Genomic DNA, 228,313 nt, shown 5'->3' on the forward strand with positions numbered 1-228,313 from the left:
GCCGCAGAGGTTATCTACCTTCAGACGGATCTCGCCCGGCGCTTTGTCCAGGTGCGGATATTGGTCTTCGAGCTTACGTCCCACCATCATTTCGATCAGCGTATCTTCGGTCAGCGTCGCCACTTCGCGCTCGGCGATAAACTGGCCGTCGCGGAAGACGGTAACGTCGTCGCAAATTTCGAAGATCTCTTTCATGCGGTGAGAGATATAGACAATGCCGCGCCCCTGCGCTTTCAGTTCGCGGATCACGCGGAACAGGGATTCGGTTTCGGTATCGGTCAGGGCATCGGTCGGTTCATCCATAATGATGACCTTCGACTCGAAGCTCAGCACCTTCGCGATTTCCACCATCTGCTGATCGCCGATGGAGAGGTCGCCCACCAGGCGGTCGCTCTTAAAGCGCAGGTTCAGCTTCGCCAGCAGCTTGTCCGCTTCGGCGTACATGGTTTTCCAGTCGATTTTGCCGAACCGGTTCACGAACTCGCGGCCCAGGAAGATGTTCTCCGCAATGGTCAGTTGCGGGATCAGGTTCAGCTCCTGGTGAATAATGCCGATGCCCGCTTCCTGAGAGGATTTCGGGCCGTTAAAGGTGGTTTCTTTACCCAGCCAAACTAGTGAACCGGCATCGCGCTGGTAGATCCCGGTCAGCACTTTCATCATGGTGGATTTGCCGGCACCGTTTTCGCCCACCAGCGCCATCACGCGTCCTGGGTAGACGTTAAGCGCCGCACCGGAGAGGGCTTTTACGCCCGGGAACGACTTATCGATCCCTTTGAGTTGCAGTAATGCGTCCATGATGGCCTCAGAAGGTGACGCCAGCACAGAGAATGATATTCGCATACGGGGAACACTCCCCGCTGCGAATCACCGCCTGACTGTCTGCGGTTTGTTGTTTGAACTGTTCGTGCGTTGTGTAACGAATTTCTATGGTGTTTCCCTGGTGTTGTTGCAGTTGCTCAATGTGGCTGAGCAACGTTTCGTGGAGTTGCGGATTATGTTGTTTGATTTCCGCCGCGAGAATGGCCGCCTCAACCTGCATCTCCGCCGTCACCACCTCCAGTACCTGCATAAACGAGGGCACGCCCTGCGTTAACGCCATATCGATACGGGTTGTGCTGCGCGGAACCGGTAAGCCTGCATCGCAAACCACCAGCGTATCGGTATGCCCAAGACGGGAAATAACCGATGAGATTTCTGAGTTGAGAACCGTGCCTTTCTTCATTTTCTTGCTCCACTAGCGAAACGTTTCGCTAAAAATAGTGTAGCCGCATAAATGTTCAGAAAACCATCATGACGTAACGGATTTGTGATCAACGTCGAAACGTTTCGCTAAGTGAAATGGAGGGGAGGTAAATGCAAAACGGTAACCGTCAGGTTACCGTTTTAGATGTTTGCGCCCTCTCCCTGTGGGAGAGGGACGGGGTGAGGGCATCAGGCCGCACGGAGACTTAAATCTCGACCTGCGTCCCCAGCTCAATGACGCGGTTAGGCGGGATCTCAAACTGGTCAGGCGCGCGCAGGGCGTTACGCTGCAGAATCAGATACAGCTTACCGCGCAGGCGCAGGTACCACGGGCGCTTGCCGATGATCAGCGACTCGTGCGACATAAAGAACGACGTCTCCATCATCCGGCAGCTTAACCCTTCCAGACCGCAGCGGTGGAACACCTCTTCCACGTTCGGCGTTTCGCGCCAGCCGTAGCTCGCCACCACGCGCCAGAAGGTCGGGGACAGCTGCTCAATCTGTACGCGGCGCACGTTGTGAACATACGGCGCATCTTCGGTGCGCAGCGTCAGCAGGATCACGCGCTCGTGCAGCACTTTGTTGTGCTTAAGGTTATGCATCAGCGCAAACGGGATTACATTCAGGGCACGAGACATGTAAACCGCGGTACCCGGCACGCGCACCGGCGGGGATTTCTCAAGCGACGCGATCATCGCCTCCAGAGAATTACCGTGCTCATGCATGCGGCGCAGCAGGCGGAAGCGCTCGCTTTTCCATGTGGTCATGACAATGAACATCAACAGGCCCAGCGTCAGCGGCAGCCAGCCACCGGAGACAATTTTGTCGAGGTTCGCAGAGAACAGCGGCACGTCAATGCACAGGAAGCCCACCAGAATCATCCCCACGAGGAACTTATTCCAGTGCCAGTTGCGGTACGCCACCGTGGTGGAGAGAAGCGACGTCAGCACCATCGTACCGGTCACGGCAATACCGTAGGCCGCCGCCAGATTACTGGAGTGTTCGAAGCTAACAATCACGATCACAACAGCGAAGTAGAGCAGCCAGTTAACGAACGGGATGTAGATCTGGCCCGACTCCATCTCTGAGGTATGGATGATGCGCATTGGCGAGAGATATCCCAGACGAACGGCCTGACGGGTCAGAGAGAACACCCCGGAAATCACCGCCTGAGAGGCAATCACGGTCGCCAGCGTTGCGAGGATCAGCATAGGCACCAGCGCCCAGTCAGGCGCCAGCAGGAAGAACGGGTTTTTAATCGCCTCCGGGTTCTTGAGCAACAGCGCGCCCTGACCGAAGTAGTTCAGCACCAGCGACGGGAGCACCACAATAAACCATGCCACGCGGATAGGCAGCTTCCCGAAATGCCCCATGTCAGCATAGAGCGCCTCCACACCGGTGATGGAGAGCACGACCGCACCCAGCGCCACGAAGGAAACCACTTTGTATTCAAGGAAGAAATGCACCGCCCAGTAAGGGTTCAGCGCATGCAGCACGTCCGGGTTCGCGATAATGCTGCGTAAACCGAGCGCCGCCAGGATCAGGAACCAGGCAAGCATAATCGGCGCAAACAGTTTGCCCACCAGCCCGGTACCGTGTTTCTGGATCATGAACAGCAGCGTCAACACGATGATTGCCAGCGGGACAACCCAGGCATCAAGCTGCGGGGCAATAATCTCCAGCCCTTCAATCGCCGAGAGCACCGAGATAGCCGGTGTTATCACCACTTCCCCGTAGAAGAAGCTGCCACCTATCAGGCCGATAATCACCAGCACAGACGTCATTCTGGCCGAGGTATTACGACCGGCAAGGGACATCAGGGTCAGGATCCCGCCTTCGCCCGCATTATCTGCACGCATAACGAAGGAGAGATATTTAACGGAAACGACCAGGATCAGCAGCCAGAAGATGAGGGACAGGAAGCCAAACACGGCATCGCGCTCAACACCAAAGCCAAACTGGCCGGACAAACATTCACGAAGCGTATAAAGTGGGCTGGTGCCGATATCACCGTAGACAACCCCGATCGCCGCAAGCGTTATTGCGGGTAATGATTGCTTATTATCAGTGCTCATAGACTAGTCTTTTCGTTTAAATAACAAATGTGTTCCTGTCCCTTGGTCCACAAAAAGCGCACAGTATGCACGATTCATTGCAAAATCGTACCCCTAAATGCAACCGCATTAATGTAGCGCAAAGAAAATTGCGCCGCACTTCAGCCTATTACCAGCCCTGACTGAAACGTCTATACTCGCTTCAATTGGCCGCCACAACGGCGAAAGGATGCAAAACTATTATGGCTCACTCACATTTATTAGCAGAAAGAATTTCCCGCCTCAGCAGCGCGCTGGAGAAAGGCCTTTACGAGCGTAGCCACGCCATTCGCCTTTGCCTGCTGGCGGCATTGAGCGGTGAAAGCGTATTTCTGCTGGGACCGCCGGGCATTGCCAAAAGTTTGATTGCACGCCGCCTAAAGTTCGCTTTCCAGAACGCTCGCGCATTTGAATATTTGATGACGCGCTTCTCCACGCCAGAAGAAGTTTTCGGCCCGCTTTCTATTCAGGCGCTGAAAGATGAAGGGCGCTATGAGCGTCTGACGGCGGGCTATCTCCCGGAAGCGGAAATCGTCTTTCTTGATGAGATCTGGAAAGCCGGCCCGGCCATTCTGAATACCCTGCTGACGGCAATCAACGAACGCCGCTTCCGCAACGGCGCGAGCGAAGAGAAGATCCCCATGCGCCTGCTGGTGGCCGCGTCAAACGAACTGCCCGAAGCCGACAGCAGCCTGGAAGCGCTGTATGACCGCATGCTGATCCGCCTGTGGCTGGATAAAGTCCAGGATAAATCAAACTTCCGTTCAATGCTGGTGAGCCAGCAGGACGAAAACGAAAACCCGGTGGCACCTTCACTGCAGGTGACGGACGAGGAGTACCATCAGTGGCAGGACGAGATCGGTAAAATTAAGCTGCCCGACGCCGTCTTTGAACTGATCTTCATGCTGCGCCAGCAGCTTGATTCCCTGCCTTCCGCCCCGTACGTCTCGGATCGTCGCTGGAAAAAAGCGATCCGTCTGCTCCAGGCCAGCGCGTTGTTCAGCGGTCGCGACGCGGTCGCCCCTATCGATCTGATCCTGCTAAAAGACTGCCTCTGGCACGACGCAGAAGGCATGAACCTGATGCAGCAGCAGCTGGACGTTTTGATGACCGGGCACGCCTGGGGGCAGCAGGCGATGCTTAACCAGCTGGGGGCGATTGCCCAACGGCGCATTCAGCTCCAGCAGCAGCAAAGCGATAAAACCGCGCTAAAAGTGAACCGACTGGGCGGCATGTTCGCCCGCAAACCGCATTACGAGCTACCCGCCGATCTGACCGGCACGACGCTGACACTGCTGCTCCAGCAGCCCCTCAAGCTGCATGATATGCAGGTGGTGCACATTACGATTGAACGCGAGCCGCTGGCGCAGTGGCTGGATAAGGGCGGGGAGATCCGCGGAAAGCTCAACGGCATCGGTTTCGCGCAGCCGCTGAATATGGAAGTGGACAGCAGTCAGCACCTGGTGATCCGCGACGTGAGCCTTCAGGGATCGCGTCTTGCGCTTCCCGGCACCGCCTCGGACAGCGTGCCGGAAGAGATTAAACAGCAGCTGGAAGCGCTGGATACCGAATGGCATCAGCAGCACACCCGCTTCAGCGAGCAGCAAAAATGCCTCTTTATTCATAGCGATTGGCTAGGTCGCATTGAAGCCAGCCTGCAGGACGTCAGCGCGCAGATCAAACAGGCGCGTCAATGCTAACGCTGGACACGCTCAATATGATGCTGGCCGTCAGCGAGGAAGGGTTGATCGAGGAGGTGGTGATTACCCTTCTGGCATCGCCGCAGCTGGCGGCCTTCTTTGAAAAATTCCCGAAACTCAAAAAAGCGATGACGGACGATCTCCCGCGCTGGCGCGACAATCTGCGGCAGCGGTTTAAGGAGACAGAAGTCCCGCCCGAACTGACGGAGGAAGTCGCGGCCTATCAGCAGTGTCAGCGGCTATCGACGCCACAGTTTATCGTCCAGATCCCGCAAACCCTTACCCTGCTCGATAAAGTCCACTCTCCGTTTGCCAGCCAGGCCAGAACGCTGGTCACAGAAAACGTCACCTTTACCCCGGCGCTGCACACGCTCTTTTTACAGCGCTGGCGCCTGAGCCTGGTCGTCCAGGCTACCACGCTGAACCAACAGCTTCTGGATGAAGAGCGGGAACAGCTGCTCAGCGAAGTCCAGGAACGCATGACGCTGAGTGGCCAGCTCGAAGAGGTGCTGGTAGAAAATGAAAACGCCGCTGGTCGCCTTTGGGATATGAGCGCCGGGCAGCTGCGGCGCGGGGATTATCAGCTGATCGTGAAGTACGGCGACTTTCTTACCCAGCAGCCGGAGTTGATGAAGCTCGCGGAACAGCTCGGCCGCTCGCGAGAGGCCAAATCGGTCCCAAAGAAGGATGCCCCGATGGAAACCTTCCGCACCCTTGTACGCGAACCGGCTACCGTGCCGGAGCAGGTCGACGGACTCCAGCAAAGCGATGACATCCTGCGCCTGCTGCCGACCGAGCTAAGCACGCTGGGGATGACCGAACTGGAGTATGAGTTTTACCGTCGGCTGGTGGAAAAACAGCTTCTCACCTATCGGCTGCACGGCGAAGCCTGGCGAGAGAAGCTCAGCCAGCGCCCGGTCGTGCATCAGGACTTTGATGAGCAGCCGCGCGGGCCGTTTATTGTCTGCGTGGATACGTCCGGCTCAATGGGCGGCTTTAACGAGCAGTGTGCGAAGGCGTTCTGTCTGGCGCTGATGCGCGTGGCGCTCGCTGACCGCCGTCGCTGCTTTATCATGCTCTTCTCCAGTGAAGTCGTGGGTTACGAGCTGACGAACCAGCAGGGCATTGAGCAGGCCATCCGCTTTTTAAGCCAGCGTTTTCGCGGCGGCACCGATCTGGCCAGCTGTTTTCGCAGCATTGTAGAACGGATGCAGGGCGGCGACTGGTACGACGCTGACGCGGTGGTGATTTCCGATTTCATTGCCCAGCGGCTGCCGGAAGATGTGGTAAATAAAGTGAAGGAGCTGCAACGCGTGCACCAGCACCGTTTTCATGCCGTGGCGATGTCCGCACATGGAAAACCCGGCATCATGCGCATCTTCGATCATATCTGGCGCTTTGATACCGGGTTGCGTAGCCGCCTGCTCAGACGCTGGCGGCGTTAATTAAAGAAGAGAATCGACGCTTTCACGTACCTGCTGCGGCCAGACCCCACACTGCACCTGACCAATATGAGACAGTTGCAGCAGCAGCATGGTCAGACGGGACTGCCCGATACCGCCGCCGATGGTCTGCGGCATTTCACCGCGCAACAGCGCCTGATGCCACTCTAATTGAAGGCGATCTTCATCACCGGTCACCGCCAGCTGGCGCTTCAGCGCCTCTGCATCCACGCGGATCCCCATCGAAGAGAGCTCAAACGCATCTTCCAGAACCGGGTTCCAGACCAGAATATCGCCGTTCAGACCGGCATATTCGCTTTCGCCCGCGGTGCTCCAGTCATCATAATCCGGCGCACGCACGTCGTGACGTTTGCCATCAGACAGTTTGCCGCCGATGCCAATCAGAAATACCGCGCCCAGCTCTTTGGCGATCGCCCGCTCGCGGCCTTTGGCATCCAGATCCGGGAAGCGGCTCAGCAGTTCCTGGCTGTGGACAAAGTGGATCGTATCCGGCAGGAACGGTACCAGACCAAACTCTTTGCTCACGGCCGCTTCGGTCGCTTTGATCCCCGCGTAGATCGCCTCAACGGTGGATTTCAGCGTGCCGACATGACGCTCGCCGTCACCCATTACGCGCTCCCAGTCCCACTGGTCAACGTAGACAGAGTGAATCGGGGAGAGGCGGTCTTCATCGGGGCGAAGGGCTTTCATGTGCGTGTAGAGCCCTTCGCCCGCGCTGAAGTCGTGTTGTCCCAGGGTTTGACGCTTCCACTTCGCCAGGGAATGCACCACTTCGAACTGGGCGTCTGGCAGTGTTTTCACTTTTACCTGTACCGCTTTTTCGCAACCAGACAGGTTATCCTGCGTCCCGTCACCCACGCGGCTCAGAATCGGCGCCTGAACTTCAATAAGACCAAGCTTCTCTTCCAGCTGGCGGGAAAAATGGGATTTTACGAAACTGATCTGGCGTTGTTTTGCGATGTAAGCGGTTTTCATTATTTATACTCCTGCGTCCTGTTGATAATGATTAAGCAACAGAACCGACACTTAATTCAATAACCCATCAACAAAAAGCCACCTTCACTTTTGATTCGTTAAAATAAGACGCTAGAATAGACGTATTCATTAATCTTCATAAGAAAAAGCTATGGAAAATTATCAGATCGACAATCTGGACCGCGGCATCCTTGAGGCCTTAATGGCCAATGCCCGTACAGCCTACGCCGAACTGGCGAAACAGTTTGGCGTCAGCCCGGGAACCATTCACGTTCGCGTAGAGAAGATGAAGCAGGCAGGGATCATTACCGGTGCGCGCATCGACGTCAGCCCGAAGCAGCTGGGTTACGACGTCTGCTGCTTCATCGGCATTATTCTTAAAAGCGCAAAAGATTACCCCTCCGCGCTGGCAAAGCTGAACGCGCTCGATGAAGTCACCGAGGCGTACTACACCACCGGGCACTACAGCATCTTTATTAAGGTGATGTGCCGCTCCATCGATGCCCTCCAGCAGGTACTTATCAACAAGATCCAAACAATCGATGAAATTCAGTCCACCGAGACACTGATCTCCCTGCAAAACCCGATCATGCGTACCATCCGCCCGTGATCGGGCAAATTCATTCCCACATTTTCCACAGGTAGATCCCAGCTCGTTCACAGCGTACAATGATCCCCTCTTTATCTGAGCGAGCGATCAATGGCGGACATTACCCTTATCAGCGGCAGCACTCTTGGCGGTGCGGAATACGTAGCGGAACATCTGGCTGAAAAGCTGGAAGATGCAGGCTTTTCTACACAAACGCTGCACGGGCCGCTGCTTGAAGATCTCCCGGCTGACGGGGTCTGGCTGCTGATCACCTCCACGCACGGCGCGGGCGATCTGCCGGATAACCTGCAACCTTTATATGACGAACTGCTGGAACAGCAGCCCGACCTGTCAAACGTCCGTTTTGGCGCAGTGGGGATCGGCAGTCGTGAATATGACACCTTTTGCGGGGCAATAGAGAAGGTCGAAGCCGCTGTTACCGCTTGCGGAGCAAAACAGCTGGGTGAAACGCTCAAGATCAACATCCTCGATCATGACATTCCGGAAGATCCAGCCGAGATCTGGCTCGCGGAATGGAAAAATTTACTCAAAAACGATTAAAGATCGCGCGAACAGATGTGGATAACTCTGGTTAAAAGCTCGTATTAACCCGTAGTTATCCAAAGAACAACCCTAGCGTCGTTTTTGGCCTGTGCATAAAGTCGCGATCTGATCCCAGCTTATACGGTCCTGGATCACCGATCATTCACAGCAAACGATCCTTCCTAACTGCATGATCTTATTTGCAGGATCGGACTTATCCACACGTGTCCGCGATCCTAATAAGAGATCACAATAGAACAGATCTCTAAATAAAAAGATCTTCTTTTTAATAGCCCAGGATCCCAATGCTTTCTCGAAAGACTAAAGTTGAGTAGAATCCACGGCCCGGGCTTCAATCCATTTTCATACCGCTTTACGCGAGGCAGACCACCATGTTTTATCAGGATCCTTTTGACGTCATCATCATTGGCGGGGGTCATGCAGGCACTGAGGCCGCAATGGCCGCAGCGCGAATGGGTCAGCAGACCCTGCTTTTGACACACAATATCGACACGCTGGGACAAATGTCCTGTAATCCGGCGATTGGCGGCATTGGGAAAGGACACCTGGTAAAAGAAGTGGATGCACTTGGCGGCCTGATGGCGAAAGCGATCGATCATGCGGGCATTCAGTTTAGGATACTAAACGCGAGTAAAGGCCCTGCTGTTCGCGCCACTCGTGCGCAGGCAGACCGCGTGCTTTACCGCCAGGCCGTGCGCACCGCGCTGGAGAACCAGCCGAACCTGATGATCTTCCAGCAGGCGGTAGAAGATCTTATCGTTGAGAACGATCGCGTCGTGGGCGCCGTGACCCAGATGGGCCTCAAGTTCCGCGCCAAAGCCGTGGTGCTGACGGTCGGGACATTCCTGGACGGCAAAATCCATATTGGTCTGGACAACTACAGCGGTGGCCGTGCTGGCGATCCGCCGTCCATTCCGCTGTCTCGTCGTCTGCGTGAACTGCCGCTGCGCGTCAGCCGTCTGAAAACCGGCACGCCGCCGCGTATCGATGCGCGCACCATTGATTTCAGCGTACTGGCCCAACAGCACGGCGATAACCCGATGCCGGTCTTCTCGTTCATGGGCAACGCGGCGCAACACCCGCAGCAGGTACCGTGCTACATCACGCATACCAACGAAAAAACCCATGACGTGATCCGCAATAACCTCGATCGCAGCCCAATGTACGCTGGCGTGATCGAAGGGATCGGCCCACGTTATTGCCCGTCGATCGAAGACAAAGTGATGCGCTTTGCCGATCGTAACCAGCATCAGATCTTCCTGGAGCCGGAAGGGCTGACCTCGAACGAAATTTACCCGAACGGCATCTCCACCAGCCTGCCCTTCGACGTGCAGATGCAAATTGTTCGCTCAATGCAGGGGATGGAGAATGCGAAAATCGTTCGCCCTGGCTACGCTATTGAGTACGATTTCTTCGACCCGCGTGACCTGAAGCCGACGCTGGAGAGCAAATTCATCCACGGTCTGTTTTTCGCGGGGCAGATCAACGGCACCACCGGCTACGAAGAAGCCGCAGCGCAGGGGTTGCTTGCCGGTCTGAACGCTGCCCGCTTCTCTGCCGAGAAAGAGGGCTGGGCGCCGTCGCGTTCTCAGGCCTATCTGGGCGTTTTGGTCGACGATCTCTGCACGCTGGGCACCAAAGAACCGTACCGTATGTTTACCTCTCGCGCGGAATATCGTCTGATGCTGCGCGAGGACAACGCCGACCTGCGTCTAACCGAGATAGGCCGCGAGCTGGGTCTGGTGGATGACGAACGCTGGGCGCGCTTCAACGAGAAGCTGGAACGTATTGAACAGGAACGTCAGCGCCTGAAAACCACGTGGGTAAACCCACAGGCGGAAACCGCTGCCGAAGTGAACGCTCACTTAACAGCGCCGCTATCGCGTGAAGCCAGCGGCGAAGATCTGCTGCGTCGTCCTGAAGTCACCTACGAGAATCTGGTCAAACTGACCGCGTTCGCACCGGGCCTTGAAGACGTTGAAGCTGCCGAGCAGGTCGAAATTCAGGTGAAGTACGAAGGCTACATCGCGCGTCAGCAGGATGAGATCGAAAAACAGCAGCGCAACGAAAACACGCTGCTGCCGGAAATGCTGGACTACCGTCAGGTGACGGGCCTTTCCAACGAAGTGATCGCTAAGCTGAACGATCACAAACCGGTATCGATTGGCCAGGCCTCCCGTATCTCGGGCGTTACGCCGGCGGCGATTTCGATCCTGCTGGTGTGGCTGAAAAAGCAGGGCATGCTGCGCCGTAGCGCGTAATTGACATTGCTTTTGGCGGGTGGCGCTTCGCTGGCCCGCCCTACTTATTCGTAGGCCCGGTAAGCGGCAGCGCCGCCGGGCAAAAAAACTCTCAACAGGTATTCACCGTGCTCAACAAACTCTCTCGTCTGCTGGATCAGGCAGGTATTTCGCTCACCGATCACCAGAAAAACCAGCTGGTGGCGTATGTCGATATGCTGAACAAATGGAATAAAGCGTACAACCTGACGTCTGTGCGCGATCCCAACGAGATGCTGGTTCGCCATATTCTCGATAGTATCGTGGTGGCGCCGTACCTGAAAGGTGAACGTTTTATCGACGTGGGGACGGGGCCGGGTTTGCCGGGCGTTCCGCTGTCGATTGTCCGACCCGAGAGCCATTTCACGCTGCTGGACAGCCTGGGCAAGCGCGTGCGCTTTTTACGCCAGGTTCAGCATGAACTGAAGCTCGATAACATCACGCCCGTACAGAGCAGGGTAGAGGAGTTTCCGGCAGAGCCGCCGTTTGACGGCGTTATCAGCCGTGCGTTTGCTTCGCTCAATGATATGGTGAGCTGGTGTAAGCATCTGCCGGCAGAAGATGGCCGTTTTTATGCGCTGAAAGGACAGCTGCCCGGTGATGAAATTGAACAGCTTCCGGACGGTTTTAGCGTTGAAACCATCGAGAAATTAAACGTTCCGCAGCTCGACGGTGAACGTCATCTGGTGATAATTAAGCCAAACAATTTTTAAAAAAATAATAAAAAATGTGGAATTTGTGCTGTTCTGAGTATGTTAAAAAACAGCACAACTAACCGGGATTAACCAGAGAGCGTTTAACCGCTTTTTTACCAGGGATTTTCTTGCGGTTAACCTTAAGTCGATTATTCATCGCGAAGATAGTCAACTATGAAAATATCAGCCTGCTAAAAGTGGAAGGCTGTAACCAGAACGCAATGTTAATTATTTATTAAGAATGTCAATAAAAGGTTTTTATTGTGTACGGGGCTGTTTTGAAAATAGTTGCGATATTTTGTGTTTAATTTCAGAAAGATAATCCTGGGCGATTTACGGCTTTGATAAATACAACCTTATCGCAAATGTGTGTTTTGTGATCTCGTGCACGCTTTGTAGTCAACGTTTTCGCGCTGTTTGCAGTTTTGCTCGAAGGTCGGTGCTTTCTACGAAAGTTAAAAAATAGCGCTGGGGAAAAATATTTAAACATTTATTCACCTTTTCGCTACTTAATGTTTGAAATCACGGGTACGCACCGTATAATTTGTCCGCTTTTTGATGCTTGACTCTGAGCCTTAAAGGACGTTTTATACGACACGCGGCATACCTCGAAGGGAGCAGGAGTAAAAACGTGATGTCTGTGTCGCTCTTGAGTAGAAACGTTGCTCGTAAGCTTCTGTTCATTCAGTTTCTGGCTGTGATAGCAAGTGGACTGCTGTTTAGCCTCAAAGACCCCTTCTGGGGCATCTCCGCCGTGTGCGGGGGTTTGGCGGTCGTGCTGCCAAACGTGTTGTTTATGATTTTTGCCTGGCGTCATCAGGCGCATACACCCGCCAAAGGCCGCGTGGCCTGGTCCTTCGCCCTCGGCGAAGTGTGTAAGGTGTTGCTGACCTTTGCTCTACTGGTGATGGCGCTGGCGGTTTTGAAAGTGGTATTCATGCCGCTGATAGCAACGTGGGTTTTGGTGCTGGTGGTACAAGTTCTGGCTCCAGCTGTAATCAATAACAAAGGGTAAAAGGCATCATGGCTTCAGAAAATATGACGCCGCAGGATTACATAGGTCACCATCTGAATAACCTTCAGCTGGACCTGCGTACATTCTCGCTGGTGGATCCACATAACCCCCCGGCCACCTTCTGGACGATCAACATCGACTCCATGTTCTTCTCGGTGGTTTTGGGTCTTCTGTTCCTGGCCATGTTCCGCAGCGTTGCTAAAAAAGCGACCAGCGGTGTTCCAGGGAAATTCCAGACGTTCGTTGAGATGATCATCGGCTTCGTCCATGGCAGCGTGAAAGACATGTACCATGGTAAGAGCAAGCTGATTGCTCCGCTGGCCCTGACCGTGTTCGTTTGGGTCTTCCTGATGAACCTGATGGACCTGCTGCCAATTGACCTGCTGCCGTTCATCGGCGAGCACATCTTCGGCCTGCCTGCGCTGCGTGTTGTACCGTCTGCGGACGTGAACATCACCCTGTCGATGGCGCTGGGCGTGTTTATCCTGATTCTTTTCTACAGCATCAAAATGAAAGGCGTAAGCGGCTTTGTGAAAGAGCTTACCTTGCAGCCGTTCAACCACTGGGCGTTTATTCCGGTCAACCTGATCCTGGAAGGCGTTAGCCTGCTGTCCAAACCTGTTTCACTGGGTCTGCGACTGTTCGGCAACATGTATGCGGGTGAGCTGATTTTCATTCTGATCGCGGGTCTTCTGCCGTGGTGGTCACAGTGGGTTCTGAATGTGCCATGGGCCATTTTCCACATCCTGATCATTACGCTGCAAGCCTTTATCTTCATGGTTCTGACGATCGTCTATCTGTCGATGGCGTCTGAAGAGCACTGATTTTTTACCAACACTACTACGTTTTAATTGAAACAAACTGGAGACTGTCATGGAAAACCTGAATATGGATCTGCTGTACATGGCTGCCGCTGTGATGATGGGTCTGGCGGCTATCGGTGCTGCGATCGGTATCGGCATCCTCGGAGGTAAATTCCTGGAAGGCGCAGCGCGTCAACCTGATCTGATTCCTCTGCTGCGTACTCAGTTCTTTATCGTTATGGGTCTGGTGGATGCTATCCCAATGATCGCTGTAGGTCTGGGTCTGTACGTGATGTTTGCTGTCGCGTAGTAGTTGTTTTAAAACCCCAAGCCACAGAAATTTAAGAGGTATTGTGCTGTGAACATGAACGCAACAATCCTCGGCCAGGCCATCGCGTTTATTCTCTTTGTCTGGTTCTGCATGAAGTATGTATGGCCGCCTTTAATGGCTGCCATCGAAAAACGTCAGAAAGAAATTGCTGACGGTCTGGCTTCCGCAGAACGCGCTAAGAAAGATTTGGACCTTGCACAGGCCAACGCGACAGACCAGCTGAAAAAAGCGAAAGCTGAAGCTCAGGTAATCATTGAACAGGCTAACAAGCGCCGTTCTCAGATCCTGGACGAAGCCAAAGCTGAAGCAGAACAGGAACGTACTAAGATCGTGACACAAGCTCAGGCTGAAATTGAAGCTGAGCGTAAACGTGCTCGTGAAGAACTGCGTAAGCAGGTTGCGATTCTGGCTGTTGCTGGCGCCGAGAAGATCATCGAACGTTCCGTGGATGAAGCTGCTAACAGCGACATCGTGGACAAACTTGTCGCTGAACTGTAAGGAGGGAGGGGCTGATGTCTGAATTTGTTACGGTAGCTCGCCCCTACGCCAAAGCAGCTTTTGACTTTGCTGTCGAACACCAAAATGTCGATCGCTGGCAGAATATGCTGGCGTTTGCCGCTGAGGTGACGAAAAACGAACAAATGGCCGAGTTGCTTTCCGGTGCGTTAGCGCCTGAAACCCTCGCCGCGTCGTTTATCGCCGTGTGCGGAGAGCAACTGGATGCCAACGGCCAGAACCTGATTAAGGTCATGGCAGAAAATGGTCGTCTCCGTGTGCTCCCGGATGTTCTCGAGCAGTTTGAGCACTTACGTGCCCTTAGTGAAGCAACTGCAGAAGTCGAAGTGACTTCCGCGACTGAACTGAGTGACGAACAGCTTGCGAAAATCACCGCCGCGATGGAAAAACGTCTGTCACGCAAAGTTAAGCTGAATTGCAAAATCGATAAGTCTGTAATGGCAGGCGTAATCATCCGCTCGGGTGATATGGTCATTGATGGCAGCGTACGCGGCCGTCTTGAGCGCCTTGCAGACGTCTTGCAGTCTTAAGGGGACTGGAGCATGCAACTGAATTCCACCGAAATCAGCGAACTGATCAAGCAGCGCATTGCTCAGTTCAATGTTGTGAGTGAAGCTCACAACGAAGGTACTATTGTTTCTGTAAGTGACGGTGTTATCCGCATCCACGGCCTGGCCGATTGTATGCAGGGTGAGATGATTTCCCTGCCGGGTAACCGTTACGCTATCGCACTGAACCTGGAGCGCGACTCCGTAGGTGCAGTTGTGATGGGTCCATACGCTGACCTCGCCGAAGGCATGAAGGTTAAGTGTACTGGCCGTATTCTGGAAGTGCCGGTTGGCCGTGGCCTGCTGGGTCGCGTTGTTAACACCCTGGGTGCGCCAATCGACGGTAAAGGTCCGGTTGAGCACGATGGCTTCTCCCCAATCGAAGTTATCGCACCAGGCGTTATCGACCGTCAGTCCGTTGATCAGCCAGTGCAGACTGGTTATAAGTCCGTTGACGCCATGATCCCAATCGGTCGTGGTCAGCGTGAACTGATCATCGGTGACCGTCAGACCGGTAAAACCGCGATGGCAATCGACGCCATCATCAACCAGCGTGACTCCGGCATCAAATGTGTGTATGTGGCTATCGGCCAGAAAGCGTCCACCATTTCTAACGTGGTTCGTAAACTGGAAGAGCACGGCGCACTGTCTAACACCATCGTTGTGGTAGCAACCGCGTCTGAATCTGCTGCACTGCAATACCTGGCGCCATACGCCGGTTGCGCAATGGGCGAATACTTCCGTGACCGCGGTGAAGATGCGCTGATCGTATACGATGACCTGTCTAAACAGGCTGTTGCTTATCGTCAGGTTTCCCTGCTGCTCCGTCGTCCACCAGGACGTGAAGCATTCCCGGGCGACGTATTCTACCTCCACTCTCGTCTGCTGGAGCGTGCTTCCCGCGTTAACGCGGAATACGTCGAGAACTTCACCAAAGGTGAAGTGAAGGGCAAAACAGGTTCTCTGACCGCGCTGCCGATCATTGAAACCCAGGCGGGTGACGTTTCTGCGTTTGTTCCGACCAACGTAATCTCCATTACCGATGGTCAGATCTTCCTGGAAACCAACCTGTTTAACTCCGGTATTCGTCCGGCGGTTAACCCGGGTATCTCCGTATCCCGTGTGGGTGGTGCTGCTCAGACCAAGATCATCAAGAAACTGTCCGGTGGTATCCGTACCGCGCTGGCACAGTATCGTGAACTGGCTGCGTTCTCTCAGTTCGCATCCGATCTGGACGAAGCAACCCGTAAACAGCTGAGCCACGGTCAGAAAGTGACCGAGCTGCTGAAGCAGAAACAGTACGCTCCAATGTCTGTTGCTCAGCAGGGCCTGGTGCTGTTCGCGGCTGAACGCGGTTACCTCGAAGATGTGGAACTGGCGAAAATCGGTAGCTTTGAAGCCGCTCTGCTGGCTTACGTCGACCGTGATCACGCTCCGCTGATGCAAGAGATCAACCAGACCGGTGGCTATAACGACGAAATCGAAGGCAAGCTGAAAGCTATCCTCGATTCCTTCAAAGCAACCCAATCCTGGTAATCGTCCGGCGGCTTGTCTCAGGGCAAGCCGTCTGGCATTGAGGAGAAGCTCATGGCCGGCGCAAAAGAGATACGTAGTAAGATCGCAAGCGTCCAGAACACGCAAAAGATCACTAAAGCGATGGAGATGGTCGCCGCTTCCAAAATGCGTAAATCGCAGGATCGCATGGCGGCCAGCCGTCCTTATGCAGATACCATGCGCAAAGTGATTGGTCACCTTGCAAACGGTAATCTGGAATATAAGCACCCTTACCTGGAAGAACGCGACGTTAAGCGCGTGGGCTACCTGGTGGTGTCGACTGACCGTGGTCTGTGTGGCGGCTTGAACATTAACCTGTTCAAAAAACTGCTGGCGGATATGAAAGGCTGGTCTGATAAAGGCGTTCAGTGCGATCTGGCACTGATTGGCTCTAAAGGCGTCTCTTTCTTTAACTCCGTTGGTGGCAACATTGTCGCTCAGGTGACCGGTATGGGTGATAACCCGTCCCTGTCCGAACTGATCGGCCCGGTTAAAGTGATGTTGCAGGCCTACGATGAAGGCCGTCTGGACAGACTGTACGTTGTCAGCAACAAATTCATTAACACCATGTCTCAGGTTCCAACGCTCACTCAGATGCTGCCGTTACCGGCATCAGAAGATGACGAGCTGAAGCAGAAAGCCTGGGATTACCTGTATGAACCCGATCCGAAACCGCTGCTGGATACCCTGCTGCGTCGTTACGTTGAATCTCAGGTTTATCAGGGCGTTGTAGAAAACCTGGCCAGCGAGCAGGCCGCACGAATGGTGGCGATGAAAGCCGCGACCGATAATGGCGGCAGCCTGATTAAAGAGCTGCAGTTGGTTTACAACAAAGCTCGTCAGGCCAGCATTACTCAGGAACTCACCGAGATCGTCTCGGGGGCCGCCGCGGTTTAACCAGGTTTACGAATTACGTAGAGGATTCAAGATGGCTACTGGAAAGATTGTCCAGGTAATCGGCGCCGTGGTGGACGTCGAGTTCCCTCAGGACGCCGTACCACGCGTGTACGACGCGCTTGAGGTACAGAATGGTAACGAGAGCCTGGTGCTGGAAGTTCAGCAGCAGCTCGGCGGCGGTATCGTGCGTACCATCGCCATGGGTTCTTCCGACGGTCTGCGTCGTGGTCTGGAAGTTAAAGACCTTGAGCACCCGATCGAAGTCCCGGTAGGTAAAGCAACGCTGGGTCGTATCATGAACGTATTGGGTCAGCCAATCGACATGAAAGGCGACATCGGCGAAGAAGAGCGTTGGGCTATCCACCGCGCGGCACCTTCCTACGAAGAGCTGTCCAGCTCTCAGGAACTGCTGGAAACCGGCATCAAAGTTATCGACCTGATGTGTCCGTTTGCGAAGGGCGGTAAAGTTGGTCTGTTCGGTGGTGCGGGTGTAGGTAAAACCGTAAACATGATGGAGCTGATCCGTAACATCGCGATCGAGCACTCCGGTTACTCCGTGTTTGCGGGCGTAGGTGAACGTACTCGTGAGGGTAACGACTTCTACCACGAAATGACCGACTCCAACGTTCTGGACAAAGTATCCCTGGTTTACGGCCAGATGAACGAGCCACCAGGAAACCGTCTGCGCGTTGCGCTGACTGGTCTGACGATGGCTGAGAAATTCCGTGACGAAGGCCGTGACGTTCTGCTGTTCGTTGATAACATCTATCGTTACACCCTGGCCGGTACCGAAGTATCTGCACTGCTGGGTCGTATGCCTTCAGCGGTAGGTTATCAGCCTACGCTTGCGGAAGAGATGGGTGTTCTTCAGGAACGTATCACCTCTACCAAAACCGGTTCTATCACCTCCGTTCAGGCGGTATACGTACCTGCGGATGACTTGACTGACCCATCTCCAGCAACCACCTTTGCGCACTTAGACGCAACCGTGGTACTGAGCCGTCAGATCGCGTCTCTGGGTATCTACCCGGCCGTTGACCCGCTGGACTCCACCAGCCGTCAGCTGGATCCACTGGTTGTTGGTCAGGAACACTACGACACCGCGCGTGGCGTACAGTCCCTGCTGCAGCGTTACCAGGAACTGAAAGACATCATCGCCATCCTGGGTATGGATGAACTGTCTGAAGAAGACAAACTGGTGGTAGCACGTGCGCGTAAGATCCAGCGCTTCCTGTCCCAGCCGTTCTTCGTTGCGGAAGTATTCACCGGTTCTCCGGGTAAATACGTTTCCCTGAAAGACACCATCCGTGGCTTTAAAGGCATCATGGAAGGCGAATACGATCACCTGCCAGAGCAGGCGTTCTACATGGTTGGTTCCATCGAAGAAGCCGTGGAAAAAGCCAAAAAACTTTAACGCCTTAATCGGAGGGTGATATGGCAATGACTTACCACCTGGACGTCGTCAGCGCAGAGCAACAAATGTTCTCTGGTCTGGTCGAGAAAATCCAGGTAACGGGCAGTGAAGGTGAACTGGGTATTTTCCCGGGTCACGCACCGCTGCTCACCGCCATTAAGCCTGGTATGATCCGCATCGTTAAACAGTTCGGTCACGAAGAGTTTATCTATCTGTCCGGCGGCATTCTTGAAGTGCAGCCTGGCAGTGTGACCGTTCTGGCCGATACCGCTATTCGTGGCCAGGATCTCGACGAAGCGCGAGCCCTGGAGTCGAAGCGTAAGGCTGAAGAGCACATTAGCAGCTCTCATGGTGACGTGGATTACGCTCAGGCGTCTGCGGAGCTGGCCAAAGCGATCGCGAAACTGCGCGTTATCGAGTTGACCAAAAAAGCGATGTAACACCGGCTTGAAAAGCACAAAAGCCAGTCTGGATACCAGACTGGCTTTTTTTTTGATCCTTAATTCATGATGAAAAAGATGTAGAATTTTAGGCATCAAACGTTTTTACTTCTCACTCAAACTACCGTCAGGATGCGTATGTCAAACAGTGCGATGAGCGTGGTGATCCTTGCCGCTGGCAAAGGTACCCGCATGTATTCCGATCTGCCTAAAGTGCTCCACACGCTGGCAGGAAAGCCAATGGTGCAGCATGTCATTGATGCAGCGAATGAACTGGGTGCCCGTCAGGTTCACCTGGTCTACGGCCACGGCGGCGATCTGCTTAAGAAGACGTTGAGCGATGATGCGCTCAACTGGGTGCTTCAGGCTGAACAGCTGGGTACCGGTCATGCGATGCAACAGGCTGCGCCGTTCTTTGCCGATGACGAAGATATTCTGATGCTCTACGGCGACGTTCCGCTGATCTCCGTTGAAACGCTGACTCGCCTGCGTGCAGCCAAGCCGCAGGGCGGCATCGGTTTATTGACCGTTGTGCTGGACGATCCAACGGGCTATGGCCGTATCACGCGTGAAAACGGCAACGTAACGGGTATCGTTGAACATAAAGATGCCAGTGATGAACAGCGCAAGATTCAGGAGATCAACACCGGCATCCTGATTGCCAATGGTGCGGACATGAAGCGCTGGCTCTCTCAGCTCGACAACAATAACGCGCAAGGTGAGTACTACATCACCGACATCATTGCGATGGCATATCACGAAGGGCGTGAGATCGCCGCCGTTCATCCGGCGCGCATCAGCGAAACGGACGGAGTGAATAACCGCCTGCAGCTTTCCCGTCTTGAGCGTATTTATCAGTCCGAGCAGGCCGAAAAACTGCTGCTCGCGGGCGTGATGCTGCGCGATCCGGCGCGTTTCGATTTGCGCGGCACCGTGTCTCACGGGCGCGACGTTGAGATCGATACTAACGTTATTCTTGAAGGCAACGTCACGCTGGGCAACCGCGTCAAAATTGGCGCCGGCTGCGTGATTAAAAACAGCGTTATCGGCGACGACTGCGAAATCAGCCCGTACAGCGTGGTGGAAGATGCTCATCTTGAAGCAGCGTGTACCATCGGCCCGTTTGCGCGTCTGCGCCCGGGCGCTGAGCTGCTGGAAGGCGCGCACGTGGGTAACTTCGTGGAAATGAAAAAAGCGCGTCTGGGTAAAGGCTCCAAAGCGGGTCATTTAACCTATCTGGGCGATGCGGAGATTGGCGACAACGTGAATATCGGTGCAGGAACCATTACCTGTAACTATGACGGCGCCAATAAGTTTAAAACCATCATCGGCAATGACGTGTTCGTGGGCTCGGACACGCAGCTGGTGGCACCGGTTACCGTGGGTAACGGCGTGACCATTGCCGCCGGCACGACCGTCACGCGCGACGTAGCGGATAACGAGCTGGTGTTAAGCCGCGTGCCGCAGGTACACAAGCAGGGCTGGAAACGCCCGGTGAAGAAAAAGTAACAACAAGGCGGGTGGCGCTACGCTTACCCGCCTACGATTGAGTAGGCCTGATAAGGCGTAGCCGTCATCAGGCAAACCCGGGAGAGGAGATAAATATATATCTCCCCCCACAAGCAGTACCCATAAAAATAACCCCACTCTCTACAAGGCTCGGGGCGCCCGGAAAGGGTAAATACAGGTCAGCGACAACGCAGGCATAATGCCTAAATTCGGAATCTAAAATATGTGTGGAATTGTTGGCGCAGTTGCGCAGCGTGATATTGCTGAAATCCTTCTCGAAGGTTTACGTCGTCTGGAATACCGTGGTTACGACTCTGCCGGTCTGGCTGTCGTGGATGCAGAAGGGCATATGACCCGTCTGCGTCGTCTCGGTAAAGTGCAGATGCTGGCCCAGGCCGCGGAAGAACACCCGCTGCACGGGGGTACCGGTATTGCGCACACCCGCTGGGCGACGCACGGCGAACCGTCTGAAGGTAACGCGCACCCGCATGTGTCTGAACACATCGTGGTGGTGCATAACGGCATTATCGAAAACCACGAACCGCTGCGCGAAGAACTGAAAGCGCGCGGCTATACCTTCGTCTCTGAAACCGACACCGAAGTGATTGCTCACCTGGTGCACTGGGAGCTGGCAAAGGGCGGTACGCTGCGTGATGCGGTGCTGCGCGCTATCCCTCAGCTGCGCGGTGCGTATGGTACGGTGATCATGGACTCCCGCGATCCATCTACCCTGCTGGCCGCGCGTTCCGGTAGCCCGATGGTTATCGGTCTGGGCATGGGTGAAAACTTTATCGCCTCCGATCAGCTGGCGCTCCTGCCGGTCACCCGTCGCTTTATCTTCCTGGAAGAGGGCGATATCGCGGAAGTGACGCGCCGCAGCGTGACCGTCTTCGACACCAAAGGCGAGCAGGTGAAGCGTCAGGAGATCGAATCTAACCTGCAATACGACGCGGGCGACAAAGGCGCTTACCGTCACTACATGCAGAAAGAGATCTACGAGCAGCCGAACGCTATCAAAAACACTCTGACCGGGCGCATCAGCCACGGCGAGGTGGATCTGAGCGAGCTGGGGGCAAACGCCAACGAACTGCTCGGCAAGGTTGAACATATTCAGATCGTAGCCTGCGGTACCTCATATAACTCCGGTATGGTCTCTCGCTACTGGTTTGAATCCCTGGCGGGCGTGCCATGCGACGTGGAAATCGCGTCTGAGTTCCGCTATCGCAAGTCTGCGGTGCGTCGTAACAGCCTGATGATCACCCTTTCCCAGTCCGGCGAAACGGCGGATACGCTGGCAGCGCTGCGTCTGTCTAAGGAATTGGGTTATCTGGGCTCGCTGGCCATCTGTAACGTCCCGGGCTCATCCCTGGTGCGTGAGTCCGATCTGGCGCTGATGACCAAAGCGGGTACCGAAATCGGCGTGGCTTCCACCAAAGCGTTTACCACTCAGTTGACCGTTCTGCTGATGCTGGTGGCGAAGCTGGCGCGTCTGAAAGGCGAAGATGCTTCCGTTGAGCACGACATCGTTCACGGTCTCCAGGCGCTGCCGAGCCGTATTGAGCAGATGCTGTCTCAGGACAAACGCATTGAAGCGCTGGCGGAAGATTTCTCTGACAAACATCACGCCCTGTTCCTGGGTCGTGGCGATCAGTACCCTATTGCGCTGGAAGGCGCACTGAAGCTGAAAGAGATCTCCTACATCCACGCGGAAGCCTACGCGGCAGGCGAGCTCAAGCATGGCCCGCTGGCGCTGATTGACGCGGATATGCCGGTCATTGTTGTCGCACCGAACAACGAACTGCTGGAAAAACTGAAATCCAACATCGAAGAGGTGCGCGCCCGCGGCGGCGTGCTGTACGTCTTCGCTGATAAAGATGCCGGTTTCGCCAGCAGCGACAACATGCACATCATCGAGATGCCGCATGTGGAAGAGGTGATTGCACCGATCTTCTACACCGTTCCGCTGCAGCTGCTGGCTTACCACGTGGCGCTGATCAAAGGCACCGACGTTGACCAGCCGCGTAACCTGGCGAAATCGGTCACCGTAGAATAATCCCTTCTGTTAATGGCTACACGACGTGTAGCCATTTTTCCTTACTTTTTTCTCATCAGCTTTCTCTTTGCTATCAATCATCTTATTCTGACGCATTTCGTTACTTTATTGTGTGAATAATGAACGAGATTGCTTCCAGGCATTAGTATTTTCTATTTTGATCACTAAACGATCAGCTTTTATTAACGGAATCCTAAAAATGGTTTGTTTATAAAATATATGTCCTTTTTATGTGTATACTGAAAAGGAATTTTAATGATAAAGCAAAAATAATATTATATTTGTTTTTCTCTATTATTATTCCAGCTATGGTTCGTCATTATTCCATTAATTTAAAGTCCCCCCTTGAAGATCATTCTTCCCGAAGAATATTATTTCATCGCATTTGGGATGGCGTTGTCTTTATGATAAACGCAATATTGATTTAATTAATGGAGTTATCATGAAAAATAATGGAATTACGGTGGCGATTGCACTCGCATCGGCGTTAATGGCAGGACAATCATTTGCTGCGGATGGTACGGTTCATTTCCGCGGAGAGGTTATTGATTCAACATGTGAAGTGACGCCTGATACCGCCGATCAGACGGTGAATATCGGCCGCGTTGCCAAAACGACGTTCTCCGGCATTGACTCAACGGCGTCAGTAAAAGATTTCCATATTAAACTGGAGAAATGCCCTGCAACCTATACTCAGGCGGCGGTTCGTTTTGACGGAACAGAAGATAAAGACACGATCGGCAAAGGGTATTTGTCTATTGGCACGCCTGTTAACGGTGAAGCGGGTACTGACGGTATTTACACCGGCGAAGGTGAAGCCGTTACGGCTACCGGCGTTGCAATCAAGCTCTTCAACCTGAACGATGATACGGCGATCCCGCTGTATAACAATTCAAATTATGTTGCTATCACCGACGGCAAAGCGGACATGGGCTTTAAAGCGAAGTTTGTGCAGACGCTGGCTACGGTTACGCCGGGTACAGCGAACGCGGATTCCCAGTTCACCATTGAATACCTGAAATAATCTTCAGCTGTTCGCCAGGAGCCTGTTTTATCCTTTTGCAGGCTCCTCTACAGGATGTGAGGATAACTGATGTATTTACGGCGTTTGTTGACTCTGTTCATCATGCTCTCTTTTTCATTTTTAACACCCTTGTCGACGGCTGGCGTCATTATTGGCGGAACCCGCGTTGTTTATAGTAGCGATAAATCCGATGCGACAATCAGCATAAAAAATAACGAAGCGACCACGCCTTATCTCATACAGACGTGGGTCGATCCTTTTAAAGGCGATACAGCGTCGAATAAACCTCCTTTTACCGTTATTCCGCCGGTTTCAAGGCTGGAGGCCGGGCAGGAGAAAGTATTGCGCATCATGAAAGTGAAGGGCGAACTGCCTCACGATCGGGAATCGCTGTTCTGGCTCAACATCAAAAATATTCCGCCGTCCAGTTCAAACCCCAATTCGCTCGAAATTGCGATTAAGACGCGGATAAAACTTTTTTGGCGTCCGGCGACCCTGAATATCACGCCTGAACGGGCTGCGGCGAAGGTTAAATGGCGTGTTCAAAACCAGCAGCTCGTGATTGAAAATCCGAGCCCGCTACATATTAACGTTATGAATGTCACCGTCGATAAAAAAGACGTTCCCTTAAACATCATTCCCCCTTTTGACACCGTGCGTTTGCCGCTTCCGGAAGGGATTAACGGCCACGCGCTGGTCTGGCGTTTCGTTAACGATTTTGGGGCAATCAGTCAGGAAATTCACGTCACGCTGTAAACATAGGGATGTTTGATATGGGGTGTTTCCGTTTTTTCATTGCGCTGGCCTCGGGGGTATCTCTCGGCTTTTCAGGCGTGACGCTGGCAAAAGATATCTTTAACCCTGCGCTTCTTGAAATTGACCATCCGGTGGATGTTGATATCCACCAGTTTAACCGCGCCAATACGTTACCTGCGGGCTCTTATAAGGTTGATATTCATGTTAACGATGAGTTTATCGGTAGCCGGGAGGTCACCTTTATTGAAGATAAGGCTGGCGATAGGCTGCATCCCTGTTTTAAGCACGTCAGGACGGTGCTTGCGGAGCTCGGGGCTAAGGTGGCGGCGATCGGTTCGCTGGACCGCCTGGACGAAAACGCCTGTGTGGACCCTACCCCGCTGATCCCTGGCGCCACGTGGGCGTTCGATACCGATAAGCTGCTGCTCAACGTCACGCTGCCGCAGATTTACATTGATACCACCGCCCGCGGCACCATCAATCCTGCCCGCTGGGATGAAGGTATTAATGCGTTGATGATGAACTATGACTTTTCCGGCTCCAGCACGTTGCAGTCTGATGATGACGACAATAGCGATTTCTACTATCTGAACCTGCGAAACGGGGCGAACATTGGCGCGTGGCGTTTACGCAATTACAGCACGCTAAACATCATTGACGGTCATTCGGATTACCATTCCATCAGCACCTATGTGCAGCGAAACCTCGCGACGTTACGCAGCCAGATCATGCTGGGTGATACCTGGACCGCGAGCGATGTCTTCGACAGTACCCAAGTGCGCGGCGTGCGCCTGTATACCGATGATGAAATGCTTCCTTCCAGCCTGACGGGCTTTGCGCCGGTCGTTCGGGGCGTTGCGAAAAGCAATGCGACGGTGATTATTCGGCAGAACGGCTACATCATTTACCAATCTGCCGTGCCGCAGGGACCGTTTGCGCTAAAAGATTTAAACACCACCAGCTCCGGCGGCGACCTGGACGTGACCATCAAAGAAGAAGACGGCAGTGAGCAACACTTCACGCAGCCCTACGCCTCGCTGGCCATCCTCAAGCGTGAAGATCAGACCGACGTCGATATCAGCGCGGGTGAACTGCGCGATCAAAGCGAATTCCAGCCCAACGTTTTTCAGGCGCAGATTCTGCACGGCTTTCCTGCCGGGATAACGGTATACGGTGGCGTGCAGGCCGCGGAAGCGTATCGCTCGGCAGCGGTGGGGATCGGTAAAGATATGGGGGCAGTTGGCGCGTTTTCCGTCGATGTCACCCAGGCACGTGCGCAGTTTACGGACGAGGACTCAGAGGAATCCGGCCAGTCCTGGCGTTTTCTCTATTCGAAACGGTTTGATGAAACGGATACCACGCTGAGGCTGGTGGGGTATCGCTACTCAACGCAGGGCTACTACACCCTCAATGAATGGGCGTCACGCCAGAATAGTCAGCGCGATTTCTGGGTAACGGGCAACCGACGCAGCCGGCTTGAAGGGTCCTGGACGCAGAATTTCGGCGATGGCATGGGGAACATTTATCTCACGCTGAGCCGCCAGCAGTACTGGAAAACCGACGAAGTTGAACGCCTGGTTCAGCTTGGCTACAGCAATGTCTGGCGGTCGCTTTCCTGGAACCTCTCCTGGAACTACAGCGATTCCATCACCACGGCGCAGAGCGCGGAGTATACAGATAGCGACGATCGAGAAAGCGAACAGGTTTTTATGCTGTCGTTCTCCGTGCCGCTGTCAGCATTGCTGCCGGACAGCTATGTGAGCTACGGCCTCACGCAGAATAACAGCGGAAAAGGAATGCACCAGCTTGGTCTGAACGGTACGGCGCTTGATAACCGTAATCTCTCCTGGAACCTCCAGCAGTCCTGGGATGCGGATGACAGTGTGTACAGCAGCAGCGCGGGGGTGGGATATGACGGAACCTATGGTTCGGTTAACGGCAGCTATGACTACAACCAGGACAGCCAGCGGCTCAACTACGGCGCGCGCGGCGGGATCCTGCTGCATGGCGATGGAGTGACGTTCTCGCAGGAGATGGGCGAAACCGTGGCGCTGATTAAAGCACCCGGTGCAGCCGGTCTGGCAATGGAAAACGGCACCGGTACGGCAACCGACTGGCGAGGCTACACCGTTCAAACGCAGCTTAACGCTTACGATGAAAACCGTGTGGAAATTGAGAGCGGCTATTTTGAAAAAGCGAACGTCGAGCTGGAGAACAGCGTGCTTAACGTCATCCCCACGCGAGGTGCGGTAGTGCGGGCGGAATTTATCACCCACGTTGGCTATCGCGTGCTCTTTGAGGTCACACAGGCCAACGGCAAACCGGTTCCCTTTGGCGCAGTGGCGTCTGCCGAACTGGCGACGGGCAGCGTGTCGGGCATTACCGGCGAGAATGGCGAACTCTATCTTTCGGGCATGCCGGAAGAGGGAACGTTCACGCTGAAGTGGGGGAGTGAAAAGACAAAACCTTGCAAGGTCCATTATCAGTTCCCCAAACCAACGGGTGTTGAACTGGTTCAAACAGCGGTCGTGTGCCAATAGGGAAATGAGATGAAACGACGTATCACTTTTATAGCAGTTGCCATGCTGCTTTTTACCCCTTTTTCCCACGCTGCGACGACAGAAGGCGGGGTGTGTTTCGCCATCGGCGGCACCTATATTTTCAATCTGAATCTTAACGGGGCAGAAATACCGGCAGATAAAAACCAGGCGGGAACCGAGGTGCGCGATCTAACGACCCTGCAATCGCCTTCCCAGTATAAACTGGGATGTAACTGCCTGAGCCATTTCACCACAACGTATCGTAGCGTCTACTTCACCGCACGTTCGCCCTTAAGCGTTAATACCGTTAAAAACGGATATACCTACTACAGGTTGAACGATCACCTCAGTATTGCGTCCTCCATTCACGTGCTGGGACGTGACTATCTCCCCGTTCCCTTTGAGGCCGAGCCCAACCGGGTGACATCTGGTATTTACTGCTATGCCTCCGGTGAAGAAGGCTCAGAGGCAACGCTTGATACCGGCTCTCAGGTAAAATTATCGTTTTTAATCGACAAGCCCTTTATTGGAAAAGTTACCGTTTCGGGTACGACGATTGCCACGCTCTACGGCGGTATTGATGAAGCGTCCTCTGTGGCAAGCACCGAGAAGCTCGCCGAAATAAAAATTGCCGGAGACATCGTGGTACCGCAAAACTGCGAGATTGCGCCGGGTCAGTCGCTGGAAATTGATTTTGGAAAAATTCCCGCCAGCGCGTTTTCCGCCACCAAAGGCGAGGCGGTCGGTAGCCGCAAAATCCGCAAGATGATTCAGGTGAAATGTACCGGCATGCTGGATGAGAACATCGTCCGATCCGCTTTCCATGCCGATCCCGTTGACGCTGACGCCACGATGATGAAAGTGAACGGCAATGATGACGTAGGGATCGTTATTTATGATAAATGGGACCGCGTCGTCAACGTCAATGGGGGGAGCATGGAGATGGATATGGGAGCCAACCAGGGGGGCGCCGAAGTTAACTCGCTCACCTTCTCTGCTGCCCCGGCCAGCGCGACGGGGAGTATTCCGAAGCCCAGCGCCTTTGAAGCCTGGGCAACCGTGACCTTCGAAATTCAAAATTAATAACAACGGCTGTTTATGACAGCCGTTGTCATATTCACATCTTTGAACCAGGCTTAACGCATCTCAGTGTGACATTATCATGACAGAGATATGATTTTATTTGTATTAAAATCATTACCTTAACTCAAACACGTTGATTGTCATAAAACTGTCATATTTCGTACATTTATCTGTCACCTGTTTGTCCTATTTTGCTCATCGTAGCCACTTAAACAATGATTTACGAAATCCTTGCAGGAGACATTATGAAAGTTATGCGTACCACTGTCGCAACTGTTGTCGCCGCGACCTTATCTCTGAGCGCTTTCTCTGCTTTTGCAGCAGCAAGCCTGACTGGCGCTGGTGCAACCTTCCCTGCGCCGGTGTATGCCAAATGGGCGGATACCTACCAGAAAGAAACCGGTAACAAGGTGAACTATCAGGGTATCGGCTCCTCCGGTGGCGTAAAACAAATTACCGCAAATACCGTTGATTTCGGCGCATCCGACGCTCCGCTGTCTGATGAAAAACTGAATCAGGAAGGCCTGTTCCAGTTCCCGACCGTGATCGGCGGCGTTGTGCTGGCCGTTAACATCCCTGGCCTGAAATCAGGCGAGCTGGTGCTGGACGGCAAAACCCTGGGCGACATCTACCTGGGCAAAATCAAAAAATGGGATGACGAAGCCATCACTAAGCTGAACCCGGGCGTTAAGCTGCCTTCGCAGAACATCGCTGTGGTTCGCCGCGCTGACGGCTCTGGTACCTCCTTCGTGTTCACCAGCTACCTGGCAAAAGTGAACGAAGAGTGGAAATCGAAAGTCGGCTCCGGCTCTACCGTTAACTGGCCAACCGGTCTGGGCGGTAAAGGTAACGACGGCATCGCTGCCTTCGTACAGCGTCTGCCGGGCTCTATCGGTTACGTAGAATACGCTTACGCTAAGCAGAACAACCTGGCTTACACCAAACTGGTTTCTGCTGACGGCAAACCGGTTAGCCCAACTGAAGAGAACTTCGCTAACGCAGCGAAAGGCGCTGACTGGAGCAAATCCTTCGCACAGGATCTGACTAACCAGAAAGGCGACAACGCGTGGCCAATCACTTCTACAACGTTCATTCTGATTCACAAAGATCAGAAGAAACCAGAGCAAGGTACTGAAGTGCTGAAGTTCTTTGACTGGGCATACAAAAACGGCGGCAAACAGGCTAACGACCTGGATTACGCCAGCCTGCCAGACAGCGTGGTTGAGCAGATTCGTGCTGCATGGAAAACCAACGTGAAAGACAGCAGCGGTAAAGCATTGTATTAATTTAGCATTCTGACGAAAATGGCGGGTGGCGCTTGCGCTTACCCGCCGATTTCGTAAACGCGTTTAACAGAAGAGTGATTTATGGCTGCAACCAAGCCTGCATTTAACCCTCCGGGTAAAAAAGGTGACATGATTTTCGGCGCGCTGGTCAAACTGGCTGCGCTGATTGTGCTATTGCTGCTGGGCGGCATTATCGTGTCTCTGATTTTCTCCTCCTGGCCGAGCATTCAGAAATTCGGTTTCTCCTTCCTGTGGACCAAAGAGTGGGACGCGCCGAACGATATCTACGGTGCGCTGGTGCCGATTTACGGTACGCTGGTGACCTCGTTCATCGCCCTGCTGATTGCGGTTCCGGTAAGCTTCGGTATTGCGCTGTTCCTGACGGAACTGGCGCCGGGCTGGCTGCGTCGCCCGCTGGGTATTGCCATCGAACTGCTGGCGGCCATCCCAAGTATCGTATACGGCATGTGGGGCCTGTTTATCTTTGCGCCGCTGTTTGCCACGTACTTCCAGGAGCCGGTAGGTAATGTTCTCTCCGCTGTTCCGTTTGTGGGAGCCCTGTTCTCTGGCCCGGCATTCGGTATCGGTATTCTGGCGGCAGGTGTGATCCTCGCCATCATGATTATTCCGTACATTGCGGCGGTAATGCGCGATGTCTTCGAACAAACCCCGGTGATGATGAAAGAGTCGGCCTACGGCATAGGCTGTACCACCTGGGAAGTTATCTGGCGCATTGTCCTTCCGTTCACCAAAAATGGGGTGATCGGCGGCGTAATGCTGGGCTTAGGTCGCGCGCTGGGTGAAACTATGGCGGTCACCTTTATCATCGGTAACACCTACCAGCTCGACAGCGCTTCACTCTATATGCCGGGTAACAGTATTACCTCCGCGCTGGCAAACGAATTTGCCGAAGCGGAATCCGGGCTTCACGTCGCAGCGCTGATGGAACTGGGTCTGATTCTGTTCGTTATCACCTTCATTGTTCTGGCGATTTCCAAGCTGATGATCCTGCGTCTCGCGAAAAATGAGGGGGCACGCTGATGGCAACTCTCGAAATGCAAAGCACCGCTCAGCTTGCCGAATCCCGCCGCAAAATGCAGGCGAAGCGTCGTTTTAAAAACCGCATTGCGCTGACGCTTTCCATGGCAACGATGGCATTCGGCCTGTTCTGGCTGATCTGGATCCTGATGTCCACCATCACGCGTGGTATTGATGGAATGTCTCTGGCGCTGTTCACCGAGATGACGCCGCCGCCAAATACGGCGGGTGGTGGTCTGGCGAACGCCCTGGCGGGCAGCGGCCTGCTGATCCTGTGGGCGACCGTTTTCGGTACGCCGCTGGGCATCATGGCCGGCATCTACCTGGCCGAGTACGGGCGTAAATCCTGGCTGGCAGAAGTGATTCGCTTCATTAACGACATCCTGCTTTCCGCTCCGTCGATTGTCGTGGGCCTGTTTGTTTACACCATCGTAGTCGCGCAAATGGAACACTTCTCCGGCTGGGCGGGCGTAATTGCGCTGGCGCTGCTGCAGGTGCCTATCGTCATTCGTACCACCGAAAACATGCTGAAACTGGTGCCGGATAGCCTGCGTGAAGCAGCTTACGCGCTGGGTACGCCGAAATGGAAAATGATTTCTGCGATCACCCTCAAAGCGTCGGTCTCCGGGATCATGACCGGTATTCTGCTGGCTATCGCCCGTATTGCCGGTGAAACGGCACCGCTGCTGTTTACTGCCCTCTCCAACCAGTTCTGGAGCACGGACATGATGCAGCCGATCGCCAACCTGCCGGTGACGATCTTTAAATTTGCGATGAGCCCATTCGCGGAATGGCAGCAGCTGGCCTGGGCCGGGGTGCTGATCATCACCCTTTGCGTACTGTTGCTGAACATTCTGGCGCGCGTCATTTTCGCGAAGAAGAAACACGGTTAATTTTTTACGGCGCGGCAGCTCGCGGCGTCGAATGAGGAAATGAGTCAATGAGTATGGTTGATACTGCCCCGGGTAAGATTCAGGTTCGTGATTTGAACTTCTACTACGGCAAATTCCATGCCCTGAAGAACATCAACCTGGATATCGCGAAGAACCAGGTCACGGCATTCATCGGTCCGTCTGGCTGTGGCAAGTCCACGCTGCTGCGTACCTTTAACAAAATGTATTCGCTCTATCCGGAGCAGCGCGCTGAAGGTGAAATTATCCTGGATGGCGAAAACATTCTGACCCAGGCCCAGGATATCGCCCTGCTGCGTGCCAAAGTGGGCATGGTGTTCCAGAAACCGACGCCGTTCCCGATGTCCATCTATGACAACATCGCGTTTGGCGTTCGCCTGTTTGAGAAGCTCTCCCGTGCGGACATGGACGAGCGCGTGCAGTGGGCATTGACCAAGGCCGCATTATGGAACGAAACCAAAGATAAACTTCATCAGAGCGGGTACTCTCTCTCCGGTGGTCAACAGCAGCGTCTGTGCATTGCGCGCGGTATCGCCATTCGCCCGGAAGTGTTGCTGCTGGATGAACCATGTTCAGCGCTGGACCCGATCTCAACCGGCCGTATTGAAGAGCTGATCACCGAGCTGAAGCAGGATTACACCGTGGTTATCGTGACCCACAACATGCAGCAGGCTGCGCGTTGCTCAGATCACACGGCGTTTATGTACCTGGGCGAGTTGATTGAGTTCAGCGATACGGACGCGCTGTTCACCCGGCCCGCGAAGAAACAAACCGAAGATTATATTACTGGCCGCTACGGTTGATTTGCCTTAGTGCATGTGGAGAAACCATGGACAACCTCAATCTTAATAAACACATTTCAGGCCAGTTCAACGCAGAGCTGGAAAGTATTCGCACGCAGGTGATGACCATGGGTGGCATGGTCGAGCAGCAGCTTTCTGATGCGATTACGGCAATGCATAACCAGGACAGCGAGCTGGCGAAGCGCGTCATCGAAGGCGACCATAACGTCAACATGATGGAAGTGGCGATCGACGAAGCCTGCGTGCGTATTATCGCCAAGCGTCAGCCGACCGCGAGCGACCTGCGTCTGGTAATGGCGATCATTAAAACCATCGCCGAGCTGGAACGTATTGGTGACGTGGCGGATAAAATCTGCCGCACCGCGCTGGAGAAGTTTTCCCAGCAGCATCAGCCGCTGCTGGTGAGCCTGGAGTCGCTGGGCCGCCACACTGTGCAGATGCTGCACGACGTTCTGGATGCCTTTGCGCGTATGGATCTGGATGAAGCGGTGCGTATCTACCGTGAAGACAAGAAAGTCGACCAGGAGTATGAAGGCATTGTGCGTCAGCTGATGACCTACATGATGGAAGATTCCCGTACCATCCCAAGCGTGCTGACCGCGCTGTTCTGCGCGCGCTCTATCGAGCGTATCGGCGACCGCTGCCAGAACATTTGCGAATATATTTTCTACTTCGTGAAGGGTCAGGACTTCCGTCACGTGGGCGGCGACGAGCTGGACAAGCTGCTGGCGGGTAAAGATCCGAAAGAGTGATGTTTGTGGCGGGTGGCGCTGGCGCTTACCCGCCCTACGTTAGCTTAACGCGTAATATCCCACCCGCGTGCCCTCCACAACTCTGGCAATTGCGCCAGATCGGTAAAGGTCGTCACTTTTGGATGATCGATCGGCTTGTTGTGCGGATCGGCACAGAAGTAAAACACCTCCATCCCCGCATCAATCCCCGATTGGGCGCCCGCAGGCGAGTCATCCACCAGAATGCAGTTCTCCACGTTGACGTTCATCGCTTTCGCCGCGTGGAACATCAGGGCCGGATCGGGCTTCCAGCGCTGGATATCGTAGCCGCTGAACAGTTTTTCCGGAAAGTGGTGCAGCATTTCAAGCTTGCCCAGTGAATGCTGCATTTTGCTGACCGGACCGTTGGAAACTACGCAGATTGGCACCGTCATCGCATCCAGCAGCGCGTTAGCCCCGGCAATAACGTCCAGTTCTGAGTCGAAGAGGCGTGCGACCTCGGCGCGGTACACCGGTTCCAGCTCCGCTTTCGCCAGATCCACCCCGTGCTCTTCGTTAATGATGTCGATGATCTCGTACAGCTTCACGCCCTTAAAGCGTTTGAACACCTCTTCGAGATCGAGCGTAATGCCAAATTCCTGGAACATGGCGACATACGCGCGGGAACAAATGACCTCACTGTCGACCAGCGTACCGTCACAGTCGAAAAATACCGCTTCAATTCCGGACATGTCCTTCCCTTTTAACAAGTTTAACGTTTACGTACGACAGATTTACGAGACGCAATCGTTGCCGTATAAGCATAACCAATGAAAAAAGTATCCCGTAACCGCCACTATTGTCGCATTTTGGTATAGGATAGCGACGAATTTTCCCTCCTTGTTCGGAAATTGATGATGAGTCAACAACACACAACCCAGACATCTGGTCAGGGTCTGCTTGAGCGCGTATTCAAACTGCGCGAGCACGGCACAACGGCACGCACCGAAGTGATCGCCGGTTTCACCACCTTCCTGACGATGGTCTATATCGTTTTTGTGAACCCGCAAATTCTGGGCGTCGCTGGCATGGACACCAGCGCCGTCTTTGTTACCACCTGTCTGATCGCGGCCCTTGGCAGCATCCTGATGGGCGTTTTCGCTAACCTGCCCGTGGCGCTGGCACCCGCTATGGGCCTGAATGCGTTCTTCGCGTTCGTGGTGGTTCAGGCGATGGGCCTGCCGTGGCAGGTTGGTATGGGCGCTATCTTCTGGGGTGCGGTCGGCCTGCTGCTGCTGACCATCTTCCGCGTCCGCTACTGGATGATTGCCAATATCCCGGTGAGCCTGCGCGTGGGTATCACCAGCGGTATCGGTCTGTTCATCGGCATGATGGGTCTGAAAAACGCCGGTGTGATCGTGGCGAACCCGGAAACGCTGGTGAGCATCGGTAACCTGACCTCGCACAGCGTGCTGCTGGGCGTGCTGGGCTTCTTCATCATCGCGATCCTGGCGTCGCGCAACATCCACGCTGCGGTGCTGGTCTCTATCATCGTGACCACGCTGCTGGGCTGGATGCTGGGTGACGTGCATTACAGCGGTATTGTCTCTGCGCCGCCGAGCGTCTCTACCGTGATTGGTCACGTTGACCTGGCGGGTTCCCTGAACCTGGGCCTGGCGGGCGTGATCTTCTCCTTCATGCTGGTCAACCTGTTTGACTCCTCCGGTACGCTGATTGGCGTGACGGACAAAGCGGGTCTGGCTGACGAGAAAGGCAAATTCCCGCGCATGAAGCAGGCGCTGTATGTAGACAGCATCTCGTCCGTGGCGGGTTCTTTCATTGGCACCTCATCTGTTACCGCTTACATTGAATCCTCTTCCGGCGTGTCCGTGGGTGGCCGTACCGGCCTGACGGCGGTGGTGGTGGGTATCCTGTTCCTGCTGGTGATCTTCCTCTCTCCGCTGGCGGGTATGGTTCCACCGTATGCGGCTGCCGGCGCGCTGATTTACGTGGGCGTGCTGATGACCTCGAGCCTGGCGCGCGTGAAGTGGGAAGATTTAACCGAAGCGGTGCCGGCCTTTATTACCGCCGTGATGATGCCGTTCAGCTTCTCGATCACCGAAGGTATCGCGCTGGGCTTTATCTCTTACTGCGTGATGAAGATCGGTACCGGCCGCTTCCGCGAACTCAGCCCTTGCGTGATTATCGTTGCGCTGCTGTTTGTGTTGAAGATTGTGTTTATTGACGCGCACTAAGGTGCGGTTTGTGGTGTCAGGTGGCGCTTCGCTTACCTGACCTACAGACGAGTGTAGGCCCGGTAAGCGCTAGCGCCACCGGGCTTTTTTATCAGGCTTTAACCCGCTTAATATAATCCCCAAACGCGGTCAGCTGGCCAGAGAGATGGTCACGCGTGCTCTGATCCACCACTTCACCCGTCTGCGGGTCGACCTTGTTTTGAATCACACCGCCCATAAATTCCGGCTTGTTCATCACCATCGCATCCAGGAACACCAGGATCTGACGCAGATGATACTGGCAGCGTGCGCCACCAATCGCGCCCATTGAGCTGGTCTGGATCAGCACCGGTTTGCCAGACAGCGGCTGCTCCGGTAAACGGGATAACCAGTCAATCGCGTTCTTCAGGCCACCCGGAACCGAGTAGTTATACTCCGGCGTGACAATGACCACACCGTCGGCCTGGCGGATCTGCTCGGCTATCGCCTCCACGCTCTGCGGGAACCCCTCTTCCTGCTGGACATCTGCATCATACAGCGGGATATCGCCAATAGATGGCAGGGCGCTAATTTCCATACCTGCCGGGGCCAGCTGCGGCAGCGTGCGGGCAACCATTCCGTTAAATGAACCTTTGCGCAGGCTTCCCAGTAACGTAACTACTTTCAACGTATCAGACATGATTACTCCTGTTTCATCATGATGACCCTGATTGGATCAGCTATGGGTAAATGCTTTTTCTGCCGGTAAACTGGTTAAACGCATCAGGCGTGCGGCGGGCTCGTTGGCGCGCTCGGGCACATCAGGAAGGCTACGCCATCCCTGTTGACTGTCAAATTCCCAGATTTTCATGCGTTCGATGGCGGGGGTCACCGCGATGGACCAAATCAGCACATCCTCTGCGTCGCAGAGCGCTTCTACCAGCGTGGCCTGGGTGGCGCGCAAACGTCCGGAGCCAGGCAACAACTGCAGCAGGCTGGCGTCGTCTGAGGCGCATCCGCAGAGCTTGCGAATGCTCTGGCGCAGGGTAATGAGCTGGGCTCTGGCTTCGACAGGATCGTTCTGGTTGCGTACCCACAGCTTCTCATTGCTGGAGAGCGGATAGTCTTCATGCGCATTAGCGCCATGGAAGCTGCGCGTCGCGCGCTGAAGTTCCATATCGAGTCCACAGTCCCCTTCGGTGGTCAGCGCCACGCCAATGATATTGCCCGTATAGGCAATGGAAAAACGGGGGAGTTCCGGGTCAGCAAAGACCGGGCGGCCTTCTGGTTGCGTGACGATCTCCGGGAGTTCGCTGGTGCCGTACAGCATAAACAGCAGTTCTGCGAGAAGTGCTCTCGAGGCTAAAAACCGCGTCCTGCGGTGTTCGGGAAGTTTGAGCGCCTCACTGTGACAGGCTGAAGAGAGTCTGGCCGATACGAGACGTCCTTCTGTAAGTATCCCTCTTGCAAAGTGCGTTGCCATTTTTCGCTCCTTGATAATGGTCGTAATCGGTTAAACGGTTACATGATTATCGCTTAACTTGACTCCTGTTTTAATCAGTAAATCGGAGTAAGAGAAGCCTGAAGGCCGAACTTTACATTTTCTTAGGCAAAAATTGGATCGCTGCCACCGTACAACGCCTTGATGGTCTCCCGCAGCCAGAGGATTTTCGGATTATGGCTGTTCCGTTTATGCCAGATCAGCGTGAAGGGAACGGTCAGCTTTTCAGCCTGCGCTTCGTCAATGGGAATAGGAAGCGCGATCAGCTTCCGCTGGTGGAGTTCATTGTAGTGGCGGCAGTAGTGGGGAGCCGTGGCGATATAGTTATGGCCGGGCTGCGCCGCCATAAACATCGACTGCTCAAAGCCCGGCAAACACATAGCAATGTTTCTCTCCCGCCCCATCTCTTTTAGCACCTCATCCAGCGCCCAGGTGTCGCTCCGTTCCCAGAAGATACTGATATGGGGATAGCGCAGGAAGGTCTCCAGATTCCACTCCTCCTGCAGAGCGGGGTGGTCCTCACGCAAATAGACGTATGGACGGTCGCTAAACAGGATTTCGTAGTCGATAAACCACGGCATCAGCTTCAGCAGTTCACGCGAGCGCGGGTGGGTTTCGCGACCGGTGAAGCCAACGTCCACTTCCCCGCGCGTAATGGCGTCCAGCGAGTCGTAATCCCAGTGACGCATCTTCACCGTCGCCTGCGGATAACGCTGGTTCACCTGCTCAAGCAGGGCGTTAAAGCGGATGAGCATCAGCGGCGTTTCGGCGGCCAGCACAAACGTCAGCCCGCCAGGCGAATCATGGTGAGATTTATCGAGGATCTGGTTGCCGATCTGCATCCAGTCGGCCAAATCCTGCTCCAGGCTGACCGTCAGCGGCGTAGGCAGCAGCCCTAACGGCGTTTTGACAAACAGCGGGTCGTCAAACCAGTCGCGCAGCCTGGCCAGCGATTTACTCACCGCCGACGGCGTCACGTTCATCCGTTTTGCGGCTTTGGTGACGCTGCGCTCCTGCAGCAAAAGCTGCAGGCAAAGCAACAGGTTAAGATCGAGACTGCTGATGGGCTTCTTCATACTGTGCCGCGGGCTGGATGACCATAAGTAAGGTGATGCAGACTATGCTACAGCCAATCAGAATCCCGATCAGCATATTGAGCGCGTTAAGTCCGATGACCGCCGCCAGCCATATCCACAGAGACGAACCGCAGACCTGCGCGATCCCCAGGACCGAGCTTGCCACGCCTGCCCGCAGCGAGAACGGGCCGAGCGCCTGACTCATCGCCACGCCAAAGCCAACCGAGAACCCGGCACAAATGAGCGTAATGCCCCCCAGCATCACCGCATGTGAGCTGGTGGTCGCCAGGATCGCGCCTGCGGCGAGGAATAAAACCTGCGAGGTCAGCATCAGCGTGCGCTGGCGGAAGATATTCAGCGCAAACGGGGTGGAGAACGAGACTGCCATACTGACGAGAGCGGTTAATGCCATCACCGTGGAATACTCACCGCGATCGAAGCCCATGGTCTCCATCAGCAACACCGGGGAAACGTTTACATACGTCAGGATCACCGCCACGCTTAACGTGGTTACGGCCAGACGGCTGAGGAAAAAGCGATTGAGAAGTTTCTCTGCCGGATGAATGGTCGCGGTATGGCTGGGATTCTGCGAGCCCGGATGGGTCTCTTTCAGTACGGCGCTCGACAGCACAAAGACCAGGGCGCCCATTGCAGCCATGGTCCAGAACAGGCTCTGCCACGGGAATTTCAGCATGATCAGATAGCCTACAACCGGTGCCAGGACCGGAATGATGCAGGTTATCCCGTTCAGCATGGAGAGCACTTTAGCGCGTCGCTGGGCGCTTAAGGTGTCGCGCAAAATGGCAAACGCCACCACGTAACAGCCGCCGGCACCAATGCCCTGGATGAACCGTCCTGCCAGGAACAAGGTGCTGTTCTGTGCCTGTGAGCAGAGAAGAGAGGCCAGGGCAAAGATGATGGCTCCGGTTATTGCGACGGGCTGACGGCCAGCCTTATCCGCGATCTTCCCGGCAAAGACCATCGACGACGCCATTCCTGCGAGGTAGGCCGAAAACGCGATATGCAGCTGCGCTTCGCTGGCACCCAGATCGCGGGCGATGTGCGGTAATCCCACCAGATACATATCAATACCCGACGGATAAAGCAGAACTAATGCGAAACTACAAAACAGAAAACGCGCCATAAACCCCCCATAAATGCAGGCATGCAGAATAGGGGGTGAAAGGGGATTAGGCGAGTTGCCATTTGGACAATGGTGATTTCCCAGGAGGAAATCACCATGGACTAGCGGGAATTACTTGCCAATACAGAAGCTTGAGAAGATCCGTCCCAGCAGATCGTCCGACGTAAACTCCCCGGTGATCTCGCTCAGATTCTGCTGCGCCAGACGCAACTCTTCCGCCAGCAGTTCACCCGCCCACGCACCAATCAGCTGCGCTTTGCCCTGGTCAAGATGGCGTGCCGCCTCTTCCAGCGCCTGCAGGTGACGACGACGCGCCAGGAAGCCGCCTTCCATGCTGGTGTCAAAGCCCATGCTCTGCTTGAGATGGTTACGCAGGGCTTCCACGCCTTCCCCTGTACGTGCCGAAAGGCGAATAAGTGAGTGACCATTCACATCGCTGATGCCCAGCGTTTCGCCGGTCACGTCTGCCTTGTTGCGCACTACGGTGATCGGCAGTTTGGCCGGCAGACGGGCGATAAAGTCCGGCCAGATCTCCGCCGGGTCAACGGCGTCGGTCGTGGTGCCATCTACCATAAACAGCACGCGGTCGGCCTGCTCGATTTCCTGCCAGGCGCGCTCGATACCGATGCGCTCAACCTCGTCGCTGGCATCGCGCAGACCCGCGGTATCGATAATGTGCAGCGGCATCCCGTCGATGTGGATATGCTCGCGCAGCACGTCGCGGGTGGTGCCGGCTATGTCGGTCACGATCGCCGCTTCACGGCCCGCCAGGGCGTTCAGCAGGCTCGATTTCCCGGCGTTAGGGCGACCAGCAATGACGACCTTCATCCCTTCACGCAGCAGGCTGCCCTGACGCGCTTCGGCGCGGACGGCATCCAGATCGCTCATCACCTGGTTCAGCTGTGCTTCGATTTTACCGTCAGAGAGGAAGTCGATTTCCTCGTCCGGGAAGTCGATAGCCGCTTCGACATAGATTCGCAGGTGAGTAAGTGCTTCCACAAGGTGATTCACACGCGCGGAGAATGCCCCCTGCAGCGAGTTAAGGGCGGAGCGGGCCGCCTGTTCAGAGCTGGCGTCGATCAGGTCTGCAATCGCCTCGGCCTGTGCCAGGTCGAGCTTGTCGTTCAGGAAGGCACGCTCGGAAAATTCGCCCGGCTTCGCAATGCGCAGGCCTGGCAGGGTCAGAATACGTTTTAACAGCAAGTCGAGGATAACCGGGCCGCCGTGGCCCTGCAGCTCCAGCACGTCTTCGCCGGTAAAGGAGTTCGGGCCGGGGAACCACAGCGCAATGCCCTGGTCCAGCGGCGTGCCGTCGGCATCTTTAAACGGCAGGTAATCAGCGTAGCGTGGCTTTGGCAGTTTACCCAGCACCGCTTCTGCCACCTCGCGCGCCTTCAGGCCGGAGATGCGCAGAATGCCTACACCACCGCGTCCCGGTGGGGTTGCCTGGGCGACGATAGTGTCGTTATGGCTCATGGTTGCTCTCGTTCAATACAAATAAAAAAGGCGGTCAATCGACCGCCCTTATTTTAGCGTTATCTTACCGAATCAGGACTTTTTCTTTTCGCGGCTATGCAGGCCACGTTTTTCCAGACCACGGTAAATCAGCTGCTGCTGGATGATGGTCACCAGGTTGCTGACGATATAGTACAGCACCAGACCTGACGGGAACCACAGGAAGAACACGGTGAAGATGACCGGCATAAAGGTCATGATCTTCTGCTGCATCGGGTCGGTCACGGTGGTCGGCGACATCTTCTGGATGAAGAACATCGTCACGCCCATCAGGATCGGCAGGATGTAGTACGGGTCCTGTGCGGACAGGTCATGGATCCACAGAGCGAACGGTGCGTGGCGCAGCTCAACGGAACCCATCAGCATGTAGTACAGCGCAAGGAAGATTGGCATCTGAATCAGCAGCGGGAAGCAACCACCCAGTGGGTTCACTTTCTCTGCCTTATACAGGGCCATCATTTCCTGGCTCTGACGCTGTTTATCATCGCCCAGACGCTCACGCATCGCCTGAATCTTCGGCTGCAGCATGCGCATCTTCGCCATGGAGGTGTACTGCGCTTTGGTCAGCGGGTACATGATGCCACGAACGATAAAGGTGATAACGATGATGGAGAAGCCCCAGTTACCCAGGAAGCTGTGGATGAACTTCAGCAGCTTAAACAGCGGCTGAGAGATGAACCACAACCAGCCGTAATCAACGGTCAGATCCAGGTGCGGCGCGACGGCAGCCATTTTGTCCTGAATTTCCGGGCCGACCCACAGGGTGCTTGCCAGCTTACCGGTTTGACCCGGCTGAACCAGAACAGGCTGTGATTTGTAGCCGATGGCTGCAATACCGTTGCCCAGGTTCGCGGTGTAGAAGTTATTCGTACCGTCGTTATTCGGGATCCACGCGGTCGCGAAATACTGCTGCAGCATTGCGACCCAACCGCCTTTGGAGCTGACGTTCAGGTTTTCGTTATCGGCAATGGTGTCGAATTTGTATTTCTCGTACTTCGCATCAGGCGTGGAGTACGCCGCGCCACGGAAGGTATGCAGCGCAAAGTTGCTGCTTCCGGTGTCACGGTGTGACGGCAGATTGATGGACTGCTTCAGCTGACCGAAGGTAGACAGTTCCAGCGGTTTCGCACCGGCGTTCTGTACGCTGTAGCCCACGTTCACCGCATACTCACCGCGTTTCAGGGTGAAGGTTTTGGTGAAGGTGTTGCCTGCCGCGTCGGTGTAGGTCATCGGGATAACGAGTTCGTTCTGGCCATCGGCCAGTACAAAGGTGTCGTTCTCGACGTTATACAGTGGACGCGCACCGTTAGCCGGGTTGTCCGGGCCATCACGACCGGTCAGGCCGCTCTGCGCCTGATACAGAAACTCCGGTGTGGTTTCCAGTAACTGGAACGGTTCGTTAGACTTCAGCTCTTTCGGGTAGGTCAACAGCAGCGCCTGCTCAACATCACCACCACGGGTGTTGATAGTCAGCTCAAGCACATCGGTCTTAACCGTAATCTGTTTCCCCTGGCCACTGGCCGGTACGCCCTGGTCGGCGGCGCTACCCGCTGCGGTGGTCGTGGTCTGCGTGGTCTGCTGCTGGGGTTGAGGATTTTTATCCTGCTCCCATGCCTGCCAGATCATGAAAGACACGAACAACAAAGCGATGATAAGAAGATTGCGTTGCGAATCCATCGTTAGTGTTCTCTGGTATCAAAAGGTCCTGGGGGGACGGGGTCGTCTCCACCGGGGTGTAAAGGGTGGCATTTTAATACGCGTTTCACCGTCAACCAACTGCCTTTTATCACTCCAAACCTGCGCAATGCCTCAATTCCATAGCTTGAGCATGTTGGTGTGAAACGGCAGTGCGGCCCGAGTAGCGGACTAATCAGGCGTTGATAGACCCGAATGAGGGCTATCAGGACCCGTGAGCCAGGCGACAGTGGCGGCGCCATAATTTTTCCAACGCTTCCGAGAGAGCACGGTTATCGAGGTCGGCAACCCCCTTTTTAGCCACCACCACGAAATCCATAGAAGGCAGTTCGTGCTGACGTAAACGGAAGCTTTCACGCGTCAGACGTTTAATCCGGTTGCGTTCATGCGCACGCTTAACGTTTTTCTTAGCGACTGTGAGACCGATGCGGGGATGCCCCAGCGAATTTTGGCGGCCGAGGATGGTGATTTGCGGCGTGCCAGCCCGTTGTGGCTGCTGGAAGACGAAAGTGAAATGAGTGGGAGTTAACAAACGTAACTCCCTGGGAAATGCTAGCTTAACCACTCAGGGGTTAGCTTTATTACTTGGAAACGGTCAGACGAGCGCGGCCTTTAGCACGACGACGTGCCAGAACCTGACGACCATTTTTAGTAGCCATACGAGCACGGAAGCCGTGAGAACGGTTGCGCTTCAGTACAGACGGTTGAAAAGTGCGTTTCATGGCGATTTCTACCTAAACTTGAAAAAATTCATGACTTTTGCGGATGCCCGACCGAGTTTCGAATGACGGACGCCGAAGCCGTGGGTGATTAAAGAGGCCGGATTGTAATAATTGTACACTCCGGAGTCAATTCTCTTTCCTTATTTCCCGCGTATTTCCGCACGATTTCGCGTGGAAAATGAGCAACGGACGACGCAGGAAGATGAGCATCACGCGCCGGGTCGAGGATTATACGGCCTCGCCAACAAAGCGCAAGGATCGTCCCGGATCTTCGTTAGATCATTTAAGCAATAAATTGTCGCTGCTCATTAAATTTTCCAATATGCGGGCTAAATCGCGGGGCACTCGCGCCAGGATCGTTTACACTTACCCGGTTTCGGATCTTCCTGTGGATAAATCGGGAAGAATCTGTGAGAAACAGAAGATCTCTGGCTCAGTTTACGCTATGATCCGCGGTCCCGATCGGGATCCCAGGATCCTGGTCAGGATAAATTGCAGATAGCAATTCGCACGTCCCCCTTTACACAGGGTCATGTCGATGTGCGCCAACAATCATGAATATTCAATAGTTTTCTTTTATTGTTCGAGTGGAGTCCGCCGTGTCACTTTCGCTTTGGCAGCAGTGTCTTGCCCGATTGCAGGATGAGTTACCAGCCACAGAATTCAGTATGTGGATCCGCCCGTTGCAGGCGGAGCTGAGCGATAACACGCTGGCTTTGTATGCGCCAAACCGTTTTGTGCTCGATTGGGTAAGAGACAAGTACCTTAATAACATCAATGGCCTGCTGAACGATTTTTGCGGGTCAGATGTCCCACAGCTGCGTTTTGAAGTGGGCACAAAGCCGGTCACCCAAACCGTTCGTGAAACCGTAAATGTAGCCGCGCCCGCTCAGGCTGTTCCGGCTCCGGCGCCTCGCGTTGCACCTGCTCGTCAGGGCTGGGATAACGTCCCTGCCCCCGCAGAGCCAACCTACCGCTCTAACGTTAACGTGAAACACACGTTCGATAACTTCGTTGAAGGTAAGTCGAACCAGCTGGCGCGCGCGGCAGCCCGTCAGGTTGCCGATAACCCCGGCGGTGCTTACAACCCGCTGTTCCTGTATGGCGGCACGGGTCTCGGTAAAACGCACCTTCTGCACGCGGTGGGTAACGGCATTATGGCGCGTAAGCCGAATGCGAAAGTGGTGTATATGCACTCCGAGCGCTTCGTTCAGGACATGGTAAAAGCCCTGCAAAACAATGCGATCGAAGAGTTTAAACGCTACTACCGTTCCGTTGACGCGCTGCTGATCGATGACATCCAGTTCTTTGCCAATAAAGAACGATCGCAGGAAGAGTTTTTCCACACCTTCAACGCCCTGCTGGAAGGTAATCAGCAGATCATTTTGACCTCGGATCGTTATCCTAAAGAGATCAACGGCGTTGAAGATCGTCTCAAATCCCGCTTCGGCTGGGGCCTGACCGTGGCGATCGAGCCACCGGAGCTGGAAACCCGCGTCGCGATCCTGATGAAGAAAGCCGATGAGAACGACATCCGCCTGCCGGGTGAAGTGGCGTTCTTTATCGCCAAGCGCCTGCGCTCCAACGTGCGTGAGCTGGAAGGGGCGCTGAACCGCGTTATCGCCAATGCCAACTTCACAGGTCGTGCGATCACCATCGATTTTGTGCGTGAAGCGCTGCGCGATTTGTTGGCATTGCAGGAAAAACTGGTCACCATCGACAATATTCAAAAGACGGTGGCTGAGTACTACAAGATCAAAGTGGCAGATTTACTGTCTAAACGTCGTTCCCGCTCGGTGGCGCGTCCGCGTCAGATGGCGATGGCGCTGGCAAAGGAGTTAACCAACCACAGTCTGCCGGAAATCGGCGATGCGTTTGGTGGCCGTGACCATACGACCGTGCTGCACGCCTGTCGCAAGATTGAGCAGTTACGCGAAGAAAGCCACGACATAAAAGAAGATTTTTCCAATCTAATCAGAACATTATCATCGTGACGCTATGAAATTTACCGTTGAACGTGAACATTTATTAAAACCGCTGCAACAGGTGAGTGGCCCATTAGGCGGCCGCCCAACGCTGCCTATTCTCGGAAACCTGCTGCTTCAGGTCGCGGACGGTACGCTGTCGCTGACCGGTACAGATCTGGAAATGGAAATGATCGCGCGCGTTACGTTGACGCAGCCGCACGACGCGGGCGCGACCACGGTTCCGGCACGTAAATTCTTTGATATTTGCCGCGGGTTGCCGGAAGGCGCTGAAATCGCCGTGCAGCTGGAGGGCGACCGCATGCTGGTGCGCTCTGGCCGCAGCCGTTTCTCGCTCTCCACGCTGCCCGCTGCGGACTTCCCGAACCTGGACGACTGGCAGAGTGAAGTTGAATTCACTCTTCCGCAGGCGACGATGAAGCGTCTGATTGAAGCCACGCAGTTCTCCATGGCGCATCAGGACGTTCGTTACTACTTAAACGGCATGCTGTTCGAAACCGAAGGTGAAGAGCTGCGTACCGTCGCCACCGACGGTCACCGTCTGGCGGTCTGTTCCATGCCGATTGGCGACTCGCTGCCGAACCATTCGGTGATCGTGCCGCGTAAAGGCGTGATTGAACTGATGCGTATGCTCGACGGCGGTGACACGCCGCTGCGGGTGCAGATTGGCAGCAATAACATCCGTGCCCACGTGGGCGATTTTGTCTTCACTTCGAAGCTGGTTGATGGCCGTTTCCCGGATTATCGCCGCGTATTGCCGAAGAACCCGGACAAAACGCTGGAAGCGGGCTGCGATAGCCTCAAGCAGGCGTTTGCCCGCGCGGCCATTCTCTCGAACGAGAAATTCCGCGGCGTGCGCCTGTACGTGAGTGAAAACCAGATCAAAATCACCGCCAACAACCCGGAGCAGGAAGAGGCAGAAGAGATTCTGGACGTCACCTACGCCGGGGCTGAGATGGAAATCGGCTTCAACGTCAGCTACGTGCTGGATGTGCTCAATGCACTGAAATGCGAGAATGTGCGCATTCTGCTGACCGACTCCGTTTCGAGCGTACAGATTGAAGATGCGGCCAGCCAAAGCGCGGCTTATGTTGTCATGCCAATGAGACTGTAATGTCGCTCACCCGTCTGTTGATCCGCGACTTTCGCAATATCGAAAGCGCGGATCTCGCTTTATCCCCCGGCTTTAACTTCCTGGTTGGCGCGAACGGCAGCGGCAAAACCAGCGTGCTGGAAGCCATCTATACGCTCGGCCATGGCCGGGCGTTTCGCAGTTTGCAGATTGGTCGCGTCATTCGCCACGAGCAGGAATCCTTTGTTCTGCACGGGCGTTTGCAGGGCGCAGAGCGGGAAACCGCCATCGGCCTGACCAAAGACAAGCAGGGCGATAGCAAGGTGCGCATCGACGGCACCGACGGCCATAAGGTGGCGGAGCTGGCGCTGCTGATGCCCATGCAGCTGATTACGCCCGAGGGGTTTACTTTACTCAACGGCGGCCCCAAATACAGAAGAGCGTTCCTCGACTGGGGATGCTTTCACAATGAAGCCGGTTTCTTTAACGCCTGGAGCAACCTGAAGCGTTTGCTTAAACAGCGTAACGCCGCGTTGCGCCAGGTCACGCGCTACGCCCAGCTGCGTCCGTGGGACATGGAACTCATCCCTCTTGCGGAACAGATAAGCCGCTGGCGTGCCGAATACAGCGCGGGTATCGCCGAAGATATGGCCGACACCTGCAAACAGTTTTTACCCGAGTTCTCTCTCACCTTCTCCTTCCAGCGTGGCTGGGAGAAAGAGACGGATTATGCCGAGGTGTTAGAGAGAAGCTTCGAGCGCGACCGCATGTTGACCTACACCGCGCACGGCCCGCACAAGGCGGATTTCCGCATTCGTGCCGACGGTGCGCCGGTGGAAGACACGCTGTCGCGCGGGCAGCTCAAGCTCCTGATGTGCGCGCTACGCCTGGCGCAGGGGGAGTTCCTCACCCGCGAGAGCGGACGACGCTGCCTGTACCTGATAGATGATTTTGCCTCGGAACTTGACGACGCGCGGCGCGGGCTGCTTGCCAGCCGCTTAAAAGCCACGCAGTCGCAGGTTTTCGTCAGCGCCATTAGCGCTGAACACGTTATGGACATGTCGGACGAAAATTCGAAGATGTTTACCGTGGAAAAGGGTAAAATAACGGATTAACCCAAGTTGAAATGAGCGAGAAACGTTGATGTCGAATTCTTATGACTCCTCCAGTATCAAAGTCCTGAAAGGGCTGGATGCGGTGCGTAAGCGCCCGGGTATGTATATCGGCGACACGGATGACGGCACCGGTCTGCACCACATGGTATTCGAGGTGGTAGATAACGCTATCGACGAAGCGCTCGCGGGTCACTGTAAAGACATCGTGGTCACCATCCATGCGGATAACTCTGTGTCCGTTACCGATGACGGCCGTGGCATCCCGACCGGTATTCACCCGGAAGAGGGCGTCTCTGCTGCGGAAGTGATCATGACCGTACTGCACGCAGGCGGTAAGTTCGACGATAACTCCTATAAGGTTTCCGGCGGCCTGCACGGCGTAGGCGTTTCCGTAGTAAACGCCCTGTCGCAAAAGCTGGAGCTGGTTATTCAGCGCGAAGGCAAAATTCACCGTCAGATCTATCAGCACGGCGTGCCTGAAGCCCCGCTGGCCGTTACCGGTGATACCGATAAAACCGGTACCATGGTGCGTTTCTGGCCGAGCCTTGAAACCTTCACCAACGTCACTGAATTCGAGTATGACATCCTGGCGAAGCGCCTGCGTGAACTGTCGTTCCTGAACTCCGGCGTCTCTATTCGCCTGCGCGACAAACGCGACAACAAAGAAGACCACTTCCACTACGAAGGCGGTATCAAGGCGTTTGTTGAGTATCTGAACAAGAACAAAACGCCAATTCACCCGAATATCTTCTATTTCTCCACCGAAAAAGACGGTATTGGCGTGGAAGTGGCGCTGCAGTGGAACGACGGTTTCCAGGAAAACATCTACTGCTTCACCAACAACATTCCACAGCGCGACGGCGGTACTCACCTTGCGGGCTTCCGCGCGGCGATGACCCGTACCCTGAACGCCTACATGGACAAAGAAGGCTACAGCAAAAAAGCGAAAGTCAGCGCCACCGGTGACGATGCCCGTGAAGGCCTGATTGCCGTGGTTTCCGTGAAGGTGCCGGATCCGAAGTTCTCCTCACAGACCAAAGACAAGCTGGTTTCTTCTGAGGTGAAATCTGCGGTTGAGCAGCAGATGAACGAACTGCTGAGCGAATACCTGCTGGAAAACCCGAACGATGCGAAAATCGTGGTGGGCAAAATTATCGATGCGGCACGTGCCCGTGAAGCGGCGCGTAAAGCCCGTGAAATGACCCGTCGTAAAGGCGCACTGGACCTGGCAGGCCTGCCGGGCAAGCTGGCTGACTGTCAGGAACGTGACCCGGCGCTGTCTGAACTGTACCTTGTGGAAGGGGACTCCGCGGGCGGTTCTGCGAAGCAGGGCCGTAACCGTAAGAACCAGGCGATCCTGCCGCTGAAGGGTAAAATCCTCAACGTTGAGAAAGCGCGCTTCGACAAGATGCTCTCTTCTCAGGAAGTGGCGACGCTCATCACCGCGCTCGGCTGCGGCATTGGCCGCGACGAGTACAACCCGGACAAGCTGCGCTATCACAGCATCATCATCATGACCGATGCGGACGTCGACGGCTCGCACATCCGTACGCTGCTGTTGACCTTCTTCTATCGTCAGATGCCTGAAATCGTTGAGCGCGGCCACGTCTACATTGCCCAGCCGCCGCTGTACAAGGTGAAGAAAGGCAAGCAGGAACAGTACATCAAAGATGACGACGCGATGGATCAATACCAAATCGCGATCGCCCTTGATGGCGCGACCCTGCATGCGAACTCCAGCGCGCCAGCGCTGGCAGGCGAGCCGCTGGAGCGTCTGGTCTCCGAGTTCAACGCCACGCAGAAAATGATTGGCCGTATGGAACGCCGCTATCCAAAAGCGCTGCTGAAGGAGCTGGTCTATCAGCCAACCCTGACCGAAGCCGATCTGAGCAACGAGCAGGCCGTGACCCGCTGGGTGAATACCCTGGTGAGCGAGCTGAACGAGAAAGAGCAGCACGGCAGCCAGTGGAAGTTCGACGTTCAACAGAATGCGGCACAGCAGTTTGAGCCGATTGTTCGCGTGCGTACTCACGGCGTCGACACCGACTACCCGCTGGAGCACGAATTCGTGACCGGCCCGGAATACCGCCGTATCTGCACCCTCGGCGAGAAGCTGCGCGGCCTGATCGAAGACGATGCCTTCATCGAACGTGGCGAGCGTCGTCAGCCGGTAGCAAGCTTCGAGCAGGCGCTGGACTGGCTGGTGAAAGAATCCCGTCGCGGTCTGTCTATCCAGCGTTATAAAGGTCTGGGCGAAATGAACCCGGATCAGCTGTGGGAAACCACCATGGATCCGGAAAGCCGCCGCATGCTGCGCGTCACCGTTAAAGACGCGATTGCTGCGGATCAGCTGTTCACCACCCTGATGGGCGATGCGGTAGAACCACGTCGTGCGTTCATTGAAGAGAACGCACTGAAAGCGGCGAATATCGATATTTAACAGTCGCTATCCCGCATGAAAACTGGCCGCGCTTTTAGCGCGGCTTTTTTATGGGCGCAGGAATGTCCAGCGACATCGCCGCCGGTAAACGGCTCGCCAGCGCATCTATGGCCATTCTTACCCTCAGGGGCAGGTATGGCGTCTGTTGCCAGACGGCATGGACGTCAAAATGGACATCCGGCGCCTGCTTAAAGAGCGGGACAAGCTTTCCCTGATGAATTTCTTTGATGGCCATCCAGCAGGGGAGCCAGGCAATGCCGTGCCCGGTCACCGCCGCGTCGCAGATGGCCTGCAAATCATCCATATTGAGTGATGACCGCGGCGTAAACGTGCGCGGCGTTCCGTCGCTGTCCATAAGCTGCCAGGATAGCACGCGGCCTGCGCGCAGATAGTTAATGGCCGCGTGCCGGGATAAATCATCCACAGCGTCTGGATGACCTCTTTTTTGCAGATAGTCGGGCGAGGCGCACAGGACCATGCGGTGTTCTCCCAGCTTTCTGGCCACCAGCACGCTGCTGTCCTGCAGCGTGCCGTTACGTACCGCCATATCGAAGCCTTCCTCGACCAGATCCACCACGCGGTCGCTGAACGACATTTCAAGCTCAAGCCCAGGGTGTTCCTGCGCCAGTTCAATCAGCAGCGGCGCGACGCACTGGCGTCCAAACAGCACCGGCATGGCAACACGAAGCCGACCGTTAATCTGATGTTTCCCCGTTTCCAGCAGGGATTCCGCGCTCCTGATCTCCTCCAGCGCGCGCAGGCAGCGCTCGTAGAACAGGGCGCCGTTATCGGTGAGCCGCTGGCTGCGGGTGGTGCGCTGAAACAGCCGCACTCCCAGACGTTCCTCAAGTCGAGCAATGCTTTTACCCACCGCAGAGCGCGACAGGTGCAGGCGAACTGCGGCCTGCGCAAAGCTTCCTGCCTCCACGGCAGCGACAAAAACAGGAATATCTTTCAGCGTATCGGTCACGGTTTGTATCCATTCAGGCGTCAATGAAGAGAAAACTTATCGCCACTGGTGACAAGGAGTCAACGGTAGACTGTCATTACTGAAGCTTATCTGATGGCAGGAGGAAAAAATGACAGAGACAATGCAGCGCTGGTCAATGAACGCCCTCGGGCGCGAGAATCTCAAACTCATTCACGAATCGGTTCCACAGCCAGGCCCGGGTGAGGTTCGCGTACGGGTAAATGCCGTTGCGCTCAACTACCGGGATAAAATGGTTATCGAAGGCACGATGCCGATTCCGCTTTCCTTCCCGTTCACCCCGGCGTCTGACATGGCGGGCGTGGTGGACAGCGTAGGTGAAGGTGTCACGCGTTTCAAACCCGGCGCTCGCGTCATTTCAACCTTCTTCCCGGAGTGGATCGACGGCAAGCCGCAGGCAGACGCGCGTGATTTGCCCTACAAAACGTCCGGCGGCTATTTCCAGGGAATGCTGGCCGAATATGTGGTTGTAAATGAAAACGCGCTGGTAGCCTCTCCGGAAACTCTGAATGACGCAGAGGCCAGCACGTTACCCTGCGCAGGGCTTACCGCCTGGTTCGCGCTGGTGGAGCGGGGTCAGCTCCGCGCCGGGCAATCGGTGCTGGTACAGGGGACGGGCGGCGTGGCGATTTTCGCCCTGCAAATTGCAAAAGCGCACGGCGCAGAGGTTATTGTCACGTCCGGGAGCGATGAAAAGCTGGCGCTCGCCAAAAAACTGGGCGCCAGTCAGGGCGTCAACCGCCTGAAAAGTGACTGGGCTGAAGAAGCATTGGCGCTGACTCAGGATCGCGGCATCGACCATATTATCGAAACCGTGGGTGGGAAAAACCTGAAGCATTCCCTGCGTGCCGTTGCCGTTCACGGGCGTATCTCCGTCATTGGCGTGCTGGCCGGGACTGACATTTCGCTGCCTGCTGGTGAGCTGCTGCTGAAATCCCCCGTCATTCAGGGGATTGGCGTGGGACACCGCCGGGCGCTGGAGGATTTCGTCCGCGCTGTTGACGTCACGGGACTGAAGCCGGTGATTGAGCATCGCTACCGTTTTAACGAGCTTGAACAGGCCCTTGAACATCTGGATCGCGGCGCATTCGGTAAAATCGTTCTCACCCGCGAGTAAGTCGTCCTTCCCCGGGATAAGCGTAAAAGGGGTGTTTCTGTTGCGCAATGTAGCTCTATTTTTGTGTGCTTAATCGCGTTAGCATGAGGTAGCACTCATTTATCCCGGGGAACTCATGGCTATCAAACTTATTGCAATCGATATGGACGGCACGCTGCTGCTGCCAGACCACACTATCTCTCCTGCCGTTAAAAACGCAATCGCCGCCGCACGTGCGAAGGGCGTGAATGTGGTTCTGACCACGGGGCGTCCGTATGCGGGCGTACACAGCTACCTGAAAGAGCTGCACATGAATCAGCCGGGCGATTACTGCATCACCTATAACGGCGCGCTGGTGCAGAAAGCCGCAGACGGCAGCACGGTTGCGCAAACTGCGCTGAGCTATGATGACTACCTGTTCCTCGAAAAACTGTCCCGTGAAGTGGGCTCCCACTTCCACGCGCTCGATCGCAATACGCTCTACACCGCCAACCGTGATATCAGCTACTACACGGTGCATGAATCCTACGTTGCGACCATTCCGCTGGTGTTCTGTGAAGCCGAGAAAATGGACCCGGCGACGCAGTTCCTGAAGGTGATGATGATCGACGAGCCGGAGATCCTGGATAAAGCCATCGCGCGCATTCCGGCGGAGGTAAAAGAGAAGTACACCGTGCTGAAAAGCGCGCCGTACTTCCTCGAAATCCTCGATAAACGCGTCAATAAGGGCACCGGCGTGAAATCACTTGCTGATGCGTTAGGGATTAAGCAGGAAGAAATCATGGCGCTCGGCGACCAGGAAAACGACATCGCGATGATTGAATTCGCGGGCGTTGGCGTGGCAATGGATAACGCCATTCCTTCGGTGAAAGAGGTGGCTGATTTCGTCACAAAATCTAACCTCGAAGACGGCGTTGCCTACGCGATCGAGAAGTTTGTGCTGCAGTAACGCTTATTTTCAATCATCAGCCCCGGTTATTAACCGGGGCTTTTTTTTGCCCTGTATTTATCGAATTGTTCTTTTTGTGATCTTGATTGTAGTACAACATAAACTGATTGTACTACATTGTCACCACGGAAAAGACGAATGGCCTCACGTTTGTACTGCAAAAGTGAGGCGAAATTCAGCGGTCGCGGTAAAGTAGTGATGGACATACAGAGCACAAGGACTCTCCATGACTCTCAATAAAACCGATCGCATCGTTATTACGCTGGGCACCCAGATTGTGGGCGGTAAATACGTTCCCGGTTCGCCGCTCCCCGCAGAGGCTGAACTGTGCGAGGAGTTTGAAACCTCGCGCAACATCATCCGGGAAGTGTTCCGCTCGCTGATGGCGAAGCGGCTGATTGAAATGAAGCGCTATCGCGGCGCGTTTGTTGCTCCGCGCAACCAGTGGAACTACCTCGATACCGACGTGCTGCAATGGGTGCTGGAAAACGACTACGACCCGCGGCTTATCGGCGCGATGAGTGAAGTTCGAAACCTGGTGGAGCCGGCAATTGCGCGCTGGGCGGCGGAACGCGCGACCTCCGGTGATTTGGCCCAGATTGAATCGGCTTTAAACGACATGATCGCCAATAACCAGAACCGGGAGGCGTTCAACGAGGCGGACATTCGCTACCACGAAGCGGTGCTGCAGTCGGTGCATAACCCGGTATTACAGCAGCTTAGCGTGGCGATCAGCTCGCTACAGCGAGCGGTATTTGAACGTACCTGGATGGGTGATGAGGCCAATATGCCAAAAACGCTCCAGGAACATAAAGCGCTGTTCGATGCGATACGGCATCAGGACGGCGATGCGGCAGAGCAGGCGGCGCTTACCATGATTGCCAGCTCGACACGAAGGCTGAAGGAAATCACATGACATCTCGCTACATCGCAATTGACTGGGGATCGACCAATCTGCGCGCCTGGCTTTATCAGGGCGAGCAGTGCCTGGAGAGCAGGCAATCAGAAGCAGGCGTGACGCGCCTGAACGGTAAATCTCCCGAGGCGGTGTTAGCAGAGGTCACACAAAACTGGCGCGACAGCGCCACGCCGGTGGTAATGGCGGGAATGGTGGGCAGTAACGTAGGCTGGAAAATTGCACCTTACCTGCCGGTTCCCGCCCATTTCTCCGCTATTGGCGAGCAGTTAACGTCCGTTGGCGACAATATCTGGATTATTCCCGGTTTGAGCGTCTCTCGCGACGATAACCACAACGTGATGCGCGGCGAAGAGACGCAGCTGCTTGGCGCGCGCGCTCTCTCTCCTTCTTCTGTCTACGTCATGCCCGGCACGCACTGTAAGTGGGTCCAGGCTGACGCTGAGCAAATCCACGATTTTCGCACTGTAATGACCGGCGAGCTGCACCATTTGCTGCTCAACCATTCGCTGGTCGGGGCCGGTTTACCTGAGCAGGAATCCTCGTCAGAGGCGTTTGCCGCCGGGCTTGAACGTGGGATCGCCTCCCCTGATGTTTTGCCGCAGCTTTTTGAGGTTCGCGCCTCGCACGTGCTGGGACTTCTCCCGCGCGAGCAGGTCAGCGAGTTTCTCTCCGGCCTGCTGATTGGCGCAGAGGTCGCCAGCATGCGTGAGTTCATCGCGCACGAGCAGGCCATTACGATTGTCGCAGGCGCATCGCTAACGTCGCGCTACGAACAGGCATTTCACGCCGTTGGGCGTGATGTTTCGACGGTATCCGGCGACACGGCATTTCAGGCAGGAATAAGGAGCATCGCTCATGCAGTGGCAAACTGATCTTCCCCTTATCGCGATTTTGCGCGGCATCACGCCCGATGAGGCGTTAGACCACGTCGGCGCGGTTATCGACGCCGGATTCGACGCGGTAGAAATCCCGCTCAACTCGCCCGACTGGGAAAAAAGCATTCCGGCCGTGGTGGAGGTTTTCGGCGATAAGGCGCTGATTGGCGCAGGCACCGTGTTACAGCCTGAGCAGGTCGATCGGCTGGCAAAGATGGGCTGCAGGCTTATCGTCACGCCCAATATTCAGCCTGAGGTGATCCGCCGCGCGGTGGGTTACGGCATGACGGTCTGCCCGGGCTGCGCCACCGCCACGGAAGCCTTTACTGCCCTTGATGCGGGCGCGCAGTCGCTCAAAATTTTCCCGTCATCGGCTTTTGGACCGGACTACATCAAGGCGTTGAAAGCGGTATTGCCCGCCAGCGTACCGGTCTTTGCCGTGGGCGGCGTAACGCCAGAAAACCTGGGCCAGTGGATGAGCGCTGGCTGTGTGGGCGCAGGGTTGGGTAGCGATCTTTATCGTGCCGGACAGTCCGTGGAACGTACCGCACAGCAGGCGGCAGCATTTGTGAAAGCGTATCGAGAGGCAGTGAAATGAAAATAACCAAACTCACCACGTACCGTTTACCCCCGCGCTGGATGTTCCTGAAAATCGAAACCGATGAAGGGGTTGTAGGCTGGGGCGAACCGGTGATTGAAGGGCGCGCGCGCACCGTTGAAGCGGCAGTACACGAGCTGGGCGAATACCTGATTGGTCAGGATCCGGCGCGCATTAACGACCTGTGGCAGGTGATGTACCGCGCGGGCTTCTACCGCGGTGGTCCGATCCTGATGAGCGCCATCGCCGGTATCGACCAGGCGCTGTGGGATATCAAAGGTAAAGTGCTTAACGCGCCGGTATGGCAGCTTATGGGCGGCCTGGTGCGCGACAAAATCAAAGCCTACAGCTGGGTAGGCGGCGATCGTCCTGCGGAAGTGATCGACGGCATCACGCAGTTGCGCAATATCGGCTTTGACACCTTCAAGCTCAACGGCTGCGAAGAGATGGGCGTTATCGACAATTCGCGTGCGGTAGACCGGGCGGTCAATACCGTGGCGCAAATTCGTGAAGCCTTCGGCAACGAGATTGAGTTTGGCCTGGATTTCCACGGCCGCGTCAGCGCGCCGATGGCCAAAGTGCTGATTAAAGAGCTGGAGCCGTATCGCCCGCTGTTTATCGAAGAGCCGGTGCTGGCCGAGCAGGCGGAGTACTATCCGAAGCTGGCTGAACAGACCCACATTCCTATCGCGGCGGGTGAACGTATGTTCTCGCGCTTCGAGTTTAAACGCGTACTTGAAGCGGGCGGCATAGCGATCCTACAGCCGGACCTTTCTCATGCGGGCGGCATCACCGAATGCTACAAAATTGCCGGGATGGCAGAAGCTTACGATGTGGCGCTGGCGCCGCACTGCCCGCTCGGCCCAATCGCGCTGGCGGCCTGCCTGCACGTCGACTTCGTCTCCCGCAATGCGGTGTTCCAGGAACAGAGCATGGGGATTCACTATAACAAGGGCGCGGAACTGCTCGATTTTGTGAAAAATAAAGAAGACTTCTGCATGGAAGGCGGTTTCTTTAAACCGCTTACGAAGCCGGGCCTTGGCGTGGAAATTGACGAAGCTAAAGTCATTGAGCTGAGTAAGAATGCGCCGGACTGGCGAAACCCGCTGTGGCGTCATGAGGACGGCAGCGTAGCGGAATGGTAATCGCCATCCCGTAGACCCGGTAAGCCTCCGGGCAAAAATCATACATACAAAAATATAACCCTCTGTAAATTACAGGGCATGGTGAGCGGCTTCGCTATGCCCAAAATCTGGAGACAGATTGCGATGGATATTCCAGTTACCGCTACAAAAATCGGGCGTCGCCGCTACCTGACGCTGATGATGATCTTTATTACCGTGGTCATTTGCTATGTCGACCGCGCCAACCTTGCCGTGGCATCGGCCCATATTCAGGAAGAGTTTGGCATCACCAAAGCGGAAATGGGCTACGTCTTCTCGGCGTTTGCCTGGTTGTATACCTTATGCCAGATCCCCGGCGGCTGGTTTCTTGACCGCGTGGGTTCACGTCTGACCTACTTTATCGCCATATTAGGCTGGTCCGTGGCGACCCTATTCCAGGGCTTCGCCACCGGGCTGATTTCGCTGATTGGCCTGCGTGCCATCACCGGGGTTTTCGAAGCGCCCGCGTTTCCGACCAACAACCGTATGGTGACCAGCTGGTTCCCGGAACACGAGCGCGCGTCCGCCGTTGGTTTTTACACCTCTGGCCAGTTTGTCGGCCTGGCGTTCCTGACGCCGCTGCTGATCTGGATCCAGGAGCTGCTGAGCTGGCACTGGGTGTTCATCGTCACCGGCGGGATTGGCATTATCTGGTCGCTAATCTGGTTCAAGGTCTACCAGCCGCCGCGTCTGACCAAAAGTATCACCAGGGCCGAGCTGGACTACATCCGCGACGGTGGCGGTCTGGTGGATGGTGATGCGCCGGTGAAAAAAGAGGTGCGCCAGCCGCTGACCAAAGCGGACTGGAAGCTGGTCTTCCACCGTAAGCTGGTGGGCGTTTATCTGGGTCAGTTCGCGGTTACTTCTACGCTGTGGTTCTTCCTCACCTGGTTCCCGAACTACCTGACCCAGGAAAAGGGGATTGCGGCGCTAAAGGCGGGCTTTATGACCACCGTGCCGTTCCTCGCCGCATTTTTCGGCGTGCTGCTCTCCGGCTGGCTGGCCGATAAGCTGGTGAAAAAAGGGTACTCGCTGGGCGTGGCGCGTAAAACGCCGATTATCTGCGGCTTGCTGATCTCAACCTGCATCATGGGTGCCAACTACACCAACGATCCGGTGTGGATTATGGCCCTGATGGCGGTGGCGTTCTTTGGTAACGGTTTCGCCTCTATCACCTGGTCGCTGGTGTCGTCCCTTGCGCCGATGCGGCTGATTGGCCTGACCGGCGGTGTGTTCAACTTTGTCGGCGGACTGGGCGGGATCACCGTACCGCTGGTCATCGGCTACCTGGCGCAGGACTACGGCTTCGGCCCGGCGCTGGTCTACATCTCTGCCGTGGCGCTGATCGGGGCACTCTCCTACATCCTGCTGGTGGGCGATGTGAAACGAGTAGGCTAATCCCTGCGGATGTTTTACCCTGATGCACTCACCGTGCATCAGGGTATCCTCATGAAACAAATTACCTTCGCCTCCCGCAACCACCAGCTGACCAACATCAATACCTGGACGCCGGACAGCCAGTGGCTGGTCTACGACGTGCGCCCGTCAGGCGCGTCATTTACCGGCGAAACCATTGAGCAGGTCAACGTCGTTACGGGTGAGGTGGAGGTGGTTTATCGCGCTACTGACGGCGCGCATGTTGGCGTGGTGACCGTTCATCCGGCACAGGACAAATACGTCTTTATCCACGGTCCGAAAAAACCGGATGCTGACTGGCACTACGATTTTCATCATCGTCAGGGTGTGATTGTGCATCACGGTCAGGTGAGCAACCTGGACGCGATGGATATCACCGCGCCTTATACCGCAGGCGCGCTGCGCGGCGGCAGCCACGTGCACGTCTTCAGCCCGAACGGGCAGTTCGCCAGCTTCACCTATAACGACCATGTTTTACATGAGCACGATCCGAAGCTCGATTTACGCAACGTCGGCGTGGCGGCACCGTTTGGCCCGGTGAACCCGCAGGGGAATCATCCACGTGAATATTCAGGCACGTTCTGGAGCGTGCTGGTCAGCCGCACAACGCCCAACCCGCAGCCGGGCAGCGATGAAATCAACCGCGCCTACGAAGAGGGCTGGGTGGGCAACAACAGGCTGGCATTTATCGGCGATACCCTCTCCGCGCAGGGCGAAAAAGTGCCTGAACTGTTTATTGTTAACCTGCCAGAAGGCGAGCAGGGCTGGAAACAAGCGGGCGATGCGCCGCTGCAGGGCACCCCAGACACCCTGCCAGCGCCGCCTGCCGGGGTGAAGCAGCGTCGTCTGACCTTTACCCACCAGAGGGCCTACCCGGGTCTGGTGAACGTGCCGCGTCACTGGGTGCGCAGTAACCCGCAGGGGACGCAAATCGCGTTTCTGATGCGGGATGATAACGGCATTGTGCAGCTGTGGCTGATCTCTCCTGAGGGCGGCGAGCCGCGCCAGTTGACGCGCACCGGGAGCGGTATTCAGTCTGCGTTTAACTGGCACCCTTCCGGGAACATGCTGGGATTTGTGCTTGAAAACCGAATCGCCTGCTGTGACGCGAAGACTGGAGAAGTGACGTTTTTGACGTCCGATCACGGCAATCCGCCGTCTGCTGATGCGGTCGTGTTTTCCCCGGACGGGCGCTTTATTGCGTGGATGCAAGAGACGGGCGGTTTCCGTCAGCTTTGGGTAACGGAAACCGCGAAGGACTAGCGCGGCGGCATCTCGGCGGGCGGGATAACGGCGTTTGTCGCCAGATTTTCCTGCTCGCTTTTCTCTACCCGTGAGCGCACGGAATCGTCCTTACGGAATACATCCCACGGCAGCAGAAGCGTATCCGCCACTGCTGTAAAGGGCATATCCAGGATAACCAGGGATTTGGTGCCCCAGTTCGTATCGTCATCGGAGATCATCGCCGCGCTGGCGCGCGTCCCCGGATATGTTCCTTCTTTACCGCCGGTGTGAGACATCACGCTCGAACACCCGCAAAGTAAAACCACCCCGCTGAACGTCGTCAGCTTTATCAGAACATTTTTCATCATCACTCAGTCATCGTTAATGGCACTGCATAGACCTGCAACTCAGGGTTATAGCGAGCCTTATCCGAAATGAATAGCCCGATAACCCCGCACTGTGGCAGCCATCGCAATTTAACCCTTTGTGCTGTTGTCCCAGAGTCTATGCGACAACCAGCAAAGTGCAAAAAAATCTCGCCTAAATAGTCTTGAAAAGCTCGGTTCCAGACCCATTTTAAGAATGTGACCCGATAACGAACACGCCTGATGGGTGCTCGGGGGCGCAAAGGCCTGTCCATGGTGGAAGGCTACAATTTCTCGCTGATTTCAGGAGTATTATCTATGCGTAACTTCGATCTTTCTCCGCTATACCGTTCTGCAATTGGTTTTGACCGCCTGTTTAACCATTTAGAAAATAACCAAAGCCAGAGCAACGGCTACCCTCCATACAATGTTGAGCTGGTTGACGAAAACCACTACCGCATCGCCATTGCCGTCGCCGGTTTTGCAGAAAACGAGCTGGAAATCACCGCGCAGGACAACCTGCTGGTGGTGAAAGGTTCCCATACGGCCGAGCAGAAAGAACGTACCTACCTTTACCAGGGCATCGCCGAGCGCAACTTTGAACGCAAGTTCCAGTTAGCCGAGAACATTCACGTTAAAGGCGCGAACCTGGTTAACGGCCTGCTGTTTATCGAACTGGAACGCGTGATTCCGGAAGAGAAAAAACCGCGCCGTATCGAAATTAACTAATTACGCGGGTCGCGCGAGCGGCCCACCCGGACTTGCTTGCCGTAACGGGAGCATATGCGAATCCATCAGGATTTGCAGGAACAACTGTGCACAAAATTAAACTGTGCCGAACTCGCTTCTCAGAAGGAGATTTAGTATGCGTAACTACGATTTATCCCCCCTGCTGCGTCAGTGGATTGGTTTTGACAAACTGGCTAATGCCCTGCAAAGCACCACCGAGCAACAGACATTTCCGCCGTACAACATTGAAAAAAGCGACGATAACCACTATCGCATCACCCTTGCGCTGGCCGGGTTCCGCCAGGAAGATCTGGATATCCAGCTCGAAGGCGCGCGCCTGACCGTGAAGGGTACGCCGGAAAAACAAGAGACCGAAACCCGGTGGCTGCATCAGGGTCTGGTTAATCAGCCGTTTAGCCTGAGCTTTACCCTGGCAGACCATATGGAAGTGTCCGGTGCGACGTTTACCAACGGGCTGCTGCATATCGATCTTATCCGTAACGTGCCGGAAGCCATCGCGCCGCAGCGTATCGCCATTAGCGAGCGGCCGGCGTTGAACAGCTAATCCGCTTTACTCACAGACTGCACAAAGCCCTGCTCCGGCAGGGCTTTTTTGTGCGCCATCGCCCATACAATCGCATCCGGCTCTGAGAGAATCCATAGCATAACTAAGGTTATACACAGGATGTGGATCATGAGTGATATCGCGTTAACCGTCAGCGTGTTGGCCCTGGCCGCGGTTGTAGGGCTATGGATTGGCAATATCAAAATCCGTGGCGTCGGGTTTGGGATTGGCGGGGTGCTGTTTGGCGGCATTTTTGTCGGGCATTTTGCTGACAAGCTCGGGCTGGTTCTCAGCGCCGATATGCTCCACTTTATTCAGGAGTTCGGCCTGATCCTCTTCGTCTACACCATCGGGATTCAGGTAGGGCCGGGCTTTTTCGCTTCCCTGCGCGTCTCCGGGCTACGGCTCAATCTGTTTGCCCTCGGCATTGTGGTGATGGGCGGGCTGGTCACCGCGATCCTGCACAAAATCTTTGCTATCCCGCTGCCCGTGGTGCTGGGCATTTTCTCCGGGGCGGTTACCAACACGCCGGCGCTCGGAGCCGGGCAGCAAATCCTTCGCGATTTGGGCATTGAACCCGGCATTGTCGACCAGATGGGGATGAGCTACGCCATGGCCTATCCGTTTGGGATTTGCGGCATTCTGCTCTCCATGTGGCTGGTCCGCGTCCTGTTTCGCGTTAACGTCGACAAAGAGGCGAAGGATCACGAAACCACGCTCACCAATGGCCACATGCCAATCAAAACCATCAACATTCGCGTCGATAACCCCAACCTGAACAATATGGCGATTCAGGACGTACCGATCCTGAACAGCGCCAATATTATCTGCTCCCGCCTTAAGCGCGACGACGTGCTGATGGTGCCTGCGCCCGGCACGATGATCCAGCAGGGCGACCTGCTGCACCTGGTCGGCCAGCCGGGGGATTTAAACAACGCGCGGCTGGTGATTGGTCAGGAAGTGGATACCTCGCTTTCAACGCGCGGCACCGATATGCGCGTGGAGCGTGTTGTGGTGACCAACGAGCACGTTCTGGGCAAGAAAATACGCGATCTGCAGGTAAAAGAGCGCTACGACGTGGTCATCTCCCGCCTCAACCGTGCGGGCGTCGAACTGGTTGCCAGCCCGGAGGCCAGCCTGCAGTTCGGGGATATCCTCAACCTGGTCGGACGCCCGTCGTCCATCGACGCCGTGGCGGATATGGTGGGCAACGCCCAGCAAAAACTGCAGCAGGTGCAGATGCTGCCGGTGTTTATCGGCATCGGGCTTGGCGTGCTGCTCGGCTCTATTCCGCTGTACGTGCCGGGCTTCCCGGTGGCGCTCAAGCTCGGCCTGGCGGGCGGGCCGCTGATTATGGCGCTGATCCTCGGGCGTATCGGCTGTATCGGGAAGCTCTACTGGTTTATGCCGCCGAGCGCTAACCTGGCGCTGCGCGAGCTGGGCATCGTGCTGTTCCTGGCGGTTGTCGGGCTGAAGTCCGGCGGGGATTTTATCGATACCCTGGTCAAGGGCGAAGGGATGAGCTGGGTCGGCTACGGCATCTTAATCACGGCGATCCCGCTGCTGACGGTGGCAATCCTGGCGCGGATGTTCGCCAAAATGAACTACCTGACGCTGTGCGGCATGCTGGCGGGTTCCATGACCGACCCGCCAGCGCTCGCTTTTGCCAACAACCTGCACGCCACCAGCGGCGCGGCCGCGCTCTCCTATGCCACCGTCTACCCGCTGGTGATGTTCCTGCGCATCATCACCCCGCAGCTACTGGCGGTGCTGTTCTGGGGGATGGGCTAACAGCTCTTCCGGGTGGATGCGCCGCAGATGGTAGTCCACCTGGTAATCGCTGGTATTTCGGAACATCACGGAATAATTGAGGAACTCGCCGCTGTCGCTGTAGGAGAGAGAGGTAATTCGCAGCAGCGGCGTCTGTTCCGGCAGATTCATATAACCGGCCAGCTGTTTATCTGCCAATACCGGCGTCAGGCTCTCGTAGTTGCCGCTGATGGTGATCCCGCACTCCTTCTCGATGTAATCAAACTTAGACCCCTCAAGATGCGCGAGCGACAGGTTGCGGAACAGCTTCACCGGCATAAAGCTGTCTTCCAGCATCAGCGGCTTTCCGTCCACGTAGCGCACCCGCCGTGAAAAGTAGATCCGCTCATCCACCTGGATCCGCAGCTGGCTGGCGATGGCTGGCGGGGCGGGCATCACTTCGAACTGCAGCACCTTGCTCTGCACCTCTTTTCCCTGCTGACGCAGTACCTCCACCAGCCCGGTCAGGTTAGTGGTTTCGTGGTGAACGTCTTTGCGCGAGACAAACGTTCCGCTGCCGTGCCGGCGCTCAACCAGCCCCCAGCTCACCAGCAGATCCAGCGCCTTGCGGATGGTCATGCGCGCCACGCCAAACTCCTGCGCCAGCGCTTTTTCACCAGGCAGCGGGCTGCCGATGTTGTAGTCCGATGAATTCAGCCGCAGCCGCAACCTGTCAGCAATTGATTTGTAGATCACCAGTAGACCTCTCTGCCCTTATCAGGGCGTGGAATGCGTCCTGACATGTCCATATTTAACTCAAAAAGTAGACCTGACTGGTCAAAATAAAACCATGAATGCGATCACGAATCGCAGCGGCACGCCATGTTCGTACATCAGTAAGTTCTTATGCTCACCTCAGGCCAGCACAAAACCATAAAGGCCTCTACCCCTACAGGTTGTTACGTGAGGATTTAAAAATGCTCAGTCAAATACAACGTTTTGGCGGTGCCATGTTTACCCCGGTGTTGCTGTTTCCGTTTGCCGGGATCGTGGTGGGAATCGCCATCATGCTTCGCAACCCGCTGTTTGTCGGCGAAGCCTTAACCGCCCCCGATCATCTTTTCGCGCAGATCGTTCACATCATTGAAGAGGGCGGCTGGGCGGTGTTTCGCAATATGCCGCTGATTTTTGCCGTCGGCCTGCCGATTGGGCTGGCGAAGCAGGCCCAGGGCCGCGCCTGCCTGGCGGTGCTGATTAGCTTCCTGACCTGGAACTACTTCATTAACGCGATGGGGATGACCTGGGGCCACTTCTTTGGCGTCGACTTCTCCGCCGAACCAACAGCGGGAAGCGGGCTGGCGATGATTGCCGGGATCAAAACACTCGATACCAGCATCATCGGTGCCATCGTGATCTCAGGCATCGTCACCGCCATCCACAACCGCTATTTCGACAAGCCGCTGCCGGTCTTTCTGGGGATTTTCCAGGGCAGTTCGTTTGTCGTTATCCTCGCGTTCTTCGTGATGATCCCCTGTGCCTGGCTGACGCTGCTGGGCTGGCCGAAAGTGCAGATGGGCATCGAATCCCTGCAGGCGTTCCTGCGCTCTGCCGGTGCGCTGGGCGTGTGGGTGTATACCTTCCTGGAACGCATTCTGATCCCAACTGGCCTGCATCACTTCGTCTACGGTCCGTTCATCTTCGGCCCGGCGGCGGTGGAGGGCGGTATTCAGGTCTACTGGGCGCAGCATCTGCAGGAATTCAGCCAGAGCACCCTGCCGCTGAAGACCCTCTTCCCGGAAGGTGGCTTCGCGCTGCACGGCAACTCAAAAGTGTTTGGCTCGGTCGGGATTGCCTTCGCTATCTGGTACACCGCGTCGCCAGAAAATCGCGTCAAGGTGGCGGGCCTGCTGGTTCCGGCCACGCTCACTGCCGTGCTGGTGGGCATTACCGAACCGCTTGAGTTCACCTTCTTGTTTATCTCGCCGCTGCTGTTCGCCGTGCACGCCGTGCTGGCGGCCACCATGGCGACGGTGATGTACGCCTTCGGCGTCGTGGGGAATATGGGCGGCGGCCTGCTGGACCAGTTCCTGCCGCAAAACTGGATCCCGATGTTCCATAACCATGCCTCGATGGTGTTCACCCAGATCGGCATTGGCGTCTGCTTCACCGGCATCTACTTCGTGATCTTCAAAACGCTGATTGAGCGTCTGAACCTGAAAACGCCGGGCCGGGAAGAGAGCGAAATCAAACTCTACAGCAAGGCCGACTATAAGGCGGCGCGCGGGCAAACCACCGCCCCGGCGGCGGCCAGCCAGCAGGTTGGGCAAGCCGCCGGATTCCTGCAGGCGCTCGGCGGCGCGGCCAACATCGAAAGCATCAATAACTGCGCCACCCGCCTGCGTATCGCACTGGTGGATATGGCGAAAACCCAAAGCGACGACGTCTTCAAAGCCCTGGGCGCACACGGCGTAGTGCGACGCGGCAACGGCATTCAGGTGATTGTCGGCCTGCACGTTCCTCAGGTGCGTGACCAGCTGGAATCGCTGATGAAAACTCCTTTAACAAATGAACAAACCACCCTGACAGAGGCTATATCATGAAAAAATTCTCAGTTGTCATTGCAGGCGGCGGCAGCACCTTTACGCCTGGTATCGTCCTGATGCTGTTAGCCAACCGTGACCGTTTTCCGCTGCGCGCCCTGAAGTTCTATGACAACGACGGCGCGCGTCAGGAGACCATCGCCGAAGCGTGCAGAATCATCCTTAAGGAGCAGGCCCCGGAGATTGAATTCAGCTACACCACCGATCCAAAAGCGGCGTTTACCGATGTCGATTTCGTGATGGCGCACATCCGCGTGGGCAAATACCCGATGCGCGAAAAAGATGAAAAAATCCCGCTGCGCCACGGCGTGCTGGGCCAGGAAACCTGCGGACCGGGCGGTATCTCTTACGGCATGCGCTCTATCGGCGGCGTGCTGGAGCTGGTGGATTATATGGAGCAGTACTCCCCGAACGCGTGGATGCTGAACTACTCCAACCCGGCGGCGATTGTCGCGGAAGCCACGCGCCGCCTGCGTCCGAACGCTAAAATCCTCAACATCTGCGATATGCCGATCGGCATTGAAGGGCGCATGGCGCAGATTGTCGGCCTGAAGGACCGCAAAGAGATGCGCGTGCGCTACTACGGCCTGAACCACTTCGGCTGGTGGACGTCGATTGAAGACCTGAACGGCAACGATCTGATGCCGAAGCTGCGCGAATACGTGGCAAAAAACGGCTATGTTCCGCCTTCGGAAGATGCGCATACCGAAGCGAGCTGGAACGATACCTTTGCCAAAGCTAAAGACGTGCAGGCGCTGGATCCGGATACCATGCCGAACACCTACCTGAAGTATTACCTCTTCCCGGACTACGTGGTCGCGCATTCCAACCCGGAACGGACCCGCGCCAATGAAGTTATGGATCACCGTGAGAAGCATGTGTTCAGTTCCTGTCGGGCGATTATCGAAGCCGGCAACTCCGCCGCCGGTGAGCTGGAAATCGACGAACATGCGTCGTACATCGTCGATCTGGCGACTGCGATTGCCTTTAACACCCAGGAGCGGATGCTGCTGATAGTACCAAACAACGGTGCCATCCATAACTTTGACGCCGACGCGATGGTGGAGATCCCGTGCCTGGTGGGCCATAATGGACCGGAGCCGCTTACGGTGGGCGATATTCCGCACTTCCAGAAAGGGCTGATGAGCCAGCAGGTGGCGGTGGAAAAACTGGTGGTGGATGCCTGGGAGCAGCGCTCGTACCAGAAGCTCTGGCAGGCCATTACCCTGTCGAAAACCGTGCCGAGCGCCTCCGTCGCGAAAGCGATTCTGGATGACCTGATCGAGGCCAACAAAGAGTACTGGCCAGAGCTGCACTAATCGTCCTGACCGGCATCGCCCGATGCCGGTCTCCTTGTCCTTGTCGATTTACGCTATGCTGAAGCCTGCCCGTAGCACGACAAGGAACCTCCATGAAAATTTCCCGCCTCGGCGAAGCGCCGGACTACCGCTTCTCTCTGGCTAATGAACGCACTTTTTTAGCGTGGATCCGCACCGCACTGGGCTTTCTGGCCGCAGGTGTCGGCCTTGACCAGCTCGCCCCCGATTTTGCCACGCCGCTGATTCGTGAAGTGCTGGCGCTGCTGCTGTGCCTGTTCGCGGGCGTGCTGGCGATTTACGGCTACCTGCGATGGCTGCGCAATGAGAAGGCGATGCGCCTGAAGCAGGATCTGCCCTATACGCGCGGGTTGCTCATCATCAGCGTGATTCTGCTTGCGGTGGCGGGCGTGGTGATGGGGCTGGTGTTCTATGGCGGATAGTCGCAAAGCGCGGCGCGAAGTGGACCCCGGCCTGCAGCCGGAGCGGACGTCGCTGGCCTGGCTGCGCACGCTGCTGGGGTATGGCGCGCTGATTGCCCTGGCGATTAAGCACAACTGGCACCGAACCGGGGTGCCATTCTGGATCTCTATTATTGTGCTGGCGCTGGTGGCCATCATTTTATGGCGCTATACCCGCAGCCGTAACCTGATGGACGTGGCGCAGAACGACTTTGTACAGCCGAAAGCGGTGCGGGATAAGTTCCTGATTGCGCTGGCTGTTCTCTCGCTGTCGCTGCTGTTTGCGGTAACCCATATTCAGCAAATTTTGAGCCTGTAAGCCCGGTGGCGGCTTAATTACTTCCCTTTAGCCAGATACTTCGCCATCTCGTCTTCCGGCACCATGCCGCCGCCGGTTGCCCACACAAGGTGGGTAACGTTGGTATGCGAATGAACGCGCAGCGGCCCGGCCATCCCCGCCAGCGCTGAAGGCTCAAGGCGGATCCCTTCCTCCTGCGCCAGCCAGCCGAGCATGTCGTACATGCTCCGATCGGAAAGGGTATAGAACCCGTCGAGCAGGCGCTCCATCGCGCGGCCCACGAAGCCGGACGCGCGCCCAACCGCCAGACCGTCCGCCGCCGTCACGTTATCAATGCCCAGATCCTGCACTGCAATCGCATCATGCAGGCCAGTGTAAACGCCCAGCAGCATGCACGGCGAGTGCGTTGGCTCCGCGAAGAAGCAGTGCACGTTATCACCAAAGGCCAGCTTCAGGCCAAACGCCACGCCGCCAGGCCCGCCGCCTACGCCGCACGGCAGATAGACGTACAGGGGATGATCCGCATCCACCACGCGGCCCTGTTCGGTGAACTGCGCTTTCAGGCGCTCGCCCGCCACCGCATAGCCCAGGAACAGGGTGCGGGAATTCTCATCGTCAATGAAGAAGCAGTTCGGATCGCTTTCCGCCGCTTTGCGCCCTTGCTCCACCGCCACGCCGTAATCCTGCTCATATTCCACGACGATGACGCCGTGGCTGCGCAGCCTGGCTTTCTTCCACTCGCGGGCGTCGGCGGACATATGGACCGTCACCTTAAAGCCGATGCGTGCGCTCATTATGCCAATGGATAACCCCAGGTTGCCGGTGGAGCCCACGGCAATGCTGTACTGGCTGAAGAAGGCCTTAAAGCGTGGCTCCAGCAGAATGCTGTAGTCGTCTTCGGTGGTCAGCAACCCGGCGTCCAGCGCCAGTTTTTCCGCATGGGTCAGCACTTCATAGATGCCGCCACGCGCTTTAATCGAGCCGGAAATCGGCAGGTGGCTGTCTTTTTTCAGCAGCAGCGTGCCGGGAATGGATTTGCCAGATTCTTTCTCCAGCCGCGCCTGCATTGCCGGAATGGCGACCAGTTCAGATTCAATAATCCCACCCGTTGCGGCCGTTTCCGGGAAGGCTTTCGCCAGATACGGCGCGAAGCGGTTGAGGCGCGCATGGGCATCGTCCACGTCGGCTTTGGTCAGCCCGACATAGGGCAGCCCTTCTTCAAGCGTGGTGGTGTTCGGGTTAAGCCAGGTGGTTTCTTTCAGGGCAATCAGATCCTCAACCAGAGGAAACTGTGCGGTTAAAGTGGTGATAGTTGCGTTTTCCATAATATGTCTCTTCGCGCTCAGATAATGAAAGAAAGCAGGAATGTGCCGCCAAGTGCAAGCACCGAGGCGATAAACGTCGCCGTCGTAAAGTATTTGAAGGTCTCATTCAGGGTCGCGCCGCAGTATTGCTTCACCAGCCAGAAGAGAGAATCGGTCACGATCGTGCAGCCAATGGCGCCGGAACCGATGGCAATGGTGATGATCTCCGGGCTGACGTTCGGGTAGAGCGGCAGCATCGGCGCGACGATGGCCGTGGCGCCCATCATCGCGACCGTGGCGGAGCCTACGGCGGCATGCAGCACCAGCGCCACCAGCCAGGCGAGCAGGATAGGGTGCATGTGCAGGTTCGAGAGAATTTGCGCCAGAGAGTCCGCCAGTCCGCTGGTTTTCAGGATGGCGTTGAACGCGCCGCCCGCGCCGATAATCAGCAAAATGTTGGCGATAGAGCCAAAGCCGTGCTCGGTGTGCGTCAGCATCGCGCCCATGCCCATGTGCTGGCGGATGCCCAGCAGGTAGTAGGCGACAAACACGGCGATAAACATGGCGGTGATCGGGTTGCCGATAAACTCCAGCAGCGTATACAGCGTGCCGTCTTTTGCCATATTCAGTTCAGCGATGGTCTTCACCAGCATCAGGGCAATCGGCAGCAGCACCGTAAACAGCGTGGCGCCCAGCGACGGCAGGGTATGCTCCTCCCGCACCTTCAGGTCTGAAAATTCCGCCGGAACCGGTTTAAATGGCAGACGATTGCCGAGCAGCTTCAGGAACAGCGGGCCGCCGACCAGAGAGGCCATCAGGCCGACCATCAAACCGTAGACAATGACCGTTCCAACGTCCGCCCCTAATTTATTGGTCACAAACAGCGAGGCCGGATGCGGCGGCACCACGCAGTGCACCGCCATCAGCGCGGTACAGAGCGGAATGGCCAGCTTGAGCAGCGACATGTGGGTCTTTTTGGCGATGGAAAACGCCAGCGGTATCAGCAGGACCACGCCCACTTCCACGAACAGCGTAATGCCGCAGATCAGGCCCACCAGCACCATAATCACGTCTGCTGACAGCCAGCGGCAGCGCTGCAACGTAATCCCGATGCGCTCTGCCGCGCCGGAAACCTCCATCATCTTGCCGAGAGTGGTCCCAAGACCAATCACGGCCGCCAGGAAGCCCAGCGTGCCGCCAATCCCACTCTCAATGGCGTTTACCATATCCAGCGGGCTCATTCCCATCATTGCGCCGACGAAAAAGCTCGCCAGCAGCAGCGCGAGGAACGGGTGAAACTTTAGCTTAACGATGGTTAAAACAATCAACACAATGCTGACCAGCAGCGTTGCCACAACCCAGACCTGAGATCCCATATCTCACCTCACCCTTATGTCATCTGGGGGTATTGGACGAAAAGCGGCGTGGGCTGACAAACGATATAAATTGGCGTTCAGGTGAGCCAGATTGAATCAACTGAGTGACTGCGCTCTAAAAAACGCACTTAAACCGCATTAGGTTCACATATATTCACCCTTAAACAGTATGCTGAGCGCAGAAACCACGCGTGAGAATTGTGATGACCGATGCAAATGAAGCCAGAAACCGGCTGCTCAACGGCTGGCAGCTGTCGAAAATGTACACCTTTGAAGTGGCGGCTCGACATGAATCCTTCGCGCTGGCGGCGGAGGAGCTGTCGCTCAGCCCCAGCGCGGTGAGCCACCGCATCAACCTGCTCGAAGAAGAGCTCGGTATTCAGCTGTTTGTCCGTTCGCACCGTAAAGTCGAGCTGACGCAGGAGGGAAAGCGCGTTTACTGGACGCTAAAATCGTCCCTCGACACCCTGAATCAGGAGATCCTGGACATCAAAAACCAGGCGCTGTCCGGCACGCTGACGGTCTACTCCCGGCCGTCGATCGCTCAGTGCTGGCTGGTACCCATGCTGGGCGACTTTACCCGCCGCTATCCGTCGATTTCGCTCACCGTCCTGACCGGCAATGATTACATCAATATGCAGCGAACGGGGGTCGATCTGGCGCTCTATTTCGACGATACGCCGCCAAACCATCTGTCTCATCACTTCCTGATGGACGAAGAGATTTTGCCCGTCTGCTCGCCGCAGTATGCCCGCGAGCATGAGCTGTTGAAAAACCCCGATAACCTTAGCCACTGCACGCTGCTGCACGACCGTCAGGCCTGGAGCAATGATTCCGGTACGGATGAGTGGCTGAGCTGGGCGCAGCACTTTGCGGTGAATATGCCGCCATCGTCGGGTATTGGTTTCGATCGTTCCGACTTAGCGATTATTGCGGCCATCAACCACGTCGGCGTCGCGATGGGGAGAAAGCGGCTGGTGCAAAAACGGCTTGAACGGGGCGAACTGATCGCCCCGTTTGGTGACAAGACCCTGAAATGCCATCAGCACTACTATGTTTCGACGCTTTCGGGCCGACAGTGGCCGAAAATAGACGCCTTTATCGGCTGGCTGAGAGAACTGGCAGGTTGAAGAATTATTACGCTTTCGCGCTACACCAAATGTGAAAAAGCGTGCTAAATACAGGTAATGCTTTCGATTTATCCAGGGTAAACCGTGTTAAAGCCTCTTATAGCGACCGCGTTACTGATCTCTTCCGGCTGGGCCATTGCCGCTGAGCCGCCGCTGACGGCTGCCCGTTATGCGCAGCAGCTTGGCGTCGGGATGGATGTGGACTGGGCGCGCACCGAGCGCGGCATACGCGAGTTCGACCCGCTGGTGGTTCGCGATTTTCGCGCAAAAGGCATTACCCACGTGCGCATTCGCGTCGCCGATGAGCCGACGGAAGCGCGGCTGATCCACCTACGCAAGCTGGTGGAAGCCTGCGAGCAATATGGCGTGATCCCGATTATCGCTTATCAGGCCGATGAATATAAAAACGACCCCAAAGCCGATAACGAGAAAGAGACGATCAACTGGTGGATTGCCGTGGCGCACTATTTCGGCCAGAGCTATCCGCTGCTGGGTTTTGATCTCATCTATGAGCCAGCCGACAAGCTTAACCACAACCTCGCGTCGTTAAACCGCGTGTATGAAAAAACCATTAAAGCGATCCACGACATCGACCCGCAGCGCATGATTTTCATTGCGCCGCGCCTGCGTGCCGCGCCGGAAGATTTATCCGGCCTGAAGCTGTCTGCGCACAGTCAAAACTACCTGCTGGCGGAGTGGCATATTTTCCCGTGGGGGCCGCTGAAAAATAGCGGTAAATACCCGTGGACGTCCGGCACGGCGGCGGAGAAGGCGGCTATCCGTAACCGCATCAGCACCGCGCTGCGCTGGCAGCAAAAAACCGGGCACGTCAGTTGGGTCGGGGGCTGGGGCGTGGGGGAGTCAAACCACCTCACGCCAACCGCTTCGCAAATGGCCTTCGCCACCTTTATGGCCTGCGAGCTGCAAAAGGCGAAAATCCCGTATGCGCTTAACGCGGATTTCCAGTTTTACGACGGGGAAGAGGGGGCCTGGCGGCCTGCGCCTGAGCCATTATTGCAGGCGATGATTGCGCCCGTCTGTGAAAAGCCCGGCGAGAAGCCGGGCCATCATGCGGTTAAACCGGCTGCTCGTGATGCGGAACGCGCGACGCCAGCGGCAGCCAGCACAGTAAAATCAACAGCCCCATTAGCGTCATCAGCAGGCCCAAACTAGCCTGCCCGGTCTGCGGCATCATGGCCGAGAGCCAGGCCAGCGCGCCGGAACCGATGTTCTGCAAACCGCCCACCAGCGCGCCCGCCGTGCCGGCGAGGAACGGGAACGGCTCCATCGCGCCGCTGGTGGCGAGCGGGAACAGCATTCCCGCGCCGAAGAAGAACAGCGCCGCCGGAATCAGCAGCGTCCAGACGGTCATCACGCCAAACAGCCCCGGGATCCACATCATCAGACCCGCCAGCAGGCAGCTGATCACGGCCTGCCACATCAGGGTTGAAAAGCGCTTGTTCTGACGCCCGGCAAACCACGCGCCAAAGAACGCCGCCGGGATTGGCAGAATAAACAGAATGCTCACCACCATGCTGCTCAGGCCTAGACCCGCGCCCAGCAGCACGCCGGAGCAGGCTTCGAACACTGCAATACCTGCCAGGCCGCCGATCAGCATCAGCAGGTAGCAGGTAAACGCGCCATTGCCGAACAGCGTCTTATAGCTTGTGAGAAGCTTCGTGCGCGGCGCGTCTTTTGGGCGGGTTTCCGGCATCCAGCGCGCCATGCTGAAGGTGACAATTACGCAGAGCACCAGCAGGAAGGCGTAGCAGGCGCGCCAGGACCACATTGTGTCCAGCAGGCCGCCAATCAGCGGAGCGAGAAGCGGGCTGACCAGAATGCCCATATTTAACAGGCTGTTGGCGTGGCGGAGCTGGGTGCCCTGATACATATCGCGCGGTAAAGTTCGCGCCATCACCCCGCCGACACCCGTCCCAACGCCCTGCAGGGCGCTGGCGGCAATCAGTACGGTCAGGCTGTGGGTGGTAATGGCAATCACCGTCGCTACCATGAAAATGCTCATGCCCACCAGGATCACCGGGCGACGCCCGACGCGGTCGGAGAGCGGGCCGTAGAAGAGCTGTGAAACGCCATAGGTCAGCAGGTAGGCTGCCATCACGCTCTGCACCGCGCCTTCGCGGACGTTCAGTTCCTTTGCCATGTCGGCAATCGCCGGAATGTAGATGGTTTGCGCCATCTGACCGACGGCCACCAGTAACACCAGCATCAACAATAAGTTAACGTTCCGTTGCTTTTTCATGTCGCTGAATACTTTTGCCAAAAGAGAGAAATAAAGAATAAGTGACTACGCATTCCCATAAATGCGCGAGGAATCTACCACAGACAGATGACAATTTAAGCATTGTTGCGGTGAATGAAAAAACCAGGAAAGGCAGGATTTGTAAACAAGAACGGCAACTAATGTTGCCAGCGATTTACGCCAGACGCAGCAGAATTGCGCCGACAGCAATACCCAGCGCTGCCGCGATGCGCAGGCCCGCAACCTTCTCTTTTAAAAGGACAAAGGCGATCAGCGCCCCGAAAAGAATCGAGGTTTCACGCAGCGCGGCGACCACCGCCAGCGGCGCCTGCGTCATCGCCCAGAGGGCCAGACCGTAAGAACCCATGGTCCCCACGCCGCCGAGCAGCCCTTTTTTCCAGTGCAGGCGCAGGTAGCTGGACGCCTCGCGCCGACGCGCCACCATCGCCCAGCCCAGCAGGCAGAAGCCGTTCATAAAGAAGGTCCAGAGCGTGTAGCCCAGCGCGGTGTTCGACAGCCGCACGCCGGTGCCGTCCACCAGCGTATACCCGGCGATAAAACAGGCATTCAGCAGCGCCAGCCAGATCCCCCTGCGTGACTGCATGCGGCCATTCATCGCCATCGCCAGAATTGACAGGCAAATGACTCCGATACCGGACCAGGCGAGCCAGGAGAGATGGTCGCCGAGCGCCAGCACGCTGATCAGCGCCACCAGCAGCGGGGCGGTGCCGCGCATCAGCGGATAGGTCTGGCTCATGTCCGAGACCTGATAGGTCTTCGCCACCAGCACGGTGTAGACCACCTGTAAGGCGCAGGAGACGATCAAAAACGGCCAGCTTGCCGCAGAAGGCTGTGGTGAGAAGGGCAGTAAAATCAGGGCAATAATCGCGGCTGAGCCGCTAACGCCGATCGCAGAGTAGAGTTTATCCGTTCCGGCTTTAACGATAGCGTTCCAGCTGGCATGCAGCAGTGCGGCGAAAAGCAAAATGCAGAAAACGGTGATGGTCATGGCGTATTGGGTGATGAATTGTCACTCAACTGTAACATTCACATCCTGATGCCGCCAGCCGGTTACACCGCACAAAAAAGGCGGTGCGTCACCCGTGGTTCGTCTGAGACCAGCGTAAAACCGGCTCGATTGTAAAATCCGTACGCGCTGTCCGGCGCGTGAGTATTCAGAAAATCAAACCAGATGCTGGCATCCGCCATCACTACGGTTAAAAGCTGTTTTCCAATGCCCAGCCCGCGGCACTTCTCGCTGACGTAGAGATGGCGAATGCGTCCGGCACGCGGCTGCTGGCTGAACGGATCGCGGTTGAGGCCACACACGCCCACCAGCTTGCCGTTAAGAAACGCACCCAGCAGCTTTTCACCCGGCGCGTTAAAGCGGTTCTCACCCCGCAGCCAGTTCTCTTCCAGCCTGCGCAGCATGTTGAAATTCAGCGCGATACTTTCCGCCTTCAGGGCGATATAACCCGGCTCATCCGGTGTGACAGGCTCAATTAACAGACGCGACATAGCATTCCCTCGTTATTAAAGAGGGGCGGTTGCCCGCCCCTCTCAGGTGCGACTTGAACCTGAATTACCGAACGTATTTCAGGACAGCATCAAGCAGTTGCAGTACTGCAACAATGAGTTTGAGGATAAGTATCACCATATCCACTACGCTCATACGCGTCTCCTTTTGGTTAAAAGGAGCACGATGCTGGCGTACCTTTCCGCCGCCTGTTGCCAGCACCTGGATTGACGTAACACAGTGTGCTCACTTCAGGGGTTAAGGCACTGACGGCACCACCCGTTTCAGCCAGGACTTCGTTGCGCCGGTAAACTGCGGCCCCCTCGCTCACTGCGAACACCCTCAGTATAGATAAATACTGTATGCATGAACAGTATTTTTTTGGACAAAATTTGGAAGGTGATCCATACTCAAAAACGTCAAAATCCGTGCCGGAATTGCGCGTTCGAGTTCGATCGCGTATACTTTTCGCGTTGACGTAACACAGTGTGTTCTGCGGCGACCAACCGCAAAACCCTGATAAAAACCTCGCTCCGGCGGGGTTTTTTGTTTTCTGGTCTGCCCACAAAAAAATACCGGGATAAGCGGTGGCCTGGTCAGGCTTCTTAAGAAATCAATTTTATGCAGGGGAACCAGGATAGTTTTACGAGATGCAGCACCAAATAAGTCATTTAATATAAAAAACAGACTCGCCAGGATATTAAAACCGCATCGGATATAGCCGTAAAAAATAATATTCAATCGAATTATTTTTCTCGTGAATGTATTTTTTAGGCAATTCACCAGTTTGAATTACACTGCTTTTCATTGTATATTTCTATAGCCACAATCATGATATGGATATCTTATGCAAGCATCGGATTATTTGAAGATGAAGTTCCAGGGCGACAGACAGTTGGCTATTTATGGACAGCAAGGCGTTGCCGGGACATGGAAAGCATTAAAGGGAATCGGCTCTGATATCTATTCAGGAATGGAGCGTATAAGCTGGTACTCATCATGCTTAATCCCCAGCTATCACGATGTATGTGATGAGCTTCTCTCAGAAGAAAAGAGAATGTACCTCTCCATTGTGTCTCTTTACCGTTATCGTGATGTAATAGCACAGATGCTCTATCTTTATTTTAAAAGTGTTCTAAATGACTCTAAAAATGGAAATGAACAAAATCGCGCCCGCAAGACGGGTTCACAAGTAACCGGATTTGTTAAAAATATCCCGACAAGCAAAGCAGCGCGTTTAGCAATAGCATGGGGGTTGGCAATATATCTTTCCAAATCTGGCCTGCTCTCAGAAATCGTCGTCGAACGGCTTGCACGTCGCGTACCGAACGTTGTAATGGCATTTCAATTGATTGGCACGGACCAGAAGTGCGCGCTTGCTGCTCGTCGCCTGAAAACGTTGGACCCAAAGTATTACGCCACCCTCTATGCCGCACAACTGGAAATGCTCTATTACTTTATTGAACCATTCCTGTCTGAACTGATAAAGAAGGTTCAAATGGGTTTCTACAGGGATTTTGAAGCGATTTACGACGACTTAAGGGACAAGTAGCGTGTTTAAGAGTCTGTTATCAATTCTCTTTACGGATATTTTATTTCCTGTTTATGTTTTTGTATGCGCCTCTTTTTTTCTATGGTTGGTACCTGACCACTGGGTATTACTCACATTTATTGCTATCGGTGTATTTATCCTTGTTCATCCAATAATTTTTGGTCGTTTTGATAAGTACGATTGATTTTTAAAAAAAAGGTATTCTTTATGTCAAATCCGGCTTATTTATTTCTTACAGATGAAAATGGTTCCCCCATGGTTGGCCCCTGCCTTGTGACAGGGCGTGAAGGTGCAATTGAACTCAAATCATTCACTCATAATGTCAACATTCCAGTCGACGGGAATACCGGGAAATTGACGGGCACGCGCATACACATGCCCATCATGTTCCAGAAAGAATTTGATCGTGTAACCCCGCTTCTCTTTCGCGCGCTGAGTACGGGAAGAACACTCCAGTCAGCCACCATTAAGATGTATCAGATTAATGAGGCGGGTTTAGAACAGGAATATTTTAATATCCTCCTGGAGAATGTGAAAATAACTTCAATCACACCTGACCTGTATCCCGGCGCAAACACGGGAACACACCTTGAAACGGTTCTCATACGCTATGAGAAAATCACCTGGAAGCATTGCGACGGCAATGTCATGTATAGTGACTCCTGGAATGAGCGAGCAACGTACTGAAACGTGATCCCTGACGCATTTTTGCGCAGATGAAAATATTTCCATTGTCACGCCCGAAAACCTGTGTTTGTATAAATTCCATCAATGATTGCAAACACAGGTCCCCAATGACTTCATCCATCTTCACTTCGACCCTACTAAAAACTGCGCAACCAGCCGCAGTGGTCGTCGTGCGTGTGGTGGTGGTCGTCGGCAATGCGCCGTAGGGACTGGATCAACACACGAATCCAAAACCCCGCCGGCGCAAACCGGGCGGGGTTTTTCGTTTAGGACCCTCCCCGGAAAGTCGGCCCAGAAGAAAAGGACTGGAGCATGGCAAGTTCGGGCACAACATCCACAAAGACGCGTTTTACAGGCGCGCAGCTGATTGTTCATTTACTGGAACGACAGGGCATCACCACGGTTGCGGGTATCCCGGGTGGAACCGTGTTGCCGCTGTACGATGCGTTGAGCCAAAGCACGCAGATCCGCCACGTGCTGGCGCGTCACGAGCAGGGGGCAGGCTTTATCGCTCAGGGCATGGCGCGTACGCAGGGCAAACCGGCGGTCTGTATGGCCTGCAGCGGCCCCGGCGCAACCAACCTGGTCACCGCCATCGCCGACGCGCGCCTCGACTCCATTCCGCTGATCTGCATTACCGGCCAGGTGCCGTCCTCGATGATCGGCACCGATGCGTTCCAGGAAGTGGACACCTACGGCATCTCTATCCCCATCACCAAACATAACTATTTAGTTCGCGATATCAGCGAGCTGCCTCAGGTTATCAGCGATGCGTTCCGCATTGCGCAGTCTGGCCGCCCGGGCCCGGTGTGGATAGACATTCCTAAGGATGTCCAGACCGCAGAGATCGAGATCGACGTGTTGCCGGAGCCGGGCGAGCGCGCCCCCGCGCCGGAATTCAGCGCTGAAAGCGTGCGCGACGCCGCCGCCATGATTAACGCCGCCAAACGCCCGGTGCTCTATCTGGGCGGCGGGGCGATTAACGCTGCGGATGAAATCCGCCAGTTTGCGGAAAAGGCCAACCTGCCGACCACCATGACCCTGATGGCGCTGGGTATGCTGCCTAAAGCGCATCCGTTGTCATTAGGCATGCTGGGCATGCACGGCGCGCGCAGCACCAACTACATCCTGCAAGAGGCGGATTTGCTGATTGTTATGGGGGCACGTTTTGATGACCGGGCGATTGGCAAAACCGAGCAGTTCTGCCCGAACGCCAAAATCATTCACGTGGATATTGACCGCGCCGAGCTGGGTAAAATCAAACAGCCGCACGTGGCGATTCAGGGCGACGTGGCCGAAGTGCTGGCGCAGCTGATCCCGCAGACGGACGCAACTGACCGGGCCGACTGGCGTCAGCTGGTGGCCGATCTGCAGCGCGAGTTCCCGGGCACCATCCCAGCTGAGGGCGACCCGCTGAGCCACTACGGGCTGATCAACGCCGTGGCCGCCTGCGTGGACGACAGCGCGATTATCACCACCGACGTGGGCCAGCACCAGATGTGGACCGCGCAGGCGTATCCGCTGAACCGTCCGCGCCAGTGGCTGACCTCCGGCGGCCTCGGCACCATGGGCTTCGGCCTGCCGGCGGCAGTAGGCGCGGCGCTCGCCAACCCGGACCGCAAGGTTATCTGCTTCTCCGGCGACGGTAGCCTGATGATGAACATTCAGGAGATGGCGACCGCAGCCGAAAACCAGTTAGACGTGAAAATCATCCTGATGAACAACGAGGCGCTGGGTCTGGTGCACCAGCAGCAGAGCCTGTTCTACAAGCAGGGCGTGTTTGCGGCGACCTATCCGGGGATGATTAACTTTATGCAGATTGCCGCCGGCTTTGGCCTGCACACCTGCGATCTGAACGCGGAAGAAGACGCCCACGCGGCGCTGCAGGCGGCGATTTCTCGTCCCGGCCCGGCGCTGATCCACGTGCGTATCGACCCTGAACAAAAAGTGTATCCGATGGTGCCGCCGGGTGCGGCCAATACTGAGATGGTGGGGGAATAAACCATGCAGAAACAACATGATAACGTCATTTTGGAACTCACCGTCCGCAACCACCCTGGCGTTATGACCCACGTCTGTGGGCTGTTTGCCCGCCGCGCGTTTAACGTGGAAGGTATTCTCTGCCTGCCGATTCAGGGCAGCGAGCACAGCCGCATCTGGCTACTGGTCAACGACGATCAGCGTCTGGAGCAGATGATGGCGCAGATCGATAAGCTGGAAGACGTCACCAAAGTGGCGCGCAACCAGTCCGATCCCACCATGTTTAACAAAATTGCGGTGTTTTTCGAGTAAATCGCTTAAGGTAAGCGTCTTTCGCTCTTGTAGGCCGGATAAGCGCAGCGTCATCCGGCTTTTTCAGATCGCAGGAACACACATGACCACCATCGCTCTCATCGACGACCACCTTATCGTCCGCTCCGGCTTTGCCCAGCTTCTTAACCTCGAACCGGATTTCCAGGTCGTGGCCGAGTTTGGCTCCGGTCACGAGGCGCTGGCGGGCCTGCCGGGGCGCGGGGTGCAGGTCTGTATCTGTGACATCTCGATGCCGGATCTCTCCGGGCTGGAGCTGTTGAGCCAGCTGCCGAAAGGGATGGTGACGATCATGCTCTCGGTCCACGACAGCCCGGCGCTGGTCGAGCAGGCGCTCAACGCGGGCGCACGCGGCTTCCTCTCCAAACGCTGTAGCCCGGACGAGCTGATCGCCGCCGTGCGCACCGTCTCCACCGGCGGCTGCTACCTGACGCCGGATATCGCCATCAAGCTGGCGGCCGGACGTCAGGATCCGCTCACCAGACGCGAGCGCCAGGTGGCGGAGAAGCTTGCCCAGGGCATGTCGGTGAAAGAGATTGCCGCCGAGCTGGATCTGTCGCCGAAAACCGTGCACGTCCACCGCGCCAACCTGATGGAAAAACTCAACGTCAGCAACGACGTCGAGCTGGCGCGCCGCATGTTCGACAGCTGGCAATGAGTCCCGTGTTTTCGCGGCTGATCGCCGTCGTCGCCAGCTTTTTTATCTTCTCCGCCGCGTGGTTTTGCCTGTGGAGCATCAGCCTGCACCTAGTGGAGCGCCCGGAGCTGGCGGTGCTGCTGTTTCCCTTCGGCCTGCGTCTGGGGCTAATGCTCCAGTGCCCGCGCAGCTACTGGCCCGTTTTGCTCGGCGCGGAGTGGCTGATGCTGGTCTGGTTGGCGCAGGAAGTGGCCCTCGCGCATCTTCCCTTATTGATGACCGGAAGCCTGCTCACGCTTCTCCCCGTTGCCCTGATTTCCCGCTACCGCCACCAGCGCGACTGGCGCACGCTGCTGCGTCAGGGGGCGGCGCTGATTGCCGCCGCGCTGTTGCAGTCACTGCCGTGGATCGGCGAGAAGGAGATGCTTAACGCCCTGCTTCTGACCCTGACCGGCGGTCTGACCCTCGCGCCGACCTGTCTGGTTTTCTGGCACTACCTCACCAGCACCGTCTGGCAGCCGCTCGGCCCCGCGCTGGTCTCCCAACCAGTGAACTGGCGCGCCCGGCACCTCATCTGGTATTTGCTGCTGTTTATGGTGAGCCTGTGGCTGCAGCTTGGTCTGCCCGCCGAGCTTTCGCGCTTCACGCCGTTTTGCCTGGCGCTGCCGATCATCGCTCTGGCCTGGCACTACGGCTGGCAGGGGGCGCTGATCGCCACGCTGATGAACGCCATCGCGCTGATCGCCAGCCAGACCTGGCACGATCATCCGGTAGATCTGCTGCTCTCGCTGCTGGCCCAGAGCCTGACCGGGCTGCTGCTCGGGGCGGGCATTCAGCGTCTGCGCGAGCTGAACCAGTCCCTGCAAGCCGAGCTGGCGCGCAACCGTCGTCTGGCGGAGCGTCTGCTGGAGACCGAGGAGAGCGTGCGGCAGGAGGTGGCCCGCGAACTGCACGATGATATCGGCCAGACCATAACCGCCATCCGCACGCAGGCGGGCATCGTCCAGCGTCTGGCGGCGGATAACGCGGGCGTGAAGCAGGGCGGGGTGCATATCGAACAGCTTTCGCTGGGTGTCTATGACGCCGTTCGCCGTTTGCTGGGACGGCTGCGTCCGCGCCAGCTTGATGATCTGTCGCTGGAGCAGGCGATACGCTCCCTGATGCGCGAGATGGAGCTGGAAAGCCGCGGCATTGTCAGCCATCTCGACTGGCGCATTGATGAATCATTGCTCAGCGAAGGCCAGCGCGTGACGCTGTTCCGCGTCTGTCAGGAGGGGCTGAACAATATCGTTAAACATGCCAATGCAAGCGCGGTGACGATCCAGGGCTGGCAGCAGGACGAGCGCCTGATGCTGGTGATTGAAGACGACGGCTGCGGCCTGCCGCCGGGCTCCGGCCAGCAGGGCTTTGGCCTGGCGGGCATGCGCGAGCGCGTCAAGGCGCTGGGCGGCACGCTGACCCTCTCCTGCACCCACGGGACGCGCGTCAGCGTCAGTTTGCCGTTAAGGACGTACCATGTTTAAAACCCCAACCAGCGCGGCTCCGTTGCGCGACAAGGCGGAAATCGACGCCCGCTACCGCTACTGGCGTCGCCATATCCTGATCACCATCTGGCTCGGCTACGCGCTGTTCTACTTCACCCGTAAAAGCTTCAACGCCGCCGCGCCGGAAATCCTCGCCAGCGGCGTGATGACGCGCACCGATATCGGCCTGCTGGCGACGCTGTTTTACATCAGCTACGGGCTGTCGAAGTTCTTCTCCGGCATCGTCAGCGACCGCTCCAACGCGCGCTATTTTATGGGCGTTGGGCTGATCGCCACCGGCGTGGTGAACATCCTGTTTGGCTTTTCCACCTCGCTGTGGGCCTTTGCCCTGCTGTGGGCGCTGAACGCCTTTTTCCAGGGCTGGGGCGCGCCGGTCTGCGCCCGCCTGCTCACCGCCTGGTACTCGCGCAACGAGCGCGGCGGCTGGTGGGCAATCTGGAACACCGCGCATAACGTTGGCGGTGCGCTGATCCCGATGGTGGTGGGAGCCGCAGCGCTGCACTACGGCTGGCGCACGGGGATGATGATTGCCGGTGCCCTCGCGATTGTCGCCGGGCTGTTCCTCTGCTGGCGCCTGCGCGACAGGCCGCAAACCGTCGGCCTTCCGGCGGTGGGCGACTGGCGGCACGACGAGATGGAGATCGCCCAGCAGCAGGAGGGCGCCGGGCTGTCCCGCCAGCAAATCCTCACCAAGTACGTGCTGAAAAATCCGTACATCTGGCTGCTGTCCCTCTGCTACGTGCTGGTCTACGTGGTGCGCGCGGCGATCAACGACTGGGGCAACCTGTACATGTCCGAGACGCTCGGCGTGGACCTGGTGACCGCTAACTCTGCGGTGACGATGTTTGAGCTGGGCGGGTTTATCGGCGCGCTGGTGGCGGGCTGGGGCTCGGACAAGCTGTTCAACGGCAACCGCGGCCCGATGAACCTGATTTTTGCCGCCGGGATTTTACTCTCCGTGGGCTCGCTGTGGCTGATGCCGTTTGCCAGCTACGTGATGCAGGCGGCGTGCTTCTTCACCATCGGCTTTTTTGTCTTTGGTCCGCAGATGCTGATCGGCATGGCGGCGGCGGAGTGCTCGCACAAGGAGGCGGCAGGCGCGGCAACGGGCTTTGTCGGGCTGTTTGCCTACCTCGGCGCATCGCTCTCCGGCTGGCCGCTGGCACGGGTGATCGACGTCTGGCACTGGAGCGGGTTCTTCGCGGCGATCGCCATCGCGGCGGGCATCTCGGCCCTGCTGCTGCTGCCGTTTTTGCACGCCCAGGCGCCGCGCGAAGCGTGACGTGCCTCACCTTTTGTTGCCGAATGGCGCAAAACTAAGAAATTTTCCCGGTTTCACCTGGACGCTGTCTCAGGCATCTCTCCCGGCTGATTTTTACAATGCTGCAAAAATCAGCTCAGGAGTAAACCAACCATGCTGGCCTTCTTAAACCAGGTGCGCAAGCCGACCCTGGATCTGCCGCTCGACGTGCGGCGCAAGATGTGGTTCAAACCGTTCATGCAGTCTTACCTGGTGGTCTTCATCGGCTACCTGACCATGTACCTGATCCGCAAAAACTTTAACATCGCGCAGAACGACATGATCTCCACCTACGGGCTGAGCATGACGCAGCTGGGGATGATTGGCCTGGGCTTCTCCATCACCTACGGGGTGGGGAAAACGGTTGTGTCCTACTACGCGGACGGCAAAAACACCAAGCAGTTCCTGCCGTTTATGCTGATCCTCTCCGCCATCTGTATGCTCGGCTTCAGCGCCAGCATGGGCGCGGGCTCCGTCAGCCTGTTTCTGATGATCGCCTTCTACGCCCTGAGCGGTTTCTTCCAGAGCACCGGCGGGTCGTGCAGCTACTCCACCATCACCAAATGGACGCCGCGCCGCAAGCGGGGTTCGTACCTCGGCATGTGGAACATCTCCCACAACCTCGGCGGGGCGGGTGCGGCAGGCGTGGCGCTGTTTGGCGCGAACTATCTGTTCGACGGCCACGTGATCGGCATGTTTATCTTCCCGTCGATTATCGCCCTGATCGTCGGCTTTATCGGCCTGCGCTTCGGCAGCGACTCCCCGGAATCCTACGGCCTCGGCAAAGCGGAAGAGCTGTTCGGGGAGGAGATCAGCGAAGAGGACAAAGAGACCGAAGAGAACGAGATGTCCAAATGGCAGATCTTTGTTGAGTACGTGCTGAAAAACAAAGTGATCTGGCTGCTGTGCTTCTCGAACATTTTCCTGTACGTGGTGCGCATCGGCATTGACCAGTGGTCAACGGTGTATGCCTTCCAAGAGCTGAAGCTCTCTAAAGAGGTGGCGATTCAGGGCTTCACCCTGTTCGAAGTGGGCGCGCTGGTCGGCACGCTGCTGTGGGGCTGGCTCTCCGACCTCGCCAACGGCCGTCGCGCGCTGGTGGCCTGCGTCGCGCTGGCGCTGATTATCGCCACGCTCGGCATCTACCAGCACGCCAGCAACCAGTACGTTTACCTGGCGTCCCTGTTCGCGCTCGGCTTCCTGGTGTTTGGCCCTCAGCTGCTGATTGGCGTGGCGGCCGTAGGTTTCGTGCCGAAAAAAGCGATCGGCGCCGCCGATGGGATTAAAGGCACCTTCGCCTACCTGATCGGCGACAGCTTCGCCAAGCTTGGCCTGGGGATGATCGCCGACGGCACGCCGATTTTCGGCCTTACCGGCTGGGCGGGCACCTTCGCGGCGCTGGATGCGGCAGCGATTGGCTGTATCGTCCTGATGGCGATGGTCGCGGTGCTGGAAGAACGTAAAATTCGCCGCGAGAACCGCGCGCAGAAATTAAAAGCGGCCTGAGTGTGCAGGTAACTTCTTTGCCCGGCTGACCGCCGGGCTTTTTTATTTAAGCGGTTCTATCATACAAATGAAGAATATTTCGCTTTCAGGCGGGCAATGATCCTGTCCATCGCGCCCCGCTCGCGGGCGTAATTTTCCTCATAGCGTTTTTTCCCCTGTACCGCCAGCATTGGGCGCCAAACCTGCGGCGGGTTGTGCTCTGCGCCTTTGTTGACCGGGTCGTTTTCATCCGGGCGGCAGGCCTCCTCCACTTCAGGCGGCCAGACGGGAATGCGGCAGGTGAGCATCACCAGCCAGCGCGTGATGCTGACAAGAAGCAGAAAGGGATATAACGGCAGATTCACCAGCAGCCCAAACCTGGAAGGCTCTTTGCAGATATAAGTCAGCCCAAAAAACCAGCTTTCTTTCTGTTTTTCGACGGGGAGACAATAAGTGACGATATCAGCGAGGTCTGCCACGCAGTCGTCCTCTTCCATGTAGCAGCGGATGTATTCCCAGTAAACCTCAAGGTATTCCGGCCCCCAGTTGTTGCTGACGGGGAGGGGAATGTAGTGTATGACGGTTTCGCCGTCATCTGCGAGCGTGCAGCCGACAATGGACCACGACTCGGGTTTGCCGCCGTTGGAGATACGGACAAACTCCAGGTCGTGCCACGGGACGACGAGCACGGGCTTACCGTTGCGAAAGAGATAGACGGTTTTATTTTTGCGGTTAAAGCGGATGGGGTAGTGGGTATAGTTAAAGACCTCCAGAACCAGGAATTTATAGGTCACCCAGGAAAGAGGGAGGATAAAAATAGCCCAGGCAAAAATCAGAGCCAACCAGGATGACGCTTTAATGTGATGACCAAGAAACAGAAACTGAAATATTGGCCAGAGAAAAGAAGCGATAAACATCATGCAAAACCCAAAGGCGGCAAGCAGCGTCCCGGAACCACGAGAAAAATAGAGCCGGTCAACCAGTTCCAGGCAGGTGGAGTTGATACGAATAACGCTGTCCATGGCGGATACGGCAGTGACGCCGGGGTTGCCTTTTCCACGGAAATAGCGCTGTAACACGGTCTTGTCCGTGATGCGGGTGAACGTGCCCATGTACATCCGGGACGGATCGAGGGGGAGTCGTTTAAACATGCTTTCTCTTCTCCCGGCGCTTTTCTGGCTGAACAGACGGTGGATATTTTGCTTTCAGGCGGGCAATGATCCTGTCCATCGCGCCCCGCTCGCGGGCGTAGTTTTCCTCATAACGCTTTTTCCCCTGTACCGCCAGCATCGGGCGCCATACCTGCGGCGGGTTGTGCTCTGCGCCTTTGTTGACCGGGTCGTTCTCATCCGGGCGGCAGGCCTCCTCCACTTCAGGCGGCCAGACGGGAATGCGGCAGGTGAGCATCACCAGCCAGCGCGTGATGCTGACAAAAAACACAAAAGGGAAGAGCGGGAGGTTAACCAGCCACCCCAGCCTGCTGGTCATTTTGCTGATATAGAGCAGCCCAAAAAACCAGCCTTCCTTCTGTTTTTCGACGGGGAGACAGTAAGTGACGATATCAGCGAGGTCTGCCACGCAGTCGTCCTCTTCCATGTAGCAGCGGATGTATTCCCAGTAAACCTCAAGGTATTCCGGCCCCCAGTTGTTGCTGACGGGGAGGGGAATGTAGTGTATGACGGTTTCGCCGTCATCTGCGAGCGTGCAGCCGACAATGGACCACGACTCGGGTTTGCCGCCGTTGGAGATACGGACAAACTCCAGGTCGTGCCACGGGACGACGAGCACGGGCTTACCGTTGCGAAAGAGATAGACGGTTTTATTTTTGCGGTTAAAGCGGATGGGGTAGTGGGTATAGTTAAAGACCTCCAGAACCAGGAATTTATAGGTCACCCAGGAAAGAGGGAGGATAAAAATAGCCCAGGCAAAAATCAGAGCCAACCAGGATGACGCTTTAATGTGATGACCAAGAAACAGAAACTGAAATATTGGCCAGAGAAAAGAAGCGATAAACATCATGCAAAACCCAAAGGCGGCAAGCAGCGTCCCCGGAACCACGAGAAAAATAGAGCCGGTCAACCAGTTCCAGGCAGGTGGAGTTGATACGAATAACGCTGTCCATGGCGGATACGGCAGTGACGCCGGGGTTGCCTTTTCCACGGAAATAGCGCTGTAACACGGTCTTGTCCGTGATGCGGGTGAACGTGCCCATGTACATCCGGGACGGGTCGAGGGGGAGTCGTTTAAACATATTATGCATTTCCTTTGCTCAGCGCGTTGAACGCCTCTTTTTCCATCAGACTGTTTCTGAACTGTACTGGAATCGCTGATTCGCCATCAGGAATGCGTCGCCATAAGGTGCTTGCCAGCCATTCCTGGATCTCATTACGCGTCTGGCTGACTAACCAGGCGTTTGCCGCCAAAATCAATAACACGCCGACAAGGATCCCCCAGGGGCCGAAGATCAGGGCAAAAAGGCTACCTTCCGCCACGCTGGCACTTGAAAGGCCCATCGAGATTAGGAGAGGCTCAATGATGGATTTGCCGGTAGCCAGAGTCATTAGGCCAACACCCAGTCCATTAGCCAGATGGGCTAAACCTACATCCTTTTTGTCGGCTATAATATCTGTAACACCCTCATAAGCCTCTACAAATGTAAATACGGCCCCCCCCAGAAATCCAAGCCGCTCCCACCATGGCCAACTGGCGATTTTTAGCACAAATCGAGCACCAAACGTCACCGTCGGAGAAAGCTCTAATCGGATAATTCCAGCGGAAGCGCGCTTCAGGGTATCCATTGCGGCTGCCCATGCCATAGCGCCATTTGACGAGAAGCGCGCCCATCCGTCGGGTGTTCCGGGCCATCCCTCTTTTTGAAAACCATTTAGCACGACCCATCCCTGAAACAGAGCTGAAAAGGTGCTTCCAGCAAAGGGGAAGGCATTATGGCCGAGTTCTGAGAGTATGGTATTGCCTGGCATCCCCTGTGCTTTTGCAAGCTGAAGGTGAGTGGAGGACGGAAACACGGCGTTGACGATCTCATCCTCAGTTTTCAGTACGGATCCAAGTTTCGCCAGACGTTCATGTTCAGAAAGGGCCTGTAGTTTCTTCACCTCATCAATATCTATCAGTGTGGGTAAATAGGTTTTTATCCTTGCTGTTTCAGATATGCCACGGGACATGTATTCAGCTTCTTTCTGCAGTGCCTGGTAAAGCCGCCCGCCTGTCTTACCACTCATTTCAAGAAGACCAGCCATACCCCGCGTGAGGGCGTTAAGGTATTGTTTTGTTCCTGTATCAACGGGTATTCGCAAAAACGCTTTTCCCTGTATAGCAAGAATAGAAATCGCAAAATTGACCTGTACGCCTTTGGCCATTTCGCCTGTCGCTTTCATGATTGCAGGCAGGTACAGGTAATGCAGCCTTTCAAGCGCGAGGTTTATTGCTGATGAATATTGTTGACTGATTTCCTTTACACCATCAGCCAACCTGTCCCAGCTGATACCTTTATCCCAGTCCCGACCGCCATGCATACTCATTTCGGCTTCGAACTGCGAGATCCATGCATTATTGTTAAAAAAGACCGCCCTTAAAAGATAGTTTTGCTCTTCCTTTTCAGACATATACAACTGTTGCTCAATAAACTTTATAACCCCGGCCTTATCTTCCATACCTGCCAGGCAATTAAATACGGTTTGAATGTAACGAGCACCACTGTGAGGCGAAGTTGTATCAAAATGTTGAATGAAGTAGGACTTCATTGCCGTACTTTGTAACCAATTAAGAAACATTCTGGTCATCGGAACGATGATGCGTTCGTTATAGCTTGTAATGTGCTTAATTAACTTGCTGGTAAATTCGTTTTGCTGATTTCTGTCGATATACTTTTCGTAGTGCTGCCAGACCTCGTTAACTCGCTCATTGCGTGTTTCTTCATCCAGCCTGTGGAGTTTTTCTGCTGATTCAGGATCGGGAAAATGTGGCCCGGCAGGGCTATCCCAACCGAAACGGGTTTTTTGTTCATTCCTGATATCACTGTCCTTCACCGTCTGGAACAGGCATTCCCGAACTGAGAGTTCCAGTCCGTTCAACATCGCACTTAATGCAATACCACGTTTAAATTCAGGGTTGTCGGTTATCGCCTGGTCAAAACGATATCGCGACAGTGATGAGATTTCCATGGCAGCAGCTACTGGGTCAGAAAGTAAAAGAAGTGCACCATGCTGAGCATCCAGGCTAGTTGCAGCTTTAATTAATTCACTGGCTGAATTCGCCGTTACTGGTTTAAATGGCGTAGGTGTCCAGTCTTTCATTTGACAAATACGGACCGAAGGGCTGTATTCCGCTACGGTCTCTGTGAGGAGATTGATAGACCTGGCCTGTTGACCTTGATGTGTCATCAACCATGCATCCATATCAAATTTTTGCATATACATTTGTTGCCATTCTGGCTTTTCATGTAACTGGCGGGTTTTATCAGTCCATTGCTCTTCAGACCAAATGAACCAGTAACTACCATTTTGTATACCCGGCGGCTTCATGGGGAGTGTGATAAGTGAAGCCGCCGCTAATTCTTGTGGTTGAGCGATACATGGCTTCAACTCCCCCTCAATCAATCGAGGCGGAACATTACCGTTTTGCGGAAGGGGATAAAAATAGCCATCATCAGTCACAAAGTAGTTTAACCAGTAACGGCATTGCTCGGACCAAATATACAAAAATCCCTTTCGTAATAGTCGCGCGGTATAGTCTGTTTCGCCTTCTGGTTGTATGGAAGGTGAAAAATCACTGGGGAGAGAAGGTAAGTCATCTCCCTTTGCCATGACTGCTGGGCGTATCGGTAGTAATGGCATACCCATACGTCGACAAAAATTGCATCCATGCGTCGTATTCATTCTATCCCTGTCTTATTGATATCTAAAAAGTATTGTATGGGGATGATTATAACCATACAAAAAAAAAGGTTAAGATATGTCAGGGTCTAAATTACGGCAGCACGATATTTTAGGAAATTAACCTATTTAATACGTATTACAGGTTTTGAGGATTGCGTCTACGGCGCTGCGCTCATCAAGCATTTTCAAAAGGTTAAGATCAGGCGCGCGCAGATCTGCTTTCATGCCGATTTTCCACCTGTTTTCCATTCACTATTATGTTTATGCCCGCTGTCGACACGCTGCGTTTCCCGCTATGATGAGCGGCTAGTCTAAGGAGAACGCATGGTCTGGATAATGCTGGCAACGCTTGCCGTGGTGTTTGTGGTGGGATTTCGTGTCCTGACCTCAGATTCCCGCCGCGCCATCAAACGTTTAAGCGAACGGCTGGGGATTACCCCGATGCCGATCGAGTCGATGATTGACCAGTTCGGTAAAACACCGGGCAATGAATTTATCCGCTACCTTGAGCGGCCTGACGAGGCGCATCTGCAAAACGCCGCGCAGGTGCTGCTCATCTGGCAGGTCTGTATTGTCGACGGTAGCGAAGAGAATCTGCATACCTGGCACCGTATGCTGCGTAAAGCCCGCCTTGCCGCACCCATTACCGATGCGCAAATTCGTCTGGCACTTGGCTTTATGCGCGAAATGGAGCCCGATCCGCAGGAGCTGAACGTCTTCCAGCTGCGCTATAACCAGCTATTTCTGCCGGAAGAAGGTGTGTTTTATCTGCATTAAGCCTTTTTGCCGCACAAGATATTCTGAGCGTTCAGGATCTCCTCTCTGTTTTCATTGAGGCGAGTTGCGGCATAGATATCAATATTTAATCTCTTTGCCTCATCGTCCGTTAGTTCGCGATAGCATAGCCCCTCCTGATTGAAGGTGCATTTTGACTGAGGCAGCAGCGCAAACCCTTTCCCTCTTGCGATACGGCTTAGCATCACGAGGGAATCATCCGGCTCTTTAATACGCTTCAGCGGCGTTTTCAGCGTGTCAAAGTAGCTTTCGCATTTATCATAGAATGACGGATTAGCGCTTCTCGAAAACCAAAAAAGTGGAAGATCGCTAATGTCTTCCAGCGAGACTTTCTCTTTCAGACTGGCAGGATGTAAAGAAGGCATTGCGATGAGCAAGGGTTCCTGGCAGACCCAGCGGTATTGAACAATGTCTTCATGACCCGTTCCTTTTTCCCCGGTCAGCACCAGATCCAGCATATTTTTAGACAAGCTTTGCAGCAGCTGTGCTGACGTCAGGTCGGGCGTTTCAACGTCATCTCCGGCGTTCATTTTTTGAAGCTGGGTATTTACAGGTTCAATATATTCAAAATTAAGCGTGCGCGTGAGACCGATGCGCAGATTCGTTTCTGAAGAGTGAGGGTCTTCTTTTAAGCTGCTGATGTCTTTGAGTATTTTTTCTGCCTGAACGACCAGCGCTCGGCCTGCTTCAGTGAGGCTAACGTCATGCGTACTGCGACTGAACAACTGACGTTTCAACACCGCTTCAAGGCATTTTATCTGACGCGTCAGAGGCGGTTGAGTCATGCGCAGACGTTCGGCAGCCTTACGAAAGTTCAGTTCATGTGCAACAGCGAGAAAGCATTGTAATTGTTTGATACTGGGCAGGTTATTGCTGATTAAATGTTCTGCTGTAGCCATACGTGGGTCCTAAATGCGAAAAGGTATTTCGTCTTTTTTCCATTTCGATATTACACGCTAAATGCTGGCAGCAAAACCCGTTTTAACAGTAATACAAAAAATATATTACAAATTTAACAATTCCAATAGTTTCCTGTATTGATAAATTTCTATCCGAATCCTCACTTAATCAATACTCGGAGTAATTATGTCGTCTAAATATGTACTGGTATCACGCTTCCCATTAAAAAATACTTTTTCTGAAAAAGAATTTACTTCCTTAAAAAGCAATGAAAACGTTCGCTACTATACCTGTGAAGAAAACGGCGTTAATGAATTGCTGGAATTACGCGCATTCAACGATATTAAAGAAATTGCATGGGTTGAAAGTGAAATGGAATCCATGTTCCATCGTTTCTCTGAAGTTCTTTCTGCCGATATCCGTCGCGAACTGCTTAAGTTTGTTGAATCCCCAATTGATAATAAAAATAGCTTGCCACAATCAAATTATATTCAACTCCGACACGTCGAAGTGCCTGCGCATAACTATCAGCAGTACCGTCAGTGGCGCGATGAAACCATTTTTAATGTTGTAAGAGATAACAAAGATAAGATTGAAAGTTTCGAAGCATTTCATTCACTGATCAGTGGCGTTCCGGGTGTAATGTTCATCTCCTCATTCAACGGCGATAAAGCAGCATATAAAGAAGCATTTACCAATGCGCGTTATCAGGAAATCATTCAACAGGCCGGCGATAAATTTATTACTGGCGGTAATGACGGCCTTTATACACGTATCTATCGTGCTTGCTGTTGTTGAGGGACAATGAATGAACTGTAAAAAGTTGGTAGTTGTTGGCGATAAATTTAATGAATTTGCCAATGGTAAAGATGTACTGACTATATCTCAGCTAGAATTATTGACTCAAATCCCTGCGAATATCATTGATAAAGAACATGAAATTATTGTTGGGCAGGGCGTGCGCAAGGATTTTGCCGGAAAGGTAATTTCAAACCAGGCAAGAAATGCGATTCATGGTAATAAGTTAAAAATGTGCTCTCTGGAAAAACTGGTTAGCGACAAAAAAAATGCTTATTGCCATAAAAGACTGGAACAGAATGTACTTATAGGACCTGCGGAACAAGCTGAGCATAACCACGATCTTTATGCGATGCCGCTGTTAATCGATGAGCGTTGCGAATTGATGGCGGATCATCAGACGGGGCAGCATATTCAGGGAATGCTCCTGGTTGAAGCCAGCCGACAGGCCTTTATCGGTGTCACCGAAGAATTTATTTACCAGCAGGAAAGTGGACGCTATTACGTCATTAATAGCATGGCAATCAATTTCGCCAGTTTCCTGTTCCCTTTACCGGCGCTGGTCCACTTTGAATTTCTTGAAAAAGATATTAACGACCGCCGGGGGCGTTTCAAGGCTCAGGTTCGCGTCACTCAGCACCAAACGCTTTGCGCGACAATGGATGTCTCGTTCACCGTTTATCCTTCCGCCCTGATTACAGAGAAAGAGAAATCTCTGGCTGAGGTTGCCATGCAGGCGACCATTGTTGAGCAGCAAGGGGTGACTCAGGGGGTAACGCATGCCTGAATTACGTAGCCAGAAATACCGTCTGGCTGCGACCACGCAGGGGCCGCTTTACCCCCCTGCGGAGGTCATGGACGGGAAGGGTAATTTTGTCGTGGTTGGCATGGTGCCAGGGGATAACGGACTGCAGTGGCGAAGCGTCATTGTCTCTCCGGACAGCCCACTTCCGGCATTTGGGGAAGTCGCACCCTATAACATTCTGTGCGATCTGGAAAAGATGCCTCAGGACGCGTTGAAGGACATCATTCTTCATACTCTTCCTTTACCCATTCCGATGAACAACTATCGGATGGTTTTCGCACCAGAACAGCGGCCGCAGGCCAATAATGAAATAAGGCCTGGCCTGCCACTTCATGAAGGCTATATCGCGGATTATCGCAGCAGCGATGGAAAGCGAGAGATCGAGCCAGTGACCCTCGCTGCCTGGCTCGAGGCAGAGGGCACCTTTGAGGTCACATTGTCCGAAGATAAGAAACGAGCCCGGTTCACGTTTTCGTTCCGGAGCCTTGTTCCGGATAGCGTTTACACCGTGATGAGTCTCAGGGAAAACGATCTAGCCTCGGAGGATCCGAGCAGGCCAGGTCCGCTGGGAATACCCAACGTATTTATAACCGATAGCGAAGGTAATGCCGAATATTGGGCAGAGTTAACCGATCCTTTCCCGGCACCGGCGAGGAAAGGAAACAGAATTATTAACGTAGTCGTACTTTATATGAGCTCGCGTCAGAGCTACGGCGGTGCAATTGGCTTTTATGGTCTTGGAGGCGATATCCATGCCCATTTGAAACTCAAAGGCCGTTCCTTCGATGAATTTACAACTATAGAGTGAGAAAAATATGCCATTTGTTCATGTTATGACCTGGCCTGCGAAAGATGAAAATCAAATCATCAGACTCCAGGAAGATATTACATTTGCCGTTCACAAAAACACGGGTGCGCCGCTGGATAAAATTTCCGTGGTGGTTTCTGAAATTGTGCCTTCCCGCTGGGCGGATGCAGGCGTGTCTGGTACGGATAGAGATTTTCCGGTTAAGAGTCGAAGAAAAAACTACGAGGAATAAAGTTTGCGTAAACATGCCGCTTTTTTTGATGTTGATGAAACGCTTATAAATATTAAAAGCATGTTTGATTTCTATGATTTCTGGTGCAGGGAAAATAATCAAAACGATCGTCTTCAACGCTATATGTCTCGTTTTCGCACCGACGTGAAAAACGGCGTGCCAAGGGAAGCCCTGAACAGAGATTATTATCGTCAGTTTAAAGGTGTGTCTTGTCGTTATCTGGAAGAAATAGGTGAGAAGTGGTTCAGGCGTAAGCTGGAAAGCGATTTTTTTATTGAGAGTGCTGTTTCAGCCCTTAAAAAACATCAGAACCAGAACATGTATACCGTATTTATATCGGGCTCTATGCTTCCGATTCTTTCACCCATTGCAAAATATCTTGGAGTAACGGAAGTACTCTGTGCGCCGGTGATAATAAATGACGAAGGTGAGTTGACGGGTGAAATCGGCCTGCCTCAAACAATTGGAACAGGTAAAAAAGACGCGCTTATCGCCTTTTGCGATGATAAAGAGATTAACCCCGTGGATTGTTATGCCTACGGCGACGATCTTTCGGATATTCCAATGCTGGAAGCCACTGGCCATCCCGTCTGTGTGGGAGAGCATTCCGCGCTTACCAGATATGCAACTGAAAAAAATTGGCACATTATTTAAATACTTATTGAGGTAAGTAGTATGACTTCAGAACTCACTCCGCAGAATATGACGTTAAGGTCATGGCTTGCTTTATTCATTCTGGCTATTTCAACCTTTACTATTGTTACCACCGAACTGGCGCCAGTCGGATTATTAACGCCAATCGCAGAGGGGCTACAGTCTTCGGAATCTGCGGTGGGCATGACCGTGTCGCTTTATGCCTGGGTGGGGGCGTTGAGTGCGCTGTTTGCCTCCGTCTTTTTAGGGAATGTGTCCAGGAAGCGGCTTTTACTTGTGCTCACCGTGGTACTTTTGGTCTCTAACGTTATGGCTGCGACGGTAAACGTCTATAGCATGCTGCTTAGCGCCCGCGTACTGGGAGCGCTCGCTCACGGCGCATTCTGGGCGATGATCGGCGCAACGGCGGTGGCTATGGTCCCTGCCAGATATATAGGGGCGGCGACGTCAATCGTATTTGGTGGTGTTTCCGCAGCAAGCGTTTTTGGCGTACCGGTATCCAACTATATTGGTATTCACTTCGGCTGGCGGCAGGCATTTTGGCTGATGGCCGCGCTGAGCGTAATTGCCTTTGTGGGTATTAGCGTTCTTGTTCCCAGGATTACCAGCAAAAGCGCGCTCGGGCTGGATGCGCTTAAAGGCGTGCTGAAATCGTCAACATTATGGAAAATTTACTCAGCAACCTTGCTGGCTGTGACGGCTCACTTTGCTGCCTTTACGTACATTGAGCCCTGGCTACACACGCAGAGTTTACTGTCCACCACCATTATTCCTGCTGTGCTTTTTGTTTATGGCATCGCGGGTCTGGCAGGTAATTTCCTGACCGGCGTGTTGATTGATAAGTATCTCAAGCTGACGGTCTCTTTGTCTGTACTGCTGATCTGTGCAGTGCTGCTGTTCCTGGGCCTGTCTGGTTCCTCGCTCTCTGCTGCGTTGATATTTACCAGTATGGTTGTCTGGGGTGTCGCCGTATCAGGAATATTTGTCGGTTTCCAGACGTGGGTTTTACGTATGGCAGAGGATAAAGCCTTCCCGGCCTCCGCAATCTACGTTTCATTTTTCAATACCGCCATTGGTATCGGTGCGTCAGTCGGTGCCTGGATGGTTTCATCATTTTCAATGCCGCTCCTGTATATCGTCGCCGGTACGGCCATCGGTCTGTCCGTTCTGCTTGTCGCGGTTATTCCGGCAACGTTGACCGCAAAACAATCCCGTATGGAGAAATCTTATGAGTCAAATTAATGACCGCACGCGCTATGGCAGAGAGATTATGGACCGTCTTGAAGCGGGGCTCGCGGATAAAGTCACCCGCCGCCTGAGCGAGCTGGACCCGGGGCTGCCCGCCCTGATTACCGACTATGCGTTTGGGGATGTGGTGGGTCGTCCGGGACTGGATCTCAAAACGCGCGAAATGTTGACCGTCGCCTCGCTTGTGACGCTGGGTAATGCCATGCCGCAGCTAGAACTGCATATGCGAGGCGCGCTGAATACCGGCGTCACGCCGGAAGAGCTGCTTGAAATTGTGATACAGATGGCGGTATATGCTGGCGTTCCCGCCTGCATGAATGGTCTTACTGCATACCGCGCGGCAATGGCCGCGACGGGCCATACTTTGCCAGGACTGAAGGGAAGTGACGCATGAGCGAGATTGTTATTATTGCAGCCCGCCGCACGGCGACGGGCGCATTTCAGGGCGCGCTTGCGGAGCATTCAGCCTCTGACCTGGGAAGCCGCGTCATTCAGGCGCTTTTGAAAGAATCTGGCGTAGAAGCCAGTGATATCTCTCAGGTCATTATGGGACAGGTTCTTACTGCGGGGTGCGGCCAGAACCCGGCCCGACAGTCGGCACTGAATGCTGGATTGCCCGTAGATACGCAATGTCTGACGGTAAACAAAGTGTGCGGGTCCGGGCTTAAGGCGGTCCATCTTGGCATGCAGGCGCTGCAGACGGGTGAGGCTGAGTTTGTTATCGCCGGTGGTCAGGAGAGCATGTCCAACGCGCCGCATATCGCCACGACGTCGCGTAGCGGAACGCGGCTGGGTGATATTACTCTCAAAGATAGCCTGGTTTCTGACGGGCTCTGGGATGCTTTCAACGATTATCACATGGGTATCACTGCAGAGAATGTTGCGACGGAGTTTGGTATCAGCCGCGAAATGCAGGATGAATATGCCCTTGTCTCTCACCACAATGCGCTTGAAGCGCAGGCGCGTGGCATTTTTGAGCGTGAAATTGTCCCGGTTGAGTGGCAGACGCGAAAAGGTGAAACGATCAGCGTGGAGAGGGATGAAGGACCCCGTGCAACCAGTATCGAAAAATTGACGAAACTGAAGCCTGTCTTCCGAAAAGAGGGTACGGTGACGGCGGGAAATGCTTCATCGTTGAATGACGGTGCCGCGGCGGTCCTGCTTTGTACGCGTGAGACTGCCGAAGCACGTGGTTTGCCGGTTCTGGCATCGCTGGGCGTATTTTCCAATTCCGGTATCCAGCCGGCATTAATGGGTGCAGCCCCGATTCAGGCCATTGCCGACTGTCTTTCCCGCTCGGGATGGAAGCCTGAGGATGTCGATCATCTCGAATCCAACGAAGCGTTTGCCGCCCAGGCGCTGGCCGTGATTCAGCGGGCCGGGATTTCCCCGGATCGTATCAATCCATACGGCGGGGCAATCGCGCTTGGGCATGCGATAGGTGCATCCGGCTGCCGAATTTTGGTGACGCTGGTTCATTCCCTGATCCGTAATGATGCCAGGCGTGGCGTTGCCGCACTGTGCGTTGGCGGCGGGGAAGGCGTCGCGTTGAGCGTTTATCGCTAACGGCGTATCTGTGGATATAAAAAAACCGGGGAAACCCGGTTTTTTATTTTCAAGATGCTGTATCAGGCATTCACGCCCTTCATACCCTCGGCAGAATAACGATCGCCTTTAATCGCTACCCGGCGATGAAGGTTGTTCAACGATTCGATATCGCTCTTCTCAAGCACAATATCGGCAGCGCGCGCGTTCTCGGCCAGATAGCTAACGTGCTTAGTACCCGGAATGGGAACCAGCCGATCGTATTGTGCTAACAGCCAGGCAAGCGCAATCTGACCTGCGGTACAGCCGTATTTTGCCGCCAGCGGGGTAATGATATCGAGCAACTGGCGATTATGATCGAGGCTGGACTGAACAAATCGTTCGTTATTCTTGCGGAAATCACCTTCTGCAAAATCGTTGTTGTTCAGGTATTTTCCCGTCAGGAAGCCTCTGCCAAGAGGTGAGTAGGGCACCAGGCCGATACCTAGCGCTTTCACGACCGGCAAAATGTTTTCCTCGATGTCTCGTGTCCACAGAGAATATTCTGTTTGCAATGCGGTGACCGGATGCACCGCATGAGCCCGTTGCAGCGTTGAAGCCGACACTTCGCAAAGGCCGATGTGGTTGATCTTGCCCTCTTTAACAAGGGTGCGCAGACAATCCATACTCTCTTCGATCGGGGTTGCGTTACTCACTCTGTGAAGATAAAAGAGGTCGATTCGCTCCACGCCAAGCCGCTTAAGGGATTCGTTACAGCAGCGGATGATATAGTCCGGCGTATTGTTGATGGTGCGGGCGTAGGACTCGTCAGGAGAGCGATCGATGCCGCACTTCGTGGCAATTTTGAACTGGTCGCGCGTGTTTTTATCCAGCCCGGCAAGAAAGTGACCGATTAGCCTTTCATTATGGCCACGGCCATATAAATTTGCGGTATCAATAAACGTCACGTTCAGATCGATGAGGTTATGCAATACCTGCAGTGAACCTTTGTCATCAGTCTGGCCATAAAATTCACTCAGACCCATGGCACCGTAGCCGACGGCACTGACGGTAAGATTTTGAGATAAAGTACGTGTTTTCATAGTTTCTCCTTTTCAGACGCTATGATTGTTTCACCTCAATTGTGGTTACTGAATTTTCATTTTCGTTATGCTGAAAAGGTATCAGTCACCGCCGATCTGCCTTCCGAATCATTAAAAACGACAAAAGTTGTCTAAACGTTAAATTCGTCACACTTTTGATGATAAACTGCGCGACTTTTCCGCACGTTTTTATCTTCAGGTGACGCCATGACAGAACATATCCAGCCCTCGACCAGACCGCAGACCAAAGAGGTGTCGCGCCCCAACTGGTCGGCGGTTTTCTCCGTGGCGTTCTGCGTCGCCTGCCTGATTACCGTTGAGTTTCTGCCGGTGAGCCTGCTGACGCCGATGGCGCAGGATCTGGGCATTTCCGAAGGCGTGGCGGGGCAGTCCGTTACCGTCACCGCCTTTGTGGCGATGTTCGCCAGCCTGTTTATCACTCAGGTGATTGGCGCGATTGATCGCCGCAAAGTGGTCATTCTGTTCAGCGTGCTGCTGACGCTCTCCTGCCTGCTGGTCTCTTTCGCGGAAAGCTTCACCCTGCTGCTGCTTGGTCGCGCCTGTTTGGGGCTGGGATTAGGCGGCTTCTGGGCGATGTCGGCCTCGCTGACCATGCGCCTGGTGCCCGCGCGCACCGTGCCAAAAGCGCTGTCCGTTATCTTCGGCGCGGTCTCTATTGCGCTGGTGATTGCCGCGCCGCTGGGCAGCTTCCTTGGTGGGATTATCGGCTGGCGTAACGTCTTTAACGCGGCGGCAGTGATGGGTGTGCTCTGCATTATCTGGGTGTGGAAGGCGCTGCCGTCCCTGCCGGGCGAAGCGGCGCACCACAAACAGAACATGTTCGCGCTGCTCAAGCGTCCGGGCGTGCTGGCGGGGATGACCGCCATCTTTATGGCCTTTGCCGGGCAGTTTGCCTTTTTCACCTACATCCGTCCGGTGTTTATGACCATGGCGGGCTTTGACGTGGACGGCCTGACGCTGGTGCTGCTGAGCTTCGGTATCGCCAGCTTTATCGGCACGTCGCTGTCGTCCCAGTTCCTGAAGCGCTCCCTGAAGGTGGCGTTGGCGGGTGCGCCGTTGCTGCTGGCGGTGAGTGCCACGGTGCTGATTCTGTGGGGTAGCGACAAATGGGTTGCCTCGGCGATTGCGATTATCTGGGGCTTTGCCTTTGCGCTGGTACCGGTGGGCTGGTCGACGTGGATCACCCGAACGCTTGCCGATCAGGCGGAAAAAGCCGGGTCGATTCAGGTGGCGGTGATCCAGCTGGCGAACACCTGCGGTGCGGCCATTGGCGGCGTGGCGCTCGACCATCTGGGGCTGACGTCACCGCTGGTGATCTCCGGCACGCTGATGCTGCTGACCGCGCTGCTGGTGGCGGGGAAGGTTAAGGCGAAGTAGTGTTTTTCTCCCTCTCCCGTGGGAGAGGGTTGGGGTGAGGGCATCAGGCTACGCCGATGCCTTAACCCTTCTACGCGAATCCATCGAAATCAGCACCACCGACGACACGATCAGCAGTGTCCCCAGCCAGTCCGGCAGCGTAAACGCCACGCCCAGTAACACCACCGACAGTAGCGCGCTGCTCAGCGGCTCGGCGCAGCTCAGAATGCTCGCCTTCGGCCCGCCGATCATCTGCGCGCCCTTCAGGTACAGGCTGAACGTCAGCGCCGTGCCGATCACCACCAGGTAGAAAAACGCCAGCAGCAGGCCGCCGTCAATCACGAAAGTGGTGCCGCGCCCGGCGTAGAACGGCGTCAGCATTAACCCGGCAATCAACATGCTCCAGCCGACAATCGGCAGCGTGCCGTAGCGGGCAATCAGCGCTGACGGATAGGTGGTGTAAAACGCGGCGGCAAACGCCGAGGCGATGCCGAAGAACAGCGCGGCAGGGGAGATGGAGAGCGAGGTTGGGTCGCCGTGGGTCACCAGCAGGAAGGTACCGATCAACGACGTAAAAATCGCTGACAGGACAAACACGCCGGGACGCGTTTTCCGCGCCAGGGCGAACCACGCCACAATGATGGTCGGCGACAGGAACTGGAGCACGGTCGCCGTAGCGGCGTTGGATTTTTCAATCGTCAGCAGGAAGGTGAGCTGCACGGTGAGCGCGCCGACCAGCGAGAAAAACAGCAGGCTGAGGGCGTCTTTGCGATGTTTGATGACCGAGAAAATCTTGTCGCCGTGAACGAAGGAGAGCGTCAGCAGGATCACGCCGGTAAACAGCAGGCGAACCATGGTCAGGTAAGGCGAAGAAATGTGGCTTTTCTCCATGATGTACTGCGCGCAAACTCCGGAACTGCCCCATAAAACGGCGGCGATCAGGACGTTCAGCATCCCTTTACGTGTGGAACCCATTTTCTCCCCTGCTATGTTGTCGTTAATTGGCCAACAGCATAGCATGGTTGTGTGCGGCCTGATGCCCTCCCCCCGTAGGCCGGGTAAGCGTAGCGCCACCCGGCATGTTGTTGACCTTAGAACCACGCCTCCCACATCGCGCCGACGTTGAAGTCGTCGAGCGTCTCGTCTTTGGTATTGTTCACGCGCGCGGTGCGTTCATTATCCACTTTGCCGCCGGTGACGTAGAAGCGCAGCATCGGACGGAACTCCGGCCCCATGGCGATAGACATGTTCTGCGACAGGGTCAGCTTCCAGCCCTTATTATCGCCGCCGTTGTCGTAATCGACGTGCTGCCAGCCTGCTTCCAGCCAGGTGGAGTGAACGTCGTTCCACCAGTGCATCGGACGCACGATGGCGTTGTAGTTCTTACGGTTGTCGGTCTTATCGCGGCTATTGTCGTAGTCGTGGAAGGCGAGGATGTACTCCACCTGCGTGGCCTGGGTGAATTTATACAGCCCTTCGAAGCTGGCGTAGACCGTGGTCAGATCTTCGGTTTTGTTGAACACGCTGTTATCCGAATTATCGGAGTAGCGGGCGATCACCTTGTTCACGCCGCTGTCGTTGGTGTGGCTCAGCACCACGCCGCCCTGCCAGGCGTTCAGGCGTTCGTCGCTTTCAACCGCTTTCGAATCAAAGCCGTAGTTGGCGTACAGCTCCATGTCGATGGGGCCGAGCTTCATGCCGTGGATTTTGGAGGTCGCGGCGTAGTTGCCCTTGTCGCCCGTGCCGGAGCCGCCGGTACAGGTGATGCGCGACGGGTTCGCTTCATCTTCCATCACTTCCGGACTGCAGGATTCGACTGCCGCCACGGCAGCCACGTCAAACTGCACGCCGCCGATGTCAAAGTTCTTCACCCCGGCGCCCTGGCCGTCGTGGTTCATCCAGAAGTAATCGTTGATGCCCTGTTGCGGACGCTGGTGGAAGTCACGACCAGCCCAGAAGTAGGCATTTGGGTTGGAGGCCATAATGTTGGTCACCCCCGCGTAGGCTTTTTTCAGGTTAACCTCGTCGCCCCAGTGGTCGATCATCACGTTGATGTCCCAGATGGCGCCGTTGTCCCCTTTGAAGGCCTTGGAGAGCTGGAATTCCCCGCCGTTACCTTCGTTACCCAGACGACCAATCGCGGACGCGCCGTTGTAGGAGCCGTCCACCGCCACGTATTTCTGATCGGCGGCCTGGAAGTGCGCGCCGTAGCGGGCGTAGCCGGTAAATTTAATGCCGAACGGGATCGCCATATCCGGGGATTGCGCCGCGCTTTGCGGCTCGGTTACCACGTCCGCTTTTTTCGCAACCGCCGCATCCATTTTGGCCTGACGCTCGGCCAGAGCTTTATCTACCGCTTTCGCCACAATGGCGTCGATTTGCTCCTGGGTAAATTCTTGTGCGAGTACGGAAATTGGGCAAAGCGCGGCGATAACCGCCATGGTTAATGGAAGTTTTTTAATCGTATTCATGGTTATCTCAATATAGTTTAATTTTATTCAGACAATAACCATCCCGCTCCGATCTGACAGAGTATGTCGCTATCATCAGAACAAGTGGATCTCTATTTAGGGTACAGAGGTATTACATTAATTTTATTTCGCCATAGACTATCTCTGATATAAATGAATAATTTCTTCAGACAATTCACGCGCTAATAAGGAATTCATTAAATGATCCTGCGCGTGCACCATGATTAACGTCATCGGCTGGCGGCCTTCGCCCGCATCCTGCTCGATCAGTTTGGTCTGCATCTTGTGCGCCTGGCGCGCGTAGCCGTCGGCTTCGCGCAGCAGGCTTTTGGCTTCGTCGATGTTGCCCTGACGCGCCGCGTGCAGCGCTTCAAAGCACAGGCTGCGGGACTGTCCGGCGTTGACGATAATTTCCATTACGGCTTCTTCTAGTGCGATCATCATTATTACTCTTTTTCAAAACTATTATTTAAGGCGGTGGCGGCAAACCACTCTCCGCTTTTCTTAATGGTGCGCTGCTGCGTCTCTAAATCAAGCTGGATAAATCCGTAGCGATTTTTATAGGCATTACACCACGACCAGTTATCAATAAACGTCCACATATGATAGCCAAGACAATTGCACCCTTCGCTAATACCTTTGTGCAGCCACGTTAAATGCTCAGAAATAAACTCGATGCGGTATTGATCGTTAATCTGGCCATTTTCAATAAAGCGCTGTTCATTTTCGACGCCCATGCCGTTTTCAGAAATAAAGCAGCGAGGGTTGCCGTAATTGTCGCGCAGGTTGACCAGAATATCGTAAATTCCCGGCTCGTAAATTTCCCAGCCGCGGTACGGGTTCATCTTACGGCCCGGCATCTCGTAGCTATCAAAGAACCACTCCGGCATAAACGGCGCCTGCGGGTTCACCGCGCTGTCGCGACACTTCACGCGACGCGGCTGATAGTAGTTCACGCCGAGCAGGTCGATTTTTCCTTCCGCAATCAGGAAGCCGTCTTCCGGCTTGCAGGCGGGCAGCTGGTCGTAAGATTTCAACAGCGCCACCAGATCCGCCGGGTATTCGCCGCGCAGGACCGGGTCAAGGAAGCTGCGGTTAAACATCAGGTCCGCGATGTGCGCCGCCTTCACGTCCGCTGGGTTCTGCGAACGCGGGTACGACGGCGTCAGGTTCAGCACGATGCCGATCTCCCCCGCGTAATGCCCGGCGCGGTAAGCCTGAACGGCCTTCGCGTGGGCCAACACGGTGTGATACGCCACGGTGGCCGCCCGGCGGAAATCCACCACGTTCGGATAGTGGAAGTCGTACAGATAACCGCCTTCCACCGGCACGATCGGCTCGTTGAAGGTAAACCAGTGCAGTACGCGGTCGCCAAACAGCTCGAAGCAGATCTGCGCATAGCGGGCGTAAGCGTCCACCACGTCACGGTTTTCCCAGCCGCCGATCTCCTGCATCGCCATCGGCATGTCGAAATGGAACAGGGTGATAAACGGCGTTATGCCCTGTTCATTCAGCTCATCAATGACCTGATTATAAAAATCGACCGCTTCCGGGTTCACTTCACCGATACCGTCGGGGATCAGGCGCGCCCAGCTAATCGAGGTACGAAAGCTGTTGTGGTTCAGCTGCTTTAACAGCTGAATGTCCGTTTTCCAGTTTTGATAAAACGTGGAGGTCTGCTGCGGCCCCACGCCGTTGTGAAAACGGTTCGGCTCGCGGGCAAACCAGTAATCCCATGTGGTTTCCCCCTCTCTTGCCCCTTCGGTCTGGAGAGCGGAGCTTGCGCTGCCCCACCAGAAGTTATCGGGAAATGCGTATTTCATGTCCTTTCCTCTTTGACTTTGACTTAATTGCTTGCGGCTTCAGCGGTACCGACGGTTGCCTGGGCCTTCTGCTCTTCGTTTTTCATCAGCGTACGCTCATAGGCGCGCAGGAACGGAAGGTACATCAGCGCGGACATCACCATACAGACCAGGCACATTATCACCGGACTGAGCGCCCAGTTTGCCGCCCATGAGGCACCAATCGGGGCGGGGGTGGTCCACGGGGTTAATGACACCACCTGAGCCAGCCAGCCGAGCTTCGTTGCGCCGTACGCCAGGCAGGCATTGACCAGCGGAACAAACACGAACGGGATAAACAGCATCGGGTTCATGATGATCGGCGCGCCGAACAGAATCGGCTCATTGATGTTAAAGAAGCTCGGCACTATGCCCATTTTGCCGATGGTGCGCAGGTGCGTGGCGCGGCTGCGCAGCAGCAGGAACGCCAGCGGCAGCGTGGAGCCTACGCCGCCAATCAGCAGGTAGTGATCCCAGAAGCCCTGCAGGTAAACGTGCGGCAGCGCCGCGCCTGCGGCGAGCGCCGCCTGGTTTGCGGAGAGGTTCGCCATCCAGAATGGGTTCATGATGCCGGTGACAATCAGCGAGCCGTGAATACCGGCAAACCAGAAGATCTGGCACAGCAGCACGGAGAGCAGTATCGCGGGCAGCGAGTCGGATGCGGATACCAGCGGCTCCAGCAGGTGCATGATCGCCTGCGGGATGATCATTCCGGTCTGCGCTTCAATGAACAGGTTCAGCGGGTGCAGCGTACCGATCACCACCATCACCGGGATCAGGATCTCAAACGAACGCGCCACGCCGGTGGGCACTTCCTTCGGCAGGCGGATGGTCACGTTGTTCTGCTTCAGCCACGCATAGACGCGGGTGGCGTAAATCGCGGTGATAAGCGCGGTAAAGATGCCCTGACCGGAGAGATACTGGGTCGAGATTTTACCGTCGGCATACGGCGCGGCGACCAGCAGGAAGGCCATAAAGGCCAGCAGGCCGGACATCACTGGGTCGAGGTTAAACTGACGCCCCAGGCTCGCCCCAATCCCCACCGAAATGAAGAAGGTCATCACGCCCATGCTGAGGTTAAACGGCAGCATTAGCTGCTCGCGGTAGGTCTGGGAGAAATCCAGCCAGCCGCGGGCGAAGCTGTTGGTGGTATCCGCCGAGAACGGCGGGAAAATGAACACCAGCATAAACGAGCCGATGATCATAAACGGTAGCGCGGCGGTAAAGCCGTCGCGGATGGCAATCACATACTTTTGCTGACCCAGCTTTGCGGCCAGCGGGGTAATTGACTTCTCAATCACCGCGACCATGGATTGATATAACGAACTCATGTGAACACCTTTTAGTGTGCCGCTTCGATGAGCGACAGAGCATAGTCCAGTACTTTATCGCCACGCTGCATGCCGTAGTCCATCATGTCGATGGGCTGCACCGGAATGCCTTTCGTAGCCGCCTTGTCTGAGAGTGTCTGTAACATGTATTTCACTTGCGGTCCGAGAAGTACCACCTGGTATTGCGGAAACTGCGTATCAAATTCGGAAACACCGTACGCATCAATCTTCACCGGCAAACCACGTTCTTTCGCGACATCGACCATTTTGCTGACCAGCAGGCTGGTGGACATCCCGGCAGAGCAACACAGCATAATCTTGAACATCGACAACCATCCTCTAAATGTAAATAGTTATTGCGAGGATGATTGGACATGATACGGAAACCGGTTTCCATTTATAAAAAGCAGAACTGTGATAACCATCAAGATCCAATGATTATGAGGCTAATTAACCGGATGTGGGTCACATAATTTGGCTGTTTTGACATCATTTTGAGTGGAAACGGAAAATCGGTTTCCATGAAAAACGGAAACGGATATACTCCGTTCTGGCTATAATGTGAGCCGTAGCGGTTATGGAATTTGCAGGCGCGAGGTTAGCCTGCCAGGGGAAAGAGATGTCGACAATCAATGATGTATCACGTCTGGCCGGGGTGTCTAAAGCCACGGTATCGCGAGTGTTGAGTGGGTCACGTGGCGTTAAGGAAGCCAGCCGTCAGGCCGTGCTGAAGGCGGTGGATGAGCTGAACTACCGGCCTAACGTGATTGCCCAGTCGCTGCTGAGCCAGTCGACGGGCTGCATTGGGGTGATTTGCGCGCAGGAAAACATTAACCAGACCACCGGTTATCTTTACGCGCTGGAAAAACAGCTCAGCCAGCATCAAAAACACCTGCTGCTGCGCTTCGCCCATAGCAAAGCGGAAGTGATGAATGCTCTTGAAGAACTCTCCTGCGGCCTGTGTGACGACATTCTGGTGATTGGCGCCCGTTTCCCGCTGGACGTGGATATGGAAAACGTCATTCTGGTGGACTGCATGGAGGCTGATAACTCCAACAGCATTCAGTTCGATCACGCCTTTGCCGCCGAAACCGCCTGTAACTATCTGACCAGCCAGGGGCGTCGCCAGATTGCGCTGATCCACCCGCACGGCAGCGGGTTTGCCGACCAGGTGCTGCTTGGCTATAAGCACGCGCTGGAGAAAAATTTCCTGCCCTTTAATCGCAACCTCGTCTTTATGGACGCGACCTCCTCGTCCGTTGCGCTTCAGGAATTACTCAACAACGCGTCCACGCTGAACTTCAACGCGCTGCTGGTGGCGGACGAGCAGGAAGCCCAGCGGGTGATCCCGCAGCTGCAGGCGTTTAATAAATCCGTACCGGACGACATTATGGTCTTTAGCCTGGCCGGATCGCTGCACCTGCCGGGTATTCCGGTGATCCCGGCGATTGAATATTCAATGGATGCCATGGCGGCGCGTATCGTAAGCTGGCTGACGGAGAAAACGCAGATGCTCGGGTCCTATGTTCTGCGCGGGGATCTCATCATTCCGGACGTGCGGAAGCGTTAAAACATTTTCCAGGCCGGGTAAGCGCAGCGCCACCCGGCGAGAACTCAATAATCTTCCAGACAATCCACCTGACCAACCGCAGCCCAGTAGGCGTCCAGGTTGTCGCGCTTCACGGCGGTGATGGCGTTTTTGATCAGCAGCTGATTGGCCTCGGACGACAAAATCATCTCCTGCCAGGCCTTATCGCTCTGCTTTTTCTGTGGCGTACAGGTTTTCTTAATATCTTTCAGGACCTGTTGCTTAATCTGCGCCTCTTTCGCCGGATCGTCCTTTTCCTGAGCATGGACAAACGCGGCGAATAGCAGACAAACCAGCAGGCAGACCAGGTGCGCAGCTTTCATCAACAACCCCCTTTAGACGTCACAGGCTTCCCATGAAATATATCGTTACATTCAGTGTAGCGATTCCAGTCGAAAGTATGATTTTCTCTTTTCTGCGCATGAGAATCGCCCACCGATAAGGTTACTGGATCCCCCCGCCCAGCGACTGCCACAGCGTGATGCGGTTCTCCAGGTCGGTTTGCTGCAGCGCAATCAGCGATTCCTGCGCCGACCACAGCGACCGCTGCGCGGTCAGTACCGTCAGATAATCCCCCGCGCCCGCCTTATAGCTGCACGTTGCCACATCCAGCGTTTTTTGCTCGGCCGCCACGTATTCTCGCTGGGCATCAAGCTGCTCGCTGAGCGTTTCACGGCGCGCCAGCGCGTCGGCCACGTCTTTAAACGCGCTCTGGATGGCTTTTTCGTAGGTCGCAATTAACCCTTTTTTCTCGGCTTCTGCATAACGCAGCTGCGCCAGATTGTTGCCACCGCTGAACAGCGGCAGTGTGATGGACGGCGCGAATGACCAGACCTTCATCCCGTGGCTGAACAGGGAGGAGAGCGAGTCGCTGCCGACGCCCGCGCTGGCGGTCAGTGAAATGGTCGGGAAGAAGTTGGCGCGCGCCGCGCCGATATTGGCGTTGGCGCTCAGCAGGTTATGTTCCGCTTCCTGAATGTCCGGGCGGCGCAGCAGCGCGCTGGAGCTGACGCCCGCCGGGATAAGCGTGATGGCGTTGTTGCTCAGGCTCTCCAGCGTACCGGGCAGCAGGTTCTCCGGCACCGTATCGCCCGCCAGCAGATTGAGGGCGTTTTTGTCCTGCATTACCTGCGTCCGGTAGCTCGCCACGCTGGCGCGCGCCTGCTGGTAAACCGCCATCGCTTCACTGACGTCCGTAGCCGCCGCGACGCCCACTTCCTGCTGGCGCTTCACAATCTTCAGCGAGTTTGCCGCGCTCTCCATTGTGGATTTCGCCAGCGCCAGGTTGCTGTTATCCGCCGCCAGCGTCACCCAGGCCGTGGTCAGCTCGCTAACCATCGTAAGGCGCGTGTTCTGCGCGGTGAACTCGCTGGCAAGCCAGGTTTCACGCGCGGCGCGGGAGAGGCTCTGGTTGCGGCCAAACAGATCCAGCTCGAAGCTGGAGACCGCGCCGTTGGCTTCGTCGCTTGTTGCAACACCGCTTGCCAGCGTGCGGCTGCGGGTGTGGCTCAGCTCGGCGTCCACCGTCGGAAACAGGGACGAGCGCGTTTCACCGTACTGTGCGCGGGCGGCGTCGATATCCGCGATCGCTTTTTGCACGTCGCGGTTGCTGTTCAGCGCCATCGACACCACGCTTTTCAGCCTCGCGTCGTTCATCACCTGCTGCCACTGGCTCACCACGGCGGTGGCTTCGCCGTGCGCGCCGGGCAAGGTCGCCGGGACGGGAGCGTCCGGGCGTTGATAGGTAGGGTCTAACGACACACACCCTGCGCTCAGCAGGGCTAACGCTAAAACAGTGACACGAAACATTATGACCTCCGGTTCGCGTGTTTACCGGAGAACAGACGTTTCACCAGTACAAAGAATAAAGGGACGAAGAAGATCGCCAGCAGCGTCGCGGCCAGCGTTCCGCCGATAATGCCGGTACCAATTGCCACGCGGCTGTTGGCACCGGCACCGGTTGCAACGGCCAGCGGCGTCACGCCGGCGATGAACGCCAGTGACGTCATGATGATGGGACGCAGACGCGTCTGGGCGGCACGCAGGGCGGCGCGCGTCAGGGAGTAACCTTCTGCGACTTTGGCTTCGGCAAACTCGACAATCAGGATGGCGTTCTTCGACGACAGGCCGATGGTGGTGAGCAGCGCCACCTGGAAGTAGACGTCATTACTCAGGCCGCGCAGGGAGGCGGCAAGCGCCGCACCCAGCACCCCTAGCGGGATCACCAGGATGACTGAAATCGGCACCGACCAGCTCTCATACAGCGCCGCCAGGCACAGGAACACGACCAGGATCGAGAGGGCATAAAGGCTCATTGCCTGACCGCTTGCCAGTTTTTCCTGTAAGGACAAACCGCTCCACGCCCAGGTGCTGCCGGATGGCAGGCTGTTTGCCAGCTGCTCCATTTTGCTCATCGCCGTGCCGGAGCTCGCGCCGCTGGCGTTTTCGCCCTGTATCTCATACGCCGCCGAGCCGTTGTAGCGCACCAGGCTTTCCGGGCCATACTCCCAGCGCGTGGTGGCGAAGGCGGAGAACGGGGTCATGGTGCTGTCGCTGCCGCGCACATACCATTTGTTGAGATCGGACGGCACGGCGCGATAGTCGCTGTCGCCCTGGATGTAGACCTTTTTCACACGGCCGCGATCGATAAAGTCGTTCACGTAGGTGCCGCCCCAGGCGCTGGAGAGGGTGTCGGTGACGTCGCTCAGGGACAGCCCCAGCGACACGGCCTTGTTGTTGTCGATATCCACCTGAAGCTGCGGCATCTGCGGCAGATCGTTGGCGCGCACGGCGTGCAGCGAGCTGTCCTGGTTGGCTTCGCCAATCAGCTGGTTACGCAGTTTCAGCAGCGCATCGCGGTCGGTGCCGCCGCTGGCCATCAGCTCAAAAGTAAAGCCGTTGCTCTGGCCCAGGCCGTCTACCGCAGGCGGCGTCATCGCAAAGATGGTCGCATCGCGGATGGTGCTCAGTTCCTGCGTGGCACGCAGGGCGATGGCCTGAGCCGTGTTTGCATCGCCTTTACGCTCTGACCAGTTCTTCAGGGAGACAAACGCCATCCCGGCGTTCTGGCCACTGCCGCTGAAGCTGAAGCCTTCAATGGTGAAGATCACGTTGGTGTTGGCTTTCTCTTTGGTGAGGAACCACTCGCGCACCTGGCGGCTGACTTCGGCGGTACGTACCGTCGTCGCGCCTGCTGGCAGGGTGTACTGCACCATGATTTCGCCCTGGTCTTCCGTCGGCAGGAAGCTTCCCGGCAGCTTAAGCATGGCGAAGCCCATCGCGCCGCAGAGCAGGGCGTAGATGACCAGCATGCCGCCGGAACGGCGCAGAGCGCGCAGCACCTTGTTCTGATAACCGCGCTCGGTCCTGCTGTAGAAGCGGTTAAACGCGCCGAAGAAGCCCTTTTTGTGCGGCGTCGTGTGGCTCAGAATCGAGCCGCAGAGCGCGGGTGTCAGGGTCAGCGCCACCACCACGGAGAGGAACATCGCCGAAATAATGGTGACCGAGAACTGACGGTAAATCACCCCGGTGGAGCCGCCGAAGAAGGCCATCGGCAGGAATACCGCAGAGAGCACCAGCGCAATGGCGACCAGCGCGCCGGAGATTTCGCCCATCGATTTCTCGGTGGCTTCCCGGGCGGGCAGCCCCTCGTCGCGCATAATACGCTCGACGTTTTCCACCACCACGATAGCGTCATCCACCAAAAGCCCAATCGCCAGCACCATCGCAAACAGCGTCAGGGTATTGATGGAGTAGCCGAACAGCGCCAGCACGCCGAAGGTACCCAGCAGAACGACAGGTACCGCCAACGCGGGGATCAGCGTCGCGCGGATGTTTTGCAGGAACAGGTACATCACCACCACTACGAGGACAATGGCTTCGAACAGGGTCTGAATCACGTCCTCAACGGAGATCTTGATGAACTCGGTGCTGTCCTTCGGGTAGGCCACGTCGTAGCCTTCCGGCATCGACTTTTTGAACTCGGCAATCTTGTCTTTCACCGCCGTCGCAGTGTTGAGCGCGTTCGCACCCGGTGAAAGCATGACTGCCATACCCGCCGCCGGGTGGCCGTTGAGCTTCGCGGTGGCGGTATAATCTTCGCTGCCCATCTCCACGCGGGCGACATCGCTGATGCGCACCACCGCGCCGTTGGACTGGCTCTTCACAATGATGTTTTTAAACTGATCCACCGTCTGCAGGCGCGACTGGGCGCGGACGGTGGCGGTCAGCTGCTGGGCGTTCGACGAGGGCAGCGCGCCGATTTTACCGGCGGAGACCTGCACGTTCTGCGCTTCAATCGCGCTCTGCACGTCGGACGGCATCAGCGAGTAGGACGCCAGCTTCGCCGGATCGAGCCAGATGCGCATCGCGTATTCCGCCCCGAACACCTGCAGGCTCCCGACGCCTTCCACGCGCGCCAGCGGATCCTGCATATTACTCACCAGCCAGTCGGCAATATCCGAGCTGCTGGCGGTGTCGGTTTTATCGTACACGCCCATGATCAGCAGGAAGTTGCTCTGGGATTTTTCGACGGTGATCCCGGACTGCTGCACCTCGGTGGGCAGGCGCGATTCGGCCTGCTGGACTTTGTTCTGCACCTGCACCTGAGCGGTGTCCGGGTCAGTGCCCTGCTCGAAGGTGACGGTAATGCTCACCGATCCGTCCGAGCTGCTGGTGGAGGTGAAGTAGAGCAGGTTATCCAGCCCGGTCAGCTGCTGCTCGATCACCTGCGTTACGCTGTTTTCCAGCGTCTGCGCGGAGGCACCGGTATAGGTGGCGGAGATTTTGATCGACGGCGGCGCAACGTCCGGGTACTGCGCGACCGGCAGCGTGCGGATGGTCAGCATCCCGGCGAGCATGATAAGAATAGCGATAACCCAGGCAAAGACCGGGCGACGCACGAAGAAACGGGAAAACATCAGGCGTTTCCTCCGTTGGCTTTCATCTCTTCGGCCTTCACTTCCTGCCCGGCGGTGACTTTGTCAGTACCTTCCACAATCAGCCTGTCGCCCGCCTTCAGCCCGCTCAGTACCAGCCATTTGTCGCCGTAGGTGTCACCCGTTTCCAGCTGACGCTGCTCGACCTTGTTGCTGGCATTGACCACCAGAGCGGTGGCGGTGCCTTTGGCGTCACGGGTGATGCCCTGCTGCGGCGCGAGGATCGCGTCGCTCATGACGCCTTCATCCACCCTGGCGCGGACAAACATGCCCGGCAGGAGCTGATGCTGCGGGTTCGGGAAGACGGCGCGCAGCGTGACCGAGCCGGTTGATTCATCCACCGCCACTTCGGTTAACGCCAGGCGGCCTTTCTCGCTGTAGGTGCTGCCGTCTTCGAGGATTAACGACACGCTTAGCGTATCGCTATTGGTGGCAAGGGTTTGCTTGCGCAATCGTAGCAGATCGGCGCTGGAACGGGTTAAGTCGACGTACATGCTGTCCAGCCCGCGAATGGTGGCGAGCGCGGTATCCTGCTGGGCGGTGACCAGCGCGCCGGGGGTGACGGAGGAGATGCCGATGCGTCCGGCAATCGGCGCGGTGACGGTGGTCCAGTTGAGGTTAATGCGCGCGCTCTCCTGCGCGGCCTTCTTTGATTCAACGCTGGCCTTGTCCTGCGCGCAGGTGGACTTCGCGTCTTCTGCGTCCTGACGCGACACGCCGTCGTCTTTCACCAGTTGCGCATAGCGCTGGGCTTTCTGGCAGTCGGCCTGCACCAGCGCCTGGGCCTGTTTCAGCGCCGCGGCGGCTTCATCAAACGCCGCGCGGTAGCTGGAAGGGTCAATTTGATACAGCGCCTGTCCGGCCTTCACGGTATCGCCTTCGGTGAACAACCTCTTCTGAATAATGCCGCCCACCTGCGGGCGCACTTCGGCGCTCATGGCGGCGGTGGTGCGGCCCGTGAGTTCGCTGACGACGGAGACCGGCTGGCTCATGAGGGTGACAATCCCCACATCCGGAAGAGGATGCTGGGGAGCAGATGTTTGCGCATTATCGCACCCGGTCAGGAGGAGTAATGCCGCGATGGAGGTTGTTATGGTTTTCATAATCTTTTTCCAGGGTGAACGATGCCTGCCCTGTTAAAGGATCAACAGGGAGGGGGGCTATTTAAAGGCACAGCGATACCGCATCTCCGGCATGGCCGGAAATGTTAAGTTGGGAAATTACTTATTCCCGCTAATTATTCACATGCGATTACTTCGCAGAGAAAAGCATATTTAAAATATTCTGATAGATAGGCTCTAATTGTTCTGACGGTACTTTTAAAGGCGTGAGTCGACGGTAAATCGTGCCTTCGATCATCACCGCGGTAATTTCCACGCAGCAGCGAATATGTTCATCGCTCAGATGGGGAAATTGTTTTTTCAGGTGCGCACAGGCGTTGGTAAACATCCGGGCATCGGCTGCGATCAGCATGGCCGCCACCTGCGGGTTACGGGTCGCCTCGGCAGACATTTCGAGCATCAACGCATCATCGTCTTCGTTGAGCGTCTGACGCCAGGCGAGCGCCTGTGGCATCCCTTCCACCACCGTTTTGTCCTGCATCCCTTCGATGCGTGAGTCGATAATGCGGCGGATCATCTCTTCAATAATCGCGTCTTTGTTACTGAAATAACGGTAAATTTGCCCGACGCTAAGCTTCGCCTCACTGGCAATTTGCGACATGCTGGCGGCGTGAAATCCGCTGGCGCGAAAGCAGCGACGCGCGGCGGTGATGATTTCGTCCTGACGTTGTTTTTGTCGTTCTTCCAGCTTTGTGCTCATCGTCGTATACCGTGCAAAAGTGAGAATGATCGTTCTCAGTATACGTTTTGGATGCGTATTGGAAAGGCTTTTTTTATTTAGTTATTGAGTGAATGTTTCTGTATTAAAAAAAAGGAGGAAATTAGGAGTTTTTATGAAGGTTAAGCTGTGAGATATTCAAATTGCGCGGAAAATAAGGAGAGGAATATGCACCTGAGCATAACAGATAATGTAACACCCGCAGAAAAAGAAGAGCTATTTGTGGGGTTAAGAGCCTATAACGGACAGTTTATCGATCTGACAAACTTTAGCGGCGACATTGGCGTTTATGTACGAGACGATAAAGGCGTCATGCTCGGCGGACTCATTGGGGTGCGTAAAGGCGACTGGCTGAATATCGACTTTCTCTGGGTGAGCGATGCCGTGCGCGGATCTGGCGTGGGCAGCCAGCTCATCAAAACGGCGGAGAAGGAAGCCAGACGCAAAGGCTGCAAGCACGCGCTGGTGGATACCGTCAGCTTCCAGGCGCGCCCGTTCTATGAAAAACAGGGGTACCAGCTGCAGATGTCTTTGCAGGATTATCCGTACCCGGGCATGCAGCGACATTACCTGGCGAAAGTCCTTTAAGCTTTGAATCCGTAGGCCGGGTAAGCGCAGCGTCACCCGGCCATACCCGCATATAACTTATCCTTCTTATTGATTCTTTTTCGTTTTTTATTTCACCGCCTCGTTGTCGATATAGTCACTACAACATTCAGCAAAAGGAACTTTCTCGTGAAACGTCGATTGGGGGCTCTGGTTCTCGCTGGCCTGCTGCTGGCAGGGTGCGATCAAAGTGGCAGCGATGCCAAACACATAAAAGTGGGCGTCATCAACGGCGCTGAACAGGACGTGGCGGAAGTCGCCAAAAAGGTGGCAAAAGAAAAATATGGCCTGGACGTGGAGCTGGTCGGCTTCAGCGGCTCGCTATTGCCCAACGATGCCACTAACCAGGGAGAGCTGGATGCCAACGTCTTCCAGCATCGCCCGTTCCTTGCAGAAGATAACAAAGCGCATGGCTACAAGCTGGTGGCCGTGGCGAATACCTTTGTTTTTCCGATGGCCGGCTATTCCCGCAAAATCAAATCCGTCTCTGACCTGAAGGACGGGGCGACTATCGCCATTCCAAACGATCCGACCAACCTTGGCCGCGCGCTGCTGCTGCTGCAAAAAGAGAAGCTCATCACCCTGAAGCCGGACACCGGGCTGCTGCCGACGGCGCTGGATATTACCGCCAACCCTAAGCAGCTGAAAATCATGGAACTGGAAGGGGCACAGTTGCCGCGCGTGCTGGATGACCCGAAAGTGGATGTCGCCATCATCAGCACTACCTATATTCAGCAAACCGGGCTATCGCCGGTGCATGACAGCGTCTTTATTGAAGACAAAAACTCGCCGTACGTGAACATCGTGGTGACGCGCGAAGACAACAAAGACGCGGAGAACGTGAAGGCGTTTATCCAGTCCTATCAGTCACCGGAAGTGGCGAAAGCGGCAGAGACGATCTTCAACGGCGGGGCGGTGCCAGGCTGGTAAAGGTGCCGGCAGAAAACGCGGTGATGAAAATGGCCCGATACCATCGGTAATCGCCCTTTAGCCCACAGCACCAATTGTGACGGCTGGCTATCCTCCTTATCACACCAACCGGAGGATAGCCCATGAACATTACCCAAATTCGCAATGCCACCCTGCTGATTACCTACGCCGGAAAACGTCTTTTAATCGACCCGATGCTGGCCCCGAAAGGCGCTTATCCGGGCTTTCCCGGTACGGCGCATGCCGAACGCCGTAACCCGACGGTCGAGCTCCCCGTTGACGTCAACACGCTGCTGGACGCCGACGCGGTGATCGTCACCCATACCCATGACGATCACTGGGATCGCACCGCGGCAGATCTGATCGCCAAAGACAAACCGATCTACGTGCAAAACGATCGTGACGCCGCGCTGCTGCGCAGCCAGGGATTTACCAACCTGACGATCATGACCGACGAGACCACCTTCGGGGAGGTTCGGATTGCGAAAACGTACGGCGGCCAGCACGGGACCGACCGCGCTTACGCCGTGCCAGAACTGGCGGAGCGGCTGGGCGAGGCCTGTGGCGTGGTGCTGCGTCATCCTGATGAGAAGACGCTCTATCTTGCCGGGGATACCATCTGGCGCGAAGAGGTGGCAGCCGATCTGCAAAAACACCAGCCGGATGTGGTGGTACTGAACGCCGGTTATGCCCACGTCATCGGCTTTGGGCCCATTATTATGGGGCAGGAGGACGTGCTCAACGTTCATTTCCTGCTGCCGCAGGCTAAAATCGTCGCGAGCCACATGGAGGCGATTAACCACTGCCTGTTGACCCGCAGCGCGCTGCGTGAGTACGTTGAAGCCAACCAGGTGAGCGATGCGGTGAGCATTCCCCAGGATGGCGAAACCGTTATATTCTGAGTGCGTTAACGGGAAAGGAGAGACAGATGTCGCTAATCAACGTCGCGATTGTCGCGGTAGACGGGTTCAGCCCGTTCCACTACTCCGTTCCCTGCATTCTGTTTGGTGATTCGGTCTCCGGCGAAAAGCGCTTTAACGTGACGATCTGCGCCGAAACGCCGGGGTTTCTTACCTCAAAAGACGGGTTTGCCCTCAACGCCACGCAGGATTACACCGCCATCGGGCAGGCCGACATTGTTGTCGTTCCCTACTGGCAGCACGTCCTTCAACGGCCGCCTCAGGCGCTGCTCGACAGCCTGGTGTTGGCGAGAGACAACGGCGCGGAAATTGTCGGCCTGTGTCTGGGGTCGTTTGTGCTGGCCTGGGCGGGGATCCTCGACGGTAAACGGGCCGCCACCCACTGGGAGTTTGAACATCACTTCCAGTCGCTCTTTCCGAACGTCCAGCTGGATATCAATGCCCTCTACGTGGATGACGGCAATATCATCACCTCTGCCGGTACCGCGGCTGCGCTGGACTGCTGCCTGTACATCATTCGCCAGCGTTTTGGCAGCGTCGTCGCCAACCAGATTGCCCGTCGAATGATTGTCCCGCCCCATCGCGAGGGCGGGCAGGCGCAGTTCATCGCACAGCCGGTTCCGAAAGATACCCGTGACGCACGTATTAACTGCCTGATCGACTACCTGCAGCAGCACATCACCGAACCGCATAGTCTGGACTCGCTGGCGGAGGTGGTTTCGATGAGCCGCCGCACGCTGACTCGTCATTTTGTTAAAGCCACGGGGATGAGCGTCGCCGACTGGCTTACCGCCGAACGCCTGCGGCGCAGCCAGATTTTGCTTGAAGCCGGAAATATGCCCGTTGAGAGCGTGGCGGAGCTGGTGGGATTTAATTCCGCCGTCACCTGGCGACAGCAGTTTAAGGCGCGCTTTGGGGTGAGCCCAGCGGAGTGGCGAAAGACGTTTCGTGTTCATCCGTCTTTATAATTCTGTCGCGATGGAATAAAAAGGCGTGGGGGACATTTTCGGGGTGACGGCTACGAACGCCCCTAACGAGCGCGCTTTAAACACCGTGATCTATTATTTTCTACTTTAGCGCCAGTGTCTTTTTAGCGTGGTCCTGTTTTTTTGCTGAAAATGCTGATGTATCAGACGGGTTACAAGACGCATCTCTTCCGGTTAAGATATTGCACGTTACTTTCCAGAAGAAAAGGTAGTGGCATGAACAATATTGAAACGCAGTTACTTGAATCAGGTTTCACCGTAAAAGAGTTAGCGTATCTGAACCGAAACATCAGTCGTTATGGTTCATCCTTGCTCGAGGTCGTGCTTGAGTTAGGTAAGCGATTTATCATGGTTCTGTGTATTACTGCGACTGTGGCTCTGATTTTCCTGGCGCTTATTTTTTTCGCTGAACATTACAATCTTGTTTCCGGGGGCATCTCTCTTTTCATCGTGTTGGCGATTGTCTGGTTTTTTCAACCCCCGGTCATTACCTACAAAGCCTGGCGCTACAGAAAGAAATACATTAGTTCTGGCCAGACGCATTAGAAATTAAATCAAACGAGACTTTTGCAGAAACACCCCAGCCGACAATTTTCATAGTGAGCGCTGCGCGATTCATACCGTCTACCTTGCGGTAGAAATCCAGCGGGAGATAGCGAAACAGACGCCATGATTCGGGTTTTCGGATGGCGCCAAATACCGTATAGACGCTTGCTGCCAGGCTTACGCTGTTGAAGACTCCCAGTGCTGATTCACGTTTAAATCCCATAAACTGAGCGATATCCATGACGCCATCTGCCAGCATACCTTCAGAATTTGGTTGATGTTGAAGCGTTCTGTTAATTTCTTTTGAAATAGCATTTGCACCATCCATAACCAGAATCGCTCCTGCAAGCGCACCCACTGGATTCATTGTCATCATTGCACCAACGCCTGCAACAATCTGTAACCCGGAAAGTACAACCTTTATCGACGAGATAAAGTAACCGATGACTTTGTTATTTTCTTTAACCAGTTCAATCTGAGCAAAAAGCTGAGCTGTACGTGAGCGAAGCATTCTGCTTTGATCAAGAAGACTTTCGTTCTCAGCCCGGATGTTTTTCAGGCATTCCATGCACTCATCATGACTTCTGGCCGCCCGGGTAGCGCTAAACTGTTGCATTACAAATTGCCGAATATCATCCATAAATTTAATTCGTGCGAGTCCGTCGCTGAGATGTTGCCCTCCGACAATATTCGCAGTATTGATAAGCTTTCGGGCTTCAAGGTTAATCATTGTTTCAGCCCATGCACGGGTGTTCTGACCAGGGAAAAGTGCAATATCCATTTTAATTTTCTCATCTGATAACCAATGTTTACAGATTATCCAGCCAGCAGAAACTGACAACAATAAATTGGATAATGTATCGCGAGCCCTGAATTCGCTGAAGCATATACCTGCGGAAATCATCATCGTCGTTGATGGCGACCATGAGAGGGATGACTGGAGAAAAGTAATTAAGGAAACAAACACTTACCCCAGCCTCTCCACCCTCGTCTCCCCCTCCGCCATCGACAGCTGATACAGGGAAAACGATCTGTGCTTCTCAATCAACGTCGCCAGCTCCGGTGAGTGGCTGGTGAGCCAGATCTGCGAGTAGTGGCTGGCCTCGGCGATTAAGCTCGCCAGGGCGGGCAGCATCTGTGGGTGCAGGCTGTTTTCCGGTTCGTTTAACGCGATAAACGCCGGCGGGCGCGGGCTTAACAGCGCCACCGCCAGGCACAGAAAGCGCAGGGTGCCGTCGGAGAACTCCGCCGGTTCCAGCGGCCTGCTCAGCCCCTCGCGCTGCATCATCATGCGAAAACGCCCACCGCTGTTGTCGCTGTAAAACACGCAGCCGGGGAAGGCCTGGTCGAGGATGCGCATCAGCAGCAGCTCGTCGCCAATCTCCACGATAGTCTGAAACGCCGCTGCCAGGTTAGCGCCGTCGCTGGCCAGCACCGGGGAGCGGAAACCAACCTGCGGAGCGCGCATCGCCGAGCCGATTGATACAGAAAACTCATGATAAAATCGCCAGTTACGCAGGGACTCGCGCATTTGCGACACTTCCGGGTAAAGGTGCGGTTCGCCGAGTTGTCCGAATACCGATTCGTTCTCGTACAGCGTGCCGCTGTGGGTCACTTTCTCGTGATGCACGTTGTTCAGAAACACGGCCTGATTCCTGCGCTTCATCAGCTGTGACGACGGTCGACGGTGCTGGCCGCTCAGCCAGATGGACTCCTCTTTGATCACCGGGTCGAGCTGAAACTGTGAGGGATACGGCAGCTTCTCCACAAAACCGACCTGCAGTTCGTATTCGTAGGTCTCAGTTTCTACCGCCAGATTCATCCGCCGCAGCTGGTCGCTGCGGGTTTTGCCTGCCCAGAACACCTTCAGAATGCCGCCCTCGTTCGCCAGCGCCTGGGAAAACTGCCCTTGCGCGGCGCTGTGCATCAGGTGTATCGCCTTGTAAATATTGGATTTCCCGGTACCGTTCGGCCCGAAGACGATGTTGAGCTGCTCCAGCTCCAGCGACATCTCGCGGATGGAGCGGTAGTTTTGTATGTGCAGGGTGTTGATCACAGGCAGGCCCCTTTTGCAGAATAAGCCTGTATATAATCACAGTCTTTAAGATGAAATGCAAAAAAGAGACGACAGTGAGGATGTCGTCTAAACGGGGTACTGCTTTGGGCCTCTATGGGTCAATGGGGCCTTCGCATTTTTTTCATCACTTGACTGCCAGACGCAGACCCAAATCATCAGGATAGGGATCAAAGTAGTTTTGCGTCATCAGATACCGGTCGGGGTATTCGGCCAGGTAGTGCTTCAGCAGCGTGATCGGCGCGAGGATAGGCAACTGTCCGTTGCGATAATGCAGGATCACATCGCGCAGCTCGCCGCGCTGGCGGGTGTTGAGCTGGTTACGAAAATAGCCCTGAATATGCATCAGCACGTTGGTGTGATTCTTCCGCGAGGCGGGTTTTTTCAGGATGGTCATCAGCTTTTCCCGGTACGCCACGAAGAAAGCGTCCAGGTCTTCCCACTCGTGCAGCGAGGCAACGAACGGGCCGATTTCGCGGTAACCCGCCTGATGGTGCGCCAGCAGCTGAAGCTTATAGCGGCTGTGGAAGTCCAGCAGCGCGCGGCGGGTCAGGCCATTTTTACGTAGCGTGTTGAGTTCGTGCAGCGCAAAAACGCGCTCGACGAAGTTTTCCCGCAGCACCGGGTCGTGCAGGCGTCCATCCTCTTCAACGGGCAGCCACGGCAAGGTTTCAAGGAGGGCGGCGGTGAACAGCCCGACCCCCTCCTTGCGGCCCCGGTTGCCGTTTTCATCGTACAGCCGCACGCGTTCCATGCCGCAGCTTGGGGATTTTGCACAGACAACAAAGCCTGCGAGGTCGCCGATTTTCGGCAAATAATCTGCCGCAAAGTCGGCCATTTTCTGCGTAACGTCTTCGTGAGGCGCGTGGCTGAAGCGCATCTGCGTTTCACCGTCTGTCGTGACGATCAGACGCAGCGCCGGGCGAGGCGTCGGCAGGCCGATGGCCATCTCCGGGCAGACGGGCCTGAAATTCACCCACTGGGCCAGCTCATCCATGATGAAGCCCATGCGCTTATGTCCGCCGTCAAAGCGAACGGCGGATCCGGTCAAACATCCGCTAATACCGAGCACAGGTTTCGTTGTCATGGTGTAGTCCTCCCGTTCATATAACTAAAACTTACACAACATGACTAATTTGTCCAAGTATTCGCGGAACTATTTTTTATAATCCTTTAAAATCAATGCGTCTTAACTGCCCTTGTAGGTCGAGTAGCCGTACTGGCTAAGCAGAAGTGGGATGTGCAGCTTCTCGTTGGTGCGGGTCACGGTAAACAGCACCGGGATCTCCGGGAAGAAGGTATCCAGCTTTTTGCCGTGGAAATACTCTGCGGTTTTAAAGGTTACTTTGTACACGCCAGGCTGCATGTCCTGATCCTGCGGATAGAGCGATTTGATACGGCCATCCTGGTCGGTTTTGCCGCTGGCAACCTGAGTCCATTTGTCCTGCTGCTGCTTCTCCAGCGTAACGGTAACGTCTGATGGCGGCATTCCGGTTTGCTGGTCAAGAATGTGGACGCTTAGCGTGCCGGCAGGGGCGCTAAAGGCGGCAGGGGCAAAGGCCATCGAGGCCAGGATCAGCAGAGGGGCAGTTTTTTTCATGGTGTTTTCCTGTTGAGTTATTCGTCACAGGAAAACGTTAGCATCTGCGGCGCGGGAAAATATTCAACTTTTCGTGAAGATTCCCGCAGGAGAAAATTATCAGAGGATAATCACTTCAAGCGATACCTGCTGCTGCCACTGCTCCACCTGCTTTTTCCGCCCGGCGGTGAGCTTGCCGCTGGTGACCAGCAGCCATTTCCGCTCCGGGAAAATCTCCGGTGCCAGCGCGTCAGGGGGAGCCGGCAGGATGTCGATGCGGTGGCCCTGCCCGGTGCGCGTTAGGGCTTCGAGCCAGATCTCGCATGGGTCGTTCAGGTGCCAGCCGCTGAGCAGAATATTGTCGCCCGGCGCTTTTTTATCGCCTTCGAGGCAAAACGAGGTGTAGGCGATGATGATGCCGTCGAGGATCGCGCGCAGGGTCATGGCGGCGGCGACGTTAGCCGAGACCTGGCTGCGCAGCGGACGCAGAACGTTCGCGACCAGTTCCGGCCTTGGGTACTCGCGCCCGGCGTCGTAAATCATCTGGCGCAGGGACTCGACTTTGCCGTCCTGCAGGCGTTGCAGCATGCTCTGCTGCAGCGTTTGCCAGTTGTTGGTCCGCCCCGGCGTCGGGCGTTCCAGCAGCGGTTTGACCTGGCCGATCGGGACGCCTTTTTTTACCCAGTCGAGGATTTTGAGCGCCTGCTGGACGTCCTCATCGCTGTACTGGCGGTGGCCGCCTTCCGTGCGCTGTGGCTTGAGTAAACCGTAGCGACGCTGCCACGCCCGCAGGGTGGTGGCGGTGATGCCGCTGAGTCTGGCGAATTCGCCGATGGAGTAAGCCATGTCCGTGTCCAGGGTGGAGGAATACTCTCAATATACTACGAATTTTCCCGAACGGGATGAAGCGCCAAAACGGTGCACTACACTTAACTTCCTACCGTGCAAATGAAAGGAATTCTCATGAAGCTATGGCCTGTTGTGACCGGTGTTGCGATTGCCCTGACGCTGGTCGCCTGTAAATCCCCCACGCCGCCGAAAGGCGTGCAGCCTATTACCAACTTTGACGCCAGCCGCTATCTCGGCAAATGGTACGAAGTCGCCCGTCTGGAAAACCGCTTTGAACGCGGTCTGGAACAGGTGACGGCGACCTACGGCGAGCGCAGCGACGGCGGCATCAGCGTGCTTAACCGGGGTTTTGATCCGGTGAAGAACAAGTGGAGCGAGAGCGAGGGGAAAGCTTACTTTACCGGCGAGCCGACCACCGCCGCGCTGAAGGTATCGTTCTTCGGCCCGTTCTACGGCGGGTATAACGTGATCAGGCTGGACGATAAGTACCAGTACGCGCTGGTGAGCGGCCCGAACCGCGACTATCTGTGGATCCTGTCACGCACGCCGACCATCCCGGATGCGGTAAAGCAGGATTACCTGAACACCGCGCGCAGTCTGGGCTTCCAGGTTGATCAGCTGGTATGGGTGAAGCAGTAAAAATCGTGCTTTCTTCCTGGGGCATTACTGGCTCGCCTGGATAGACTTCCGTTAAAAGCCCAACGGAGAAAGACGGCATGAACGGGCGAGCGGAGCTGCCATCCCGGTGGGGAGCGTTACAGCAGCTACAGGATATTCTCATTGCGGCAGGCGTGCCGATGGAAAACGTCACCGTGGTGGTACCGAGGAATGGGGTGATGAGGAACAGATCTCAAAGAGTGGGTTGAAATAGTTCGGTTTTCTAATCATGATCCCCCCATGAAAATAGAAACCGCACTCCCCATACACTTTGAACGTCTGGTCGCGATCTGGGAATCTTCCGTTCGCGCCACCCATCACTTTTTACAGGAAAGCGATATTGCGGCGCTGCGCCCGTTATTGCTTAACGCCTATCTGCCTAACCTCAAGGTCGTGATAGCTCGCGATGACGCAGGCGTTATTCACGGCTTTTTGGGCGTGGATGAAAACCGCATTGAAATGCTTTTTGTGGATGACGCGAGCCGAGGGAAGGGCGTCGGGAAATTGCTGCTAAAACACGCCATCGCCGAGTTTGGCGTAAACGAAGTGGACGTGAATGAGCAGAACCCGCAGGGCGTCGCATTTTATCGACATATGGGGTTTGAGCAGGTCGGACGCTCGGAACTGGACGGGCAGGGAAATCCGTTTCCGTTGTTGCATATGAAGCTGAGCAGAGATACCGGGATTAGCGCTTAGCCTGTTTATCCCATTTTAATAAGCCGACGATATCTTTCTCACCTTCGGCTTCTTTCAGCAGGCGCTGCTTTTTTTCAAACTCAATGTATTCTGAGCACGCCTTCTCATCAGCTGCTTTCTTACTGATTTTGCCAGCTCCTTCTAAAACGTCCCGGTCATTAAATTGCAGGAACTGATCGAGTTTGGTTTGCCAGTCTCGTAAAAATACCTGCTTGCGACGTTTGGCCTGATCTTCGGCAAAATCGAGCCACATATTAACGACGCGATTAAGCTCGCTGACCTCATCCTGAGACAGATAATTTTTTGCCGTGGTGACATCGCTTTTACGGACTTCTTCGCCCTTATAGCTGGTCAACCCCATATGCGGTTGAGTGGCGTCCGCACGTTGGTGAATCAACTCAGCAGCGGTAAGACCCGTGCAGGCAAAATGCAGTTTATTTTGGATTGTCTGGAAGAATTGCGTGGTTTCTTTGAGTGATGGCTGATAGTCAGCGGCTAGCGCAAAAATTTCCCTCACGCGAAGATAGACCCGGCGTTCACTGGCCCGTATGTCGCGAATGCGTTCCAGCATTTCATCGAAATAGTCAGGCACGGCGGATGAACCCACAGGCGGGTTTTTCAGACGCTCGTCGTCCATAACGAAGCCTTTAACCAGATATTCCTGCAGCGTTTGGGTGGCCCACTGGCGGAACTGTGTACCTCGTGCGGAGCGGACGCGATAGCCGATGGCAAGAATGACGGGCAAGCTAAAGTATTGAACGTTATATACTTTACCATCGCTGGCAGTTGTTCGGTAAAACCGAACAACTGAATTTTCGACCAGCTCACCCTCATCAAAAATATTCTTGATATGCCCGCTGATCGTAGCTTTGGCTTTGCCGTATAACTCACAGATCGTGGCCTGTGAGAGCCACAACGTATCGCTTTCGAAGCGGCATTCAATGCGAACTTTTCCATCCTTGCTGGCAAACATGACGAACTCACCGGCTGGTGAATTCATCAATTCTTCATATGTCATGCTGCCTCCGCGTTATAAGGTTGATGCCGGTAAGCTCGTAGTATGCCAGAAACAGCCGCTAAGCCAGGTGGTTTGTATTTGATTTTGCGAGGCGCTTTCCATGATGCTGAGTTTGGATCGCCGCAAGCGCGTCCTCTATCTCAATCAGCTTTGCCTTCGTCCGTTTATAATCGTCCTGCAACCGCTGCTCCTGCTCGTTATACGCCACCAGAACGATGCACCCTTTCATGACCTTTACCGTGACCTGTTGTCCGGTATCAAAACCTGCTGTGCGCAGCCACTTGCCGGAAAGGATGATTTTCGGCGTGGATTTGTCGAAAACAATAGGACGGTATCCCACAATTAGCGAACGCTCGGTTCCGGATTGGTCGGTGTCTGGGGTAGAATGCAAATCAGCCATAATCAACTCCTTGATAGTTGGTGAGGTTAGCTCTCGTCCGGTATTGCGAGTACCTGGCGAGGGCGTTTCAATCTGAGGTTGTCGTATGTTAAGGTACGTACCTCAATGAAGATATCTTGCTCTTGTAGGTACGTACATGCCAACAGCTAAACGTGACCCTAATCAGTCAAAATCCGGAAAAGCACCGACTTTTCAGATTCGTATTACGCCGGAGTTGAAAGCGCAGTTTGAGGCTGCAGCTAAGGATGCGGGATTAAGTTTAGGGAATTGGTTTAAAATTCTAGGCAGGAATGAACTAGCACGCCTTCGTTCAGAAAAGGAGTAATCATTACTTCATTTGATTAATGTGTTCAATGTAACTTCTGGCCTCTTGGTTATCTGGCTCAACTTGTAACCAAAAACGAATTTTTCCTTCTAAACTTTTTATGTAATTAGGGTCTTTAATTTTTTCATTATTAATGTGACTAAAAATCCCGTATTTTTTAATATAATGCATGGTTTTTCTAATTTCACGCCTGGTTTTTCTCGGTAATTGTAACTTATCTTTACTAACGTCAATTCCCGTCACTATTTTTTGTTTTGTGTTGTTCAGCAGTTTCGTTTTTTCTTTATTTAAAATGAAACCATAGCTTTCAATTATGTCAGTTACATAACTAATAAATTTTGACGGAATCGCTTCGCCAGAAAAAACCATATCATCGGCATATCGGCTATATTTCAAATTAAATTTTAACGCCAATTTTGACAGTCGTTCATCTAATGGATAAAGTAATATATTACTTAGTGAAGGGCTAGTGATGCCGCCTTGAGGTAAGCAACCGTCAAGACAACATAATGATGCTAGTGCATAAGATACATTTTTCGCATATCCCAGAGAATCAAATAATTTAATTACCCAATTTATTGGTATGCTAGGAAAAAAATCTTTGATGTCAATTTTAAGTAAGAAATGATTATTCAAATGCTGTTCTGCATTATCTATAATTGATTTGCCTTTCTTATATGCAAACGCATTTTTATGAGTTCGTAAAGAATATAGTAATTTTTCATGAATCCATGTCTGACACTTACGTAGCGATGGATAAGGTGAAGATATTTTTCGATATCCTCCTTTCTTTTTCGGTATTTTAAATTCGCGATAAAACGATTTTGTTCCAAAAACAATGTCGTTGATTTCAGGGTATTTTATTCCAATAAGCTTAGATAAGTGTTCAACTTCAAAGATTACGGGAATGTTTCGAGACTCTAAAGTTTTAATATAATCAAGATAAGTAGATATAAAATTGGTATTTATACCTTTTTCAAGATAAAAATCTTCCCATTCACGTCTCATAATTATATCCTGTCAAAATAAAATGACTTGTAGAAACTACTTTCTATACCTGACACCTAAGTTCTCTTCAAGAGCGAGATGTTGCGTGACGCGACATCTCGACCTTGAAAGAACCGCGAGAATAGCAACGCTATTCGAAGCGACTATACGGAGTTATCCGTATAGTCGTGGTTAAAGTGACCCTTAACCAAGGAGCGACTACACTCCAACGTGCTAGTTTCTACAAGTCTGCATCCTATTTATCATAATTCATTCACTTTTGAAAGTGATTTTATCAAGAAGTCTGCGGTTAGGAATATAAAAAGAATTTACATCAAATTTTTCAGGTTCAAATCGTTCTGGAAGAGCCAACCATGTATACGTGCTATTATTTTTTTTTGCAAGGTTGAGTTGCGAAATACCTATGCTTGTTATTTTGTAAAACTCTTCTTTGGCTTCTTCAATCATCCCTTTATTAGTTAATGAAGTCATATTTTTAATGAAAGATGAAAAAGATATTTTAAGTCTTTTAAATATGGTGAATGCTTCTAAACCATGAGATGACTTTAACAAAATTTTTAGAATTTCGATTTCTATTTTATGTTGCATTTATGCGTCTCCCATGGCTCTGGTTAATAATGTTTTCCTGCTTCTTTCATCAAGATATATTGGCCACCAAAAAATTGGGAATACGCTATTCGGCGTATTCCCCTCAGTTCTAGCGTAAAGAGACTCAGTTTCTCCATAACCATTTTTTGGTAAGTCTCTACCTTTGTAGTTTTGTGATAATGTCTTTTCCAATATATCCATTATCGTGAGTAGGCTCTCTTTCTTTTCCTTATTATCATAAAAATCACTGATTCCACGTTTTATTTCATATATATAAGTAACTGGTATGTTTTCTTGTCTTAGTCTCTCTAATCCAACGGTAGATGCAGCAATGACGAAGATTTTTATATCAATATCTACAATCCCTTGCCTTTCATAAATACGCCTCAATTCATTAAATCGACCAATTGCACTTTGTCCACTACCTATGAATTCATCAACTAAAACTATCTTTTTGTGAACGCCACCATGTCTATTAAATTCTTTAAAAGAAGCACCATATCTATTAACGGATATATGATTTCGCCATTCTCTTTTTTCAAGCCTAGGTTTTAAGGCATACAGTATATATTGTCCACTGTCAGGACTATTATCAGCAGATAAAGAAACTATTTGAGTTTGATCGCTTTCAAGAGATGGATCAGTTACGATTTCATCGCAAAGGGTGGTTAGAGCATCATTAAATTTAGAATCATCAAGATATATGAATCTATCTAATAATTCTATAATTAGATCTTGTTGATTATCATCTTTGCAATCTTCAAATAGAAGAGTAGAAACTTCGTCATGTTTTTCTGCAAGCCATGGCTGCTTTTTATGTAACTTAAAAACAATGTCGAATATTGATTTTCTCATTTTGTAATATTAATTGATAAGATTACTTTTCATGTTCGATCAATACCACAAACAAAAATTGTTGTAAATCCTCATGGGCAATGGAAAGCAAGTTATTTCTTCAAAAAATATGGTGTGAAAGGATATATTTTTGGCGGAAGATCACAGGAGTCGAACCTGCCCGGGAACGCTGGCGCCCCCAACTGGATTTGAAGTCCAGCCACCTCACCGGAGATGACGATCTTCCGCGCCTCGATTGCTACATGGAGGCGGGGCGCATTATAGCTACTTTCAGGCATTTACCACATACCCCACACCACTTTTTTCACCTCTCTTTTGACCTGTACCCCCCTGTTTCAGCTAATTCCTAAGAAAATCCTCAGGTTAGCCTTTTGTGCTCTCCAACATTTATCGCGATCACAAAAAACAAGAAACGTAATCTGCTAACCAGAAAACGCAATACCCGCCGTTGAAACAATGGTTTAAAACCAATGCAACCGGTCTCAGCGCCCCCTACAGCGTGAAGGATAAAAAAGATGAGCGAAGTATTGTCAGTAAAAGAGAAGATTGGCTACGGCATGGGTGACGCCGCCAGCCACATCATTTTTGATAACGTCATGTTGTACATGATGTTTTTCTACACCGATATTTTCGGCATTCCCGCCGGGTTTGTCGGCACCATGTTCCTGCTGGCCCGCGCGCTGGATGCGATCTCCGACCCGTGCATGGGGCTGATTGCCGACCGCACCCGCAGCCGCTGGGGCAAGTTCCGCCCGTGGATTTTGTTCGGTGCCATCCCGTTCGGCATCGTCTGCGTGCTGGCCTACACCACGCCGGACCTCAGTCTCAACGGAAAAATGGTTTATGCCGCCGTGACTTACACCCTGCTGACCCTGCTCTATACCGTGGTCAACATCCCGTACTGCGCGCTGGGCGGGGTAATCACCAGTGACCCGACGCAGCGTATATCCCTTCAGTCCTGGCGCTTCGTGCTGGCGACCGCGGGCGGCATGCTCTCCACGGTGCTGATGATGCCGCTGGTGAACCTGATTGGTGGCGACGATAAGGCGTTCGGCTTCCAGGGCGGGATCGCCGTGCTGTCGGTGGTCGCGTTCCTGATGCTGGCGTTCTGCTTCTTCACCACCAAAGAGCGCATCCAGGTGCCGCCGAGCACCACCTCCATGCGGGAAGACCTGCGCGATATCTGGCAAAACGACCAGTGGCGCATTGTCGGCGTGCTGACCATCCTCAATATCCTCGCCGTCTGCGTACGCGGCGGGGCGATGATGTACTACTGCACCTGGATCATGGGCTCGCCGGAAGTGTTCGTCGCGTTCCTCACCACCTACTGCGTCGGCAACCTGATCGGCTCCGCGCTGGCGAAACCGCTCACTGACTGGAAGTGCAAGGTCAGCATCTTCTGGTGGACCAACGCCGCGCTGGCGGTGGTCAGCGTGGCGATGTTCTTCGTGCCGATGCACGCCACGGTGCTGATGTTCGCCTTTATCTTCGTCATCGGCGTGCTGCACCAGCTGGTGACGCCAATCCAGTGGGTGATGATGTCCGATACCGTCGACTACGGCGAATGGACCAACGGCAAACGCCTGACCGGCATCAGCTTTGCGGGCACGCTGTTCGTGCTGAAGCTCGGCCTGGCGCTGGGCGGGGCGATGATCGGCTGGATGCTGGCAGGCGGCGGCTACGACGCGGCGGCCAAAACCCAGAACAGCGCGACCATCAGCATCATTATCGGCCTGTTTACGCTGGCACCGGCGATCTGCTACGTGCTGAGCGCCATTATCGCCAAACGCTACTACACGCTGAAAACCCCCTTCCTGACCAAAATCCTGGGTGAGCTGGCGCAGGGCGCGCGCCGCAATCAGCAGGATTTTGAAAACCTGCCGGTCAGTAAAGAATTGCAGAACTAAGAGGACGAAAGCATGAAAATCAGTGATGGAAACTGGCTTATTCAACCGGGCCTGAACGTGACCTATCCGGTTCAGGTGTTCGACGTGGAGCAGCAGGGCAATGACCTGGTGGTGTATGTTGCGCCGCGCGACGTGCGTGAGCGCACCTGGCAGCTCGACACGTTGATGTTCACGGTGCGCCTGTTTTCCCCGCAGGAAGGGATTGTCGGGGTGCGCATCGAGCACTTCCAGGGCGCGCTGAACAACGGCCCGCACTATCCCCTGAACGTTCTGAAAGACGTGAAGGTCGAGATTGAAAACAACGCCGAATTTGCCGAGCTGAAAAGCGGCAGCGTCAGCGTGCGCGTCACCAAAGGCGAGTTCTGGGCGCTGGATTTCCTGCGCAACGGCCAGCGCATTACCGGCAGCCAGCTGAAAAACAACGGCTACGTGCAGGACAGTAACACCGACCGTAATTACGTGTTCGAGCGTCTGGATCTGGGCGTGGGGGAAACAGTCTACGGCCTGGGCGAGCGCTTTACCGCGCTGGTGCGCAACGGCCAGACGGTCGAAACCTGGAACCGCGACGGCGGCACCAGCACCGAGCAGTCCTACAAAAATATCCCATTCTACCTGACCAACCGCGGCTACGGCGTGCTGGTGAATCACCCGGAAAACGTCTCGTTTGAAGTCGGCTCCGAGAAGGTCTCTAAAGTGCAGTTCAGCGTGGAAGGGGAATATCTGGAGTATTTCGTGATCGACGGCCCGACGCCAAAAGAGGTGCTGAACCGCTATACGCAGTTCACCGGGCGTCCGGCGCTGCCGCCGGCGTGGTCATTCGGCCTGTGGCTGACCACGTCGTTCACCACCAACTACGACGAAGCCACGGTGAACAGCTTTATCGACGGCATGGCCGAGCGCGACCTGCCGCTGCACGTGTTCCACTTCGACTGCTTCTGGATGAAGGCCTTCCAGTGGTGCGACTTCGAATGGGACCCGGTGACCTTCCCGGATCCGGAAGGGATGATCCGCCGCCTGAAAGAGAAAGGGCTGAAGGTCTGCGTGTGGATCAACCCGTACATCGGCCAGAAATCCCCGATCTTCCAGGAGCTGAAAGCGAAGGGCTACCTGCTCAAGCGCCCGGACGGCTCCCTGTGGCAGTGGGACAAATGGCAGCCGGGGCTGGCGATTTACGACTTCACCAATCCGGACGCATGCCGGTGGTATGCCGACAAGCTGAAAGGCCTGGTGGATATCGGCGTTGACTGCTTCAAGACCGACTTCGGCGAGCGTATCCCGACCGACGTGCAGTGGTTCGACGGTTCCGATCCGCAGAAGATGCACAACCACTACGCCTACATTTATAACGAACTGGTGTGGAACGTGCTGAAAGAGACCGTCGGCGAAGAGGAGGCGGTGCTTTTTGCCCGCTCGGCGTCCGTCGGAGCGCAACAGTTCCCGGTACACTGGGGCGGCGACTGCTACGCCAACTACGAGTCGATGGCGGAAAGCCTGCGCGGTGGGCTGTCGATTGGCCTGTCCGGCTTCGGGTTCTGGAGCCACGATATCGGCGGGTTCGAAAACACCGCTCCGGCGCACGTCTATAAACGCTGGTGCGCGTTCGGGCTGTTCTCCAGCCACAGCCGCCTGCACGGCAGCAAATCCTACCGCGTGCCGTGGGCGTACGATGACGAGTCCTGCGACGTGGTGCGCCACTTCACGCAGCTGAAGTGCCAGCTGATGCCGTACCTGTACCGTCAGGCGGCGCTGGCCCGCGAGTTCGGCACGCCGATGCTGCGCGCGATGATGCTGGAGTTCCCGGACGATCCGGCGTGTGATTACCTCGACCGTCAATACATGCTGGGGGATGCCCTGATGGTCGCTCCGGTGTTCTCCGAGGCGGGCGACGTGCAGTTCTACCTGCCGGAAGGCCGCTGGACCCACCTGTGGCACAACGACGAAATCCATGGCAGCCGCTGGCATAAGCAGCAGCACGATTTTATGAGCCTGCCGGTCTACGTGCGCGACAACACGCTGCTGGCGCTGGGCAACAATAACCAGAAGCCGGACTACGCGTGGAACGCGGGGACGGCCTTCCAGCTGTTTAACCTGGAGGATGGCGCAGCGGCGGTGAGCGAAGTGCCTGCGGCGGACGGGTCTGTGGCATTTACGCTGAAGGCATCGCGTCAGGGCGACATCGTGACCTTTACCGGCGCGGGTGACGCGCAAAACTGGTCGGTGTGCTTGCGCAACGTGCAGAAGGTGAGTGGCGTGAAAGACGGCTCGCACGCGGGCAGCGAGTGGGGTGTGGTGGTGAAAGCGGAGGGGAATGAGGTGGTGGTTCAGCTCTGAGGTGGAAAATGCCCGGTGGCGCTTCTGTATGACCGGATACATAGGTGACAGATCAGACCGGGAACATAGGTAACACTTTTAGTCTATCCGGAGCACACTCTGGGTTTTTCGGTCGTAGTACGCAAGCGTTATTCCGTTAAAGATGATGGCCTCAAGGCCATCATCTTGTTCTTCCAGCATGATGTACTCATCAGTCAGCGCTTCACTCAGGAACACCGTCCCCTTTTTCCCCATATAGAGTGTCCCCCTCGATTTCACTCTGTAGACCGTTCCTCCTGACGGATAGGCATAGTCAGGAACACGGCCATCCCACTGTCGCTTCGAGGGTTGCCACACCGTTCCGGGCGTTGCACCCGCCAGGGCTTCATGCGGTCTTTCATAGTTAAATTCTTTCCGGTAGTCACTGAACCACCGCTGTTGTTCTTCCATCGTCATGAAGGTGTTCCCCTGCGCCAGCGCACTTTTCAGGGAACGGTGCATGCGTTCGTGCCGCCCGTTCTCTTCGGGATGGCCCCGGCGGATTCGTTCCGGTCTGACGCCCAGCTTTATCAGCCAGACTGCAAGACGACTTAACCCGGCGATACCCGTCCCTGCGAAGGGCTGACCATTATCGGTTCTCAGAACGTCCGGCAGACCGTACTCCAGGAACGCCTCCGTCAGACAGTGCCTGACGAAGGGCTCGCTCTCACGGTCCGTTCCACGGCAGCTCAGCAGATACCGGCTGTGGTTGTCGGTCAGGGTGAAGGGATGACAGTATTCTCTGCTCAGCAGCCTGAACTTGCCTTTAAAATCAGCGCTCCAGACCTGATTGTTCTCACTGATGCTGGTCAGGGGCCGGCGATTCCCCGGCGTTCTGCGCTTTCTCTTTCTGTCAGGTACCAGGCCTTCACGCTTGAGGATATCGCCAACAGTGCTGGCAGCAGGAACGGTAAAATCGACGTGATGATTGAGTAGCCACATCCGCAGTTTTTTCGGGCCCCAGTCAGGGTGTTTCTGACGCAGGGTAGTCAGGTGTCCGACGACCTCATCAGGAACCGTCCGGGAGTGGGAGCGTGGTGCGCGCGACCGGTCAGAGAGAGAGGACAGGTCAGAAGGGTCAAAACGCTGAAGCCATTTGTAGCCGGTTTTGCGGCTGATGCCAAAAAGACGGCAAAGAGCGGAGAAGGAGTCCGTACCTGCATGGCAGGCACGGATAAAATCAAGGCGTTGCATAGGTCGGGTCTCAGTCCAGGGCATAGCGAGTCTCCTCTTCTATGCCAGTTATAACTGTTACCCATGTATCCGGTCTAAAGTGTTACCCATGTTTCCGGTTCATACCCTTCGCTTACCGGGCCTAAGGTAATTATGCGCTCTGATGCCCTCACCCTGACCCTCTCCCAAAGGGAGAGGGAACAAACATCAAAAACTTTATTGCACAGGCGTTGCAACCACGCCGCCCGTCATCGTCTGCTCAACCTGCTGCTTATCCATATTTACCCCGCTCAGCTTCCCATTCACCGTCGGCTTCAGTGGCGCATTCGCCTGCACGCTGCCGCTGGCGGTCATCTGAATATTGCCGTCGCCCGTAATCGGTAACGCAGGCCAGCCCCACTGCTGCAGCACGTTGAGCGGTACGCCGCGCCCGTTGAGGCTCACCGTGGTTTGCCGCTGTGGCAGCTGTGACACGGTGGCGGTCGCCTCCAAAATCCCTTTCTCGGTAAACGCGCTCAGGTCGCTAATGTTCACCGTGGCGGCGTTAGCATTCAACGCCAGCGACGGACGGCGCACGTCCACGCGGTTAAAGGTCGCCGCCGCGCCGTTTAATGTTGCGCTGCCGCCCCAGACGCCCCACTGGCGATCTTTCGCCAGCTGCAGGTTTGCGCCGTAGCCATCCAGGGAGGTGATCTGCCACGGGAAGGCGGGATCGATGTCGATCACCAGGTTGCGGCTCAGGCCGAATTTTTGCAGCGTGACGCTGTTCAGCCATTCCGGCAGCGGCTCCATCCACAGCGTTTTCCAGTTTTCAGGAAGGGTGTACTCCAGCCCGGCGATAGCAACATCGTCCAGAACCAGCGCTTTACCGTCGCGCAGCCAGTTGCCGGACGTGCGCACCATACCGCCTTCCCAGCGGGAGGTGAACTGACGCAGCGCTATGCCCTTCGGGGAAAACTCCGCATTCAGGATCGGGTCAAACAGATGCAGCGAGCCGAAGATAAACTCGCTGGCGTTCATGGACAGGCGACCTTCCTGGCTCTGCCAGTCGCCTTTGCTGAGAGTCAGGTTGCGCAGGCTTAAGTCGAGATCGGTCACCGCCCAGTCCGGGCCTTGCAGGCGGGCATCGGTGACCTCCAGACGGCCAATTTGCAGGGAGGGGATGGTAGCCAGCGGCGCGAAGAACGCTTTCAGCGTTTTGTCGCTCTGCAGGCGGATCTCGTTCAGGCGCATGGTGTCGATTATCCAGCTTCCGTCAGCGTTACGCAGGGCGGATCCGGTGAGCGAGCCACGGGCCATATCGGCACCAATAGTGTTCAGCACCACCTCCTTGCCGTTCAACTGGCCGTCGATTAGCACGTTGGTGGCCGGTACGCCGTTCAGGGTCAGCGAGCCGGCGCTCATCTGGATCTTCGCGTTTTTACCCAGCACGTTCCCGGCTTCTGGCTGCCATGGGCTGACGCCGCCCGTGACCTTCTGTGCGCTCAGATCCCATTCAGTATTCGGGCTGTTAAAGGCCATGTTGTTCAGCTGCAGACGATCGGCCTGGAAGGGCAGAGGCGCTGTTTGAGGCGAGAGATTCAGCGTGCCGTCGAACAGAGTGATAGTGCCCATGTGCAGCGGAGCGGTGATCTGACGGCTGCTCAGGCCAATATCGACTTTTTTGGCAACTAATGTGGCGGGTTTACCGTCCCGCCCAAAGGTGACATTTTCCAGAATGAGGTGGGAAGGCGATGAAAAGCGGTGATTCATCCTGTCGAAACTGAGTTCGTAGTCGGTATTCACCGTAATCCAGCTGCTGACCTGCGCCGCGCCCCAGCGGGTCTGGAGCAAAATATAGAGCGCCAGCAGCACAATAAGCAGGGCTACCAGAAGATAGACGAGTAGCTTTCCAATAAATTTCATGGTCTTCCATCCCGCGAAACGAACATAAGGGAGTTATGCACGATTTATGCGCAATGCTCAAGGCGGGAATGGTGTAATTAGATGTCACGGCAGGCATTGACTGCCTGCCGTGAGGGAGATCAGTTCTTCTCAGGCGGGAAAACGAGGTTCAGCACGATAGCGGTGATACCGCCCGCGGCAATGCCGGAAGAGAGCAGGTTTTTCACCCAGTCCGGCGCAAACTGCAGGATCAGCGGCTGCTGGGAAACACCCAGACCAACGGCCAGCGACAGCGCGATAATCATGATTGCGCGGCGGTTCAGCGGCTCGCGGGAGACGATACGCACGCCGGAGGCCGCGATAGTCCCAAACATCACCAGCGTTGCGCCGCCCAGCACCGGCTCAGGAATGTGCTGCACAAAGCCGCTCACCGCCGGGAACAGGCCGAGGACGATCAGCATCAGCGCCACCACGAAACCAACGTAGCGGCTGGCCACGCCGGTCAACTGGATCACACCGTTGTTCTGGCCGAAGCAGGAGTTCGGGAAGGTGTTGAATACCGCAGAGACAAACGAGTTCAGGCCGTTCGCCAGCACGCCGCCTTTCAGACGCTTCATGTACAGCGGGCCGGACACCGGCTGCTCGGAGACATCGGAGGTGGCGGTGATATCACCGATGGTCTCCAGAGAAGTAATCATAAAGACCAGCATCAGCGGCAGGAGCAGACCCCAGTCTATGCCCAGGCCGTAATAAAGCGGCGTTGGGACGGTGATCAGCGCGTTGTTGGTCGGCGCGGTGTTCTCCGGCAGCATCCCCAGCGCCCACGCCAGCAGATAGCCCGCCGCCATGGCGATCACCAGCGAGGCCACGCGCAGGTAAGGGTTACGCTGACGGTTAAGCAAAATAATGATCGCCAGCACCACGCCCGCCAGCAGCAGGTTTTTCGGCGCGCCGAAGGTGTGGTCGCTCATTGCCGCGTAGCCGCCGCCGATGGAGGTGAGGCCCACCTGAATCAGCGACAGGCCGATAATCATCACTACCACGCCGGAAACCAGCGGGGTGATCACACGGCGAGCCAGGTGCAGCACGCGGGAGATGACCATCTCTGTGCAGCTTGCCAGCATCAGCGTGCCGAACAGCGCCGCCATCATGGTCGGAACATCCGCACCGCCGGTTTTCAGCGCCGTACCGCCCATGATCAGCGGCGCCACGAAGTTAAAGCTGGTGCCCTGAATCGACAGTAGCCCAGACCCCACCGGGCCCCAGGCTTTAATTTGAATAATGGAGGCCACGCCGGAGGCGAACAGAGACATACTGATAATGTGCTGCGTGTCCTGCGCCGGTAAACCGAGTGCCTGGCAAATCAGCAGCGCCGGGGTGATCACCGCAACAAACATCGCCAGAAGATGCTGGCAGGCGGCAAAAATCGTCTGCGGCAGCGGCGGTCGGTCTTCAAGGCGGTAAATCAGTTCGCTATTTTGCTTCTGCGCAATCGGTTGCGCATCTGGCGATTCTATGGTGTTAACGGACATCGGCGGCAATCCCACGGTGGAAAAGCGGGCATTTTATCTGACCACCTGGTAAAAGCAAACGATTGCCAGCAAAAAAAAGGAAGAAAATCTGCCGCTGTGAGCAGGTTTTTTACAACCTATCGGAAAAAAAAATTACACTTTTTGCGCCGGGGGCTCATGACGAGCGCAAACCGGCCCAGGATAACGCCGCGTGTGTATGGAATACGCGCATAACAGGAGCCTTTTATGATTCATCTCGATACGTTGTCGACCCTTGTTGCCGCAACGCTGGTTCTTCTGCTTGGTCGCAAGCTGGTCCACAGCGTTTCCTTTTTGAAAAAATACACTATTCCTGAACCTGTCGCCGGCGGTCTGCTGGTGGCGCTGGCCTTGCTGATACTGAAAAAAAGCATGGGCTGGGAAATTGATTTTGATATGTCCCTGAAAGACCCGCTGATGCTGGCTTTCTTTGCCACCATCGGCCTGAACGCCAACCTGGCGAGCCTGCGCTCGGGCGGTAAGGTGCTCGGCGTATTCCTGATTGTGGTGGTGGGGCTGCTGCTGATGCAGAACGCCATTGGCATCGGTATGGCAACGCTGCTGGGGCTGGATCCGCTGATGGGGCTGCTGGCGGGGTCGATTACCCTTTCGGGCGGTCACGGCACCGGCGCGGCGTGGAGCAAGCTGTTCGTCGAACGCTACGGTTTTGAAAACGCGACGGAAGTGGCGATGGCCTGCGCGACCTTTGGCCTGGTACTGGGTGGCCTGATTGGCGGCCCGGTAGCGCGTTATCTGGTGAAGCACTCCACCACGCCGAATGGCAGACCGGACGATGAAATGGTGCCGACCGCGTTTGAAAAACCGGACGTTGGACGCAGCATCACCTCGCTGGTGATGATTGAAACCATCGCGATGATTGCCATCTGCCTGACCGTGGGCAAAGTGGTTGCGCAATGGCTGGCGGGAACGGCGTTTGAACTGCCGACCTTTGTCTGCGTGCTGTTTATCGGGGTGATCCTGAGCAACGGTCTGGCGCTGATGGGCTTCTATCGCGTGTTTGACCGTGCGGTATCGGTGCTTGGCAACGTCTGTCTGTCGCTGTTCCTGGCGATGGCGCTGATGAGCCTTAAGCTGTGGGAGCTGGCCTCGCTGGCGCTGCCGATGGTGGCGATTCTGGCGGTGCAGGCGCTGTTTATGGCGCTGTATGCCATGTTCGTGACCTGGCGCATGATGGGGAAAAACTATGATGCGGCGGTGCTGGCGGCCGGTCACTGCGGGTTTGGTCTGGGGGCTACCCCAACGGCTATCGCCAACATGCAGGCGATCACCGAACGGTTCGGGCCATCGCATATGGCGTTTCTGGTGGTCCCGATGGTCGGCGCATTCTTCATTGATATCGTCAACGCGCTGGTGATCAAGCTGTACCTGATGCTGCCGATATTTGCCTGAGATCAGGCGTTGGAATACCGTTCGGTTTCTGGCATCCAGCGCTCAATTAACGCTGCCGCCTGTTCGGGGTAGCGTTCATGAATATGGCGCGCAAGGCGCTGAACTTCCGGGATCATGGCCTGATCGCGCAGTAAATCCGCCACTTTGAATTCAGCATTTCCCGTCTGGCGCGTGCCCAGTAGTTCGCCCGGGCCGCGTATCTCCAGGTCTTTTTGCGCAATCACGAAGCCGTCATTGCTATCGCGCAGCACTTGCAGTCGCATCTGGGCGGTTTTTGAAAGCGGTGCTTTGTAGAGCAGGACGCAGTGAGACGCTACCGCGCCGCGGCCAACGCGCCCGCGCAGCTGGTGGAGCTGGGCAAGCCCCAGACGTTCCGGGTTTTCGATAATCATCAGGCTGGAGTTGGGTACGTCAACGCCCACTTCGATGACCGTCGTCGCGACCAGCAAATGTAGTTCCCCCTGTTTGAAGGATTGCATCACCGCCTGCTTCTCGGCAGGCTTCATGCGGCCGTGAACCAGGCCAACGTTCAGCTCGGGCAGTGCCAGCTTGAGCTCTTCCCACGTCGCTTCGGCGGCCTGGGCTTCCAGCAGTTCAGACTCTTCAATCAGGGTACAGACCCAGTAGGCCTGGCGCCCTTCATGGGTGCAGGCGTTGCGCACGCGGTCAATGATGTCGCTGCGGCGCGTATCCGGTATGGCGACCGTCGTCACCGGCGTTCGGCCCGGCGGCAGTTCGTCGATGGTAGAGGTATCCAGATCGGCGTAGGCGGTCATCGCCAGGGTACGCGGGATCGGCGTGGCGGTCATGATCAGCTGGTGCGGGTGGAAGCCCTGCTGCAGCCCTTTTTCCCACAGCGCCAGACGCTGATGCACGCCGAAGCGGTGCTGTTCATCGATAATCACCAGCGCGAGGCCGTTAAACTGCACCTGCTCCTGAAAGATAGCGTGTGTGCCGACAATCATCTGCACCTGGCCGCTGGCGATGGCTTCCTGCTGCGCAAGACGCGCTTTGCCTTTTTGCTTTCCGGCGAGCCAGCCCACCTCAATCCCGAGCGGTGCGAACCAGGCGCGGAAATTATTGGCGTGCTGCTCGGCCAGCAGCTCTGTCGGCGCCATCAGGGCGACCTGTTTGCCGTGGGCGATGGCGCGCAAGGCGGCCAGGGCGGCAACCAGCGTTTTACCTGAACCTACGTCGCCCTGCACCAGGCGCATCATCGGCACGTCGAGCGCCATATCGCGCTCAATCTCGGCGGTGACGCGCGCCTGCGCGCCGGTGGGCTTAAAGGGCAGCGAGGCCAGCAGCTTATCTTTGAGCACATCATTCGGGCTTAACGGCTGAGCGTGGAAACGCTGCGCGCCGGCGCGCAGCGCCAGCATGCTCAGGTTATGCGCCAGTAATTCCTCAAGGATAAGACGCCGTTGGGCGGGGTGTTTACCGCTTTCTAAATCGCTGAGCTGCAGCGTTGGCGGCGGGCGGTGCAGGGTGCGCAGCGCCTCGGGCAGGCTCATCATCCCCTGAGCCAGTTCTGGCGGCAGCAGTTCGGTAATGGCACAGGTGTCCAGCAGCTCCAGGGCCTGATCGGTGAGCTTACGCAGCGTCGCCTGCTTGATGCCTTCGGTCGTCGGGTAAACCGGGGTGAGCGTCTCCTGCAGTTCCGGCGTGCTGAGATCGCCCTGCACGCGGTACTCCGGGTGGATCATCTCTGCGCCGTATTTCCCGCGTTTAGCTTCGCCATAGGCCAGCACCCTACGGCCGGTCGCCAGACTGTTCTTCATCGCCGCGCTGAAGTTAAAGAAACGCATGGTGAGGATGCCGGTGCCGTCGCTGATCTGACAGGTCATCATCCGGCGTCCGCCGAAAGTGATATTGCAGTTCAGGACTTCGCCTTCAACGGTGGCGTAAATGGCGGGAAGCAGATCGCCAATCTTGTAGAGCTGAGTGCGGTCTTCGTAACGCAGGGGGAGATGAAGCAGGAGATCCTGCACGGTGTGCAGGCCAATTTTTGCCAGCTTATTGCTTTGCGCCGCGCCCACGCCCGTCAGGCTGTTGAGCGGGATAGCATCCAGCAGGCGGCCTTTCATCGGTTACCCGGCGTACTGCATAGTGGCCCACCACTCGGCATCGGCTTCAATTTCGCCCTGCGCGTTGACGTGGGGGTAAGGCAATTTTTTCTGCTTCGCAACGCGTGCCAGCACCGGATAGCCACCTTCAAACAGCAGGCGCTGCTGTTCTTCTTCCGGCAGCATGCTGTTGCTGCGCTCGTACATCCCGGCGTTCTGACGCTGGCGCTGCGCTTCATACAGAATGAGCGCGGACGCCACGGAGACGTTAAGGGACTGGACCATGCCGATCATCGGAATGATGATGTCCCGATCCGCCAGATCCAGCGCTTCCTGGGAGATCCCGGTTTTCTCCTGACCCATCAAAATGCAGGTCGGGCGGGTATAGTCAATCTCGCGGAAATCCACGGCCTTATCGGACAGGTTTGTCGCCAGGATCTGCATCCCGCGTCCTTTCAGATGCGATACGGCATCGCCAATCGTCTGGTGAGATTTGACGGAAACCCAGCTGTTACTGCCTGCCGCCGCTGAGACCATGGTGCGCATCCGGTGACCCGGCCAGACGGCGTGCACTTCATGCACGCCGACGGCATCTGCGGTACGGACGATGGCAGAGACGTTATGAGGTTTATGCACCTGCTCCATGCAGACCGTCAGGTCAGGCTGGCGTCTGGCAAGCATTTCGCAGATACGGGCATAACGTTGTGAATTCATAAACCTAGTTTCGGTTTCGGGTGACTTTAATCACGTCCGGCATGACGCGGATCTTGCGCATAATGTTCGCCAGATGCACGCGGTCGCGAGCGGTCAGACGAATAAAGGCGCTATAGACGCGGCCGTCTTTTTCTTCCGTATTCAGGCTCTGAATGTTGGACGAGGCCGTGTTGATGGCTGCCGTCAGGTTCGCCAGGGCACCCTGGTGGTTGAACATATCCACCTTGATTTCGGTGATAAATTCCTGCGCCGTCTCTTTATCCCACTCGACCGCCATAAACTTCTCGGCTTCTTTCTGGTAGCCGCGAATGTTACGACAGGATTCATGGTGGATAACCAGCCCTTTTCCCGGACTGACGTGCGCAATAATCGGGTCGCCAGGGATTGGACGGCAACATTTTGCGAAGGTGATCAGCACCCCGTCCGCGCCTTTGATCGGCAGATGAGCATGGCCGGATGCGCCTGGAGCAGATGGCGTCGCTTCGCCCTGCTGCAGGTTTTTCGCCACCACGACGCTCATCGCGTTACCCAGACCAATTTCCGCCAGCAGATCGTCCAGAGACGTGAGCTTCATACGGTCGAGTTCACGCTGAATATGCTCCGGTGGGATCTCAGCCAGCTTGCGGCTGCCGCCCAACGCGTGGTTGAGCAGTCGACGCCCCAGGCTGACGGAGTCATCGCGCTTGAGGTTTTTCAACAGCTGACGAATTTTGGCGCGCGCTTTGGAACTCACGACAAAGTTCAGCCAGGCCGCGTTCGGACGTGCGCCCGGCGCGGTAATAATTTCGACCGTCTGGCCGCTGGAGAGCGGCTGAGACAGCGGGTAAGGCTGTCTGTCGACGCGCGCGCCCACGCAGGCGTGCCCGATATCGGTATGCACGGCGTAGGCGAAGTCGACCGGCGTTGCGCCCGCAGGCAGTTCGACAATGCGGCCTTCTGGGGTGAAAACGTAAATCTCATCCGGGAAGAGATCGGATTTAACGCTCTCGATAAATTCGAACGAGCTACCCGCACTCTGCTGAAGCTCCAGCAGGCTCTGCATCCAGCGCTGGGCGCGGATTTGCGCGGTGGTGCTGCTTTCGCCACCGTGCTCTTTGTAAGCCCAGTGTGCGGCTACACCCATCTCTGCCATCTGGTCCATGTCTTCGGTGCGGATCTGCACTTCAACAGGCACGCCGTGCGGACCGATCATCGAGGTATGCAAAGATTGATAGCCGTTCGCTTTCGGAATGGCGATGTAATCTTTCATGCGCCCCGGGCGCGGTTTATAGAGGCTGTGCATCTGCCCCAGCACGCGGTAGCAGGTGTCAGAGTCGTGGACGATTACGCGGAACGCGTAGATATCCATGATCGAGTGAAAACGCTGCTCTTTGAGCACCATTTTGCAGTAGATGGAGTAAAGATGTTTTTCGCGACCGCTGACGCGGCACGGGATTCCCGCTTCCTGCAAACGCCCTTCAATTTCAGAGAGGATCTTTTGAATCATCTCTTTACGGTTACCGCGTGCGGCTTTCACCACCTCTTTAATCACGCGATAGCGGTTCGGGTACAACGCTTCAAAGCCCAGCTCTTCCAGCTCGGTTTTGATGTGGTGGATACCTAAACGGTGCGCCAGCGGACTGTAAATTTCGAGGGTTTCACGGGCAATGCGGCGACGTTTATCCGGGCGAAGTGAGCCCAGCGTGCGCATGTTGTGGGTACGGTCAGCGAGTTTGATGAGAATGACGCGGATATCCTGCACCATCGCCATAATCATCTTGCGGAAGTTTTCGGCTTGCGCCTCTTTCTTGTCGCGGAATTTCAGCTTATCAAGCTTAGAGACCCCTTCCACCAGCTCGGCAACGCTTTTGCCAAACAGCTGTTCCATATCCTGGTAGGTGGCAGGGGTATCTTCGATCACGTCGTGCAGCAGGGCGGCCATCAGCGTTTCGTAGTCGAGTTTCATCTCGGCCAGAATACAGGCTACCGCAACCGGGTGCGTGATGTAGGGTTCACCGCTTGAACGTGTCTGGCCCTCGTGAGCGTCACGTGCAACGAGATACGCCTGCTGAAGACGCTTAATCTGGTCTTCAGGCAGGTAGGTTTGAATCAGTTGATTCAGGCTTTCAAACAGATACAAGGGCGACCCGCAGGTTTAATTAACGACGACCTTCAGCAATGGCGGTTACGGCCTGCAGTTCTGCGGCTTCCTGCTCTTGCTGCTCCTGGCGCTCACGCACGTCGAGGATCTGATTGTTGATCAGACCTTCTTCGATTTCGCGAAGTGCAATAACGGTGGTTTTATCGTTTTCTTCCGGTACCAGCGGATCTTTACCGCCTACCTGCATCTGACGAGCGCGACGCGCGGCGACCAGCACCAGGTCAAAACGGTTACCAATTTTCTCTACAGCGTCCTGAACAGTTACGCGTGCCATACTTAAAATGCTCCACAGGTGAAGAAATGACTGGGCATGATACTGAAAGTGGGTTCAGTCTGCCAACAGTTTGGTGATTAATGCGTCATGTCGCTGCTTCTGGCGGCTCATACGCAGTCGTTCTGCGCGAAGAATGGTTTTGAGATCGCTCAGCGCGGCATCAAAATCATCATTCACAATAAGGTAATCATATTCCGCGTAATGGCTCATTTCTGCAACTGCCTGTTCCATACGCTTTGCGATGACTTCTTCACTGTCCTGACCGCGGCCACGCAGGCGGCGATCCAGCTCATCCTTCGACGGCGGTAAAATAAAGATACTGCGCGAGTCAGGCATTTTCTTGCGAATTTGCTGTGCGCCCTGCCAGTCGATGTCGAGGAACACATTCACGCCCGTCGCCAGAACCTGCTCAATGGTTTCACGCGAGGTGCCGTAGTAGTTACCAAACACTTCTGCGTGTTCAAGAAACGCATCTCTGCCGATCATCGCTCTGAACTCGTCGTGATCCACAAAGAAATAGTGTTCACCGTGCACTTCACCCGGACGCGGCGCTCGCGTGGTGTGAGAAACAGAAACCTGTGTGTCGTACAACGGTTGGGTTTTTAACAGTGCCTGAATAAGGCTGGATTTACCCGCGCCGCTAGGGGCAGAAACAATATAAAGCGTGCCTTGAGCCATGAGAGTCTTTTGTATGTGTTAACGAAGAAGTCCTACATACGGGCTTATTATACACGTCGCCGCTGTGTGACGTAGCCTTTGTCACACTTTTTCCCCTGGATTATTGAATTTTGCGTACCGTTTTCAGGTTTTACCTGCGGTTTGCAGCAATAAAAATTAACGCTGGATAGCGCCTCGCAACGTGAAAGGTTGCTATTAGCGTCGTTTCTCACGTCAGGTTATACCTCCTGCATTGCAAAGGAGGGATAGCGATGTGGCGGTGGATAAGCGGGTTAATGCTGTTGTGGTGTGGTTACGGGGCGGCGGTGTGCCCGGTGTGGTCACAGGCAAAAGCCGAAAAAGAGATTACGTCATTAAGTGCACAAATCAAACGCTGGGATGAGGCTTACTGGAAGCTGGGGGTGAGCGAGGTCAGTGACGAAGTGTATGACCAGCTCAACGGCCGTTTAACCCAGTGGCAGCGCTGTTTCGGCAACGATTTTGCTGAGAGCGCCCTTCCTGCGCTGGAGGGAAACGTAAAACATCCTGTTGCCCATACGGGGGTACGTAAAGCAGCCAGCAAAGAAGCGCTGGGTCACTGGATGCACGGCCGGAAAAATCTATGGATGCAGCCTAAAGTCGATGGCGTGGCGGTGACGCTGGTGTATCGCAACGGAAAGCTAGCGCGGGCCATCAGCCGTGGTAATGGGCTAAAAGGCGAGGACTGGACGGCCCGCGTGCGTTTGATCCCGTCGGTGCCCAAGGAGGTATCCGGCGCGCTTGCAAACAGCGTCTTACAGGGGGAGCTTTTCTGGCTACGCGAAAACCACGTCCAGCGGCAGATGGGCGGAATGAATGCTCGCGCAAAAGTGGCGGGCGCGATGATGCGACAAAAGGACAACGCGCTTCTGAGCCAGACAGGAATATTTATCTGGGCCTGGCCGGATGGACCGAAGGGAATGGAAAACAGGCTGTCTGAGCTGTCCAGCGCAGGTTTTTCCCTGACGGCGCGCTATACGTTGCCCGTACAAGCGGTTGATGCTGTTGAAAAACAGCGTTTGGCCTGGCAAAACACGGCATTGCCCTTTGCCACGGATGGCATAGTGGTTCGGTCTGCGGAGCCACCTACAGGGGAGAGTTGGCTGCCCGGCGAAGGCAACTGGATTATCGCGTGGAAATATTCGCCTGCGGCACAGGTCGCAGAGGTCAGGAATATTCTTTTTTCCGTGGGGCGCACGGGCAAAATTTCTGTCGTGGCGGCACTTGAGTCTGTGCAGTTGGACGATAAACGGGTGCAGCGAGTGAGTCTCGGTTCGGTTGGGCGCTGGCAGAGGCTGGATATTGCCCCGGGCGATCAGATCCAGGTCAGCCTGGCAGGGCAGGGTATCCCCCGGTTTGATAAGGTGGTCTGGCGAGGAGCGGACAGACAAAAACCAGAGCCTCCGGCCTCGCGTTATCACTCCCTGAGTTGCTTTTATGCCTCGCCGGAGTGTATGGATCAGTTCTTTGCCCGGCTGACGTGGCTCAGTTCAAAGCAGGTATTCAACATTGAAGGATTAGGTGAGTCAGGCTGGCGCACACTCTGGCAGGCGCATCATTTTGAACACCTCTTTTCGTGGCTGCTATTAACGCAGGAGCAACTGCAGTCGACGCCGGGATTCTCTGCCGCACGCGGGCTGGCGCTCTGGCATCGCTTTAATCAGGTGCATGAGCAGCCTTTTATCCGCTGGATTATGGCGCTGGGTGTTCCGCTGCCACAGGCCTCGCTGAAGGCGTTGGAAGATGTGTCGTGGCAGAAGATGAGCGAACGCAGTGAAAAGGCCTGGCAGGCCTTGCCGGGTACGGGAGCGGAGAAGGCGCGGCAAATCGTTGCCTGGCTGCACGCGCCAGAGATCGATGTGCTGGTCAGGTGGCTTGCTCAGCAGCACATCAATGGGTTCTGAGATCAGTGGGCGCTGTGCTTATAGTGAAACACGGGCAATCCGAGCTTCAGACGCAGCGCCAGCATGCGGGCCGTAAAGCCAAACAGCAGCGTGGAGATGACCACCACGTCGTGGTTTGAAACGTAATGCTGCAGGGCAATGTAGAGCACCGCTGCGGCGAAGGAGATGCCGGCATACAGCTCTTTTTGGAAGACCAGAGGAATGCGTTTGCAGAACATATCGCGCAGCACGCCGCCGAAAACGCCCGTCACCACGGCAGCAATGGTGGCGATAACCGGGCCTTCCCCCATATCGAGCGCGATTTGCGCGCCGATGATAGAAAAGACGATCAGCCCCAGTGCATCAAGCACCAGGAACAGGCGGCGCAGATGGGGCATAACGGGTGCCACTATGGTGGTTAATACGGCAGCCGTTGCGACGATAATCACATACTCAGGATGTTTCACCCAGCCGAGCGGGTAATGGCCAAGCAGGATATCGCGCACGGAACCGCCGCCCAGGGCGGTTGCAGTGGCAATAATGATCACGCCGAAGGTGTCCATCCGGCGTCGCCCGGCGGCAAGAGCGCCAGTCATGGCTTCAGCGGTGATACCAATAAGATAAAGAATGTGAAGCAGCATATACCCTCCGGTGTGAACGCGGAAAGGTTAGCGATTTGTGCGCAAGATCACGATTGAGATTTTCTAAGGCGATTGGGTTTCACCTATAAAATTTAATCAATGCATGTTGAATATCTTTGATACTTGGCTGCTGAATTTGAAAAGAGGCGGGAATTCGGATTAGAAATAATAATGGATGGCGTCAGCCGACACCATCCAAAAAGCGATTACTCAATATTCTGGATCTGCTCGCGCATCTGCTCAATCAGAACCTTGAGTTCAATCGCTGAGTTGGTCACTTCAGCGTTGATAGACTTAGACGCCAAAGTGTTCGACTCGCGGTTGAACTCCTGCATCATAAAGTCCAGGCGGCGGCCTACCGCTTCCTTCTTCTTCAGGATGTTGTAGGTCTCTTTAACGTGCGCTTCCAGACGATCCAGCTCTTCGGCAACATCGATACGCTGCGCCATCAGCACCAGCTCTTGTTCCAGACGGGTGTTTTCCAGCTGAACTTCTGCTTCTTCCAGCTTGGCGACCAGACGCTCGCGCTGCCACTGCAGCACTTCCGGCATATGGGCGCGAACCTTCGCCACTTCAGCGCTGACGCCTTCAAGGCGCTGCTCAATCATCGCTTTCAGCGCCTGACCTTCGGTTTCGCGGGCAACGATAAAGTCATCCAGCGTGCCGTCGAGGGCTGCCAGAATTTCTGCGGCAATCGCGTCCAGATCCTGCTCGCCGGCGGCCATGACGCCAGGCCAGCGCAGAATATCAACCGGGTTGATTTCGCCTTCATCGCTCTGCATTTTGACCCAGTTCGCCGCATTCACGAGCTGTTTTGCCAGCTTCTCGTTGAGGATCAGTTCGCCCTGTGCGCTGGCATCGGGCTCAAAGCGCAGGTTGCATTCCACTTTCCCGCGGGTCAGACGCGTACGGATACGCTCGCGCACCACAGGTTCAAGGCTGCGGAACTGTTCCGGCATACGGAAATATGTTTCCAGATAGCGCTGGTTTACCGAACGCATTTCCCAGGTAGCGCTACCCCAGCTACCCTTGATTTCACGCCGGGCGTAGGCGGTCATACTGCGGATCATAGACATTCCCGTTTTTAAAGGAGAGATGGGGGGATTATAGCTTTCGGGGGCTTCTCAGGATAGGAATAAGCGTCCTTTATCCGTATAATGCGCAGCCACATTCGTTTCAAGCCGGAGAATCCATCATGCGTCCATCAGGTCGTAGCGCCAATCAGGTGCGTCCCGTCACCCTGACCCGTAACTATACAAAACACGCTGAAGGCTCCGTGCTGGTTGAGTTTGGTGACACCAAAGTGCTTTGCACCGCGTCCATCGAAGAGGGCGTTCCGCGCTTTCTGAAAGGTCAGGGCCAGGGCTGGATCACCGCCGAGTACGGCATGCTGCCACGCGCGACCCACACCCGTAACGCCCGTGAAGCGGCAAAGGGTAAGCAGGGTGGACGTACCATGGAAATCCAGCGCCTGATCGCACGTGCGCTGCGCGCCGCCGTTGACCTGAAAATCCTCGGTGAATTCACTATTACCCTGGACTGCGACGTGATTCAGGCAGATGGCGGCACGCGTACCGCGTCCATTACCGGTGCCTGTGTGGCGCTGGCCGATGCCCTGAACAAGCTGGTTGCAGCCGGTAAGCTGAAAACCAACCCTATGAAAGGGATGGTCGCGGCGGTTTCTGTGGGGATCGTTAACGGTGAAGCGCTTTGCGATCTGGAATATGTTGAAGATTCTGCCGCCGAGACCGACATGAACGTGGTGATGACCGAAGATGGTCGTATCATTGAGGTGCAGGGGACGGCGGAAGGTGAGCCGTTCACCCATGAAGAACTTCTCTCCCTGCTGGCGTTGGCCCGAGGGGGAATCGAATCCATTGTAACGACGCAAAAAGCGGCGTTAGAAAATTGATTTTAAAGGCGACCAATGAGTCGCCTTTTTTTTGCCTGTAAGACAGAAAAAACCAAAGGAGCGAATCCATGAAATCGTATCAGCGCCAGTTTATTGAGTTTGCGATTAATAAACAGGTACTTAAGTTTGGCGAATTTACGCTGAAATCCGGGCGTAAGAGCCCGTATTTCTTCAACGCCGGGCTGTTTAATACCGGGCGCGATCTGGCACTGTTAGGCCGCTTCTATGCCGAAGCGCTGGTGGCTTCCGGGATTGATTTCGACCTGCTGTTTGGCCCTGCGTACAAGGGCATTCCGATTGCAACCACCACGGCGGTGGCGTTGGCGGAGCACCATGACCGTGATGTGCCGTACTGCTTTAACCGCAAAGAGGCCAAAACCCACGGTGAAGGCGGTAATCTTGTGGGCAGCGCGCTGCAGGGCCGCGTGATGCTGGTCGACGACGTAATTACCGCAGGCACCGCGATCCGTGAATCTATGGAGATTATCCAGGCCAACGGTGCGACGCTGGCTGGCGTGCTGATTTCTCTTGATCGTCAGGAGCGTGGTCGCGGCGATATCTCTGCTATCCAGGAAGTAGAGCGTGATTACAGCTGCAAAGTGACCTCTATCATCACTCTGAAAGACCTGATTGCGTATCTGGAAGAGAAGCCAGAGATGGCGGATCACCTGGCGGCGGTGCGGGCGTATCGCGAAGAGTTTGGCGTGTAATTAAATTGCCCGGCGGCGCTACGCTTACCGGGCCTGCGGTGCTACTGCAGCTGCGCTGCCACTAACGGCCAGCGGGCGTCAAAATCGTCCGTTGGTCGGTATTTGAATTCGCTGCGCACAAAGCGGGAGAGCATGCCTTCACAAAACGCCAGTATCTGGCTTGCCAGCAATGTTTCATCCGTATTGTATCCTTCGCCTTCACGCATTTTCTTCTCGCGCAGCACCTGGCGCAGCTGCGCTTCAATACGCTCAAAAAGCTGATTGATGCGGCCCTGCAGCCTGTCCTGCTCAAACATTAGCGCGTGGCCGGTCAGGATACGGGTTAAACCCGGATTGCGCTCCCCAAAGCCCAGAATTAACAGCACAATCAGACGAAGACGCGCGGTGGTATCTTTTTCATCTTTCAGAATCAGGTTAATGCGCGTGATCAGACTGTCTTCAATAAACTCGATCAGGCTGTCGAACATTTTTGTTTTGCTGGGGAAATGACGATACAGCGCCGCCTCAGACACGCCCACAGAGGCGGCCAGTTTGGCGGTGGTGATGCGTTGACTGCCATCGCTGGATTCAAGCATCAGAGCCAGAGATTGAAGTATTTCTTCGCGACGATTCCTTTTCGCGGTTTGTTTTTCTGCCATGTTACAAAATACCCCTGAAAATAAGCACTTGCCAGGCTGGCATCCACACAGCGACCGCAAACTGACGTTTGCGGTTTGTTATTGCGTTATGGCGCTGCGAGATACGTGTGTCGGGCGGTTATTTGCGCCCGGAATGGCCGAAGCCGCCTTCGCCACGGTCGGTGGCATCAAAGTCTGCCACCAGGTTAAATTCTGCCTGTACCACCGGTACAAAAACCATCTGCGCGATACGCTCGCCAGGTTCAATGGTGAAGCTGTCCTGACCACGGTTCCAGACGGACACCATCAGCTGACCCTGGTAGTCGGAGTCGATCAGGCCGACCAGGTTACCCAGCACTACGCCGTGCTTATGGCCCAGACCCGAGCGCGGCAGGATCACTGCCGCCAGAGACGGGTCTGCAATGTGGATCGCCAGGCCAGTCGGGATCAGGGTAGTGGCACCGGGAGCCAGTTCTACGGCGTCATCGAGACAGGCGCGCAGGTCAAGTCCGGCAGAGCCGGAGGTGGCATAGGTTGGCAGCGGGAATTGCTCGCCAACACGCGGGTCCAGAATCTTAACGTCGATTTTTTTCATCATAACGGGTAACGATCTCGTCCAGTAATTGTTGGCCCAGGAGTTCCTTGCGCTCAAGCGGTAAGATTTTATCTCCATCCTGCCAGAAAAGGTGCAGTGCGTTGCTGTCGCTATTAAATCCTTGCGTGGCCAGCGATACGTCGTTCGCGCAAATTAAATCGAGGTTTTTGCGGGTACGTTTTTGCCGGGCATATTCTTCCACATTATTCGTTTCTGCGGCAAATCCAACAACGTAAGGACGATGGCTTTTTAATGCGGCGACACCGGCAACAATGTCCGGGTTTTTCACCATTTTCAGTGTTAATTCATCGCCTTGCTTTTTGATTTTAGACTCGGCGATGGTCTCGGCGCGATAGTCTGCCACGGCCGCACAGCCGATAAAAATCTGCTGGCGTTGCGCATGAGCCTGCACGGCGGCTTCCATCTCCAGCGCGGTGGTAACATTAATACGCTGTACAAAAGGTGGCGTAGGTAACGAGACCGGGCCGCTGACCAGCGTGACGTTAGCACCGCGTTTTGCAGCTGCGGCAGCAATTGCAAAGCCCATTTTGCCGGAGCTGTGGTTGGTGATGTAACGCACCGGGTCCAGCGGCTCGCGCGTCGGGCCCGCGGTAATCATGATGTTGAGATGTTGCAGGTCGTTGACAGGTGAAAAATGGGCGGCGGCCATATCCACAATCGTCAACGGGTCGAGCATACGCCCCGGGCCAACGTCGCCGCAGGCCTGGCTGCCGCTGTCCGGGCCCCAGACAAGCAGGCCGCGCGAAGCCAGCGTCTCCAGATTATGCTGGGTGGCGGCATTGCGGTACATCTGCTGGTTCATGGCGGGCACAACGGCGACGGGCGCAGGCGTCGCGAGGCAAATGGTCGAAACCAGATCGTTCGCCATACCAGCCGCCACGCGGGCAATTAAATCTGCCGTGGCAGGGGCAAGAATCACCAGATCGGCCCATTTCCCAAGCTCAATATGCCCCATCGCGGCTTCGGCGGCCGGATCGAGCAGGCTGTCAGATACCGGGTATCCTGAAACCGCCTGCAGGCTCAGAGGGGTGATAAAGGCTTTACCGCCTTCGGTTATCGCGACCCGCACGTCCGCCCCGCGCTCGCGCAGACGACGCACCAGCTCAGGCGCTTTATAGGCAGCAATGCCGCCGCTCACGCCAAGAACGATTTTTTTACCGGCCAGGCTCATCATGATTCTTTCCTGTTGGGTTTCACCAGAGAGCGGGCATTTTACCACAATCCCAAATAGGGGGGTGATGAAGTCCTTTATGCACTTTGCGAGGCGCTACGCAAGAACGAAACCTCAGCGTCGAGCCCCGGATTTGCCTGTGGCAGCATAATGGCAAACAGAAGGAGGCCGGGCATGGAAGAGACTGAACTGCTGCTACCGCGCGAAAAAATGCTGCGTCATGGCGTCGCGTTATTAAAAGACGAGGAGCTGCTGGCGCTCTTTTTACGTACAGGTACGAAGGGAAAAACGGTATTTACGCTGGCGAAAAATCTGATAGACCATTTTGGTTCACTACATGGTTTGCTGACAGCCGAACTGGAGGCGTTTACGCACGTAGAAGGCATTGGCGTCGCGAAGTATGCCCAGTTACGGGGTATTGCTGAACTTGCCCGGCGATTTTATAACGTACAGATGGAGGAGCAAGATCCGATCCTTACCCCTGACATGACCCGCGAATTTTTGCAAAGCCAGCTATCTGGTCTGGAGCGGGAGATCTTTATGGTGATCTTTCTCGACAACAGGAACCGGGTACTGAAGCACAGCCGCCTGTTTTCGGGTACACTGAGCCACGTTGAGGTACATCCGCGTGAAATTGTGCGTGAAGCGATAAAAGTGAATGCAGCGGGGGTGATCCTCGCGCATAATCACCCCTCTGGCTGTGCAGAACCGAGCAGAGCTGACAAAGAAATCACCGAACGCATTATCAAATGCTGTCAATTCATGGACATTCGTGTTCTGGACCATCTGATAATTGGCCGCGGCGAGTACATTTCTTTTGCAGAACATGGCTGGATTTAGGCTATTTCTCGCGATCCATCGGGATCTTTGTCTGTTCGGGACTTGAGCACACCGCCGAGTCAGCGTATACTACGCCACCTTTGAGAATCTCGGGTTTGGCATTTGGGCCTGGCAATCGAGAGTTCACTTAGAACTACGCGATGACCGGGCTGTAAAGCCTGACGAGGCGCCGATACCCCATACGAAGCTCGAGCTAATTTGATTTTTGGAGAATAGACATGTCCCGAGTCTGCCAAGTTACTGGCAAGCGTCCGGTGACCGGTAACAACCGTTCCCACGCACTGAACGCGACTAAACGCCGTTTCCTGCCGAACCTGCACTCTCACCGTTTCTGGGTTGAGAGCGAGAAGCGTTTTGTCACCCTGCGTGTATCTGCTAAAGGTATGCGTGTAATCGATAAGAAAGGCATCGATACAGTTCTGTCTGAACTGCGTGCCCGTGGCGAAAAGTACTAAGTACTTAAAGAGGAAATAAATCATGGCTAAAGGTATTCGCGAGAAAATCAAGCTGGTTTCTTCTGCTGGTACAGGTCACTTCTACACCACCACGAAGAACAAACGTACTAAGCCGGAAAAACTGGAACTGAAAAAATTCGATCCAGTTGTACGCCAGCACGTACTGTACAAAGAAGCTAAAATCAAATAATTTTAGCCTCCTTGTATTGAAAAACCCCGCAACTGCGGGGTTTTTTGCATTCTGCATCTCAACGGAGGAACCATGCCTGAATTACCTGAGGTAGAGACCAGCCGTCGCGGCATTGAGCCCCATCTGGTCGGCGCGACTATTCTTCATGCCGTCGTTCGCAATGGACGACTGCGCTGGCCGGTGTCCGATGAGATCCACGCGTTAAGCGACAAACCCGTCCTTAGCGTGCAGCGCCGCGCGAAATACCTGCTGCTGGAGCTGCCTGACGGCTGGATCATTATCCATCTTGGGATGTCCGGGAGCCTGCGCATCTTGACCGAAGAATTGCCTGCGGAAAAACACGATCACGTTGACCTGGTAATGAGCAACGGCAAAGTGCTCCGCTACACCGATCCGCGGCGCTTTGGCGCGTGGCTGTGGACGAAGGAGCTGGAAGGACACAACGTGCTGGCGCATCTGGGCCCTGAGCCGCTTTCAGACGCGTTTAATGCGGACTACCTGAAAGAGAAGTGCGCGAAGAAAAAGACCCCGATCAAGCCCTGGCTGATGGATAACAAGCTGGTGGTCGGCGTGGGGAATATTTACGCCAGTGAATCGCTGTTCGCGGCCGGGATCCATCCCGATCGGCTGGCCTCGTCGCTGTCCGCGCAGGAGTGTGAGCTTTTGGTTCGGGTCATTAAAGCAGTGCTGCTGCGCTCGATTGAGCAAGGCGGGACCACCCTGAAGGATTTTCTGCAAAGCGACGGTAAACCAGGCTATTTTGCCCAGGAGCTGCAGGTGTATGGCCGTAAGGGCGAGCCATGCAGGGCATGCGGGACGCCGATTATTGCCACGAAGCACGCCCAGCGCGCCACGTTCTACTGCCGCCAGTGTCAGAAATAGAACTACTTTAGCTTTTCCATCAGCGCCTGGTGGACGTTATCCGGCAGGAAATGGGTAACGTCCCCGTGATGGCGCGCCACCTCTTTCACCAGCGTGGACGAGATAAACGACCACTCTTTTGACGGCATCAGGAATACGCTTTCCAGCTCCGGCATCAGGTGGCGGTTCATGTGCGCCAGCTGCATCTCATACTCGAAGTCTGCCACCGCGCGCAGGCCACGAATCAGAATATTGGCCTGCTGGGCGCGGGCGAAGTTCGCCATCAGATCGCTGAACCCGACAACTTCAACATTCGGCAGGTGCGAAATGGCGTCGGTGGCAAGTTGCACGCGCTCGTGGAGGTCAAACATCGGCTTTTTGCTGGGGCTGGCGGCAATCGCCAGGATCACCTTGTCGAACATGCACGCTGCACGGGTAATGATGTCAAGATGACCGTTAGTGATCGGATCGAAGGTACCCGGATAAATCGCTTTTGTGCTCATGGCTCACGTTTTCTCTGAGTAGCCGCGGCAGAGCGCCCACAGCTCGGTGTATTTGTTGAAAGTATACTGGGCATTCACTACCGCCAGTAACCAGCCCTGCTTACCATCCAGCACGCCGCCGCGCAGCAGCAGCGTTTTCAGAAACGCGCCCAGCGTGTGGGTGAAGATTCCTGTCAGCGAGGCCTTCTTGCCGCGCTGGTGGCGTTCCTGCGCCCATGCGGTGGCATAGTTGAGCTGCTTTTGCTGGAAGCTGGCGAAATCACGGCAGGTCAGATGCAGCAAATCACCCGTCAGGGGGATGACCTGGGCGCCGTCGCAGGCCAGTGACTCATGGACAAGGTTGTCGTTGTACTGAAAGCGTCCGCGCTCGTAGAGGCGCATTACGCGATCCGGATACCAGCCGCTGTGGCGCATGAAGCGGCCAAGGAAGTAGTTGCGACGCGCGATGCTGTATACAGCGCCAGGCTGGGGTGAGGAAAGCACCGCCTGAATGGCCTGCTGGAGTTCCGGGGTGACGCGCTCGTCGGTGTCGATCATCAGCACATAATCGCCCGTGGCGTGACCCTGCGCGCGCTGGCGCTGAATGCCGTAGCCCTGCCAGTCGGTATCGGTAAAGACTTTTGCGCCCGCAGCCCGGGCGATGTACACCGTGTTGTCCGTGCTTCCGGAGTCGAGGATAACAATTTCGTCAGCCCAGGCGACGGAGGCCAGGCAGTCCGGAAGCAGGTCGGCGGCGTTTTTGGCGATCATGACGACCGACAGACGCGTAGACATTAGTGGCTCCGCTGAGGCAGATAAGGTTGCAGAAGCTGCAGCAGACGGGTGAGTGCGCCCTGGTTCTGGTGCAGCACTTCGACGGCGTGGCGACCGTACCACAGGCGGTAATCTTCATCCGTCAGAAGGGTCGATACTTCTTTGACGACCGAGTCCGCATCGGTCACGGTAATTAAACCATCGGCCTGCTGCAATTTAGCGCAGATATCTTTGAAGTTAAACGTGTGTGGACCCATCAACACAGGAATGGCGTGGGCTGCCGGCTCGAGCGGGTTATGGCCTCCGCGCTCCACCAGGCTGCCGCCAACAAAGGCGAGGTCAGCAATGCCGTAGAGCAGCATCAGTTCGCCCATCGTATCGCCAATCACCACCTGGGTACTGCCGGAAGGGATCTCTCCGCTGCTGCGCAGGGTGAAGCTGAAGCCGCCTTTCTGCACCATTTCGCGGGCATCTTTAAAACGTTCGGGGTGACGAGGCACCAGAATCAGCAGCAGGTCCGGGAAGGTTTCCAGCAGCTTACGGTGCGCCTGCAGGATAATCGCCTCTTCGCCCTCATGAGTACTGGTCGCTATCCAGACTTGGCGACGCGGAGCCCACTGGCGGCGCAGCGTGATGGCGCGGGCGGCCAGTTCAGGGGTAACGGAAATATCGAATTTCAGGCTGCCGGTCACGGCAAGCTGGTTGCGCTTCAGGCCCAGGGAGATAAAGCGCGCCGCGTCTTCTTCGTTCTGCGCGGCAATCAGCGTGATTTTGCTCAGCAGGCGGCGCATAAATTTGCCCAGCTTGCCGTAGCCTTTCGCCGAGCGCTCTGAAAGGCGCGCGTTGGCAATGACCAGAGGAATTTTACGGGCATGCAGAGCGGAAATCATGTTCGGCCACAGCTCGGTTTCCATCACGATCACCAGCTTCGGGCGAACGGTATTCAGGAAACGATTCATAGCGCAGGGCAGATCGTAAGGGAGGTAGACGTGATGAACGTCTTTGCCAAACGCGGATAACGCGCGCTCTGAGCCGGTTGGCGTCATGGTGGTGACGGTAATCGGCAGAGACGGGTAGCGGTGGCGCAGAGCGCGAACCAGCGGGATCGCCGCCAGCGTTTCACCGACAGAAACGGAATGTAGCAAAATACCGTCCGGGGCGACTTTATTGCGGCAAAAGCCATAGCGTTCAGCCCAGCGTTTACGATACGCAGGCGCTTTACGGCTACGAAGCAACAGTCTCAGCCACACCAGTGGCTGAATGATATAGAGCAGGGCGGTATACAACAATTCCAAGCGATTATCCGTCTTTTTAGTTTCGGCGGGCAAATTCTAAGCATTTAAGCCAGGTAAAGCTATCTCTTATGCCAGATACCGTTTTAAACGGAAGTAGCGTCGGCCCAGGCGCCAGCGCAAACGCGGGCTTTTGGCACTTTTCCAGATAAGCTTCCAGATCCCGGTGTCGAAGAACTCTTTGATAATCATTGTTTTCTTTGTCTCATCCTTCATGTTGTCGAAGGTATGAATGATCCCCAGCCCCTCTTTGGCGATTTGCCAGTGGCAGGCGGTAATATTTTTCACTTTATCCGGGTAACGCTGGTTAATGGCATCAAGCATCTGCAGGATTTTCATGTAGTGGCGCGCGGAGCGGATCAGCGTGTCGTCATTATCCGGCGTATGCGATACCGAGGCAGAGTGAATGTAGTAGTCATAAAAGCGTTCACTGGTGTACTGAACGCGCTCTGCGGCAAGCAGCACCTCGGTGGTCCACGGGATATCCTGATGGCGCAGGCCGGGTTCGAAATGGAAACTGTGTTTACGAATAAAATCGTGGCGATAGATATTAAGCCAGGTCACGTGCAGGAACTTACGTGAATCCAGCGCCATCTTTAACCATGCCGGGCCCGTCATAACGCCCGTTGAGGCGAGTTTATCCTCGGGGAAGATAGGTCGAGACGGTTTCTTATCATTTTCCCAGACGTAGTTGCCGTTGCAGGTGGCGACATCCAGATCCTGCGTGACGGCCATATCCAGCAGACGCTGGTACATGCCAGGTTTGAAGACGTCATCAATATCCGGGAAAGAGAGATACTGACCGGTTGCAACGGCCAGGCCGGTATTTCGCGCAATGGAAACGCCCTGGTTTTGCTGTTCAATCACCTGCATCTGCGGCAGTTTTTCACGCCAGCTTTCGACGATCTGCATCGAGCGGTCAGTTGAGCCATCATTGACAATAATGACTTCCATGCTGTCGATGCGTTGATTCACAAGGCAGGTAAAGAACTGATCCAGAAAAGCTTCGCCGTTATAAACGGCAACCACCACGCTTAACAATGGCGCTGAATTTTGCATAAGAAACCTGATTATTTTTGATTGTCGACCAAAGCAATGTACTGCTGGCAAATGGCATTGATACCGAACGACGCAATCGTTGCATCGCCAACGACCGGCGGGGCGGTATAAATATCTACCAGGGTTTTTGCCAGTGACGCGTCATTTAGCTCTGCCAGCCCGCGCGATAAGGCGCCGGTGAGGATTTCTGCGGGGCCACCCGGACAATTGGTACTGACCGGTGGCGTCTGGCAGATAATGGATTCCACCAGCACATTACCAAAACCTTCGCAGTCAGAACTTAACACTAAGAGGCGTGCCCCTTTAATCCAGGGGTAGGGATTGGAGTCGAAGGGACGGAAAACCGTCTTGTCTTCAATACCCAGGTCGCGGGCAAGCTGTTTGAGCTTTTGAATTTTGGCTTCGGAACCATTGCCCATCATGACAAGCGTAGTGTCGAGCTGGCTCTGTGCGAACGCGCGTAAAAGACGGTCGTGGCGTTTGTGTTCATGGAAGCGGCCGACATGGATGATGTAATCCTTCCCTTGCATCTCGAAGGGGGCATCCGCCAGACGCTGAATTTCAGGGATATCAAAAGGATTGTGGATAACCGCTTTACGCCGGAGTTTCAGAGCCAGGGTCTCGGAAAGGTCTTTCAGCACGGCGCCTGAGACGGCGACAACGTTTCGGTTTTCGTAGGTATGACGAATTTTAAGATGCTTAAACCAGCGCGAAAGCCCGCTGCGATGGCGAAGATAGGAGAAAGAGAACATGCCATGCACGCAGAACCAGACTTTTTCACGCTCCAGCGCGCGGCAGTGCGCCACAATGCGGTCAGTTTTGTGCAGATGAGAGAACACAACGTCAAATTTTCCGCTGCGCTCAGCCCGCTCAATCGCCTGATCCAGCAGGCGGGCTCGGCGTGGGATCTCCGTCAGCTTGCGCCACGGTTTTTTGCAGGTATCCTGAACCACCTGATAATCAATGCCTTCCGGGATGGCGTAATCACACACTTTCCGCAGAGAGAAAAGGGAGACCTGATGCCCCATTTCCGTTAATCCGCTGGAAAGTGTAAGAACTGTTTTTTCAGCTCCCCCACCGGGTAAACCATCAATAATCATTAGGATGCGCATTTTTAATCCAGTAATTTTTGATAAAGCGAAATAAGCTGACTTGACAGTTTTTCGGGGGTGGCGTCTTTTACCCGTTCACGTGCCGCTTGCCCCATCGTGTTATTTTTCCCCAGAGAAGGAGTGGCTGTAATTGCCTCCTTCAATGTGTTGATATCCAGGGCGTCACAATAAAATCCGTTCTGGCCTTGCTGAATAAATTCAGCGCCTCCGCAACTCTCTGAAGTAATGACGGGCAAGCCGCAGGCCATCGCTTCAAGAATGACGTTTGGAAAGGGATCATACAGCGTTGGCAACAGTAAACCATCGGATAGCTGATAAAAAGGCAGCGTTTCTTTCTGCATCCCCAGGAAACGGATTTGCCCTTCGCAGCCCAATGAACGGGCGAGGTCACGATAACGATGTTCTGCTTTATCCTGTCCAACCACAATCAGCCAGGCTGAAGTTCCTGCGATAGCGCGTATGGCGCTGGCCAATCCTTTTCGTTCAAATCCCGATCCTACAAAACAGAACACCACGGCATCGGCTGGCAAACCAAATTGCTGACGCAGCGCGGCACGCTGTGCTTCCTGGGCTGGAACGAAGCGGCTGGAATCAATTGAATTATAAATCACATGTATCTTTTTTGCGTCAATATCAAAGTCTTCGACGATTTCGCGTTTGATCATCTCCGCATTACAGATAACCGCTTTCAGCTCTGGCGCCTGGTACATTTCACGCTCGGCGTGCATCACGTAGCGGTGATAGCGGTCGACCATCAGCATTTTCGCGCGCCAGGCGGGCAGGATGCGCGCACGCTGTAGCAGCCAGCGGCGATGAACGCCATCGCCAGCGCGGTAGATATCACAGCCCGGAATCCGCTCGTGGCTTTGCACAATATCAAACTGCTGTTGCTGCCACAGCGCGCGGGCAGCATGGGCAAACCCGCGTTCGCGGCTAATTCGGCCCCATTTGCGCGGGTCGCAAATATGGATATGCCAGTCGTCCTGTCTCTCGCCCTGCCATTCACGCGTAATGACGTTGAGTTCAAGATTCTGATTGCTCAGCGCGGTGAGCGCACGTGAAACGAAGCGCTCCGCTCCGCCATCAGGGCGATACTTTTGGCGAACAATCGCCAGACGATGGTGTTTCATGACAAATATCTCCTTGCTGCGGAGACGACAGCATCAACAGGAATGGCGTCGAGATAGCGTTCTTTCGTTTTGGTATCAATAGCGTCGGGATCGGGAAGGGGACCGTAGTCGCCAGCCCAGATGACTTCACCGTTGACCTGCCATGGAGACCAAAACGTCAGTTTGGAAGGGCCAAACAGCGCCACGCAGGGCGTCTGCAGCGCGGCGGCCATATGCATCGGAACGGAGTCAACGCCAATAAAAAGACACGCGTGGTCGATGAGTGAGGCCAGCTGGCGCAACGTTAGCTGTCCCGCCAGCGAGACGACCCCCGTTTTCGGTGAGGCGGCGAGTATGCGATCTATCATCGCCAGCTCTTTTTTATCCGGCCCGGCCGTGAGTACAACGGTATGCCCATCCTGCTGCAGCGCGGTGATGGTTTGCGCCATTTTGCTTTCATCCCAGCATTTGAAGAACCAGCGTGATGTCGGCTGAATGACGATGTAGTTATCGCCCACACCTTTTTGCACCAGCTGCTGGCGGGCGTGGCGCCAGTCTTCTGCGCTGTAGGCCATGGTAACAGTTGGCTCAGGCGCGACCTGTAATGGTGACAGAATGGAGAGATTTTGTTCGACGGTGTGCAGGGATTTGTGATTTGCAACAGAGACTAAATCGCTATGACAGAAACGCCAGAATGGATTGTTGCGTTTGTTAAAGGCGAATCCGAGGCGAACCGGCGCACCAGTGAAACGGGTGACGATAGCGCTACGCCACTGATCGGCAAGATTTATCACCAGATGATAATGTTGCTTTCGTAACGCGCAGAGCAGCTGCCATTCCTTTTGAAGGTGCTTTAGCGTGCCCAGCTGCTTCCATTTACGATCGATTCCATAAATAGTGCCAATCGTCGGGTGCGCGGCGAGCATATCGCGCGTTTCTTCATACAACAGCACGTCAATTTGCGCTTGTGGCCATTTTTGACGTAATGAATCAATGACGGGGGTGGTCAATAACATATCGCCATGATGGCGGAGTTTGATCAGTAGAATGCGCAAATCAGGCGTGTCAGGTAAGTTATTCATCATCATCTTATCGGCGTTGTACTGTTGGCAATTCTAATAGACCTGGTAGCGACTTGCACTCTTTCTCCATAATCTCAGGAATTTCCCAGGGAGGCTTTACTCAGGCTTTGGTGAGTGCGTAACATAGCGCTAACTTCCCTGTCATGCGGACTCATTATGAAAAAACCAGCGTTTATCATCACGATCGATACTGAGGGCGATAATCTCTGGCAGAATCACCGCGTCATTAAAACGGAAAATGCGCGCTATCTGGCCCGGTTCCAGGCCCTTTGTGAGCGTTTTGGTTTTAAGCCCGTATGGCTGACAAACTATGAGATGGCAATCGAGCCCGTTTTCATTGAATTCGCAAGGGACGCGATCGCTCGCGGTCAGGGGGAGGTGGGAATGCACCTTCACGCATGGAATAGCCCACCTGAGCACGATCTCACGGGAGATGACTGGCGCTGGCAACCGTATCTGATTGAATTTTCAGACGAGGTGATGCGTGAGAAAGTGCTGTTCATGACCCGTCTGCTGGAAGAGACATTCCAGACCAAAATGCTGAGCCACCGCGCCGGGCGTTGGGCATTTGATAGCCGCTATGCAAAATTGCTCGTTGAAGTGGGTTACCAGGTTGATTGCTCCGTGACGCCACGCGTGAACTGGCGCAACGCGAAAGGCGCTCCGCAGGGCAATGGCGGAACGGATTATCAGCATTTCCCCGACCACGCCTATTTTATGGATTTAGATACTATTTCCCGGGCGGGAAATAGCCCCTTACTCGAAGTGCCGATGAGCATTCAGTATAAACATCCGGCCTGGTTGAATACGATCAAACAGGGATACGATCGGCTTCGCGGTAAATATCGCTCGCCTTCCGTGAACTGGCTACGACCGACCGGTGGCAATGCGTCGCAGATGATTCAGGTCGCGCAGCAATGCCTGTCGCAGGGACAGGATTATGTGGAGTTTATGCTTCACTCGTCTGAATTTATGCCAGGCGGAAGTCCGACCTTTAAAGATGAGGCGGCGATTGAAGGGTTATATCAGGATTTAGAAGCGCTTTTTAGCTGGCTATCCGATAAGACGGTGGGGATGACGCTGGCGGAGTTTTATCAATACAAGAAAAAATAATGCCCGGCTGGCGGGCATTATCTCTTATTGATGTTGTCTGGTTTGCGATAAACGAGTACTCAATGCAAACAGAGTAACAAAGAATATTAGGGCTTCTGAGCTCAATAAAATGACGTCTGTCAGGCCATAGAGTAATAAAAGAAGCATCGTTGTCAGCAGCAGGCCATTTCGGTTTTTAAGCGCGTAAGCGATCATCGAAACGAAGAAAAAGAGTAATATCGCCAGACCCGGAAGCCCTTGCAGAGAGTATTTTTCGATAAATTCATTGTGTAAGTGTATTTTTAAATAGCCAAGTGCAGTGATTAGATTAGGATGTCCATCATTAATATAATGTTGCGTCCAGAAATACCTTTCTTCTAATGATTGCCCTAGTGGATGTGCAAGCCCGTTTTTAATACCTACATTCCACATGGTAAAACGAGAGCCAAGTGAGGTGCCGTCTACTCCGCTTTCATATTTCTCAAGCTCAGCCTGTACTTGCATAATCTTGGGTGAAATTAATGGTTTGTAACTAACGACAACTACACCTGCCACAATACATAAAAAAATCAGCGTTGATTTCAGATGAATTCTTCTGAAGTGGTAGAGCGTGAGTACAATCGCAAGGAGCAAATATAATCCCATTGCAGCACGCGTCCCCGTTAAAAGAATAACGAAGTAAGATATTAAGATGGTAAGACCCGCGACTATATACAGTTTTCTGTTTTTTTGAAGATAAAGGCTGTATACCAGCGCCAGTGACAGTACGGAGTAAACATAGGCAGACACGGTGGCGCGATTGATGGCCATCTCTATACGTGCCATACCCTGCGTCGCCTGCCATAAGCCATATCCCGTGGCGAGGACAAACCCTGTACTTGCCGCGTACAGGAAGTACTTCTGGAAAGCGCTTTTATCGACGTAAGTTTTAAACCGGTCAAGATAGAAAACGAGAATGCTCGCTAATATCAGTTTTTTACTGGCACCCAGATAATCGCTGTAAGCGTTTAAACCTTCGCTATGGTATTCGTACACCATATACCAGACAAGATTGAGTAGCCCAATCAGCAATATGGGGAGCGCGATTGAAAAGGGGCGCAGGGTGATTTTTTTATATTCGCAAGCTAAGCCGATAATGCTGGCATAAACCGCAATATAGAAAAATTCGCGTTGTTTACCTGAGCTCAGCAGCGCCAGTGCAAACGAAATGAGGCTCAAAATCAGCGTCAGCTGATAGAGCCGCAGTTTTACTTTTTCCATAATGCCTCAATGACCCTTTTTTTGTAGCTGAAACGTACATCTCTGGAGAAGAAAAAAGAGAAAGAATAAAGTGCATTTACCCGCGCCTTAACCAGTTTGAGCTGCAGGTCGGTCAGATATTGTCGGTGATTACTGTAAATATCAAACCAGTGGCAATTAATAAGATGCTTAAATGATTGCGGGAATGTATTTTCCATCTGTAGCGTACATTCAATCAGCGTGGCGATTTTACTGGCGTCAAGACGGCTCGACAAACTGTCGCTGCGTTTGATGTAAAAATAGTGTCCCTGACGCTGAAAGAAGATTTTACGCGATTGCCTCAGCATGCCGGGAAATACCGCAAAATCTTCATAGCAGACCATAGACGGGATCGGGTTGCTTGCATACAGCTTGCGGTGGATGAATTGCCCGATGAGATGCGCCTGAAAATCTTTGTGCTGCAGGAAACGCTTTATTGCATCATTTTGCGATAATGAGACGGGCGTGAATCCCTGCCATGCGGAGGTGATTTTCCGCATATCGCGTATTTCCAGCAGGCGCGTCAGCAACATATCAGGACGCTCTGCTTTCAGGAAGGCGACGGCATCCCGGATGCTACCCGGCTTTAACAGATCGTCGCTATCAAGCATCGTGATGTAATCGCCTGACGCCAGCGAGACTGCGCTGTTTCGAACATGCCCTACGTTACGGTACTCAACGTATTGGCATTGCGCATGCGGAAGCTTTGGCAACCACGCCTCAATAATATCCTGTGTGGAATCGTTGGAACTGTCATTAATGATAATAACTTCTACATCATCGCCTGCATTCTCAATCGCGTTTTGCAGACTTTCCAGTGTGGCGTGAAGCGTGTTTTCGGCATTATGTGCGGCAATAATGATGCTGAGAAAAGCCATATTAATTAGTTTCCCTGAGCATCAAAGGCAGATTTTGCTGTTGGTAGCCCGCAAATGAAATGTTTGAGTTCGTCCAGCGATTCATCTGTTACCGCGAAGAGTTCTTCCCGGCCTTGCGAGAAATAATAACGAGTTTCAAAAACATACGAGCAAATATTGTCATCGTTGCCAATCAGCAACACGTTGCCAAGCGGGCGCTGCTCGTAGTGACAGCACGGACCGAACAGTAAGACGACCGGCACGCCAACCGCATCGGCGATGTAGACATTCCCCGAGTCGGAGGCGATATAACAATCCATTTTAGAAATTGCCCACGGAAGCTCTTCAAGCGAGATCTTGCCAATCAGATTAATAAAGTTGGGCAGTTCACCGTAAGCGCGGGTGATGTCATCCATCCAGGACTGTTCATTCGGGGCGCCAAAGACATAAAACTCGCAGGGCAGGTCGGCGAGACGATCGGCAATTTGCTTCCAGATGACAGGCGGAACGGTTTTGGCTTTATTCCCGGCGGCGATACTGATGCCAATGCGGACCGCGCCGGGTTTATCAAGGATCGCCGGATAAGTCGCGGGTTTAAACAGTGGCTTTGTGGCGTGCTTTGGAGAGTCTTGCCAGGTCAGAGCGCGGTCGGCCAGCTTAAGATAGTTAGTGACTGTTAACGTTTTTCTACCGTGGTCAACCGTACCATCGGCCGTTGAATAGAAAATCCCGTGATACCACCTGCGCGTGTAAGTGCTTAAGAATTGCTTGTTTTTGGCATTACAAACGGAGGCGAAAAAAAGATTCACACTGTTAGGCTGCAGAAGGTAGACGTTGTCATAGCGGTTCATGATCCTGCAGGCGAAACAGAGCTTACGCCACAGGTTACGCTTATGCTGCTCAATAAAATAAATCTCTTCGACCGTCTCGTCGTGCTTCGCCAGCGCACCCACGCTGCGGCTGATGAGCACGTCGCTTTTTTGTAGCCAGGCCAGAAGAGGCGTTGCATTAACAAAATCACCGATTTTGGCTGTCTGAATGACCAGGTTTTTCCCTGTCTCTTTGCGCAACAGCTTCCGGATAAGCTTCACCGGAAAGAGTAAAATCAGCAGAAATACGTAACTCATGGGTTAAATATCCCTGTTGGAAAGCCAACGGCTGCCCTGTAAAAATGAAAAAATCGCATCTGCGCTGATATCCTTCGTTTGCTGAGTCGGGCTGACCATCTGATGCTGGTTTTTGCCATAGCCCCCGATCAGGCCGGGATCGGTCGGGCCAAAAAGGGTGATATTTGGGCGATCCAGCGCCGCGGTTAAATGGCTTAAACCCGTATCCACGGAAACAACGGCGTTAGCGCCTGCCAGCTCTGCGGCAACCTGCGCCAGCGTGAGTTTGGGTAACACCTCGACGTGGGAAAAGCCTGCTGCCAGACGCGCCGCACGCTGCCGCTCATGCTCAGCGCCCCACGGGAGTTTAATATGGATACCGGAGGGTTGCATTAGTTCAATCAGCCTGCGCCAGTGTGTTTCCGGCCAGTGCTTATCGTCGCGCGTTGTGGCATGCAGAAAGACAAGATAAGGCTGAGCACAGGGATCTGTATTGCGCAAAAAGTGCTGTGCAATGGCGTAGTCGCCCTGCGCTTCCGGTTTCGCATAGCCGAGGCTTTTCGCAAACAGCTCGCGGGTGCGTTCTACGGCGTGCTGCTGCTTTGTGATGTGGTGGCGGCGGTTATAGAACAGACTCGCCAGCGGTTCGCGGGCGGTGTGCCAGTCCATGCCGTGCTTTACGCCGTGCGCCAGACGCGTGACCAGCGCCGCGCTTTTCACCAGCCCTTGCGCGTCGATAATCGCGTCGTAACGCTGCGCCTGCACCGTTTCACGGAAGGCTTTACGCTCGGCTTTAATCGGCGCGGAGAACCACGCTTTGCGCCAGCGGCGAATCGCGACCGGGATCACGCGGTCAACCGCTTCATGCCAGGTGGGGATCTGCGCGAAGCCTTCTTCTACCACCCAGTCAAAACGGATGCCGGGAATGGCCCGCATGGCGTCCGTCAGCGACGGTAGCGTATGCAGAACATCACCCATTGAGGAGGTTTTAACGATCAATACCCGCATCCGTTATCCTTCTTCGCTCAACAACAGTTCGTTGAGCTCTTCGAGAACGCGCTGCGGCGTTATGTCGATCAGGCTCTGATGGTAACCTTCTGCCGCATCGCCTTTGCGGACTTTGTGATAGCCGGTAATGAGACGAATAACGCGCGCCTTGTGTGACAGCGGCGGCGTGAAGTCCGGGCTGCTTGGGCCATACAGCGCAACCAGCGGACGTTCCAGCGCGGCGGCGACGTGCATCAGGCCAGAGTCATTGCTGACCACGGCCTTACAGGCGGCAATCAGGATAACGGCCTGCTCAAGCTGCGTTTCTCCAGCCAGGTTGCGGCACCAGGCCTGTTGCTCGGTGCTCAGCGTGGCGAGAATTTCGTTGCCCGCCTCGTGATCTTTCGCCGAGCCAAACAGCACAATCTGGTAGCCTTCGTCGATCAGCTGTTTCGCCAGTTCGGCGTAGTGGTAGTGCGGCCAGCGTTTTGCCGGGCCAAATTCTGCGCCGGGGCAGAAGCCAATCATTGGGCGTTCGGACGAAAGACCAAACGCGCTGCAGGTCTGAGATTTTTCACCATCGTTAACCTGAAGCTGGGGCCACAGCAGCGGCTGCGGCAGGTCTTTCGCGCTGCGCATCACCCCTTTGTCGTAGGCCAGCGCCACGTAGCGCTCCACCATCAGCGGCCATGCCTCTTTATCCAGCACGCGCGCATCGTTCAGCAGGCCGTAGCGCATTTCACCGCGCCAGCCGGTGCGATGTGGGATGCCCGCAAAGAAAGGTACGAGGGCGGATTTAAAGGAGTTGGGCAGGACGTACGCGCGGTCATAGCGCTTCTCGCGCAGGCTATGGCCGAGCTTGCGGCGCTCGCCGATTTCCAGCGCCCCGTGGCCGAGCGGCATCGGGATCGCCTCGTTTACTTCCGGCATACGCGATAACAGCGGACGGCACCATGCGGGTGCCATCACGTCGATTATCGCCTGGGGATAACGCGCCTTGAGCGTGCGATAGAGACTTTGCGACATCATCATGTCGCCCACCCATGACGGGCCGATCACCAGAATTCTCATACTTACGCGTCGCGGTTCAGCCAGGCCATATATTCCGTTACGCCTTCGGCAACGGTCTTGAACGGCTTGTCATAACCCGCTGCGCGCAGGTTGGTCAGGTCGGCCTGCGTGAACGCCTGGTAGCGGCCTTTCAGCTTATCCGGGAACGGAATGTACTCGATGCTGCCTTTCTTATGGTATGCCAGCGTTGCGTCAGCCACCGCCTGGAAGGATTCCGCGCGGCCCGTGCCCAGGTTGAAAATGCCGGAGACGCCGTTTTCCAGGAACCACAGGTTTACGGCTGCAACGTCGCCTACGTAGACGAAGTCACGCTTGAAGCCGTCGCTGCCTTCGAACAGTTTCGGGCTTTCACCGTTATTCAGCTGGGTGTTCAGGTGGAACGCTACGCTCGCCATGCTGCCCTTGTGCCCTTCGCGCGGCCCGTAAACGTTGAAGTAGCGGAAGCCGACAATCTGCGAGTTCGCTTCCGGCAGGATCTGACGTACGTACTCGTCAAACAGGAACTTGGAGTAGCCGTAGACGTTCAGCGGCTGCTCGTATTCGCGGGATTCGATAAAGTCCGAGGTGCGCCCGCCGTAGGTTGCCGCGGAAGAGGCATACAGGAACGGAATTTCACGCTCCAGGCAGTAGTGCAGGATCTCTTTAGAGTACTGATAGTTGTTATCCATCATGTACTTGCCGTCCCACTCGGTGGTGGAAGAGCACGCACCTTCGTGGAAGATGGCTTCGATCTCGCCGAACTCTTCACCCGCCATAATCTGGATAAGGAAGTCTTCTTTATCCATGTAGTCAGCGATGTTCAGATCCACCAGGTTAACGAACTTGGTGCCGTCTTTCAGGTTGTCCACCACCAGAATGTCGGTGATGCCCTTATCATTGAGAGCCTTGATAATGTTGCTGCCGATAAAGCCCGCGCCGCCGGTAACGATGATCATAACTGTAACCTTTGAAGTGTTGAGCCCGGGGACAATCCCGGACGCTAATATTCATATCATATCATCACAATGCCCGGTCTTCAGCCATTCACCGATATGCAGCAGGGGTACACGTGATTTATGCTGCAAAAACGAGAAGAGATACGGCGTCATCTCGTCATGAACTATAGGTTTGGGTAATATGTGCCAAAATTTGCCGAGTCTGGAGAATTGCAATGCGTGGTGATTTTTACAAACAGTTAAACAGCGACCTCGACACCGCACGTGCGGAAGGGTTGTTCAAAGAAGAGCGTATTATCACGTCTGCCCAGCAGGCGGACATCACCGTTGCCGACGGCAGCCATGTGATCAACTTTTGCGCGAACAACTACTTAGGTCTTGCGAATCACCCTGAGCTGATTGCCGCCGCGAAAAATGGCATGGATACCCACGGCTTCGGCATGGCCTCCGTGCGCTTCATCTGCGGCACCCAGGATAGCCACAAGCAGCTTGAGCAAAAGCTGGCAAACTTTCTCGGAATGGAAGACGCGATTCTGTACTCCTCCTGCTTCGACGCCAACGGCGGTCTGTTTGAAACCTTGCTCGGCGCAGAAGATGCGATTATCTCCGACGCCCTGAACCACGCCTCCATCATCGACGGTGTTCGCCTGTGTAAAGCGAAGCGTTTCCGCTACGCCAACAACGACATGGTTGAGCTGGAAGCGCGGCTCAAAGAGGCACGCGACGCGGGTGCCCGCCATGTACTGATCGCGACCGACGGCGTGTTCTCCATGGACGGCGTGATCGCCAACCTGAAAGGCGTGTGCGACCTGGCGGATAAATACGACGCGCTGGTGATGGTCGATGACTCCCACGCGGTCGGTTTTGTCGGCGAAAACGGCCGCGGCTCCCACGAATACTGTGACGTGATGGGCCGCGTGGACATCATCACCGGTACGCTGGGCAAAGCGCTCGGCGGCGCGTCCGGCGGTTATACCGCTGCGCGTAAAGAGGTGGTTGAGTGGCTGCGTCAGCGCTCCCGCCCGTACCTGTTCTCCAACTCCCTGGCGCCAGCCATTGTGGCCGCCTCCATCAAAGTGCTGGAGATGGTGGAGTCCGGCGCCGAGCTGCGCGACCGACTGTGGGCAAACGCCCGTCTGTTCCGCGAAAAAATGAGCGCCGCAGGGTTCACCCTGGCCGGCGCTGACCACGCGATCATTCCGGTGATGCTGGGCGACGCAGTTGTGGCGCAGCAGTTTGCCCGTGAGCTGCAGAAAGAAGGGATTTACGTCACCGGGTTCTTCTTCCCGGTGGTACCAAAAGGTCAGGCGCGTATCCGCACCCAGATGTCTGCGGCGCATTCGCCTGAACAAATTGAGCGTGCGGTGGAAGCCTTTACCCGCATCGGCAAACAGCTGGGCGTAATTGCCTGAGGACGTGTGATGAAAGCGTTATCCAAACTGAAAGCGGAAGAAGGGATTTGGATGACCGACGTGCCGGAGCCGGAAGTCGGTCATAACGATCTGCTGATCAAAATTCGTAAAACCGCCATCTGCGGTACTGACGTTCACATCTACAACTGGGATCAGTGGTCGCAAAAAACCATTCCTGTCCCAATGGTTGTCGGTCACGAATATGTTGGTGAAGTGGTCGGCATCGGCCAGGAAGTCAAAGGCTTTAGCATTGGCGATCGCGTCTCTGGTGAAGGCCATATTACCTGCGGTCACTGCCGTAACTGTCGCGGTGGCCGTACGCACCTGTGCCGCAACACCGTCGGCGTGGGCGTAAACCGTCCGGGCTGCTTCGCGGAATACCTGGTGATCCCGGCGTTTAACGCCTTCAAAATCCCGGACAATATCTCTGACGATCTGGCCTCCATCTTCGACCCGTTCGGCAATGCGGTACACACCGCGCTCTCCTTCGACCTGGTCGGTGAAGACGTGCTGGTTTCCGGCGCCGGCCCAATCGGCATTATGGCGGCAGCCGTGGCGAAGCACGTGGGTGCGCGCAACGTGGTGATCACCGACGTGAATGAATACCGCCTGTCGCTGGCGCGCAAAATGGGCGTCACCCGCGCGGTGGATGTCTCGAAAGAGAGCCTGACCGACGTGATGGAAGAGTTGGGTATGACCGAAGGCTTTGACGTGGGTCTGGAGATGTCCGGCGCGCCACCGGCGTTCCGCACCATGCTGGATACCATGAACCACGGTGGCCGTATCGCGATGCTGGGCATTCCGCCGTCAGATATGTCCATCGACTGGAATAAAGTCATCTTCAAAGGGCTGTTCATCAAAGGCATCTATGGCCGCGAGATGTTCGAAACCTGGTACAAGATGGCAGCGCTGATCCAGTCCGGCCTTGATCTGTCCCCGATTATCACTCACCGTTTCTCCATCGATGAGTTCCAGCAGGGCTTCGACGCGATGCGTTCCGGCCAGTCAGGGAAAGTGATCCTGAGCTGGGATAAGTAAACAAAAAGGGGCCTCAGGCCCCTATTTTACTGATTCTTTTTCTCTTCGTCCGTCAGGTAGCGCACCTTGCGGGTATAGTCCTGCCCTTTGAACAGCAATTTGTTATCCGGCGATTCCAGATATTTCTGCCATTCGGAAAGCGGGAAACCCCCGTGCGCGCCAATCACCTCTTTCGGCACAACGGCTTCCTGTCCGCCGATCTTCTTGGATACCGGCCAGTTCATCCAGTCGCCCAGGTTAACCGTTTTAACATCCAGCATGTCCAGCAGCGCAGCGAGCGGCAGCTGATCGGTCGGCGGCTGGGTATCGTCCATCAGCTCCCAGGTATCCTGGAACAGCGTCAGCCACAGCGGGCAGATGCGACGCCAGGTCTTTTTGGTTGCGGCAAGAAACGCGCCGTTAACGTGATCGACCAGATACGGGCGCACCGTTTCTTTGTAATATGCCGGCACTTTTTCTGCGGGGGCGCCGTCCAGCTTGGCGATCATTTTGCCCTGACGGAAGCTGGAGTAGATGTGCATATCGGCCATGTTGATCTGGGGCATCTTCAGCAGGTTGAGATCGGAGTCGATCATCAATACGCCTTCTCCGCGCGCCTGAAGCGGAGCGTTAAGCTTCACCAGACGGCTGAGGTAGATTTGCTTATAGCGGTACCCCTCTTCACGTTTTGGCAGCGTGAGGGTCACAACGCGGGTTTTTGGCGGCAGTTCGCCGAAAGCGGATTCAGGCTGATCGCTGACGATAACAATCTCGCTGACGTCGGTGGCGTAACGCTCTGCAAAGGTCGCTGATAATAACGCCTCTTCGACAAAATCCGCGCCCGTACAAGGGATCACGATGGAATCAACCGCAACGAGATCGCGCGTGACCGGAAGGGAAGCGTACGGAATGTTATGACGCCCGGTAATGTGGCGGTAGCGAGCATTCAGGAATTTAAACATGTTCTTCTCGTTTGGTTATTGCGCGCCAAGAACGGCCTCGACACCGTTAACATAGCTTTCAATGGCATACACGTTGCAGACATTCTGGTGCGCGGCTGCGGCGAGCCGGGCGCGCAGAGCAGGATCCTGCCAGATATTATCCAGATGTTGAGCAAGTTGCGACACATCGCTCCACGGGAACAGCAGCCCGGTCGACTCATGGTCGATCAATTCTGCCGTGCCGGTTACCTTTGAGCCAATCACCGGGATGTTCAGCAGCATTGCCTCCAGCACGACGCGGGGCAAACCTTCGCTCTTCGAAGCCAGAATAAACGCGTCAAAGGTGGCGAGATAGTCAAAAGGCGTGTTCTGGAAACCGGTAAAAATGACGTGCTCAGCAATCCCCAGCGCGTCAGCCTGCGCCGTCAGCGCGCCGCGTTCAGCCCCTTCACCGACCAGCACCATCTTCCATTTTGCCTGCGGATGCTTCTGGCTGAACTGGGCCAGCGCCTCCAGAGTATGGTGGTTGGACTTGCGAGGGATAAGCGACCCAATGCTGCCGAACACAAAGGTGTCGTCATCGATGTTCAGACGCTGGCGCATGGCGCGTCGGTCGGGCAAAGGCTGGTGGATGTCGATGGCGTTGTTGACCGTGGTACACAGCTCGGGCCGGACTCCATGCTGAAGAAGCACGCGTTCAACGCCGTGCGAGACGGCGATGATTTTTGTGGCGTGGGCATTCACCAGCTTCACCAGCGGCGGGGTCAATACAGGTTCAATGCGACAGTGCTGAATCAACCGCGCCTGCAGTTTCGCTGCCGCGAGATAGCCTTCCTCATTTGAGCCGGGTTGGTTATTCATATAGAGCGTATCGAAACCGCCCTGCGTGAAAAGCGTCTCGATTTTGCTGACGTTAGGCCTGATTCGCCACAGGATATCCACGTAACGAGTCAATGCCTTACGGGCGCCGCGTGAGAAAAACAGCAGGCTACGTCCCGCTTCCTTCAGTAATTTGGCCCAGAGCGGCTGCTGACGCTGAGGGATCACGATGAGCGGGATCCCGACGCTGTTGAGCACCTGACCAATCGTCTCACCTTCAGCGCGGCTATAATCACTGTAAAAACAACACGTAATATCGAATTTATCGCGATTGATCCGCTTCAGGAGCTCAAGCATACTGTTGGTGCCTCCCCCCCATTCTTTACCCGTATCCAGGAGGAGAATTTTACTTTTGTGCGGCATGTCTGAATCCGTGTGCTACCCTTCATCTGACTGCATTATAAAGAATCTGTTGAAATAAAATAGATTTTTCTCTATTTTATTGCGCTTCAGAATTAGACAAAACGTCATACGTGCTTATTTGAAAAGTGTGATTCAGGACTTTAATCATCTCTACTCATTTATATAGTATTAATCATATTCATTTATGCTGCTGTTGAGAGTGGAAACATGTTTAAAATAACGATCTGCTTATTAACGTTTAATTCTGAAAGATTATTGCACGATGTTATTCCGCCTCTTTTAAAAATAGCGGATGAGATCGTCGTTGTAGATTCAGGCAGTACGGACAAAACACGTTTTATTTGTGAGAGCTATGGACTGCTCTCTGTCTATAAAAAATTTGGCTGGCATGGCGAGCAGATGAATCATGCCATATCCTTAGCCAGCAATGACTGGGTCCTGTGCATCGACAGTGATGAAATTCTTGACCAGGAAACAGTTGATGCTATTTCAGCGTTAAAAGCAGGTGATGAGCCTGACCCCGGAACGGCATGGCGAATATGCCGCCACTGGTTTGTTCTGGGTAAAGAAGTCCGGACGATCTATCCTGTTTCATCCCCTGATTACCCTGTACGTCTTTTTAACCGTAAACAGTCCCGATTTAATAACAGACCGGTAGACGATCAGGTGGAAGGTTTTCTCCGTTGTGAATGTATTCCGGGCTATGTAAAACATGATACGTTTCCCACTCTGCATGAGCTTTTTAACAAATTAAATTGTTATACAACCCGTCTGGTACAATATCATAAAATACGCCCCTCTATCGGGCGCGGTATCATCAGTGCCATCGGGGCTTTTTTTAAATGGTATTTGTTTAGCGGCGCCTGGCGTCAGGGTAAAGTGGGGGTGGCGACAGGACTGTATGCCACAGCCTACAGCTTTTTGAAGTATTTCAAATCCTGGTATTTGCATCAGGAGAAAAAAGAGCCCGTTGCGAATGAGCAGACGGGCTCTCAGATTGCGAAATAAGCGTCAGGCTTTCTTGCCCCATCCCTGCCACTGCTGCTGGACGTATTTCACCAGCGTACTGTTACTGATGCTGTCTCCGATGACAGAGAAGACGCGGGTCGCGTAGACCGGTTCTAGCGGCTGCTTCGGTACACAGCGCTTCACGCCGCGGAACGGGTTACGCGGTGCCGTCGGGACGGGCTGCGCAGAATTCGGCGTAGAGGTATCCACCTGCGGCTCGTTCAGCAGATCGCTCGGGCGTACCAGGGTGATATCGGCGGGTAAGGTCGGCAGCATTTGCTGCAAAACGCGAACGGTAGACGGATGCGGGTGCCCGATGGCAATCGCCGAACCGTTACGGCGCGCCAGCTGTACCGCGCGGTTGAACTGCACGCGGATATCCGCTTCGTTCTGGGAGTCGTCCAGGAAGACTTTACGCTTAATGACCTTCACACCCGTACCCTGAGCGGCACGCATCGCCTGGCTGTTGCCAATGGTCATGCTGTCGAGGAAATAGAGATTGTAACGCTCCAGCGCCTGCATCACCTTCAGCATACCGTACAGGCTGGAGGTCATCGCGCTACCCATATGGTTGTTCAGACCCACGGCATACGGCACCTTGTTGTAGGCGTCGCGGATGATGCGTTCGATCTCATCGCTGCTCATATCCGGGCGCAGGGTGTCTTTTTCCAGCGGCTGCTTGCTGAGCGGTGCCATCGGAAGATGGATGAGGACCTGGTGGCCGCTATTGTGCGCTTTGGTCGCCATTTCATGCGCGTGAGGCGCATTCGGCAGGACGGCGACGGAGATGGCTGACGGCATCGCCAGCACCTGATTTTCATAGTGTGGTCGATAACCGAAGTCATCAATCACGATGGCGAGTTTACCTGCATATACCGGTGCAGCCAGCGCCAGTGCGCTGACGACGGAGAGAACCATTCGACGAAATTGAAGCAAAACTTATCTTCCCAACCACGGCTGTGGATTGACCGCCTGACCCTGACGACGAATTTCGAAATAGAGTGACGGGCGGCCCTGACCGCCACTGCTGCCCACAAGGGCGATGGGTTGGCCGGCGCGCACCTGGGTGCCGACGCTGACCAGCGCGCTCTGGTTGTAGCCGTAAAGACTCATGTCGCCTTTACCATGCTCGACCACCACCACCAGCCCGTAACCCTGCAGCCAGTCGGCCAGGATCACGCGGCCATCGGCGATGGCTTTCACTTCGCTACCTTCAGACGCACCGATAACGATCCCTTTCCAACGTAGCTCACCCTGCAGCTGTTCGCCATAGCGATGCAGAATAGTGCCGCGAACGGGCCAGTAGGCCTGACCGCGCGGGGAACCCAGACCGCCGGTACGCGACATCAGGGAGCGTTCGCTTTCGCTTGGCTTGTAGGTGGTCCCTTTGCGGGAGGCTTCCTGCTGCTTGTCGCGAACCGCCTGCGCCTCGCGGGCCTCTTTTTCGGCGCGCGCCTTCGCTGCGGCTTCCGCACGGGCAATGCTGTTACGCAGTTTTGATTCGTTGGCGCGCATTTCGCTCAGCTGGCTCTGTCCTGCCTGAATGGAGGACTCAAGACCCGACAGCGTTTTCTTGCGTTCGTTACGGGCCTGCTCAAGTTTCGCCTGCTGCGCTTTTTGTTCGTAGAGCAACGTCTGCTGCTGGCTCTGCTTCTCTTCCAGCTCCGCTTTTTGGGTGGAAACCTCTTCACGCGTCTGCTTCAGCTGTGCAATGGTCTCCTGACGCGCCTGGTTCAGATAGCCGAAATAGGCCTGCAGACGCTGGCCGCGCTGGCTCTCTTCACCGCTGAGGATCAGCTGGAGTCCGGTATGCTCACCCTGGCGGAATGCGGCATCCAACTGTGCTGCGAGGTTGCGCTCCTGCGCATCACGCTGGCGCTCCAGTTTGGCAATCGACGCATTCATCTCGTCGATCTGTTTGTTCAACTGGGTGAGGGTGTTTTGCGTTTCACGGAGTTTACGTGCGGCAGCGGAGATGGCCTCTTCCTGCTGCTTAAGCTGGGCGAGCAGGGTGGCGCGCTGCTGTTGCTGCTGGCGTACCGCACGCTCTTTGGCGGCGATATCGGCCTGAATGGATTTCAGCTGGTCGCGGTCATCCGCGTGGGCGGATGCGGCGCACAGCAATACGCCAGCGCTGAGTGCGCTGGCGCAAAGCAGAGGTCTGACTGATAGCCTAAGCGGCTTCACGACCCATGTGATTGAAAAAATCGCCTTTCCCCTCATGGGGAGCGATTATTCCACGATGAACAGCGGCTTACCAGTCATCTCTTCAGGGATCGGCATACCCATCAGCGACAACATGGTTGGCGCGATGTCGGAAAGCTTACCGCCTTCTACTGCTTTCACTGATTTATCACCCACATAAATCAGCGGAACAGGCAGGTTGGTATGGGCGGTGTGCGCCTGACCGGTTGCCGGGTCACGCATCTGCTCGGCGTTACCGTGATCGGCGGTGATCAGCAGCTGGCCGCCAACGGACTCAACCGCTTTCGCAACCTGCTCAACGCAGTGGTCCAGCGCTTCAACCGCCTTCACTGCCGCTTCCATTACGCCGGTATGGCCGACCATGTCGCCGTTCGGGTAGTTACAGATGATGGTGTCGTACTTGCCGCTTTCGATGGCCGCGACCAGTTTTTCAGTCAATTCCGCAGAGCTCATCTCTGGCTGCAGATCGTAAGTCGCGACTTTCGGCGAGTTGATCAGAATGCGCTCTTCGCCTTTGAACGGCTCTTCAACGCCGCCGTTAAAGAAGAAGGTCACGTGCGCGTATTTTTCCGTTTCGGAAATACGCAGCTGCGTTTTGTCGTTCTTCGCCATCCACTCACCGAAGGTGTTAGCCAGCGAGGCTGGTGGGTAAGCGCAAGGGGCGTTGATATCTGCCGCGTATTCGGTCAGCTGGATGAAGTCGATGTTCACCACTTTCTTACGGGCAAAACCGTCGAAGTCGCTGTTGACAAACGCACGGGTGATTTCGCGCGCGCGGTCAGCGCGGAAGTTCATAAAGATCAGCGCGTCGCCATCTTCCATTGCGGCATCGGCCTGGCCTTCGGCGCGAATCACGGACGCTTTCACGAATTCGTCGTTTTCATCACGCGCGTAAGCGGCTTCAAGTGCTTCAACCGCAGTCGGGAAATGGAATTCCCCTTTTGCCAGAGTCATCAGGTCATAGGCCTGTTCAACGCGATCCCAGCGGTTGTCGCGGTCCATAGCGTAGTAACGGCCAATGATGGAGGCCACGCGGCCTTTGCCCAGCGCAGCGAATTTGTCTTCGAAAGCTTTCAGGGACCCTTCTGCGCTGCGCGGTGGCGTGTCGCGACCGTCCAGGAAGGCGTGCAGGTAGATTTTTTCCGCACCGCGTTCAGCGGCCAGTTCAACCATCGCCATGATGTGATCTTCGTGGCTGTGCACGCCGCCTGCGGAGAGCAGACCCATGATGTGTACCGCTTTACCTGCCGCAACGGCTTTATCAACCGCACCGCAGAGAACCGGGTTAGCGAAGAAGGTGCGTTCTTTGATTTCGACGTCCAGACGGGTCAGATCCTGATACACGATACGACCCGCGCCGAGGTTAACGTGGCCAACTTCGGAGTTGCCCATCTGGCGATCCGGCAGGCCCACTTCCAGACCGGATGCGTCAATCAGGGTATGCGGACGTTTTGCCCACAGTGCATCCATGACCGGGGTTTTTGCGTTGAAAATAGCGTTATCCTGGCTATCTTCACGGTAGCCATAGCCATCCAGAATCACCAGTACCATAGGTTTTTTAGAAACCGACATTGCAACAACCTCATGCTCAAGAGTCAAAATTTGCGTAATTTTACTACAGCTGAATCGATCAAATAGCCGCAGAAGATCAAAGAAAACGCGGGGGCAAGATGCTGACCGGACCATTTTGAGGCATTTTTTTAGGTGGCATGCCGCAGAAAATGGATTAGGTTATGGTCGCTGGCTGTATTTGCCAGAACGCACAGGTATACTCCTGTCCTGGTTTTTTTATCACTTAGTCGGGAGTAGTTACCCTCCATGCAAGAAATTATGCAATTCGTTAGCCGCCATCCGGTACTGAGCATCGCGTGGATTGGCCTGCTGGCTGCTGTGCTGTTCACCACATTTAAGAGCCTGACGTCTAAGATTAAGGTTATCACCCGTGGTGAAGCGACGCGTCTGATTAACAAAGAAGATGCCGTCGTTGTCGATCTGCGTCAGCGTGACGATTTCCGTAAAGGTCACATTGCCGGCGCAATCAACCTGTTGCCAGCTGAAATCAAAGCCAACAACGTTGGTGAGCTTGAGAAACACAAAGCCCAGCCCATTATCGTTGTGGATGCGACCGGTATGCAGGCGCAGGAATCTGCCAGCGCGCTTTACAAAGCGGGCTTCGAAAACGTAACGGTACTGAAAGAAGGGATTTCCGGCTGGAGCGGGGAAAATCTTCCTTTGGTTCGCGGTAAATAAGGAGTTCAGTCATGGCCAATATTGAGATCTACACCAAAGCGACGTGCCCGTTCTGCCACCGTGCGAAAGCGCTGCTGAGCAGCAAAGGCGTCACGTTCCAGGAACTGCCAATCGACGGTGACGCGATCAAACGCGAAGAGATGATCCAACGTAGTGGTCGTACGACGGTTCCGCAGATTTTTATTGATGCGCAGCACATTGGCGGCTGTGATGACTTGTATGCGCTCGACGCCCGTGGTGGACTCGATCCGCTGCTGAGCTAAGAGACTTTAGGACAATTAAAAAGGGTATTTCCATGTCAGAACAAAACAACACCGAAATGACTTTCCAGATCCAGCGTATCTACACCAAGGATGTCTCTTTCGAAGCGCCAAATGCGCCGCATGTTTTCCAGAAAGACTGGCAGCCAGAGGTTAAACTTGATCTGGATACCGCATCTACCCAGCTGGCGGATGACGTGTATGAAGTCGTACTGCGTGTGACCGTGACCGCCTCTCTGGGCGAAGAAACTGCATTCCTGTGCGAAGTACAGCAGGGCGGTATCTTCTCCATCGGCGGCATCGAAGGCAACCAGATGGCGCATTGCCTGGGTGCATACTGCCCGAACATCCTGTTCCCGTATGCCCGTGAATGCATCACCAGCTTGGTTTCTCGCGGTACATTCCCGCAACTGAACCTTGCGCCAGTGAACTTTGATGCGCTGTTCATGAACTATCTGCAGCAGCAGGCTGGCGAAGGTGCCGAACAACATCAGGATGCCTGATGAGCACTGTTAATGCGTCAATGACTGTGATCGGTGCCGGCTCATACGGCACCGCTCTTGCCATCACGCTGGCAAGAAATGGTCACGACGTGGTCCTGTGGGGCCACGATCCAAAACATATCGCCACGCTGCAGCGCGACCGTTGCAATGTGGCGTTTCTTCCGGACGTTCCGTTCCCTGACACCCTGCACCTGGAAAGCGATCTTGCAACCGCGCTGGCGGCCAGCCGCAACATTTTGATTGTGGTACCAAGCCATGTCTTTGGCGACGTGCTGAATCAGATCAAGCCGCTGATGCGCCCGGATGCGCGTATCGTCTGGGCGACCAAAGGGCTGGAAGCGGAAACCGGACGTCTGCTGCAGGACGTTGCCCGCGAAGCGCTGGGGGATGAGATCCCGCTGGCGGTCATCTCCGGGCCGACCTTTGCCAAAGAGCTGGCTGCGGGCCTGCCGACGGCGATCTCGCTGGCATCCACCGATCAGGCTTTCTCCGACGATCTCCAGCAATTGCTGCACTGCGGCAAGAGCTTCCGCGTCTACAGCAACCCCGATTTTATCGGCGTGCAGTTGGGTGGCGCGGTGAAGAACGTGATTGCCATCGGGGCCGGGATGTCTGACGGTATTGGCTTTGGCGCCAACGCGCGTACGGCGTTGATTACCCGCGGCTTAACCGAGATGTCCCGTCTGGGCGAAGCGCTGGGTGCCGATCCGGCCACCTTTATGGGGATGGCGGGTCTGGGGGATCTGGTGCTGACCTGTACCGATAACCAGTCTCGTAACCGCCGCTTTGGCATGATGCTCGGACAGGGCAGCGATGTAAAAAGCGCGCAAGAGAAGATTGGACAGGTGGTGGAAGGCTACCGCAATACCAAAGAAGTCCGCGAATTGGCGCACCGGTTTGGTGTCGAAATGCCAATAACCGAGGAAATTTATCAGGTATTGTATTGCGGAAAAAATGCGCGCGAGGCAGCATTGACCTTATTAGGTCGTGCGCGCAAGGACGAGCGCAGCAGCAATTAGCCGGGAAGTATCGTCACCTGAATGACCCAGCCAGCGCAGAACTGGCTGGTCATTAACTATCGTCTGGAGTAAGCAATGCCGTGTGAAGAACTGGATATCGTCTGGAATAACATTAAAGCCGAAGCCCGGGCGCTGGCCGACTGTGAGCCTATGCTGGCCAGTTTCTATCACGCGACGCTACTCAAGCACGAAAACCTCGGCAGCGCCCTGAGCTATATGCTCGCCAATAAGCTGGCTTCCTCCATCATGCCTGCTATCGCCATTCGTGAGGTAGTGGAAGAGGCCTACGCCGCCGACCCGGAAATGATCGCCTCTGCCGCCTGCGACATTCAGGCCGTGCGCACCCGTGACCCGGCGGTCGATAAATACTCCACGCCGCTGCTGTACCTGAAAGGCTTCCACGCGCTGCAGGCGTACCGCATTGGCCACTGGCTGTGGAATGAAGGCCGCCGCGCGCTGGCGATCTTCCTGCAAAACCAGGTTTCCGTGACGTTTCAGGTTGATATTCACCCGGCGGCGAAGATTGGCCGCGGGATCATGCTCGACCACGCCACCGGGATCGTTGTCGGGGAAACGGCGGTGATTGAAGACGATGTGTCGATCCTGCAATCCGTTACCCTGGGCGGTACCGGGAAAACCAGCGGCGATCGCCACCCGAAAATTCGTGAAGGGGTGATGATTGGCGCGGGGGCTAAAATCCTCGGCAATATCGAAGTCGGGCGCGGCGCGAAGATTGGCGCGGGGTCGGTTGTGCTCCAGCCCGTGCCACCGCACACCACCGCCGCTGGCGTACCGGCGCGCATCGTTGGTAAGCCAGACAGCGATAAGCCGTCGATGGATATGGATCAGCACTTCAACGGCATTCACCATACCTTCGAGTATGGTGACGGCATTTAACTTCTGAGAATGGCGCCCGGGTAACCCAGCTGGCGCCAGGCCTCATACACCACCACCGACACCGCGTTCGACAGGTTCATGCTGCGGCTGTCCGGCATCATCGGAATACGGATTTTCTGCTCAGCGGGCAGGGCATCCAGGATCGTGGCCGGCAGGCCGCGGGTTTCCGGGCCAAACATCAGATAGTCACCCTCCTGATAGCTCACGGCGCTGTGCGCTGGCGTGCCTTTGGTGGTCAGGGCGAACATGCGCTGCGGCTTCTCTGCTTCCAGAAACGCGGCGTAATCGTGATGGCGAACCACGGCGGTAAATTCATGGTAATCCAGCCCTGCGCGGCGCAGGCGTTTGTCGTCCCACGTAAAGCCCATCGGCTCAATGATGTGCAGACGAAAACCGGTGTTGGCGCACAGGCGGATGATATTGCCGGTGTTCGGCGGAATTTCTGGTTCGAATAAAACGATGTTAAGCATGCTGCCCCCTTAATTGCGGGGGCAGAATAGCAGAAAAGAGAGGAACTACGCGACGCCGGGTTCCTGCGAGCGGCTGTACAGCATTTTGTAGACGGTTGCCGCCGCGGCCACCAGAGCGGGCACGCTGAGGATCATTAAAATACTGTCTGCCTGCCACTGCATGGAAAGAAGCTGGGCGCTGGTCATGGTTCCCGCCACGCCGCCAAAGCGACCGATGCCCTGCATCCAGGCGATACCCGTCGCGCGGCACTCGGTAGGGTAAAAGGTGGCGGCCAGGGTTTGCATGCCCGACTGCGCGCCGTTCATCGCGATCCCCATCAGGAAAATCAGCCCGCCAAACAGGGCGATATGGTTATACTCAAGGCCAAGCAAAAGAATCAGGCCCATCGTCAGCACAAAACCACCTGCGACCACCTTGTGCGCTTCCCAGCGGTCCATCATCCAGCCCGCGAGCAGAATGCCTGCGGTGCCGCCGAAGGTAAACAGCGAGGTGAGCCAGGCGGATTCCGCCAGGGCATAACCCATCCCCTGCATCAGCGTCGGCATCCAGCTAAGCAGGACGTAGTAAATCACCAGCCCCATAAAATAAGTCACCCACAGCATCAGGGTGCCGGGTAGCCAGGGCATGGAAAACAGCTGCCCCACGCTCCCTTTTTAGACGCGGCTTTCTCTTCCGCCAGGAAAAAGCCCGTAACGCTCTCCAGCGTACTGCGGCTGAACCGGCTGGCAATGCGGCGAACCTGCGCGACGTCTTTCCCGCGCTGCACCAGAAACTTCACCGATTCCGGCAGCAGCAGCGCCAGCAGCACGGTTAAAATCAGCGGCGCAATCGCGCCGGTCAACAGCACGCTTCGCCAACCGTGGTGGGGAATAAGCCAGGAAGAGATCGCGCCGCCGCCCGCAGCGCCCAGAGGGAAGCCGCAGTACATGGTATTAATCGCCATGGCGCGGCAGCGCTGGGGGGCGAACTCTGAGATCAGCGTGATGGCGTTTGGCATGGCGGCGCCGAGCCCGAGACCCGTCAGAAAGCGCCACAGCGTCAGGGTATTCAGGCTTTGCGCCCAGGCCGTCCCCAGGCTCGCCAGGCCGAAGAACAGGCACGAAAAGACCAGCACGCGCTTGCGTCCCATCCGGTCCGATACCGGACCTGCAATAAGGGCTCCCAGCGACAGCCCCAGAAGCGCCGCACTCAGCACCGGCCCCAAATCCTGTTTGTGTATTCTCCACTCCGCCGACAGCGTAGGCGCGATGTAGCCCATCGCTGCCGTATCAAAACCATCGATCGCCAGAACCAGAAAGCCCAGCACGATAAGAAGCCAGTGAAACCCTGAAAAAGGACTCTCGTCGATCACCTGCTGAATATCCACCTTACCTGAATAGGTCATACGCTCCCCTCCGATGTGATGTTGTTTTTGTGTTCTTGTATTTGCTTGTCTATACAATTGCGAACGGGAGGGATGTGTCAAATTTTCTTATCCAGAATGTTACGCAGGTGTTATTTTCAACAAAAAAAGCGCCCGAGGGGGAAATCGGACGCATGGGAAAGGTGGGGTAACGGGAGAGGATCAGGCCGCGTCGCCATGTGACAGCGGAGCCAGCGCCGCCGGCAGTTTACTCAGCTCCTGCACCAGCGAATCCTTGCTGATTTCACTGATCGACTTCGCGCCGGTCAGGGTCATCGCCACCTTCATCTCTTTCTCGATCAGGTTTAGCAGATTTGCCACGCCCGCCTGACCGGCCGTCGCCAGGGCGTAAAGATATGCGCGGCCCAGCAGCACGCTGTCGGCACCCAGGGCAATCATGCGCACCACGTCCAGCCCGTTGCGAATGCCGCTGTCGGCCAGGATCGCAATATCCCCTTTCACCGCATCGGCAATGGCCGGCAGGGCGCGGGCGGAAGAGAGCACGCCGTCGAGCTGGCGTCCGCCGTGGTTAGAGACCACGATCCCATCGGCGCCAAAACGCACCGCGTCGCGGGCATCTTCCGGGTCGAGGATCCCTTTGATCACCATCGGGCCATCCCAGAATTCGCGGATCCACTCCAGGTCTTTCCACGAGATCGACGGATCGAAGTTGTTCGCCAGCCAGCCGATATAGTCCTCCAGTCCGGTCGGTTTGCCAAGGTAGGCCGAGATATTCCCCAGATCGTGCGGACGGCCGTTCAGACCCACATCCCACGCCCACTGTGGATGCGTTACCGCCTGCCAGTAGCGGCGCAGGGCGGCATTCGGGCCGCTCATGCCGGAGTGCGCATCGCGGTAGCGCGCGCCGGGCGTGGGCATATCGACTGTAAAGACCAGCGTGGAGCAGCCCGCCGCTTTAGCGCGCTCCAGCGCGTTACGCATAAAGCCGCGATCGCGCAGGACGTACAGCTGGAACCACATCGGCCGCTTGATGGTCGGGGCGACCTCTTCAATCGGACAGACCGAGACGGTAGAGAGGGTAAACGGAATGCCTTTAGCATCTGCCGCGGCGGCGGCCTGCACTTCACCGCGACGGGCGTACATGCCGCATAAGCCGACAGGTGCGAGCGCCACCGGCATGGAGAGCGTTTCGTTAAACAGCTTCGTCTCAAGGCTCAGGTCAGACATATTCTTCAGCACGCGCTGGCGCAGGGCCACTTCTGACAGATCCTCCACGTTGCGGCGCAGGGTATATTCGGCATACGCCCCACCGTCGATGTAATGGAACAGGAACGGCGGTAAAATGCGCTGCGCCGCGGCGCGGTAGTCACTGGCTGCTGAAATAATCATGCTTTGTTCTCCCTGGAAATATCACTGTCGCCAGGCAGACGGGTAATACGCGCCTGTCGGGCCTGGTCTTCATCAAATCGTTTAATGGTGGTGTGCACGAAGCCGAGATGCGCCATCATCGCCTTGCGCGCGGCTTCGGCATCGCCGGCCAGAATGGCGTTGAGCACAGCCTCGTGCTGTTCGGTCAGCTGGGCAAAGACCGGCGGGACCAGATACATGCGCTGGCGGCTCTGCTTCACGGAGGATTGCAGCAGGTCGAAGAACCCGCGCATGGTCTGGAGCAGCACCACGTTGTGCGACGCCTCGGCGATTGCCAGATGGAAACGCACGTCCGCCTGGGAGGCGATGTCCGGGTCGCTGCTTAGCGTGGCTTCGAAGCAGGCTTTGAGCTTCTCTTTGTCGGCTTCGGTTGCCCGCATCGCTGCGTGCCATGCGGTACTGGTTTCGATGGCGTGACGCGCTTCAAGAATGTCGAAGCTGTAGTCCGGGTCGTTTTCCAACAACGTCTTCAGCGGCTGCACGATGTTTTGCTCGGACCAGTCATCATGCTGCCAGCGCACAAAGGTGCCGCCGCCGCGACGGCTCACCAGTACGCCTTCGCTGACCAGCGTCGCCAGCGCCTCGCGCAATGAGTTACGCGATACGCCAAGCCGGGCGGCAAGCTGGCGCTCGGCGGGCAATTTCATGCCCGCTTCCAGCTGTTGTTCTTCAATCAGCGCCCGCACGCGAGAGGCAATCTCGTCGGACAGGCGTCTGGGCATCACTATCATGGGATCATCCAGGTTAAGACATAGGCCTGCAGGGTGGTGATCACCCCGACCATGCAGGTGAATATCAGGCTGTGTTTCACGGTAAAGCGGAACAGGTCCGACTCTTTGCCCACCAGTCCCACCGCCGCACATGCAATGGCGATGGACTGCGGGGAGATCATTTTGCCGGTCACGCCGCCGGTGGTGTTCGCGGCCACCAGCAGCACGTCCGACACGCCAATCTGCTGCGCAGCCGTCGCCTGCAGGGCGGCAAACAGGGCGTTAGACGAGGTATCTGAACCCGTCAGGAACACCCCCAGCCAGCCGAGGAACGGCGAGAAGAAGGTGAACGCGTGTCCGGTGTGGGCCAGCGCTAACGCCAGCGTCGACGACAGGCCGGAGTAGTTCGAGATAAACGCGAACGCCAGCACCATGCCGATGGAGTAGATCGGCAGCATCAGCTCTTTAATCGTGGCCGCAAAAGTCTGCACAGCGGCGGCAGGCTTCATGCGCAGCCACACCACGGAAAGAATAGCGGCAAACAGGATGGCGGTCCCGGTGGCGGAGAACCAGTCAAACTTAAACACTGCCGCATACGGGGTGGCGTCGTGCACGACCGGCGGCATACGGGCAACCATCTTGTCGAGGAACGGTACGGAGACGTTAATCACCATGTCGTACAGCGCGCCGCCCGGGGCGAACAGGGCCTTAAACGGCGGTATGCTCCACAGAGTGACCGTTGCGGTCAGGAACAGGAACGGCGACCAGGCGCGGACGATCTGTCCTGCGGTATAGCCCGTGCGGGCGAGGGTCTGATCCACGTGCGACGCGCCCATGTCGGCAAAGCGGAAGATGCGCACCGGCTGCCAGCGTTTCAGGAACAGCGTCAGGCAGACCAGCGACACCAGGGAAGAGATAATGTCCGGCAGTTCCGGGCCGAGGAAGTTTGAGCTGAGATACTGGGCAATCGCGAACGAACCGCCCGCCACCATCACCGCAGGCCAGGTCTCCTTCACGCCGCGCCAGCCGTCCATAATCGCCATGATCCAGAACAGCACGATAATGGTCAGGAACGGCAGCTGGCGGCCCACCATCTGGCCGATCTCAAAGCTGTCCAGCCCGGTCACCTGGCCCGCGACCAGAATCGGAATCCCCATCGCGCCAAACGCCACCGGTGCGGTGTTCACAATCAGGCACAGGCCAGCGGCGTACAGCGGGTTAAAGCCCAACCCGACCAGCAGCGCGGCGGTGATCGCCACTGGTGCGCCGAATCCTGCCGCGCCTTCAAGGAACGCCCCGAAGGAGAAGCCGACAATCAGCATCTGCAGGCGCTGGTCCGGGGTGATGGAGAGAATCGACGAACGAATGATGTCGAACTGCCCGGTCTTTACCGAGATTTTATAGACAAAGACCGCGGCGATGATGATCCACGCAATCGGCCACAGGCCGTAGAAGAAACCGTAGACAACGGAGGCCAGCGCGCGGTCGACCGGCATTTTGTAGAAGAACAGCGCCACCAACAGGGCGATGGCAACGGTGTACGTCGCGGCGAGGTAGCCCTTCAGCTTGAGCTTAATCAGCGCAAAGAAGAAGAACAGGATCGGTAGCGATGCGATCAGGCTCGACAGCCAGATATTGCCGGCCGGATCGTAGTTTTGTTGCCAGAGGCTCATGCAGGTCTCCTGGGGACCAGACAGCCTGTGCTGTGGGCGAGTCTCCGCTCAACTCTGCGTCACAAACTGTGTAAAAGTGGTCCTGCCAATATTGTGTTGTAGGGTTAATGACAATGAATGGTTAACCAGATGTTATGGAGTGGCAATGGTTTTGTGAGCGCAAATAATGAAATTGTGAACCGGGGGAGGATTGATTGCGCTATTGGTTGGACCAATTCACGCGAAGGGGAAAAGAACAGGCCGGGTAAGCGCAGCGCCACCCGGCATGAAATCAGAATGCGGTCTTACAAAAACCCGTCATCTCTTTCAGGCCCATTTCGCGGCCAAGCTCGGTCATCGGGTGCACCACCACCAGACCACGGACGCTTTTCTTCAGCTTGCCCATGTCGGCCTGCTCTTTTTTGGTGATCGCGCGGCGGTGCGGCATGTTCATCAGCTTCTGCGCTTCTTTGCTCAGCTTCTGGCCTTTCACTTCGCGCAGGCGCTCGATTTCCGCTTCCAGCTTCACGGACTCTTTTTCCAGCTCGGCATATTTCTCGGCGGAATCAACCAGAGACAGGCCAGCCATCTGGTGACGGATCAGATCCAGACGGTCGCTCAGGCGTTTAATTTCGTTCTTTTCGACTTCTTTCATGACAATTGACTCTAAATCGGGGGAATTACAGGGAAGGATACACCAATGTGAACGGGCTTACTTCTGAAACGCTTTTTTTAAGCTGATTTTAGAAATCAGCTCAGTCAGGGAGAGGACCATCGTGGAACGGACAACCTGTTGATAGCGCAGCTTTTGCATCGCGTACAGTTCAGGGTCGCTGTTATCAAAATGGGGAGCAGGAGGCAGGGCGGTGACGCAGTGCAGCTCGCCGAACGGCCCCAGGATCTCATCATCGGTAAAAGTGTACTCATTACCATCATGATTGAGTTCTTCGCGCAGCGCCATTAACAGTTCAGCGTCTTCATACTCCTGGCGGTTGAGCACGCCAAGACCATAAATCAGCTTCAGACGCACCGACAGATCGCCCAGCGGTCCGTCTCCGTCCAGTAACGGTTCTACAGCGTACTTTACCGCGTAGTCGTCTTTGCGAAACACCTGAAGCACCAGGATATTCACCGCCTCGGTTAACAGCTCGACGGCGGCAATCAGGAAACTTCGTACGGTTTTGCCAGCATTCAGACGCTCAAGCACACGATTTTCAAAGGCCTGGGTTTGTTCCATTATTGCCTGCATATCTGACAATCTGTTATTCGGGCGCAGGCTTACCTGCGCCGGATTCTGCATCATTTGGTTGCGTTGTATGCGTTAACCGCCTCCGCAACCACGTCGCTGCTGGCGTCCAGACCGGAAATCTGCGCCAGCGCACCCTGCGCGCCTTTGTCATCAATCAGCTGAGCCAGCTCAATCGCCTGCGGGTCCTGCTCGCTGCGGTAGTGCATCGCGGCAGCAATTCCTTTCACCAGGTTGGCGTGCGGCAGACCGTATTCCAGCGTGCCCAGCAGCGGCTTAATCAGGCGGTCGCCCGCGCTCAGCTTACGCAGTGGCTGACGGCCCACGCGCTCAACGTCATCTTTCAGATACGGGTTTTCAAAACGACCGAGGATTTTCTGGATATATGCTGCGTGTTTATCAGCATCAAAACCGTAGCGTTTGATCAGCACCGCGCCGCTCTCTTCCATTGCCCCTTTCACCACCGCGCGGATCTGCTCATCGAGGATCGCGTCGCGAATGGTCTGATGACCGGCCAACTTTCCGAGGTACGCGGTTATAGCATGCCCGGTGTTCAGCGTGAAGAGTTTGCGTTCGACAAATGCCATCAGGTTATCAGTGAGTTCCATTCCCGGAATGGTCGGCAGCGCGCCCTTGAACTGAGTTTTATCGACGATCCACTCGCTGAAGGTTTCAACAGTGACTTCCAGCGGATCGTTGGTGGCGGATTCGGACGGCGGAACGATACGGTCTACAGCGGAATCCACAAACCCGACGTGCGCTTCAACCCAGGCTTTATCTTCCTCAGCCACGGCCGCCATAACGTGGCCTTTCAGCTGCGTGGTGCCGCGCACCATGTTTTCACAGGCGATGATGTTCAGCGGTGTTTCAATGCCCTGTGCTTTACGCTTCTTCAGGCCTTTCGCGACCGCAGGAGCAATACGTTCAAGCACTACCGGACCCACGGCGGTGGTCACCAGATCAACGCTGGCGATCAGGTCAATCACGTCGTCGCCGATGCTGCTGACCGCGTTGACGCCAGAGACGGTTTCAACCTGTTCCTTTTCACCCACCACATGAACCTGATAGCTATGACGGGCATTCAGGGCATCCAGAACCACCTGATTCACATCGGCGAATGTCAGGGTAATGCCCGCGTCTGCCAGCAGTTTACCGATAAAGCCACGACCGATATTACCTGCGCCAAAATGTAATGCTTTCATAGTGTTAACCTTCATCAATGTTTTTACCCGAGAGGGCTGGGGTGAGGAACGTTTCCCCCTCACCCTAGCCCTCTCCCCGAAGGGGAGAGGGAAGAGGCGCTGCTATTTGTTGAGCAGGGCCAGAACTTCTTCAACGCTTTCAGTTTGTGCCAGGCGCTCGATGACGGACTCATCATCCAGCGCGTTGGTCAGGCTGGTAATTACCTGAATATGCTCGTTGTTGCGAGCGGCGATACCAATCACCAGACGGGCGATGTCGTCCTCTTCTTCACCGAAGCGCACGCCGTCAGGATACTGACAGAACACCACGCCGGTTTTCAGCACGCGGTCTTTCGCTTCAACCGTACCGTGCGGAACCGCGATGGATTCACCCAGGTAGGTTGGCGTCAGTTTTTCACGTTCCAGCATCGCGTCAACGTATTCTGGCTGAACGTAGCCGCCCTTCACCAGCTGTTCACCGGCAAAGCGAATCGCCTCTTCTTTGGTGCTCGCGGTACGGCCGAGGAAGATGTTCTCCGCGCCCAGCTTAAACAGGTGAGCATTGCTCTCGTCAAAGCTGTCCTGCAGGCTGGTGCGCACTTTCACTTCGTTGTCTTCGTGGCGCTGCGCGGCAACCAGACGTTCGGTCAGGCTGGTGTACAGGCCGCTGTCCAGGAAGTTGGTCAGCGAGATGTGCTGTGCCTGCGGTACCTGACGCATAGCGCGCTCGGTCAGATCGCGGTGCGTGATAACCAGGTCAACGTCCGGCGGCAGGTTGTTAATCGCGCTGTTGGTCACAGAGATATTGGTCAAACCCGCATCCTGTACTTTCTTACGCAGCACGCCTGCACCCATTGCGCTGGAACCCATACCGGCGTCGCAGGCAACGATGATTTTACGCACGTGGCTCAGGTCGTTAGAAACATCGCCAGCCGCCAGCGGGGTCGCACCTTTGGATTGGGCTTTCATGTCGTGCATACGACGGGTTGCCGCTTCGATATCGTCGTCTTCTTTCACCTTGCTGGTTTTCAGCAGGATAGAAGAGACCACGAAGGAGACCGCCATCGCCGCACAGATCGCCGCGATGTTCGCGAAGTATGCGCCTTTCGGCGTCATCGCCAGCACCGCCAGGATAGAGCCTGGAGAAGCAGGGGAGACCAGACCGCCGCCCAGCACGCTCAGGGTGAACACACCAGTCATACCGCCGAGGATAACGGCCAGGATCAGACGTGGGTTCATCAGCACGTACGGGAAGTAAATTTCGTGGATACCGCCCAGGAAGTGGATGATAGCCGCGCCGCCAGCAGACTGCTTCGCGCTGCCGCGACCAAAGAACATGTACGCCAGCAGAACGCCCATACCCGGACCCGGGTTCGCTTCAATCAGGAAGAAGATGGACTTGCCGAGATCGTGAGACTGCTGAATACCCAGCGGCGAGAAGATACCGTGGTTAATGGCGTTGTTCAGGAACAGGATTTTCGCCGGTTCAACGAAGATAGACGCCAGCGGCAGCATGTCGTGCGCCACCATGAAGTTAACGCCCGCCGCCAGCAGTTTGGACAGCACTTCAACAGCCGGACCAATGCCGAGGAACGCCAGAATCGCGAGGATCATCCCGATGATGCCCGCAGAGAAGTTGTTCACCAGCATTTCGAAGCCGGACTTGATCTTGCCATCAACCCAGACGTCGAATTTCTTAATCGCCCAGCCGCCCAGAGGACCGGCAATCATCGCACCGAGGAACATCGGCATATCCGCACCGACGATCACGCCCATGGTTGTGATGGCACCCACGACGCCACCACGGTCACCGCCCACCAGACGACCACCGGTATAACCGATGAGCAGCGGCAGGAGATAGGTAATCATTGGGCCAACAAGTTTCGCCAGCGTTTCGTTAGGCAACCACCCTGTCGGAATGAACAATGCGGTGATAATACCCCACGCGATAAACGCGCCGATATTTGGCATCACCATGTTGCTGAGGAAACGACCAAAGCTTTGAACTTTGATCTTGAAATCGGATGACATAAAACACCCCTTCTTCTGTTTACGCTTAGGCTTGCGGCCCGAGGTTTATTGTTAATGAGGCGGCAGAGGTAGCCGGACCCTGTTCTGATGCTGTGAAATCTGGCACTGAATCGTTCAACTGTCCAGATAGCGGAATTTTGTGTGATGCATGTCACGTAAATGTAGGGGGTGTGGTGTTGAATGAAGTGACCTGAGTCACAAAACAGGCGAGTAAAAAAAATACGATGGCGAAAAATAGAGCAAAAACCACCTCTTTATGTGATTGATGTCACATTTTGTTTTTGCGGGTTTGTTTCTGGATTGTGACTGGTTTCACAAAATATTTTTATGCAGATTTCTCCGACTACGATCGGCGTCAGGACGGCCTCGAGCAACACGGAAAGCTAATAAAACAGTTTTCATATGTAGTATGGCGGAAAGTTGAAACCTGAATTACGCTCATAATGTAAGGTTGAGTATATTATTATTCAGGATATATTTTGACACGCTTATAAACTTGCGTGGAGATATTATAAAAACCGATACTCCCCGGCTCTGAAATAATCAGCGTGCCTTTTAAATTTAAAAATAAATTAATTAGGCTGCGTGCTGTTTTATTAATGTAATGAGTTGACGTTGTTTAAGTGAGGAGATTATGTTTCTCAACTATTTCGCGCTGGGCGTGTTGATTTTTGTATTTCTGGTTCTTTTTTACGGAATCATCGCCATCCATGACATCCCCTATAATATGGCTAAAAAGCGTAATCATCCCCATGCCGATGCTATTCATACGGCAGGCTGGATTAGCCTGTTTACACTTCATGCCATCTGGCCGTTCCTGTGGATTTGGGCCACGCTGTACCGCGAAGATCGCGGCTGGGGCATGCAGAACCACATTACTAAGCCTGATGAGGTTCCGGGGATGGATGCGCTGGCCAAACGCGTGGCCGAGTTAGAACACAAGCTGGCAGCGGTTCAGCCCTCTGATGATAAAAACACGCTGGAGCGCTAATCATGGATCTGTTGATTATTCTGACCTATGTGGCATTTGCCTGGGCAATCTTTAAAATATTCCGTATTCCGGTAAATCAGTGGACGCTTGCTACCGCGACGTTAGGCGGGGTGTTTATTGTTGCCGGACTCATTCTGCTAATGAACTATAACCATCCGTATACCTTTACGGCGCAAAAAGCGGTAATTTCCATTCCGATTACGCCGCAGGTCACGGGGGTGGTTACTGAAGTGACCGATAAAAATAACCAGCTCATTAAAAAAGGCGAAGTGTTATTTAAACTGGATCCGGTCCGCTATCAGGCGCGCGTCGACAGACTGAAGGCGGACCTGGTGACCGCGACGCACAATATCGACACTCTGAAAGCGCAGCTTTCGGAAGCGGTTGCCAATACGACACGCGTCTCCGCTGAGCGCGATCGACTATATAAAGATTATCAGCGCTACCTCAAAGGCAGCCAGGCGAAGGTGAATCCGTTCTCTGAAAGCGATATTGATAACGCGCGGCAGAACTATCTGGCGCAGGATGCCATGGTGAAAGGCTCCGTTGCTGAACAGACGCAGATTCAAAGCCAGCTGGACAGCATGGTGAACGGCGAGCAGTCGCAGATTGCCTCGTTACGCGCCCAGCTTGCTGAAGCGAAATACAACCTCGATCAGACCGTGGTGCGCGCGCCGAGCAATGGCTATATCACCCAGGTGCTGATCCGTCCGGGAACCTATGCCGCCGCGCTGCCGCTGCGCCCGGTGATGGTCTTCATTCCTGAACAGAAGCGCCAGATTGTGGCCCAGTTCCGTCAGAACTCGCTGCTGCGTCTGAAGCCGGGCGATGAAGCGGAAGTGGTATTTAACGCGCTGCCGGGCCAGATTTTCACCGGTAAGCTCACCAGCGTTCTGCCGGTAGTGCCGGGCGGGTCGTATCAGGCGCAGGGCGCATTGCAGGCACTGACCGTTGCGCCGGGTACGGATGGCGTACAGGCGCTGATTGAACTGGAGCCTAACGCCGACGTCGATGCTTTGCCGGACGGTATTTATGCCCAGGTGGCGGTCTATTCGGATCATTTCGCCCACGTCTCGGTGATGCGTAAAGTGCTGCTGCGTATGACCAGCTGGATGCACTACCTCTATCTCGATCACTAATCCTTCCGGGGCGGGAATGCGACACGCATATCTGCCCTTTTTTCATCGCTTGATCCATACTGACTTTTTCCCGGCATCAAGGATCAGGCAATGAAACTCATCGGTAGCTACACCAGTCCCTTCGTGCGAAAAATCTCGATTCTCCTGCTGGAGAAAGGGATTGAATTTGAATTCGTTAATGAACAGCCCTACAACGCCGAAAACGGCGTCGCGCAGTATAACCCGCTGGGGAAAGTTCCGGCGCTGGTGACGGACGAGGGCGAATACTGGTTCGATTCCCCCATTATTGCGGAGTATGTCGAACAGCTGGGCATTGCCCCGGCAATGCTGCCGTCTGACCCTAAAGCGGCGCTGGCGGTGAAGCAAATTGAAGCCCTGGCCGACGGCATTATGGATGCAGCACTCACCTCCGTTCGCGAGCAGGCAAGGCCCGCCGCCCAGCAGTCAGAAAGCGAGCTGCTGCGCCAGCGGGAAAAAATCAGCCGCAGTCTGGATATGTGTGAAAAGCTTATCCGGGAGGGCAAGATCCACACCGACAGCCTGGACCTGGCAACCATCGCCATCGCCTGCGCCATCGGCTATCTCAACTTCCGCCGGGTGTCCCCTGGCTGGTGCGTTGACCGTCCGCTGCTGGTGAAACTCGCAGAAACGCTCTTTAGCCGCGAGAGCTTTGCCCGCACCGAACCGCCAAAGGCTTGACGCGGGTTATAACACTTCGGCGTCGGAGGCGGTACAATCCCTCCATATGTTAACTCCCTCTCCCGTCGGGAGGGGGGAAGATATTTACTCGCCAGGCGCTTTCATGACTACTCATCATTCGCTGTACAGCCAGATCCCCGCGACCGACCGACTTCTTCGCGAGCCCCGCATTCACGCTGCCGTTGAGCGCTTCGGCCATACCGCGACGGTGGAGATGTTACGTCTGCTTCAGGATGAAGCCCGAGGCCATATCCAGGCCGAAAACGCCTTGCCCGACTGGTGCGCAGCGTGGGAGCAGGAAGTTGAGCATCGGCTGGGTGAGAAGGCGCAAAGCGCGTTACGCCCGGTGGTCAACCTGACGGGGACCGTGCTGCACACCAACCTGGGACGCGCCCAGCAGGCGGAAGAGGCGGTGGCTGCGGTCGTGCAGGCCATGCGCTCGCCGGTGACGCTGGAGTACGATCTGGACGGCGCCGGGCGCGGGCATCGCGATCGCGCGCTGGCGGATCTGCTCTGCCAGCTAACCGGCGCGGAAGATGCCTGCATTGTGAATAACAACGCGGCGGCGGTGCTGCTGATGCTGGCGGCGACCGCGAGCGGCAGAGAGGTGGTGGTGTCCCGCGGCGAGCTGGTGGAGATTGGCGGGGCGTTTCGCATCCCGGACGTGATGCGCCAGGCGGGCTGCACGCTGCATGAAGTGGGTACGACTAACCGTACCCATGCGAAAGATTATCGCGCGGCGGTGAATGAAAACACCGCCCTGCTGATGAAGGTCCACACCAGCAATTATCATATTGAAGGCTTCACCAAAACGGTTGAAGAGGCCGAGCTGGCGGCGATTGGGCGCGAGCTGAATATTCCGGTGATTGCCGATCTCGGCAGCGGTTCGCTGGTGGATCTCAGCCAGTACGGGCTGCCTAAAGAGCCGATGCCGCAAGAGATGATTGCCGCGGGCGTGAGCCTGGTCAGCTTTTCCGGCGATAAACTACTGGGCGGGCCGCAGGCCGGAATTATCGTCGGCAAGCGCGAGCTGATTGCGCAGCTGCAGCAGCACCCGCTCAAACGCGCCCTGCGGGCCGATAAAATGACCCTTGCCGCGCTGGACGCGACGCTGCGGCTCTATCTCCATCCGGAAAAACTGGCTGACCGCCTGCCCACGTTGCGTCTGTTAAGCCGGGATGCCGCCTCGATTCGCGCCCAGGCCGAACGGCTGCTGCCGCGCGTTGCCCCGCACTACCCCGATTTTGACGTTCGCATTGAGCCCTGCCAGTCGCAAATTGGCAGCGGTTCGCTGCCGGTGGACAGGCTGCCGAGTCAAGCGCTCACCTTCACCCCGCGTGACGGGCGCGGTAGCCGCCTGGAGGCCCTGTCGTTGCGCTGGCGTGCCCTGCCGACGCCGGTTATCGGACGGATTTACGACGGCCGCATGTGGCTGGATCTGCGCTGCCTTGAAGATGAAGAGCGATTTCTGGAGATGTTGTTGAAATGATTATTGCCACCGCCGGTCACGTCGACCACGGAAAAACCACGTTACTGCAGGCAATTACCGGCATAAACGCCGATCGTCTGCCGGAAGAGAAAAAGCGCGGCATGACCATCGATCTTGGCTATGCCTACTGGCCCCAGCCCGATGGCCGCGTGCTGGGCTTTATTGATGTTCCGGGGCATGAAAAATTTCTTTCCAACATGCTGGCGGGCGTGGGGGGCATCGATCATGCCCTGCTTGTAGTGGCCTGCGATGACGGCGTGATGGCGCAAACCCGTGAGCATCTGGCGATCCTCCAGCTGACAGGCAACCCGCAGCTGACCGTGGCGCTGACTAAAGCCGATCGCGTTGACGACGCGCGCGTCAGCGAGGTGCGCGAAGCGGTGCAGGCGACCTTACGGGAATATGGTTTTGCCGATGCACCGCTTTTTGTCACCGTAGCGACAGAAGGGCGCGGTATCGGCGAACTTCGCCACCATTTACAGCAGCTTTCGTCGCGTGAGCACGCCAGCCACCACCGCTTCCGTCTGGCGATTGACCGGGCGTTTACCGTCAAAGGCGCGGGGCTGGTGGTCACCGGTACGGCGTTAAGCGGTGAAGTGAAAGTGGGCGATAGCCTCTGGCTGACGGGCGTTAATAAACCGATGCGCGTGCGCGGCTTACATGCGCAAAATCAGCCTGCGGAGCACGCCCACGCCGGGCAGCGGATCGCGCTCAACATTGCCGGGGATGCGGAAAAAGAGCAGCTTAACCGCGGCGACTGGCTGCTGGCCGACGCCCCGCCCGAGCCGTCTGAACGCGTCATCGTCTCCCTGCAGACAAACGTCCCGCTGACCCAATGGCAGCCGCTGCATATTCACCACGCGGCCAGCCATATCACCGGGCGCGTGTCCCTGCTGGAAAACGATCTTGCCGAACTGGTTTTTGATTCGCCGCTCTGGCTGGCGGATAACGACCGTCTGGTACTGCGGGACATTTCCGCACGGGAAACGCTGGCCGGGGCGCGGGTAGTGACGCTGAACCCGCCGCGACGCGGCAAGCGTAAGCCTGAATACCTGCAATGGCTGGCTGCGCTTGCACAGGCTCAGGATGATAACGCCGCGCTGCGGGTGCATCTTGAGCGCGGGGCCGTGAGCCTGAGTGATTTTGCATGGGCACGCCAGCTGAGCGGCGAAGGGTTGCATCAGCTGACCCAACAGCCGGGCTTTATTCAGGCCGGCAACAGCCTGCTCGATGCGCCGGTTGCGGCAAACTGGCAGCGTAAGATCCTGAACACGCTCGCCACTTACCATGAACAGCATCAGGATGAACCCGGTCCTGGTCGCGAGCGCCTGCGACGCATGGCGCTGCCGATGGAAGACGATGCGCTGGTGCTGCTGCTGATTGAAAACATGCGCGAAAGCGGGGTGATTAAAAGCCATCACGGCTGGCTGCATCTGCCGGATCACAAAGCCGGGTTCACCGCAGAGCAGGAGGCAATCTGGCAAAAAGTGGCCTCGCTGTTTGGCGATGAACCGTGGTGGGTTCGCGATCTGGCGCGTGAAACGAACACCGACGAGCAGGTAATGCGGCAGGTTTTGCGCCATGCGGCGCAGCAGGGGCTGATAGTCGCGATCGTGAAAGATCGTTATTACCGTAACGATCGCATTGTGGCGTTTGCTAACCTGATCCGCGAACTGGATCAGGCGCGCGGCTCCACCTGCGCAGCCGATTTCCGCGACCGGCTGAACGTTGGCCGCAAGCTGGCGATCCAGATCCTGGAATATTTCAACCGCATCGGTTTTACGCGTCGCCGGGGTAATGACCATCTGCTTCGCGACGCGCAGCTGTTCCCCTGAGCGCTACGTGCGGCGGGAGAGTTTCTGCTTAGCCAGCCATACCGCGCCCAGCCTCCCCGCCTGGTTACCCAGCTCGCAGGGCAGAATGGGCACCTTGAGCGCCTCCCACTCCTCGAATCGCTGCAGGTACTTATCGAGCAGGAGATAGATTTTCTCCTGCTCGCTTACCCCGCCGCCAATCAGCACTGCCTGTGGATCGAACATCGAGATTACGCTGTAAACGCCGCGCGAGAGGCAATGGGCCCACTCCTCAATGGCCTCACGCAGATGCACGTCGCTCTCCATGCGTTTAAACAGCTCCTCGCCGTCAGGCATCTCTTCTTCTGATACGGCCAGCGCGCGACGACAGGCTTTCATCAGGCCGCTGGCCGACGCCACGTCATGCATGGGTTCGCCGTTATTACCCACGGGCAGCACGCCAAATTCGCCGGCGCGGTAATGCGACCCGCGATAAAGATCGCCTTCCATCACAATCCCGCCACCGATGCCCGTGCCGATGGTGATGCAGACGAAATGCTCGTAGTCCTTACCCGCGCCCTGCCAGCGCTCGCCCAGCGCCGCACAGTTGGCGTCGTTTTCCACGGTGACGGGAAGGTCGGTCAGCCCGGCGAAGAGTTCGCACAGGTTTTCGCCGTCGAGATAGTCGAGCGCGCCCGCTTTTGCCGCTTCGCCGCTGTGGTGGTTAATATGGCCGGGAAAGCTCACGCCGATACCGACGATGTCGTGTTCGTCCTGATACGCTTCAACTACCGCTTTCCACTTCTTTTTGAAGGTGTTTTTATCCTCAGGAGTATCGTACTCGTCCGTCGTCAGCTCCTTGCCATTTTCATCAATCACGCCGTGTTTGATGTGGGTTCCGCCTACGTCAAAACCGATAAACAGCTGCATCGCATCGTTCCTCATGAGCCCTTGAGCTGTTAAGTATGGCTCAGTGGCAGAAACGAAACGTAAAGTACGGTAATCCGTGATACGGCTCGTAAACCCGTCACCCACTGGCGAGAAAACCGCCAGCCGGGACTACCCTTGTTGTACACCAACAGCAAGGAGACGGTCATGACAAACAATCCTCCCTCTTCGCGTATCCAGCCCGGCGAGTATGGTTTTCCCCTCAAGCTGAAGCCCCGTTATGACAATTTTATCGGCGGCGACTGGGTGGCCCCCGTCGACGGCGAATACTATTCCAACCTGACGCCCGTTACCGGCCAGCCGCTGTGCGAGATTGCCAGCTCCGGCAAGCGGGATATCGATCTGGCGCTGGATGCGGCGCACAAAGCGAAAGATAAATGGGGCCATACCTCCGTTCAGGAGCGCGCGGCCATTTTGTTCAAAATCGCCGACCGGATGGAGCAGAACCTGGAGCTGCTGGCGACGGCGGAAACCTGGGATAACGGCAAGCCGATCCGGGAAACGATGGCGGCAGACGTGCCGCTGGCTATCGACCACTTCCGCTATTTTGCCTCCTGTATTCGCGCGCAGGAGGGCGGAATAAGCGAGGTAGATAGCGACACCGTGGCGTACCACTTCCACGAGCCGCTGGGTGTCGTCGGGCAAATTATTCCGTGGAACTTCCCGCTGCTGATGGCGAGCTGGAAAATGGCACCCGCGCTGGCCGCCGGGAACTGCATTGTGCTTAAACCGGCGCGTTTAACCCCGCTCTCTGTCCTGCTGCTGATGGAAATTGTTGCCGATCTTCTGCCGCCGGGGGTGATTAACGTGGTGAACGGCGCGGGCGGTGAGATAGGGGAATATCTGGCCACCTCAAAACGGATCGCTAAAGTGGCGTTTACCGGGTCGACGGAAGTGGGCCAGCAGATTATGCAGTACGCCACGCAAAACATCATTCCCGTGACCCTGGAGCTGGGCGGGAAGTCCCCGAACATCTTCTTCGCGGACGTGATGGAAGAAGAGGACGCTTTCTTCGACAAGGCGCTGGAAGGGTTTGCGCTGTTTGCCTTTAACCAGGGCGAAGTCTGCACCTGCCCAAGCCGCGCGCTGGTGCAGGAGTCCATCTACGAGCGCTTTATGGAGCGGGCCATTCGCCGCGTCGAGTCTATCCGCAGCGGTAACCCGCTCGATAACGTTACGCAGATGGGGGCACAGGTCTCGCATGGCCAGCTGGAGACTATCCTCAACTACATCGATATCGGCAAGAAGGAAGGGGCGGATATCCTGACCGGCGGTCGCCGTAAGGTGCTCGGCGGAGATCTGCAGGAAGGGTATTACCTTGAGCCGACGATCCTGTTCGGGCAGAACAACATGCGCGTCTTCCAGGAGGAGATTTTCGGACCGGTGCTGGCGGTGACTACCTTCAAAACGATGGAGGAGGCGCTGGAGATTGCCAACGACACGCCGTATGGCCTGGGGGCGGGAGTCTGGAGCCGCAACGGCAACCTGGCCTATAAAATGGGCAGGGGTATACAGGCCGGGCGCGTATGGACCAACTGCTACCACGCCTATCCGGCTCACGCGGCATTTGGCGGGTATAAGCAGTCGGGAATCGGGCGTGAAACGCACAAGATGATGCTGGAGCATTACCAGCAGACGAAATGTCTGCTTGTCAGCTACTCCGATAAACCGCTGGGGCTATTCTAACCACCCAGTTCAGGCCGTCCATGGACGGCCTGAACAATTTGCTGGCGCAGGCAGTTGAGGACACCATCCAGAACATATTGTACGCGCCAGGGCTGATATTCGCGCTTGCGGAAGATGGCGGTCAGATCGAGCCACCACTCTTCCTGATGCGGGAAACAGGGGACCAGCGTGCCTTGCGTTAATTCCTTCTTCAGGCTTTCTTTCGGCGCGAACACAATGCCAAGATTATTTCTTGCCAGCTCCAGGGCCGTCTGGGTATTGTCGCAAATATAGTTTCCGGTTACCCGATAATCATGCACATCATCACTGCCATGCATGCGAAAACGCCAGATGTTGGCGTCGTCGACCAGCATGGAGTCGATTAGAATACAGGAGTGATTAATTAAATCTTCAGGTCCGGTTAAAGGATGTTTATTTAAATATTCCTGGGTTGCGAATGCAGTGACGGAATATTTTGTTAATACGCTGGCGACCAGGCTTTCATCTTTTGGCTGAGCATAGGTAATTAAAATATCACAGTCATCCGGGAAGGACACACCTTCTGAATATTCGTTGCGGTCCAGGTTGTAGGTTTTCAGGGAAATGCGAATATCCCCGATGTCCTTTATCTGGTGGATCACGTGGCGCGCGAGATAGGTCACGATGCCCGTTGGGGCGTAAATCGTGACTTTTCCACGCTTTTCATGCTTATAATCGGCAATGAAATTAATAAGTTGCGTGTTTTTGTCCAGCGTGGCGTCGACATAGGGGAGCAACGCCTCACCGAACTGCGTCAGAGCGAGTTGGCGGGTGGTGCGCTCAAAAACCTTAAGCCCAACCCGCGTTTCAAAATCCGAGAGATATTTACTGACGTTGGCCTGCGCCATGCCCAGCAGGGCGGCGGCATCACCAATGCTGTGGGTGGCTGCGATGACGGAGATTATTTTTAACTCGCGTGGCTTTAGCTGTAATTTATTCATCATGCGCACCCATCTATATGGTTTTATATATAATATTATATAAACTGCAGCGTTGCACAGGCAAATTTGTAACCATTATTATTCGCCCCGCTTATTTGGCGTATAAATGGATTACTTCACATGACTATTAAATACAATTTACTGATTGCTGCCACGTTATTTGCAACCTCTTCTGCAATGGCCGGTGACTTTTCACTTGGCGCGGGGGCCGTATTTAATGAGTCTCCTTATAAAGGCTATAACGAAAATACCACCGCGGTGCCGTTAATTAGCTATGAGGGCGATCTCTTCTATGTTCGCCAGACCACGGGCGGATGGATCCTGTGGAAAGACGCAAAAAATGAACTCAGCCTGACCGCATCCTGGATGCCGCTGCATTTTGATCCGGATGATAACGACGACCACCAGATGAAGCAGCTTGATGAGCGTAAAGCCTCTGCGTTCCTCGGCGGTGCGTACTACCACCACGAAAGCTGGGGTTCTCTGAAAGTGGCGGTTTCAGGCGATGCCACGGATGAAAGCGGCGGCGTGGTGGGCGAGGTATCCTACTTCCGTCCAATCAGGATGGAGCGTTTGACCCTGACGCCTTCTGTCGGTGTTTTTTACAGCGACGAGAGCTATAACGACTACTACTACGGCGTATCCGGCAGCGAGTCACGCCGCTCAGGTCTGGATCAATACACCGCCGGCGACAGCTGGACGCCCTACGTTGGTCTGGCAGCTAAATATCAGTTAACCCAGAAGCTGTACCTCAACGCCAGCGCGGTCTACACCGTATTGCCTGATGACGTGAAGAACAGCCCGATGATCGACCGCGATGATAGCTTCGCGCTAATGACCGGCCTGACCTGGCGCTTCTGATGCGGTAAAGCCGGGCGACGGCGTTGCCTTGCCCGGCCTACGATCTTGCCTGCATTTTTATCTGCAATACAACGTATTCCTTTTTCATTTCTCGATGCTTCTTCCTGTTCCGCCAAAACACGGCTGCACTGATGTTCCTTATGCGCTAATGTGATTCGACCCGATAGTAATGGTGTGTATCATGTGTATAATCATGGAAGGACTGGGATGTGAAAAGTGCGGATGTCATTACCGTTCTGATCGGCCACGGCTGGAAATGTGTCAGAACGAAAGGAAGCCATCATCAGTTTCGCCATCCCGAACAGAAAGGGCTGGTTACTGTCCCACATCCTAAGAAGGATATTAAACCGGGCACGCTCGCGCAGATATGGCGGCAGGCGGGAATTAAACACTGATATCAGGAGTAGTTATGTTTTATCCGGCTTACATTCATTCTGACACCGACGGCAGCGCCAGCGGCTTTTTTCCTGACGTTCCAGGCTGTTTTTTTGCAGGTGATTCCCTGGACGACGCTTTTCAGGATGCACGTGAGGCGCTCACCGCGCACTTCGAAGCGCTGTTTGAAATGGATGAAGCATTGCCTCTTCCGGGAAATGTCGAAGTGCACCTTGAAAATCACCCTGACGACTTCACGGGCGGGCAATGGTTGCTGGTGGATATTAATATGAAGCAGTTTGACGGCAGAGCCGAGCGTATTAACATCACGATGCCTCGACGTTTGCTGGTAAAGATTGATTCCTTTGTCAGCGAGCATCCTCAGTTCGGTAATCGAAGCGCATTTCTGGCTGAGGCAGCACGTCGCGTGCTGCCATAGCGTTCAACCTCTCCCGTGGGTGAGGGCAACAGACCGCCGCTATTCAGCCTTCATCCACCCATATCCGCATTTCCCCTTCTCCCCGGTTAGCCCAGCTAAACCAGGGAATAAAGGTCAACGTACGGGGCTGACGCTGTACCGGCGAGCGGTCGTACTGCCACAACGCATCCGTTTCCTTCATGTGACACCCAATCCCTTCTGTCTGTATTAGCATCTTATGCGCGAAAATGCCTTTGCCTTCATACACCCGGAACTCGCTATCTCGGGGCAAGGAGAGGTTATGCAGGTTGGCGCCGTTATCAGCTTCTTCCAGGCAGTAAACCAGCGGCCCGCGCTGTAGCGCGACTTTACCCGCCTGCTGGCGCACCTGGGGGTTACCGTACACGCGGCGGACCGGCATCGGTAGCGTCAGGGTCAGGGTGTCGCCTTCCTGCCAGCGGCGGTTGAGGTAGAGATATCCGCGTGACGCTTCACCGGTAATGGCTTCGCCATTCAGTGAAACGACAGGCTCCGCGCACCAGTCCGGCAGCCTGAGTGCCAGCGTGTGGGTGACCGGAACCGGCGAGGTGATTTCGATCTTTACCTGCTCCTGCCACGGATAGTTACCGCTAATGCGCAGCTGTAGGGCGTTATCGCCCACCGGAATGGCGACGTCGTTCCCCACGTACAGGTTTATCAGCAGCGCATCCGGACGAACGGTATAAATGTAGTGCCCCAGCGAGGTCAGCACGCGGGCGATATTCGGCGGGCAGCAGGCGCAGCCGAACCAGCGCTGACGCACCGGCTTCACGTGGTCATAGATATGGTTAAAGGCCAGCGTTTTCGGATGCACTTCCAGTGGATTGACATAAAAGAAATGCTTACCGTCCAGCGCCATCCCGCCCAGCACCGTGTTGTACAGCGCGCGCTCCATCACGTCGGCGTAGTGGCCGTCTGCCTCCATCTCCAGCATCCGGCGGGCGAACATCATCAGGCCGATTGAGGCGCAGCTTTCGGCGTACACCGTATCGTTGGGCAGATCGTAATCGCTGCTGAACGCCTCCCCGCTGCTCTGCGAGCCAATCCCGCCGGTAATGTACAGCTGGCGCTGCGCCATGTTGTTCCACAGACGCAGACAGTCCCGGCGTTTCCCCTCGTCGTTGCTCAGGCGCGCCAGATGCGCCATGCCCGCCATCAGATAGACGAAACGCACGGCATGGCCGACGGCCGTTTGTTGTTCCGCAAGGGGCAGATGCGCCTGGCTGTAGGCTTTGTCCTTGACCATCCACGCCGGACCATAGGTGTTCCAGTAAGATGTTTTGCCGCGCTTCTCGTATTCGCTATCGTAGAAGTGAGGCTGCGCGCCGCGTTCTTCAATAAAGTATTTCACCAGATTGAGATAACGCGGCTCCTGCGTGACGTCGTACAGCCGCATCAGCGCCAGCTCGATTTCCGGGTGACCAGGGTAACCGTGTAGCTGTGTTTCTCCCGGGCCAAACACGCTGTCGATATGGTCCGCCAGCCTGCACACCACGTCCAGCAGGCGACGTTTTCCGGTTCCCTGGAAATACGCCACGCCAGCTTCAATCATATGCCCGGCGCAGTACAGCTCGTGGCATTCGGCCAGATTCGTCCAGCGTTCCTCGGGGGCTTTTACCGTAAAGTAGGTGTTGAGGTAGCCATCTTCACACTGCGCCGCCGCGACCAGCTCAATCACCTCGTCGGCGGTTTTTTCCAGTGCTGCATCCGGCTTCTGGCACAGCGACCACGCCACGGCTTCGAGCCATTTCGCCACGTCGCTGTCCTGAAACACCATCCCGTAAAACTCCCCCTGTTCCAGCCCGGCCGCGATGCGGAAGTTAGCGATGGCGTGGCTGGGTTCTGCCTCCGCCACGCGGTCGTTTAGCGCATCCCACTGGTAAGGGATCACCACGTCACGGACCAGCCGTTGATATTGCCCGAGAAACGGATCGTTGATTTTCAGCTGGTGCAGGTCGGGTTCCATTATGGACATAGCGTTCTCCTCAGGACGGTACGTGACGCTGGCGCAGGTCGGTGGAAATGCGCAACATCATTGGGTTATTAAGCCTGCACCAGCGGATTGCGACCGCCAGCAGCAGGTGGAAAAGGGCAGGCAGCAGCGTCTCCATGGCGGTGATGCCCTGTAGTGAGGCTGGCGTCTGGTTGCCCGCGCCTGGCTGATAGGCCACGGCAATAAACACCAGGCTGATAATCCCGGCGCTGGACGCCCACGCAAGCTTGATGAAAAACAGGTTGAAGGCGAAGTTCATGCCCGACGAACGCACGCCGGTTTTCCACTCGCCGTAGTCATCGGCAAAAGCCATTAGCGAGAAGTGCAGCGGCAGGGTGAAGCCCAGGATCACGCCGTTGCTTAAAATGACGATCAGCCATAGCGTCTGGTGCGCCGGGCCACCCGGCAGAAACCACATGCCCACCGCAAGCGCAGCGAGCACCAGGTTGGTGTAGTAGTAGAGTTTGACGGTATCAATACGGCGCGACAGCGGGCTGACGATCACCGCGCCCAGAATAGCGGCAAAGGTCACCATGGTGAAAAACAGCGAGGTGTACGCCGTGCTGCCCTGAAGCACGTAGGTGATAAAGTACATATATCCACCGCCGCGAATGTTGAAGACGTTGATCAGCAGAAACGACATCAACAACATCAGCAGCAGCTGATCGTTTTTACGCAGGCCCGCCAGGTGCTCGCGCAGGGTGAATTTGCCCATCAACGCCAGCGGAACGCGTTCACGAACCCAGAAGAAGCAGCACAAGAACATCACCACGGCGATAGCGCACAGCACGCCAACGCCCAGTTGATAACCCTTCGCGGCATCGCCCTGACCCAGCTCCGCTACCAGCCACGGCAGGCCAACGGAGACCAGAAAGCCCGCCACGCCGCACAACACAAAGCGCCAGGACTGGCAGGCGATCACCTCGTTGTGGCGGGTGGTCATGGTGTTGATCAGCGCGCAGTAGGGCACGTTGATGGCGGTATAGCCCACGGATAACAGCAAATAGGTGCCGAACGCCCAGGCGATTTTCACGCCCATGCTGGCTTCCGGAACGGTGAAGGTCATTACGCCGATAATGCCTATCGGGACGGCGACCCACAGCTGCCAGGGACGAAATCGGCCCCAGCGGCTCTGCGTGCGGTCAGCAATGACGCCCATCACCGGATCGGAAATGGCGTCAAACACGCGAAGGGCAATAAACAGCGTGCCCACCAGCGCAGGGGTGAGACCAAATACATCGGTATAGAAAAAGGTCAGAAAGTTCATGATCAGGCAGGTAATTACCGTGCCGCCCGCATCGCCCAGGCCGTAGCCCATTTTCTCGCGGACGGACAGCCGGTCATCGACTTTCTGTTTTGCAGCGTCTGCGTCTGTAATCGGTGTGGAAGTCATGAAGTAACTCCTCGGAGATCGAATTTATTATCGTATTTATGCTGGGTACCTCTTTATTCTGCATCGAACGGGAAGGCCAACAAGGGAAGGGAAAAGTATAAAAAGGTGACGATTCCGACCTGATGATAAAAATGTGATTCCGATCGGACAGATATTTTAATATTGATTAATAATCAACGGGTAAGTCGAATATTAACGACAATAAAAGCGGAATGGTGAATATCCATGCTCGAATTATCCATAGCGCTTCCGGTTAAGGTTCAAAATGGCGGGCTATTTATCTCCCGCGGAGTGGGCCGCCACCCTGCGCGAAAATTAACATCATGGGAGATTATTTTTGTCGAAAAAGGGACTTTAACGATCCAGGAAGAAAATCATGTTTTTGATGTTAATGCGGGTGAGAGTTTATTGCTCTGGCCGCAGCGTCGGCATGTGGGCGTGGAGGATTTCCCGGCGGACCTGCGCTTTTACTGGCTGCATTTTGAGGTGGAGCCGCAAGATCCAACGTTACCTAACGCTGCTCCTCTGGCAATAGAACAACACTGCCGCGTAAGGGATGCGGAATATGTGATTGCGCTCTTTCGTCAATTTCTCAGCGAGCAGGAGAAATTACGGCGTAGCCTGGCGCTGGAGATGATTTTATTATTGATTTTACAGCAGGTGTCGAACTCTTCAGGATATGAAGACAGCGCAGATCAGGCCGGCGCGGCGATGGCATGGAAGGCAAAACAGCTTATTCGCACGCAGTTTCATTTACCGATATCCACCTCGCAGCTGGCAAAAGCGTTGCACTGTAATGCAGATTATCTCGGGCGCGTCTTTCGCCGGACTTTCCATTTAACCCTGACGGAGGCGATACATCGCCAGCGCGTCAGGGCGGCGGAAAAACTCCTGCTCAACGACGCTGCGTCATTAACCGAGGTCGCAGCGCGCTGCGGCTTTAACGACGTGGGATATTTCCGGCAGATATTCTCGAAGCATACCGGGTTAACCCCCGCCGTCTGGAAACGGCGGTACTGTAAGGAGCATATTAATTCCGGTTGATTACTGCCCGTAATAGGCGTTCGCCCCGTGCTTGCGCAGATAATGCTTGTCCAGCAGCGCCTGCTGCATAGCCGGTAACTGTGGTGCGAGCTGGCGTGAGAACAGGCCCATATAGGCGCACTCTTCCAGCACGACGGCATTGTGTACCGCATCGGCAGCGTCTTTGCCCCAGGCGAACGGGCCGTGGGAGTGAACCAGTACCGCCGGGACCTGCATTGGGCTGAGATCGCGCTCCTCGAAGGTTTTAATGATCACTTCGCCCGTCTGGTATTCGTATTCCCCGGCAATTTCTGCCGTGGTCATCAGCCGCGTGCAGGGGATCGCTCCGTAGAAATAGTCTGCGTGCGTCGTGCCCCAGGCGGGTAAATCCTGTCCCGCCTGAGACCAGATGGTGGCGTGGCGGGAATGGGTATGTACGATGCCGCCAATCTCCGGATAACGGCGATACAGTGCCAGATGGGTTGGTGTGTCAGAGGAGGGTTTTTTACTGCCTTCGACCACCAGGCCGGTGGCAATGTTCACCACCACCATATCCTCCGCCGTCATCACGTCGTACTCCACGCCGGACGGCTTGATGACCATCATGCCGCTTTCGCGATCTATTGCGCTGACGTTGCCCCAGGTAAAGGTCACCAGCTGGTGGGCTGGCAGCGCCAGGTTTGCCGCCAGTACCTCGGTTTTGAGTTGTTCTAACATGTCATGCCTCCTTCCTGCATACGGGCTTCAATCCAGCGGCGTGCCTGGATAATCTCCAGCACCGGCTCTTTGGCTTTTTCGGTCCACATTTCAATCAGAAACGCGCCGCGATAGTTCAGCTTATTCAGCGTGTTAAACACGCCGACAAAATCGACGCAGCCATCGCCAAACGGTACATCGCGGAACTGTCCGGGGCTTTGCGCGGTAACGGGTTGGGTATCTTTCAGGTGAATAGCCGCAATGCGGTCAATGCCCAGCGTCAGCTCGGCGGTAACGTCGTTACCCCACGCGCTCAGGTTGCCAACGTCCGGGTAAACGCTGAACCACGGCGAGGCGAGCATGCTGTCCCACTTTTTCCACTTGCTGATGGAATTCATAAATGCGGTATCCATGATCTCGACCGCCAGCATCACCTGTGCGGCGGCGGCCTGCTCGACGGCCCATGCCAGTCCTTCGGCAAAACGTTGTTGAGTACCTTCATCGTGCTCTTCGTAATAGACGTCATAACCCGCAAGCTGAATGGTGCGAATACCTAAGTCGCGTGCCAGCCTGATGGCTTTGGTCATGATCTCACGGGCGCGCTGGCGCACCGTTTCGTCGTGGCTGCCGAACGGGAAGCGCCGGTGGGCAGACAAGCACATAGAAGGGATAGACACCCCGGTTTCCAGCATCGCTTCAACCAGAGAGGCGCGCTGCGTGGTACTCCACTCAAGGCGCGATAAACGCTCGTCGGTTTCATCAACCGACATCTCAACGAAATCGAATCCGCAGCTCTTCGCCAGGACCAGGCGTTCCGGCCAGGAGAGATCTTTCGGCAGCGCTTTTTCATAAATACCTAACGGATGCTGACGCATGGTTACGCTCCCCAGATATCGCGGATTTGCGAATGGAATGCCTGTGCCACCTGCGGCGGATTATCCGCGCCCGCCAGCGCGCGCCCGGCGATAAACGCTTTGACGTTGATTTGCTTAAACAGGGGGAGATCGGCAGGCGTGATGCCGCCGGTAATCGAAAGCTGTAAACCGATATCTGAGAGGGCTTTCATTCTGGCGAGATCCGTCTCACCCCACTGCTGACCGCTGGCCTGCGCGTCTCTTCCCCGGTGGTATATCGCCTGTTTTACGCCGATACGTTGCCATGCGCGCGCGTCGTCCAGCGTCCAGTTACCAAAGAGCTCTATCTGGATTTCTCCTCCGCGGCGCAGTGCCACCTCGTGGCCTCGCTCAACGGTGGCCAGCGGAGCGGCGCAGATAATGGTCATCCAGTTCGCGCCCGCGCCAAACGCCTGTTCTGCCAGCGTCTCCCCGGCATCGGCCACTTTCCAGTCCGCCACGATAATTTTCTCCGGGCACTGTTTGCGCAGCGCGCGGACGGCGCTTAGTCCTTCGGTCAGACATAAAAGGGTACCGGCTTCGACGATATCGACGTAATCCACAAGCAGGGCAACATCGCGCTGCGCGGCCTGAAGTGAGGTGTGATCGAGCGCCAGCTGCAGTAATGGTCGGCTCATAGGTCGTGCTCCTTAACCTGGGCGTGATAGCCCTGTAATGCTGAAATCAGTAACTGATAGCGGTGATATTTGCGTTGATAGGCCGCATGGGCGTTCATGTCGGGTTCAATCACCCGGATGTCATGTTTAAGGGCGCGTTGCGCCGTGTGGAAATCGGGATAGATGCCTGTACCGACCAGTGCGGCCAGCGCGGCACCGGAACAGCCAGTCTCTTCTACCTGGGGTAATTGAATTGTCAGACCGCTGACGTCCGCAAGCATCTGCATCCACACGTCCGAATGGGCCGGGCCACCCGTGACGCGCAGTGCCTGCACCTCGGTAAAGCGCTCAAGCATGCGGTTAAGATGGGTCATGTGGCTGAATACCACGCCTTCGTAAACCGCCTGCAGCAGGTGCGCGCGGGTGTGTAGCGCCTGCATGCCGTAGAAACCGCTGGTCATCTCCAGACCCGCGTTGCTGCCGTAGAGGAATGGCAGGAAAATCAGATCGCTTCCGGCTTTTGGCAGACCGATGACGGCATGGTTGATTTCATCGAATGACATATCGCCCCACTGCACGGTGAGCCACTCCAGGTTGCCGGAGGAAGTCGGGCTGGCTTCGTGAACGATGTACTGTTGCGGATGAACGTAGCGGCCATAGACGTAGGGGAACGGCTCGCTGTCGCGGATGCCATGCGCAATCCCGCTGGTGACGGCCCAGGTGCCCATTACGGCATTCAACGTGTGTTCGTCGTGTAGCCCGGCGCAGATCGCGGTGGAAACCACATCAAACAGTCCACCAACGACGGGCGTACCCGCCGCGAGACCGGTCAGGGCGGCTGCCTGAGCGGTGATTTCCCCGCAAATTTCTGCTGAACCGACAATCGGCGGCAGGGCGCCGTCAATTTCGCTGATACCGAGCCAGCGTGTGAGCTGTGGGTCGTACTGGCCGGTATTCATATTGTAGAGATTGGACTCCGAAATGTTGCTCTCTTCGCAGGCTTTGGTGCCGGTGAGGCACCAGCGAAGATAATCGTGCGCCATCATCACGCAGCCAATTTTCTCGAAGCGCTGAGGCTCATTCTCTTTTACCCAGCGCAGAAGCGAGGCCGGATGCCCGGTCCACAGCGTCTGGCGCGTATGCGGATAGAGTTTTTCTGGAATGCCGTCCTGCTGCCAGCGTTGCACAATCTCCAGCGCCCGGCGGTCAGAAGAGAGCATGGCGTTGCCCAGGGGCCGATCCTGCTTATCGAGTAGAAACAGTCCTTTGCCCTGAGCAGAAATGCCGACGCCTTTGATCTGCTCTCCGTCTACGCCTGAACGTTTGAGCAGCGTGGCGACGGTAGCGTGGCAGTGCTGCCAGAGCTGGTGCATATCCCGCTCCGCATAGCCTGCGCGTGGGCTGAGCGTGGCAACCGAGCGACGTTCGATACACATTTCCTTTCCCTGGCGGTTGTATAACCCGGCTTTCAGATAAGTACCGCCACAATCGATACCCAGCCAGAAGGGCTCTTTTTCACTCATCTTCATCTCACTTATTCGCCGGGTGGCGCTTCGCTTACCCGGCCTACGGTTCGGTTTAGTGGGTTGGGTGAGGGCATCAGGCCGCACGTTTATGCGGATTCACCGTGGGATTGGGTTCTGCTCCGGCATCACATTTCGCTGGCAACAGCAATGCCAGCAGCGCAGCCAGTGCCAGAGAAATCGCCAGGCAGTAAACTCCCGCGTCTTTGCTGTACAGCGTTATCAGTACGCCTACCGCATAAGGGCCGCAGAATCCGCCGAGGTTACCAAGCGCATTGATCACACCGCGCGCACCGCCTGCCATTTCGGCGCTAAACAGACGTGCAGGAATCGTCCAGAACACCCCAGCGGCGGACTGCAGGAAGTATCCGCAGCCGACCAACGCGGCATAGGCCAGCCAGGTGTTTGCCTTCAGCGCCACGGAGAGGAACATGCAAAGTGCGAAGCCAATCAGCGGCAGGGAGACAAACAGCTTGCGCTTGCCGGTGCGGTCAGAAAGCGTAGAGAACAGGAACATCCCCGCAATGGCACCGATGTAAGGCAGAATGGCGAGCACCCCGACCTGGCCGATGCTGGTGTGCGTCAGCTCTTTCAGGATGGTGGGCAGCCAAAGGGTATAACCGTAAATCCCGGTCTGGTAGAAGAAGTTCAGGGCGATTAATTGCCACATGGTTTTATCGGAAAGCACGGCGCTCAATGAGGCATTTTTCACCTCTTTTCCGGCGATGGCCTGCTGTTCAGCGGCCAGCGTTTGCACCAGATAGTTTTTCTCGGCCTCTGAGATCCAGCGGGCTTCCTGCGGACGGTCGTAAACGGTGAACGCCCACAGCACCAGCACCACTATGGACATCAAACCTTCAATGATAAAAAGCCAGCGCCAGTCGAGCGCGGTGATAATCCAGCCAGAAAGTGGCGCGGTGATGATCCCGGCAATCGGCACGAACATGATCACAATCGCGTTGGCGCGGCCACGTTCGGCATCCGGGAACCAGTTGCTTATCATCGTTAACACAACAGGCAGCATCCCGCCTTCCGCCACGCCGAGTAAGAAGCGCAGCACCAGCAACTGATACTGGTTGGTGACAATACCGGTCAGGACTGAGATGACTGCCCAGGCGACCAGGGACCAACCGATAAACTTCTTGCCGCTACCATGAACAGCAATCTTGCCACCCGGAACCTGCAGGAACAGATAGCCGATAAAGAAGATCCCGCCTGCCAGGCCTGCCATGGTGGCGGAAATACCCAGTTCTTCATCCATACCTCCGGGCATCGCAAAGGCGATATTTACGCGGTCCATGTAAGAAATAATGCAGGCGATAAGAATAGGTGGAATGATTCTTAGCCAGCGCTGGCGCGGAATATCCGCATGTAGAGCATTCGTTGAAATATTCATAGTTAATGTCTCTGTGAATGTAATCGGAATATGTTTTTATTTTTATTGTGTCGCTTTTTTCATAGCGCTAATACCGTCACGCAAAATGGCGATGCGATGGCTGACATCAGCATTAGCATTTATTTCCAGTAATTTAATACCGGAGAATTTCAATGTTGCGGCGCTCGCCGCAGTAAAGAGTGATGTAGCCTGTTCAGTCGTCATTAAACTGTCGGCACAGAACGAAGAAAACGGCGCGTGCAGATCCTGCCACTCGCCATATTCGCCGCGTGTGGTGGTGCCAGAGAACATCAGCGCGCCCAATTTTCCGGCTTTACATGCGGCCTGAACGTGTTCAAGCGGAACGGTGGAATTACGGCCTTCAATGGCCGACCGTGCCCAGTTGATGCAGACGCTGATGTCGGTTCCGTTTACCACCTCCAGCACCTGTTCTAAGGGTAAAAAACCTTTACGCGGTGCAGGTCCGGTCATGGCATCGCAGTGTTCCAGCACCAGATCGCAAGACCAGTTCCAGCTCACAATTTCGCGGATTGAGCGGGAGAATGCCTCGGTGGCCTGTTCGACGGATGCATTCCCGGCCTGCGGCGCCGCCTGCATCTCCAGGGCTATGACTTTTCCCGGAAAACGCACATTTACAGCGTCAATTTTCTGGTGCAGATGCCGGTAAAATTCAACGCATGCTTTACGTTGTTCTTCGTCTGCTGATGCCAGACCAAATGCGCCGTTCGTGCCACGACGGCGCATGGTTTCCATCACCGCCGTGACCACGATTTGCCACTCGTCCGGCGTATGACGGAACAGCCACTCGTCACCGAAAGGATGAAGGTTTTCCAGGCAAGGTTGTTCCAGCCCTCGTATGTACGGTGTGTCGGAAAGTTCCCGCCAGAAGGATTGTTCTTCTTGTTCCCCTTTCTGGTGAAACGAGGGTGCGCAGGGGTACGCACCAATAATAAAACCGGTGTTGGTCATTTCGCGTTCCTGTATTCGTCAGAAAATTACAATAATTCGCTGATTGCCACTTTCACCACAATTTTACGAATTACCGTTTCCTTGTTTTTAATACAGGCAGGACGATGAACATCCTGCGGGAAAAATATGGCATAACTGCCAGGTACCATTTCTATAAACGACTCATTTTCGCTGTCGTGATAAAAAATAATATCTCGTTGTTCCAGTAATGATTCGCTTATTTTGTTATTGCCGGTATCAATAGCGATACCGATTTTCTCTTCACCCCAGGCCAGAAACTGAATATCCAGATAGCGGCGGTGCACTTCAGGACGGTTTTCGTGTTGATCCTTTGTGGTGAGGTCGAGCACCTGGGCAAAAATAGTGCGGCCTTCAATTTCCACCACGCCTGGCTCCAGGGTGGTGAAATCCGTGGTGCGCAGAAAATGAAGCGCTTTTTCAATCGCCAGCGGCAGGCGACACGGATTGGGCTGCGAAATATGTCCGAATATCATCATCCCCTCCTTACAGAGACTGGATTTTCGCCCATACGCTGCCATCAATGGTTATGCCGTTGCGACGGTTCTCTTCCTGCAGACGCGTGAATTCATGTCCCGGCAAACGAACGGCAACATTTTCATCAGCGCGTTCGGCGGTAGTGATGAAGTCCATGATGCGTTGCAGTTTGGCATCGCGGGTTGGCCCGTCGATCAGGCGATCCACTTCAATAGCGATAAAGATCTGCGATACGCCATATTCGTCGCTGTTGTCCTGGGTCACTTCTGCGACGGAAGAGCCGTTAGAGAGCAGGGTTGCGATCATGTCGAGCACGATGGATAAGCCTGAACCTTTCCAGTAGCCCATCGGCAGAATACGGCGGTTTTTCTCAATCACGCCAGGCTCTCGGGTGAGATTGCCCTCGTCGTCAAAGCCGCCATCTACAGGCAACTCGCGCCCGGCCAGGCGGTTCACTTCCAGTATGCCGTAGGAGAACATCGACATCGACATGTCGACCATGGTGATAGGATTCGACGGGATAGCGACGATCAGCGGGTTTGTGCCGATGCAGCATTCTTTTGATCCCCACGCAGGCATTACTGCAATGGAGTTGGTCCAGCAAATTCCAATGTAACCTTTCTCAGCCGCCTGCCAGCCGTAACTGCCGCCGCGCATCCAGTGGTTGGCGTTACGCAGCGCCACCAGGCCGATACCGTGGTCGGATGCCAGTTCGGTGGCGCGATCCATCATCTTTTTCGCCGTCAGGTTGCCGATGGAGCGTCGGGCATCCCACTGTTCGATGGCACCCAGTGAGGTCACCCGTTGTGGCTGGGCGTCAGGGATGATGTCGCCCGCATCCAGTTGCTGAATAAAACGCGGGAAGCGGTTTACGCCATGCGAGTAGACACCGGACTCGGTGGTGCGGGCAAACATCTCTGCGCAGGCATCGGCAGTCTCCACTTTTATGCCGCGATCGAGCAGAACCCGATTGAACGCCGCTTTCAACTCTTCGAAGGTCACTTTCATCCCTGTTCTCCTGTTTTTTAGGGGCAAGTGCGAACGCTTTTTTATCGTTAAATTTCACTATGCGAAATCTGATTTCAAATATAGCGATCAATTTTTATCAGATCAACGACATTCACGTTTTTCAAAAAGCATTAAAATCAACTGGTTGTGTTTTTTCTGTTGAGATCGTGAACTAAACCACACTTTGCGCTACCATCAGGAGCGCGATAAAAAGGAGCGATTTGATGAGCATGAAAGAGAGCGAAATAACGCAGGAAAAAGAGAGGCCAGCGGGCAGCCAGAGCCTGTTTCGCGGCCTGATGCTGATTGAGATCCTCAGCAACTACCCGAACGGGTGTCCGCTTGCGCATTTATCGGAACTGGCAGGTTTGAATAAGAGCACCGTCCACCGGTTACTCCAGGGACTGCAGTCGTGCGGGTACGTTACCCCGGCGCCAGCGGCGGGCAGCTATCGTTTGACCACTAAATTCATTGCTGTCGGGCAAAAGGCGCTGTCATCGCTCAACATTATTCACGTGGCGGCCCCGCATCTTGAGGCGCTGAACATTGCCACTGGCGAAACGGTGAACTTTTCCAGTCGGGAAGATGACCACGCGATCCTAATTTATAAGCTCGAGCCGACAACCGGCATGCTGCGTACGCGTGCTTACATCGGCCAGCATATGCCGCTCTATTGTTCTGCAATGGGCAAGATCTATATGGCCTTTGGTCATCAGGATTACGTGGCCAGCTACTGGCAAAGCCATCAGGAACAGATTCAACCGCTGACGCGCAATACCATCACTGAACTGAGTGCTATGTACGATGAGCTGGCGGAAATTCGCGATCGCAGCATGGCAATGGATAAAGAAGAGAACGAGCTGGGTGTCTCCTGTATCGCCGTGCCGGTGTTTGATATTCATGGTCGAGTGCCGTATGCGATCTCCATTTCGCTGTCGACGTCCCGCATGAAGCAGGTTGGCGAGAAAAACCTGCTCAAGCCTCTGCGCGAAACGGCAGAGGCGATATCAAAAGAGCTGGGTTTTAACGTGCGTGAGGGGTAGCGTGTTACTGGCTGCCTTCGTGCCACGCTTTTTCAATTTCTTCGGCGAGAATTTTGACGCCCGCTTCGATTTTTGCCGGATCGGGCACGTAGTTCATGCGCATGCACTGGTGCGTGTGCGGCCACGGCTTATCCAGACCCGGGAAGAAGTAATCGCCCGGCACCATCAGCACGCCACGCTTTTTCAGTCGCTGATAGAGCAGTTCTGTAGTGATCGGCAAATCCTTAAACCACAGCCACAGGAAAATCGCTCCTTCGGGTTTGTGGATCAGGCAGCGTTCTTCCGGTAAGTAGCGGCGAAGCGTCGCAATCGTCTCCTGAACGCGCTGGTAATAGAACGGTTTGATGACTTCATTAGACAGACGCAGCAGGTCGTTGCGCTTGATCATTTCGCACATCATCGCCGGGCCGATACCGCCCGGTGAAAGGCTGATAATGCCGTTCATATTGGTAATGGCGGTGATGATTTTCTCGTTGGCGATGATGATGCCGCAGCGGCTGCCCGGCAGACCCAGCTTGGAGAGGCTCATGCACAGGACAATGTTCGGGTTCCACAGCGGACGTGCTTCGCTGAAGATAATGCCCGGGAACGGCACGCCGTAGGCATTGTCGATCACCAGCGGAATGCCGTGCTGATTTGCCAGCGCATCCAGCTTCATCAGTTCGTCATCGGTGATCACGTTGCCCGTTGGGTTAGTCGGGCGTGATACGCAGATCATGCCCGTCTCTTCGCCAATATGCAGGTGTTCAAAATCGACGTGATACTTGAACTGGCCTTCCGGCAGCAGCTCAATGTTCGGACGCGCGGAGACGAACAGATCCTCTTCCAGGCCGGAATCGGCGTAGCCGATATACTCCGGCGCCAGCGGGAACAGCACTTTTTTGGTGGTGCCGTCGGCGCGACGCCCTGCGAACAGGTTAAACAAGTAGAAAAACGCGCTCTGGCTGCCGTTTGTTAGTGCAATATTCTGTGGTTCGATATCCCAGCCCAGCTCTTCACGCAGCATTTTGGCAAGGAGAGTCAGTAGCTCGGTTTTACCCTGCGGACCGTCGTAATTGCAGAGCGCATCGGTCGCTTTGCCGTTTTCCAGCATCTGCGCGAGCAGCATCTGGAAATAGGTTGTCATCTCCGGAATTTGCGCCGGGTTTCCGCCGCCGAGCATGATGGCGCCCGGTGTGCGCAGCCCGTCGTTGAGGTCCTCCATCAGGCGAGTAATGCCTGAATGGCGGGTGAATTTGTCGCCAAAAAGTGAAAACGTCATAGCAGGTGTTCTATCGAGCTTATTTTGAAAGTGGGTAACCATAACGCTAGCACTGTGCTGGTGCAAATCGGGAGATGTGGTCGGATTTGTTGTTTTGTATGGTCGAGAGGGATTTGTGTAGTGAATAGTTCTGTTGGGTTTCACCCCTCACCCCGGCCTTCTCCCAATGCGGGGAGAGGGCCAGGGTGAGGGGGGATAATTATTGATTACCCGCCCATACCACCATCACCTTATCGCCCTTGTGCTCGCGCACGAAGCCGTACCCCTCTTTCAGCGACAGCGTGGTTTGCTTGCCTTCACCGATCGCCGGATGGCGGGCGCGGAACTGGCCCAGCGTTTGCCAGTGGGCGACGGTTAAGGCCTGCTTGCCCGTCACGTCCTGCCAGTTCATATCCGAGCGGGTACCCTGCAGCGGGTCAGACCCCGTCGGGCCAAACGGACGCTCGGATTCATCACCGTAATAGATTTGTACGCTGCCCGGTGCCAGCAGGAGCAGCTCCGCAGCGCGCTGGCCTCCTTCGCGGAACAGGCGTGTGTCATGGGAGGAGAGATAGCTCAGCACGTTGAAGCTTTGCAGCTTTTCCGCCATCTGCTGCCAGGTGAGATCCATATCGGCCAGGCAATCCACCGCTTTTGCCGCCTGCTCCTGATAATCAAAGTTGATCATCGCGTCGAAACCGTGGCGGTAATAGTCGCTTTGCATCACTCCGTGACCCCAGGACTCGCCGGTCATCCAGAACGGTGCGTTATCGAGCTTTTTGTCCGGGTTGGCCCCTTTCCACGCGGCCAGCGCCTGACTAGCCTGGTCCTTTAACTGCTGCCAGGCCGCAAGCTCGACGTGCTTCGCGGTATCCACCCGGAAACCGTCAATGCCGTAGTCGCGCACCCACTGGCTGAGCCAGTGGGTGAGATAGTCGCGCGGGGTAAATCCCGGGATGGCTTTCGCGTGGGTATCGGGCTTGTGCTGATAAAAGTTGGGTAATCCGGAAGGGGCGGTGGATTCCGTTTTCAGATCCGGTAGGAACGCCAGCGACATGGTTAAATCGTCGAAGCCGGGGTTGTCGTAATCACCAATGTCGGTGCGGATCCATTTCTTGCCCCACCATTTTTCCCATGCGGCTTTGTCGCTAAAGTTGATGTAATCGTTGAAGCTATGCCAGCTTTGGCCCGCGCCCGGCTTCCAGTCCGTCCAGCGGTCGCCCAGGGTCTTTTTCAGCTCATCACCCTGCAGATACAGCGCGCCAAACTGGTACTCCTGCATGTCCGCAAGCGTCGCGTAGCCCGCGTGGTTCATGACGATATCGAACAGGATGCGAATGCCGCGCCTGTGCGCTTCATCAACAAGATGTCGCAGATCATCCTCGGTGCCCATGTTGGCATCGAGCTTCGTCCAGTCCTGGGTATAGTAGCCGTGATAGGCGTAGTGTGGGAAGTCCCCTTTGGTGCCACCGCCTACCCAGCCGTGGATCTGCTCAAGCGGGGAACTTATCCAGAGCGCGTTCACCCCCAGCTGCTGTAAATAGTCGAGCCTGCTGGCGAGCCCTTTGAGATCGCCACCGTGGAAAGTGCCAATCTCCTGCATGCCGTCTTTGTGACGACCGTAGCTGTTGTCGTTGCCCGGGTCGCCATTCACAAAGCGGTCGGTTAGCACAAAATAGACGGTGGCGTTCTGCCAGCTAAACGGCGCTGGTTTGTCGGTTTCGGCGCGCTCAAGCAGCAGCAGGCCACCACTGCTGGCGTCTGGCTGCAGGGTTATGTTTCCGTTCTGCACTGTCGCGGTCTGTTTGCTGTAGAAATCACGCACCACGGTGCCTTCCGGGAAGGTATGGCTGACGTCCAGCGTCAGCGGTTTACCGTCCCACTTCGGGCACTGGCGGATAACGCTTGCAACCGGCTGTTCTGCGGTACTCTGAATTGTCAGCAGCAGCGTGGGCGTGCCGGATCGGGTATCAATCCGCATCTGGTATTCACCGTCGCGGAAAAGGCGCCACTGCGGCGGAGACCCGGCGCAGGGCTTGAGCGACAGCATCTCATTGAGTTTTATCGCCTCCGAAGGCTGCCAGCACGTCTTGTCAAAACCCAGCGTCAGAGGACGCGTACCCTTCGTAAGCTTTGCCTGGCTGGTGAAAACCCCAGTGCCTTCGGCGCGAAATGCGTTAAACCCCGGCGATGACCAGTCGGCATGTGCCAGAGCGGGTAACATCAGAAAAGCTAATGCGGTGCGTTTCATTCCATTTTCCTGTCGCGGCATTTTTGACCAGTGTGCCATCAGGTTGTGGTTAAAAACTCATCCCCCATCGCTTTCTGTCGGGAGGATCTGTGAGGATGAGTGATCCCGCGCGAAATGAGACAGTTATCTGCGATATCGCACACATTTTTTCAGGAATGATGTTTTTATGAGCAAGTTTCAGATGACATAGTTTCGGATTTGGACTATTTCTATACGTGCTCTTGAAGTCTATTTTTGATATGATTTGAGATTCCGCTCTCAAATTTGTGAAAAAAATAAGGTGTTGGGATGATTACATCCGACCAGGAGACCTAATGATATCGACTCCCATTCGACGATATGGGGCCGCGATACTCATGTTACTCACCACGACATTTTCGGGTGGGGTGCTTGCGAAGACGCACACGGATACAACGAGTAAGAAAGCCCACGTAATAAAGACGACAAGTAGTAAGGTTAGCAGTAAACAAGAGTATTCTCGCAATAGTGCAAAGAGTAGTTCACTTCCTGATTTGCGAAAATACCCTTCCGGAACACCAAGAAAAAAAGCGTTTCTCCGGACGGTAATGCCTTACATAACAAGTCAAAATGCCGCGATTACGGCGGATCGTAACTGGTTAATTTCAAAACAGTACGATAGCCGCTGGTCGCCGTCTGAACGCGCGCGTCTGAAAGACATCACGAAGCGCTACAAACTGAGCTGGAACGGTAACACGCGTCGCGTACCGTGGAATGCTCTCCTTGAGCGTGTGGACATTATCCCAGGCAGCATGGTAGCGACCATGGCAGCAGCCGAAAGCGGCTGGGGAACCTCTAAGCTGGCGCGTAATAACAACAACCTGTTCGGCATGAAATGTGCGAAAGGGCGTTGTACGAATGCGCCTGGCAAGGTGAAAGGCTATTCGCAGTTTGAATCTGTGAAAGATTCCGTGAACGCCTATGTGGTGAATCTGAACACGCACCCGGCCTACTCATCGTTCCGTAAATCACGCGCTCAGCTGCGTAAAGCGGACCAGGAAGTGACGGCCAGTACGATGATCCACAAGCTGAAAGGTTATTCGACGAAGGGACAGAGCTATAACAACTATCTGTTTGCTATGTACCAGGATAACCAGCGCTTAATCGCCGCCCATATGTAATCTCAAAAAAACGCCTTCCACTGGAAGGCGTTTTCTTTTCTAGATCAGCACCTCGCTGTGGCGATCCCGGTACTCTTTCGGCGTGGTGTCATACTCTTTGCGAAACACCGAATAGAAATACTGCAGCGACGGATAGCCGCACATCTGCGAGATTTCGTTGATCGACAGTGACGTAGAGACAAGCAGGCTGCGGGCCTTCTCCAGCTTCTCCGCATGAATGACGGCATGAATGGTTTCGCCCACCTCTTCTTTGAATCGCTTCTCCAGATTCGAGCGGGAAATGCCCACCGAGTCCAGGACCTGATCGACCTTAATCCCTTTGCAGGCGTGGTTGCGGATATAGTGCATGGCCTGAATGACGGCCGGGTCGCTTAGGGAGCGATAATCGGTTGAGCGACGCTCAACGACGCGGACGGGGGGAACCAGCAGGCGCTGAAGCGGCAGAGCCTCTTTATCCAGCAGACGGTGCAACAGCTTTGCCGCCTGATAGCCCATCTGACGTGTGCCCTGTGCTACGGAGGAGAGCGCCACGCGGGACAGGTAGCGGGTCAGTTCTTCGTTATCAATGCCAATCACGCACAGTTTTTCGGGCACCGGGATATGCAAATGTTCGCAGACCTGCAGCACGTGTCGGGCCCGGGCGTCCGTAACGGCAATAATGCCGGTTTGCGGTGGCAGCGTTTGCAGCCAGTCCGCCAGGCGGTTTTGCGCGTGCTGCCAGTTTTCCGGTGCGGTTTCCAGCCCCTGATAGACCACGCCGCGGTACTTCTCCTGTGCGACCAGCTGGCAAAATGCATGTTCACGCTCCACGGCCCAGCGCTTGCCGCTGGTGGCGGGTAAACCATAAAACGCGAAGCGATGGACGCCTTTCTCCTTTAAATGGAGAAAGGCGGCCTCGACCAGGGCATGGTTATCGGTGGCGATGTAGTGGACCGGCGGGTAGTGTTCGGGTGAATGATACGAACCGCCGACGCCCACAATCGGCACGTCGACGTCGGTCAGCAACTGCTCGATAATGGGATCGTCATAGTCGGCGATGACGCCATCACCCAGCCAGTCTTTGATGTTCTCCAGACGGGTGCGGAAATCTTCTTCAATAAAAATATCCCATTCGGATTGCGACGCCTGCAAATATTCACCCACGCCTTCGACCACCTGACGGTCGTAGGCTTTGTTGGCATTGAATAACAACGTAATGCGGTGACGCTTTTCAAACATGGCTCGCTTCCCAATTAAGTCACAATGCGGTTATCAGGCTCGTCGCTTGGTGGCAGAGTCCATCCAGACTGCCAGTAAAAGAATGGCCCCCTTGACGATATACTGCCAAAACGTCGGGACGTCCATCATACTCATCCCGTTATCCAACGACGCCATGATAAATGCCCCCATGACCGCGCCCGCCACGCTACCGATACCGCCTGCGAGGCTGGTGCCACCGATGACGCAGGCAGCGATAGCATCCAGCTCGGCGATGTTACCGGCGGAAGGAGAGCCTGCCCCCAGACGCGAGCTGAGGATCAACCCGGCGATAGCGACCATCAGGCCGTTAATGGCGAAAACCGCCAGCTTGGTACGTTCGACGTTAATACCCGACAGGCGGGCAGCTTCAAGGTTGCCGCCGATGGCATAAATACGACGGCCAAACGCGGTGCGCGTCGCCATAAACATGCCGCCGAGCAGTAACAGCGCCAGCAGCAGTACCGGCGTCGGAACGCCGCGATAGTCGTTAAGAAGCCAGATGGCGCCCAGCACAATGACCGCCGTCAGCGCCTGACGTCCTACCACGGACGTTGACGCTGGCGACGCAAGACCCAGCGCCTGACGGCGCATACGTCCACGCCACTGCCATGCGACAAACGCCAGCAGTCCCACCACGCCGATCGTAAAGCCTATGCTATCCGGGAGGTAACTCTGGCCAATTTGCGACATCGCCGCGCTGGTCGGGGAGACGGTCGTGCCGTTGGTGATACCGATCAAGATCCCGCGGAAGGCCAGCATTCCCGCCAGGGTGACGATAAACGATGGCACCTTCCGATAGGCAACCCACCAGCCGTTCCAGGCCCCTAAAACCAGCCCCAGTACCAGCGTCACCGCCACGGTCAGCGGCAGCGGCCAGCCGAGCCAGACGTCAAAAATGGCCGCCACGCCGCCGAGAAGACCCATCATCGACCCGACCGACAGGTCGATTTCCGCAGAGATGATCACGAACACCATGCCCACGGCCAGGATGCCGGTGATGGCGGTCTGGCGGAGCAGGTTTGAGACGTTACGCGCGCTTAAGTACGAGCCATCCGTCATCCACGTGAAGAACAGCATGATGACGATAATCGCCGCGATCATCACGAAAACCTGCAGGTTCAGCGCTTTTAGCCCCGCGAACGCGCCGGGCGTCGGAACAGCGACTTTGATATCAGACGGATTGCTTTTCGACATGACGTTCGCTCCTTAAAGCGGCTTCCATCACCTGCTCTTGCGTCAGGTTCTGGTTAATCAGGTTGGCTTTCAGTTTCCCCTCGTGCATGACCAGCACGCGGTCGCTCAGGCCGAGCACTTCGGGTAACTCAGACGAGATGACAATGATGGCAATCCCTTGCTGTACAAGCTGATTAATCAGTTTGTAGATTTCGTATTTGGCACCGATATCGATCCCGCGCGTCGGCTCATCAAGGATTAATATGCGTGGATTGAGGAGCAGACAGCGCGCCAGAATCGCCTTCTGCTGGTTACCACCGCTCAGTCGGCCAATCGCCAGTTCCGGCGAGGAGGTTTTGACCTTCAGCCGGGCAAGTGACTGAAGGATGCACTGCTGCTCGGCGGCATCATCCAGGCTGCTCAGCGCGCCGGAGAACCGATCGAGTGCCGCAAGGGTGATGTTTTTACCCACCGCCATGACCGGTACGATGCCGTCTTTTTTGCGGTCTTCCGGAACCATGGCAATGCCGCGGGCAATCGCCTGCTGGCAGTTGTCGATTCTCACGGGCTGGCCGTCTATATATATCGTGCCCTCCCAGCGCCCTGGCCACACGCCAAACAGGCACTGCACGGCTTCGGTACGCCCGGCACCGACGAGCCCAGCAATCCCAAGAATTTCGCCGCTGTGAAGGGAAAACGAAACGTTATTGACCCGCTTAATGTGGCGGTTAACGGGGTGCCACGCGGTCAGGTTTTCCACGCGCAGCACTTCATCGCCCTTAGTGTGGGGCTCATTCGGGTAGAGCGCGGTCAGCTCGCGGCCCACCATCATGGTGATGATGTCATCTTCACTCATGCCCGCAGCTTCACGCGTGCCAATGTGTTGCCCGTCGCGGATCACGCAGATGGTGTCCGAAATGGCTTTTACCTCGTTCAGCTTGTGCGAAATGTAGATGCAGGCGATACCGTGGTTTTGCAGATCGCGGATGATATTGAGCAGAACCGCAGTTTCCTGTTCGGTGAGCGACGCCGTTGGCTCATCGAGGATCAGCAGCCTGACCTGTTTATTCAGCGCCTTCGCAATTTCGACCAGCTGCTGTTGCCCCAGGCCCAGGTCGCCCACGCGGGTATCCGGTGAAATGTTGAGGCTCACCTGCGCCAGCAGCTTTTCACAGCGGAGCGTCATGGTGTCGTAATCCAGCACGCCGTGGCGGGAAATCTCGGCTCCGAGGAAGATGTTCTCCAGCACGGTGAGATGTTTCACCAGCGCCAGCTCCTGGTGGATGATGGCGATGCCTTTACGTTCGGTGTCGCGAATGTGCGTCGCCTGGATGACTTCACCGGCAAAGACAATTTCGCCTTCGTAACTGCCGTGCGGGTAGATCCCACACAGGACTTTCATCAGCGTTGATTTGCCCGAACCGTTCTCGCCACACAGCGAAACCACTTCGCCAGGGTTCAACCGGAGACTGACGTTGTCGACGGCTTTCACCGCGCCGAAGCGCTTGGTGATGCTTTTCATTTCAAGTAAATAAGGCATAACTGCTCCACATAACCCGAGGGAAGAACAGTACAACGTGATGCGCCCCCGCAGAGCAGGGGCAGCGCCGGATTACAGTTCGCTCTTCTTGTGGAAACCGTCTTTAATAACGGTGGCGTCAATGTTCTCTTTATTGACTTCAATTGGCGTGAGCAGGCGAGCCGGAACGTCTTTCAGGCCGTTATTCAGCGTTGCATCTGCTTTAGGTTGCTTACCGTTGCCCAGCTCAACGGCAATTTCCGCCGCCGTATTGGCAAGTTCGGTAATCGGTTTGTAGACCGTCATGGTCTGGGTACCTGCGATAATGCGTTTTACGCCCGCCAGGTCGGCATCCTGACCAGAAATCGCGACTTTACCGGCCAGTCCCTGGGCACTCAGAGCCTGAATAGCCCCGCCTGCTGTGGCATCGTTGGAGGCCACGACAGCATCAATTTTGTTGTTATTAGCCGTCAGCGCATTTTCCATAATCTTCAGGGCATTTTCTGGTAACCATCCGTCGGCCCACTGATCGCCGACCACCTTAATTTTGCCGCTGTCGATGTACGGCTTAAGGACCTTCATTTGCCCTTCGCGGAACAGTTTGGCGTTGTTATCCACCGGCGAACCGCCCATCAGGAAATAATTGCCTTGAGGCACTTTGTCGATCAGGCTTTGCGCCTGTAATTCGCCCACTTTTTCATTGTCGAAGGAAATATAATAATCAATATCGGCGTTATTAATCATGCGGTCATAAGCGAGAACTTTTATGCCTTCCTGCTTCGCTTCTTTCACCACGTTACTTAATACCTGGCCGTTATAAGGGATAATGACCAGAACATCGACTCCCCGGTTGATCATATTCTCGATCTGCGACATTTGCGTTTCTTCATTGCCGTTAGCCGACTGAACAAACACATTCGCACCGAGTGATTCCGCTTTTTTCACAAAAATATCGCGATCTTTTTGCCAGCGCTCCAGACGCAGGTCATCAATCGCCATGCCAATTTTGACCTCCTTGGCATGCCCTGCAAAGCTTGCAAGGAGGAGCGTAGTGCAGAGCGTTAGGGTCAGGTTCTTTATCTTCATAATTATTAGGCCTTTTTGTAGGGGTATGTGTTGCTGAGATAAAAGAAACATTCACTGCTGGGTCGCAGCAAATTTTTAACGCGGAAAGGCGGGCTGGCAATTACAGATTTTTATCTTCTCATTACGATATTTGGTTTATTTCTGAATTTATGACCGCGATCGGATTTTAAAATTCGTAACGCCTTAATTACATTTGATTCTGGAATGTGCGCCGAAAAATAGTTTGTCTGCGCATTATTTTGCGAGCCAGCGCACAGTTGTGCATTCTCTCAATAGCAGTGTGAAATAACGTAATTGAGCAACCCAAAATGTCTATTCACTATTACTCCTGAATCAACGACTCGCCGCATACCCTGATTATGGAGCTCAATATGCAAGCTTATTTCGACCAACTCGATCGCGTTCGTTACGAAGGCCCAAAAACGACCAATCCTTTAGCATTTCGTCACTACAATCCGGATGAGCTGGTGCTGGGTAAGCGCATGGAAGATCATCTGCGCTTTGCCGCCTGTTACTGGCATACCTTCTGCTGGAACGGCGCCGATATGTTCGGCGTGGGTTCCTTTGACCGTCCGTGGCAACAGCCGGGTGAGGCCATCGAGCTGGCGAAACGCAAAGCCGACGTGGCGTTTGAGTTCTTCCACAAGCTGAACGTGCCGTACTACTGCTTCCATGATGTTGACGTATCGCCGGAAGGGGCGTCGCTGAAAGAGTACCTGAACAATTTTGCGCAGATGGTGGACGTGCTGGCAGAAAAACAGCAGCAAAGCGGCGTGAAGCTGCTCTGGGGTACGGCAAACTGCTTCACCAACCCACGCTATGGTGCGGGTGCGGCCACCAACCCGGATCCGGAAGTGTTTAGCTGGGCGGCTACGCAGGTGGTGACGGCAATGAACGCTACGCATCAGCTGGGCGGCGAAAACTATGTCCTGTGGGGCGGCCGTGAAGGCTATGAAACCCTGCTCAATACCGACCTGCGCCAGGAGCGCGAGCAGATTGGCCGCTTTATGCAGATGGTTGTCGACCATAAGCACAAAATCGGCTTCCGCGGCACGCTGCTGATCGAGCCTAAACCGCAGGAACCAACCAAGCATCAGTACGACTACGATGTCGCCACCGTGTATGGCTTCCTGAAGCAGTTTGGTCTGGAAAAAGAGATCAAAGTGAATATTGAGGCTAACCACGCTACCCTGGCGGGCCACTCATTCCATCACGAAATTGCCTCTGCGATTGCGCTGGGCATCTTCGGATCGGTAGATGCGAACCGCGGCGATCCGCAGCTGGGCTGGGATACCGACCAGTTCCCGAACAGCGTGGAAGAGAATGCGCTGGTGATGTACGAGATCGTCAAAGCGGGCGGTTTCACCACCGGCGGCCTCAACTTTGACGCCAAGGTGCGTCGCCAGAGCACCGACAAATACGATCTGTTCTACGGCCACATTGGCGCGATGGACACCATGGCGCTGGCGCTGAAAGTGGCGGCGCGTATGATTGAAGACGGCGAGCTGGATAAGCGCGTGGCGAAGCGCTACAGCGGCTGGAACAGTGAGCTGGGCCAGCAAATTTTGAAGGGTCAGTTATCGCTTGCGGACATCGCGAAGTACGCTGAACAACAGCAGCTGGCGCCGCAGCACCAGAGCGGGCATCAGGAATTGCTGGAAAACCTGGTTAATCACTACCTGTTCGATAAATAACAGCATGCAGGCCCGGTAAGCGGAAGCGCCACCGGGCATTTCTGTCAAAGGAGTCACCACAATGTATATCGGGATCGATCTTGGCACATCGGGTGTGAAAGCCATCCTGTTAAGCGAGCAGGGCGACGTGTTAGCAACGCAGACTGAAAAGCTGCAGGTTTCACGCCCGCATCCGCTGTGGTCGGAGCAGGACCCGGAGCAGTGGTGGCAGGCGACGGATCGCGCGATAAAAGCCTTAGGCGAGCAGCACAGCCTGCGCGACGTGAAAGCGCTGGGCATTGCCGGACAAATGCATGGTGCAACGTTGCTGGATAGCCAGCATCGCGTTCTGCGCCCGGCTATTCTCTGGAACGATGGCCGCTGTGCGGAAGAGTGCGCAATCCTTGAAGCGCGTGTGCCCACGTCCCGCGAGATTACGGGCAACCTGATGATGCCCGGCTTTACCGCACCCAAACTCCTGTGGGTGCAGCGCCACGAGCCGGAGATTTTCCGTCAGGTGGCGAAAGTCCTGCTGCCGAAAGACTATCTGCGCTTTCGTATGACGGGCGATTTCGCCTCCGACATGTCAGATGCCGCCGGCACGATGTGGCTCGACGTGGCGAAGCGCGACTGGAGCGAGGTGATGCTGGATGCCTGCCATCTGACGCGGGAACATATGCCCGCGCTGTTCGAAGGCTGTGAGGTGACGGGTACGCTGCTGCCAGACGTTGCGGAACGCTGGAATATGCCTGCCGTACCGGTGGTGGCCGGGGGCGGTGATAACGCGGCGGGTGCCGTGGGTGTCGGGATGGTTGAGGCGGGGCAGGCGATGCTGTCGCTGGGAACCTCTGGGGTCTATTTTGCCGTCAGCGACGGCTATCGCAGCAATCCCGAAAGCGCTGTGCACAGTTTCTGTCATGCGCTTCCGGGAAAATGGCATTTGATGTCGGTGATGCTGAGCGCGGCATCCTGCCTGGACTGGGCGGCGAAGCTTACCGGCATGGCGGACGTTCCGGCACTTATTGCGGCGGCGCAGCAGGCGGATGACGCGGCGAGTACCGTCTGGTTTTTACCCTATCTTTCTGGCGAGCGTACGCCGCACAACAACCCGGAAGCGAAAGGGGTATTCTTTGGCCTAACCCACCAGCACGGCCCGGCAGAGCTGGCGCGTGCGGTTCTCGAAGGCGTGGGGTATGCGCTGGCCGACGGGATGGATGTGGTGCACGACTGCGGCCTGAAACCCGCAAGCGTCACCCTGATTGGCGGCGGCGCGCGAAGCCCTTACTGGCGACAAATGCTGTCGGATATTAGCGGGTTGCAGCTGGATTTCCGTACGGGAGGGGATGTTGGCCCCGCGCTCGGCGCCGCGCGTCTGGCGCAGATCGCTATGAACCCGGAACAACCGCTTTCGCAACTGCTGCCGCAGCTTACGCTTGAACAGGCGCATCACCCTGACGCGGCAAACCATGCGCGGTACGCGGAAAGGCGCGCGGTATTCCGTAAAATCTATCAGCAGCTGCTGCCGCTGATGTCATAAACACGCTTGTCCGACCGCGGCACGAGGATGTCCTTTTTTGGTCTGTGCGTGCCTTCCTTTCCTTGCCAGTATGGTGTTACACCCACTGGCGAGGAGATCCATCATGTCACGCATTGCACTGATCAATATTGATACTCAGCAGTCCTTCCATCATCGCCCTTACTGGCAGGAGGGCGACATTCCTGCCTTTCAGCAGGCGATGCTGGGGCTGATTGAAGGCTGCCAGGCGCGCGGTATTCCAGTTGTTGATATTTTTCATGTGGATGAAGACGGCCCCTTCACGCTGCAAAGCGGCTATGTCAAACCGATGGCCTTTTTGCGTCATCAGCCGGATGTGGTTTTCCAGAAACACGTCCATAATGCCTTCACGGATACCGGGCTTGACCGCTGGCTGCGCGAGCGTGATATCAACCAGCTGATTATCTGCGGCATTCGCACGGAACAATGCTGTGAAACCACCGCTCGGGTAGCATCCGATCTGGGTTATGCTGTGACGTTTGTGAGCGAGGCAACGCTGACGTTTCCCATGATGTACAAGGGCATTACCCTGAGCGCAGCGGAAATTCGCCATCGTACCGAGACGGTACTGGCCGGGCGTTTTGCCGAAATTAAAACGGTAGCGGAGACGCTGGAGTCACTGTAATGCGCATCGACGTCTGGTTCGTGATGTTACCCGGGGTACTGGCACTGGATATGTCAGGCCCGGCGGAGACCTTTGTGCTGGCTGGCGACGCGTTTCGTCTGCATTACATTGGGCCGCAACCGGACGTGCCGACGTCGATAGGCCTGACGATGGGCGGCATCCAGCCGTTGCCGGAAAGTCTGCCTCCGGGGAGTCTGCTTGTCCTGCCGGGGGTGAGCGACTCCCGCGTTCAGTTCTCATCGCCGCAGGCGCAGCAGATCCAGCACTGGCTAATGCGCCTGCAGCCGGTCATTCAGCGCCGGGATATCACGGTGATGTGCGTCTGTTCTGGTGCG

Annotated in this window: 218 protein-coding genes, 1 tRNA gene, 2 pseudogenes and 1 other annotated feature (2 of these 222 running past the window's edge); of the genes and pseudogenes, 112 read left to right on the plus strand and 109 right to left on the minus strand. The window is 55.4% G+C overall.

Annotated features, from left to right (window positions below; genetic code table 11):
* The 3 genes from rbsA to kup all read right to left on the minus strand — a co-directional run.
* Positions 1 to 795, minus strand: the 5' portion of a protein-coding gene (gene rbsA / locus ACMGGH_RS05225) for a ribose ABC transporter ATP-binding protein RbsA (RefSeq protein WP_028014908.1). 711 nt of this gene lie to the left of the window's left edge; only the first 795 of its 1,506 coding nucleotides appear in the window; it begins with the start codon at positions 793 to 795; the stop codon falls past the left edge of the window.
* Between the two features lie 7 nt (positions 796 to 802).
* On the minus strand, positions 803 to 1,222 hold the full coding sequence (gene rbsD / locus ACMGGH_RS05230; RefSeq protein ID WP_003862392.1) for a D-ribose pyranase: 420 nt from the start codon (positions 1,220 to 1,222) through the stop codon (positions 803 to 805).
* 226 nt (positions 1,223 to 1,448) lie between these two features.
* Positions 1,449 to 3,317, minus strand: coding sequence for a low affinity potassium transporter Kup (gene kup, locus ACMGGH_RS05235; RefSeq protein ID WP_041911753.1), 1,869 nt, complete (start codon positions 3,315 to 3,317; stop codon positions 1,449 to 1,451).
* Between the two features lie 221 nt (positions 3,318 to 3,538).
* Here kup and ravA point away from each other — a divergent pair, with 221 nt between their 5' ends.
* Both ravA and viaA read left to right on the plus strand, forming a co-directional pair.
* Positions 3,539 to 5,035 carry an ATPase RavA gene (ravA, locus tag ACMGGH_RS05240; protein WP_045631286.1) on the plus strand — a complete coding sequence of 499 codons (1,497 nt, stop codon included), beginning with the start codon at positions 3,539 to 3,541 and terminating at the stop codon, positions 5,033 to 5,035.
* Positions 5,029 to 6,480, plus strand: coding sequence for an ATPase RavA stimulator ViaA (gene viaA / locus ACMGGH_RS05245; protein WP_028014911.1), 1,452 nt, complete (start codon positions 5,029 to 5,031; stop codon positions 6,478 to 6,480). Before ravA ends, viaA begins: the two co-directional genes overlap by 7 nt.
* On the opposite strand, the gene asnA is transcribed toward viaA, so the two are convergent.
* Entirely contained in the window at positions 6,481 to 7,473 is a 993-nt protein-coding gene (asnA, locus tag ACMGGH_RS05250; protein WP_047366745.1) for an aspartate--ammonia ligase, read from the minus strand.
* 151 nt (positions 7,474 to 7,624) lie between these two features.
* Between asnA and asnC the strand changes: the two genes are divergently transcribed.
* The 24 genes from asnC to phoU all read left to right on the plus strand — a co-directional run bounded on the left by asnC (position 7,625) and on the right by phoU (position 32,873).
* Entirely contained in the window at positions 7,625 to 8,083 is a 459-nt protein-coding gene (gene asnC, locus ACMGGH_RS05255; protein WP_008500198.1) for a transcriptional regulator AsnC, read from the plus strand.
* Between the two features lie 90 nt (positions 8,084 to 8,173).
* Positions 8,174 to 8,623: an FMN-binding protein MioC gene (gene mioC / locus ACMGGH_RS05260; RefSeq protein ID WP_041911749.1), complete on the plus strand. Its 450-nt coding sequence runs from the start codon at positions 8,174 to 8,176 to the stop codon at positions 8,621 to 8,623.
* Positions 8,624 to 8,997: 374 nt separating this feature from the next.
* Positions 8,998 to 10,887, plus strand: coding sequence for a tRNA uridine-5-carboxymethylaminomethyl(34) synthesis enzyme MnmG (gene mnmG / locus ACMGGH_RS05265; protein ID WP_049001580.1), 1,890 nt, complete (start codon positions 8,998 to 9,000; stop codon positions 10,885 to 10,887).
* A 107-nt stretch (positions 10,888 to 10,994) separates the two neighbouring features.
* A complete protein-coding gene (rsmG, locus tag ACMGGH_RS05270; protein WP_049001577.1) occupies positions 10,995 to 11,618 on the plus strand; it encodes a 16S rRNA (guanine(527)-N(7))-methyltransferase RsmG in 624 nt (207 codons plus the stop codon).
* Between the two features lie 616 nt (positions 11,619 to 12,234).
* A complete protein-coding gene (gene atpI, locus ACMGGH_RS05275) occupies positions 12,235 to 12,615 on the plus strand; it encodes a F0F1 ATP synthase subunit I (protein WP_008500194.1) in 381 nt (126 codons plus the stop codon).
* Positions 12,616 to 12,623: 8 nt separating this feature from the next.
* Entirely contained in the window at positions 12,624 to 13,439 is an 816-nt protein-coding gene (gene atpB / locus ACMGGH_RS05280; RefSeq protein ID WP_028014916.1) for a F0F1 ATP synthase subunit A, read from the plus strand.
* A 49-nt stretch (positions 13,440 to 13,488) separates the two neighbouring features.
* Positions 13,489 to 13,728 carry a F0F1 ATP synthase subunit C gene (gene atpE / locus ACMGGH_RS05285; RefSeq protein ID WP_000429386.1) on the plus strand — a complete coding sequence of 80 codons (240 nt, stop codon included), beginning with the start codon at positions 13,489 to 13,491 and terminating at the stop codon, positions 13,726 to 13,728.
* Between the two features lie 48 nt (positions 13,729 to 13,776).
* A complete protein-coding gene (gene atpF, locus ACMGGH_RS05290) occupies positions 13,777 to 14,247 on the plus strand; it encodes a F0F1 ATP synthase subunit B (RefSeq protein ID WP_003862370.1) in 471 nt (156 codons plus the stop codon).
* 14 nt (positions 14,248 to 14,261) lie between these two features.
* Positions 14,262 to 14,795, plus strand: coding sequence for a F0F1 ATP synthase subunit delta (atpH, locus tag ACMGGH_RS05295; RefSeq protein ID WP_003862369.1), 534 nt, complete (start codon positions 14,262 to 14,264; stop codon positions 14,793 to 14,795).
* Positions 14,796 to 14,807: 12 nt separating this feature from the next.
* A complete protein-coding gene (gene atpA / locus ACMGGH_RS05300; RefSeq protein ID WP_003862367.1) occupies positions 14,808 to 16,349 on the plus strand; it encodes a F0F1 ATP synthase subunit alpha in 1,542 nt (513 codons plus the stop codon).
* A 51-nt stretch (positions 16,350 to 16,400) separates the two neighbouring features.
* Positions 16,401 to 17,264, plus strand: a complete 864-nt coding sequence (gene atpG, locus ACMGGH_RS05305; RefSeq protein ID WP_048957693.1) for a F0F1 ATP synthase subunit gamma — start codon at positions 16,401 to 16,403, stop codon at positions 17,262 to 17,264.
* 31 nt (positions 17,265 to 17,295) lie between these two features.
* Positions 17,296 to 18,678, plus strand: a complete 1,383-nt coding sequence (atpD, locus tag ACMGGH_RS05310) for a F0F1 ATP synthase subunit beta (protein WP_003862362.1) — start codon at positions 17,296 to 17,298, stop codon at positions 18,676 to 18,678.
* Between the two features lie 20 nt (positions 18,679 to 18,698).
* Positions 18,699 to 19,118, plus strand: a complete 420-nt coding sequence (locus ACMGGH_RS05315; protein ID WP_006177560.1) for a F0F1 ATP synthase subunit epsilon — start codon at positions 18,699 to 18,701, stop codon at positions 19,116 to 19,118.
* Between the two features lie 138 nt (positions 19,119 to 19,256).
* The gene (gene glmU, locus ACMGGH_RS05320) at positions 19,257 to 20,627 is read left to right on the plus strand and encodes a bifunctional UDP-N-acetylglucosamine diphosphorylase/glucosamine-1-phosphate N-acetyltransferase GlmU (RefSeq protein WP_048957694.1); all 1,371 of its coding nucleotides are present in this window, start codon (positions 19,257 to 19,259) and stop codon (positions 20,625 to 20,627) included.
* A gap of 223 nt (positions 20,628 to 20,850) precedes the next feature.
* Complete coding sequence (gene glmS / locus ACMGGH_RS05325; RefSeq protein WP_047366743.1) at positions 20,851 to 22,680, plus strand: glutamine--fructose-6-phosphate transaminase (isomerizing); 1,830 nt, start codon at positions 20,851 to 20,853, stop codon at positions 22,678 to 22,680.
* 442 nt (positions 22,681 to 23,122) lie between these two features.
* On the plus strand, positions 23,123 to 23,704 hold the full coding sequence (locus ACMGGH_RS05330; protein WP_080329739.1) for a chaperone-usher fimbrial major subunit: 582 nt from the start codon (positions 23,123 to 23,125) through the stop codon (positions 23,702 to 23,704).
* A gap of 69 nt (positions 23,705 to 23,773) precedes the next feature.
* Positions 23,774 to 24,460 carry a fimbrial chaperone gene (locus tag ACMGGH_RS05335; RefSeq protein ID WP_049001568.1) on the plus strand — a complete coding sequence of 229 codons (687 nt, stop codon included), beginning with the start codon at positions 23,774 to 23,776 and terminating at the stop codon, positions 24,458 to 24,460.
* Positions 24,461 to 24,477: 17 nt separating this feature from the next.
* Positions 24,478 to 27,000: a fimbria/pilus outer membrane usher protein gene (locus ACMGGH_RS05340; RefSeq protein WP_420299075.1), complete on the plus strand. Its 2,523-nt coding sequence runs from the start codon at positions 24,478 to 24,480 to the stop codon at positions 26,998 to 27,000.
* A 9-nt stretch (positions 27,001 to 27,009) separates the two neighbouring features.
* A complete protein-coding gene (stgD, locus tag ACMGGH_RS05345; RefSeq protein ID WP_232948999.1) occupies positions 27,010 to 28,083 on the plus strand; it encodes a fimbrial protein StgD in 1,074 nt (357 codons plus the stop codon).
* A 245-nt stretch (positions 28,084 to 28,328) separates the two neighbouring features.
* Positions 28,329 to 29,369, plus strand: a complete 1,041-nt coding sequence (gene pstS / locus ACMGGH_RS05350; protein ID WP_028014923.1) for a phosphate ABC transporter substrate-binding protein PstS — start codon at positions 28,329 to 28,331, stop codon at positions 29,367 to 29,369.
* 81 nt (positions 29,370 to 29,450) lie between these two features.
* Positions 29,451 to 30,410: a phosphate ABC transporter permease PstC gene (gene pstC / locus ACMGGH_RS05355; protein ID WP_028014924.1), complete on the plus strand. Its 960-nt coding sequence runs from the start codon at positions 29,451 to 29,453 to the stop codon at positions 30,408 to 30,410.
* Complete coding sequence (gene pstA, locus ACMGGH_RS05360) at positions 30,410 to 31,300, plus strand: phosphate ABC transporter permease PstA (RefSeq protein WP_014881893.1); 891 nt, start codon at positions 30,410 to 30,412, stop codon at positions 31,298 to 31,300. Before pstC ends, pstA begins: the two co-directional genes overlap by 1 nt.
* A 47-nt stretch (positions 31,301 to 31,347) precedes the next feature.
* Positions 31,348 to 32,121, plus strand: a complete 774-nt coding sequence (gene pstB, locus ACMGGH_RS05365) for a phosphate ABC transporter ATP-binding protein PstB (protein WP_010426574.1) — start codon at positions 31,348 to 31,350, stop codon at positions 32,119 to 32,121.
* A 26-nt stretch (positions 32,122 to 32,147) separates the two neighbouring features.
* Positions 32,148 to 32,873: a phosphate signaling complex protein PhoU gene (gene phoU / locus ACMGGH_RS05370; RefSeq protein ID WP_003861153.1), complete on the plus strand. Its 726-nt coding sequence runs from the start codon at positions 32,148 to 32,150 to the stop codon at positions 32,871 to 32,873.
* A gap of 44 nt (positions 32,874 to 32,917) precedes the next feature.
* Here phoU and yieH read toward each other — a convergent pair whose 3' ends face one another.
* Positions 32,918 to 33,583 carry a 6-phosphogluconate phosphatase gene (gene yieH, locus ACMGGH_RS05375; protein WP_232949000.1) on the minus strand — a complete coding sequence of 222 codons (666 nt, stop codon included), beginning with the start codon at positions 33,581 to 33,583 and terminating at the stop codon, positions 32,918 to 32,920.
* Positions 33,584 to 33,748: 165 nt separating this feature from the next.
* On the opposite strand from yieH, the gene adeP reads away from it, so the two are divergent.
* Positions 33,749 to 35,086 carry an adenine permease AdeP gene (gene adeP / locus ACMGGH_RS05380; RefSeq protein WP_028014926.1) on the plus strand — a complete coding sequence of 446 codons (1,338 nt, stop codon included), beginning with the start codon at positions 33,749 to 33,751 and terminating at the stop codon, positions 35,084 to 35,086.
* 91 nt (positions 35,087 to 35,177) lie between these two features.
* On the opposite strand, the gene ACMGGH_RS05385 is transcribed toward adeP, so the two are convergent.
* The 9 genes from ACMGGH_RS05385 to rpmH all read right to left on the minus strand — a co-directional run bounded on the left by ACMGGH_RS05385 (position 35,178) and on the right by rpmH (position 42,697).
* A complete protein-coding gene (locus ACMGGH_RS05385; RefSeq protein ID WP_003861147.1) occupies positions 35,178 to 35,744 on the minus strand; it encodes an NADPH-dependent FMN reductase in 567 nt (188 codons plus the stop codon).
* A 36-nt stretch (positions 35,745 to 35,780) separates the two neighbouring features.
* Entirely contained in the window at positions 35,781 to 36,527 is a 747-nt protein-coding gene (locus ACMGGH_RS05390) for a 4'-phosphopantetheinyl transferase family protein (RefSeq protein WP_126327368.1), read from the minus strand.
* 122 nt (positions 36,528 to 36,649) lie between these two features.
* Complete coding sequence (gene yidZ / locus ACMGGH_RS05395; RefSeq protein WP_028014928.1) at positions 36,650 to 37,621, minus strand: HTH-type transcriptional regulator YidZ; 972 nt, start codon at positions 37,619 to 37,621, stop codon at positions 36,650 to 36,652.
* A complete protein-coding gene (locus ACMGGH_RS05400) occupies positions 37,590 to 38,765 on the minus strand; it encodes an MFS transporter (RefSeq protein ID WP_232949001.1) in 1,176 nt (391 codons plus the stop codon). The genes yidZ and ACMGGH_RS05400 overlap by 32 nt, the downstream gene beginning before the upstream one ends.
* Before the next feature lie 111 nt (positions 38,766 to 38,876).
* Entirely contained in the window at positions 38,877 to 40,241 is a 1,365-nt protein-coding gene (mnmE, locus tag ACMGGH_RS05405) for a tRNA uridine-5-carboxymethylaminomethyl(34) synthesis GTPase MnmE (RefSeq protein ID WP_028014930.1), read from the minus strand.
* Between the two features lie 72 nt (positions 40,242 to 40,313).
* A complete protein-coding gene (yidC, locus tag ACMGGH_RS05410; RefSeq protein WP_028014931.1) occupies positions 40,314 to 41,957 on the minus strand; it encodes a membrane protein insertase YidC in 1,644 nt (547 codons plus the stop codon).
* 2 nt (positions 41,958 to 41,959) lie between these two features.
* Entirely contained in the window at positions 41,960 to 42,217 is a 258-nt protein-coding gene (gene yidD / locus ACMGGH_RS05415; protein WP_001307474.1) for a membrane protein insertion efficiency factor YidD, read from the minus strand.
* The gene (gene rnpA / locus ACMGGH_RS05420; protein WP_014072458.1) at positions 42,181 to 42,540 is read right to left on the minus strand and encodes a ribonuclease P protein component; all 360 of its coding nucleotides are present in this window, start codon (positions 42,538 to 42,540) and stop codon (positions 42,181 to 42,183) included. The genes yidD and rnpA overlap by 37 nt, the downstream gene beginning before the upstream one ends.
* 16 nt (positions 42,541 to 42,556) lie before the next feature.
* Positions 42,557 to 42,697 carry a 50S ribosomal protein L34 gene (gene rpmH, locus ACMGGH_RS05425; protein WP_000831330.1) on the minus strand — a complete coding sequence of 47 codons (141 nt, stop codon included), beginning with the start codon at positions 42,695 to 42,697 and terminating at the stop codon, positions 42,557 to 42,559.
* 599 nt (positions 42,698 to 43,296) lie between these two features.
* Between rpmH and dnaA the strand changes: the two genes are divergently transcribed.
* From dnaA to gyrB, 4 genes are read left to right on the plus strand one after another with little or no spacing between them, the layout of a single operon-like run.
* Positions 43,297 to 44,691: a chromosomal replication initiator protein DnaA gene (gene dnaA / locus ACMGGH_RS05430; RefSeq protein ID WP_032644944.1), complete on the plus strand. Its 1,395-nt coding sequence runs from the start codon at positions 43,297 to 43,299 to the stop codon at positions 44,689 to 44,691.
* A gap of 4 nt (positions 44,692 to 44,695) precedes the next feature.
* A complete protein-coding gene (dnaN, locus tag ACMGGH_RS05435) occupies positions 44,696 to 45,796 on the plus strand; it encodes a DNA polymerase III subunit beta (RefSeq protein WP_008500170.1) in 1,101 nt (366 codons plus the stop codon).
* Positions 45,796 to 46,869, plus strand: a complete 1,074-nt coding sequence (gene recF / locus ACMGGH_RS05440) for a DNA replication/repair protein RecF (RefSeq protein WP_045260850.1) — start codon at positions 45,796 to 45,798, stop codon at positions 46,867 to 46,869. Before dnaN ends, recF begins: the two co-directional genes overlap by 1 nt.
* Before the next feature lie 28 nt (positions 46,870 to 46,897).
* The gene (gene gyrB, locus ACMGGH_RS05445) at positions 46,898 to 49,309 is read left to right on the plus strand and encodes a DNA topoisomerase (ATP-hydrolyzing) subunit B (protein ID WP_028014934.1); all 2,412 of its coding nucleotides are present in this window, start codon (positions 46,898 to 46,900) and stop codon (positions 49,307 to 49,309) included.
* Between the two features lie 34 nt (positions 49,310 to 49,343).
* Here the strand turns inward: gyrB and ACMGGH_RS05450 are convergent, their stop codons facing one another.
* The gene (locus ACMGGH_RS05450; protein WP_045630889.1) at positions 49,344 to 50,279 is read right to left on the minus strand and encodes a LysR family transcriptional regulator; all 936 of its coding nucleotides are present in this window, start codon (positions 50,277 to 50,279) and stop codon (positions 49,344 to 49,346) included.
* 109 nt (positions 50,280 to 50,388) lie between these two features.
* Between ACMGGH_RS05450 and ACMGGH_RS05455 the strand changes: the two genes are divergently transcribed.
* The 8 genes from ACMGGH_RS05455 to ACMGGH_RS05490 all read left to right on the plus strand — a co-directional run bounded on the left by ACMGGH_RS05455 (position 50,389) and on the right by ACMGGH_RS05490 (position 58,576).
* Positions 50,389 to 51,414 (plus strand): zinc-dependent alcohol dehydrogenase family protein, encoded by a 1,026-nt coding sequence (locus ACMGGH_RS05455; protein ID WP_059357494.1) that lies wholly within the window; start codon positions 50,389 to 50,391, stop codon positions 51,412 to 51,414.
* A gap of 115 nt (positions 51,415 to 51,529) precedes the next feature.
* The gene (gene yidA / locus ACMGGH_RS05460; RefSeq protein WP_047363227.1) at positions 51,530 to 52,342 is read left to right on the plus strand and encodes a sugar-phosphatase; all 813 of its coding nucleotides are present in this window, start codon (positions 51,530 to 51,532) and stop codon (positions 52,340 to 52,342) included.
* A gap of 226 nt (positions 52,343 to 52,568) precedes the next feature.
* A complete protein-coding gene (gene dgoR / locus ACMGGH_RS05465; RefSeq protein ID WP_003861109.1) occupies positions 52,569 to 53,258 on the plus strand; it encodes a D-galactonate utilization transcriptional regulator DgoR in 690 nt (229 codons plus the stop codon).
* On the plus strand, positions 53,255 to 54,133 hold the full coding sequence (locus tag ACMGGH_RS05470) for a 2-dehydro-3-deoxygalactonokinase (protein WP_420299076.1): 879 nt from the start codon (positions 53,255 to 53,257) through the stop codon (positions 54,131 to 54,133). The genes dgoR and ACMGGH_RS05470 overlap by 4 nt, the downstream gene beginning before the upstream one ends.
* Positions 54,117 to 54,734: a 2-dehydro-3-deoxy-6-phosphogalactonate aldolase gene (locus tag ACMGGH_RS05475; RefSeq protein ID WP_041911729.1), complete on the plus strand. Its 618-nt coding sequence runs from the start codon at positions 54,117 to 54,119 to the stop codon at positions 54,732 to 54,734. Before ACMGGH_RS05470 ends, ACMGGH_RS05475 begins: the two co-directional genes overlap by 17 nt.
* On the plus strand, positions 54,731 to 55,879 hold the full coding sequence (gene dgoD / locus ACMGGH_RS05480; protein WP_028014940.1) for a galactonate dehydratase: 1,149 nt from the start codon (positions 54,731 to 54,733) through the stop codon (positions 55,877 to 55,879). Before ACMGGH_RS05475 ends, dgoD begins: the two co-directional genes overlap by 4 nt.
* A 78-nt stretch (positions 55,880 to 55,957) precedes the next feature.
* Positions 55,958 to 57,295: an MFS transporter gene (locus tag ACMGGH_RS05485; protein ID WP_080351169.1), complete on the plus strand. Its 1,338-nt coding sequence runs from the start codon at positions 55,958 to 55,960 to the stop codon at positions 57,293 to 57,295.
* Positions 57,296 to 57,346: 51 nt separating this feature from the next.
* Complete coding sequence (locus ACMGGH_RS05490) at positions 57,347 to 58,576, plus strand: DUF3748 domain-containing protein (RefSeq protein WP_232949002.1); 1,230 nt, start codon at positions 57,347 to 57,349, stop codon at positions 58,574 to 58,576.
* Here the strand turns inward: ACMGGH_RS05490 and ACMGGH_RS05495 are convergent.
* Positions 58,573 to 58,905 (minus strand): YceK/YidQ family lipoprotein, encoded by a 333-nt coding sequence (locus tag ACMGGH_RS05495; RefSeq protein ID WP_014881914.1) that lies wholly within the window; start codon positions 58,903 to 58,905, stop codon positions 58,573 to 58,575. The two genes, ACMGGH_RS05490 and ACMGGH_RS05495, sit on opposite strands and share 4 nt — an antisense overlap.
* A 250-nt stretch (positions 58,906 to 59,155) precedes the next feature.
* Positions 59,156 to 59,227 (plus strand) — a sequence feature (ROSE (Repression Of Heat Shock gene Expression) occurs in the 5'-region of heat shock genes and acts as an RNA thermometer to modulate expression.).
* Here ACMGGH_RS05495 and ibpA point away from each other — a divergent pair.
* The 3 genes from ibpA (at position 59,221) to ACMGGH_RS05510 (ending at position 61,987) form a co-directional block, all read left to right on the plus strand.
* Complete coding sequence (gene ibpA / locus ACMGGH_RS05500; protein ID WP_008500162.1) at positions 59,221 to 59,631, plus strand: small heat shock chaperone IbpA; 411 nt, start codon at positions 59,221 to 59,223, stop codon at positions 59,629 to 59,631. (Overlaps the previous feature by 7 nt.)
* A 136-nt stretch (positions 59,632 to 59,767) precedes the next feature.
* Positions 59,768 to 60,196 (plus strand): small heat shock chaperone IbpB, encoded by a 429-nt coding sequence (gene ibpB / locus ACMGGH_RS05505; RefSeq protein ID WP_028014943.1) that lies wholly within the window; start codon positions 59,768 to 59,770, stop codon positions 60,194 to 60,196.
* Positions 60,197 to 60,325: 129 nt separating this feature from the next.
* The gene (locus ACMGGH_RS05510) at positions 60,326 to 61,987 is read left to right on the plus strand and encodes a putative transporter (protein WP_219358005.1); all 1,662 of its coding nucleotides are present in this window, start codon (positions 60,326 to 60,328) and stop codon (positions 61,985 to 61,987) included.
* Here ACMGGH_RS05510 and ACMGGH_RS05515 read toward each other — a convergent pair.
* Complete coding sequence (locus ACMGGH_RS05515; protein ID WP_028014945.1) at positions 61,955 to 62,701, minus strand: GntR family transcriptional regulator; 747 nt, start codon at positions 62,699 to 62,701, stop codon at positions 61,955 to 61,957. The genes ACMGGH_RS05510 and ACMGGH_RS05515 overlap by 33 nt on opposite strands.
* Positions 62,702 to 62,922: 221 nt before the next feature.
* On the opposite strand from ACMGGH_RS05515, the gene ACMGGH_RS05520 reads away from it, so the two are divergent.
* The 4 genes from ACMGGH_RS05520 to ACMGGH_RS05535 all read left to right on the plus strand — a co-directional run bounded on the left by ACMGGH_RS05520 (position 62,923) and on the right by ACMGGH_RS05535 (position 66,641).
* Complete coding sequence (locus tag ACMGGH_RS05520; RefSeq protein ID WP_192987411.1) at positions 62,923 to 64,545, plus strand: alpha-glucoside-specific PTS transporter subunit IIBC; 1,623 nt, start codon at positions 62,923 to 62,925, stop codon at positions 64,543 to 64,545.
* On the plus strand, positions 64,542 to 65,864 hold the full coding sequence (locus ACMGGH_RS05525) for a 6-phospho-alpha-glucosidase (protein ID WP_045260840.1): 1,323 nt from the start codon (positions 64,542 to 64,544) through the stop codon (positions 65,862 to 65,864). The genes ACMGGH_RS05520 and ACMGGH_RS05525 overlap by 4 nt, the downstream gene beginning before the upstream one ends.
* A 92-nt stretch (positions 65,865 to 65,956) precedes the next feature.
* Positions 65,957 to 66,304: a YidH family protein gene (locus ACMGGH_RS05530; protein ID WP_028014948.1), complete on the plus strand. Its 348-nt coding sequence runs from the start codon at positions 65,957 to 65,959 to the stop codon at positions 66,302 to 66,304.
* Positions 66,294 to 66,641 carry a DUF202 domain-containing protein gene (locus ACMGGH_RS05535; protein ID WP_048999169.1) on the plus strand — a complete coding sequence of 116 codons (348 nt, stop codon included), beginning with the start codon at positions 66,294 to 66,296 and terminating at the stop codon, positions 66,639 to 66,641. Before ACMGGH_RS05530 ends, ACMGGH_RS05535 begins: the two co-directional genes overlap by 11 nt.
* Positions 66,642 to 66,658: 17 nt before the next feature.
* Here ACMGGH_RS05535 and dsdA read toward each other — a convergent pair whose 3' ends face one another.
* Both dsdA and dsdX read right to left on the minus strand, forming a co-directional pair.
* Positions 66,659 to 67,945, minus strand: a complete 1,287-nt coding sequence (dsdA, locus tag ACMGGH_RS05540) for a D-serine ammonia-lyase (RefSeq protein WP_193359839.1) — start codon at positions 67,943 to 67,945, stop codon at positions 66,659 to 66,661.
* A 17-nt stretch (positions 67,946 to 67,962) separates the two neighbouring features.
* Positions 67,963 to 69,300 carry a D-serine transporter DsdX gene (dsdX, locus tag ACMGGH_RS05545; RefSeq protein WP_232949004.1) on the minus strand — a complete coding sequence of 446 codons (1,338 nt, stop codon included), beginning with the start codon at positions 69,298 to 69,300 and terminating at the stop codon, positions 67,963 to 67,965.
* 203 nt (positions 69,301 to 69,503) lie between these two features.
* Between dsdX and dsdC the strand changes: the two genes are divergently transcribed.
* Both dsdC and ACMGGH_RS05555 read left to right on the plus strand, forming a co-directional pair.
* Positions 69,504 to 70,430, plus strand: a complete 927-nt coding sequence (gene dsdC / locus ACMGGH_RS05550) for a DNA-binding transcriptional regulator DsdC (protein ID WP_039024536.1) — start codon at positions 69,504 to 69,506, stop codon at positions 70,428 to 70,430.
* An 84-nt stretch (positions 70,431 to 70,514) separates the two neighbouring features.
* Entirely contained in the window at positions 70,515 to 71,603 is a 1,089-nt protein-coding gene (locus ACMGGH_RS05555) for a glycoside hydrolase family 5 protein (RefSeq protein ID WP_420299077.1), read from the plus strand.
* Here ACMGGH_RS05555 and emrD read toward each other — a convergent pair.
* The 4 genes from emrD to tisB form a co-directional block, all read right to left on the minus strand.
* Positions 71,506 to 72,690, minus strand: a complete 1,185-nt coding sequence (gene emrD, locus ACMGGH_RS05560) for a multidrug efflux MFS transporter EmrD (RefSeq protein WP_049137210.1) — start codon at positions 72,688 to 72,690, stop codon at positions 71,506 to 71,508. The two genes, ACMGGH_RS05555 and emrD, sit on opposite strands and share 98 nt — an antisense overlap.
* A 175-nt stretch (positions 72,691 to 72,865) precedes the next feature.
* Complete coding sequence (locus ACMGGH_RS05565) at positions 72,866 to 73,699, minus strand: EamA family transporter (protein WP_063437530.1); 834 nt, start codon at positions 73,697 to 73,699, stop codon at positions 72,866 to 72,868.
* A gap of 62 nt (positions 73,700 to 73,761) precedes the next feature.
* Entirely contained in the window at positions 73,762 to 74,208 is a 447-nt protein-coding gene (locus tag ACMGGH_RS05570) for a GNAT family N-acetyltransferase (RefSeq protein WP_028014956.1), read from the minus strand.
* 64 nt (positions 74,209 to 74,272) lie between these two features.
* Positions 74,273 to 74,362, minus strand: a complete 90-nt coding sequence (tisB, locus tag ACMGGH_RS05575) for a type I toxin-antitoxin system toxin TisB (RefSeq protein WP_045260836.1) — start codon at positions 74,360 to 74,362, stop codon at positions 74,273 to 74,275.
* A gap of 691 nt (positions 74,363 to 75,053) precedes the next feature.
* On the opposite strand from tisB, the gene ACMGGH_RS05580 reads away from it, so the two are divergent.
* The 9 genes from ACMGGH_RS05580 to uhpT all read left to right on the plus strand — a co-directional run bounded on the left by ACMGGH_RS05580 (position 75,054) and on the right by uhpT (position 83,742).
* Positions 75,054 to 75,758 carry a hypothetical protein gene (locus ACMGGH_RS05580; RefSeq protein WP_232949005.1) on the plus strand — a complete coding sequence of 235 codons (705 nt, stop codon included), beginning with the start codon at positions 75,054 to 75,056 and terminating at the stop codon, positions 75,756 to 75,758.
* A 207-nt stretch (positions 75,759 to 75,965) separates the two neighbouring features.
* Positions 75,966 to 76,445, plus strand: coding sequence for an Hcp family type VI secretion system effector (locus tag ACMGGH_RS05585; protein WP_047366721.1), 480 nt, complete (start codon positions 75,966 to 75,968; stop codon positions 76,443 to 76,445).
* 107 nt (positions 76,446 to 76,552) lie between these two features.
* Entirely contained in the window at positions 76,553 to 76,651 is a 99-nt protein-coding gene (ivbL, locus tag ACMGGH_RS05590) for an ilvB operon leader peptide IvbL (RefSeq protein WP_057979964.1), read from the plus strand.
* 106 nt (positions 76,652 to 76,757) lie between these two features.
* Positions 76,758 to 78,446: an acetolactate synthase large subunit gene (gene ilvB, locus ACMGGH_RS05595; protein WP_232949006.1), complete on the plus strand. Its 1,689-nt coding sequence runs from the start codon at positions 76,758 to 76,760 to the stop codon at positions 78,444 to 78,446.
* 3 nt (positions 78,447 to 78,449) lie between these two features.
* Entirely contained in the window at positions 78,450 to 78,737 is a 288-nt protein-coding gene (gene ilvN / locus ACMGGH_RS05600; RefSeq protein ID WP_010426528.1) for an acetolactate synthase small subunit, read from the plus strand.
* An 82-nt stretch (positions 78,738 to 78,819) separates the two neighbouring features.
* Positions 78,820 to 79,413 (plus strand): transcriptional regulator UhpA, encoded by a 594-nt coding sequence (gene uhpA, locus ACMGGH_RS05605; RefSeq protein WP_193066932.1) that lies wholly within the window; start codon positions 78,820 to 78,822, stop codon positions 79,411 to 79,413.
* Entirely contained in the window at positions 79,410 to 80,915 is a 1,506-nt protein-coding gene (gene uhpB / locus ACMGGH_RS05610) for a signal transduction histidine-protein kinase/phosphatase UhpB (RefSeq protein WP_232949007.1), read from the plus strand. Before uhpA ends, uhpB begins: the two co-directional genes overlap by 4 nt.
* Positions 80,908 to 82,218, plus strand: a complete 1,311-nt coding sequence (locus ACMGGH_RS05615; protein ID WP_063155232.1) for an MFS transporter — start codon at positions 80,908 to 80,910, stop codon at positions 82,216 to 82,218. The genes uhpB and ACMGGH_RS05615 overlap by 8 nt, the downstream gene beginning before the upstream one ends.
* 132 nt (positions 82,219 to 82,350) lie before the next feature.
* The gene (gene uhpT, locus ACMGGH_RS05620; protein WP_028014963.1) at positions 82,351 to 83,742 is read left to right on the plus strand and encodes a hexose-6-phosphate:phosphate antiporter; all 1,392 of its coding nucleotides are present in this window, start codon (positions 82,351 to 82,353) and stop codon (positions 83,740 to 83,742) included.
* A 59-nt stretch (positions 83,743 to 83,801) separates the two neighbouring features.
* Here uhpT and ACMGGH_RS05625 read toward each other — a convergent pair whose 3' ends face one another.
* From ACMGGH_RS05625 to ACMGGH_RS05640, 4 genes are read right to left on the minus strand one after another with little or no spacing between them, the layout of a single operon-like run.
* Positions 83,802 to 84,872 (minus strand): DUF6708 domain-containing protein, encoded by a 1,071-nt coding sequence (locus ACMGGH_RS05625; protein WP_232949008.1) that lies wholly within the window; start codon positions 84,870 to 84,872, stop codon positions 83,802 to 83,804.
* Complete coding sequence (locus ACMGGH_RS05630; RefSeq protein WP_420299078.1) at positions 84,865 to 85,662, minus strand: DUF6708 domain-containing protein; 798 nt, start codon at positions 85,660 to 85,662, stop codon at positions 84,865 to 84,867. The genes ACMGGH_RS05625 and ACMGGH_RS05630 overlap by 8 nt, the downstream gene beginning before the upstream one ends.
* A 13-nt stretch (positions 85,663 to 85,675) precedes the next feature.
* Positions 85,676 to 85,972 carry a hypothetical protein gene (locus tag ACMGGH_RS05635; protein WP_420299079.1) on the minus strand — a complete coding sequence of 99 codons (297 nt, stop codon included), beginning with the start codon at positions 85,970 to 85,972 and terminating at the stop codon, positions 85,676 to 85,678.
* Position 85,973: 1 nt separating this feature from the next.
* Entirely contained in the window at positions 85,974 to 88,616 is a 2,643-nt protein-coding gene (locus ACMGGH_RS05640; RefSeq protein ID WP_232949010.1) for a T6SS effector BTH_I2691 family protein, read from the minus strand.
* A gap of 324 nt (positions 88,617 to 88,940) precedes the next feature.
* Here ACMGGH_RS05640 and ACMGGH_RS05645 point away from each other — a divergent pair, with 324 nt between their 5' ends.
* The gene (locus tag ACMGGH_RS05645; RefSeq protein ID WP_045260830.1) at positions 88,941 to 89,393 is read left to right on the plus strand and encodes a DUF1198 domain-containing protein; all 453 of its coding nucleotides are present in this window, start codon (positions 88,941 to 88,943) and stop codon (positions 89,391 to 89,393) included.
* Here ACMGGH_RS05645 and ACMGGH_RS05650 read toward each other — a convergent pair.
* Entirely contained in the window at positions 89,390 to 90,310 is a 921-nt protein-coding gene (locus ACMGGH_RS05650) for a LysR family transcriptional regulator (protein WP_028014966.1), read from the minus strand. The genes ACMGGH_RS05645 and ACMGGH_RS05650 overlap by 4 nt on opposite strands.
* A 187-nt stretch (positions 90,311 to 90,497) precedes the next feature.
* Here ACMGGH_RS05650 and ACMGGH_RS05655 point away from each other — a divergent pair, with 187 nt between their 5' ends.
* Genes ACMGGH_RS05655 through ACMGGH_RS05690 form a run of 8 tightly spaced genes read left to right on the plus strand, consistent with a single transcriptional unit; the run spans position 90,498 to position 96,422 of the window.
* Entirely contained in the window at positions 90,498 to 91,109 is a 612-nt protein-coding gene (locus ACMGGH_RS05655; protein ID WP_232949011.1) for a hypothetical protein, read from the plus strand.
* Positions 91,110 to 91,119: 10 nt separating this feature from the next.
* Positions 91,120 to 91,896 carry an AfsA-related hotdog domain-containing protein gene (locus tag ACMGGH_RS05660; protein WP_028014968.1) on the plus strand — a complete coding sequence of 259 codons (777 nt, stop codon included), beginning with the start codon at positions 91,120 to 91,122 and terminating at the stop codon, positions 91,894 to 91,896.
* The gene (locus ACMGGH_RS05665; protein ID WP_136344020.1) at positions 91,889 to 92,722 is read left to right on the plus strand and encodes a hypothetical protein; all 834 of its coding nucleotides are present in this window, start codon (positions 91,889 to 91,891) and stop codon (positions 92,720 to 92,722) included. Before ACMGGH_RS05660 ends, ACMGGH_RS05665 begins: the two co-directional genes overlap by 8 nt.
* A 7-nt stretch (positions 92,723 to 92,729) precedes the next feature.
* Positions 92,730 to 92,954: a tautomerase family protein gene (locus ACMGGH_RS05670; protein ID WP_232949012.1), complete on the plus strand. Its 225-nt coding sequence runs from the start codon at positions 92,730 to 92,732 to the stop codon at positions 92,952 to 92,954.
* Positions 92,955 to 92,957: 3 nt separating this feature from the next.
* Positions 92,958 to 93,608: an HAD family hydrolase gene (locus tag ACMGGH_RS05675; RefSeq protein WP_232949013.1), complete on the plus strand. Its 651-nt coding sequence runs from the start codon at positions 92,958 to 92,960 to the stop codon at positions 93,606 to 93,608.
* 21 nt (positions 93,609 to 93,629) lie between these two features.
* Positions 93,630 to 94,850 carry an MFS transporter gene (locus ACMGGH_RS05680; protein WP_049137111.1) on the plus strand — a complete coding sequence of 407 codons (1,221 nt, stop codon included), beginning with the start codon at positions 93,630 to 93,632 and terminating at the stop codon, positions 94,848 to 94,850.
* Positions 94,837 to 95,250 (plus strand): carboxymuconolactone decarboxylase family protein, encoded by a 414-nt coding sequence (locus ACMGGH_RS05685; protein ID WP_028014973.1) that lies wholly within the window; start codon positions 94,837 to 94,839, stop codon positions 95,248 to 95,250. The genes ACMGGH_RS05680 and ACMGGH_RS05685 overlap by 14 nt, the downstream gene beginning before the upstream one ends.
* Entirely contained in the window at positions 95,247 to 96,422 is a 1,176-nt protein-coding gene (locus ACMGGH_RS05690; protein WP_028014974.1) for an acetyl-CoA C-acetyltransferase, read from the plus strand. Before ACMGGH_RS05685 ends, ACMGGH_RS05690 begins: the two co-directional genes overlap by 4 nt.
* 62 nt (positions 96,423 to 96,484) lie before the next feature.
* Here ACMGGH_RS05690 and ACMGGH_RS05695 read toward each other — a convergent pair whose 3' ends face one another.
* The gene (locus ACMGGH_RS05695) at positions 96,485 to 97,483 is read right to left on the minus strand and encodes an aldo/keto reductase (RefSeq protein ID WP_049000259.1); all 999 of its coding nucleotides are present in this window, start codon (positions 97,481 to 97,483) and stop codon (positions 96,485 to 96,487) included.
* Positions 97,484 to 97,690: 207 nt separating this feature from the next.
* Between ACMGGH_RS05695 and nepI the strand changes: the two genes are divergently transcribed.
* A complete protein-coding gene (gene nepI / locus ACMGGH_RS05700) occupies positions 97,691 to 98,881 on the plus strand; it encodes a purine ribonucleoside efflux pump NepI (protein WP_045260822.1) in 1,191 nt (396 codons plus the stop codon).
* A 48-nt stretch (positions 98,882 to 98,929) separates the two neighbouring features.
* Here the strand turns inward: nepI and ACMGGH_RS05705 are convergent, their stop codons facing one another.
* The 6 genes from ACMGGH_RS05705 to ACMGGH_RS05730 form a co-directional block, all read right to left on the minus strand.
* A complete protein-coding gene (locus ACMGGH_RS05705) occupies positions 98,930 to 99,835 on the minus strand; it encodes an EamA family transporter (RefSeq protein ID WP_045260821.1) in 906 nt (301 codons plus the stop codon).
* 116 nt (positions 99,836 to 99,951) lie between these two features.
* Positions 99,952 to 101,331, minus strand: a complete 1,380-nt coding sequence (locus tag ACMGGH_RS05710; RefSeq protein ID WP_045260820.1) for a carbohydrate porin — start codon at positions 101,329 to 101,331, stop codon at positions 99,952 to 99,954.
* A gap of 138 nt (positions 101,332 to 101,469) precedes the next feature.
* Complete coding sequence (locus tag ACMGGH_RS05715) at positions 101,470 to 101,772, minus strand: PTS lactose/cellobiose transporter subunit IIA (protein WP_029741865.1); 303 nt, start codon at positions 101,770 to 101,772, stop codon at positions 101,470 to 101,472.
* A gap of 5 nt (positions 101,773 to 101,777) precedes the next feature.
* A complete protein-coding gene (locus tag ACMGGH_RS05720; RefSeq protein ID WP_232949014.1) occupies positions 101,778 to 103,154 on the minus strand; it encodes a glycoside hydrolase family 1 protein in 1,377 nt (458 codons plus the stop codon).
* Between the two features lie 23 nt (positions 103,155 to 103,177).
* Positions 103,178 to 104,503, minus strand: a complete 1,326-nt coding sequence (locus ACMGGH_RS05725) for a PTS sugar transporter subunit IIC (RefSeq protein WP_059357164.1) — start codon at positions 104,501 to 104,503, stop codon at positions 103,178 to 103,180.
* Positions 104,504 to 104,514: 11 nt separating this feature from the next.
* Positions 104,515 to 104,829 carry a PTS sugar transporter subunit IIB gene (locus ACMGGH_RS05730; RefSeq protein ID WP_014830072.1) on the minus strand — a complete coding sequence of 105 codons (315 nt, stop codon included), beginning with the start codon at positions 104,827 to 104,829 and terminating at the stop codon, positions 104,515 to 104,517.
* Positions 104,830 to 105,122: 293 nt separating this feature from the next.
* Between ACMGGH_RS05730 and ACMGGH_RS05735 the strand changes: the two genes are divergently transcribed.
* Entirely contained in the window at positions 105,123 to 106,073 is a 951-nt protein-coding gene (locus ACMGGH_RS05735) for a LacI family DNA-binding transcriptional regulator (protein WP_028014982.1), read from the plus strand.
* A 44-nt stretch (positions 106,074 to 106,117) separates the two neighbouring features.
* On the opposite strand, the gene ACMGGH_RS05740 is transcribed toward ACMGGH_RS05735, so the two are convergent.
* The 5 genes from ACMGGH_RS05740 to ACMGGH_RS05760 form a co-directional block, all read right to left on the minus strand.
* Positions 106,118 to 106,414, minus strand: coding sequence for a YicS family protein (locus tag ACMGGH_RS05740; protein WP_028014983.1), 297 nt, complete (start codon positions 106,412 to 106,414; stop codon positions 106,118 to 106,120).
* A 121-nt stretch (positions 106,415 to 106,535) separates the two neighbouring features.
* A complete protein-coding gene (locus ACMGGH_RS05745) occupies positions 106,536 to 107,900 on the minus strand; it encodes an efflux transporter outer membrane subunit (protein ID WP_232949015.1) in 1,365 nt (454 codons plus the stop codon).
* Positions 107,900 to 111,010, minus strand: coding sequence for an efflux RND transporter permease subunit (locus ACMGGH_RS05750; RefSeq protein WP_232949016.1), 3,111 nt, complete (start codon positions 111,008 to 111,010; stop codon positions 107,900 to 107,902). The genes ACMGGH_RS05745 and ACMGGH_RS05750 overlap by 1 nt, the downstream gene beginning before the upstream one ends.
* Positions 111,010 to 112,131, minus strand: a complete 1,122-nt coding sequence (locus ACMGGH_RS05755) for an efflux RND transporter periplasmic adaptor subunit (RefSeq protein ID WP_045260816.1) — start codon at positions 112,129 to 112,131, stop codon at positions 111,010 to 111,012. The genes ACMGGH_RS05750 and ACMGGH_RS05755 overlap by 1 nt, the downstream gene beginning before the upstream one ends.
* Positions 112,132 to 112,279: 148 nt before the next feature.
* Complete coding sequence (locus tag ACMGGH_RS05760; protein WP_048959756.1) at positions 112,280 to 112,849, minus strand: TetR/AcrR family transcriptional regulator; 570 nt, start codon at positions 112,847 to 112,849, stop codon at positions 112,280 to 112,282.
* 186 nt (positions 112,850 to 113,035) lie between these two features.
* Between ACMGGH_RS05760 and ACMGGH_RS05765 the strand changes: the two genes are divergently transcribed.
* The 5 genes from ACMGGH_RS05765 (at position 113,036) to ACMGGH_RS05785 (ending at position 116,855) form a co-directional block, all read left to right on the plus strand.
* Complete coding sequence (locus ACMGGH_RS05765; protein WP_232949017.1) at positions 113,036 to 113,455, plus strand: GNAT family N-acetyltransferase; 420 nt, start codon at positions 113,036 to 113,038, stop codon at positions 113,453 to 113,455.
* Positions 113,456 to 113,602: 147 nt separating this feature from the next.
* Positions 113,603 to 114,403 (plus strand): lipoprotein NlpA, encoded by an 801-nt coding sequence (nlpA, locus tag ACMGGH_RS05770; RefSeq protein ID WP_028014989.1) that lies wholly within the window; start codon positions 113,603 to 113,605, stop codon positions 114,401 to 114,403.
* Between the two features lie 122 nt (positions 114,404 to 114,525).
* On the plus strand, positions 114,526 to 115,305 hold the full coding sequence (locus tag ACMGGH_RS05775; protein ID WP_232949018.1) for an MBL fold metallo-hydrolase: 780 nt from the start codon (positions 114,526 to 114,528) through the stop codon (positions 115,303 to 115,305).
* A gap of 26 nt (positions 115,306 to 115,331) precedes the next feature.
* Positions 115,332 to 116,291 (plus strand): GlxA family transcriptional regulator, encoded by a 960-nt coding sequence (locus tag ACMGGH_RS05780; RefSeq protein ID WP_232949019.1) that lies wholly within the window; start codon positions 115,332 to 115,334, stop codon positions 116,289 to 116,291.
* 234 nt (positions 116,292 to 116,525) lie between these two features.
* A complete protein-coding gene (locus ACMGGH_RS05785; protein ID WP_049000283.1) occupies positions 116,526 to 116,855 on the plus strand; it encodes a hypothetical protein in 330 nt (109 codons plus the stop codon).
* Here the strand turns inward: ACMGGH_RS05785 and ACMGGH_RS05790 are convergent.
* From ACMGGH_RS05790 to ACMGGH_RS05810, 5 genes are all read right to left on the minus strand, one after another.
* Positions 116,833 to 117,636: a DUF4225 domain-containing protein gene (locus ACMGGH_RS05790; protein ID WP_041911687.1), complete on the minus strand. Its 804-nt coding sequence runs from the start codon at positions 117,634 to 117,636 to the stop codon at positions 116,833 to 116,835. The genes ACMGGH_RS05785 and ACMGGH_RS05790 overlap by 23 nt on opposite strands.
* Before the next feature lie 186 nt (positions 117,637 to 117,822).
* Positions 117,823 to 118,911, minus strand: coding sequence for an AAA family ATPase (locus tag ACMGGH_RS05795; protein WP_049000286.1), 1,089 nt, complete (start codon positions 118,909 to 118,911; stop codon positions 117,823 to 117,825).
* A gap of 145 nt (positions 118,912 to 119,056) precedes the next feature.
* Positions 119,057 to 120,016 carry a YbgA family protein gene (locus tag ACMGGH_RS05800; RefSeq protein WP_041911685.1) on the minus strand — a complete coding sequence of 320 codons (960 nt, stop codon included), beginning with the start codon at positions 120,014 to 120,016 and terminating at the stop codon, positions 119,057 to 119,059.
* Positions 120,017 to 120,118: 102 nt separating this feature from the next.
* Complete coding sequence (uraH, locus tag ACMGGH_RS05805; RefSeq protein WP_028014995.1) at positions 120,119 to 120,529, minus strand: hydroxyisourate hydrolase; 411 nt, start codon at positions 120,527 to 120,529, stop codon at positions 120,119 to 120,121.
* A gap of 99 nt (positions 120,530 to 120,628) precedes the next feature.
* Positions 120,629 to 121,354 carry a MerR family transcriptional regulator gene (locus ACMGGH_RS05810; RefSeq protein WP_192971835.1) on the minus strand — a complete coding sequence of 242 codons (726 nt, stop codon included), beginning with the start codon at positions 121,352 to 121,354 and terminating at the stop codon, positions 120,629 to 120,631.
* Positions 121,355 to 121,471: 117 nt separating this feature from the next.
* Between ACMGGH_RS05810 and ACMGGH_RS05815 the strand changes: the two genes are divergently transcribed.
* From ACMGGH_RS05815 to ACMGGH_RS05825, 3 genes and pseudogenes are all read left to right on the plus strand, one after another.
* Positions 121,472 to 121,996 carry a lipocalin family protein gene (locus ACMGGH_RS05815; protein ID WP_045260809.1) on the plus strand — a complete coding sequence of 175 codons (525 nt, stop codon included), beginning with the start codon at positions 121,472 to 121,474 and terminating at the stop codon, positions 121,994 to 121,996.
* 113 nt (positions 121,997 to 122,109) lie between these two features.
* Positions 122,110 to 122,223 (plus strand): annotated as a pseudogene (locus ACMGGH_RS05820) (class I SAM-dependent methyltransferase); the annotation flags it as partial.
* A gap of 31 nt (positions 122,224 to 122,254) precedes the next feature.
* The gene (locus ACMGGH_RS05825; protein ID WP_150145112.1) at positions 122,255 to 122,710 is read left to right on the plus strand and encodes an acetyltransferase; all 456 of its coding nucleotides are present in this window, start codon (positions 122,255 to 122,257) and stop codon (positions 122,708 to 122,710) included.
* On the opposite strand, the gene ACMGGH_RS05830 is transcribed toward ACMGGH_RS05825, so the two are convergent.
* Entirely contained in the window at positions 122,700 to 123,728 is a 1,029-nt protein-coding gene (locus ACMGGH_RS05830; RefSeq protein ID WP_045260807.1) for a virulence RhuM family protein, read from the minus strand. The genes ACMGGH_RS05825 and ACMGGH_RS05830 overlap by 11 nt on opposite strands.
* A gap of 58 nt (positions 123,729 to 123,786) precedes the next feature.
* Positions 123,787 to 124,128 carry a SymE family type I addiction module toxin gene (locus tag ACMGGH_RS05835; protein ID WP_219259580.1) on the minus strand — a complete coding sequence of 114 codons (342 nt, stop codon included), beginning with the start codon at positions 124,126 to 124,128 and terminating at the stop codon, positions 123,787 to 123,789.
* Between the two features lie 136 nt (positions 124,129 to 124,264).
* On the opposite strand from ACMGGH_RS05835, the gene ACMGGH_RS05840 reads away from it, so the two are divergent.
* The gene (locus ACMGGH_RS05840; protein ID WP_072049692.1) at positions 124,265 to 124,453 is read left to right on the plus strand and encodes a toxin-antitoxin system HicB family antitoxin; all 189 of its coding nucleotides are present in this window, start codon (positions 124,265 to 124,267) and stop codon (positions 124,451 to 124,453) included.
* A 3-nt stretch (positions 124,454 to 124,456) separates the two neighbouring features.
* Here ACMGGH_RS05840 and ACMGGH_RS05845 read toward each other — a convergent pair whose 3' ends face one another.
* The 4 genes from ACMGGH_RS05845 to ACMGGH_RS05860 all read right to left on the minus strand — a co-directional run bounded on the left by ACMGGH_RS05845 (position 124,457) and on the right by ACMGGH_RS05860 (position 127,130).
* Positions 124,457 to 125,461 (minus strand): retron St85 family RNA-directed DNA polymerase, encoded by a 1,005-nt coding sequence (locus ACMGGH_RS05845; protein WP_232949020.1) that lies wholly within the window; start codon positions 125,459 to 125,461, stop codon positions 124,457 to 124,459.
* Positions 125,462 to 125,710: 249 nt separating this feature from the next.
* Positions 125,711 to 126,049 (minus strand): hypothetical protein, encoded by a 339-nt coding sequence (locus ACMGGH_RS05850; RefSeq protein ID WP_045260804.1) that lies wholly within the window; start codon positions 126,047 to 126,049, stop codon positions 125,711 to 125,713.
* The gene (locus tag ACMGGH_RS05855; protein ID WP_045260803.1) at positions 126,050 to 126,904 is read right to left on the minus strand and encodes a hypothetical protein; all 855 of its coding nucleotides are present in this window, start codon (positions 126,902 to 126,904) and stop codon (positions 126,050 to 126,052) included.
* A gap of 131 nt (positions 126,905 to 127,035) precedes the next feature.
* Positions 127,036 to 127,130: transfer RNA gene (locus ACMGGH_RS05860), tRNA-Sec, on the minus strand.
* Positions 127,131 to 127,419: 289 nt separating this feature from the next.
* On the opposite strand from ACMGGH_RS05860, the gene ACMGGH_RS05865 reads away from it, so the two are divergent.
* Positions 127,420 to 128,811, plus strand: coding sequence for a glycoside-pentoside-hexuronide family transporter (locus ACMGGH_RS05865; protein WP_045260802.1), 1,392 nt, complete (start codon positions 127,420 to 127,422; stop codon positions 128,809 to 128,811).
* Positions 128,812 to 128,823: 12 nt separating this feature from the next.
* Positions 128,824 to 131,142, plus strand: a complete 2,319-nt coding sequence (gene yicI, locus ACMGGH_RS05870) for an alpha-xylosidase (protein WP_232949021.1) — start codon at positions 128,824 to 128,826, stop codon at positions 131,140 to 131,142.
* Between the two features lie 78 nt (positions 131,143 to 131,220).
* Here yicI and ACMGGH_RS05875 read toward each other — a convergent pair whose 3' ends face one another.
* The 3 genes from ACMGGH_RS05875 to xanP form a co-directional block, all read right to left on the minus strand.
* Positions 131,221 to 132,378 (minus strand): DDE-type integrase/transposase/recombinase, encoded by a 1,158-nt coding sequence (locus ACMGGH_RS05875; protein WP_232949191.1) that lies wholly within the window; start codon positions 132,376 to 132,378, stop codon positions 131,221 to 131,223.
* Positions 132,379 to 132,549: 171 nt separating this feature from the next.
* Positions 132,550 to 134,238 carry an AsmA family protein gene (locus tag ACMGGH_RS05880; RefSeq protein WP_420299080.1) on the minus strand — a complete coding sequence of 563 codons (1,689 nt, stop codon included), beginning with the start codon at positions 134,236 to 134,238 and terminating at the stop codon, positions 132,550 to 132,552.
* A gap of 119 nt (positions 134,239 to 134,357) precedes the next feature.
* Positions 134,358 to 135,749, minus strand: a complete 1,392-nt coding sequence (gene xanP, locus ACMGGH_RS05885; protein WP_232949120.1) for a xanthine/proton symporter XanP — start codon at positions 135,747 to 135,749, stop codon at positions 134,358 to 134,360.
* A 225-nt stretch (positions 135,750 to 135,974) separates the two neighbouring features.
* Here xanP and gltS point away from each other — a divergent pair, with 225 nt between their 5' ends.
* A complete protein-coding gene (gltS, locus tag ACMGGH_RS05890; protein WP_045630230.1) occupies positions 135,975 to 137,177 on the plus strand; it encodes a sodium/glutamate symporter in 1,203 nt (400 codons plus the stop codon).
* A gap of 2 nt (positions 137,178 to 137,179) precedes the next feature.
* Here the strand turns inward: gltS and recG are convergent, their stop codons facing one another.
* From recG to gmk, 5 genes are read right to left on the minus strand one after another with little or no spacing between them, the layout of a single operon-like run.
* Entirely contained in the window at positions 137,180 to 139,261 is a 2,082-nt protein-coding gene (gene recG, locus ACMGGH_RS05895) for an ATP-dependent DNA helicase RecG (RefSeq protein WP_048958508.1), read from the minus strand.
* Between the two features lie 3 nt (positions 139,262 to 139,264).
* A complete protein-coding gene (gene trmH, locus ACMGGH_RS05900) occupies positions 139,265 to 139,954 on the minus strand; it encodes a tRNA (guanosine(18)-2'-O)-methyltransferase TrmH (RefSeq protein ID WP_028015010.1) in 690 nt (229 codons plus the stop codon).
* 4 nt (positions 139,955 to 139,958) lie between these two features.
* Positions 139,959 to 142,073, minus strand: a complete 2,115-nt coding sequence (spoT, locus tag ACMGGH_RS05905) for a bifunctional GTP diphosphokinase/guanosine-3',5'-bis pyrophosphate 3'-pyrophosphohydrolase (protein ID WP_028015011.1) — start codon at positions 142,071 to 142,073, stop codon at positions 139,959 to 139,961.
* 19 nt (positions 142,074 to 142,092) lie between these two features.
* Complete coding sequence (gene rpoZ, locus ACMGGH_RS05910) at positions 142,093 to 142,368, minus strand: DNA-directed RNA polymerase subunit omega (protein WP_000135058.1); 276 nt, start codon at positions 142,366 to 142,368, stop codon at positions 142,093 to 142,095.
* A gap of 54 nt (positions 142,369 to 142,422) precedes the next feature.
* Positions 142,423 to 143,046 carry a guanylate kinase gene (gmk, locus tag ACMGGH_RS05915; RefSeq protein ID WP_010426438.1) on the minus strand — a complete coding sequence of 208 codons (624 nt, stop codon included), beginning with the start codon at positions 143,044 to 143,046 and terminating at the stop codon, positions 142,423 to 142,425.
* A gap of 251 nt (positions 143,047 to 143,297) precedes the next feature.
* On the opposite strand from gmk, the gene ligB reads away from it, so the two are divergent.
* Positions 143,298 to 144,968, plus strand: a complete 1,671-nt coding sequence (gene ligB / locus ACMGGH_RS05920; protein WP_232949119.1) for an NAD-dependent DNA ligase LigB — start codon at positions 143,298 to 143,300, stop codon at positions 144,966 to 144,968.
* A gap of 2 nt (positions 144,969 to 144,970) precedes the next feature.
* Here ligB and ACMGGH_RS05925 read toward each other — a convergent pair whose 3' ends face one another.
* Positions 144,971 to 145,588 carry a trimeric intracellular cation channel family protein gene (locus ACMGGH_RS05925; RefSeq protein ID WP_023334014.1) on the minus strand — a complete coding sequence of 206 codons (618 nt, stop codon included), beginning with the start codon at positions 145,586 to 145,588 and terminating at the stop codon, positions 144,971 to 144,973.
* A 206-nt stretch (positions 145,589 to 145,794) separates the two neighbouring features.
* Positions 145,795 to 146,658, minus strand: a complete 864-nt coding sequence (locus ACMGGH_RS05930; protein ID WP_028015013.1) for a YicC/YloC family endoribonuclease — start codon at positions 146,656 to 146,658, stop codon at positions 145,795 to 145,797.
* 125 nt (positions 146,659 to 146,783) lie between these two features.
* Here ACMGGH_RS05930 and rph point away from each other — a divergent pair, with 125 nt between their 5' ends.
* Together rph and pyrE are read left to right on the plus strand one after the other, a co-directional pair.
* Positions 146,784 to 147,500 (plus strand): ribonuclease PH, encoded by a 717-nt coding sequence (gene rph / locus ACMGGH_RS05935; protein WP_010426431.1) that lies wholly within the window; start codon positions 146,784 to 146,786, stop codon positions 147,498 to 147,500.
* A gap of 68 nt (positions 147,501 to 147,568) precedes the next feature.
* Positions 147,569 to 148,210, plus strand: a complete 642-nt coding sequence (gene pyrE / locus ACMGGH_RS05940) for an orotate phosphoribosyltransferase (RefSeq protein ID WP_420299081.1) — start codon at positions 147,569 to 147,571, stop codon at positions 148,208 to 148,210.
* 41 nt (positions 148,211 to 148,251) lie between these two features.
* Here the strand turns inward: pyrE and slmA are convergent, their stop codons facing one another.
* The 3 genes from slmA to coaBC form a co-directional block, all read right to left on the minus strand.
* Positions 148,252 to 148,848 (minus strand): nucleoid occlusion factor SlmA, encoded by a 597-nt coding sequence (gene slmA, locus ACMGGH_RS05945; protein ID WP_028015015.1) that lies wholly within the window; start codon positions 148,846 to 148,848, stop codon positions 148,252 to 148,254.
* A 118-nt stretch (positions 148,849 to 148,966) separates the two neighbouring features.
* Positions 148,967 to 149,425 (minus strand): dUTP diphosphatase, encoded by a 459-nt coding sequence (gene dut / locus ACMGGH_RS05950; RefSeq protein WP_015570042.1) that lies wholly within the window; start codon positions 149,423 to 149,425, stop codon positions 148,967 to 148,969.
* Positions 149,403 to 150,614 carry a bifunctional phosphopantothenoylcysteine decarboxylase/phosphopantothenate--cysteine ligase CoaBC gene (gene coaBC / locus ACMGGH_RS05955; protein WP_028015016.1) on the minus strand — a complete coding sequence of 404 codons (1,212 nt, stop codon included), beginning with the start codon at positions 150,612 to 150,614 and terminating at the stop codon, positions 149,403 to 149,405. The genes dut and coaBC overlap by 23 nt, the downstream gene beginning before the upstream one ends.
* Before the next feature lie 174 nt (positions 150,615 to 150,788).
* Between coaBC and radC the strand changes: the two genes are divergently transcribed.
* The 4 genes from radC to mutM all read left to right on the plus strand — a co-directional run bounded on the left by radC (position 150,789) and on the right by mutM (position 152,981).
* Positions 150,789 to 151,454 carry a RadC family protein gene (radC, locus tag ACMGGH_RS05960; RefSeq protein ID WP_028015017.1) on the plus strand — a complete coding sequence of 222 codons (666 nt, stop codon included), beginning with the start codon at positions 150,789 to 150,791 and terminating at the stop codon, positions 151,452 to 151,454.
* A gap of 218 nt (positions 151,455 to 151,672) precedes the next feature.
* Positions 151,673 to 151,909 carry a 50S ribosomal protein L28 gene (gene rpmB / locus ACMGGH_RS05965; protein ID WP_002436699.1) on the plus strand — a complete coding sequence of 79 codons (237 nt, stop codon included), beginning with the start codon at positions 151,673 to 151,675 and terminating at the stop codon, positions 151,907 to 151,909.
* A gap of 22 nt (positions 151,910 to 151,931) precedes the next feature.
* Positions 151,932 to 152,099, plus strand: coding sequence for a 50S ribosomal protein L33 (gene rpmG / locus ACMGGH_RS05970; protein ID WP_003024094.1), 168 nt, complete (start codon positions 151,932 to 151,934; stop codon positions 152,097 to 152,099).
* 72 nt (positions 152,100 to 152,171) lie between these two features.
* Positions 152,172 to 152,981, plus strand: coding sequence for a bifunctional DNA-formamidopyrimidine glycosylase/DNA-(apurinic or apyrimidinic site) lyase (gene mutM, locus ACMGGH_RS05975; RefSeq protein ID WP_028015018.1), 810 nt, complete (start codon positions 152,172 to 152,174; stop codon positions 152,979 to 152,981).
* A 2-nt stretch (positions 152,982 to 152,983) separates the two neighbouring features.
* Here the strand turns inward: mutM and coaD are convergent, their stop codons facing one another.
* The 7 genes from coaD to rfaQ form a co-directional block, all read right to left on the minus strand.
* Complete coding sequence (gene coaD / locus ACMGGH_RS05980) at positions 152,984 to 153,463, minus strand: pantetheine-phosphate adenylyltransferase (protein ID WP_232949118.1); 480 nt, start codon at positions 153,461 to 153,463, stop codon at positions 152,984 to 152,986.
* Positions 153,464 to 153,466: 3 nt separating this feature from the next.
* Positions 153,467 to 154,237: a glycosyltransferase family 2 protein gene (locus ACMGGH_RS05985; RefSeq protein ID WP_045260066.1), complete on the minus strand. Its 771-nt coding sequence runs from the start codon at positions 154,235 to 154,237 to the stop codon at positions 153,467 to 153,469.
* Complete coding sequence (waaA, locus tag ACMGGH_RS05990; protein WP_028015020.1) at positions 154,237 to 155,511, minus strand: lipid IV(A) 3-deoxy-D-manno-octulosonic acid transferase; 1,275 nt, start codon at positions 155,509 to 155,511, stop codon at positions 154,237 to 154,239. The genes ACMGGH_RS05985 and waaA overlap by 1 nt, the downstream gene beginning before the upstream one ends.
* Before the next feature lie 66 nt (positions 155,512 to 155,577).
* The gene (locus tag ACMGGH_RS05995) at positions 155,578 to 156,567 is read right to left on the minus strand and encodes a glycosyltransferase (protein ID WP_232949117.1); all 990 of its coding nucleotides are present in this window, start codon (positions 156,565 to 156,567) and stop codon (positions 155,578 to 155,580) included.
* 11 nt (positions 156,568 to 156,578) lie between these two features.
* Complete coding sequence (locus ACMGGH_RS06000; protein ID WP_224066135.1) at positions 156,579 to 157,679, minus strand: glycosyltransferase; 1,101 nt, start codon at positions 157,677 to 157,679, stop codon at positions 156,579 to 156,581.
* Positions 157,680 to 157,681: 2 nt separating this feature from the next.
* Complete coding sequence (locus ACMGGH_RS06005; protein WP_059357141.1) at positions 157,682 to 158,809, minus strand: glycosyltransferase family 4 protein; 1,128 nt, start codon at positions 158,807 to 158,809, stop codon at positions 157,682 to 157,684.
* Positions 158,806 to 159,876, minus strand: a complete 1,071-nt coding sequence (gene rfaQ / locus ACMGGH_RS06010; protein ID WP_232949116.1) for a putative lipopolysaccharide heptosyltransferase III — start codon at positions 159,874 to 159,876, stop codon at positions 158,806 to 158,808. Before rfaQ ends, ACMGGH_RS06005 begins: the two co-directional genes overlap by 4 nt.
* 150 nt (positions 159,877 to 160,026) lie before the next feature.
* Here rfaQ and ACMGGH_RS06015 point away from each other — a divergent pair, with 150 nt between their 5' ends.
* On the plus strand, positions 160,027 to 160,983 hold the full coding sequence (locus ACMGGH_RS06015; RefSeq protein WP_232949115.1) for a polysaccharide deacetylase family protein: 957 nt from the start codon (positions 160,027 to 160,029) through the stop codon (positions 160,981 to 160,983).
* A 24-nt stretch (positions 160,984 to 161,007) separates the two neighbouring features.
* Here the strand turns inward: ACMGGH_RS06015 and ACMGGH_RS06020 are convergent, their stop codons facing one another.
* From ACMGGH_RS06020 to rfaD, 6 genes are read right to left on the minus strand one after another with little or no spacing between them, the layout of a single operon-like run.
* Positions 161,008 to 162,222, minus strand: coding sequence for an O-antigen ligase family protein (locus ACMGGH_RS06020; RefSeq protein ID WP_232949114.1), 1,215 nt, complete (start codon positions 162,220 to 162,222; stop codon positions 161,008 to 161,010).
* On the minus strand, positions 162,210 to 163,118 hold the full coding sequence (locus tag ACMGGH_RS06025; protein WP_028015027.1) for a glycosyltransferase family 2 protein: 909 nt from the start codon (positions 163,116 to 163,118) through the stop codon (positions 162,210 to 162,212). The genes ACMGGH_RS06020 and ACMGGH_RS06025 overlap by 13 nt, the downstream gene beginning before the upstream one ends.
* Positions 163,119 to 163,123: 5 nt before the next feature.
* Positions 163,124 to 164,224: a glycosyltransferase family 9 protein gene (locus tag ACMGGH_RS06030; RefSeq protein ID WP_049137160.1), complete on the minus strand. Its 1,101-nt coding sequence runs from the start codon at positions 164,222 to 164,224 to the stop codon at positions 163,124 to 163,126.
* Positions 164,225 to 164,227: 3 nt separating this feature from the next.
* Entirely contained in the window at positions 164,228 to 165,211 is a 984-nt protein-coding gene (gene rfaC, locus ACMGGH_RS06035) for a lipopolysaccharide heptosyltransferase RfaC (protein ID WP_232949113.1), read from the minus strand.
* Between the two features lie 3 nt (positions 165,212 to 165,214).
* Positions 165,215 to 166,261, minus strand: a complete 1,047-nt coding sequence (gene rfaF / locus ACMGGH_RS06040) for an ADP-heptose--LPS heptosyltransferase RfaF (protein ID WP_028015030.1) — start codon at positions 166,259 to 166,261, stop codon at positions 165,215 to 165,217.
* 2 nt (positions 166,262 to 166,263) lie between these two features.
* On the minus strand, positions 166,264 to 167,196 hold the full coding sequence (gene rfaD, locus ACMGGH_RS06045) for an ADP-glyceromanno-heptose 6-epimerase (protein ID WP_041911658.1): 933 nt from the start codon (positions 167,194 to 167,196) through the stop codon (positions 166,264 to 166,266).
* Between the two features lie 215 nt (positions 167,197 to 167,411).
* Here rfaD and kbl point away from each other — a divergent pair, with 215 nt between their 5' ends.
* Together kbl and tdh are read left to right on the plus strand one after the other, a co-directional pair.
* Positions 167,412 to 168,608 (plus strand): glycine C-acetyltransferase, encoded by a 1,197-nt coding sequence (kbl, locus tag ACMGGH_RS06050; protein ID WP_028015032.1) that lies wholly within the window; start codon positions 167,412 to 167,414, stop codon positions 168,606 to 168,608.
* A 9-nt stretch (positions 168,609 to 168,617) separates the two neighbouring features.
* Entirely contained in the window at positions 168,618 to 169,646 is a 1,029-nt protein-coding gene (gene tdh / locus ACMGGH_RS06055; protein WP_006812404.1) for an L-threonine 3-dehydrogenase, read from the plus strand.
* A 26-nt stretch (positions 169,647 to 169,672) separates the two neighbouring features.
* Here the strand turns inward: tdh and ACMGGH_RS06060 are convergent, their stop codons facing one another.
* Positions 169,673 to 170,587, minus strand: coding sequence for a hypothetical protein (locus ACMGGH_RS06060; protein WP_045260055.1), 915 nt, complete (start codon positions 170,585 to 170,587; stop codon positions 169,673 to 169,675).
* Positions 170,588 to 170,602: 15 nt separating this feature from the next.
* On the minus strand, positions 170,603 to 171,808 hold the full coding sequence (locus tag ACMGGH_RS06065) for a glycosyltransferase (RefSeq protein ID WP_232949112.1): 1,206 nt from the start codon (positions 171,806 to 171,808) through the stop codon (positions 170,603 to 170,605).
* Positions 171,809 to 172,015: 207 nt separating this feature from the next.
* On the opposite strand from ACMGGH_RS06065, the gene ACMGGH_RS06070 reads away from it, so the two are divergent.
* A complete protein-coding gene (locus ACMGGH_RS06070) occupies positions 172,016 to 172,816 on the plus strand; it encodes a glycosyltransferase family 2 protein (protein ID WP_232949111.1) in 801 nt (266 codons plus the stop codon).
* Between the two features lie 3 nt (positions 172,817 to 172,819).
* On the opposite strand, the gene ACMGGH_RS06075 is transcribed toward ACMGGH_RS06070, so the two are convergent.
* The 3 genes from ACMGGH_RS06075 to gpmM are packed head-to-tail and all read right to left on the minus strand — an operon-like array spanning position 172,820 to position 176,593.
* The gene (locus ACMGGH_RS06075) at positions 172,820 to 173,752 is read right to left on the minus strand and encodes a divergent polysaccharide deacetylase family protein (RefSeq protein ID WP_074147980.1); all 933 of its coding nucleotides are present in this window, start codon (positions 173,750 to 173,752) and stop codon (positions 172,820 to 172,822) included.
* A 3-nt stretch (positions 173,753 to 173,755) separates the two neighbouring features.
* Entirely contained in the window at positions 173,756 to 175,015 is a 1,260-nt protein-coding gene (gene envC / locus ACMGGH_RS06080) for a murein hydrolase activator EnvC (protein WP_231940812.1), read from the minus strand.
* A 33-nt stretch (positions 175,016 to 175,048) separates the two neighbouring features.
* On the minus strand, positions 175,049 to 176,593 hold the full coding sequence (gene gpmM, locus ACMGGH_RS06085) for a 2,3-bisphosphoglycerate-independent phosphoglycerate mutase (RefSeq protein WP_188245829.1): 1,545 nt from the start codon (positions 176,591 to 176,593) through the stop codon (positions 175,049 to 175,051).
* Between the two features lie 246 nt (positions 176,594 to 176,839).
* Here gpmM and ACMGGH_RS06090 point away from each other — a divergent pair, with 246 nt between their 5' ends.
* The 5 genes from ACMGGH_RS06090 to cysE all read left to right on the plus strand — a co-directional run bounded on the left by ACMGGH_RS06090 (position 176,840) and on the right by cysE (position 179,950).
* Complete coding sequence (locus ACMGGH_RS06090) at positions 176,840 to 177,271, plus strand: rhodanese-like domain-containing protein (protein ID WP_014882007.1); 432 nt, start codon at positions 176,840 to 176,842, stop codon at positions 177,269 to 177,271.
* 11 nt (positions 177,272 to 177,282) lie between these two features.
* The gene (gene grxC, locus ACMGGH_RS06095) at positions 177,283 to 177,534 is read left to right on the plus strand and encodes a glutaredoxin 3 (protein WP_028015037.1); all 252 of its coding nucleotides are present in this window, start codon (positions 177,283 to 177,285) and stop codon (positions 177,532 to 177,534) included.
* A 32-nt stretch (positions 177,535 to 177,566) separates the two neighbouring features.
* Positions 177,567 to 178,034: a protein-export chaperone SecB gene (secB, locus tag ACMGGH_RS06100; RefSeq protein WP_003860835.1), complete on the plus strand. Its 468-nt coding sequence runs from the start codon at positions 177,567 to 177,569 to the stop codon at positions 178,032 to 178,034.
* Complete coding sequence (gene gpsA / locus ACMGGH_RS06105; protein ID WP_045630251.1) at positions 178,034 to 179,053, plus strand: NAD(P)H-dependent glycerol-3-phosphate dehydrogenase; 1,020 nt, start codon at positions 178,034 to 178,036, stop codon at positions 179,051 to 179,053. Before secB ends, gpsA begins: the two co-directional genes overlap by 1 nt.
* 75 nt (positions 179,054 to 179,128) lie before the next feature.
* Entirely contained in the window at positions 179,129 to 179,950 is an 822-nt protein-coding gene (gene cysE / locus ACMGGH_RS06110) for a serine O-acetyltransferase (RefSeq protein WP_008502718.1), read from the plus strand.
* Here the strand turns inward: cysE and trmL are convergent.
* The 9 genes and pseudogenes from trmL to ACMGGH_RS06155 form a co-directional block, all read right to left on the minus strand.
* A complete protein-coding gene (gene trmL / locus ACMGGH_RS06115; protein WP_028015039.1) occupies positions 179,947 to 180,420 on the minus strand; it encodes a tRNA (uridine(34)/cytosine(34)/5-carboxymethylaminomethyluridine(34)-2'-O)-methyltransferase TrmL in 474 nt (157 codons plus the stop codon). The two genes, cysE and trmL, sit on opposite strands and share 4 nt — an antisense overlap.
* 45 nt (positions 180,421 to 180,465) lie before the next feature.
* Positions 180,466 to 181,805 (minus strand): annotated as a pseudogene (locus tag ACMGGH_RS06120) (MFS transporter).
* 180 nt (positions 181,806 to 181,985) lie between these two features.
* Complete coding sequence (lldD, locus tag ACMGGH_RS06125; protein ID WP_193066838.1) at positions 181,986 to 183,173, minus strand: quinone-dependent L-lactate dehydrogenase; 1,188 nt, start codon at positions 183,171 to 183,173, stop codon at positions 181,986 to 181,988.
* Positions 183,170 to 183,943, minus strand: a complete 774-nt coding sequence (lldR, locus tag ACMGGH_RS06130) for a transcriptional regulator LldR (protein WP_045260049.1) — start codon at positions 183,941 to 183,943, stop codon at positions 183,170 to 183,172. The genes lldD and lldR overlap by 4 nt, the downstream gene beginning before the upstream one ends.
* A complete protein-coding gene (lldP, locus tag ACMGGH_RS06135; protein ID WP_045260048.1) occupies positions 183,940 to 185,595 on the minus strand; it encodes an L-lactate permease in 1,656 nt (551 codons plus the stop codon). Before lldP ends, lldR begins: the two co-directional genes overlap by 4 nt.
* A 271-nt stretch (positions 185,596 to 185,866) precedes the next feature.
* Complete coding sequence (locus ACMGGH_RS06140; protein ID WP_015572767.1) at positions 185,867 to 186,229, minus strand: YibL family ribosome-associated protein; 363 nt, start codon at positions 186,227 to 186,229, stop codon at positions 185,867 to 185,869.
* Between the two features lie 57 nt (positions 186,230 to 186,286).
* Positions 186,287 to 186,877, minus strand: coding sequence for a mannitol operon repressor MtlR (gene mtlR / locus ACMGGH_RS06145; RefSeq protein WP_028015045.1), 591 nt, complete (start codon positions 186,875 to 186,877; stop codon positions 186,287 to 186,289).
* The gene (gene mtlD, locus ACMGGH_RS06150; RefSeq protein WP_232949109.1) at positions 186,874 to 188,022 is read right to left on the minus strand and encodes a mannitol-1-phosphate 5-dehydrogenase; all 1,149 of its coding nucleotides are present in this window, start codon (positions 188,020 to 188,022) and stop codon (positions 186,874 to 186,876) included. The genes mtlR and mtlD overlap by 4 nt, the downstream gene beginning before the upstream one ends.
* A 102-nt stretch (positions 188,023 to 188,124) precedes the next feature.
* Positions 188,125 to 190,032, minus strand: a complete 1,908-nt coding sequence (locus ACMGGH_RS06155) for a PTS mannitol transporter subunit IICBA (RefSeq protein WP_232949108.1) — start codon at positions 190,030 to 190,032, stop codon at positions 188,125 to 188,127.
* 634 nt (positions 190,033 to 190,666) lie between these two features.
* On the opposite strand from ACMGGH_RS06155, the gene ACMGGH_RS06160 reads away from it, so the two are divergent.
* The 5 genes from ACMGGH_RS06160 (at position 190,667) to selB (ending at position 196,185) form a co-directional block, all read left to right on the plus strand.
* Entirely contained in the window at positions 190,667 to 191,023 is a 357-nt protein-coding gene (locus ACMGGH_RS06160; RefSeq protein WP_028015048.1) for a DUF3302 domain-containing protein, read from the plus strand.
* A gap of 2 nt (positions 191,024 to 191,025) precedes the next feature.
* Positions 191,026 to 192,162, plus strand: a complete 1,137-nt coding sequence (locus tag ACMGGH_RS06165; RefSeq protein ID WP_232949107.1) for an HlyD family secretion protein — start codon at positions 191,026 to 191,028, stop codon at positions 192,160 to 192,162.
* A gap of 90 nt (positions 192,163 to 192,252) precedes the next feature.
* Entirely contained in the window at positions 192,253 to 192,861 is a 609-nt protein-coding gene (locus tag ACMGGH_RS06170) for a glutathione S-transferase (RefSeq protein WP_045260044.1), read from the plus strand.
* Between the two features lie 103 nt (positions 192,862 to 192,964).
* Positions 192,965 to 194,350 (plus strand): L-seryl-tRNA(Sec) selenium transferase, encoded by a 1,386-nt coding sequence (gene selA / locus ACMGGH_RS06175; protein WP_232949106.1) that lies wholly within the window; start codon positions 192,965 to 192,967, stop codon positions 194,348 to 194,350.
* Complete coding sequence (gene selB / locus ACMGGH_RS06180) at positions 194,347 to 196,185, plus strand: selenocysteine-specific translation elongation factor (protein ID WP_232949105.1); 1,839 nt, start codon at positions 194,347 to 194,349, stop codon at positions 196,183 to 196,185. Before selA ends, selB begins: the two co-directional genes overlap by 4 nt.
* A gap of 3 nt (positions 196,186 to 196,188) precedes the next feature.
* Here selB and ACMGGH_RS06185 read toward each other — a convergent pair whose 3' ends face one another.
* Positions 196,189 to 197,073: an ROK family protein gene (locus ACMGGH_RS06185; protein WP_028015053.1), complete on the minus strand. Its 885-nt coding sequence runs from the start codon at positions 197,071 to 197,073 to the stop codon at positions 196,189 to 196,191.
* Between the two features lie 165 nt (positions 197,074 to 197,238).
* On the opposite strand from ACMGGH_RS06185, the gene aldB reads away from it, so the two are divergent.
* Positions 197,239 to 198,777, plus strand: coding sequence for an aldehyde dehydrogenase AldB (gene aldB, locus ACMGGH_RS06190; protein ID WP_041911639.1), 1,539 nt, complete (start codon positions 197,239 to 197,241; stop codon positions 198,775 to 198,777).
* Here the strand turns inward: aldB and ACMGGH_RS06195 are convergent.
* A complete protein-coding gene (locus tag ACMGGH_RS06195; protein WP_232949104.1) occupies positions 198,774 to 199,739 on the minus strand; it encodes a LysR family transcriptional regulator in 966 nt (321 codons plus the stop codon). The two genes, aldB and ACMGGH_RS06195, sit on opposite strands and share 4 nt — an antisense overlap.
* 117 nt (positions 199,740 to 199,856) lie before the next feature.
* Here ACMGGH_RS06195 and ACMGGH_RS06200 point away from each other — a divergent pair, with 117 nt between their 5' ends.
* The 3 genes from ACMGGH_RS06200 (at position 199,857) to ACMGGH_RS06210 (ending at position 201,411) form a co-directional block, all read left to right on the plus strand.
* Positions 199,857 to 200,597: a MipA/OmpV family protein gene (locus tag ACMGGH_RS06200; RefSeq protein ID WP_420299082.1), complete on the plus strand. Its 741-nt coding sequence runs from the start codon at positions 199,857 to 199,859 to the stop codon at positions 200,595 to 200,597.
* Between the two features lie 209 nt (positions 200,598 to 200,806).
* A complete protein-coding gene (locus ACMGGH_RS06205) occupies positions 200,807 to 200,992 on the plus strand; it encodes a type II toxin-antitoxin system HicA family toxin (protein WP_041911637.1) in 186 nt (61 codons plus the stop codon).
* 14 nt (positions 200,993 to 201,006) lie between these two features.
* Positions 201,007 to 201,411: a type II toxin-antitoxin system HicB family antitoxin gene (locus ACMGGH_RS06210; RefSeq protein WP_045260040.1), complete on the plus strand. Its 405-nt coding sequence runs from the start codon at positions 201,007 to 201,009 to the stop codon at positions 201,409 to 201,411.
* A 43-nt stretch (positions 201,412 to 201,454) separates the two neighbouring features.
* On the opposite strand, the gene ACMGGH_RS06215 is transcribed toward ACMGGH_RS06210, so the two are convergent.
* Both ACMGGH_RS06215 and ACMGGH_RS06220 read right to left on the minus strand, forming a co-directional pair.
* Positions 201,455 to 203,404 carry a glycoside hydrolase family 127 protein gene (locus ACMGGH_RS06215; RefSeq protein WP_232949103.1) on the minus strand — a complete coding sequence of 650 codons (1,950 nt, stop codon included), beginning with the start codon at positions 203,402 to 203,404 and terminating at the stop codon, positions 201,455 to 201,457.
* A 10-nt stretch (positions 203,405 to 203,414) separates the two neighbouring features.
* Complete coding sequence (locus ACMGGH_RS06220; protein ID WP_192971807.1) at positions 203,415 to 204,815, minus strand: MFS transporter; 1,401 nt, start codon at positions 204,813 to 204,815, stop codon at positions 203,415 to 203,417.
* A gap of 225 nt (positions 204,816 to 205,040) precedes the next feature.
* Between ACMGGH_RS06220 and ACMGGH_RS06225 the strand changes: the two genes are divergently transcribed.
* Positions 205,041 to 205,859, plus strand: a complete 819-nt coding sequence (locus ACMGGH_RS06225; RefSeq protein WP_045260037.1) for a helix-turn-helix domain-containing protein — start codon at positions 205,041 to 205,043, stop codon at positions 205,857 to 205,859.
* Here ACMGGH_RS06225 and araD read toward each other — a convergent pair whose 3' ends face one another.
* The 8 genes from araD to yiaK all read right to left on the minus strand — a co-directional run bounded on the left by araD (position 205,860) and on the right by yiaK (position 213,435).
* Complete coding sequence (araD, locus tag ACMGGH_RS06230; RefSeq protein WP_041911632.1) at positions 205,860 to 206,555, minus strand: L-ribulose-5-phosphate 4-epimerase; 696 nt, start codon at positions 206,553 to 206,555, stop codon at positions 205,860 to 205,862. It lies immediately after the preceding gene.
* Positions 206,549 to 207,409, minus strand: coding sequence for an L-ribulose-5-phosphate 3-epimerase (locus tag ACMGGH_RS06235; protein WP_232949102.1), 861 nt, complete (start codon positions 207,407 to 207,409; stop codon positions 206,549 to 206,551). Before ACMGGH_RS06235 ends, araD begins: the two co-directional genes overlap by 7 nt.
* Before the next feature lie 2 nt (positions 207,410 to 207,411).
* Positions 207,412 to 208,065 carry a 3-keto-L-gulonate-6-phosphate decarboxylase UlaD gene (ulaD, locus tag ACMGGH_RS06240; RefSeq protein WP_232949101.1) on the minus strand — a complete coding sequence of 218 codons (654 nt, stop codon included), beginning with the start codon at positions 208,063 to 208,065 and terminating at the stop codon, positions 207,412 to 207,414.
* On the minus strand, positions 208,062 to 209,567 hold the full coding sequence (locus ACMGGH_RS06245; protein ID WP_232949100.1) for an FGGY-family carbohydrate kinase: 1,506 nt from the start codon (positions 209,565 to 209,567) through the stop codon (positions 208,062 to 208,064). Before ACMGGH_RS06245 ends, ulaD begins: the two co-directional genes overlap by 4 nt.
* Before the next feature lie 76 nt (positions 209,568 to 209,643).
* On the minus strand, positions 209,644 to 210,963 hold the full coding sequence (locus ACMGGH_RS06250; RefSeq protein WP_232949099.1) for an MFS transporter: 1,320 nt from the start codon (positions 210,961 to 210,963) through the stop codon (positions 209,644 to 209,646).
* A gap of 42 nt (positions 210,964 to 211,005) precedes the next feature.
* Positions 211,006 to 211,932, minus strand: coding sequence for a DUF4862 family protein (locus tag ACMGGH_RS06255; protein ID WP_219357966.1), 927 nt, complete (start codon positions 211,930 to 211,932; stop codon positions 211,006 to 211,008).
* A gap of 26 nt (positions 211,933 to 211,958) precedes the next feature.
* Positions 211,959 to 212,426 carry a YhcH/YjgK/YiaL family protein gene (locus ACMGGH_RS06260; RefSeq protein WP_041911627.1) on the minus strand — a complete coding sequence of 156 codons (468 nt, stop codon included), beginning with the start codon at positions 212,424 to 212,426 and terminating at the stop codon, positions 211,959 to 211,961.
* A gap of 10 nt (positions 212,427 to 212,436) precedes the next feature.
* Positions 212,437 to 213,435: a 3-dehydro-L-gulonate 2-dehydrogenase gene (yiaK, locus tag ACMGGH_RS06265; RefSeq protein ID WP_232949098.1), complete on the minus strand. Its 999-nt coding sequence runs from the start codon at positions 213,433 to 213,435 to the stop codon at positions 212,437 to 212,439.
* A 224-nt stretch (positions 213,436 to 213,659) separates the two neighbouring features.
* On the opposite strand from yiaK, the gene yiaJ reads away from it, so the two are divergent.
* Positions 213,660 to 214,478 (plus strand): IclR family transcriptional regulator YiaJ, encoded by an 819-nt coding sequence (gene yiaJ / locus ACMGGH_RS06270; protein ID WP_041911625.1) that lies wholly within the window; start codon positions 213,660 to 213,662, stop codon positions 214,476 to 214,478.
* Positions 214,479 to 214,482: 4 nt separating this feature from the next.
* Here yiaJ and avtA read toward each other — a convergent pair whose 3' ends face one another.
* Both avtA and ACMGGH_RS06280 read right to left on the minus strand, forming a co-directional pair.
* Positions 214,483 to 215,739, minus strand: a complete 1,257-nt coding sequence (avtA, locus tag ACMGGH_RS06275; protein ID WP_193359856.1) for a valine--pyruvate transaminase — start codon at positions 215,737 to 215,739, stop codon at positions 214,483 to 214,485.
* A 199-nt stretch (positions 215,740 to 215,938) separates the two neighbouring features.
* Positions 215,939 to 217,969: an alpha-amylase gene (locus ACMGGH_RS06280; RefSeq protein ID WP_232949097.1), complete on the minus strand. Its 2,031-nt coding sequence runs from the start codon at positions 217,967 to 217,969 to the stop codon at positions 215,939 to 215,941.
* A gap of 314 nt (positions 217,970 to 218,283) precedes the next feature.
* Between ACMGGH_RS06280 and ACMGGH_RS06285 the strand changes: the two genes are divergently transcribed.
* Positions 218,284 to 219,108 carry a protein bax gene (locus ACMGGH_RS06285; RefSeq protein ID WP_032644950.1) on the plus strand — a complete coding sequence of 275 codons (825 nt, stop codon included), beginning with the start codon at positions 218,284 to 218,286 and terminating at the stop codon, positions 219,106 to 219,108.
* A gap of 39 nt (positions 219,109 to 219,147) precedes the next feature.
* Here ACMGGH_RS06285 and xylR read toward each other — a convergent pair whose 3' ends face one another.
* The 4 genes from xylR to xylF all read right to left on the minus strand — a co-directional run bounded on the left by xylR (position 219,148) and on the right by xylF (position 224,125).
* Positions 219,148 to 220,326 (minus strand): D-xylose utilization transcriptional activator XylR, encoded by a 1,179-nt coding sequence (gene xylR / locus ACMGGH_RS06290; protein ID WP_041911622.1) that lies wholly within the window; start codon positions 220,324 to 220,326, stop codon positions 219,148 to 219,150.
* Between the two features lie 33 nt (positions 220,327 to 220,359).
* Positions 220,360 to 221,541 (minus strand): xylose ABC transporter permease XylH, encoded by a 1,182-nt coding sequence (xylH, locus tag ACMGGH_RS06295; RefSeq protein WP_028015066.1) that lies wholly within the window; start codon positions 221,539 to 221,541, stop codon positions 220,360 to 220,362.
* A complete protein-coding gene (locus tag ACMGGH_RS06300; protein ID WP_232949096.1) occupies positions 221,519 to 223,060 on the minus strand; it encodes a xylose ABC transporter ATP-binding protein in 1,542 nt (513 codons plus the stop codon). The genes xylH and ACMGGH_RS06300 overlap by 23 nt, the downstream gene beginning before the upstream one ends.
* Positions 223,061 to 223,132: 72 nt before the next feature.
* The gene (xylF, locus tag ACMGGH_RS06305; protein WP_028015068.1) at positions 223,133 to 224,125 is read right to left on the minus strand and encodes a D-xylose ABC transporter substrate-binding protein; all 993 of its coding nucleotides are present in this window, start codon (positions 224,123 to 224,125) and stop codon (positions 223,133 to 223,135) included.
* A gap of 371 nt (positions 224,126 to 224,496) precedes the next feature.
* Here xylF and xylA point away from each other — a divergent pair, with 371 nt between their 5' ends.
* The 4 genes from xylA to ACMGGH_RS06325 form a co-directional block, all read left to right on the plus strand.
* Complete coding sequence (gene xylA / locus ACMGGH_RS06310) at positions 224,497 to 225,819, plus strand: xylose isomerase (protein WP_088204493.1); 1,323 nt, start codon at positions 224,497 to 224,499, stop codon at positions 225,817 to 225,819.
* Positions 225,820 to 225,880: 61 nt separating this feature from the next.
* Positions 225,881 to 227,335: a xylulokinase gene (gene xylB, locus ACMGGH_RS06315; RefSeq protein WP_232949095.1), complete on the plus strand. Its 1,455-nt coding sequence runs from the start codon at positions 225,881 to 225,883 to the stop codon at positions 227,333 to 227,335.
* Positions 227,336 to 227,438: 103 nt separating this feature from the next.
* Positions 227,439 to 227,978 carry an isochorismatase family protein gene (locus tag ACMGGH_RS06320; protein ID WP_028015071.1) on the plus strand — a complete coding sequence of 180 codons (540 nt, stop codon included), beginning with the start codon at positions 227,439 to 227,441 and terminating at the stop codon, positions 227,976 to 227,978.
* Positions 227,978 to 228,313, plus strand: the 5' portion of a protein-coding gene (locus tag ACMGGH_RS06325; protein ID WP_232949094.1) for a GlxA family transcriptional regulator. 585 nt of this gene lie beyond the right edge of the window; the window shows 336 of its 921 coding nt (coding positions 1-336); it begins with the start codon at positions 227,978 to 227,980; its stop codon lies off the right edge, out of view. Before ACMGGH_RS06320 ends, ACMGGH_RS06325 begins: the two co-directional genes overlap by 1 nt.

Origin of the sequence: Enterobacter sp. BNK-16, from assembly GCF_048684955.1 — a bacterium.
GTDB lineage: Bacteria > Pseudomonadota > Gammaproteobacteria > Enterobacterales > Enterobacteriaceae > Enterobacter > Enterobacter bugandensis.

Coding starts and splice junctions, on each gene's coding strand:
- ACMGGH_RS05855 (WP_045260803.1), bottom strand. CDS start 126,904: ATGAGAAAATCAATATTCGACATTGTTTTTAAGTTACATAAAAAGCAG.
- ACMGGH_RS06030 (WP_049137160.1), bottom strand. CDS start 164,224: ATGAGTTACGTATTTCTGCTGATTTTACTCTTTCCGGTGAAGCTTATC.
- ACMGGH_RS06140 (WP_015572767.1), bottom strand. CDS start 186,229: ATGAAAGAAGTCGAAAAGAACGAAATTAAACGCCTGAGCGACCGTCTG.
- ACMGGH_RS05680 (WP_049137111.1), top strand. CDS start 93,630: ATGACTTCAGAACTCACTCCGCAGAATATGACGTTAAGGTCATGGCTT.
- ACMGGH_RS05645 (WP_045260830.1), top strand. CDS start 88,941: ATGGTCTGGATAATGCTGGCAACGCTTGCCGTGGTGTTTGTGGTGGGA.
- ACMGGH_RS05690 (WP_028014974.1), top strand. CDS start 95,247: ATGAGCGAGATTGTTATTATTGCAGCCCGCCGCACGGCGACGGGCGCA.
- atpI (WP_008500194.1), top strand. CDS start 12,235: ATGTCTGTGTCGCTCTTGAGTAGAAACGTTGCTCGTAAGCTTCTGTTC.
- recG (WP_048958508.1), bottom strand. CDS start 139,261: ATGAAAGGCCGCCTGCTGGATGCTATCCCGCTCAACAGCCTGACGGGC.
- xanP (WP_232949120.1), bottom strand. CDS start 135,749: ATGTCCGTTAACACCATAGAATCGCCAGATGCGCAACCGATTGCGCAG.
- xylR (WP_041911622.1), bottom strand. CDS start 220,326: ATGTTTGAAAAGCGTCACCGCATTACGTTGTTATTCAATGCCAACAAA.
- ACMGGH_RS05995 (WP_232949117.1), bottom strand. CDS start 156,567: ATGCAAAATTCAGCGCCATTGTTAAGCGTGGTGGTTGCCGTTTATAAC.
- ACMGGH_RS05640 (WP_232949010.1), bottom strand. CDS start 88,616: ATGAATACGACGCATGGATGCAATTTTTGTCGACGTATGGGTATGCCA.
- rpmH (WP_000831330.1), bottom strand. CDS start 42,697: ATGAAACGCACTTTTCAACCGTCTGTACTGAAGCGCAACCGTTCTCAC.
- ACMGGH_RS05625 (WP_232949008.1), bottom strand. CDS start 84,872: ATGTTTAAACGACTCCCCCTCGATCCGTCCCGGATGTACATGGGCACG.
- ACMGGH_RS05510 (WP_219358005.1), top strand. CDS start 60,326: ATGAGTGATATCGCGTTAACCGTCAGCGTGTTGGCCCTGGCCGCGGTT.
- trmL (WP_028015039.1), bottom strand. CDS start 180,420: ATGCTTAACATCGTTTTATTCGAACCAGAAATTCCGCCGAACACCGGC.
- ACMGGH_RS05485 (WP_080351169.1), top strand. CDS start 55,958: ATGGTGAGCGGCTTCGCTATGCCCAAAATCTGGAGACAGATTGCGATG.
- uraH (WP_028014995.1), bottom strand. CDS start 120,529: ATGAAAAAAACTGCCCCTCTGCTGATCCTGGCCTCGATGGCCTTTGCC.
- rfaQ (WP_232949116.1), bottom strand. CDS start 159,876: ATGATGATGAATAACTTACCTGACACGCCTGATTTGCGCATTCTACTG.
- ACMGGH_RS06185 (WP_028015053.1), bottom strand. CDS start 197,073: ATGCAGCTGTTTATCGGTTTTGACGTAGGCGGAACCCACATCAAACAC.
- yiaK (WP_232949098.1), bottom strand. CDS start 213,435: ATGAAAGTGACCTTCGAAGAGTTGAAAGCGGCGTTCAATCGGGTTCTG.
- ACMGGH_RS05495 (WP_014881914.1), bottom strand. CDS start 58,905: ATGATGAAAAATGTTCTGATAAAGCTGACGACGTTCAGCGGGGTGGTT.
- ACMGGH_RS05745 (WP_232949015.1), bottom strand. CDS start 107,900: ATGTTTCGTGTCACTGTTTTAGCGTTAGCCCTGCTGAGCGCAGGGTGT.
- lldP (WP_045260048.1), bottom strand. CDS start 185,595: ATGAGCCTCTGGCAACAAAACTACGATCCGGCCGGCAATATCTGGCTG.
- ACMGGH_RS06285 (WP_032644950.1), top strand. CDS start 218,284: ATGATATCGACTCCCATTCGACGATATGGGGCCGCGATACTCATGTTA.
- ACMGGH_RS06015 (WP_232949115.1), top strand. CDS start 160,027: ATGAAAAAACCAGCGTTTATCATCACGATCGATACTGAGGGCGATAAT.
- ACMGGH_RS06070 (WP_232949111.1), top strand. CDS start 172,016: ATGTTTAAAATAACGATCTGCTTATTAACGTTTAATTCTGAAAGATTA.
- tisB (WP_045260836.1), bottom strand. CDS start 74,362: ATGAGCGTAGTGGATATGGTGATACTTATCCTCAAACTCATTGTTGCA.
- ibpB (WP_028014943.1), top strand. CDS start 59,768: ATGCGTAACTACGATTTATCCCCCCTGCTGCGTCAGTGGATTGGTTTT.
- mutM (WP_028015018.1), top strand. CDS start 152,172: ATGCCTGAATTACCTGAGGTAGAGACCAGCCGTCGCGGCATTGAGCCC.
- ACMGGH_RS05825 (WP_150145112.1), top strand. CDS start 122,255: ATGAAAATAGAAACCGCACTCCCCATACACTTTGAACGTCTGGTCGCG.
- ACMGGH_RS05695 (WP_049000259.1), bottom strand. CDS start 97,483: ATGAAAACACGTACTTTATCTCAAAATCTTACCGTCAGTGCCGTCGGC.
- emrD (WP_049137210.1), bottom strand. CDS start 72,690: ATGAAAAAGCAACGGAACGTTAACTTATTGTTGATGCTGGTGTTACTG.
- ACMGGH_RS05660 (WP_028014968.1), top strand. CDS start 91,120: ATGAACTGTAAAAAGTTGGTAGTTGTTGGCGATAAATTTAATGAATTT.
- viaA (WP_028014911.1), top strand. CDS start 5,029: ATGCTAACGCTGGACACGCTCAATATGATGCTGGCCGTCAGCGAGGAA.
- ACMGGH_RS06165 (WP_232949107.1), top strand. CDS start 191,026: ATGGATCTGTTGATTATTCTGACCTATGTGGCATTTGCCTGGGCAATC.
- glmU (WP_048957694.1), top strand. CDS start 19,257: ATGTCAAACAGTGCGATGAGCGTGGTGATCCTTGCCGCTGGCAAAGGT.
- yicI (WP_232949021.1), top strand. CDS start 128,824: ATGAAAATCAGTGATGGAAACTGGCTTATTCAACCGGGCCTGAACGTG.
- kbl (WP_028015032.1), top strand. CDS start 167,412: ATGCGTGGTGATTTTTACAAACAGTTAAACAGCGACCTCGACACCGCA.
- yidZ (WP_028014928.1), bottom strand. CDS start 37,621: ATGAAGAAGCCCATCAGCAGTCTCGATCTTAACCTGTTGCTTTGCCTG.
- ACMGGH_RS05835 (WP_219259580.1), bottom strand. CDS start 124,128: ATGGCTGATTTGCATTCTACCCCAGACACCGACCAATCCGGAACCGAG.
- xylA (WP_088204493.1), top strand. CDS start 224,497: ATGCAAGCTTATTTCGACCAACTCGATCGCGTTCGTTACGAAGGCCCA.
- avtA (WP_193359856.1), bottom strand. CDS start 215,739: ATGACGTTTTCACTTTTTGGCGACAAATTCACCCGCCATTCAGGCATT.
- cysE (WP_008502718.1), top strand. CDS start 179,129: ATGCCGTGTGAAGAACTGGATATCGTCTGGAATAACATTAAAGCCGAA.
- adeP (WP_028014926.1), top strand. CDS start 33,749: ATGAGTCAACAACACACAACCCAGACATCTGGTCAGGGTCTGCTTGAG.
- pstC (WP_028014924.1), top strand. CDS start 29,451: ATGGCTGCAACCAAGCCTGCATTTAACCCTCCGGGTAAAAAAGGTGAC.
- slmA (WP_028015015.1), bottom strand. CDS start 148,848: ATGGCAGAAAAACAAACCGCGAAAAGGAATCGTCGCGAAGAAATACTT.
- ilvB (WP_232949006.1), top strand. CDS start 76,758: ATGGCAAGTTCGGGCACAACATCCACAAAGACGCGTTTTACAGGCGCG.
- atpG (WP_048957693.1), top strand. CDS start 16,401: ATGGCCGGCGCAAAAGAGATACGTAGTAAGATCGCAAGCGTCCAGAAC.
- gpmM (WP_188245829.1), bottom strand. CDS start 176,593: ATGTCGGTTTCTAAAAAACCTATGGTACTGGTGATTCTGGATGGCTAT.
- ACMGGH_RS05665 (WP_136344020.1), top strand. CDS start 91,889: ATGCCTGAATTACGTAGCCAGAAATACCGTCTGGCTGCGACCACGCAG.
- aldB (WP_041911639.1), top strand. CDS start 197,239: ATGACAAACAATCCTCCCTCTTCGCGTATCCAGCCCGGCGAGTATGGT.
- dsdC (WP_039024536.1), top strand. CDS start 69,504: ATGACCGATGCAAATGAAGCCAGAAACCGGCTGCTCAACGGCTGGCAG.
- ACMGGH_RS06025 (WP_028015027.1), bottom strand. CDS start 163,118: ATGGCTTTTCTCAGCATCATTATTGCCGCACATAATGCCGAAAACACG.
- yidC (WP_028014931.1), bottom strand. CDS start 41,957: ATGGATTCGCAACGCAATCTTCTTATCATCGCTTTGTTGTTCGTGTCT.
- selA (WP_232949106.1), top strand. CDS start 192,965: ATGACTACTCATCATTCGCTGTACAGCCAGATCCCCGCGACCGACCGA.
- ACMGGH_RS05755 (WP_045260816.1), bottom strand. CDS start 112,131: ATGAAAACCATAACAACCTCCATCGCGGCATTACTCCTCCTGACCGGG.
- ACMGGH_RS05865 (WP_045260802.1), top strand. CDS start 127,420: ATGAGCGAAGTATTGTCAGTAAAAGAGAAGATTGGCTACGGCATGGGT.
- ACMGGH_RS05760 (WP_048959756.1), bottom strand. CDS start 112,849: ATGAGCACAAAGCTGGAAGAACGACAAAAACAACGTCAGGACGAAATC.
- ACMGGH_RS06195 (WP_232949104.1), bottom strand. CDS start 199,739: ATGATGAATAAATTACAGCTAAAGCCACGCGAGTTAAAAATAATCTCC.
- ACMGGH_RS05475 (WP_041911729.1), top strand. CDS start 54,117: ATGCAGTGGCAAACTGATCTTCCCCTTATCGCGATTTTGCGCGGCATC.
- ACMGGH_RS05985 (WP_045260066.1), bottom strand. CDS start 154,237: ATGTCTACGCGTCTGTCGGTCGTCATGATCGCCAAAAACGCCGCCGAC.
- ACMGGH_RS05845 (WP_232949020.1), bottom strand. CDS start 125,461: ATGAGACGTGAATGGGAAGATTTTTATCTTGAAAAAGGTATAAATACC.
- ACMGGH_RS05335 (WP_049001568.1), top strand. CDS start 23,774: ATGTATTTACGGCGTTTGTTGACTCTGTTCATCATGCTCTCTTTTTCA.
- yiaJ (WP_041911625.1), top strand. CDS start 213,660: ATGAGCATGAAAGAGAGCGAAATAACGCAGGAAAAAGAGAGGCCAGCG.
- gltS (WP_045630230.1), top strand. CDS start 135,975: ATGATTCATCTCGATACGTTGTCGACCCTTGTTGCCGCAACGCTGGTT.
- mtlR (WP_028015045.1), bottom strand. CDS start 186,877: ATGATGCAGAATCCGGCGCAGGTAAGCCTGCGCCCGAATAACAGATTG.
- ACMGGH_RS05740 (WP_028014983.1), bottom strand. CDS start 106,414: ATGAAAGCTGCGCACCTGGTCTGCCTGCTGGTTTGTCTGCTATTCGCC.
- dsdX (WP_232949004.1), bottom strand. CDS start 69,300: ATGGGATCTCAGGTCTGGGTTGTGGCAACGCTGCTGGTCAGCATTGTG.
- ACMGGH_RS06280 (WP_232949097.1), bottom strand. CDS start 217,969: ATGAAACGCACCGCATTAGCTTTTCTGATGTTACCCGCTCTGGCACAT.
- ACMGGH_RS06300 (WP_232949096.1), bottom strand. CDS start 223,060: ATGCCTTATTTACTTGAAATGAAAAGCATCACCAAGCGCTTCGGCGCG.
- secB (WP_003860835.1), top strand. CDS start 177,567: ATGTCAGAACAAAACAACACCGAAATGACTTTCCAGATCCAGCGTATC.
- lldD (WP_193066838.1), bottom strand. CDS start 183,173: ATGATTATTTCAGCAGCCAGTGACTACCGCGCCGCGGCGCAGCGCATT.
- ACMGGH_RS05725 (WP_059357164.1), bottom strand. CDS start 104,503: ATGAGTTCGTTATATCAATCCATGGTCGCGGTGATTGAGAAGTCAATT.
- xylH (WP_028015066.1), bottom strand. CDS start 221,541: ATGTCGAAAAGCAATCCGTCTGATATCAAAGTCGCTGTTCCGACGCCC.
- phoU (WP_003861153.1), top strand. CDS start 32,148: ATGGACAACCTCAATCTTAATAAACACATTTCAGGCCAGTTCAACGCA.
- atpH (WP_003862369.1), top strand. CDS start 14,262: ATGTCTGAATTTGTTACGGTAGCTCGCCCCTACGCCAAAGCAGCTTTT.
- ACMGGH_RS05530 (WP_028014948.1), top strand. CDS start 65,957: ATGAAAATTTCCCGCCTCGGCGAAGCGCCGGACTACCGCTTCTCTCTG.
- ACMGGH_RS05790 (WP_041911687.1), bottom strand. CDS start 117,636: ATGGATATTGCACTTTTCCCTGGTCAGAACACCCGTGCATGGGCTGAA.
- ACMGGH_RS06245 (WP_232949100.1), bottom strand. CDS start 209,567: ATGAGTGAAAAAGAGCCCTTCTGGCTGGGTATCGATTGTGGCGGTACT.
- mnmE (WP_028014930.1), bottom strand. CDS start 40,241: ATGAGCCATAACGACACTATCGTCGCCCAGGCAACCCCACCGGGACGC.
- pstB (WP_010426574.1), top strand. CDS start 31,348: ATGAGTATGGTTGATACTGCCCCGGGTAAGATTCAGGTTCGTGATTTG.
- pstS (WP_028014923.1), top strand. CDS start 28,329: ATGAAAGTTATGCGTACCACTGTCGCAACTGTTGTCGCCGCGACCTTA.
- trmH (WP_028015010.1), bottom strand. CDS start 139,954: ATGAATTCACAACGTTATGCCCGTATCTGCGAAATGCTTGCCAGACGC.
- ACMGGH_RS05730 (WP_014830072.1), bottom strand. CDS start 104,829: ATGTTCAAGATTATGCTGTGTTGCTCTGCCGGGATGTCCACCAGCCTG.
- ACMGGH_RS05735 (WP_028014982.1), top strand. CDS start 105,123: ATGTCGACAATCAATGATGTATCACGTCTGGCCGGGGTGTCTAAAGCC.
- rfaC (WP_232949113.1), bottom strand. CDS start 165,211: ATGCGGGTATTGATCGTTAAAACCTCCTCAATGGGTGATGTTCTGCAT.
- ACMGGH_RS05880 (WP_420299080.1), bottom strand. CDS start 134,238: ATGAAATTTATTGGAAAGCTACTCGTCTATCTTCTGGTAGCCCTGCTT.
- grxC (WP_028015037.1), top strand. CDS start 177,283: ATGGCCAATATTGAGATCTACACCAAAGCGACGTGCCCGTTCTGCCAC.
- ibpA (WP_008500162.1), top strand. CDS start 59,221: ATGCGTAACTTCGATCTTTCTCCGCTATACCGTTCTGCAATTGGTTTT.
- uhpA (WP_193066932.1), top strand. CDS start 78,820: ATGACCACCATCGCTCTCATCGACGACCACCTTATCGTCCGCTCCGGC.
- ACMGGH_RS05635 (WP_420299079.1), bottom strand. CDS start 85,972: ATGTTTAAACGACTCCCCCTCGACCCGTCCCGGATGTACATGGGCACG.
- pyrE (WP_420299081.1), top strand. CDS start 147,569: ATGAAATCGTATCAGCGCCAGTTTATTGAGTTTGCGATTAATAAACAG.
- ACMGGH_RS06210 (WP_045260040.1), top strand. CDS start 201,007: ATGTTTTATCCGGCTTACATTCATTCTGACACCGACGGCAGCGCCAGC.
- ACMGGH_RS06065 (WP_232949112.1), bottom strand. CDS start 171,808: ATGCCGCACAAAAGTAAAATTCTCCTCCTGGATACGGGTAAAGAATGG.
- dgoD (WP_028014940.1), top strand. CDS start 54,731: ATGAAAATAACCAAACTCACCACGTACCGTTTACCCCCGCGCTGGATG.
- ACMGGH_RS06225 (WP_045260037.1), top strand. CDS start 205,041: ATGCTCGAATTATCCATAGCGCTTCCGGTTAAGGTTCAAAATGGCGGG.
- rpoZ (WP_000135058.1), bottom strand. CDS start 142,368: ATGGCACGCGTAACTGTTCAGGACGCTGTAGAGAAAATTGGTAACCGT.
- kup (WP_041911753.1), bottom strand. CDS start 3,317: ATGAGCACTGATAATAAGCAATCATTACCCGCAATAACGCTTGCGGCG.
- dnaN (WP_008500170.1), top strand. CDS start 44,696: ATGAAATTTACCGTTGAACGTGAACATTTATTAAAACCGCTGCAACAG.
- rpmB (WP_002436699.1), top strand. CDS start 151,673: ATGTCCCGAGTCTGCCAAGTTACTGGCAAGCGTCCGGTGACCGGTAAC.
- ACMGGH_RS05750 (WP_232949016.1), bottom strand. CDS start 111,010: ATGTTTTCCCGTTTCTTCGTGCGTCGCCCGGTCTTTGCCTGGGTTATC.
- asnA (WP_047366745.1), bottom strand. CDS start 7,473: ATGAAAACCGCTTACATCGCAAAACAACGCCAGATCAGTTTCGTAAAA.
- mnmG (WP_049001580.1), top strand. CDS start 8,998: ATGTTTTATCAGGATCCTTTTGACGTCATCATCATTGGCGGGGGTCAT.
- ravA (WP_045631286.1), top strand. CDS start 3,539: ATGGCTCACTCACATTTATTAGCAGAAAGAATTTCCCGCCTCAGCAGC.
- ACMGGH_RS06260 (WP_041911627.1), bottom strand. CDS start 212,426: ATGATATTCGGACATATTTCGCAGCCCAATCCGTGTCGCCTGCCGCTG.
- ACMGGH_RS05715 (WP_029741865.1), bottom strand. CDS start 101,772: ATGATCGCACTAGAAGAAGCCGTAATGGAAATTATCGTCAACGCCGGA.
- ACMGGH_RS05315 (WP_006177560.1), top strand. CDS start 18,699: ATGGCAATGACTTACCACCTGGACGTCGTCAGCGCAGAGCAACAAATG.
- coaD (WP_232949118.1), bottom strand. CDS start 153,463: ATGAGCACAAAAGCGATTTATCCGGGTACCTTCGATCCGATCACTAAC.
- ACMGGH_RS05330 (WP_080329739.1), top strand. CDS start 23,123: ATGAAAAATAATGGAATTACGGTGGCGATTGCACTCGCATCGGCGTTA.
- radC (WP_028015017.1), top strand. CDS start 150,789: ATGGAAGAGACTGAACTGCTGCTACCGCGCGAAAAAATGCTGCGTCAT.
- ACMGGH_RS06255 (WP_219357966.1), bottom strand. CDS start 211,932: ATGACCAACACCGGTTTTATTATTGGTGCGTACCCCTGCGCACCCTCG.
- ACMGGH_RS05875 (WP_232949191.1), bottom strand. CDS start 132,378: ATGCCCTGGACTGAGACCCGACCTATGCAACGCCTTGATTTTATCCGT.
- gyrB (WP_028014934.1), top strand. CDS start 46,898: ATGTCGAATTCTTATGACTCCTCCAGTATCAAAGTCCTGAAAGGGCTG.
- ACMGGH_RS05650 (WP_028014966.1), bottom strand. CDS start 90,310: ATGGCTACAGCAGAACATTTAATCAGCAATAACCTGCCCAGTATCAAA.
- ulaD (WP_232949101.1), bottom strand. CDS start 208,065: ATGAGCCGACCATTACTGCAGCTGGCGCTCGATCACACCTCACTTCAG.
- rfaF (WP_028015030.1), bottom strand. CDS start 166,261: ATGAGAATTCTGGTGATCGGCCCGTCATGGGTGGGCGACATGATGATG.
- ligB (WP_232949119.1), top strand. CDS start 143,298: ATGTGGCGGTGGATAAGCGGGTTAATGCTGTTGTGGTGTGGTTACGGG.
- ACMGGH_RS05775 (WP_232949018.1), top strand. CDS start 114,526: ATGAACATTACCCAAATTCGCAATGCCACCCTGCTGATTACCTACGCC.
- gmk (WP_010426438.1), bottom strand. CDS start 143,046: ATGGCTCAAGGCACGCTTTATATTGTTTCTGCCCCTAGCGGCGCGGGT.
- xylF (WP_028015068.1), bottom strand. CDS start 224,125: ATGAAGATAAAGAACCTGACCCTAACGCTCTGCACTACGCTCCTCCTT.
- ACMGGH_RS05815 (WP_045260809.1), top strand. CDS start 121,472: ATGAAGCTATGGCCTGTTGTGACCGGTGTTGCGATTGCCCTGACGCTG.
- mtlD (WP_232949109.1), bottom strand. CDS start 188,022: ATGAAAGCATTACATTTTGGCGCAGGTAATATCGGTCGTGGCTTTATC.
- ACMGGH_RS06170 (WP_045260044.1), top strand. CDS start 192,253: ATGAAACTCATCGGTAGCTACACCAGTCCCTTCGTGCGAAAAATCTCG.
- atpA (WP_003862367.1), top strand. CDS start 14,808: ATGCAACTGAATTCCACCGAAATCAGCGAACTGATCAAGCAGCGCATT.
- xylB (WP_232949095.1), top strand. CDS start 225,881: ATGTATATCGGGATCGATCTTGGCACATCGGGTGTGAAAGCCATCCTG.
- ACMGGH_RS06235 (WP_232949102.1), bottom strand. CDS start 207,409: ATGCGTCAGCATCCGTTAGGTATTTATGAAAAAGCGCTGCCGAAAGAT.
- ACMGGH_RS05615 (WP_063155232.1), top strand. CDS start 80,908: ATGTTTAAAACCCCAACCAGCGCGGCTCCGTTGCGCGACAAGGCGGAA.
- ACMGGH_RS05705 (WP_045260821.1), bottom strand. CDS start 99,835: ATGGGTTCCACACGTAAAGGGATGCTGAACGTCCTGATCGCCGCCGTT.
- ACMGGH_RS05470 (WP_420299076.1), top strand. CDS start 53,255: ATGACATCTCGCTACATCGCAATTGACTGGGGATCGACCAATCTGCGC.
- atpD (WP_003862362.1), top strand. CDS start 17,296: ATGGCTACTGGAAAGATTGTCCAGGTAATCGGCGCCGTGGTGGACGTC.
- ACMGGH_RS06215 (WP_232949103.1), bottom strand. CDS start 203,404: ATGTCCATAATGGAACCCGACCTGCACCAGCTGAAAATCAACGATCCG.
- ACMGGH_RS05490 (WP_232949002.1), top strand. CDS start 57,347: ATGAAACAAATTACCTTCGCCTCCCGCAACCACCAGCTGACCAACATC.
- asnC (WP_008500198.1), top strand. CDS start 7,625: ATGGAAAATTATCAGATCGACAATCTGGACCGCGGCATCCTTGAGGCC.
- ACMGGH_RS06090 (WP_014882007.1), top strand. CDS start 176,840: ATGCAAGAAATTATGCAATTCGTTAGCCGCCATCCGGTACTGAGCATC.
- ACMGGH_RS05780 (WP_232949019.1), top strand. CDS start 115,332: ATGTCGCTAATCAACGTCGCGATTGTCGCGGTAGACGGGTTCAGCCCG.
- ACMGGH_RS06155 (WP_232949108.1), bottom strand. CDS start 190,032: ATGTCATCCGATTTCAAGATCAAAGTTCAAAGCTTTGGTCGTTTCCTC.
- araD (WP_041911632.1), bottom strand. CDS start 206,555: ATGTTAGAACAACTCAAAACCGAGGTACTGGCGGCAAACCTGGCGCTG.
- atpB (WP_028014916.1), top strand. CDS start 12,624: ATGGCTTCAGAAAATATGACGCCGCAGGATTACATAGGTCACCATCTG.
- ACMGGH_RS05830 (WP_045260807.1), bottom strand. CDS start 123,728: ATGACATATGAAGAATTGATGAATTCACCAGCCGGTGAGTTCGTCATG.
- ACMGGH_RS06220 (WP_192971807.1), bottom strand. CDS start 204,815: ATGACTTCCACACCGATTACAGACGCAGACGCTGCAAAACAGAAAGTC.
- ACMGGH_RS05655 (WP_232949011.1), top strand. CDS start 90,498: ATGTCGTCTAAATATGTACTGGTATCACGCTTCCCATTAAAAAATACT.
- ACMGGH_RS05565 (WP_063437530.1), bottom strand. CDS start 73,699: ATGACCATCACCGTTTTCTGCATTTTGCTTTTCGCCGCACTGCTGCAT.
- dsdA (WP_193359839.1), bottom strand. CDS start 67,945: ATGGAAAACGCAACTATCACCACTTTAACCGCACAGTTTCCTCTGGTT.
- nepI (WP_045260822.1), top strand. CDS start 97,691: ATGACAGAACATATCCAGCCCTCGACCAGACCGCAGACCAAAGAGGTG.
- ACMGGH_RS05670 (WP_232949012.1), top strand. CDS start 92,730: ATGCCATTTGTTCATGTTATGACCTGGCCTGCGAAAGATGAAAATCAA.
- ACMGGH_RS05455 (WP_059357494.1), top strand. CDS start 50,389: ATGACAGAGACAATGCAGCGCTGGTCAATGAACGCCCTCGGGCGCGAG.
- ACMGGH_RS05535 (WP_048999169.1), top strand. CDS start 66,294: ATGGCGGATAGTCGCAAAGCGCGGCGCGAAGTGGACCCCGGCCTGCAG.
- ACMGGH_RS05765 (WP_232949017.1), top strand. CDS start 113,036: ATGCACCTGAGCATAACAGATAATGTAACACCCGCAGAAAAAGAAGAG.
- uhpB (WP_232949007.1), top strand. CDS start 79,410: ATGAGTCCCGTGTTTTCGCGGCTGATCGCCGTCGTCGCCAGCTTTTTT.
- ACMGGH_RS06020 (WP_232949114.1), bottom strand. CDS start 162,222: ATGGAAAAAGTAAAACTGCGGCTCTATCAGCTGACGCTGATTTTGAGC.
- yidA (WP_047363227.1), top strand. CDS start 51,530: ATGGCTATCAAACTTATTGCAATCGATATGGACGGCACGCTGCTGCTG.
- pstA (WP_014881893.1), top strand. CDS start 30,410: ATGGCAACTCTCGAAATGCAAAGCACCGCTCAGCTTGCCGAATCCCGC.
- ACMGGH_RS05570 (WP_028014956.1), bottom strand. CDS start 74,208: ATGTCGCGTCTGTTAATTGAGCCTGTCACACCGGATGAGCCGGGTTAT.
- tdh (WP_006812404.1), top strand. CDS start 168,618: ATGAAAGCGTTATCCAAACTGAAAGCGGAAGAAGGGATTTGGATGACC.
- glmS (WP_047366743.1), top strand. CDS start 20,851: ATGTGTGGAATTGTTGGCGCAGTTGCGCAGCGTGATATTGCTGAAATC.
- ACMGGH_RS05685 (WP_028014973.1), top strand. CDS start 94,837: ATGAGTCAAATTAATGACCGCACGCGCTATGGCAGAGAGATTATGGAC.
- ACMGGH_RS06060 (WP_045260055.1), bottom strand. CDS start 170,587: ATGTTTAAATTCCTGAATGCTCGCTACCGCCACATTACCGGGCGTCAT.
- recF (WP_045260850.1), top strand. CDS start 45,796: ATGTCGCTCACCCGTCTGTTGATCCGCGACTTTCGCAATATCGAAAGC.
- ACMGGH_RS05340 (WP_420299075.1), top strand. CDS start 24,478: ATGGGGTGTTTCCGTTTTTTCATTGCGCTGGCCTCGGGGGTATCTCTC.
- coaBC (WP_028015016.1), bottom strand. CDS start 150,614: ATGAGCCTGGCCGGTAAAAAAATCGTTCTTGGCGTGAGCGGCGGCATT.
- rph (WP_010426431.1), top strand. CDS start 146,784: ATGCGTCCATCAGGTCGTAGCGCCAATCAGGTGCGTCCCGTCACCCTG.
- ACMGGH_RS06200 (WP_420299082.1), top strand. CDS start 199,857: ATGACTATTAAATACAATTTACTGATTGCTGCCACGTTATTTGCAACC.
- dut (WP_015570042.1), bottom strand. CDS start 149,425: ATGATGAAAAAAATCGACGTTAAGATTCTGGACCCGCGTGTTGGCGAG.
- uhpT (WP_028014963.1), top strand. CDS start 82,351: ATGCTGGCCTTCTTAAACCAGGTGCGCAAGCCGACCCTGGATCTGCCG.
- lldR (WP_045260049.1), bottom strand. CDS start 183,943: ATGATAGTGATGCCCAGACGCCTGTCCGACGAGATTGCCTCTCGCGTG.
- ACMGGH_RS05520 (WP_192987411.1), top strand. CDS start 62,923: ATGCTCAGTCAAATACAACGTTTTGGCGGTGCCATGTTTACCCCGGTG.
- ilvN (WP_010426528.1), top strand. CDS start 78,450: ATGCAGAAACAACATGATAACGTCATTTTGGAACTCACCGTCCGCAAC.
- ACMGGH_RS05840 (WP_072049692.1), top strand. CDS start 124,265: ATGCCAACAGCTAAACGTGACCCTAATCAGTCAAAATCCGGAAAAGCA.
- ACMGGH_RS06250 (WP_232949099.1), bottom strand. CDS start 210,963: ATGAATATTTCAACGAATGCTCTACATGCGGATATTCCGCGCCAGCGC.
- ACMGGH_RS05400 (WP_232949001.1), bottom strand. CDS start 38,765: ATGGCGCGTTTTCTGTTTTGTAGTTTCGCATTAGTTCTGCTTTATCCG.
- ACMGGH_RS05930 (WP_028015013.1), bottom strand. CDS start 146,658: ATGATCCGCAGTATGACCGCCTACGCCCGGCGTGAAATCAAGGGTAGC.
- ACMGGH_RS05785 (WP_049000283.1), top strand. CDS start 116,526: ATGAACAATATTGAAACGCAGTTACTTGAATCAGGTTTCACCGTAAAA.
- atpE (WP_000429386.1), top strand. CDS start 13,489: ATGGAAAACCTGAATATGGATCTGCTGTACATGGCTGCCGCTGTGATG.
- ACMGGH_RS05800 (WP_041911685.1), bottom strand. CDS start 120,016: ATGACAACGAAACCTGTGCTCGGTATTAGCGGATGTTTGACCGGATCC.
- stgD (WP_232948999.1), top strand. CDS start 27,010: ATGAAACGACGTATCACTTTTATAGCAGTTGCCATGCTGCTTTTTACC.
- ACMGGH_RS05385 (WP_003861147.1), bottom strand. CDS start 35,744: ATGTCTGATACGTTGAAAGTAGTTACGTTACTGGGAAGCCTGCGCAAA.
- ACMGGH_RS05850 (WP_045260804.1), bottom strand. CDS start 126,049: ATGCAACATAAAATAGAAATCGAAATTCTAAAAATTTTGTTAAAGTCA.
- ACMGGH_RS05585 (WP_047366721.1), top strand. CDS start 75,966: ATGTCAAATCCGGCTTATTTATTTCTTACAGATGAAAATGGTTCCCCC.
- ACMGGH_RS05810 (WP_192971835.1), bottom strand. CDS start 121,354: ATGGCTTACTCCATCGGCGAATTCGCCAGACTCAGCGGCATCACCGCC.
- selB (WP_232949105.1), top strand. CDS start 194,347: ATGATTATTGCCACCGCCGGTCACGTCGACCACGGAAAAACCACGTTA.
- rfaD (WP_041911658.1), bottom strand. CDS start 167,196: ATGATCATCGTTACCGGCGGCGCGGGCTTTATCGGCAGCAACATTATC.
- ACMGGH_RS06005 (WP_059357141.1), bottom strand. CDS start 158,809: ATGAAACACCATCGTCTGGCGATTGTTCGCCAAAAGTATCGCCCTGAT.
- ACMGGH_RS05710 (WP_045260820.1), bottom strand. CDS start 101,331: ATGAATACGATTAAAAAACTTCCATTAACCATGGCGGTTATCGCCGCG.
- ACMGGH_RS05525 (WP_045260840.1), top strand. CDS start 64,542: ATGAAAAAATTCTCAGTTGTCATTGCAGGCGGCGGCAGCACCTTTACG.
- ACMGGH_RS06000 (WP_224066135.1), bottom strand. CDS start 157,679: ATGCGCATCCTAATGATTATTGATGGTTTACCCGGTGGGGGAGCTGAA.
- ACMGGH_RS05580 (WP_232949005.1), top strand. CDS start 75,054: ATGCAAGCATCGGATTATTTGAAGATGAAGTTCCAGGGCGACAGACAG.
- ACMGGH_RS06320 (WP_028015071.1), top strand. CDS start 227,439: ATGTCACGCATTGCACTGATCAATATTGATACTCAGCAGTCCTTCCAT.
- ACMGGH_RS05720 (WP_232949014.1), bottom strand. CDS start 103,154: ATGAAATACGCATTTCCCGATAACTTCTGGTGGGGCAGCGCAAGCTCC.
- dgoR (WP_003861109.1), top strand. CDS start 52,569: ATGACTCTCAATAAAACCGATCGCATCGTTATTACGCTGGGCACCCAG.
- ivbL (WP_057979964.1), top strand. CDS start 76,553: ATGACTTCATCCATCTTCACTTCGACCCTACTAAAAACTGCGCAACCA.
- ACMGGH_RS05925 (WP_023334014.1), bottom strand. CDS start 145,588: ATGCTGCTTCACATTCTTTATCTTATTGGTATCACCGCTGAAGCCATG.
- gpsA (WP_045630251.1), top strand. CDS start 178,034: ATGAGCACTGTTAATGCGTCAATGACTGTGATCGGTGCCGGCTCATAC.
- yieH (WP_232949000.1), bottom strand. CDS start 33,583: ATGTCCGGAATTGAAGCGGTATTTTTCGACTGTGACGGTACGCTGGTC.
- ACMGGH_RS05390 (WP_126327368.1), bottom strand. CDS start 36,527: ATGGCAACGCACTTTGCAAGAGGGATACTTACAGAAGGACGTCTCGTA.
- yidD (WP_001307474.1), bottom strand. CDS start 42,217: ATGGCGCCGCCACTGTCGCCTGGCTCACGGGTCCTGATAGCCCTCATT.
- mioC (WP_041911749.1), top strand. CDS start 8,174: ATGGCGGACATTACCCTTATCAGCGGCAGCACTCTTGGCGGTGCGGAA.
- rpmG (WP_003024094.1), top strand. CDS start 151,932: ATGGCTAAAGGTATTCGCGAGAAAATCAAGCTGGTTTCTTCTGCTGGT.
- ACMGGH_RS06160 (WP_028015048.1), top strand. CDS start 190,667: ATGTTTCTCAACTATTTCGCGCTGGGCGTGTTGATTTTTGTATTTCTG.
- rbsD (WP_003862392.1), bottom strand. CDS start 1,222: ATGAAGAAAGGCACGGTTCTCAACTCAGAAATCTCATCGGTTATTTCC.